At 71.7% G+C, this 224,265-nt stretch carries 200 protein-coding genes, 6 tRNA genes, 1 other RNA gene, 4 pseudogenes and 1 riboswitch (1 of these 212 only partly in view); of the genes and pseudogenes, 90 read left to right on the top strand and 121 right to left on the bottom strand.

The window, feature by feature from the left end; translation table 11 throughout:
* Window positions 1-705, bottom strand: the 5' portion of a protein-coding gene (gene iolC, locus ACZ7HT_RS14315; RefSeq protein ID WP_471164857.1) for a 5-dehydro-2-deoxygluconokinase. The gene continues 243 nt to the left of window position 1, outside the view; only the first 705 of its 948 coding nucleotides appear in the window; it begins with the start codon at window positions 703-705; the stop codon falls past the left edge of the window.
* Window positions 706-875: 170 nt separating this feature from the next.
* Here iolC and ACZ7HT_RS14310 point away from each other — a divergent pair, with 170 nt between their 5' ends.
* Both ACZ7HT_RS14310 and ACZ7HT_RS14305 read left to right on the top strand, forming a co-directional pair.
* On the top strand, window positions 876-1,796 hold the full coding sequence (locus tag ACZ7HT_RS14310) for a sugar phosphate isomerase/epimerase family protein (protein WP_471164573.1): 921 nt from the start codon (window positions 876-878) through the stop codon (window positions 1,794-1,796).
* A gap of 286 nt (window positions 1,797-2,082) precedes the next feature.
* Window positions 2,083-2,280, top strand: coding sequence for a helix-turn-helix transcriptional regulator (locus ACZ7HT_RS14305; RefSeq protein WP_471164570.1), 198 nt, complete (start codon window positions 2,083-2,085; stop codon window positions 2,278-2,280).
* A gap of 50 nt (window positions 2,281-2,330) precedes the next feature.
* Here ACZ7HT_RS14305 and ACZ7HT_RS14300 read toward each other — a convergent pair whose 3' ends face one another.
* From ACZ7HT_RS14300 to ACZ7HT_RS14285, 4 genes are all read right to left on the bottom strand, one after another.
* Window positions 2,331-3,629: a tachylectin-related carbohydrate-binding protein gene (locus tag ACZ7HT_RS14300; protein ID WP_471164567.1), complete on the bottom strand. Its 1,299-nt coding sequence runs from the start codon at window positions 3,627-3,629 to the stop codon at window positions 2,331-2,333.
* 32 nt (window positions 3,630-3,661) lie between these two features.
* On the bottom strand, window positions 3,662-4,960 hold the full coding sequence (locus tag ACZ7HT_RS14295; RefSeq protein WP_471164563.1) for a PLL family lectin: 1,299 nt from the start codon (window positions 4,958-4,960) through the stop codon (window positions 3,662-3,664).
* Between the two features lie 64 nt (window positions 4,961-5,024).
* Complete coding sequence (locus ACZ7HT_RS14290; protein ID WP_471164560.1) at window positions 5,025-6,329, bottom strand: hypothetical protein; 1,305 nt, start codon at window positions 6,327-6,329, stop codon at window positions 5,025-5,027.
* 31 nt (window positions 6,330-6,360) lie between these two features.
* Complete coding sequence (locus ACZ7HT_RS14285) at window positions 6,361-8,607, bottom strand: MMPL family transporter (protein ID WP_471164557.1); 2,247 nt, start codon at window positions 8,605-8,607, stop codon at window positions 6,361-6,363.
* A 164-nt stretch (window positions 8,608-8,771) separates the two neighbouring features.
* On the opposite strand from ACZ7HT_RS14285, the gene ACZ7HT_RS14280 reads away from it, so the two are divergent.
* Window positions 8,772-9,530, top strand: a complete 759-nt coding sequence (locus tag ACZ7HT_RS14280) for a TetR/AcrR family transcriptional regulator (RefSeq protein WP_471164555.1) — start codon at window positions 8,772-8,774, stop codon at window positions 9,528-9,530.
* Here ACZ7HT_RS14280 and ACZ7HT_RS14275 read toward each other — a convergent pair.
* Window positions 9,508-10,743 carry a cation:proton antiporter gene (locus ACZ7HT_RS14275; protein WP_471164552.1) on the bottom strand — a complete coding sequence of 412 codons (1,236 nt, stop codon included), beginning with the start codon at window positions 10,741-10,743 and terminating at the stop codon, window positions 9,508-9,510. The two genes, ACZ7HT_RS14280 and ACZ7HT_RS14275, sit on opposite strands and share 23 nt — an antisense overlap.
* Before the next feature lie 125 nt (window positions 10,744-10,868).
* On the opposite strand from ACZ7HT_RS14275, the gene ACZ7HT_RS14270 reads away from it, so the two are divergent.
* A complete protein-coding gene (locus tag ACZ7HT_RS14270; protein ID WP_184929827.1) occupies window positions 10,869-11,093 on the top strand; it encodes a heavy-metal-associated domain-containing protein in 225 nt (74 codons plus the stop codon).
* Between the two features lie 70 nt (window positions 11,094-11,163).
* Window positions 11,164-13,368: a heavy metal translocating P-type ATPase gene (locus tag ACZ7HT_RS14265; protein ID WP_471164546.1), complete on the top strand. Its 2,205-nt coding sequence runs from the start codon at window positions 11,164-11,166 to the stop codon at window positions 13,366-13,368.
* A 356-nt stretch (window positions 13,369-13,724) separates the two neighbouring features.
* On the opposite strand, the gene ACZ7HT_RS14260 is transcribed toward ACZ7HT_RS14265, so the two are convergent.
* Both ACZ7HT_RS14260 and recD2 read right to left on the bottom strand, forming a co-directional pair.
* Window positions 13,725-15,014, bottom strand: a complete 1,290-nt coding sequence (locus tag ACZ7HT_RS14260) for a citrate synthase (RefSeq protein ID WP_471164543.1) — start codon at window positions 15,012-15,014, stop codon at window positions 13,725-13,727.
* A gap of 179 nt (window positions 15,015-15,193) precedes the next feature.
* Window positions 15,194-17,425 carry an SF1B family DNA helicase RecD2 gene (recD2, locus tag ACZ7HT_RS14255; RefSeq protein WP_471164541.1) on the bottom strand — a complete coding sequence of 744 codons (2,232 nt, stop codon included), beginning with the start codon at window positions 17,423-17,425 and terminating at the stop codon, window positions 15,194-15,196.
* A 131-nt stretch (window positions 17,426-17,556) separates the two neighbouring features.
* Between recD2 and ACZ7HT_RS14250 the strand changes: the two genes are divergently transcribed.
* Window positions 17,557-17,793, top strand: a complete 237-nt coding sequence (locus ACZ7HT_RS14250) for a type II toxin-antitoxin system VapB family antitoxin (protein ID WP_362104460.1) — start codon at window positions 17,557-17,559, stop codon at window positions 17,791-17,793.
* A complete protein-coding gene (locus ACZ7HT_RS14245) occupies window positions 17,790-18,206 on the top strand; it encodes a PIN domain-containing protein (protein ID WP_471164538.1) in 417 nt (138 codons plus the stop codon). Before ACZ7HT_RS14250 ends, ACZ7HT_RS14245 begins: the two co-directional genes overlap by 4 nt.
* 22 nt (window positions 18,207-18,228) lie before the next feature.
* Here the strand turns inward: ACZ7HT_RS14245 and ACZ7HT_RS14240 are convergent, their stop codons facing one another.
* From ACZ7HT_RS14240 to ACZ7HT_RS14230, 3 genes are read right to left on the bottom strand one after another with little or no spacing between them, the layout of a single operon-like run.
* The gene (locus tag ACZ7HT_RS14240) at window positions 18,229-19,002 is read right to left on the bottom strand and encodes a sugar phosphate isomerase/epimerase family protein (RefSeq protein ID WP_471164854.1); all 774 of its coding nucleotides are present in this window, start codon (window positions 19,000-19,002) and stop codon (window positions 18,229-18,231) included.
* Window positions 19,003-19,028: 26 nt separating this feature from the next.
* Window positions 19,029-20,183, bottom strand: a complete 1,155-nt coding sequence (locus tag ACZ7HT_RS14235) for a dihydrodipicolinate synthase family protein (protein ID WP_471164535.1) — start codon at window positions 20,181-20,183, stop codon at window positions 19,029-19,031.
* Entirely contained in the window at window positions 20,180-21,331 is a 1,152-nt protein-coding gene (locus tag ACZ7HT_RS14230) for a Gfo/Idh/MocA family protein (RefSeq protein ID WP_471164533.1), read from the bottom strand. Before ACZ7HT_RS14230 ends, ACZ7HT_RS14235 begins: the two co-directional genes overlap by 4 nt.
* 142 nt (window positions 21,332-21,473) lie before the next feature.
* Between ACZ7HT_RS14230 and ACZ7HT_RS14225 the strand changes: the two genes are divergently transcribed.
* Window positions 21,474-22,520, top strand: coding sequence for a LacI family DNA-binding transcriptional regulator (locus tag ACZ7HT_RS14225; RefSeq protein WP_471164529.1), 1,047 nt, complete (start codon window positions 21,474-21,476; stop codon window positions 22,518-22,520).
* Window positions 22,521-22,561: 41 nt separating this feature from the next.
* Window positions 22,562-23,128, top strand: coding sequence for a Uma2 family endonuclease (locus tag ACZ7HT_RS14220; protein ID WP_471164526.1), 567 nt, complete (start codon window positions 22,562-22,564; stop codon window positions 23,126-23,128).
* 115 nt (window positions 23,129-23,243) lie between these two features.
* Here ACZ7HT_RS14220 and ACZ7HT_RS14215 read toward each other — a convergent pair whose 3' ends face one another.
* A complete protein-coding gene (locus tag ACZ7HT_RS14215; RefSeq protein WP_471164523.1) occupies window positions 23,244-24,296 on the bottom strand; it encodes an EamA family transporter in 1,053 nt (350 codons plus the stop codon).
* Window positions 24,297-24,397: 101 nt separating this feature from the next.
* On the opposite strand from ACZ7HT_RS14215, the gene ACZ7HT_RS14210 reads away from it, so the two are divergent.
* Window positions 24,398-25,309 (top strand): LysR family transcriptional regulator, encoded by a 912-nt coding sequence (locus ACZ7HT_RS14210; protein WP_471164521.1) that lies wholly within the window; start codon window positions 24,398-24,400, stop codon window positions 25,307-25,309.
* A gap of 109 nt (window positions 25,310-25,418) precedes the next feature.
* Entirely contained in the window at window positions 25,419-27,236 is a 1,818-nt protein-coding gene (locus ACZ7HT_RS14205) for a glycoside hydrolase family 3 protein (RefSeq protein WP_471164516.1), read from the top strand.
* 70 nt (window positions 27,237-27,306) lie between these two features.
* Here ACZ7HT_RS14205 and ACZ7HT_RS14200 read toward each other — a convergent pair whose 3' ends face one another.
* The 4 genes from ACZ7HT_RS14200 to ACZ7HT_RS14185 form a co-directional block, all read right to left on the bottom strand.
* Window positions 27,307-28,749 (bottom strand): aminopeptidase, encoded by a 1,443-nt coding sequence (locus ACZ7HT_RS14200; RefSeq protein ID WP_471164514.1) that lies wholly within the window; start codon window positions 28,747-28,749, stop codon window positions 27,307-27,309.
* A 98-nt stretch (window positions 28,750-28,847) separates the two neighbouring features.
* Window positions 28,848-29,252 carry a hypothetical protein gene (locus ACZ7HT_RS14195; protein ID WP_471164511.1) on the bottom strand — a complete coding sequence of 135 codons (405 nt, stop codon included), beginning with the start codon at window positions 29,250-29,252 and terminating at the stop codon, window positions 28,848-28,850.
* A gap of 78 nt (window positions 29,253-29,330) precedes the next feature.
* The gene (locus tag ACZ7HT_RS14190) at window positions 29,331-29,696 is read right to left on the bottom strand and encodes a hypothetical protein (RefSeq protein ID WP_471164508.1); all 366 of its coding nucleotides are present in this window, start codon (window positions 29,694-29,696) and stop codon (window positions 29,331-29,333) included.
* An 84-nt stretch (window positions 29,697-29,780) separates the two neighbouring features.
* A complete protein-coding gene (locus ACZ7HT_RS14185; protein ID WP_471164505.1) occupies window positions 29,781-33,497 on the bottom strand; it encodes an ABC transporter ATP-binding protein in 3,717 nt (1,238 codons plus the stop codon).
* Between the two features lie 149 nt (window positions 33,498-33,646).
* On the opposite strand from ACZ7HT_RS14185, the gene ACZ7HT_RS14180 reads away from it, so the two are divergent.
* Complete coding sequence (locus tag ACZ7HT_RS14180) at window positions 33,647-34,018, top strand: hypothetical protein (protein WP_471164502.1); 372 nt, start codon at window positions 33,647-33,649, stop codon at window positions 34,016-34,018.
* A 52-nt stretch (window positions 34,019-34,070) separates the two neighbouring features.
* Here ACZ7HT_RS14180 and ACZ7HT_RS14175 read toward each other — a convergent pair whose 3' ends face one another.
* The 3 genes from ACZ7HT_RS14175 to ACZ7HT_RS14165 form a co-directional block, all read right to left on the bottom strand.
* Complete coding sequence (locus ACZ7HT_RS14175; protein WP_471164500.1) at window positions 34,071-35,753, bottom strand: thiamine pyrophosphate-binding protein; 1,683 nt, start codon at window positions 35,751-35,753, stop codon at window positions 34,071-34,073.
* A 120-nt stretch (window positions 35,754-35,873) separates the two neighbouring features.
* Window positions 35,874-36,857 carry an agmatinase gene (gene speB / locus ACZ7HT_RS14170; RefSeq protein ID WP_471164498.1) on the bottom strand — a complete coding sequence of 328 codons (984 nt, stop codon included), beginning with the start codon at window positions 36,855-36,857 and terminating at the stop codon, window positions 35,874-35,876.
* 73 nt (window positions 36,858-36,930) lie between these two features.
* Window positions 36,931-38,403: a sodium:solute symporter family protein gene (locus tag ACZ7HT_RS14165; protein ID WP_471164493.1), complete on the bottom strand. Its 1,473-nt coding sequence runs from the start codon at window positions 38,401-38,403 to the stop codon at window positions 36,931-36,933.
* A 160-nt stretch (window positions 38,404-38,563) separates the two neighbouring features.
* Here ACZ7HT_RS14165 and ACZ7HT_RS14160 point away from each other — a divergent pair, with 160 nt between their 5' ends.
* From ACZ7HT_RS14160 to ACZ7HT_RS14140, 5 genes are all read left to right on the top strand, one after another.
* Entirely contained in the window at window positions 38,564-40,003 is a 1,440-nt protein-coding gene (locus tag ACZ7HT_RS14160; RefSeq protein ID WP_471164490.1) for a PucR family transcriptional regulator ligand-binding domain-containing protein, read from the top strand.
* Window positions 40,004-40,124: 121 nt separating this feature from the next.
* Window positions 40,125-40,772, top strand: coding sequence for a hypothetical protein (locus ACZ7HT_RS14155; RefSeq protein ID WP_471164488.1), 648 nt, complete (start codon window positions 40,125-40,127; stop codon window positions 40,770-40,772).
* 71 nt (window positions 40,773-40,843) lie between these two features.
* Window positions 40,844-42,001, top strand: a complete 1,158-nt coding sequence (locus ACZ7HT_RS14150; RefSeq protein ID WP_471164486.1) for an acyl-CoA dehydrogenase family protein — start codon at window positions 40,844-40,846, stop codon at window positions 41,999-42,001.
* Window positions 42,002-42,874 carry an acyl-CoA thioesterase gene (locus ACZ7HT_RS14145; RefSeq protein ID WP_471164484.1) on the top strand — a complete coding sequence of 291 codons (873 nt, stop codon included), beginning with the start codon at window positions 42,002-42,004 and terminating at the stop codon, window positions 42,872-42,874.
* A 19-nt stretch (window positions 42,875-42,893) separates the two neighbouring features.
* On the top strand, window positions 42,894-43,844 hold the full coding sequence (locus tag ACZ7HT_RS14140) for a cation diffusion facilitator family transporter (RefSeq protein WP_471164481.1): 951 nt from the start codon (window positions 42,894-42,896) through the stop codon (window positions 43,842-43,844).
* 1 nt (window position 43,845) lies between these two features.
* On the opposite strand, the gene ACZ7HT_RS14135 is transcribed toward ACZ7HT_RS14140, so the two are convergent.
* The gene (locus ACZ7HT_RS14135) at window positions 43,846-44,622 is read right to left on the bottom strand and encodes a phosphatase (protein WP_471164478.1); all 777 of its coding nucleotides are present in this window, start codon (window positions 44,620-44,622) and stop codon (window positions 43,846-43,848) included.
* A gap of 88 nt (window positions 44,623-44,710) precedes the next feature.
* On the bottom strand, window positions 44,711-45,298 hold the full coding sequence (locus ACZ7HT_RS14130) for an SACE_7040 family transcriptional regulator (protein WP_471164476.1): 588 nt from the start codon (window positions 45,296-45,298) through the stop codon (window positions 44,711-44,713).
* 87 nt (window positions 45,299-45,385) lie between these two features.
* On the opposite strand from ACZ7HT_RS14130, the gene ACZ7HT_RS14125 reads away from it, so the two are divergent.
* From ACZ7HT_RS14125 to ACZ7HT_RS14085, 9 genes are all read left to right on the top strand, one after another.
* On the top strand, window positions 45,386-46,993 hold the full coding sequence (locus ACZ7HT_RS14125; RefSeq protein WP_471164473.1) for a carboxyl transferase domain-containing protein: 1,608 nt from the start codon (window positions 45,386-45,388) through the stop codon (window positions 46,991-46,993).
* A gap of 23 nt (window positions 46,994-47,016) precedes the next feature.
* Window positions 47,017-49,119 (top strand): acetyl/propionyl/methylcrotonyl-CoA carboxylase subunit alpha, encoded by a 2,103-nt coding sequence (locus ACZ7HT_RS14120; protein WP_471164471.1) that lies wholly within the window; start codon window positions 47,017-47,019, stop codon window positions 49,117-49,119.
* Window positions 49,116-50,051 (top strand): hydroxymethylglutaryl-CoA lyase, encoded by a 936-nt coding sequence (locus ACZ7HT_RS14115; RefSeq protein ID WP_471164468.1) that lies wholly within the window; start codon window positions 49,116-49,118, stop codon window positions 50,049-50,051. The genes ACZ7HT_RS14120 and ACZ7HT_RS14115 overlap by 4 nt, the downstream gene beginning before the upstream one ends.
* 8 nt (window positions 50,052-50,059) lie before the next feature.
* Window positions 50,060-51,220: an acyl-CoA dehydrogenase family protein gene (locus tag ACZ7HT_RS14110; protein WP_471164465.1), complete on the top strand. Its 1,161-nt coding sequence runs from the start codon at window positions 50,060-50,062 to the stop codon at window positions 51,218-51,220.
* Between the two features lie 475 nt (window positions 51,221-51,695).
* Window positions 51,696-52,580 (top strand): siderophore-interacting protein, encoded by an 885-nt coding sequence (locus ACZ7HT_RS14105; RefSeq protein WP_471164463.1) that lies wholly within the window; start codon window positions 51,696-51,698, stop codon window positions 52,578-52,580.
* Window positions 52,581-52,704: 124 nt separating this feature from the next.
* A complete protein-coding gene (locus ACZ7HT_RS14100) occupies window positions 52,705-54,150 on the top strand; it encodes a pyridoxal phosphate-dependent decarboxylase family protein (RefSeq protein ID WP_471164462.1) in 1,446 nt (481 codons plus the stop codon).
* Window positions 54,131-55,402: a lysine N(6)-hydroxylase/L-ornithine N(5)-oxygenase family protein gene (locus ACZ7HT_RS14095; protein ID WP_471164459.1), complete on the top strand. Its 1,272-nt coding sequence runs from the start codon at window positions 54,131-54,133 to the stop codon at window positions 55,400-55,402. Before ACZ7HT_RS14100 ends, ACZ7HT_RS14095 begins: the two co-directional genes overlap by 20 nt.
* Window positions 55,399-55,929 carry a GNAT family N-acetyltransferase gene (locus ACZ7HT_RS14090; RefSeq protein ID WP_471164456.1) on the top strand — a complete coding sequence of 177 codons (531 nt, stop codon included), beginning with the start codon at window positions 55,399-55,401 and terminating at the stop codon, window positions 55,927-55,929. Before ACZ7HT_RS14095 ends, ACZ7HT_RS14090 begins: the two co-directional genes overlap by 4 nt.
* Complete coding sequence (locus ACZ7HT_RS14085; protein ID WP_471164453.1) at window positions 55,926-57,716, top strand: IucA/IucC family protein; 1,791 nt, start codon at window positions 55,926-55,928, stop codon at window positions 57,714-57,716. The genes ACZ7HT_RS14090 and ACZ7HT_RS14085 overlap by 4 nt, the downstream gene beginning before the upstream one ends.
* Before the next feature lie 63 nt (window positions 57,717-57,779).
* On the opposite strand, the gene ACZ7HT_RS14080 is transcribed toward ACZ7HT_RS14085, so the two are convergent.
* Window positions 57,780-58,091, bottom strand: coding sequence for an antibiotic biosynthesis monooxygenase (locus ACZ7HT_RS14080; protein WP_471164451.1), 312 nt, complete (start codon window positions 58,089-58,091; stop codon window positions 57,780-57,782).
* Between the two features lie 390 nt (window positions 58,092-58,481).
* On the opposite strand from ACZ7HT_RS14080, the pseudogene ACZ7HT_RS14075 reads away from it, so the two are divergent.
* Both ACZ7HT_RS14075 and ACZ7HT_RS14070 read left to right on the top strand, forming a co-directional pair.
* A pseudogene (locus ACZ7HT_RS14075) lies at window positions 58,482-59,149 on the top strand (DUF4097 family beta strand repeat-containing protein).
* Between the two features lie 30 nt (window positions 59,150-59,179).
* Window positions 59,180-60,262, top strand: coding sequence for a serine hydrolase domain-containing protein (locus ACZ7HT_RS14070; RefSeq protein WP_471164447.1), 1,083 nt, complete (start codon window positions 59,180-59,182; stop codon window positions 60,260-60,262).
* Between the two features lie 18 nt (window positions 60,263-60,280).
* Here the strand turns inward: ACZ7HT_RS14070 and ACZ7HT_RS14065 are convergent, their stop codons facing one another.
* Window positions 60,281-61,921, bottom strand: a complete 1,641-nt coding sequence (locus tag ACZ7HT_RS14065; RefSeq protein ID WP_471164445.1) for a beta-N-acetylhexosaminidase — start codon at window positions 61,919-61,921, stop codon at window positions 60,281-60,283.
* Window positions 61,922-62,127: 206 nt separating this feature from the next.
* On the opposite strand from ACZ7HT_RS14065, the gene ACZ7HT_RS14060 reads away from it, so the two are divergent.
* Window positions 62,128-62,403 (top strand): hypothetical protein, encoded by a 276-nt coding sequence (locus ACZ7HT_RS14060; protein WP_030210307.1) that lies wholly within the window; start codon window positions 62,128-62,130, stop codon window positions 62,401-62,403.
* A 37-nt stretch (window positions 62,404-62,440) separates the two neighbouring features.
* The gene (gene glmS / locus ACZ7HT_RS14055; RefSeq protein ID WP_471164439.1) at window positions 62,441-64,258 is read left to right on the top strand and encodes a glutamine--fructose-6-phosphate transaminase (isomerizing); all 1,818 of its coding nucleotides are present in this window, start codon (window positions 62,441-62,443) and stop codon (window positions 64,256-64,258) included.
* 174 nt (window positions 64,259-64,432) lie between these two features.
* On the opposite strand, the gene ACZ7HT_RS14050 is transcribed toward glmS, so the two are convergent.
* Together ACZ7HT_RS14050 and ACZ7HT_RS14045 are read right to left on the bottom strand one after the other, a co-directional pair.
* Window positions 64,433-64,993: a GPR1/FUN34/YaaH family transporter gene (locus ACZ7HT_RS14050; protein ID WP_471164436.1), complete on the bottom strand. Its 561-nt coding sequence runs from the start codon at window positions 64,991-64,993 to the stop codon at window positions 64,433-64,435.
* A gap of 208 nt (window positions 64,994-65,201) precedes the next feature.
* Window positions 65,202-65,723, bottom strand: coding sequence for a universal stress protein (locus ACZ7HT_RS14045; RefSeq protein WP_015033782.1), 522 nt, complete (start codon window positions 65,721-65,723; stop codon window positions 65,202-65,204).
* 391 nt (window positions 65,724-66,114) lie between these two features.
* On the opposite strand from ACZ7HT_RS14045, the gene ACZ7HT_RS14040 reads away from it, so the two are divergent.
* The 4 genes from ACZ7HT_RS14040 to ACZ7HT_RS14025 all read left to right on the top strand — a co-directional run bounded on the left by ACZ7HT_RS14040 (window position 66,115) and on the right by ACZ7HT_RS14025 (window position 69,115).
* A complete protein-coding gene (locus ACZ7HT_RS14040; protein ID WP_471164433.1) occupies window positions 66,115-66,519 on the top strand; it encodes a hypothetical protein in 405 nt (134 codons plus the stop codon).
* 421 nt (window positions 66,520-66,940) lie between these two features.
* Window positions 66,941-68,101, top strand: coding sequence for a helix-turn-helix domain-containing protein (locus ACZ7HT_RS14035; RefSeq protein ID WP_471164429.1), 1,161 nt, complete (start codon window positions 66,941-66,943; stop codon window positions 68,099-68,101).
* Between the two features lie 211 nt (window positions 68,102-68,312).
* Window positions 68,313-68,915, top strand: coding sequence for an oligoribonuclease (gene orn / locus ACZ7HT_RS14030; protein WP_471164424.1), 603 nt, complete (start codon window positions 68,313-68,315; stop codon window positions 68,913-68,915).
* A gap of 127 nt (window positions 68,916-69,042) precedes the next feature.
* Window positions 69,043-69,115: transfer RNA gene (locus ACZ7HT_RS14025), tRNA-His, on the top strand.
* Window positions 69,116-69,258: 143 nt separating this feature from the next.
* On the opposite strand, the gene ACZ7HT_RS14020 is transcribed toward ACZ7HT_RS14025, so the two are convergent.
* From ACZ7HT_RS14020 to ACZ7HT_RS14010, 3 genes are all read right to left on the bottom strand, one after another.
* Window positions 69,259-70,761: a glycoside hydrolase family 18 protein gene (locus ACZ7HT_RS14020; protein ID WP_471164419.1), complete on the bottom strand. Its 1,503-nt coding sequence runs from the start codon at window positions 70,759-70,761 to the stop codon at window positions 69,259-69,261.
* Between the two features lie 279 nt (window positions 70,762-71,040).
* Window positions 71,041-72,414: a HAMP domain-containing sensor histidine kinase gene (locus ACZ7HT_RS14015; protein WP_471164416.1), complete on the bottom strand. Its 1,374-nt coding sequence runs from the start codon at window positions 72,412-72,414 to the stop codon at window positions 71,041-71,043.
* A complete protein-coding gene (locus ACZ7HT_RS14010; protein WP_471164413.1) occupies window positions 72,411-73,124 on the bottom strand; it encodes a response regulator transcription factor in 714 nt (237 codons plus the stop codon). Before ACZ7HT_RS14010 ends, ACZ7HT_RS14015 begins: the two co-directional genes overlap by 4 nt.
* 87 nt (window positions 73,125-73,211) lie before the next feature.
* Here ACZ7HT_RS14010 and ACZ7HT_RS14005 point away from each other — a divergent pair, with 87 nt between their 5' ends.
* Complete coding sequence (locus ACZ7HT_RS14005) at window positions 73,212-73,778, top strand: hypothetical protein (protein ID WP_471164411.1); 567 nt, start codon at window positions 73,212-73,214, stop codon at window positions 73,776-73,778.
* Between the two features lie 6 nt (window positions 73,779-73,784).
* On the opposite strand, the gene ACZ7HT_RS14000 is transcribed toward ACZ7HT_RS14005, so the two are convergent.
* Both ACZ7HT_RS14000 and ACZ7HT_RS13995 read right to left on the bottom strand, forming a co-directional pair.
* Window positions 73,785-74,651 carry a spermidine synthase gene (locus ACZ7HT_RS14000; RefSeq protein ID WP_471164409.1) on the bottom strand — a complete coding sequence of 289 codons (867 nt, stop codon included), beginning with the start codon at window positions 74,649-74,651 and terminating at the stop codon, window positions 73,785-73,787.
* Between the two features lie 33 nt (window positions 74,652-74,684).
* Window positions 74,685-75,182, bottom strand: coding sequence for a hypothetical protein (locus ACZ7HT_RS13995; RefSeq protein WP_471164408.1), 498 nt, complete (start codon window positions 75,180-75,182; stop codon window positions 74,685-74,687).
* Window positions 75,183-75,469: 287 nt separating this feature from the next.
* Here ACZ7HT_RS13995 and ACZ7HT_RS13990 point away from each other — a divergent pair, with 287 nt between their 5' ends.
* Window positions 75,470-76,759, top strand: coding sequence for a tetratricopeptide repeat protein (locus ACZ7HT_RS13990; protein WP_471164407.1), 1,290 nt, complete (start codon window positions 75,470-75,472; stop codon window positions 76,757-76,759).
* A 16-nt stretch (window positions 76,760-76,775) separates the two neighbouring features.
* On the opposite strand, the gene ACZ7HT_RS13985 is transcribed toward ACZ7HT_RS13990, so the two are convergent.
* Window positions 76,776-77,372, bottom strand: a complete 597-nt coding sequence (locus tag ACZ7HT_RS13985; RefSeq protein WP_471164404.1) for a histidine phosphatase family protein — start codon at window positions 77,370-77,372, stop codon at window positions 76,776-76,778.
* Window positions 77,373-77,522: 150 nt separating this feature from the next.
* Between ACZ7HT_RS13985 and ACZ7HT_RS13980 the strand changes: the two genes are divergently transcribed.
* From ACZ7HT_RS13980 to ACZ7HT_RS13965, 4 genes are read left to right on the top strand one after another with little or no spacing between them, the layout of a single operon-like run.
* Window positions 77,523-78,362: a phosphatase PAP2 family protein gene (locus ACZ7HT_RS13980; protein WP_471164402.1), complete on the top strand. Its 840-nt coding sequence runs from the start codon at window positions 77,523-77,525 to the stop codon at window positions 78,360-78,362.
* The gene (locus tag ACZ7HT_RS13975) at window positions 78,295-79,419 is read left to right on the top strand and encodes a hypothetical protein (protein WP_471164399.1); all 1,125 of its coding nucleotides are present in this window, start codon (window positions 78,295-78,297) and stop codon (window positions 79,417-79,419) included. The genes ACZ7HT_RS13980 and ACZ7HT_RS13975 overlap by 68 nt, the downstream gene beginning before the upstream one ends.
* Window positions 79,410-80,999, top strand: a complete 1,590-nt coding sequence (locus ACZ7HT_RS13970; RefSeq protein ID WP_471164396.1) for a hypothetical protein — start codon at window positions 79,410-79,412, stop codon at window positions 80,997-80,999. The genes ACZ7HT_RS13975 and ACZ7HT_RS13970 overlap by 10 nt, the downstream gene beginning before the upstream one ends.
* Before the next feature lie 34 nt (window positions 81,000-81,033).
* On the top strand, window positions 81,034-82,365 hold the full coding sequence (locus tag ACZ7HT_RS13965; RefSeq protein WP_471164393.1) for an AAA domain-containing protein: 1,332 nt from the start codon (window positions 81,034-81,036) through the stop codon (window positions 82,363-82,365).
* Here the strand turns inward: ACZ7HT_RS13965 and ACZ7HT_RS13960 are convergent.
* The gene (locus ACZ7HT_RS13960; RefSeq protein WP_471164391.1) at window positions 82,349-82,948 is read right to left on the bottom strand and encodes a peroxiredoxin-like family protein; all 600 of its coding nucleotides are present in this window, start codon (window positions 82,946-82,948) and stop codon (window positions 82,349-82,351) included. The two genes, ACZ7HT_RS13965 and ACZ7HT_RS13960, sit on opposite strands and share 17 nt — an antisense overlap.
* A gap of 160 nt (window positions 82,949-83,108) precedes the next feature.
* On the opposite strand from ACZ7HT_RS13960, the gene ACZ7HT_RS13955 reads away from it, so the two are divergent.
* From ACZ7HT_RS13955 to ACZ7HT_RS13940, 4 genes are all read left to right on the top strand, one after another.
* Window positions 83,109-83,726, top strand: a complete 618-nt coding sequence (locus tag ACZ7HT_RS13955; RefSeq protein WP_471164387.1) for a TetR/AcrR family transcriptional regulator — start codon at window positions 83,109-83,111, stop codon at window positions 83,724-83,726.
* Between the two features lie 98 nt (window positions 83,727-83,824).
* Window positions 83,825-84,181, top strand: coding sequence for a hypothetical protein (locus tag ACZ7HT_RS13950; RefSeq protein ID WP_471164384.1), 357 nt, complete (start codon window positions 83,825-83,827; stop codon window positions 84,179-84,181).
* A gap of 399 nt (window positions 84,182-84,580) precedes the next feature.
* Window positions 84,581-85,210, top strand: a complete 630-nt coding sequence (locus ACZ7HT_RS13945) for a hypothetical protein (protein ID WP_471164381.1) — start codon at window positions 84,581-84,583, stop codon at window positions 85,208-85,210.
* Window positions 85,201-85,274 (top strand) — tRNA-Lys (locus ACZ7HT_RS13940). Before ACZ7HT_RS13945 ends, ACZ7HT_RS13940 begins: the two co-directional genes overlap by 10 nt.
* A 60-nt stretch (window positions 85,275-85,334) precedes the next feature.
* On the opposite strand, the gene ACZ7HT_RS13935 is transcribed toward ACZ7HT_RS13940, so the two are convergent.
* On the bottom strand, window positions 85,335-86,615 hold the full coding sequence (locus ACZ7HT_RS13935; RefSeq protein WP_471164377.1) for a M6 family metalloprotease domain-containing protein: 1,281 nt from the start codon (window positions 86,613-86,615) through the stop codon (window positions 85,335-85,337).
* 322 nt (window positions 86,616-86,937) lie between these two features.
* Here ACZ7HT_RS13935 and ACZ7HT_RS13930 point away from each other — a divergent pair, with 322 nt between their 5' ends.
* Window positions 86,938-88,830, top strand: coding sequence for a putative bifunctional diguanylate cyclase/phosphodiesterase (locus tag ACZ7HT_RS13930; RefSeq protein ID WP_471164374.1), 1,893 nt, complete (start codon window positions 86,938-86,940; stop codon window positions 88,828-88,830).
* Between the two features lie 78 nt (window positions 88,831-88,908).
* On the opposite strand, the gene ACZ7HT_RS13925 is transcribed toward ACZ7HT_RS13930, so the two are convergent.
* Both ACZ7HT_RS13925 and ACZ7HT_RS13920 read right to left on the bottom strand, forming a co-directional pair.
* On the bottom strand, window positions 88,909-90,624 hold the full coding sequence (locus tag ACZ7HT_RS13925) for a glycosyl hydrolase family 18 protein (protein ID WP_471164369.1): 1,716 nt from the start codon (window positions 90,622-90,624) through the stop codon (window positions 88,909-88,911).
* A gap of 246 nt (window positions 90,625-90,870) precedes the next feature.
* Window positions 90,871-91,935, bottom strand: a complete 1,065-nt coding sequence (locus ACZ7HT_RS13920) for an LLM class flavin-dependent oxidoreductase (RefSeq protein ID WP_471164367.1) — start codon at window positions 91,933-91,935, stop codon at window positions 90,871-90,873.
* Between the two features lie 304 nt (window positions 91,936-92,239).
* Here ACZ7HT_RS13920 and ACZ7HT_RS13915 point away from each other — a divergent pair, with 304 nt between their 5' ends.
* Both ACZ7HT_RS13915 and ACZ7HT_RS13910 read left to right on the top strand, forming a co-directional pair.
* Window positions 92,240-92,998: an IclR family transcriptional regulator gene (locus ACZ7HT_RS13915; protein ID WP_017237127.1), complete on the top strand. Its 759-nt coding sequence runs from the start codon at window positions 92,240-92,242 to the stop codon at window positions 92,996-92,998.
* A gap of 85 nt (window positions 92,999-93,083) precedes the next feature.
* Window positions 93,084-93,157, top strand: a tRNA-Lys gene (locus ACZ7HT_RS13910).
* Window positions 93,158-93,250: 93 nt separating this feature from the next.
* Here the strand turns inward: ACZ7HT_RS13910 and ACZ7HT_RS13905 are convergent.
* The 3 genes from ACZ7HT_RS13905 to ACZ7HT_RS13895 form a co-directional block, all read right to left on the bottom strand.
* Window positions 93,251-93,904: a response regulator gene (locus ACZ7HT_RS13905; RefSeq protein ID WP_471164365.1), complete on the bottom strand. Its 654-nt coding sequence runs from the start codon at window positions 93,902-93,904 to the stop codon at window positions 93,251-93,253.
* On the bottom strand, window positions 93,844-95,142 hold the full coding sequence (locus tag ACZ7HT_RS13900; RefSeq protein ID WP_471164362.1) for a sensor histidine kinase: 1,299 nt from the start codon (window positions 95,140-95,142) through the stop codon (window positions 93,844-93,846). The genes ACZ7HT_RS13905 and ACZ7HT_RS13900 overlap by 61 nt, the downstream gene beginning before the upstream one ends.
* Window positions 95,143-95,247: 105 nt before the next feature.
* Entirely contained in the window at window positions 95,248-95,682 is a 435-nt protein-coding gene (locus ACZ7HT_RS13895) for an SsgA family sporulation/cell division regulator (RefSeq protein WP_471164360.1), read from the bottom strand.
* A gap of 275 nt (window positions 95,683-95,957) precedes the next feature.
* Between ACZ7HT_RS13895 and ACZ7HT_RS13890 the strand changes: the two genes are divergently transcribed.
* Complete coding sequence (locus tag ACZ7HT_RS13890; protein ID WP_471164357.1) at window positions 95,958-97,214, top strand: PucR family transcriptional regulator; 1,257 nt, start codon at window positions 95,958-95,960, stop codon at window positions 97,212-97,214.
* 3 nt (window positions 97,215-97,217) lie between these two features.
* On the opposite strand, the gene ACZ7HT_RS13885 is transcribed toward ACZ7HT_RS13890, so the two are convergent.
* From ACZ7HT_RS13885 to ACZ7HT_RS13870, 4 genes are all read right to left on the bottom strand, one after another.
* Window positions 97,218-98,885, bottom strand: coding sequence for an AMP-binding protein (locus tag ACZ7HT_RS13885; RefSeq protein ID WP_471164354.1), 1,668 nt, complete (start codon window positions 98,883-98,885; stop codon window positions 97,218-97,220).
* A 39-nt stretch (window positions 98,886-98,924) separates the two neighbouring features.
* Entirely contained in the window at window positions 98,925-99,518 is a 594-nt protein-coding gene (locus ACZ7HT_RS13880; protein WP_471164351.1) for a lytic polysaccharide monooxygenase auxiliary activity family 9 protein, read from the bottom strand.
* Window positions 99,519-99,646: 128 nt separating this feature from the next.
* Window positions 99,647-101,530: an SPFH domain-containing protein gene (locus ACZ7HT_RS13875; RefSeq protein WP_471164348.1), complete on the bottom strand. Its 1,884-nt coding sequence runs from the start codon at window positions 101,528-101,530 to the stop codon at window positions 99,647-99,649.
* Between the two features lie 427 nt (window positions 101,531-101,957).
* Window positions 101,958-103,367 (bottom strand): peptidoglycan-binding protein, encoded by a 1,410-nt coding sequence (locus ACZ7HT_RS13870; RefSeq protein ID WP_471164346.1) that lies wholly within the window; start codon window positions 103,365-103,367, stop codon window positions 101,958-101,960.
* A 184-nt stretch (window positions 103,368-103,551) separates the two neighbouring features.
* Between ACZ7HT_RS13870 and ACZ7HT_RS13865 the strand changes: the two genes are divergently transcribed.
* A tRNA-Lys gene (locus ACZ7HT_RS13865) sits at window positions 103,552-103,625 on the top strand.
* Between the two features lie 99 nt (window positions 103,626-103,724).
* On the opposite strand, the gene ACZ7HT_RS13860 is transcribed toward ACZ7HT_RS13865, so the two are convergent.
* Window positions 103,725-104,399: a class F sortase gene (locus ACZ7HT_RS13860; protein WP_471164343.1), complete on the bottom strand. Its 675-nt coding sequence runs from the start codon at window positions 104,397-104,399 to the stop codon at window positions 103,725-103,727.
* Window positions 104,396-104,992 carry a hypothetical protein gene (locus tag ACZ7HT_RS13855; protein ID WP_471164341.1) on the bottom strand — a complete coding sequence of 199 codons (597 nt, stop codon included), beginning with the start codon at window positions 104,990-104,992 and terminating at the stop codon, window positions 104,396-104,398. The genes ACZ7HT_RS13860 and ACZ7HT_RS13855 overlap by 4 nt, the downstream gene beginning before the upstream one ends.
* 194 nt (window positions 104,993-105,186) lie before the next feature.
* Between ACZ7HT_RS13855 and ACZ7HT_RS13850 the strand changes: the two genes are divergently transcribed.
* A complete protein-coding gene (locus ACZ7HT_RS13850) occupies window positions 105,187-106,749 on the top strand; it encodes a recombinase family protein (protein ID WP_471164339.1) in 1,563 nt (520 codons plus the stop codon).
* A gap of 43 nt (window positions 106,750-106,792) precedes the next feature.
* Window positions 106,793-107,572 (top strand): HAD-IIA family hydrolase, encoded by a 780-nt coding sequence (locus tag ACZ7HT_RS13845; RefSeq protein WP_471164337.1) that lies wholly within the window; start codon window positions 106,793-106,795, stop codon window positions 107,570-107,572.
* A gap of 300 nt (window positions 107,573-107,872) precedes the next feature.
* Here ACZ7HT_RS13845 and ACZ7HT_RS13840 read toward each other — a convergent pair whose 3' ends face one another.
* From ACZ7HT_RS13840 to ACZ7HT_RS13795, 10 genes are all read right to left on the bottom strand, one after another.
* The gene (locus ACZ7HT_RS13840; RefSeq protein ID WP_471164335.1) at window positions 107,873-108,685 is read right to left on the bottom strand and encodes a hypothetical protein; all 813 of its coding nucleotides are present in this window, start codon (window positions 108,683-108,685) and stop codon (window positions 107,873-107,875) included.
* A gap of 82 nt (window positions 108,686-108,767) precedes the next feature.
* Window positions 108,768-109,826 carry a 2-aminoethylphosphonate ABC transporter substrate-binding protein gene (locus ACZ7HT_RS13835; protein ID WP_471164333.1) on the bottom strand — a complete coding sequence of 353 codons (1,059 nt, stop codon included), beginning with the start codon at window positions 109,824-109,826 and terminating at the stop codon, window positions 108,768-108,770.
* 23 nt (window positions 109,827-109,849) lie between these two features.
* On the bottom strand, window positions 109,850-110,647 hold the full coding sequence (locus tag ACZ7HT_RS13830; RefSeq protein ID WP_471164331.1) for an ABC transporter permease: 798 nt from the start codon (window positions 110,645-110,647) through the stop codon (window positions 109,850-109,852).
* Window positions 110,634-111,434: a 2-aminoethylphosphonate ABC transporter permease subunit gene (locus ACZ7HT_RS13825; RefSeq protein ID WP_471164329.1), complete on the bottom strand. Its 801-nt coding sequence runs from the start codon at window positions 111,432-111,434 to the stop codon at window positions 110,634-110,636. Before ACZ7HT_RS13825 ends, ACZ7HT_RS13830 begins: the two co-directional genes overlap by 14 nt.
* A gap of 90 nt (window positions 111,435-111,524) precedes the next feature.
* Window positions 111,525-112,577 (bottom strand): ABC transporter ATP-binding protein, encoded by a 1,053-nt coding sequence (locus tag ACZ7HT_RS13820; RefSeq protein WP_471164326.1) that lies wholly within the window; start codon window positions 112,575-112,577, stop codon window positions 111,525-111,527.
* Window positions 112,574-113,260 carry a phosphonatase-like hydrolase gene (locus ACZ7HT_RS13815; RefSeq protein WP_471164324.1) on the bottom strand — a complete coding sequence of 229 codons (687 nt, stop codon included), beginning with the start codon at window positions 113,258-113,260 and terminating at the stop codon, window positions 112,574-112,576. Before ACZ7HT_RS13815 ends, ACZ7HT_RS13820 begins: the two co-directional genes overlap by 4 nt.
* The gene (locus ACZ7HT_RS13810; RefSeq protein WP_471164321.1) at window positions 113,257-114,378 is read right to left on the bottom strand and encodes a TIGR03364 family FAD-dependent oxidoreductase; all 1,122 of its coding nucleotides are present in this window, start codon (window positions 114,376-114,378) and stop codon (window positions 113,257-113,259) included. Before ACZ7HT_RS13810 ends, ACZ7HT_RS13815 begins: the two co-directional genes overlap by 4 nt.
* A 145-nt stretch (window positions 114,379-114,523) precedes the next feature.
* Window positions 114,524-115,282: a GntR family transcriptional regulator gene (locus ACZ7HT_RS13805; RefSeq protein WP_471164319.1), complete on the bottom strand. Its 759-nt coding sequence runs from the start codon at window positions 115,280-115,282 to the stop codon at window positions 114,524-114,526.
* Between the two features lie 130 nt (window positions 115,283-115,412).
* Entirely contained in the window at window positions 115,413-116,300 is an 888-nt protein-coding gene (locus tag ACZ7HT_RS13800; RefSeq protein WP_471164316.1) for a hypothetical protein, read from the bottom strand.
* A 165-nt stretch (window positions 116,301-116,465) separates the two neighbouring features.
* A complete protein-coding gene (locus ACZ7HT_RS13795) occupies window positions 116,466-117,527 on the bottom strand; it encodes an ROK family transcriptional regulator (protein WP_471164312.1) in 1,062 nt (353 codons plus the stop codon).
* A gap of 56 nt (window positions 117,528-117,583) precedes the next feature.
* Here ACZ7HT_RS13795 and ACZ7HT_RS13790 point away from each other — a divergent pair, with 56 nt between their 5' ends.
* Window positions 117,584-118,738, top strand: a complete 1,155-nt coding sequence (locus ACZ7HT_RS13790) for a Gfo/Idh/MocA family oxidoreductase (RefSeq protein WP_471164309.1) — start codon at window positions 117,584-117,586, stop codon at window positions 118,736-118,738.
* An 18-nt stretch (window positions 118,739-118,756) separates the two neighbouring features.
* Here the strand turns inward: ACZ7HT_RS13790 and ACZ7HT_RS13785 are convergent, their stop codons facing one another.
* The 5 genes from ACZ7HT_RS13785 to ACZ7HT_RS13765 all read right to left on the bottom strand — a co-directional run bounded on the left by ACZ7HT_RS13785 (window position 118,757) and on the right by ACZ7HT_RS13765 (window position 123,237).
* On the bottom strand, window positions 118,757-120,343 hold the full coding sequence (locus ACZ7HT_RS13785; RefSeq protein ID WP_471164306.1) for a choice-of-anchor A family protein: 1,587 nt from the start codon (window positions 120,341-120,343) through the stop codon (window positions 118,757-118,759).
* Between the two features lie 106 nt (window positions 120,344-120,449).
* Window positions 120,450-121,307: a fumarylacetoacetate hydrolase family protein gene (locus ACZ7HT_RS13780; protein ID WP_471164304.1), complete on the bottom strand. Its 858-nt coding sequence runs from the start codon at window positions 121,305-121,307 to the stop codon at window positions 120,450-120,452.
* Window positions 121,308-121,444: 137 nt separating this feature from the next.
* A complete protein-coding gene (locus tag ACZ7HT_RS13775) occupies window positions 121,445-122,203 on the bottom strand; it encodes a YidC/Oxa1 family membrane protein insertase (protein WP_471164301.1) in 759 nt (252 codons plus the stop codon).
* Between the two features lie 60 nt (window positions 122,204-122,263).
* Window positions 122,264-122,560, bottom strand: coding sequence for a DUF6412 domain-containing protein (locus ACZ7HT_RS13770; protein WP_471164297.1), 297 nt, complete (start codon window positions 122,558-122,560; stop codon window positions 122,264-122,266).
* A gap of 146 nt (window positions 122,561-122,706) precedes the next feature.
* The gene (locus ACZ7HT_RS13765; protein WP_471164294.1) at window positions 122,707-123,237 is read right to left on the bottom strand and encodes a winged helix-turn-helix transcriptional regulator; all 531 of its coding nucleotides are present in this window, start codon (window positions 123,235-123,237) and stop codon (window positions 122,707-122,709) included.
* Window positions 123,238-123,329: 92 nt separating this feature from the next.
* Here ACZ7HT_RS13765 and ACZ7HT_RS13760 point away from each other — a divergent pair, with 92 nt between their 5' ends.
* Window positions 123,330-124,727, top strand: a complete 1,398-nt coding sequence (locus tag ACZ7HT_RS13760) for an MFS transporter (RefSeq protein WP_471164292.1) — start codon at window positions 123,330-123,332, stop codon at window positions 124,725-124,727.
* On the opposite strand, the gene ACZ7HT_RS13755 is transcribed toward ACZ7HT_RS13760, so the two are convergent.
* The gene (locus tag ACZ7HT_RS13755) at window positions 124,663-125,472 is read right to left on the bottom strand and encodes a class E sortase (RefSeq protein WP_471164288.1); all 810 of its coding nucleotides are present in this window, start codon (window positions 125,470-125,472) and stop codon (window positions 124,663-124,665) included. The two genes, ACZ7HT_RS13760 and ACZ7HT_RS13755, sit on opposite strands and share 65 nt — an antisense overlap.
* An 87-nt stretch (window positions 125,473-125,559) precedes the next feature.
* On the opposite strand from ACZ7HT_RS13755, the gene ACZ7HT_RS13750 reads away from it, so the two are divergent.
* From ACZ7HT_RS13750 to ACZ7HT_RS13715, 8 genes are all read left to right on the top strand, one after another.
* The gene (locus ACZ7HT_RS13750; RefSeq protein WP_471164285.1) at window positions 125,560-126,570 is read left to right on the top strand and encodes a hypothetical protein; all 1,011 of its coding nucleotides are present in this window, start codon (window positions 125,560-125,562) and stop codon (window positions 126,568-126,570) included.
* Between the two features lie 71 nt (window positions 126,571-126,641).
* Entirely contained in the window at window positions 126,642-127,124 is a 483-nt protein-coding gene (locus tag ACZ7HT_RS13745; RefSeq protein ID WP_471164282.1) for a very short patch repair endonuclease, read from the top strand.
* A 218-nt stretch (window positions 127,125-127,342) separates the two neighbouring features.
* Window positions 127,343-129,889 (top strand): Z1 domain-containing protein, encoded by a 2,547-nt coding sequence (locus ACZ7HT_RS13740; protein WP_471164279.1) that lies wholly within the window; start codon window positions 127,343-127,345, stop codon window positions 129,887-129,889.
* Window positions 129,886-130,911 carry a PD-(D/E)XK motif protein gene (locus ACZ7HT_RS13735; RefSeq protein WP_471164277.1) on the top strand — a complete coding sequence of 342 codons (1,026 nt, stop codon included), beginning with the start codon at window positions 129,886-129,888 and terminating at the stop codon, window positions 130,909-130,911. Before ACZ7HT_RS13740 ends, ACZ7HT_RS13735 begins: the two co-directional genes overlap by 4 nt.
* Window positions 130,908-132,890, top strand: a complete 1,983-nt coding sequence (locus ACZ7HT_RS13730; protein WP_471164274.1) for a hypothetical protein — start codon at window positions 130,908-130,910, stop codon at window positions 132,888-132,890. Before ACZ7HT_RS13735 ends, ACZ7HT_RS13730 begins: the two co-directional genes overlap by 4 nt.
* Window positions 132,887-133,783: a hypothetical protein gene (locus ACZ7HT_RS13725; protein ID WP_471164271.1), complete on the top strand. Its 897-nt coding sequence runs from the start codon at window positions 132,887-132,889 to the stop codon at window positions 133,781-133,783. Before ACZ7HT_RS13730 ends, ACZ7HT_RS13725 begins: the two co-directional genes overlap by 4 nt.
* The gene (locus ACZ7HT_RS13720; protein ID WP_471164268.1) at window positions 133,783-135,504 is read left to right on the top strand and encodes a DUF6339 family protein; all 1,722 of its coding nucleotides are present in this window, start codon (window positions 133,783-133,785) and stop codon (window positions 135,502-135,504) included. The genes ACZ7HT_RS13725 and ACZ7HT_RS13720 overlap by 1 nt, the downstream gene beginning before the upstream one ends.
* Window positions 135,505-135,513: 9 nt before the next feature.
* A complete protein-coding gene (locus ACZ7HT_RS13715; protein WP_471164266.1) occupies window positions 135,514-136,866 on the top strand; it encodes a DNA cytosine methyltransferase in 1,353 nt (450 codons plus the stop codon).
* Window positions 136,867-136,946: 80 nt separating this feature from the next.
* Here the strand turns inward: ACZ7HT_RS13715 and ACZ7HT_RS13710 are convergent, their stop codons facing one another.
* A complete protein-coding gene (locus tag ACZ7HT_RS13710) occupies window positions 136,947-137,219 on the bottom strand; it encodes a hypothetical protein (protein ID WP_471164263.1) in 273 nt (90 codons plus the stop codon).
* A gap of 1,177 nt (window positions 137,220-138,396) precedes the next feature.
* Entirely contained in the window at window positions 138,397-139,197 is an 801-nt protein-coding gene (locus tag ACZ7HT_RS13705; RefSeq protein ID WP_471164261.1) for an alpha/beta fold hydrolase, read from the bottom strand.
* 152 nt (window positions 139,198-139,349) lie between these two features.
* On the opposite strand from ACZ7HT_RS13705, the gene ACZ7HT_RS13700 reads away from it, so the two are divergent.
* Window positions 139,350-140,213: a hypothetical protein gene (locus tag ACZ7HT_RS13700; RefSeq protein ID WP_471164258.1), complete on the top strand. Its 864-nt coding sequence runs from the start codon at window positions 139,350-139,352 to the stop codon at window positions 140,211-140,213.
* Between the two features lie 50 nt (window positions 140,214-140,263).
* Window positions 140,264-140,566: a hypothetical protein gene (locus ACZ7HT_RS13695; RefSeq protein ID WP_471164256.1), complete on the top strand. Its 303-nt coding sequence runs from the start codon at window positions 140,264-140,266 to the stop codon at window positions 140,564-140,566.
* Between the two features lie 67 nt (window positions 140,567-140,633).
* Here ACZ7HT_RS13695 and ACZ7HT_RS13690 read toward each other — a convergent pair.
* From ACZ7HT_RS13690 to ACZ7HT_RS13675, 4 genes and pseudogenes are all read right to left on the bottom strand, one after another.
* Window positions 140,634-141,902: pseudogene (locus ACZ7HT_RS13690) on the bottom strand (DUF445 domain-containing protein); the annotation flags it as partial.
* Window positions 141,903-141,914: 12 nt separating this feature from the next.
* Window positions 141,915-142,895: an ABC transporter ATP-binding protein gene (locus ACZ7HT_RS13685; protein ID WP_471164252.1), complete on the bottom strand. Its 981-nt coding sequence runs from the start codon at window positions 142,893-142,895 to the stop codon at window positions 141,915-141,917.
* A 6-nt stretch (window positions 142,896-142,901) separates the two neighbouring features.
* On the bottom strand, window positions 142,902-143,741 hold the full coding sequence (locus ACZ7HT_RS13680) for an ABC transporter permease (RefSeq protein WP_471164249.1): 840 nt from the start codon (window positions 143,739-143,741) through the stop codon (window positions 142,902-142,904).
* A 7-nt stretch (window positions 143,742-143,748) separates the two neighbouring features.
* Window positions 143,749-144,549 (bottom strand): ABC transporter permease, encoded by an 801-nt coding sequence (locus ACZ7HT_RS13675; RefSeq protein WP_471164851.1) that lies wholly within the window; start codon window positions 144,547-144,549, stop codon window positions 143,749-143,751.
* A gap of 147 nt (window positions 144,550-144,696) precedes the next feature.
* On the opposite strand from ACZ7HT_RS13675, the gene ACZ7HT_RS13670 reads away from it, so the two are divergent.
* Complete coding sequence (locus tag ACZ7HT_RS13670) at window positions 144,697-146,853, top strand: transglycosylase domain-containing protein (RefSeq protein ID WP_471164246.1); 2,157 nt, start codon at window positions 144,697-144,699, stop codon at window positions 146,851-146,853.
* On the opposite strand, the gene ACZ7HT_RS13665 is transcribed toward ACZ7HT_RS13670, so the two are convergent.
* The 3 genes from ACZ7HT_RS13665 to ACZ7HT_RS13655 form a co-directional block, all read right to left on the bottom strand.
* A complete protein-coding gene (locus ACZ7HT_RS13665; RefSeq protein ID WP_471164244.1) occupies window positions 146,847-147,167 on the bottom strand; it encodes a DMT family transporter in 321 nt (106 codons plus the stop codon). The genes ACZ7HT_RS13670 and ACZ7HT_RS13665 overlap by 7 nt on opposite strands.
* Window positions 147,168-147,199: 32 nt before the next feature.
* Window positions 147,200-147,294, bottom strand: a riboswitch (guanidine-III (ykkC-III) riboswitch).
* Between the two features lie 55 nt (window positions 147,295-147,349).
* Window positions 147,350-147,688: a GroES family chaperonin gene (locus ACZ7HT_RS13660; RefSeq protein WP_471164241.1), complete on the bottom strand. Its 339-nt coding sequence runs from the start codon at window positions 147,686-147,688 to the stop codon at window positions 147,350-147,352.
* A 46-nt stretch (window positions 147,689-147,734) separates the two neighbouring features.
* A complete protein-coding gene (locus ACZ7HT_RS13655; protein ID WP_471164239.1) occupies window positions 147,735-148,055 on the bottom strand; it encodes a DUF3618 domain-containing protein in 321 nt (106 codons plus the stop codon).
* Between the two features lie 135 nt (window positions 148,056-148,190).
* On the opposite strand from ACZ7HT_RS13655, the gene bcp reads away from it, so the two are divergent.
* A complete protein-coding gene (gene bcp, locus ACZ7HT_RS13650) occupies window positions 148,191-148,658 on the top strand; it encodes a thioredoxin-dependent thiol peroxidase (protein WP_471164237.1) in 468 nt (155 codons plus the stop codon).
* A 71-nt stretch (window positions 148,659-148,729) separates the two neighbouring features.
* Here the strand turns inward: bcp and ACZ7HT_RS13645 are convergent, their stop codons facing one another.
* Window positions 148,730-149,431 carry an NUDIX domain-containing protein gene (locus ACZ7HT_RS13645; RefSeq protein WP_471164234.1) on the bottom strand — a complete coding sequence of 234 codons (702 nt, stop codon included), beginning with the start codon at window positions 149,429-149,431 and terminating at the stop codon, window positions 148,730-148,732.
* A 111-nt stretch (window positions 149,432-149,542) separates the two neighbouring features.
* Here ACZ7HT_RS13645 and ACZ7HT_RS13640 point away from each other — a divergent pair, with 111 nt between their 5' ends.
* The 4 genes from ACZ7HT_RS13640 (at window position 149,543) to ACZ7HT_RS13625 (ending at window position 151,533) form a co-directional block, all read left to right on the top strand.
* Complete coding sequence (locus ACZ7HT_RS13640; RefSeq protein WP_471164232.1) at window positions 149,543-150,301, top strand: DeoR/GlpR family DNA-binding transcription regulator; 759 nt, start codon at window positions 149,543-149,545, stop codon at window positions 150,299-150,301.
* 173 nt (window positions 150,302-150,474) lie between these two features.
* Entirely contained in the window at window positions 150,475-151,134 is a 660-nt protein-coding gene (locus ACZ7HT_RS13635) for a hypothetical protein (protein ID WP_471164229.1), read from the top strand.
* A gap of 12 nt (window positions 151,135-151,146) precedes the next feature.
* Window positions 151,147-151,401 (top strand): HNH endonuclease signature motif containing protein, encoded by a 255-nt coding sequence (locus ACZ7HT_RS13630; RefSeq protein WP_471164226.1) that lies wholly within the window; start codon window positions 151,147-151,149, stop codon window positions 151,399-151,401.
* Between the two features lie 49 nt (window positions 151,402-151,450).
* A tRNA-Leu gene (locus ACZ7HT_RS13625) sits at window positions 151,451-151,533 on the top strand.
* 57 nt (window positions 151,534-151,590) lie between these two features.
* On the opposite strand, the gene rdgB is transcribed toward ACZ7HT_RS13625, so the two are convergent.
* The 4 genes from rdgB to ACZ7HT_RS13605 all read right to left on the bottom strand — a co-directional run bounded on the left by rdgB (window position 151,591) and on the right by ACZ7HT_RS13605 (window position 153,810).
* Window positions 151,591-152,199 carry an RdgB/HAM1 family non-canonical purine NTP pyrophosphatase gene (gene rdgB / locus ACZ7HT_RS13620; protein ID WP_471164223.1) on the bottom strand — a complete coding sequence of 203 codons (609 nt, stop codon included), beginning with the start codon at window positions 152,197-152,199 and terminating at the stop codon, window positions 151,591-151,593.
* An 8-nt stretch (window positions 152,200-152,207) separates the two neighbouring features.
* A complete protein-coding gene (locus ACZ7HT_RS13615; RefSeq protein WP_471164220.1) occupies window positions 152,208-152,594 on the bottom strand; it encodes a hypothetical protein in 387 nt (128 codons plus the stop codon).
* A gap of 92 nt (window positions 152,595-152,686) precedes the next feature.
* The gene (gene rph, locus ACZ7HT_RS13610) at window positions 152,687-153,418 is read right to left on the bottom strand and encodes a ribonuclease PH (RefSeq protein WP_471164216.1); all 732 of its coding nucleotides are present in this window, start codon (window positions 153,416-153,418) and stop codon (window positions 152,687-152,689) included.
* A 119-nt stretch (window positions 153,419-153,537) separates the two neighbouring features.
* Window positions 153,538-153,810: a PTS sugar transporter subunit IIB gene (locus ACZ7HT_RS13605; RefSeq protein WP_376480285.1), complete on the bottom strand. Its 273-nt coding sequence runs from the start codon at window positions 153,808-153,810 to the stop codon at window positions 153,538-153,540.
* 196 nt (window positions 153,811-154,006) lie between these two features.
* Between ACZ7HT_RS13605 and ACZ7HT_RS13600 the strand changes: the two genes are divergently transcribed.
* Together ACZ7HT_RS13600 and ACZ7HT_RS13595 are read left to right on the top strand one after the other, a co-directional pair.
* A complete protein-coding gene (locus tag ACZ7HT_RS13600) occupies window positions 154,007-155,338 on the top strand; it encodes a PTS transporter subunit EIIC (RefSeq protein WP_471164213.1) in 1,332 nt (443 codons plus the stop codon).
* A gap of 322 nt (window positions 155,339-155,660) precedes the next feature.
* Entirely contained in the window at window positions 155,661-156,926 is a 1,266-nt protein-coding gene (locus tag ACZ7HT_RS13595; protein ID WP_471164211.1) for a PTS transporter subunit EIIC, read from the top strand.
* An 89-nt stretch (window positions 156,927-157,015) separates the two neighbouring features.
* On the opposite strand, the gene ACZ7HT_RS13590 is transcribed toward ACZ7HT_RS13595, so the two are convergent.
* On the bottom strand, window positions 157,016-157,771 hold the full coding sequence (locus ACZ7HT_RS13590) for an MBL fold metallo-hydrolase (protein WP_471164208.1): 756 nt from the start codon (window positions 157,769-157,771) through the stop codon (window positions 157,016-157,018).
* A 202-nt stretch (window positions 157,772-157,973) separates the two neighbouring features.
* On the opposite strand from ACZ7HT_RS13590, the gene ACZ7HT_RS13585 reads away from it, so the two are divergent.
* Window positions 157,974-158,438, top strand: coding sequence for a type II toxin-antitoxin system PemK/MazF family toxin (locus ACZ7HT_RS13585; protein WP_471164205.1), 465 nt, complete (start codon window positions 157,974-157,976; stop codon window positions 158,436-158,438).
* A gap of 152 nt (window positions 158,439-158,590) precedes the next feature.
* Here ACZ7HT_RS13585 and ACZ7HT_RS13580 read toward each other — a convergent pair whose 3' ends face one another.
* From ACZ7HT_RS13580 to clpS, 7 genes are all read right to left on the bottom strand, one after another.
* A complete protein-coding gene (locus ACZ7HT_RS13580; RefSeq protein WP_471164202.1) occupies window positions 158,591-159,541 on the bottom strand; it encodes a PLP-dependent cysteine synthase family protein in 951 nt (316 codons plus the stop codon).
* Between the two features lie 5 nt (window positions 159,542-159,546).
* Entirely contained in the window at window positions 159,547-159,825 is a 279-nt protein-coding gene (locus ACZ7HT_RS13575; RefSeq protein WP_471164200.1) for a MoaD/ThiS family protein, read from the bottom strand.
* Between the two features lie 91 nt (window positions 159,826-159,916).
* Entirely contained in the window at window positions 159,917-160,033 is a 117-nt protein-coding gene (locus ACZ7HT_RS13570; protein WP_471164197.1) for a putative leader peptide, read from the bottom strand.
* A 133-nt stretch (window positions 160,034-160,166) separates the two neighbouring features.
* A complete protein-coding gene (locus ACZ7HT_RS13565) occupies window positions 160,167-160,592 on the bottom strand; it encodes a M67 family metallopeptidase (protein WP_471164194.1) in 426 nt (141 codons plus the stop codon).
* 76 nt (window positions 160,593-160,668) lie between these two features.
* Window positions 160,669-162,105 (bottom strand): amino acid permease, encoded by a 1,437-nt coding sequence (locus ACZ7HT_RS13560; protein WP_471164192.1) that lies wholly within the window; start codon window positions 162,103-162,105, stop codon window positions 160,669-160,671.
* A gap of 321 nt (window positions 162,106-162,426) precedes the next feature.
* On the bottom strand, window positions 162,427-163,011 hold the full coding sequence (locus ACZ7HT_RS13555; protein ID WP_471164188.1) for a DUF2017 domain-containing protein: 585 nt from the start codon (window positions 163,009-163,011) through the stop codon (window positions 162,427-162,429).
* Entirely contained in the window at window positions 163,011-163,316 is a 306-nt protein-coding gene (clpS, locus tag ACZ7HT_RS13550) for an ATP-dependent Clp protease adapter ClpS (protein ID WP_041129438.1), read from the bottom strand. Before clpS ends, ACZ7HT_RS13555 begins: the two co-directional genes overlap by 1 nt.
* A 125-nt stretch (window positions 163,317-163,441) precedes the next feature.
* On the opposite strand from clpS, the gene ACZ7HT_RS13545 reads away from it, so the two are divergent.
* Window positions 163,442-164,770: a nicotinate phosphoribosyltransferase gene (locus ACZ7HT_RS13545; RefSeq protein WP_471164184.1), complete on the top strand. Its 1,329-nt coding sequence runs from the start codon at window positions 163,442-163,444 to the stop codon at window positions 164,768-164,770.
* Between the two features lie 87 nt (window positions 164,771-164,857).
* Window positions 164,858-165,457 (top strand): isochorismatase family protein, encoded by a 600-nt coding sequence (locus ACZ7HT_RS13540; RefSeq protein ID WP_471164181.1) that lies wholly within the window; start codon window positions 164,858-164,860, stop codon window positions 165,455-165,457.
* Between the two features lie 29 nt (window positions 165,458-165,486).
* On the opposite strand, the gene ACZ7HT_RS13535 is transcribed toward ACZ7HT_RS13540, so the two are convergent.
* Window positions 165,487-165,798: a hypothetical protein gene (locus tag ACZ7HT_RS13535; RefSeq protein WP_392153572.1), complete on the bottom strand. Its 312-nt coding sequence runs from the start codon at window positions 165,796-165,798 to the stop codon at window positions 165,487-165,489.
* 123 nt (window positions 165,799-165,921) lie between these two features.
* On the bottom strand, window positions 165,922-168,330 hold the full coding sequence (locus ACZ7HT_RS13530; RefSeq protein ID WP_471164178.1) for an immune inhibitor A domain-containing protein: 2,409 nt from the start codon (window positions 168,328-168,330) through the stop codon (window positions 165,922-165,924).
* 327 nt (window positions 168,331-168,657) lie between these two features.
* Between ACZ7HT_RS13530 and ACZ7HT_RS13525 the strand changes: the two genes are divergently transcribed.
* On the top strand, window positions 168,658-168,915 hold the full coding sequence (locus ACZ7HT_RS13525) for a hypothetical protein (protein WP_471164175.1): 258 nt from the start codon (window positions 168,658-168,660) through the stop codon (window positions 168,913-168,915).
* Between the two features lie 25 nt (window positions 168,916-168,940).
* On the opposite strand, the gene ACZ7HT_RS13520 is transcribed toward ACZ7HT_RS13525, so the two are convergent.
* Together ACZ7HT_RS13520 and ACZ7HT_RS13515 are read right to left on the bottom strand one after the other, a co-directional pair.
* Window positions 168,941-169,729, bottom strand: a complete 789-nt coding sequence (locus ACZ7HT_RS13520) for an RDD family protein (RefSeq protein ID WP_471164172.1) — start codon at window positions 169,727-169,729, stop codon at window positions 168,941-168,943.
* A gap of 65 nt (window positions 169,730-169,794) precedes the next feature.
* Entirely contained in the window at window positions 169,795-171,291 is a 1,497-nt protein-coding gene (locus ACZ7HT_RS13515; protein ID WP_471164169.1) for an RDD family protein, read from the bottom strand.
* Window positions 171,292-171,602: 311 nt separating this feature from the next.
* On the opposite strand from ACZ7HT_RS13515, the gene ACZ7HT_RS13510 reads away from it, so the two are divergent.
* On the top strand, window positions 171,603-172,094 hold the full coding sequence (locus ACZ7HT_RS13510; RefSeq protein ID WP_471164167.1) for an SsgA family sporulation/cell division regulator: 492 nt from the start codon (window positions 171,603-171,605) through the stop codon (window positions 172,092-172,094).
* Between the two features lie 11 nt (window positions 172,095-172,105).
* On the opposite strand, the gene ACZ7HT_RS13505 is transcribed toward ACZ7HT_RS13510, so the two are convergent.
* Window positions 172,106-173,488, bottom strand: coding sequence for an FAD-binding oxidoreductase (locus ACZ7HT_RS13505; RefSeq protein ID WP_471164165.1), 1,383 nt, complete (start codon window positions 173,486-173,488; stop codon window positions 172,106-172,108).
* Window positions 173,489-173,586: 98 nt separating this feature from the next.
* Here ACZ7HT_RS13505 and ACZ7HT_RS13500 point away from each other — a divergent pair, with 98 nt between their 5' ends.
* Complete coding sequence (locus ACZ7HT_RS13500; protein WP_471164162.1) at window positions 173,587-174,975, top strand: tetratricopeptide repeat protein; 1,389 nt, start codon at window positions 173,587-173,589, stop codon at window positions 174,973-174,975.
* Window positions 174,976-175,060: 85 nt separating this feature from the next.
* Here ACZ7HT_RS13500 and hppD read toward each other — a convergent pair whose 3' ends face one another.
* Window positions 175,061-176,206 (bottom strand): 4-hydroxyphenylpyruvate dioxygenase, encoded by a 1,146-nt coding sequence (gene hppD, locus ACZ7HT_RS13495; protein WP_471164159.1) that lies wholly within the window; start codon window positions 176,204-176,206, stop codon window positions 175,061-175,063.
* Between the two features lie 121 nt (window positions 176,207-176,327).
* Here hppD and ACZ7HT_RS13490 point away from each other — a divergent pair, with 121 nt between their 5' ends.
* The 4 genes from ACZ7HT_RS13490 to ACZ7HT_RS13475 all read left to right on the top strand — a co-directional run bounded on the left by ACZ7HT_RS13490 (window position 176,328) and on the right by ACZ7HT_RS13475 (window position 179,101).
* Window positions 176,328-176,807 carry an Lrp/AsnC family transcriptional regulator gene (locus ACZ7HT_RS13490; RefSeq protein WP_116160754.1) on the top strand — a complete coding sequence of 160 codons (480 nt, stop codon included), beginning with the start codon at window positions 176,328-176,330 and terminating at the stop codon, window positions 176,805-176,807.
* A 92-nt stretch (window positions 176,808-176,899) separates the two neighbouring features.
* Window positions 176,900-177,547, top strand: a complete 648-nt coding sequence (locus ACZ7HT_RS13485) for an ArsR/SmtB family transcription factor (protein ID WP_471164156.1) — start codon at window positions 176,900-176,902, stop codon at window positions 177,545-177,547.
* A 19-nt stretch (window positions 177,548-177,566) separates the two neighbouring features.
* The gene (locus ACZ7HT_RS13480) at window positions 177,567-177,749 is read left to right on the top strand and encodes a hypothetical protein (protein ID WP_471164154.1); all 183 of its coding nucleotides are present in this window, start codon (window positions 177,567-177,569) and stop codon (window positions 177,747-177,749) included.
* On the top strand, window positions 177,746-179,101 hold the full coding sequence (locus ACZ7HT_RS13475; protein ID WP_471164152.1) for an MFS transporter: 1,356 nt from the start codon (window positions 177,746-177,748) through the stop codon (window positions 179,099-179,101). Before ACZ7HT_RS13480 ends, ACZ7HT_RS13475 begins: the two co-directional genes overlap by 4 nt.
* On the opposite strand, the gene ACZ7HT_RS13470 is transcribed toward ACZ7HT_RS13475, so the two are convergent.
* The 6 genes from ACZ7HT_RS13470 to ACZ7HT_RS13445 form a co-directional block, all read right to left on the bottom strand.
* Window positions 179,034-179,828, bottom strand: coding sequence for a S16 family serine protease (locus tag ACZ7HT_RS13470; protein ID WP_471164149.1), 795 nt, complete (start codon window positions 179,826-179,828; stop codon window positions 179,034-179,036). The two genes, ACZ7HT_RS13475 and ACZ7HT_RS13470, sit on opposite strands and share 68 nt — an antisense overlap.
* A gap of 396 nt (window positions 179,829-180,224) precedes the next feature.
* Entirely contained in the window at window positions 180,225-180,866 is a 642-nt protein-coding gene (locus ACZ7HT_RS13465) for an IclR family transcriptional regulator (RefSeq protein ID WP_116160749.1), read from the bottom strand.
* Between the two features lie 461 nt (window positions 180,867-181,327).
* Window positions 181,328-183,124, bottom strand: coding sequence for a DEAD/DEAH box helicase (locus ACZ7HT_RS13460; protein WP_471164847.1), 1,797 nt, complete (start codon window positions 183,122-183,124; stop codon window positions 181,328-181,330).
* 320 nt (window positions 183,125-183,444) lie between these two features.
* Window positions 183,445-183,816 (bottom strand): type II toxin-antitoxin system death-on-curing family toxin, encoded by a 372-nt coding sequence (locus ACZ7HT_RS13455; protein ID WP_471164146.1) that lies wholly within the window; start codon window positions 183,814-183,816, stop codon window positions 183,445-183,447.
* Entirely contained in the window at window positions 183,813-184,010 is a 198-nt protein-coding gene (locus tag ACZ7HT_RS13450) for an Arc family DNA-binding protein (protein ID WP_471164144.1), read from the bottom strand. Before ACZ7HT_RS13450 ends, ACZ7HT_RS13455 begins: the two co-directional genes overlap by 4 nt.
* A gap of 32 nt (window positions 184,011-184,042) precedes the next feature.
* A complete protein-coding gene (locus ACZ7HT_RS13445; RefSeq protein ID WP_471164142.1) occupies window positions 184,043-185,530 on the bottom strand; it encodes an MFS transporter in 1,488 nt (495 codons plus the stop codon).
* 179 nt (window positions 185,531-185,709) lie between these two features.
* Here ACZ7HT_RS13445 and ACZ7HT_RS13440 point away from each other — a divergent pair.
* The 5 genes and pseudogenes from ACZ7HT_RS13440 (at window position 185,710) to ACZ7HT_RS13420 (ending at window position 188,959) form a co-directional block, all read left to right on the top strand.
* Window positions 185,710-185,784 (top strand) — tRNA-Cys (locus tag ACZ7HT_RS13440).
* Between the two features lie 67 nt (window positions 185,785-185,851).
* Window positions 185,852-186,238 carry a hypothetical protein gene (locus tag ACZ7HT_RS13435; protein ID WP_471164139.1) on the top strand — a complete coding sequence of 129 codons (387 nt, stop codon included), beginning with the start codon at window positions 185,852-185,854 and terminating at the stop codon, window positions 186,236-186,238.
* A 174-nt stretch (window positions 186,239-186,412) separates the two neighbouring features.
* Window positions 186,413-186,960, top strand: a pseudogene (locus ACZ7HT_RS13430) (protein kinase family protein); the annotation flags it as partial.
* Window positions 186,956-188,788 carry a protein kinase domain-containing protein gene (locus ACZ7HT_RS13425; RefSeq protein ID WP_471164844.1) on the top strand — a complete coding sequence of 611 codons (1,833 nt, stop codon included), beginning with the start codon at window positions 186,956-186,958 and terminating at the stop codon, window positions 188,786-188,788. The pseudogene ACZ7HT_RS13430 and the gene ACZ7HT_RS13425, both read left to right, overlap by 5 nt.
* Before the next feature lie 24 nt (window positions 188,789-188,812).
* Window positions 188,813-188,959, top strand: a complete 147-nt coding sequence (locus ACZ7HT_RS13420) for a hypothetical protein (protein ID WP_471164137.1) — start codon at window positions 188,813-188,815, stop codon at window positions 188,957-188,959.
* A 17-nt stretch (window positions 188,960-188,976) separates the two neighbouring features.
* On the opposite strand, the gene ACZ7HT_RS13415 is transcribed toward ACZ7HT_RS13420, so the two are convergent.
* The 13 genes from ACZ7HT_RS13415 to ACZ7HT_RS13355 all read right to left on the bottom strand — a co-directional run bounded on the left by ACZ7HT_RS13415 (window position 188,977) and on the right by ACZ7HT_RS13355 (window position 204,236).
* Window positions 188,977-189,630: a hypothetical protein gene (locus ACZ7HT_RS13415; RefSeq protein ID WP_471164134.1), complete on the bottom strand. Its 654-nt coding sequence runs from the start codon at window positions 189,628-189,630 to the stop codon at window positions 188,977-188,979.
* A 12-nt stretch (window positions 189,631-189,642) separates the two neighbouring features.
* The gene (locus ACZ7HT_RS13410; protein WP_471164131.1) at window positions 189,643-190,305 is read right to left on the bottom strand and encodes a hypothetical protein; all 663 of its coding nucleotides are present in this window, start codon (window positions 190,303-190,305) and stop codon (window positions 189,643-189,645) included.
* A 5-nt stretch (window positions 190,306-190,310) separates the two neighbouring features.
* Window positions 190,311-192,629 (bottom strand): hypothetical protein, encoded by a 2,319-nt coding sequence (locus ACZ7HT_RS13405; protein ID WP_471164129.1) that lies wholly within the window; start codon window positions 192,627-192,629, stop codon window positions 190,311-190,313.
* A gap of 57 nt (window positions 192,630-192,686) precedes the next feature.
* The gene (locus tag ACZ7HT_RS13400) at window positions 192,687-193,097 is read right to left on the bottom strand and encodes a hypothetical protein (RefSeq protein ID WP_471164127.1); all 411 of its coding nucleotides are present in this window, start codon (window positions 193,095-193,097) and stop codon (window positions 192,687-192,689) included.
* Window positions 193,098-193,146: 49 nt separating this feature from the next.
* A complete protein-coding gene (gene mycP / locus ACZ7HT_RS13395; RefSeq protein ID WP_471164842.1) occupies window positions 193,147-194,328 on the bottom strand; it encodes a type VII secretion-associated serine protease mycosin in 1,182 nt (393 codons plus the stop codon).
* A 77-nt stretch (window positions 194,329-194,405) separates the two neighbouring features.
* Complete coding sequence (locus tag ACZ7HT_RS13390; RefSeq protein WP_471164124.1) at window positions 194,406-195,911, bottom strand: hypothetical protein; 1,506 nt, start codon at window positions 195,909-195,911, stop codon at window positions 194,406-194,408.
* 40 nt (window positions 195,912-195,951) lie between these two features.
* Complete coding sequence (locus ACZ7HT_RS13385) at window positions 195,952-196,437, bottom strand: hypothetical protein (RefSeq protein ID WP_471164121.1); 486 nt, start codon at window positions 196,435-196,437, stop codon at window positions 195,952-195,954.
* A 120-nt stretch (window positions 196,438-196,557) separates the two neighbouring features.
* Window positions 196,558-198,861 (bottom strand): xanthine dehydrogenase family protein molybdopterin-binding subunit, encoded by a 2,304-nt coding sequence (locus tag ACZ7HT_RS13380; protein WP_471164119.1) that lies wholly within the window; start codon window positions 198,859-198,861, stop codon window positions 196,558-196,560.
* Window positions 198,858-200,360: a (2Fe-2S)-binding protein gene (locus tag ACZ7HT_RS13375; protein ID WP_471164116.1), complete on the bottom strand. Its 1,503-nt coding sequence runs from the start codon at window positions 200,358-200,360 to the stop codon at window positions 198,858-198,860. The genes ACZ7HT_RS13380 and ACZ7HT_RS13375 overlap by 4 nt, the downstream gene beginning before the upstream one ends.
* Window positions 200,357-201,244: an FAD binding domain-containing protein gene (locus tag ACZ7HT_RS13370; protein ID WP_471164114.1), complete on the bottom strand. Its 888-nt coding sequence runs from the start codon at window positions 201,242-201,244 to the stop codon at window positions 200,357-200,359. Before ACZ7HT_RS13370 ends, ACZ7HT_RS13375 begins: the two co-directional genes overlap by 4 nt.
* Window positions 201,245-201,491: 247 nt before the next feature.
* A complete protein-coding gene (locus tag ACZ7HT_RS13365) occupies window positions 201,492-203,186 on the bottom strand; it encodes a beta-N-acetylhexosaminidase (protein WP_471164112.1) in 1,695 nt (564 codons plus the stop codon).
* A 171-nt stretch (window positions 203,187-203,357) separates the two neighbouring features.
* Complete coding sequence (locus ACZ7HT_RS13360; RefSeq protein WP_015033918.1) at window positions 203,358-203,645, bottom strand: DUF3039 domain-containing protein; 288 nt, start codon at window positions 203,643-203,645, stop codon at window positions 203,358-203,360.
* A gap of 30 nt (window positions 203,646-203,675) precedes the next feature.
* Window positions 203,676-204,236, bottom strand: coding sequence for a YqgE/AlgH family protein (locus ACZ7HT_RS13355; RefSeq protein WP_376584623.1), 561 nt, complete (start codon window positions 204,234-204,236; stop codon window positions 203,676-203,678).
* 279 nt (window positions 204,237-204,515) lie between these two features.
* Here ACZ7HT_RS13355 and murA point away from each other — a divergent pair, with 279 nt between their 5' ends.
* Window positions 204,516-205,856: a UDP-N-acetylglucosamine 1-carboxyvinyltransferase gene (gene murA, locus ACZ7HT_RS13350; protein WP_471164109.1), complete on the top strand. Its 1,341-nt coding sequence runs from the start codon at window positions 204,516-204,518 to the stop codon at window positions 205,854-205,856.
* 139 nt (window positions 205,857-205,995) lie between these two features.
* Here murA and ACZ7HT_RS13345 read toward each other — a convergent pair whose 3' ends face one another.
* The 6 genes from ACZ7HT_RS13345 to ACZ7HT_RS13320 form a co-directional block, all read right to left on the bottom strand.
* Entirely contained in the window at window positions 205,996-206,277 is a 282-nt protein-coding gene (locus ACZ7HT_RS13345) for an HU family DNA-binding protein (protein ID WP_015033921.1), read from the bottom strand.
* A 359-nt stretch (window positions 206,278-206,636) separates the two neighbouring features.
* Complete coding sequence (locus ACZ7HT_RS13340; RefSeq protein ID WP_471164107.1) at window positions 206,637-208,067, bottom strand: NAD-dependent malic enzyme; 1,431 nt, start codon at window positions 208,065-208,067, stop codon at window positions 206,637-206,639.
* Between the two features lie 390 nt (window positions 208,068-208,457).
* Window positions 208,458-210,737 (bottom strand): HelD family protein, encoded by a 2,280-nt coding sequence (locus ACZ7HT_RS13335; RefSeq protein WP_471164104.1) that lies wholly within the window; start codon window positions 210,735-210,737, stop codon window positions 208,458-208,460.
* Between the two features lie 88 nt (window positions 210,738-210,825).
* Window positions 210,826-211,962, bottom strand: a complete 1,137-nt coding sequence (locus ACZ7HT_RS13330) for a uroporphyrinogen-III synthase (protein ID WP_471164102.1) — start codon at window positions 211,960-211,962, stop codon at window positions 210,826-210,828.
* 84 nt (window positions 211,963-212,046) lie between these two features.
* A complete protein-coding gene (locus ACZ7HT_RS13325; protein WP_471164099.1) occupies window positions 212,047-213,402 on the bottom strand; it encodes a nitrate/nitrite transporter in 1,356 nt (451 codons plus the stop codon).
* 160 nt (window positions 213,403-213,562) lie between these two features.
* Window positions 213,563-214,528 carry a LysR family transcriptional regulator gene (locus tag ACZ7HT_RS13320; protein WP_471164096.1) on the bottom strand — a complete coding sequence of 322 codons (966 nt, stop codon included), beginning with the start codon at window positions 214,526-214,528 and terminating at the stop codon, window positions 213,563-213,565.
* Between the two features lie 83 nt (window positions 214,529-214,611).
* Between ACZ7HT_RS13320 and ACZ7HT_RS13315 the strand changes: the two genes are divergently transcribed.
* Window positions 214,612-215,916, top strand: coding sequence for an MFS transporter (locus ACZ7HT_RS13315; RefSeq protein ID WP_471164094.1), 1,305 nt, complete (start codon window positions 214,612-214,614; stop codon window positions 215,914-215,916).
* Here ACZ7HT_RS13315 and ACZ7HT_RS13310 read toward each other — a convergent pair.
* The 7 genes and pseudogenes from ACZ7HT_RS13310 to ftsE form a co-directional block, all read right to left on the bottom strand.
* Window positions 215,913-216,995, bottom strand: a complete 1,083-nt coding sequence (locus tag ACZ7HT_RS13310) for a glycoside hydrolase family 18 protein (RefSeq protein ID WP_471164091.1) — start codon at window positions 216,993-216,995, stop codon at window positions 215,913-215,915. The two genes, ACZ7HT_RS13315 and ACZ7HT_RS13310, sit on opposite strands and share 4 nt — an antisense overlap.
* Before the next feature lie 131 nt (window positions 216,996-217,126).
* Window positions 217,127-218,304 (bottom strand): annotated as a pseudogene (locus tag ACZ7HT_RS13305) (RNA-guided endonuclease InsQ/TnpB family protein).
* 96 nt (window positions 218,305-218,400) lie between these two features.
* Window positions 218,401-218,794, bottom strand: a transfer-messenger RNA (tmRNA) gene (gene ssrA / locus ACZ7HT_RS13300).
* Between the two features lie 103 nt (window positions 218,795-218,897).
* Window positions 218,898-219,437 carry an SsrA-binding protein SmpB gene (smpB, locus tag ACZ7HT_RS13295; protein WP_471164088.1) on the bottom strand — a complete coding sequence of 180 codons (540 nt, stop codon included), beginning with the start codon at window positions 219,435-219,437 and terminating at the stop codon, window positions 218,898-218,900.
* A gap of 18 nt (window positions 219,438-219,455) precedes the next feature.
* Window positions 219,456-220,631, bottom strand: coding sequence for a S41 family peptidase (locus ACZ7HT_RS13290; protein ID WP_471164086.1), 1,176 nt, complete (start codon window positions 220,629-220,631; stop codon window positions 219,456-219,458).
* Window positions 220,632-220,709: 78 nt separating this feature from the next.
* Window positions 220,710-221,627 (bottom strand): permease-like cell division protein FtsX, encoded by a 918-nt coding sequence (gene ftsX / locus ACZ7HT_RS13285; protein ID WP_471164083.1) that lies wholly within the window; start codon window positions 221,625-221,627, stop codon window positions 220,710-220,712.
* Window positions 221,628-221,648: 21 nt separating this feature from the next.
* A complete protein-coding gene (gene ftsE, locus ACZ7HT_RS13280; RefSeq protein ID WP_030692056.1) occupies window positions 221,649-222,338 on the bottom strand; it encodes a cell division ATP-binding protein FtsE in 690 nt (229 codons plus the stop codon).
* A 235-nt stretch (window positions 222,339-222,573) separates the two neighbouring features.
* On the opposite strand from ftsE, the gene ACZ7HT_RS13275 reads away from it, so the two are divergent.
* Window positions 222,574-222,756 (top strand): hypothetical protein, encoded by a 183-nt coding sequence (locus ACZ7HT_RS13275; protein ID WP_471164081.1) that lies wholly within the window; start codon window positions 222,574-222,576, stop codon window positions 222,754-222,756.
* Between the two features lie 88 nt (window positions 222,757-222,844).
* On the opposite strand, the gene ACZ7HT_RS13270 is transcribed toward ACZ7HT_RS13275, so the two are convergent.
* A complete protein-coding gene (locus tag ACZ7HT_RS13270; protein ID WP_116160716.1) occupies window positions 222,845-223,042 on the bottom strand; it encodes an LPXTG cell wall anchor domain-containing protein in 198 nt (65 codons plus the stop codon).
* 31 nt (window positions 223,043-223,073) lie between these two features.
* Between ACZ7HT_RS13270 and ACZ7HT_RS13265 the strand changes: the two genes are divergently transcribed.
* Window positions 223,074-224,027 carry a hypothetical protein gene (locus ACZ7HT_RS13265; protein WP_471164078.1) on the top strand — a complete coding sequence of 318 codons (954 nt, stop codon included), beginning with the start codon at window positions 223,074-223,076 and terminating at the stop codon, window positions 224,025-224,027.
* The last annotated feature ends 238 nt before the right edge of the window (window positions 224,028-224,265 follow it).

Genomic DNA, 224,265 nt, shown 5'->3' with positions numbered 1-224,265 from the left:
GCTGCCGTCGGCGGCGAGCGCGAGGACGCCCGCGGGGCCCTGTTTGACGACGGCGAGGCGGACCGCGCCGGTGGCGAGGAGCGCGCGGGCGGCGGCCTCCGGCTCCCGCTCCCCCGTGGCGACCTCGCACTCGTCGAGGTTGCCGACGGCGACGGTCGCGTGCCGCAGGGCCTCGCGGTAGTACGGGCGGGCCGCCGGGGGATCCGCCCAGAACATCGGCCGCCAGTCCAGGTCGAGGACCGTCGTCTCCCGGCCGGACCTGGCCCGCAGCGCCTCCAGGGTCGCGGAGCGGCTGGGGTCGGCGCACAGGCCGGTGCCGGTCGCCCAGAAGACCCGGGCGGCGCGGATCGCGTCGAGGTCGAGCGCGTGCGGCCGGATCTCCAGGTCGGGGGCCTGCGGGCGGCGGTAGAAGTACAGCGGGAAGTCGTCGGGCGGGAAGAGCGCGCAGAAGGTGACGGGCGTGGGGTACGCGTCGACCTCGGTCACCCAGCGGTCGTCCACGGCGAAGCCCTTGAGCTCGCGGCGCAGATAGGCCCCGAAGGGGTCGGCGCCGGTGCGGGAGACGAGCGCGACGCGGCGGCCGAGACGGGCGGCGGCGACGGCGACGTTGGCCGCGGAGCCGCCGAGGAACTTGCGGAAGGTGTCGACCCGGTCGAGCCCGACACCGGTCTGGAGCGGGTAGAGGTCCACGCCGAGGCGCCCCATGGTGATCAGGTCGTACGGCTCCGTCTCCACGCGCCACCTCTCGGTCGGACCGCCGTCGGCTCCGTCCTCAGGTCTAGTCGTCCGCCGGGAGGCGTGTCAACGACATGTCCGGACATTCGGACGACCCCACCGCTTGACGGTGCTCTCGGGCCGCGGCCAAGGTGGCAGGCATGACGAAGCCGTCGCCGCAGCCGTCGCCAGCGTCCCGGATCCGTATCGGATCGGCCCCCGACTCGTGGGGGGTGTGGTTCCCCGACGACCCCCGGCAGGTGCCGTGGCAGCGGTTCCTCGACGAGGTGTCCGGCGCCGGCTACACGTGGATCGAGCTGGGTCCGTACGGCTATCTGCCCACCGATCCGGCCGTCCTCATGGAGGAGACCGCGCGGCGCGGCCTGCGGGTCTCGGCGGGGACCGTCTTCACCGGCCTCCACCACGGCCCGGACGCCTGGGACCGGACCTGGGCGCACGTCGCCGAGAACGCCGCCCTCGCGCAGGCCATGGGTGCCGAGCACCTGGTGGTCATCCCGTCGTTCTGGCGGGACGACAGGACCGGCGAGGTCCTGGAGGAGCCCGTGCTCACGGCCGGGCAGTGGCGGGACCTGACGCGGCTGACGGAGCGTCTGGGGCGGGAGGTGCGCGAGCGGTACGGGCTGCGGATCGTGGTCCATCCGCACGCCGACACCCACATCGACGGCGAGGAGAGCGTGGCGCGCTTCCTCGACGCGACCGATCCGGACGCGGTCGCGCTCTGCCTGGACACCGGGCACTACGCGTACGCCGGCGGGGACAGCGTCAAGCTGATCGAGACGTACGGGGAGCGGATCGGCTACCTCCACCTCAAGCAGGTCGACCCGGAGGTGCTCGCCGGGGTGGTGGCCGAGGGGGTGCCGTTCGGTCCCGCGGTGGCGCGGGGCGTGATGTGCGAGCCGCCGGCCGGGGTGCCCGCGCTCGAACCGGTCCTCGCCGCCGCGTCGGCCCTGGACGTGGACCTGTTCGCGATCGTCGAGCAGGACATGTACCCCTGCGAGCCGGACGTGCCGTATCCGATCGCCCTGCGGACCCGGGGCTTCCTCCGCTCGTGCGGCGTGTGACGCGTCCCCTGGCGCAGGACGGGCGCGCGACCCGCGCATACCGCTCTGACCAGGTCTGACGCACGCGGACACACCGACAGGCGCGTGTTCCGCTTCCGTCACACGAGTCCCTCCGCCGTCACATATGTCTCCGTTACGCGGGCTTTGCGTCACAGGCGCTCGACAGCCGCTGCCCTCCGGTCGGGAGGGCCGTTGCACGGGGCAGAGGCTGATCAACCGCCCGCCGCGCAGCGCCCCCGAACGGCACCCCCGCCGCCGCTGCGCGGCGCGCAGGGAGGTACCGGGCATGACGGACAGAAGGCTCTGGTCGTACAAGGACATCGCCGCACACATCCGTGTGCAGCCGGACACGGTCCGCTCCTACCGGAAGCACGGGCTGCTCCCGGCTCCGGACCAGGTGGAGTCGGGCAAGCCCTACTGGTACGCGGACACGATCCACGCCTGGGTCGCCAGCCGCCCCGGCAACCGGGCACGCCGCGACTGATCCCGCTCGCCGCGAAGGCCCCCGCCCGCGGGCGGGGGCCTTCGCGCCGCTCAGGCGAGCAGGTCGTAGATGCCCCAGCCCCAGCCGCCGGGCCGGGGGTAGTACGGCTCGCTCTTTCCGTCGAACTTCACCACGCTGTAGACGACGAGCCTGCCGTCCCCGGCCCGGGCGGCGAGGGACGGTTCGTCGCCGTACGCGGAGGGTCCGATCCTGCCCGTCCCGGCGAGGGCGGTGTAGGCGTTCCAGCCTCCGCCGACGGCCCGGCGGGGCTCGAAGGGCACGGCCGGATCCCCGTCGTCGGCCTTCTCGTAGCGCCACTGCCGGCCGTCGGGCGTGTGGGCGATCAGGCCGTCCCCGAAGGCGACGATGCTCGTGTACGCGTTCCAGCCGCCGCCGACCCGCACCCGGCTCCCGAACGGATGCTCGGCCAGGGATGTTCCCGGGTAGCGCCAGAGGGCGCCGTCCCGGTCGCGGGCGTAGAGGTCGCCGCCGGGCAGTCCGGTGAGGCTGGTGTACGCGTTCCAGCCGCCGCCGACCCGCCGGCGCGGCTCGAAGGGCGCGCCCTCTCGCCGACGGCCCCGGTAGTACCAGAGGACGCCGTCCCGGTCGCGGGCCACGAGGTCGCCCGCGCCGGCGGCAGTCGTGCGGTCGAGCTTGGTGAGGGCGGTGTACACGTTCCAGCCACCGCCGACCCGCTTGCGCGGCTTGAGCGGGGCGTCGGGGTGCCCGGTGGCGTCGTACTGCCACAGGACGCCGCTCCGGTCGCGGGCGTGCAGCGAGGTCCTGAGGGAGGCTTCTAGGGTGCCCGGCACGAAGGAGAAGGTCAGGTCGCCGCGCGCGACGACGGCGCCGGTCGCGTCGCGCAGGTCGACGGCGGTCGAGATGTCGCCGAACCGGGCGAAGTCCGAGCCGACGTCCATGGTGATGTCGTACGTGACGGTAGAGGCGCCTGCGGGCACCCGGGCCGCCGGCAGGTCGAACAGGAGCCAGATGCCGTCGACCGTCTCCGGGTCGGGCGAGTCCCAGGCGCAGGGCGCGAAGGCCCCGCCGTCGACGGCGCAGGTCGAGGTGATCCGCGGTCCGGGCCGGTCGCCCGGTGTTCCGTCCTCGGCCAGGAAGCCGAGGCGCTCGCCCTGGATCGGCCCGGTGACTCCAGGCGGCAGGGTGACGGTGAGCCGGGTGGTGACGGGCCCCTCCTCACCGGCCGGCACGCGCAGCGCGCCGCCCTCCTGGGTGATCGTGCCGGGTTCGGGCGCGGCGGTGGCCGCGGCGGCCCCGCCGGTCAGGACGGAGGAGGCGAGGGCGAGGGCGAGGCCCGCCGTGACGAGGGCTCTGCGCAGCTGTCTCATGGCGTTTCCCCCAGGGGTCCGTGGCGCTTCGGTCAGAGGAGGGTGTCGTAGATGCCCCAGCCCCAGCCGGCCGCGATGCGGGTCGCGGTGGGCATGTTCGTGTAAGTGCCCTCGTACACCCAGAGCCTGCCGTCCCGGTCGCGGGCCAGGAGGTCCCGCTCGGTGTGGAAGCCCAGGTCGCCGGTGCCGACGAGGGCCGTGTAGGCGTTCCACCCGCCGCCGACCCGCCGCCGGGGCTCGAACGGGACGGCGGGGTCGGACGGGAACCTCGGCAGGTAGGCCCAGAGCACCCCGCCGGTGTCACGGGCCAGGACGGTCGTGCCGAGGGAGAGGTGGGAGGTGAGGGAGGTGTACGCGTTCCACCCGCCGCCGATCCGCACGCGCGGGGCGAAGGGGGCGGAGAGGGGGGCGTCGGCGTGGCGCGGGTAGTGCCAGAGGACGCCGTCCCGGTCGCGGGCGAGGAGTCCGGTGGAGGTGCCGGTGAGGGAGGTGTACGCGTTCCAGCCGCCGCCGATCCGCACGCGGGGCCGGAAGGGGGCGGAGAGGTCGCCGGAGGCCTGGTAGTACCAGAGGACGCCGTCCCGGTCGCGGGCCACGAGGTCGCCCCTGCCGTCGGCGGTCGCCGGGGCGAGCCGGGTGAGCGCGGTGTAGCCGCCCCAGCCGCCGCCGACCCGCTGTCGGGGCTTGAACGGCGCCGACGGCCTGCCGGTGCCCTCGTACTGCCAGAGCACTCCGTCGCGGTCGCGGGCGTGCAGGACCGTGCGGTACTCGGCCTCGGGGGTGCCGGGGACGAACGCGAACCCGGCCGCGCCGGTGGCGATCCGGCCGCCTGTCGCGCCGGTGACGTCGAAGGAGCCGTGGACGGTGTAGTCGTTCGCCGCGTACGAGCCGGCGTCGACGCGGACGGCGTAGGTGACGAAGGGCGCGCCCGCGGTCTCCGGCAGGCTGAGGCCCCCGCCCCCGGGCGGGCAGTCGACGAACGCGCCGCCGTTCACGGAGCAGGACCACTGCGTGTGGACCAGCTCGGAGGGGAGGTGCTCGTCCCAGCCGCCGGGCGGCCAGAAGAGGTCGGGAAACTCCAGCCGGGCCTTCACGGTGCCGGTGGTTCCGGCGGGCAGCGCGGCCTTGAAGTAGGTGGTGACGGGCCCTTCTTCGCCCGCGGGGACGGAGAGGGTGCCGCCCCGCTGGACGACGGACCCGGGGTTCTGCGCGGACGCGCCGGGTGCCGCGAGGGGCGCGGCGAGTGCCGTCGCCCCTCCGGCGGCCGGGGGGATCAGCGCGGCGAGCAGGGCGCTCGCCGCGACCAGAAACGTTCGGATGGTGTGTCTCATGGATCCCCCCGGGGTTCTCGTCAGATCATTCGGATCTGTCGGATCTCTCAGATCCTCGGAGCACTCAGAGGACGATGTTGTAGATGCCCCAGCCGTGCCCGACCTTGGTGCGGGTCCCCGGGACCCAGCCGAAGCCGGACGTCTTGCCCTGGTAGGCGTAGACGTCGCCGGTGGTGGTGCGGGCGAGCAGGTCGAGGTGGTTCCAGCGGCCGAGGTCCTCGGTGCCGGCGAGCGTGTTGTAGGCGTTCCAGCCGCCGCCGACCTTGACCCGCGCGTCGAACGGCTTGCTCAGCGACTGCCCGACGGACTTGCGGTTGTACTTCCACAGGACGCCGGCCGCGTCACGGGCGACCAGGCCGTCGGCGTAACCGCTGATCTGCGTGTAGGTGTTCCAGCCGCCGCCGATCCGCACGCGCGGCTGGAACTTGCCGTGGAAGTCGTAGCTGTAGTTCCACAGGACGCCGTCCTTGTCGCGGGCGACCAGGTTGTAGCCGTTGGTCGCAATGGCGGTGTAGACGTTCCAGCCGCCGCCGACGCGCACGCGGGCCTTGAACGGGGCGGCCGGGTTGCCGGAGCCCTGGTAGTACCAGAGGACGCCGTCCTTGTCGCGGGCGACGAGGTCGCCCCGCCCGTTCGCGGTGGTGCGACCGACGGGCACGATCGCGGTGTACGCGTTCCAGCCGCCGCCGACGCGCTTGCGCGCCGTCAGCCTGCCGTCGGCCGAGCCGGTCGACTCGTACCGCCACAGGACGCCGTCCTTGTCGCGGGCGTGGACGGCGCCGCGCAGGGCCGCCTCGGGGGTGCCGAGGACGGCCTCGATGCCGGCGGTGCCCTTCGAGACGACGTGCCCCTGGGCGTCCTTCAGGGTGACCGCCAGGTCGAGCGAGCCGAACCAGGCGTCGGAGGACGCCAGGTCGAACGTCACCGCGTAGTTCAGCGTGGTCTTCGCCTCGACGGCGGGGAGGTCGGCGGCGATCGGCGCGCCCGCGTCGTCACCGGTCACGTGCCACGTCAGGGCCGCCGGGGCGGACCCGTCCACCGACCAGGTCGTCATCTTCCCCATGCCGATCGCGAGCCGCTCCGACGTGACGCCGGCGCCCGGCCACTCGGAGACCGGCTTGGCGAACCCGATCGTCGCCGTCACCGGACCGGTCACCCCGGCCGGCAGGGTGGCGCGGATTCGGACCGTCCCCGGGCCCTCGTCGCCGGCCCACACCTTCGTCCGGCCCCCGTCCTGGACCACCGTGCCGGGTTCCACGGCGGCCTCCGCCCGGTTCACCGCCGGCGCGGCCGCGGCCGCCGCTCCCCCGAGCGCCACCGGTGCGATGCCGGCGACGAGGGCCGTCGCCAGAACCAGGCCTGCACGCATACGTGCCACGAACTCCCCCAAGAATCACATGTCATCGATGCGAGGAAGCGGCTTCCCGCCGCTCCTCGGACACCTCTATGACATGCGGAGTATCCGAAGGGTTGTACGTGTCCTTCTGATCGTTCTCGCTGATTCCGAAGCGGTCGTGGAAGCGGCGCAGCGGCCCCGGTGCCCACCAGGTGAGGCGGCCGGTCAGCTTCATGACGGAGGGGACGAGGAGGCTGCGGACGACCATCGCGTCCATGAGGACGGCGAGGGCGACGCCGAGGCCGAGCATCTTGGTGTTGGTGACGCGGGAGGTGCCGATGGCGACCATGACGACGGCGAGGATCACGGCGGCGGCGGTGATGAGGCCGCCGGTGTGGCGCAGTCCGAAGCGGACGGAGTGCTCGTGGTCGCCGGTGGCGTCGTACTCCTCCTTGATGCGGGAGAGCAGGAACACCCCGTAGTCCATGGACAGTCCGAAGGCCACGCAGAACATGAGGACGGGCAGGGTGGTCTCGATGTCGCCGGTGGAGGTGAAGCCGAGGAATCCGGAGAGGTGTCCGTCCTGGAAGACCCAGATGACGGCGCCGAACATCGCCGTGAGGCTGAGGGCGTTGAGGAGGACGGCCTGGACGGGGACGACGAGGCTGCCGGTGAGCAGGAAGACGAGGAGCAGGGTGACCAGGACGATGATCCCGGCGGCCCAGGGCAGCCGGTCGGCGATGGCGTGCTTGGAGTCGACGAGGACGGCGGCGGGTCCGGTGACGGAGGTCGCGAACGGCGCCTCGGCCGTGCGCAGTTCGCCGACGACCCGCTGGGCGTCGGCGCCGACGGTCTCGCCCTCGGGCACGACGGTGAAGTAGGCGGCGGTGCCGCCGGTGGTGACGGGCCCCTCGGCGCGGGCGACGCCGTCGAGGGCGGCGATCCGATCGCGGTAGCCGGCGTACTGCGCGGGGGTGGCGGCGCCCTCGGCGAGGACGGTGATGCCGCCGCCGGGGTTGCCGGGGAAGCCGTCCCGCAGCTGGTCCTGGACGATGCGGGAGGAGGCGGTGACGGGGAGCTGGCGGTCGTCGGCGGTTCCGAACTTCACGCCCAGGAACGGCAGTCCGAGGAGGACGAGCCCGGCGGTGGTGACGACGGCGAAGACGGGAGCCCTGCGCATCACGAGCCCGGCGGCCCGCCCCCAGCCCGCGCCCTCTTCGCGAGGCGCCTTGCCGCGCCGGAGGAGGCGCCGCAGGTCCAGGGCGTTGACCCGGTCGCCGAGCAGGACGAGGGCGGCCGGGAGCAGGGTGAGCGCGGCGGTGGCGGCGAGCAGGACGACGGCGATCCCGGCGTACGCGAAGGAGCGCAGGAAGTACTGCGGGAAGACCAGCATCGCGGCGAGCGAGACGGCGACGGTGAGTGCGGAGAAGAGCACGGTCCGGCCGGCGGTGCGCAGGGTGGTGCGGACGGCGGTGTACGTGTCGGCGCCGGCGGCGAGCTCCTCGCGGTAGCGGCGGACGACGAACAGGGCGTAGTCGATGGCGAGTCCGAGCCCGAGGGCGGTCGTCAGGTTCTGCGCGAAGACGGAGACGTCGGTGACCTCGGTGATGCCGCGCAGGACGGCGTTGGTGCCGAGGATGGCGACGATGCCGACGCCGAGCGGCAGGAGGGCGGCGACGGCGCTGCCGAAGACCATGACGAGCAGGACGAGGGTGACGGGCAGGGCGATGAGCTCGGCCCGCAGCAGGTCCTCCTGGATGACGGTCTGCATCTCGTGCCGGACGGCGAGTCCGCCGCCGAGGGAGACCTCGACGGGGCCGTGCGTGCCCCGGTACGTGGGGGCGATGCGGTCGAGGACGGCGGCGGCGTCCTTCTCGTCGCCGGGGATCCGGGCGGCGATCACGGCCTGGTGGCCGTCCTCGGAGCGGAGGGCGGGCGAGCCGGTGGACCAGTAGGAGCCGACGCCCTCGACGCCCGGTTCGGCGCCGAGCCGTTCGGCGAGCTTGCGCGCCTCGGCGGCGACGGCGGGGCTGTCGACGCCGGGGGTGCCCGCGTCCACGAGGAGGAGCACGTTCGGCTGGGAGCCCGGGAACTGCTTCTCCAGGGCCTTGGTGGCGTACGTGGACTCCGCGGCCGGGTCCTCCCAGCCGCCGCTGCCCATGCGGTCGGCGACGCCGCCGCCGGCGAGGACGGCGAGGGCGGTGAGCACGAGGGCCACCAGGAGGGTGAGGCGCGGGCGGGCGGTGACGAACCGCCTCCATCCCCCACCGCTCGTTCCCCCGCCAGGAGTCGTTTTCTTGACTTCGGACATGACGCGGTGTCCCCTTCACCGTGGCCCCCGCACGCGCTTCCCGGCAGGTCGCAGGGGCCGCCCATTGCCATAAACTGGCAAACACGAGTGATCGCTCGCGTTTCTCAAGAATGCGAGCGACCTCTCGTGTTTGTCAAACGTTCCGAGGAGGACCGGAGACCGCCATGTCCGGAGACGTGCCCGAAGAACCGAAGCCGCGCCGCCGCCAGGCCCGCGGCGAACGCCGCATCGCGCAGCTGCTCCAGGCCGCCGCGAGAGTCTTCTGCGCGTACGGGTACACGGCGACCAGCACCAACGCGATCGCCCGGGAGGCGAGCGTCTCGCCCGGCACGCTCTACCAGTACTTCCCGAACAAGGAGGCCATCGCCATAGAGCTCGGCGAGCGCCTCCTCCACGAGATGCGGGAGGCCCACGGCCAGGCGTTCACCCCGGAGAACCTCGCCCTGCCGCTGCCCGGGCTCCTCGACGTCGTCGTCGACCCGATGATCGCCTTCAACTGCGAGCACCCCGTCTTCCTCGCCCTGATGCACGGCTCCGAGGTGCCCGGCCGGATCGCCGAGGAGCACGACGCCCTCCACGCGAGCCTGCTCGCCTCGGTGCAGGAGGTGATCGGGCACTACGCCCCGGCCCTGTCCGCCGCCGAGCGCGCCCGTATCGCCGGCATGGTCTTCGCGATCTTCAAGGGCGGCCTCGGGCTCGTCCTCGCCGCGCCCGAGGGCCCCGAGCGGGACGCGACCATCGCCGAACTGAAGACCGTCCTCCTGCGCTACCTCTCCCCGCTGGTCGAGACCCCGGCCACGACGGCCCCGGCCACGGCGACCCCCGTCACGTCAGCCCCGGCCACCACGACCCCGGCCACGACACCCTCGACCGCGACGACTCCGGCCACCACCCCCCCGGTCACCACGACTCCGACCCGCTGACCGACTCGGCGGGCAGCCTCCCCTCCCCCGAGCCCGACCCCGACCCCGCCGTCCGCCCCCGCAGGCGCAGGGCGAGCAGCGGGAAGACGAGGACGGAGAGCATGCCGGCCCCGACGAGCGCCGCCGCCTCGCCGGCCGTCAGCTCCTTGTCGTCCACGCCGATGGTGGTGATGGCGACGACCAGCGGCAGCGCCGTGGAGCCGTACAGGACGAGGCCGCGCCGGTCCGTACGGCCGAGGTCGCGCGGGGCGAGGAACCAGATCGGCCCGCCGCGCACGACGAGGAAGAGCAGCAGGAAGACCGGCAGCAGGAGCAGGGTCCTGCCCCCGTCGAGGAGCGAGTCGAGGTCGAACTCGATCCCGGTGACGACGAAGAAGACGGGGACGAGGAAGCCGAAGCCGACGCCCTCGACCTTCTCCAGGATCTGCGGCCCGGAGTCGGGCGCGGCCCCGGTCAGCACGAGCCGGGTGATGAGTCCGGCGGCGAAGGCGCCGAGCAGCACGTCGAGCCCGAGCGCCGACGACGCCCCGAGCATCAGGGCGAGCAGCAGGAAGACGAAGCGGACCGCGAACTGGCCGCTGCTGTGCAGGGTCCTGGCGATGACCTTCGAGAACCACGGCGGGCGGGGCCGCAGCGCCCAGAACACTGCCCCGGCCGTGAGCGCGGCGAAGACGGCGAGGAGGGCGGTGGACTCGGCGGCGCCCCGGCCGCTGAGCAGCAGCGCCATCGCGATGATCGGGCCGAACTCGCCGACCGCGCCGAAGGCCATGACGACCGAGCCGAACCGCCCGTGGAGGTCACCGGCGTCCCGCAGCACGGGCAGGACGGTGCCGAGCGCGGTGCTGGTGAGGGCGACGCCGATGAAGACGCCCTTGGTGTAGCCGCCGCCGAGCAGGACGCCGGTGGCGAGTCCGAGGCCGAGGGCGATCACCCAGGCCCACACGGAGCGCCTGAGGGTGTCGCCGCGGACCTTGCCGAACTCGATCTCGTACCCGGCGAGGAAGATCAGCATGGTGAGGCCGAGCTGGGAGAGCCCGTCGATCAGCGCGTCGGGCCGGGCCCAGTCCAGGACGTCGGGGCCGATGAGGATGCCGAGCACGATCTCGAAGATGACGAGGGGCACGGGGAGCCGGCGTCCGACCCCGTAGGCGAGCAGCGGCGCCAGGACGGCGATCGCCATGATCAGGATGAGCGTGCTCCCCGAATGCGACATATCGGGTGTTTACCATGGGCTTCGCGCCGGCCACCGGATTCACTCCCGCCACCCCTGGATTTATACCCCCCAGGGGTATAGTCTCGTTATCGTAAGACCCCCGAACCACCCAGGAGGAGAGCGCCATGTCCGCGGAGACCACGACCGAACTGACCACCGTCTACCAGGTCAAGGGCATGACCTGCGGCCACTGCGAGGGCGCCGTCTCCAGCGAGATCTCCGAGATCCCCGGCGTCTCCTCCGTCACCGCCGTCGCCAAGACCGGCGAGGTCACCGTCGTCTCCGCCGCCGCGCTCGACCGCGAGGCCGTCGCCGCCGCCGTGGACGAGGCCGGCTACGAGCTGGTCTGACCCCTCGCAGCACCGACACCGCAGGGCCGTACCGTTACGGGTACGGCCCTGCTCCCCTTTGGAACCGCACATGCCAAGCACCACCGTCACCGAGCTCACGATCGGCGGGATGACCTGCGCCTCCTGCGCCGCCCGCGTCGAGAAGAAGCTCAACCGGATGGACGGCGTCACCGCCACCGTCAACTACGCCACGGAGAAGGCGCGCGTCGAGCACGCCCCGGACGTCGGCGTCGACGCGCTGATCGCCACCGTCGTGAAGACCGGCTACACCGCCGAGGAGCCCGCCCCGCAGGTCGAGGAGGTGGCAGAGCTCGAGGACCCCGAGCTCGCCTCCCTCCGGCAGCGGCTCACCGTCTCCGCCCTCCTCGCGACGCCCGTGATCCTGCTCGCCATGGTCCCCTCCCTCCAGTTCGACGACTGGCAGTGGCTCTCGCTCACCCTCGCCTCCCCCGTCGTCGTCTGGGGCGGCCTCCCCTTCCACCGGGCCGCCTGGACCAACCTCCGGCACGGCGCCGCCACCATGGACACCCTCGTCTCGGTCGGCACCCTCGCCGCCTACGGCTGGTCCCTCTGGGCCCTCTTCCTCGGCGACGCCGGCATGCCCGGCATGCGGCACGGCTTCGACCTCACCGCCGACCGCGCCCACGCCTCCTCCGCGATCTACCTGGAGGTCGCCGCCGGAGTCGTCACCTTCATCCTCCTCGGCCGCTACCTGGAGGCCCGCGCCAAGCGGAAGGCGGGCACCGCCCTGAGGGCCCTGATGGAACTGGGCGCCAAGGACGTGGCCGTACTGAGGGAGGGCAGGGAGGTACGCATCCCCGTCGGCGAGCTCCGTACCGGCGACCTCTTCGTCGTACGCCCCGGCGAGAAGATCGCCACCGACGGCACCGTCACCGAGGGCGCCTCCGCCGTCGACGCCTCCCTGCTCACCGGCGAGTCGCTCCCCCTGGACGTCACCCCCGGCTCCGCCGTCACCGGCGGCTGCGTCAACGTCTCGGGCCGGCTCGTCGTCGAGGCCACCCGGGTCGGCGCCGACACGCAACTCGCCCGGATCGCGCGGCTCGTCGAGGAGGCCCAGAGCGGCAAGGCCGCGGTGCAGCGGCTCGCCGACCGGATCTCCGCCGTGTTCGTCCCGGTCGTGATCCTCATCGCCCTCGCCACCCTCGTCACCTGGCTCCTCGTGACGAGCGACGTCACCGCGGCCTTCACCGCCGCCGTCGCCGTCCTGATCATCGCCTGCCCCTGCGCCCTCGGCCTCGCCACCCCGACCGCCCTCATGGTCGGCACCGGGCGCGGCGCCCAGCTCGGCATCCTCATCAAGGGCCCCGAGGTCCTGGAGTCCACCCGCCGCGTCGACACCGTCGTCCTCGACAAGACCGGGACGGTCACCACCGGCCGCATGCGGCTGACCGGCGTGCACGTGTACGGCGGGCGGTACGGCGCCGACTCCGCCGACGAGACCGAGCTGCTGCGGCTCGCGGGCGCCCTGGAGCACTCCTCCGAGCACCCGGTCGCCCGCGCGATCGCCGCCGGCGCCTCCGAGCGCTGCGGGGAGCTCCCCACCCCGAAGACCTTCGAGAACGTGCCGGGGCTCGGCGTGCGCGGCTCCGTCGACGGCCGGCTCGTCCTCGTCGGGCGCGCCGCCCTGCTCGAAGCCGAGGGCGTCGAGGCGCCCGCGGCGACGGAGCCGGGCGCCGTCCACGTCGCCTGGGACGGGGTCGCCCGCGGCACCCTGACCGTCGCCGACACCGTCAAGGACACCAGCGCCGAGGCGGTCGCCCGGCTGCGCGCCCTGGGGCTGCGGCCCGTCCTCCTCACCGGGGACCACCGGGCGGTCGCCGAGGCCGTGGCGGCCGAGGTGGGCATCGACGAGGTGATCGCGGAGGTGCTGCCCGAGGAGAAGGCCGAGGTGGTCCGGCGGCTGCGGTCGGAGGGCCGTACGGTCGCGATGGTCGGCGACGGGGTGAACGACGCCGCCGCGCTCGCGACGGCCGACCTCGGGCTCGCGATGGGGACGGGCACCGACGCGGCCATCGAGGCGAGCGACCTGACGCTGGTCCGGGGCGACCTGCGGGTCGCGGCGGACGCCATCCGGCTGGCCCGGCGGACCCTGGCGACGATCCGGGGGAACCTCGGCTGGGCCTTCGGCTACAACCTCGCCGCGCTGCCCCTCGCGGCGGCCGGACTCCTCAACCCGATGATCGCGGGCCTGGCCATGGCCTTTTCGTCCGTCTTCGTCGTATCCAACAGCCTTCGTCTGCGGCGCTTCACGTGAATTCACCCACGTGTGACGCACAGGACCTTCACAAAGAGATCTAGATCACAGATATTGGGGGGTAACCATCTGGGCTGTTCGCGAGTCTAAGTGGGCGATGCCGAAGAACGTCTTGGGGGACGTTCATGGGATGTCTTGGGGGACGTCCCAGGCAAGCGCGGCCGGGGCACGTGCACCGGGGAGCTTTGAGCGGCCCTCCCGTACGTACCCCGGCAGACCGCGCGTAAGACGCCCGGCCCGGATCCCGTGGGGGGAATCCGCACCGGGACATGGAAAGCGCCCCGCTCGCCGACCCGTGGGGGGATCGGTGGCGGGGCGCTTTTCGCGCCTCTTCGTCAGGGCGCCTGAGCCAAGGGTCAGCGGGCCTCGACCGGGACGAAGTCGCGGAGGACCTCACCCGTGTAGATCTGGCGCGGGCGGCCGATGCGGGAACCCGGCTCCTTGATCATCTCGTGCCACTGGGCGATCCAGCCCGGGAGGCGGCCGAGGGCGAAGAGGACCGTGAACATCTCGGTCGGGAAGCCCATGGCCCGGTAGATCAGGCCCGTGTAGAAGTCCACGTTCGGGTAGAGGTTGCGCGAGACGAAGTACTCGTCGGAGAGCGCGTGCTCCTCCAGCTTGAGCGCGATGTCGAGCAGCTCGTCGGACTTGCCGAGGGCCGAGAGGACATCGTGCGCCGCCGCCTTGATGATCTTGGCGCGCGGGTCGAAGGACTTGTACACCCGGTGGCCGAAGCCCATCAGGCGGACGCCGTCCTCCTTGTTCTTCACCTTGCGGATGAAGGAGTCGACATCGCCGCCGTTGGCCTTGATGCCTTCCAGCATCTCCAGGACCGACTGGTTGGCGCCACCGTGCAGGGGGCCCCACAGGGCCGAGATGCCGGCGGAGATCGAGGCGAACATGTTCGCCTGCGAGGAGCCGACCAGACGCACGGTGGAGGTCGAGCAGTTCTGCTCGTGGTCCGCGTGCAGGATCAGCAGCTTGTCGAGCGCGGAGACGACGACCGGGTCGAGGTCGTACTCCTGCGCGGGGACCGAGAAGGTCATGCGCAGGAAGTTCTCGACGTAGCCGAGGTCGTTACGCGGGTAGACGAACGGGTGACCGATCGACTTCTTGTACGCGTACGCCGCGATCGTCGGAAGCTTGGCGAGCAGGCGGATCGTGGAGAGGTGACGCTGCTGCTCGTCGAAGGGGTTGTGGCTGTCCTGGTAGAAGGTGGACAGCGCGGAGACCACCGAGGACAGCATCGCCATCGGGTGGGCGTCCCGCGGGAAGCCGCGGAAGAAGTTCTTGACGTCCTCGTGGACCAGGGTGTGCTGCGTGATCTCGTTCTTGAAGACCGACAGCTCGTCGACCTTCGGCAGCTCACCGTTGATCAGCAGGTACGCCACCTCAAGGAAGGTGGAGCGCTCGGCCAGCTGCTCGATGGGGTAGCCGCGGTACCGCAGAATGCCCTGCTCACCGTCGAGGTAGGTGATGGCGGATTTATAGGCGGCGGTGTTGCCGTATCCGCTGTCAAGGGTGACCAGACCGGTCTGGGCTCGGAGTTTGCCGATGTCGAAGCCCTTGTCGCCGACGGTGCTCTCGACCACCGGGTAGGTGTATTCACCGTCCGCGTACCGCAGTACTACAGAGTTGTCGCTCACGTCATCCCTCACCGACGTAGTGCCTCTTCTTCGAGGTGCCCTGACTGTCTCTACCATCCCCCATTTGGCTCAGGAGAGTGCACTCGGGGTCGCTCATTGGGCCATTCGGCGGCACTCAGTGCCGCCAACCTTCATATCCTGCCCCCTTCGCCCCGGTTCCGGTAGTCCTCCGTGATCTTTCACACGAGGGCGTCCCCTGTGAGCCGATGGGCGAGTGCGGTAAAGCGCCTGCCCGCCGAGACCGTACGGACCGCCTGGGCGATCGCCCGGCGGGAGCCGACCAGGACGACCAGCTTCCGGGCCCGGGTCACGGCCGTGTAGAGCAGGTTCCGCTGGAGCATCATCCAGGCGCTCATGGTGACCGGAATCACCACCGCCGGATACTCGCTGCCCTGCGAGCGGTGGATGGTGACCGCGTACGCATGGGCGAGTTCGTCCAGCTCGTCGAAGTCGTACGGCACCTCCTCGTCCTCATCGGTCCGCACGGTCAGCCGCTGCTCGACGGTGTCCAGTGCCGTGACGACGCCGACCGTACCGTTGAAGACCCCGTTGGCCCCCTTCTCATAGTTGTTCCGAATCTGGGTCACCTTGTCACCGACACGGAAGACCCGCCCGCCGAACCGCTTCTCCGGCAGGTCCGGCCGGGCCGGGGTGATGGCCTGCTGGAGCAGGCCGTTCAGCGAGCCGGCGCCCGCCGGGCCCCGGTGCATCGGGGCGAGCACCTGGACGTCCCGGCGCGGGTCCAGGCCGAACTTGGCCGGAACCCTCCGGGCCGCGACGTCGACGGCGACCCGGGCGGCGTCCTCGGTCTCCTCCTCGACGAAGAGGAAGAAGTCCGGCAGCCCCTGGGTGACGGGCGGGGTGCCGGCGTTGATCCGGTGCGCGTTCATCACCACCCCGGACTCCTTGGCCTGCCGGAAGATCCGGGTGAGCCGCACGGACGGTACGGGGCTGCCGGGCGCGAGCAGATCGCCGAGGACCTCACCCGCCCCGACCGACGGCAGCTGGTCGACATCCCCCACGAGCAGCAGATGCGCACCCGGCGCCACGGCCTTGACCAGCTTGTTGGCAAGGAGCAGATCGAGCATCGAGGCCTCGTCGACGACGATCAGGTCCGCGTCGAGGGGCCGGTCCCGGTCGTACGCGGCGTCCCCGCCCGGCTTCAGCTCAAGCAGCCGGTGCACGGTGGACGCCTCGGCACCGGTCAGCTCGGCGAGCCGCTTGGCGGCGCGCCCGGTGGGCGCGGCGAGCACCACCTTGGCCTTCTTCGCCCGAGCCAGCTCGACGATCGACCGAACGGTGAACGACTTCCCACAACCGGGCCCGCCGGTCAGGACCGCGACCTTACGGGTGAGAGCGAGCCGCACGGCCTCCTCCTGCTCGGGCGCGAGCGACGCCCCCGTCCGGTCGGCGAGCCAGGCGAGCGCCTTGTCCCAGGCCACCTCCCGGAAGCCCGGCATCCGGTCGTCCTCGGCCCGCAGCAGCCGCCGGAGCTGCCCGGCGAGGGACAACTCGGCGCGATGGAAGGGAATCAGGTAGACAGCGGTGACGGGCACCCCCTCGGGCCCCGGCACGGTCTCCCGTACGACCCCCTCGGGATCGAGAGCAAGCTCACCGAGACACTCGATGACGAGCCCGGTATCGACCTGCAGCAGCTTCACGGCATCCGAGATGAGCCGCTCCTCGGGCAGGAAGCAGTGCCCCTGGTCACTGGACTGCGACAAGGCGTACTGCAGACCGGCCTTCACCCGATCGGGGCTGTCGTGCGGGATGCCGACGGCCTGGGCGATCTTGTCGGCGGTGAGGAACCCGATGCCCCACACGTCAGCGGCAAGCCGATAAGGCTGGTTCTTCACAACGGAGATGGAAGCGTCCCCGTACTTCTTGTAGATCCGCACGGCGATGGAGGTGGACACCCCGACCCCCTGGAGGAAGACCATCACCTCCTTGATCGCCTTCTGCTCCTCCCAGGCGGCGGTGATGTTCTTCGTCCGCTTGGGCCCGAGCCCCGGGACCTCGATCAGCCGGCCGGGCTCCTCCTCGAGGATGTCGAGGGTGTCGAGCCCGAAGTGCGTCGTGATCCGGTCGGCGAAGACGGGCCCGATGCCCTTGACGAGCCCGGACCCGAGATAGCGCCGGATGCCCTGGATGGTGGCGGGCAGCACGGTCGTGTAGTTGTCGACGGTGAACTGCTTCCCGTACTGCGGATGCGACCCCCACCGCCCCTCCATCCGCAGCGACTCCCCCGGCTGAGCCCCGAGCAACGCCCCGACGACGGTGAGCAGCTCCCCACCCCCACGCCCGGTGTCGACCCGCGCGACGGTGTACCCGCTCTCCTCGTTGGCGTACGTGATCCTCTCAAGCACCCCCTCGACGACGGCGGGGCGGTGCGGCTGACCCTCGTTGGACATGCCTCGACCGTAGCGAAGGGCACCGACAGTGCGGGCGGGCCTGTGGCAACTCCCGTGCTGGGGTGCCACTCCTGAGCTACGATGTGGGAAGCGTGGGCCTTCGTCCCACATAACACGCATGGAGGCTGATCATGAGTGTGACCAACGTGGACGTGGACGACGACGTGCTCGCCGAGGCCGCGAAACTGCTCGGTACGACCACGAAGAAGGACACGATCAACACAGCGCTGGAAGAGGTCATAAAGCGTCACCGCCGCCGGGCGGCCTTCCAGCGTCTCGCGGAGCGCGGAGCGCGAGGGGAACTGGAGCCCCTTCGCCGGGCCTGGGAAGCCCGTAAGGCCGCCCAGCACGGCGGAGATGCCGGGTGATCACGTACCTCATCGACACCAGCGCATACATCCACCTCAGCACTGATCCCCTGGCGCAACGCCGCTGGGACGCCGAGATCGATACGGGTGCCGTCGGCATGTGCGAGGCCACCAGGGCGGAGGTTCTTTTCATGGCCACCGGCCCGGATGACCGCGAGGAGACCGACGAGGAACTCACCGCCCTGTTCGCGCCGGTACGCGTGCCCAAGGACGCGTGGCGATGGGTCGAGACCGCCCAGTACAAGCTGACCCAGAAGGGCCAACACCGCGCGGCGGGCGTCGTCGACCTCCTTCTCTGCGCCACGGCGGTCCACCACGGGCTGACCATCCTGCACAGGGACCACGACTTCGCCACGGTCGCCCGCGTCCTCAAAGAGGTCGAACAGCAGGACGTGCGGAACCTGGGCGGGTGAACACTCCCCCGTCCAGGGCTCGTCAGACCTCCAGGAACGCCTCCAGCGTCTCCTCCAGGACCTCCGCGCCGTCCCTCGACCACAGGTCGTCGTTGAAGAGTTCCACCTCGATCGGGCCCGTGTAGCCGGCCTGCTCCAGCAGGGTGGTCCAGGACGCGAAGTCGATCGCTCCCGTGCCCAGTTGGCCGCGGCCGTTGAGGACGCCGGCCGGGAGGGGGGTCGTCCAGTCGGCGAGCTGGAAGGAGTGGATGCGGCCCGCCGCGCCCGCGCGGGCCACCGCCGCCGGGGCGCGGTCGTCCCACCAGAGGTGGTACGTGTCGACGGTGACGCCGACCTGGGAGGCGGGGAAGCGCTCCGCGATCTCCAGGGCCTGGTCGAGGGTCGAGACCGCGCACCGGTCGGAGGCGTACATCGGGTGCAGGGGCTCGATCGCGAGGCGGACTCCGCGTTCGCCCGCGTAGGGGGCGAGGGTGCCGATCGCCTCGGTGATGCGGGCGCGGGCGGACAGCAGGTCCGGGCAGGACGGAGTGAGGCCGCCCGAGACCAGGACCAGCGTGTCCGTGCCGAGCGTCACCGCCTCGTCGATCGCCGCCCGGTTGTCCGCCTCCCAGCCGTCGCCGGTGAAGAAGCCGCCCCGGCAGAGGGTGGTGACGGTCAGGCCCGCGTCCCGCACCAGGGCGGCCGCCGCCTCGACCCCGTACTCCTGAACCGGTTCGCGCCACAGGCCCACGCCCGGGACGGCGAGCCGTACGCACTCCCGCACGAGGTCGGGGAGGGCCAGCTGCTTCACCGTCATCTGGTTGAGGGAGAAGCGGTCGAGGTTCACTGGGCGACTCCGTACACCGTGAGGAGCGAGCGCATCCGGGACTCCGCGCGGGCCGGGTCCGGGAACAGGCCCAGGCCGTCGGCACGTTCGTACGCGCGGGCGAGGTGCGGGAGCGAGCGGGCGGACTGCAGGCCTCCGACCATCGTGAAGTGGTCCTGGTGGCCGGCCAGCCACGCGAGGAACACCACGCCCGTCTTGTAGAAGCGGGTGGGGGGCGCGAAGAGGTGGCGGGAGAGGTCGACCGTCGGGTCGAGCGTCTTGCGGAAGGCCGCCACGTCCCCCGTGTCCAGGAGCCGCACCGCCTCCGCCGCCAGTGGGGCCAGCGGGTCGAAGATGCCGAGCAGGGCGTGGCTGAAGCCCTGTTCGTCGCCCGCGATCAGCTCCGGGTAGTGGAAGTCGTCGCCCGTGTAGCAGCGGACGCCCTCCGGGAGGCGGCGGCGCAGGCCGATCTCGCGCCCGGCGTCGAGGAGGGAGACCTTGATGCCGTCGACCTTGTCGGGGTGGGCCGCGATCACGTCGAGGAAGGTCTCGGTGGCCGTGTCCAGGTCGGGCGAGCCCCAGTAGCCCTCAAGGGCCGGGTCGAACATCGGGCCCAGCCAGTGCAGGATCACCGGCTCGCTCGCCTGCCGGAGCAGGTGGCCGTAGAGGTCGAGGTAGTCCTCGGGGCCGGTCGCCGCGGCGGCGAGGGCGCGGGAGGCCATGAGGATGGCCTGCGCGCCCGACTCCTCGACGACCGCGAGCTGTTCCTCGTACGCCGCGCGGATCTCGGGGAGGGTGGCCGGGCCCGTCAGCTGGTCCGTGCCCACGCCGCAGGCGATGCGGCCGCCGACGCCACGGGCCTCCGCCGCGGAGCGGCGGATCAGCTCCGCCGCGCCCGCCCAGTCGAGGCCCATCCCGCGCTGGGCGGTGTCCATGGCCTCGGCGACCCCGAGGCCGTGGGACCAGAGGTGGCGGCGGAAGGCGAGGGTGGCGTCCCAGTCGACGGCGGCCGGGGAGTCGGGGGTCGTGTCGGCGTACGGGTCGGCGACGACGTGCGCGGCGGCGAAGACCGTACGGGAGGTCAGGGAGCCGGTCGCGGTGAGCGCGAGGGGTTCGGTGCGGGGGGTGTACGCGCGCGTGCCGCCGCCCGGGACGGGGAGGTGAAGCGTCACAGGGTCACCTCAGGGACGTCCAGGCGGCGGCCCTCGGCGGCGGACTTCAGGCCCAGTTCGGCGAGCTGGACGCCGCGGGCGCCGGCGAGGAGGTCCCAGTGGTACGGCTCGTCGAGGACGACGTGCCGGAGGAACAGCTCCCACTGGGCCTTGAAGCCGTTGTCGAACTCGGCGTTGTCGGGGACCTCCTGCCACTGCTCGCGGAAGGCCTCGGTGGCGGGGATGTCCGGGTTCCACACCGGCTTCGGGGTCGCCGAGCGGTGCTGGACGCGGCAGTTGCGGAGTCCGGCGACGGCGGAGCCCTCCGTGCCGTCGACCTGGAACTCGACGAGCTCGTCGCGGTGCACGCGGACCGTCCAGGAGGAGTTGATCTGGGCGATGGCGCCGCCCTCCAGCTGGAAGATGCCGTACGCCGCGTCGTCGGCGGTGGCCTCGTACGGCTTGCCCTGCTCGTCCCAGCGGCGCGGGACGTGGGTGGCGACCGCGGCGGTGACGGAGGTGACCCGGCCGAAGAGCTCGTGGAGCACGTACTCCCAGTGCGGGAACATGTCGACGACGATGCCGCCGCCGTCCTCCGCGCGGTAGTTCCAGCTGGGGCGCTGGGCGTCCTGCCAGTCGCCCTCGAAGACCCAGTAGCCGAACTCGCCGCGCACGGACAGGATCTCGCCGAAGAAGCCGCCGTCGATGAGACGCTTGAGCTTGAGCAGGCCGGGGAGGAAGAGCTTGTCCTGGACGACGCCGTGCTTCACTCCCTTCTCGGTGGCCAGGCGGGCGAGTTCGAGGGCGCCGGCCAGGTCCCCGGCGGTGGGCTTCTCGGTGTAGACGTGCTTGTCGGCGGCGATGGCCCTGGTGAGGGCGTCGACGCGGGCGGAGGTGACCTGGGCGTCGAAGTAGATGTCGATGCTGTCGTCGGCGAGGACGGCGTCGAGGTCGGTGGACCACTCGGTGAGGCCGTGGCGCTCGGCGAGGGCGCGGAGGGCGGGCTCGCGGCGGCCGACGAGGACGGGCTCGGGCCAGAGGGTCTCGCCGTTGCCGAGGTCGAGGCCGCCCTGTTCGCGCAGGGCGAGGATCGAGCGGACGAGGTGCTGGCGGTGGCCCATGCGCCCGGTGACGCCGTTCATGGCGATGCGGACTGTCCTGCGTGTCACGAAGGTTCCTCTCCCCGGTGCTCGGCGCCCCCTGGAAAGAAAGCGCTTTCTATCGGGGAGGACGCTAGCCTGCCGACATCGCCGCCGACAAGGGCCCTGGAGGTACGCAGGCGATGACCGTCACCCTGGAGGTACGCACGCGATGACCGTCACCCTGGCGGACGTGGCCGCCCGCGCACGGGTCTCCCCCGCCACCGTCTCCCGCGTCCTGAACGGCAACTACCCGGTCGCCGCGTCGACCCGGGAGCGGGTGCTGCGCGCCGTCGACGAGCTGGACTACGTCCTCAACGGCCCCGCGAGCGCCCTCGCCGCCGCCACCTCCGACCTGGTCGGCGTCCTCGTCCACGACATCGCCGACCCGTTCTTCGGGATCATGGCGAGCGCGGCGCAGAGCGCGATCGGGGAGAGCGCCACGGGGCGCGGCGGCGGCGAGAAGCTCGCCGTCGTCTGCAACACCGGCGGCTCCCCCGAGCGCGAGCTGACCTACCTCACCCTGCTCCAGCGGCAGCGGGCCGCGGCCGTGATCCTCATGGGCGGCGCCCTGGAGGACCCGGAGCACCTCGCGGCGACGGCGGCCAAACTCACCAAGCTGTCCGAGGCCGGGACCCGGGTCGTGCTGTGCGGGCGCCCGCCGGTGCCGGGCGACGCGAGCGCGGCGGCCCTCGTCTTCGACAACCGGACCGGCGGGCGGCAGCTCACCGAACACCTCCTCGGCCTCGGCCACCGGCGGATCGGCTACGTGGCGGGCCCGGCCGACCGCACCACCACCCGGCACCGCCTGGAGGGCCACCGGGAGGCCCTCTCCGCGGCCGGGGTCGCCGAGGGCCCGACGGTCCACGGGCCGTACGACCGGGCCTCCGGACACGAGGCGACGGCCGAGCTCCTCGCCCGCGACCCGCACCTCACCGCGGTCGTCGCGGCCAACGACACGGTGGCCCTGGGCGTCTGCGCGGCCCTGCGGGAACGCGGCCTCTCCGTCCCCGGCGACGTCTCGGTCGCGGGCTTCGACGACCTCCCCTTCTCGGCGGACGCGGTCCCGTCCCTCACGACGGTCCGCCTCCCCCTCCACGAGGCGGGGGTACGGGCGGGCCGCCTGGCGATGTCTGCGACGGAGCCACCGGCGGACGGCGTGGAGACGGTGCCGGGGGAGCTGGTGGTACGGGGGTCGACGGGGGCGCCGCGGGGGTAGCTGCCCGCTATCGTAGGAAGTGACGGCATACGGAGGCCCGCATGACGACGATAGAGATGGACGTCCGCAGCGCCTGGGACGCGCTAGGGGACGCCAATCTGCCTGGCGGCTATCGCGTGGAGATCACGGACGGGAAGATCATCATGACGCCGCAGGGCGAGAGCCAGTCCGACGTCCTCGTGGAGTGCGTGCCCCCGATCAAGAAGCAGCTCGCCGGTCACGGCAAGCTGCTCATGGACGTCATGATCGATTTCCCCTCCAGCTTGTACGGATACGCTCCCGATCTGGCCATCATCGCCCCCGGCTCCGAACGCAACGGCCGCGGACGATTCCAGTGGCACCACCTGGAAGCGGTCATCGAGGTCATCTCGAAGAGCACGCGCGACAACGACTTCACGAAGAAGTTCCGGATGTACGCCGAGTGCGCGATCCCGCTCTACGTGATCATCGATCCCTCGGACCACACGTGCACCGTCCACAGCAGCCCCACCCGCACGGGCACCTACGCGGAGCAGGAGACGATCCCCTTCGGCGAGGACCTCGTGCTGCCCCTCGAAGGGCGCGAGATCGTCGTGAAGACCGACGGTTTCCCGCGCGCGGAGAGCTGATCCCCCTTTCAAGGGCTGCGTCCGCAGGGCGACGGGCACGCGGGGATTCGGAGCGCTGCCGGGCGGCGCGGCTCGGCCTCTCGGTGGAGGGCCTGCTCGGGGACGTCAGCGAGCGCTACGAGCCGGCCGAGGCCTTCGCGTTCGCGTCGGTCTGAGCGCCGGCCTGAACGTCGGTCTGAGCGCTGACCTCCCCGGAAGGCGCCGGCGCCCTCGTCCCCGGCGTCTCGACCGCCCGCCGCCGGAAGGACGTCAGCGCCACGCCCCCGACGAGCAGCGCGGCCGCGCACCAGCGGAGGGGGCTCACGCCCTCGTCCAGGAACAGCGCCGCCGAGGACATGCCGAAGACGGGGACGAGGAGGGAGAAGGGGGCGACGGAGGAGGCGGGGTGGCGGCGGAGGAGCCAGCCCCAGGCGCCGAAGCCGAAGACCGTGGTGATCCAGGCGACGTAGACGATGACGCCGACGCCCGTCCAGTCGAGCCCGCGCAGGGCCGCGAGGTCACGTTCGGGGCCCTCCAGGAGGAGGGAGAGGGCGAGGAGTGGCAGGACCGGCACGGTGCTGACCCAGACCATGAAGTTGAGCGCGTCGGGCGGGGCGGCCTTGCGGGTCAGGACGTTGGAGACGCCCCAGCAGGCCGCCGCGGCGATCACCAGGGCGAAGCCCGCGAGCGGGCCCGAGCCGCCCTCGTCGACGGCGGCGACGCCGATCCCGGCGAGGGCGACGGCCATCCCGGCGAGCTTGACGCGCCCGGGGCGTTCGCCGAGGGCGGCGAAGGCGAAGAGGGCGGTGAAGACGGCCTGGACCTGCAGGACGAGGGAGGAGAGTCCGGCGGGGGCGCCGAGGTCCATGCCGGTGAAGAGCAGTCCGAACTTGGCCACGCCGAGCACGAGCCCGACGCCCACGATCCTTCCCCAAGCTCTCCACTCCGTTCGAGCAGGGGAGACCCCATCCCGGTCAACCTTCGGGCGCCCGACGAAGAACACCGCCGGCAGGGCGGCGACGAGGAAGCGGAGGGCGGAGAAGAGCAACGGCGGGAAGTGGTCGAGGCCGATCTCGATGACGACGAAGTTGACCCCCCAGACGGCGGCGACCAGGGCGGCGAGGGCGATGTGGGCGGGGGCGAGCCGGTCCGGGCCGGGACCGGCCGGGGCAGTGGGTGCGGGGCGCATGCCGTCGAGCATGGCCGCCCGAACCATGTAGCACCAGCACGGATTCCTACATGGTTGGATGAAGCATCCCTACATCCACGCCCGCTACCGAGGAGCCGCTCGTGCTGGATCTCGGCCGTCTTCGCGCCCTGCACGCCGTCGCCGTCCACGGCAGTGTCGGTGCCGCCGCCACCGCCCTCGGCTACACCCCGTCCGCGGTCTCGCAGCAGATCGCGAAGCTGGAGCGGGAGACCCGTACGACCCTGGTCGAACGCAGCGGGCGCGGCATCCGGCTCACCGACGACGCCCACCAACTCGCCACCACCGCCCGCCAGTTGCTGGCGCTCGTCGAGGAGGCCGAGGTACGGCTCGAAGAGCGGCGCGGCCGGCCCGCCGGGCGGCTCGCGATCGGCTGCTTCGCGAGCGCGGCGCGCGGGCTGATGCCACGGGCGCTCGCCGAGCTCGCCCGGCTCCATCCCGAGCTCGACGCCCGGCTCTCGGAGGTGGACCCGCACCTCTCGGTCGACCTGGTGGCGCGGGGCGTGATCGACCTGGCGGTGGCGCACGACTGGGACATCGCGCCGCTGCCGACGCCGCCGGGGGTCGAGCAGGTGGTCATCGGCGACGACCGGTGCGACATCCTCGTCCACCGGGACCATCCGCTGGCGGCGCGGGATGCGGTGCGGCGGGAGGAGCTGGCGGCGGAGCGGTGGATCTCCCAGCCGCCGGGGACGGTCTGCCACGACTGGCTCATGCGGACGCTGCGGGCGACGGGGTACGAGCCGCTGATCGTCCATCAGGCGGAGGAGAACCACACGCAGGTGGCCCTGGTGGCGGCCGGTCTCGGCATCGCCCTGGTCCCGCGCCTGGGGCGCGGGGCGCTGCCGCCCGAGGTGGTGCCGGTGCGGCTCGATCCGGTGCCGACGCGCCGGCTGCACGCCATGTGGCGGACGGGTGCGGCGCGGCGCCCGGCGATCCGGGAGACGGTCCGTACGCTCCAGGAGCTCTGGCCCTCGATCGCCTCAGCCGACTGAGGCCGTGCGCGGACGATTCCTGCGCGGATCCTTGACCTGGCAGTTACTTTCGGGCTATCCGTGACACCTTGGAAGTTTCCTTCACCACGCACGGCCGGAAGGAGCATCAGTGCACCACCGCGCCCCCGCCCCCTCCCGACGCACCCTCCTCACGGTGACCGCCGCAGCCGCCGCGGCGGCCGTCACCGGCGCCCTCGCCCCCGCGGCCCAGGCCGCATCCGACGACCTCGCGCTCCAGCGGATCATCGACCGGATGTCGCTGGAGGAGAAGGTCGGCCAGCTGTTCGTCATGCGGGTCCACGGCCACTCCGCCACCGCCCCCGACCAGGCCGACATCGACGCCAACCTCGCGGAGATCGGCGTCCGCACCGCCGCCGAGCTGGTCGAGCGCTACCACGTGGGCGGGGTCATCTACTTCACCTGGGCCCACAACACCCGCGACCCACAGCAGATCGCCGACCTCTCCAACGGCATCCAGCAGGCCGCGCTCGCCCAGCCCACCCCGGTCCCGGTGCTCATCTCCACCGACCAGGAGCACGGCATCGTCTGCCGGGTCGGCAAGCCCGCGACCCTGCTGCCCGGGGCGATGGCCCTCGGCGCCGGCGGTTCGCACGCGGACGCCCGTAAGGCCGCGCAGATCGCGGGCGAGGAGCTCGCCGCCGTCGGCATCCGGCAGAACTACGCCCCCGTCGCCGACGTGAACGTCAACCCGGCCAACCCCGTCATCGGCGTCCGCTCGTTCGGCTCCGACCCGCAGGCCGTCGCCGGACTCGTCGCCGCGCAGGTGAAGGGCTACCAGCGGGCCGGGGTCGCCGCCACCTCCAAGCACTTCCCGGGCCACGGCGACACCGCCGTCGACAGCCACTTCGGACTGCCGACCATCACCCACACCCGGGAGCAGTGGGCGGAGCTCGACGCGCCGCCGTTCCGGGCGGCGATCGACGCCGGCATCGACTCGATCATGACCGCGCACATCGTGGTCCCCGCGCTCGACCCGAGCGAGGACCCGGCGACGCTCTCCCGGCCCATCCTCACCGGCATCCTGCGCGAACAGCTCGGCTACGACGGCGTGGTGGTCACCGACTCGCTCGGCATGGAGGGCGTACGCACCAAGTACGGCGACGAACGCGTCCCCGTCCTCGCCCTGAAGGCCGGGGTCGACCAGCTCCTCAACCCGCCGAAGCTCGACGTCGCCTGGAACGCGGTCCTGGCGGCGGTCAGGGCGGGCGAGCTGACGGAGGCCCGGCTCGACGAATCGATCCTGCGGATCCTGCGGCTCAAGGCGAAGCTCGGCCTCTTCCGGCAGGCGTACGCGACCCGGGCGGGCGTCGAGCGGGTCGTCGGCTCCGAGGAGCACCTCGCCCATGCCGACCGGATCGCCGAGGCGACGACGACACTGCTCCTCAACGAGGACGGCTTCCTGCCGCTGAGCGCCACCTCGCACCGCTCGGTCCTCGTCGTCGGCGCCGACCCGGCGTCCCCGTCCGGTACGACGGGCCCGCCGACGACGACGCTCGCGAACGCCCTGACGGAGCTGGGCTTCAGCGCGACGGCGCTCTCGACCGGGATCACGCCGACGGCCGCGAAGATCGAGGAGGCGGTTTCGGCGGCGGCCGGCAAGGACGTGGTGCTCGTCGGCACGTACAACGTCTCCGCGACCGGTCCGCAGCGGACGCTCGTCGCGCGGCTCGTCGCGACGGGGGTGCCGGTGGTGACGGTCGCGATCCGGAACCCGTACGACGTGGCGCGGCTCGCCGGCCACCGGGCTTCTCTCGCGACCTACTCCTGGACGGACGTCGAACTCCGCGCGGCGGTCCGCGTCCTGGCGGGCCGGGCGGCGGCACGGGGCCGCCTCCCGGTCCCGATCCCCGACGCGGACGACCCTACGAAGGTCCTGCATCCGGTGGGGTACGGCTTGTCGTACTGACGGGGGCGCGTGGGCGGCGCCGTCCCGCATGGGCCCACGCCCTTGCGGGGCGGCACCGCCCGCAGCAGCGCTACGGGCGCAGGCCGTGTTCCCGGGTCGCGTCCTCGTCGACCGCCGCGTCCAGCCGCGCGTCGAAGCGCGCGAGGGGCTGCGCCGTCGGTGCCTGCACGCCCGCCCACGCCAGGATCCGCGCCGTCGCGTTGTCGCGCTCCGACGGGACCAGGCCCGCGACGTTCGCGCCGTGGTTCATTCCCGGCGCCACGTAGACGTAGGAGTCGCGCGCGCCCTTGTCGACGTGGAACTTCTCCGAGCCCCACGGGTCGTTGCCGCCGTAGACGAAGAGCATGTGGTGCGCGTTCTTGCGGACCCAGTCGTCGACGTCCCGCATGACCCACGGCTTGAACTTCATGGGGATGGAGCTCGGCACGAAGCTGCGGGACGGCTGGTAGCCGTAGCGGGTCACGCCGTTCAGGTGCGGCTGCTTGATGACGGGCGAGCCGAGCTCGGTCGCCGCCTGGTAGTAGTACGGCGTGTAGTACTCCAGCCCCTGGTCGGTGTAGGCGGACCAGCCGGAGTACGCGTCGATCGTGTCGTACACGGCGTCGTCGCTCGCGGTCGCCGCGTCCGGGATCTGGTCGCAGACGTCCTGGCCGTAGTACTGCCAGAAGCCCCACACGAAGTCGAGGACGACGGCCTCGTACGCCTTGTCGAGCGAGCCGAGCGTGTTGAAGGTGGCGCCCTCGGACTCGGCCCAGGCCTTGTACTTCTTCTCCAGCGGCTCGCGCCGGACGAGGGCCTCGCGCTGGAGGTTGTTCAGGCGGTCGCGGCAGTCCTTCGTGCCGACGGTCTCGAAGAACCGGTCGTAGGCCGAGTCCTCCTTGTCGACCACGTCGTTCGGGGCCACGTACGCGACGACGCCGTCCATGTCGCGCGGGTAGAAGCGCTCGTAGTACGTGGCGGTCATGCCGCCCTTGGAGGCTCCGGTGGCCAGCCACTTCTGGCCGTAGATCGACTTCAGCGCCGTGTAGATGCGGTGCTGGTCGCTGGCCGCCTGCCAGATGTCCAGCTTCGACCAGTCGGCCGGCGCCGGGCGGGACGGCGTGAAGAAGCGGTACTCCATGGAGACCTGGTTGCCGTCGACGATCCGCGTCGGCTCGGTCCGGCTCGGCGTGGTGGAGAGGCCGTAGCCGCTGGTGCGGAAGACGGTGGGGCGGCTCGTGTCCTTGTGGAGGATCGAGATCCGCTGCTGGAACGTGCCCGCCCAGGGGCGCTTGTGGTCGATCGGCTGCTCGTAGTTGAGGACGAAGTAGCGGTAGCCCGCGTACGGCTTCTCCTCGATCAGGCTCATCCCGGGGATCGCCAGGATGCGGTCCTTGATGTCGGTGCTCGTGCTCGGCGAGTCGACGACGGTCGTGCTGCCGGTCTCCGGGTCCGCGGCGGTAGCCACACCGGTCGACCCGACGGTGCCTATGAGCACCGAAAGCGACAGCGCCCATCTCAGCGACTTGCGCATTCACCCTCCCCTTGGTTCACAACGGTGTCGCGAACCTAGCGGGGCAACGTGCGGACCGCCAGACCCAGTTGATCCTTACTCTTGGACTTTCCTGTACATCAGCACAGGATCCAGCCCGTCGCCGTCCCCCGGCCCGCCACCGAACCGGTCGCCCGGACGCAGCGGTTGAGCGCGTAGACGGTCAGGGGACCGGCCTGCCGGTCGAACCGGCCGGCCCGGACGACGGGGCGGGCGCCGCGCGGCTGGAGCGTGACGGACATCGGGCGGCGGGGTCCCGGCCGTTTGGCGACGGTGACGGCGCAGACGTACTGCCGGGTCCGGTAGAGGCGCAGCTCGCCGGTGGAGAAGGCGATGGTCCGGGTGGGGCGGCCCTGGCAGACGGAGGCGGCGTCGGCGGTCGCGCCCCCCGACCCGGGCCCGGGGAGGAGGAGCAGCGCGAGGGCGGCCAGGAGCGGGACGAGCATGCGGGCGAGGATCCGGGGCGTGCCGGTGTCCGTGGTCATGCGTTCCCCTCCCGGGCGAGTCGTCGTACGGCCGTACGACGCACGAGGCCTGGGAATGGTTGCCTCCGGGTGTACGCGTCAGCCGAAGACCGTCATGACGAGCACCAGGAACACGCACTCCGCGCCGAGCTGGGTCCAGACCGCGGCCCGGCGGACGGTGGCGCGGTCCGCGGCCTGGGCGATCACGAAGGCCACGCCCGCGAGGACCAGGCTCACGACGTACGGATAGCCCGGGGTGGAGCCGCAGCCCTCCCCGTACCCGACGCAGCGGGCCGCGTTCTCCGCGGCGAGGGCGACGATGCCGGCGAGCACGGCCGCCGGGATGAAGAGCCCGGCCCCGATCAGGGACCACTTCCGCAGGCGCCGGGCTTCCACGTCGGACGCGGAGGGAACGGCGGGCGAGGCGGTGGCGCCGGGGCGGGGGTCGTGGCTCATGTCGCTCATGTCACCGATTCAAGCCCACGGGACGGCGACGGGGGATCCGCCGGCGTACTCACCCGGCGGACCCCCCGTACTCAGGAACGGTTCTCAGACCCGCTCCGGCTCCGCCTCCCCGATGAAGGTGTTCCACAGCGTCGCGTACCGGCCGCCCAGGGCGAGGAGTTCGTCGTGGGTGCCGTCCTCCGCGACCCGGCCGTGGTCCATGACGACCACGCGGTCGGCGCGGGCGGCCGTCGTCAGGCGGTGGGCGACGACCAGGGTGGTGCGGCGGCCCGCGAGCCGGTCGGTGGCCTGGTTGACCTGGGCCTCGGTCGCCAGGTCCAGGGCCGCCGTGGCCTCGTCCAGGAGCAGGATGTCCGGGTCGACGAGCTCTGCGCGGGCCAGGGCGATCAGCTGGCGCTGCCCGGCGGAGAGGTTCCGGCCGCGCTCGGCGACCTCGTGGAGGTAGCCGCCGTCGAGCGTGGCGATCATGTCGTGGGCGCCGACCGCTCGGGCCGCCGCCTCGACCTCGGCGTCGGTCGCCGCGGGGCGGCCGTACGCGATGGCGTCGCGGATCGTCCCGGCGAAGAGGTACGCCTCCTGGGGGACGACGCCGAGCCGGTGGCGGTACGCCGTGATGTCGAGGTCCCGCAGGTCGGTGCCGTCGGCGGTGACCCGGCCGCCGGTCGGGTCGTAGAACCGGGCGACCAGCTTGACCAGCGTGGACTTCCCGGCGCCGGTCTCGCCGACGAAGGCGACGGTCTGCCCGGCGGGGATGCGGAGGTCGATCCCGGACAGGGCTTCTTCCTCGTCCCCGTACGCGAAGGAGACGTCCTCGAAGGCGATCTCGCCGCGCAGGGACAGCACGTCGAGGGGCGCGTCGGCGGCGGCCGTCGACGTCGGCTCCTGGAGGAGCTCCTGCATCCGCTTCAGCGAGACGGCGGCCTGCTGGTAGCCGTCGAAGACCTGCGAGAGCTGCTGGACGGGGGCGAAGAAGAGGTCGATGTAGAGGAGGTAGGCGACGAGGCCGCCGGTCGTGAGGGTGCCGGCCTCGATGCGGTTGGCGCCGACGATCAGGACGGCGGCGGCCGCGGCCGAGGACAGCAGCGTCACGAACGGGAAGTAGACCGAGATCAGCCACTGGCCCCGGACGCGCGCCTGGCGGTACGCGTCGCTGCGCTCCGCGAACCGGGCCGCGCCCGAGCGCTCGCGGCGGAAGGCCTGCACGATCCGCAGGCCCGAGACGGACTCCTGGAGGTCGGCGTTGACGACGCTGATCCGCTCGCGCGCCAGCTCGTACGCCTTCACGCTGGAGCGGCGGAAGTAGTACGTGGCGATGGCGAGGACCGGCAGGGTCGCGAAGACCACCAGGGCGAGCTGGAGGTCGAGCACGAGCAGCGCGACCATGATCCCGAAGAAGGTCACGACGGAGACGAAGGCGGTGACCAGGCCCGTCTGGAGGAACGTCGACAGGGCGTCCACGTCCGTGGTCATCCGGGTCATGATCCGGCCGGTCAGCTCGCGCTCGTAGTAGTCGAGGCCGAGCCGCTGGAGCTGGGCGAAGATCTTCAGGCGCAGCGCGTACAGGACCCGCTCGCCGGTGCGGCCGGTCATCCGGGTCTCGGCGGTCTGCGCGACCCACTGGACGAGGACGGTGACCAGGGCCAGCGCGGAGGCCGCCCAGACGGCGCCGATCGCGAGCCGGTTCACGCCCTCGTCGATGCCGTGCCGGATCAGGACCGGGAGCAGCAGGCCCGCGCCCGCGTCGAGGGCGACCAGGCCGAGGCTGATGAGCAGCGGGACGCCGAAGCCGCGCAGGAGACGGCGCAGCCCGTACGTGTCCTCGGGCGACACGGCCCGGGCCTCGTCGATGTCCGGGGTGTCGGTGGCCGGCGGCAGGGCGTCGACGGCGGCGAGCAGCTCGGGGGTGGCGCCGGGGGCGGGGGCCTCGCGGCCGGTGGTCTCGTCCCGTACCCACAGGGTCGGGGTGATGCCCCGCTCGGCGTCGAACTCGGCGTCGAGCTCGGCCCGCAGCGTGCGGTCCTCGGGGAGCTCGTCCGGCGGCGTGAGGTGGCCGGGCGAGACGGCGCCGAGCTCGTCGGGGTCGGTGAGGAGGCGGCGGAAGAGCGGGGAGCGCTGCTCAAGCTCGGCGTGGGTGCCGATGTCGGCGAGGCGGCCCTCGTCGAGGACGGCGATGCGGTCGGCGAGGCCGAGGGTGGAGCGGCGGTGGGCGATGAGCAGGGTCGTACGGCCGGCCATGACCGACTTCAGGGCTTCGTGGATCTCGTGCTCGACCTTGGCGTCGACGGCGGAGGTGGCGTCGTCGAGGAGGAGGAGCCGGGGGTCGGTGAGGATCGCGCGGGCGAGCGCGACGCGCTGGCGCTGGCCGCCGGAGAGGGTGAGGCCGTGCTCGCCGACCTTGGTGTCGTACCCGTTCGGGAGCTCGGCGATGAAACGGTCCGCCTGGGCGGCGCGGGCGGCGGTCTCGATCTGCTCGCGGGTGGCGTCGGGGACGCCGTACGCGATGTTCGCGGCGACCGTGTCGGAGAAGAGGAAGGAGTCCTCGGGGACGAGGCCGACGGCGGCGCGCAGCGAGTCGAGGGTGAGCTCGCGGACGTCGTGGCCGCCGACGAGGACGGCGCCGTGGGTGACGTCGTAGAAGCGGGGCAGGAGGAGGGAGACGGTCGACTTGCCGGAGCCGGAGGCGCCGACGACGGCGACGGTCTCGCCGGGCCGGATCTCCAGGGAGAACCCTTCGAGGACCGGGCGCCCGTCCTCGTACGCGAAGCTCACGTCGTCGAACTCGACGGTCGCGGGCGCGTCGGCCGGCAGGTTCTTCGTCCCGTCCTTGATGGTCGGCTCGGTGTCGATGAGGTCGTAGACCCGCTCGACTCCGGCGCGGGCCTGCTGGCCGACGGTGAGGACCATGGCGAGCATCCGGACCGGGCCGACGAGGGAGGCCAGGTACGAGGAGAAGGCGACGAAGGTGCCGAGGGTGATCTGGTGCCGGTAGGCGAGCCAGCCGCCGAGCGCGAGGACGGCGACCTGGCCGAGGGCGGGGACGGCCTGGAGGGCGGGGGTGTACCTGGAATTGAGCCGGATCGTCCGCAGGCGGCCCGCGAACAGCTTCCGCCCGGCTTCCCGGATCTTGCCGGTCTCCTGGTCCTCCTGGCCGAAGCCCTTCACGACCCGGACGCCGGTCACGGCCCCGTCGACGACACCGGCGACGACGGCGGCCTGCTGCTGCGCGTGCCAGGTGGCGGGGTGGAGGCGGGTACGGCTGCGCTTGGCGATCCACCAGAGGGCGGGGGCGACGGCGAGGGCGACGAGGGTGAGCGGGATCGACAGGTAGGCCATGACGGCCAGCGATATGAGGAACAGCAGGACGTTCCCGATGGTCATCGGGAGCATGAAGAGAAGGCCCTGGATGAGCTGGAGGTCGCTGGTGGCCCGCCCGACGACCTGCCCGGTGGACAGCTCGTCCTGCCGCCGCCCGTCGAGCCGGGTGACGGTCTCGTACATGTCGGTCCGCAGGTCGTGCTGGACGTCGAGGGCGAGCTTGCCGCCGTAGTAGCGGCGGATGTAGGTGAGGCCGTAGACGAGGACGGCGGCGCCGAGGAGCAGCCCCGTCCAGACGCCGAGGCTGCGGGTCTTCGCACCGATGACGTCGTCGATGATCACCTTGGTGACGAGCGGCACGAGAGCGAGGACGGCCATGCCGGCGAGGGACGACCCCAGCGCGAGCAGCGTGTTCGCCTTGTACCGCCAGGCGTACCCGGCCAGCCTGCGCGCCCAGCCCTGTTGTTTGTCCCCGACCGCCGCCACGAGGGCCTCCCATCCGTCCTGCTCTACCGGAAGGCCCAACACGGCCGACGTGCGATTTCATCCCGCCGCAACAAATACCGCCGGGGCGGGTAGGGAGTCCCTGGGCCGCCGGACGGGCGGTGTCGTGGCCGGAGGGGAAGGGGAGGTCCGTGGGCAAGGTCGAGGACGGGAGGCCGTACCAGTGGGGGCGGCTGTACGCGGCGCTGCGGGCGGTGCGGGGGTTCGCGTCGGCCGGGCGGGTGGTCCCGGTGACGGACCGGGAGCTGAAGGACACGGTGAGCAGACCGCGGTCGGTCTTCGAGGGTTTCCTGCGGACCGCGGGCCAGGACGTCTTCGCCGCCCGGCAGCGGGGCGGGGCCGTCGCCGAGGCGGCGGCGGCGGCCTTCGCGGACGTGGCGAGGCTGATACCCCCGCGGCGCATGGACGGCGACCAGATCACCCCGCAGGCGGAGCACTTCCGCCAGGGGTACGAGGCCCAGCTCGCCGAGTACCGGAAGGCCTGGGCGGGGCTCGTCGACTGAATGCGCGGCCCCCGCCCGGCCCCCCACGGGCCGGGCGGGTGACCGGCGTCCGTCACAGGTGCGTCGGTTCGAACATCCTCAGGAGGGCCGGGAGCACCACCACCGACGGGCCCGGGGTGGCCAGGGCCTTCGCCAGGTCCGTCGTCAGCGTCTCCGGGGTCGTCAGGGTGGCCGGGACGCCGAAGGACTCGGCCAGGGCGACGAAGTCCGGGCGGGTGAGCTCGGTGGCCGTGGCCTCGCCGAACGCGCCCGTCATGTACTCCCGCAGGATCCCGTACCCGCCGTCGTCGACGATCAGCCACGTCACGTCGAGGCCGTACTGCTTCGCCGTCGCCAGCTCCGCGATCGAGTACATCGCGCCGCCGTCGCCGGACACCGCGAGGACCGGCTGCGACGGGTCGGCGGCGGCCGCGCCGAGCGCGGCCGGGAAGCCGTAACCCAGGCCGCCCGCGCCCTGCGCCGAGTGCATCGTGTTGGGGTACCGCGCGTCGAAGGCCGACCACGCCCAGTACGCCAGGATCGTCATGTCCCAGAAGCTCGGCGCCCGGGACGGGAGGGCTTCGCGGACCGACGCCACGATCCGCTGCTCCAGGTCCAGGCCCTGGGCGGCGATCCGGTCCCGGACCTTGCCCAGGACGGCCGCGACCCGCTCGGGCGCCGCCGGGTCCCGCCGCTCCCCGGCCGTCTCCAGGAGCGCCTGGAGCGCGAGGCGGGCGTCCGCGTGGATGCCGAGCGCCGGGTGGTTGGACTCCAGCTTCCCCGCGTCGGCCTCGATCTGGATCACCCGGCCGCGCGGGGCGAAGGTGTGGTAGTTCGAGGACAGCTCGCCGAGCCCCGAGCCCACGACGAGCAGGACGTCGGCGTCCTCCAGGAAGTCCGTGGTGTGCCGGTCCTCCAGCCACGACTGGAGCGACAGCGGGTGCTCCCAGGGGAAGGCGCCCTTGCCGCCGAAGGTGGTGACGACGGGGATGTCGAGCTGCTCCGCGAGCGCGAGGAGCTTGCCGGAGGCGTCGGAGCGGACGACCCCGCCGCCCGCGATGATCGCGGGCCGCTCGGCGTTCGCCAGGAGGTGCGCGGCGACGGCCGTCAGCTCGGGGCGCGGGACCACCTCCTCGGGCGTGGCGTCCATGGCGGTGACGACGGGCAGGGTCGTCTCGGCGAGGAGCACGTCCTGCGGGATCTCCACCCAGACCGGCCCGTGCGGGGCGGTGAGCGCCGACTCCCAGGCCTCCGCGATCGCGGAGGGGATCTGGGACTGCGTACGGACCGTGTGGACGGACTTCACGACGTCCCGGAACGAGGCCTGCTGGTCGCGGAGCTCGTGGAGGTAGCCGTGGCGGCCGCCGCCGAGCCCGGCGACCGGGATCTGGCTGCCGATGGCGAGGACCGGGGCGGAGGCGGCGGCCGCCTCCTGGAGCGCGGCGAGCGACATGAGCGCGCCGGGGCCGGTGGAGAGGAGGAGGGGGGCCGCCTCGCCGGTGATCCGGCCGTACGCGTCGGCGGCGAAGCCCGCGTTGTTCTCGACGCGGAGGCCGACGTAGCGGAGGTCGGAGCGGCGCAGGGCGTCGAACATGCCGAGGGCGTGCTGGCCGGGGAGGCCGAAGACGGTGGTGGCGCCGAGGCCGGTGAGGGTCTCGACGACGAGGTCGCCGCCGTTGCGCCCCGGGGGCGGGTTGAGGGCCGCATCCGTCTGGGCCTCGGTGGGCCGGAGCACGAGGTCGTGGTCGTGGGTCATGGGGTCCCTTGGCTTGTGGGTCTGGTCGTGGGCAGGCGTTCCGCAGGGCGGAACGGGTGGGCACGACCCGACCACCGGGCCGCACCCCACCACGTACCTCAGCCCGCTACGGCCCCGAGGTTACTTCGCGCCTCCGGCGCGCTCCGCCGCGATCTGGCGCGACATGATCGTCGTCAGTTCGTACGCCGTGTGCGACGCGGCGACCGCGGTGATCTCGGCGTGGTCGTACGCCGGGGCGACCTCGACGACGTCGGCGGAGACCAGGTTGCAGGAGGAGAGGCCGCGGAGGATCTCCAGGAGCTCGCGGGAGGTCATGCCGCCGGCCTCGGGGGTGCCGGTGCCGGGGGCGTGGGCCGGGTCGAGGCAGTCGATGTCGATGGAGATGTACAGCGGGCGGTCGCCGATGCGCTGGCGCAGCTGGTCGGCGATCTCGTCGGCGCCGCGGCGGTAGACGTCGGCGGAGGTGACGATGCCGAAGCCGAGCTTCTCGTCGTCGGTGAGGTCCTGCTTGCCGTAGAGCGGGCCGCGGGTGCCGACGTGGGAGAGGGCGGAGGTGTCGAGGATGCCTTCCTCGACGGCGCGGCGGAACGGGGTGCCGTGGGTGTACTCGGCGCCGAAGTAGGTGTCCCAGGTGTCGAGGTGCGCGTCGAAGTGGAGCAGGGCGACGGGGCCGTGCTTCTTGGCGACGGAGCGCAGCAGCGGCAGGGCGATGGTGTGGTCGCCGCCGAGGGTCATCATGCGGGCGCCGGTGCCGAGGAGGTCGTCGGCGGCGGCCTCGATGGTCTCGACGGCCTCGTTGATGTTGAACGGGTTGGCGGCGATGTCACCGGCGTCCGCGACCTGGGCGAGGGCGAACGGGGAGGCGTCCTGCGCGGGGTTGTACGGGCGGAGCAGGCGGGAGGCCTCGCGGATGGCGTTGCCGCCGAAGCGGGCGCCGGGGCGGTAGGAGACGCCGGTGTCGAAGGGGACGCCGACCACGGCGACGTCGGCGGTGCCGACCTCGTCGAGGCGCGGCAGGCGGGCGAACGTCGCGGGACCGGCGTACCGCGGGATGCGGGACGAGTCGATCGGGCCGCGGAAGGCGTTCTGGTCGCTGCTGCTCATGGTCGGGGTCCTCCTGGGGTGCTTCTCGGTGGGCCGGGCGTCGGGTCGCGACGCCCGGGGCGTGGGGCCGCCGTCAGGCGGTGGCGGGTGCCCGGTCCGGGGACTCGGGCTCGGTCGGGGTCTCCTGGCCGGCCAGCCGGGCGCGCCAGTGCGCGAGCACGGCGGCGTCCGTCGGGCGGGTCGCCAGGGAAACGATCACATAGGCCGCGAGCGAGGCCAACAAACCATAGTAAACAGGCTCATTTGCCAAGATTCCGTAAGTCCACATCAGGCCAATGACGGCCAGGCCTCCGACGGTGACCGCGGCGAGGGCGCCCTGGACGGTGCCGCGGCGCCAGAGCAGGCCGCCGAGGATCGGCACGAGGAGCCCGCCGACCAGCAGGTTGTAGGCGACGGTGAGGGCCTGGACGACGTCGTTGAGGGCGATGGCGATGAGGATGACGGCGACGCCCATGATCAGGATGAAGAATCGGTTGCCCTTCACCTCGTCGTGGTCGTCCTCGTGCTTCGTGGCGACGGCGCCGCGCAGGCGTGACCAGATGTCGTTGTTGGCGACGGTGGCGCAGGCGATGAGCGCGCCGGAGGAGGTGGACATCACGGCGGCGAGCGCGGCGGCCAGGACGAGGCCCCGGACGCCCATCGGCAGCTCGTCCTTGACGATGGTGGCGAAGGCGTCGTCGGCGGTGGGCAGCTTCGGGTAGAGCACCTTCGCCGCCGTGCCGATGACGGCTCCGGCGAGCGCGTACGCGAGGCAGTAGGTGCCGGCGACGGTGCCGCCCCAGCGGGCGACCTTGTCGTTGCGGGCGGTGAAGACCCGCTGCCAGATGTCCTGGCCGATGAGCATGCCGAAGGTGTAGATCAGCACGTACGTGAAGATCGTCTCGCCGCCGATGCCGAGGGGCGCGAAGTACGAGGTGGGCAGCGCCTCCCGCATCCCCTCGAAGCCGCCGGCCTTGACGACGGCGATAGGCAGCAGCAGGAGCAGCACGCCGATGGTCTTCACCACGAACTGCACCATGTCGGTGATGGTGATGGACCACATGCCGCCGAGGGTCGAGTAGGCGACGACGATGGTGCCGCCGAGGACGATCGCGAGGGTCCGGGGCAGGTCGAAGAGGACGTCGAAGATCGTGGCGTACGCGATGGTCGAGGTGACCGCGAGCATCAGGGTGTACGCCCACATCACGACGCCGGAGATGACGCCGGCCTTGCCGCCGTAGCGCAGGTCGAGCATCTCGGAGACGGTGTAGACCTTCAGGCGCGCGATGCGCGCGGAGAAGAAGACGGAGAGGGCCAGCAGGCCGAGGCCGATGGCGAAGACCATCCAGGCGCCGGAGAGACCGTACTTGTAGCCGAGGCCGACGCCGCCGATGGTGGAGGCGCCGCCGAGGACGATGGCGGCCATCGTCCCGGAGTACATCCAGGGCCCGAGGCGGCGGCCGGCCACCAGGAACTCGCTCTTGGACTTGGCGCGGCGCATGCCCCACCAGCCCATCGCGAGCATGCCGGCCAAGTACAGGACGATCACTGTGTAGTCGACGGCCATGGGGGCTCCTTCTCACCTCGGTGGCGTGTCGTGCGGGGGAGTTGCCCAGGTGCTGATCGCGGGGACATCCGCCCGTACCCGCGGCCCTGGGATGGGAACGACAGTAGGTGGCCGGAAAGGGACGTTGAAGTGTACGTTTCCTCCACTGTCCGGGCGGGGGATGTACGAAGGGTCCATGCCGATGACCGCTCCGGAGCCCGGCTCCACTCCCCCGGCGCCGCCGGTGCCGCTCGCCGCGCTGCTCGCCCGCCCCGACCTGGGCCTGCGGCTGCTCGCCGGGTCCGAGGACGTCCCGCTGCACTGGGTGCACACCTCGGAGATGGCCGACCCCTATCCGTATCTGCTCGGCGGCGAGCTGCTCATGACGGCGGGCGTCCAGCTCACCGATCCGGCGCACTACGTCGACCGGGTCGTGGAGGCGGGGGCGGCGGCGCTCGCCTTCGGGGTGACGCCGGTCTACGACACGGTCCCCGCCGAACTCGTCGAGGCCTGCGAGCGGCACGGCCTGCCGCTCGTGGAGGTCCCGCCCCGGACCCCGTTCACGGCGGTGGCGCGGGCGCTGTGGCGGCTCATGGCGGAGGCCCGGCTGCACGAGCTGCGCCGGGTGACGGAGGCCCAGCAGTCCCTGGCGGCGGCCGCGGCCCGGCCGGCCCCGGTCCCGGCGGTCCTCGGCGCGCTCGCCTCGCGGCTGGGCGGCCGGGCGGTGCTGTTCGGCGCGGACGGCACGGAGTCGGCGGCGGCCGGCCGGGAGGTCCCGGCGGAGGCGGCCCGGGCGCTGCGGGACCTGGCGAAGGTTCCCCTGAGGGGCCCGGCGTCCGCGAGCGGGGAGAGCGGCGGGCTGCGGCTCGCGGCGTACGCGCTGGGCGGCGGGGACGGGCTGACCCTGGGGGTGGCGACGGAGCGGCGCGGCCCGGGCGACCACACGATCGCGGGCGTGGCGGTGGTCCTGCTCTCGCTGCTGACGGCCCCGCACCGGGGCGCGGACGTGACGGTACGGGACGGGGCCCTGGTCCGGCTGCTGCTCGGCGCGCCCCCGGCGGAGGTCGCGGGCACCCTCGGACCGGGCCCCTGGACGGTGGTCCACGCGCGCGGCGGCGACGGCACCCCGTTCGCGGCGGCGAGCCTGGCGGCGGCGCTGGGGACGCCGCTGGTGGACGCGACGGAGGGAACCGTACGGCTCCTCCTCCCCGCCCCCGCCCCCGTCACCGCGCAGGAGGACTGGACGCTCGGTGCGAGCGCCCCGGTGGCGGCCGCGGAGCTCGCGGCCGGGGACGCGCAGGCGGCGCGGGCGCTGCGCAGGGCGGAGGCCTCCCGGGCGACCCTGGTGCGGCACCGGGCCAGCGGCTTCGCCGCGCTCGTGGACCGCGACGAGGCCGCCGCGTACGCCCGGGGGCTGCTGGCCCCGCTCAGCGAGCCGCTCGCCGAGACGCTCCGGGTCTGGCTCTCGCTGCACGGCAGCTGGGACCGGACGGCGGTGGCCCTGGAGATCCACCGGAACACGGTCCGGCAGCGGATCACCCGCTGCACGGCCCTGCTCGACCGGGACCTGGACGATCCGGACGTCCGGATGGAGCTGTGGTTCGCGCTGCGGGCCCAGTGACCGGGGCGGTCCTCCGTCGAAAGAGCTTGTTCACCGCCGTCTTCGCCGTGGTGCGGAACGCGGCCGGGTCGCCCCCGCGACGCCGCGGTCCCGTCGGAAGGCCTGGTTCGTCGTCGGCGCCGTGGTCGGGCTCGGCGCGCTCGTGCTCGGGACCGTCCTGCTGCCCGACGGGCACGGCCGGGAGCCGCAGGCCCGCGCGACGCCGCAGGCGGAGACGGCGCCCCCGTCCACGGCACCGAGCGCCCCGGCCCTCGGTGCCGTGGACGGCGGGCAGACGCTGGTACGGCTCACGGTGCAGGGGAAGGGAACCTCCGCCGTCGTCCTCCACGGGCTGCACGTGCGCGTGGCGGGGCGCGCGGGGCCGCTGCCCTGGGCGGCGTACCGCATGACCGAGGGGTGCGGCGGGGCCGTCACCCCCCGGATGTTCACGGTGGACCTCGACGCGCCGCGTCCCCTCGCGCGGCCGGTCGACGGGTACGACGCCTCGGGCGAGGAGGGGCGGGCCATCAAGGCCGTCGCGTTCCCCTACGCGGTCACCGCGGCCGAGCCCGAGGTGCTGCTGGTGTCCGCCCGCGCGGTCGGCTGCGACTGCCGCTGGTACCTGGAGCCGGAGTGGAGCGCGCAGGGCCGGAGCGGTGTGGTGAGGATCGCGGACCGGGGCGGGAAGGCCTTCCGTACGAGCGGGCAGGCGAAGGGGCGCCCGGTCCACGCCCATGACCCGTCGAAGGGGCTCTGGATCACAGGCGCGGAGTCTGGACAGGGCGGGTGACCGCTGGGTAACTTCGAACAGAACACCCTGAGCAAGCGCTTAGACAACCGGCAGCGACAAGGAGGCGGCTCGTGCGCCGTACCGTATTCAACGAGGACCACGAGGCGTTCCGGGAGACCATCCGCGCCTTCATCGAGGCCGAGGTCGTCCCCGTCTACGACGAGTGGTTCGCCGCGGGCCAGGCGCCGCGCGAGTTCTACGACAAGCTCGGCGAGCTCGGCATCTTCGGCATCAACGTCCCCGAGGAGTTCGGCGGCGCGGGCCTGGACACCCACAAGTTCGAGGCCGTCCTGTACGAGGAGACCTCGCGCGCGGGCGTCCAGTTCGGCGGCTCCGGCGTCCACGTGCTGCTCGCCCTGCCGTACATCAAGATGCTCGCCACCGACGAGCAGAAGAAGCGCTTCCTGCCGAAGTTCGTCACCGGCGAGGAGATGTGGGCGCTCGCCATGACCGAGCCGGGCACCGGCTCCGACGTCGCGGGCATGAAGACCACCGCCAAGCTCTCCGAGGACGGCACCCACTACGTCCTCAACGGCTCCAAGACCTTCATCACCGGTGGCGTCCACGCCGACCGCGTGATCGTCTGCGCCCGCACCTCCGCCCCGTCGGCCGAGGACCGCCGCTTCGGCATCTCCCTCTTCGCCGTCGACACCAAGTCCGAGGGCTACTCCATCGGCCGCAAGCTGGACAAGCTCGGCCTGCGCACCTCCGACACCGCCGAGCTCGCCTTCGTCGACGTCAAGGTCCCGGTCGAGGACCTGATGGGCGAGGAGGGCAAGGGCTTCTCCTACCTCGGCCACAACCTGGCCTCCGAGCGCTGGGGCATCGCCTTCGGCGCCTACGCCCAGGCCAAGGCCGCCGTCCGCTTCGCCCAGCAGTACGTCACGGACCGCACGGTCTTCGGCAAGCCGGTCGCCTCCTTCCAGAACACCAAGTTCGAGCTGGCCGCCTGCCAGGCCGAGGTCGACGCCGCCGAGGCCGTCGCCGACCGCGCCCTGGAGGCCCTGGACGCGGGCGAGCTGACCCCGGCCGAGGCCGCCTCCGCCAAGCTCTTCTGCACCGAGGTCGCGCACCGCGTCATCGACCGCTGCCTCCAGCTGCACGGCGGCTACGGCTACATGAACGAGTACCCGATCGCCCGCCTGTACGCCGACAACCGCGTCAACCGCATCTACGGCGGCACCAGCGAGATCATGAAGTCGATCATCGCCAAGTCGATGGGCCTGTAAGTGCCCGAGGCACACACCGCACTGGATGACCTGCTCGATCTGCTCGACCTGGAGCAGATCGAGCGGGACATCTTCCGTGGCGAGTCCCGGTCCGCGCTCGTCCCCCGCGTCTTCGGCGGCCAGGTGGCCGCCCAGGCGCTGGTGGCGGCGGGCCGGACCGTCCCCGAAGACCGGCTCGCGCACTCGCTCCACGCGTACTTCCTGCGCCCCGGCGACGCGGGCGCGCCGATCGTCTACACCGTCGACCGCATCCGCGACGGCCGCTCCTTCACCACCCGCCGGGTCGTGGCCGTCCAGCACGGGCAGCCGATCTTCCACCTCTCCGCGTCCTTCCAGACGTACGAGGAGGGGCTCGACCACCAGGTGGAGATGCCGCCCGCCCCGGACCCGGAGTCGCTGGAGACGCCGGCCGAGATGCTGCCGCGCCACCTCCCCCGCGAGGTCGCGGACCGGCTGATCGAGGCACGCGCGGCGGTCGACCTCCGTTACGCGGAGACGCCCCCGTGGGGCTCGGTCGGGGAGCCGCGCGAACCGCGCTCCCAGGTGTGGTTCCGTACCAACGGAAAACTGGCCGACGACCCGCTGTTGCACGTCGTCCTGGCCACGTACGTCTCCGACATGACGCTGCTCGACTCGGTGCTCCTCGCCCACGGGCGCGGCGGCTGGGCCGTCGGCGATGTCGTGGGGGCCTCCCTCGACCACGCCATGTGGTTCCACCGGCCCTTCCGGGCCGACGAATGGCTCCTGTACGACCAGGAGTCGCCGACCGCGTCCGGCGGGCGCGGCCTCGGCCAGGCCAGGATCTACACGCAGGACGGGCGCCTGGCGATCTCCGTCATCCAGGAGGGTGTCGTTCGCGTCCCGCGCCGATGACCGGACATACCGTCCGGGCATGGCGGAGCAGGGAGAGAGCACCTTCACGGTGATCGTGGCGGCGGCGGCGAACCTCGGGATCGCCGTCGCCAAGGCCGTCGCGGGCATCGTCAGCGGCTCCAGTGCCATGCTCTCGGAGGCCGCCCACTCGGTCGCCGACACCGTCACCGAGGCGATGCTGCTCACCGCCCTCAAGCGGAGCGGGAAGCCGGCCGACGAGGACCATCCCGTCGGATACGCGGGCGAGCGCTACGTCTGGGCGATGCTGGCGGCGGTCGCCACCTTCGTGGGCGGCGCGGTCTTCTCGGTCTACGACGGCATCCACACCCTCACCCACGGCGAGGAACTCGGCGACCCGACGGTCTCGTACGTCGTCCTCGCCGTCGCCTTCGTCCTGGAGGGCTTCTCGCTCCGCACCGGCGTCAAGCAGGTCAGGGCCGAGGCGGAACGGAGGAAGACCCCCTTCGCGCGCTATCTGCGGCTGACCGCCGACACCACCGTCAAGGCGGTGGTCATGGAGGACGCGGCGGCCCTCGTCGGCCTCCTCCTCGCGGCGGGCGGCCTCCTGGGCGGCCAGCTCACCGGGTCCGGCGTCTGGGACGGCGTCGCGTCGATCCTCATCGGCGTCCTGCTCGTGTACGTGGCCTGGGTCCTCGGCCGCTCCAACGCCGAGCTCCTCATCGGCCGCCCGGTGCCGCGGGCGATGCGCTCCGAGATCCGCGAGGAACTCCTCTCCGTCCCCCACGTCATCGACGTCCTCGACCTGATCACCCTGATCCAGGGCCCCGGCGAGGTCCTGGTCGCGGCGAAGATCGACTTCCGGGACGTGGCGTCGGCGGAGCAGGTGGAGTGGGCGTGCGAGGACGCGGAGTCCCAGCTCCGCGAGCGCTTCCCGTCGATCCGGCGGGTGTACCTGGACCCGACGCCGGGCGTGGCACAGCGCCGGGCCCGGCCGCCGGAGCCGTCCTGAGTCAGGCGGCCAGCCCCGCCGCGTTCAGCGTGTAGGCCGTCAGCGGCTCGTAGAAGCGCGGGTCGAGGACGTGGTCGTCCAGGGGGATCGTGACCTGCATCGTGCCCTCGGCCTCGCCGATGAAGAGCGCGGGATCGTTGCAGTCGGCGTAGCCGACGGAGTCGATGCCCCGCTGGCCGGCGCGGCCCGCCCAGCCGTGGTCCGCGATCACCAGGTCCGGGCGCCCGTCCTCGCCGAGCGCGTCGAGGATCGCGTTCATCGGCTCCGGGGAGTGCGTGTGCCACAGGCTCGCGCCGCGCTCGAAGACGGCGACGTCGGCGAACTGCACGACGTACCCCTCGTCGGCGACGAGCCCGCCGGGGATCCGTACGATGTCGCAGCCCTGGGCGCGCAGCGCGGCGGCGACCCGGCTGTGGACGTCGATGAGCGAGCCGGGGTGCCCGGTCGCGAAGAGGACCCGCTCGCGCCCCGCGGCGGCCTTGCGGAGGCGGGCGGCCATCCGGTCGAGGCCGTCGACGGTGAGCTCGGGGTCGATGGTGTCCTGGCCGGCCCGGTGGGCGGGGTCGTCGACGACGCCGCACCGCTCGGCCATGACGGCGAGCACGTCCTGCTCGTCGGTCCAGCGGTCGCCGAGTTCGAGGCCGAGCCAGTAGTGCCGGTCGCCGTTGGCGAGCTTGCGGTAGTGGGAGAGGTTGTTGTCGCGCGGGGTGGCGACGTCTCCCGCGATCCGGGTGCGGACGAGGTGCTCGACGAGGGCGGGGCGGCTGAGTATCGGCATGGGGATCATTCTGTCCGAGCCGCGGAGGCGGAGGACAATCATTCCGAGCTCTGGACCGGACGGGCGGCGGATCGGGGTCGGACAGGCCCTACGCGCCCAGCGCGCCGAACGCGCCGTGCGCGAGCCGCCGCAGCAGGTCCTCCATCGGCCCGCGGCCGAGCGCCGCGAGGTGCGGGGTGGAGTTCAGGAGGCCGAAGACGGCGTGGACGGCCGTGCGGGACTCCGACTCCCCCGCGTCGGGGTACAGCTCGCGGACGACGGCGACCCACAGTTCGACGTACTGCCGCTGGAGCTGCCGGACCCGCTTGCGGTCCTCGTGCTTGAGCCGGTCGAGCTCGCGGTCGTGGAGGGTGATCAGCGGCCGGTCGTCGAGGGCGAAGTCGATGTGCCCGTCGATGAGGGAGCCGAGCAGGGCGCGCGCGTCCCCGTCGGACTCCTCGGCCCGCAGCCGTCCCCCGTCGAGCAGCCGCTCGCTGATGCCGACGAGCAGCTCGGCGAGCATCGCGTCCTTCCCGGGGAAGTGGCGGTAGAGCCCGGGACCGCTGATGCCGACGGCGGCTCCTATCTCGTCCACGCCGACGCCGTGGAAGCCGCGCTCGGCGAAGAGGCGGGCGGCTTCCTTGAGGATCTGCTCGCGTCGGGTGGGCGCGTCGATCCGCGTCGGGCTCGTGGTCATGCAATCGATTCTAGACAACCCGGTTAGCGGTCGTTAACCTTGGCGTCATACGTTAACGCTCATTAACCGGACAAGGGAGATCGGTCGATGCAGCAGGCACCTGTGCTGTCGAGTGCGGCGGATCCCGCCTCGCCGGCCTGGCAGGCCAACGAGGCGGCCCATCACGAGCTGGCCGCGGCCCTGCGCGCCAAGCTCGCGGCCACAGCCCTGGGCGGCGGTGAGAAGTCCAGGGCCCGGCACACCGCGCGCGGCAAGCTGCTGCCCCGGGACCGGGTGGACACACTGCTCGACCCGGGCTCGCCGTTCCTGGAGCTGGCCCCGCTGGCGGCCAACGGCATGTACGGCGACCAGGCCCCCGCGGCCGGCGTCATCGCGGGCATCGGCCGGGTCTCCGGCCGCGAGTGCGTGATCGTCGCGAACGACGCGACCGTCAAGGGCGGCACGTACTACCCGATGACCGTGAAGAAGCACCTGCGCGCCCAGGAGGTGGCACTGGAGAATCGTCTCCCCTGCCTCTACCTGGTCGACTCGGGCGGCGCCTTCCTGCCCATGCAGGACGAGGTCTTCCCCGACCGGGAGCACTTCGGCCGGATCTTCTACAACCAGGCCCGCATGTCCGGCGCCGGCATCCCGCAGATCGCGGCCGTCATGGGCTCGTGCACGGCCGGCGGCGCGTACGTCCCGGCGATGAGCGACGAGGCCGTGATCGTACGGAACCAGGGCACGATCTTCCTGGGCGGTCCGCCGCTCGTGAAGGCCGCGACCGGCGAGGTCGTCACGGCCGAGGAGCTCGGCGGCGGCGAGGTCCACTCCCGGATCTCCGGCGTCACCGACCACCTCGCCGAGGACGACGCGCACGCGCTGCGCATCGTCCGGAACATCGTCGCCACGCTCCCCGAGCGCGGCCCGCTGCCCTGGAAGGTCGAGCCGGCCGAGGAGCCGAAGGTCGACCCGTACGGTCTGTACGGCGCGGTGCCGGTGGACTCCCGCACCCCGTACGACGTGCGCGAGGTGATCGCCCGGGTCGTGGACGGCTCCCGCTTCCAGGAGTTCAAGTCCGAGTACGGGCAGACGCTGGTCACCGGCTTCGCGCGGATCCACGGCCACCCGGTCGGCATCGTCGCCAACAACGGCATCCTGTTCGCCGAGTCCGCCCAGAAGGGCGCGCACTTCATCGAGCTGTGCGACCAGCGCGGGATCCCGCTCGTCTTCCTGCAGAACATCACCGGCTTCATGGTCGGCAAGGCGTACGAGCACGGCGGCATCGCCAAGCACGGCGCCAAGATGGTGACGGCCGTGGCCACCACCCGGGTGCCGAAGCTGACGGTCGTCGTCGGCGGTTCGTACGGCGCGGGCAACTACTCGATGTGCGGCCGGGCGTACTCCCCCCGTTTCCTGTGGATGTGGCCCAACGCCAAGATCTCGGTCATGGGCGGCGAGCAGGCCGCGTCCGTCCTCGCCACCGTCAAGCGCGACCAGCTCGGCGACGGGTGGAGCGCCGAGGAGGAAGAGGCCTTCAAGGCCCCGATCCGCGAGCAGTACGAGACGCAGGGCAGCGCCTACTACGCGAGTGCCCGGCTGTGGGACGACGGGGTCATCGACCCGATGGAGACCCGGCAGGTCCTCGGCCTCGCCCTGACCGCCTGTGCCAACGCGCCCCTGGGTGACCCCCAGTTCGGCGTCTTCCGGATGTGAGGGGCCCCCAGGAGATGCAGAGCATGTTCGACACCGTCCTCGTGGCCAACCGGGGCGAGATCGCCGTCCGCGTCATCCGCACCCTGCGGGAGATGGGCGTGCGCTCGGTGGCCGTCTACAGCGACGCGGACGCCGACGCCCGGCACGTACGGGAGGCGGACACGGCGGTACGGATCGGTCCGCCGCCGGCCGCCGAGTCGTACCTGTCCGTCCCGGCGCTGCTCGACGCGGCCCGCCGCACCGGCGCCCAGGCCGTCCACCCCGGGTACGGCTTCCTCGCCGAGAACGCGGGCTTCGCGCGTGCGTGCGCCGAGGCGGGGCTCGTCTTCATCGGGCCCTCCGCCGAGGCGATCGCCCTCATGGGCGACAAGATCCGGGCGAAGGAGACCGTGCAGGCGGCCGGCGTCCCGGTCGTGCCCGGCGCGGCCGACCCGGAGATCGCCGCCGCGGCCCGCGAACTGGGCGCGCCCGTCCTGCTGAAGCCCAGCGCGGGCGGCGGCGGCAAGGGCATGCGCCTCGTGCGGGACCTGGCGGTCCTCGACGAGGAGATCGCGGCGGCCCGCCGGGAGGCGCGGGCGTCCTTCGGCGACGACACGCTGCTCGTGGAGCGGTGGATCGACCGGCCCCGGCACATCGAGATCCAGGTCCTGGCCGACGCCCACGGGAACGTGGTGCACCTCGGCGAGCGCGAGTGCTCGCTCCAGCGGCGCCACCAGAAGATCATCGAGGAGGCGCCGAGCGTCCTCCTCGACGAGGCGACCCGTGCGGCGATGGGCGCGGCGGCCGTGGAGGCCGCGCGGTCCTGCGGCTATGTCGGCGCGGGAACGGTCGAGTTCATCGTCCCGGGCGCCGACCCGTCCGCGTACTACTTCATGGAGATGAACACCCGTCTCCAGGTCGAGCACCCGGTCACGGAGCTCATCACGGGCCTGGACCTGGTGGAGTGGCAGCTGCGGGTCGCGGCGGGCGAGGCGCTGGCGTTCGCGCAGGACGACATCCGCCTGGACGGCTGGGCGATCGAGGCCCGCATCTGCGCGGAGGACCCCGCGCGGGGCTTCCTGCCCTCGGGCGGGACGGTCCTCGCCCTGAACGAGCCGCAGGGCAACGGCGTCCGCACGGACTCGGGCCTCTCGGAGGGCACGGAGGTCTCGTCCCTCTACGACCCGATGCTGTCGAAGGTCATCGTCCACGCGGCCGACCGCCCGACGGCCCTGCGCAAGCTGCGCGCGGCCCTCGCCGACCTGGTCACCCTGGGCATCCCGACGAACGCGGGCTTCCTGCGGCGCCTGCTCGCCCACCCGGACGTGGTGTCGGGGGCCATGGACACGGGGTTGGTGGAGCGGGACGCGGAGTCGTTGGTCGACGGGTCGGTGCCGGCGGAGGTGTACGTGGCGGCTGCGTTGCTGCGTCAATTCCCCCACCCCGCCCCTTCCCGAAACTCTGCCGAGGGCTGGGTGGACCCCTTCGGGGTCGTCAACGGCTGGCGCCTGGGCGGCACCGCGGCCTGGACGACCCGCCACTTCCGCGTAGCGGGCCACGAACCGATCACCACCCGCGTCCGCGGCACGGCCGCGGACGCGGAGCTCCTGCTCGGCGACATGCCGGGCGAAGCCCTGGCGTCCGCGCCCGGCGAGCCCGCGGCGGAGCCGCTGATCGGCGCCGCGCTCCTCACGCGCCCGGGCGCCGAGGCCGTCGCTCCCCCAGCCCCCGGCAGGGTTTCGGGAAGGGGCGGGGTGGGGGAGATCGTCCTCGACCTCGACGGCGTCACCCACCGCTTCACCCTCGCCACCTCCCCGGAGGGGATCTGGCTGGGCCGCGACGGTGACTCCTGGCACGTCATGGATCACGACCCCGTGGAGGCCGCGCTGAGCGGTGCCCGGCACGGCGGGGCCGACACGCTCGCCGCGCCCATGCCCGGGACCGTCACCGTCGTGAAGGTGGCCGTCGGGGACGAGGTGGAGGCCGGGCAGAGCCTGCTGGTGGTCGAGGCGATGAAGATGGAGCACGTCATCTCCGCCCCGCACGCCGGCACCGTCACCGAGCTGGACGTCACGCCCGGCACCACCGTCGCCATGGACCAGATCCTGGCCGTGGTCACGCCCCGCGAGGAGGAGGAAGCGGCATGAGCAGCGCACTGCCGATGACCGTCCGCGACCCGGCCCTGCCCGCTCGCGTGCGGATCCACGAGGTCGGGGCCCGGGACGGGCTGCAGAACGAGAAGACGGCCGTCCCGACCGACGTGAAGGCCGAGTTCGTGCGGCGGCTCGCCGCCGCCGGTCTGACGACCATCGAGGCGACGAGCTTCGTGCACCCGAAGTGGGTGCCGCAGCTCGCCGACGCGGAGGAGCTGTTCCCGCGGGTGCGGGACCTCCCCGTCCGGCTCCCGGTGCTCGTGCCGAACGAGCGCGGGCTCGACCGGGCCCTCGCGCTCGGCGCCCGCGAGGTCGCCGTGTTCGCCTCGGCGACCGAGTCCTTCGCGAAGGCCAACCTGAACCGGACCGTCGACGAGGCGCTCGCGATGTTCGAGCCGACCGTCACCCGGGCCATAGAGGCCGGGTTGAAGGTCCGCGGCTATCTGTCGATGTGCTTCGGCGACCCCTGGGAGGGCGCCGTCCCCGTCGAGCAGGTCGTCCGGGTCACCAAGGCCCTCGCCGACATGGGCTGCGATGAGCTGAGCCTCGGGGACACGATCGGCGTCGCGACCCCCGGGCACGTCCAGGCCCTGCTCACCGGCCTGAACGAGGCCGGGGTCCCCACCTCCCGTATCGCCGTGCACTTCCACGACACGTACGGGCAGGCCCTGTCCAACACCCTGGCCGCCCTGCGCCACGGGGTGACCACCGTCGACGCCTCCGCGGGCGGCCTCGGCGGCTGCCCGTACGCGAAGAGCGCGACCGGCAATCTCGCCACCGAGGACCTCGTGTGGATGCTCGACGGCCTCGGCATCGAGACCGGGGTCGATCTGGCCGCCCTCACCGCCACGAGCGTGTGGATGGCCGAACAGCTGGGCCGCCCCAGCCCCTCCCGTACCGTCCGCGCCCTCTCCCACAAGGAGTGACGAAAGACATGTCCCTCGACCACCGGCTCACCGAAGAGCACGAGGAACTCCGCCGTACCGTCGAGGAGTTCGCCCACGACGTCGTGGCGCCGAAGATCGGCGACTACTACGAGCGGCACGAGTTCCCGTACGAGATCGTCCGCGAGATGGGCCGCATGGGCCTGTTCGGGCTGCCGTTCCCCGAGGAGTACGGCGGCATGGGCGGCGACTACCTGGCCCTCGGGATCGCCCTGGAGGAGCTGGCCCGCGTCGACTCCTCCGTGGCCATCACCCTGGAGGCCGGCGTCTCGCTCGGCGCCATGCCGGTCTACCGCTTCGGTACGGAGGAGCAGAAGCGCGCGTGGCTGCCGAAGCTGTGCGCCGGCGAGATGCTCGGCGCGTTCGGCCTGACCGAGCCGGGGGCGGGCAGTGACGCGGGCGGCACCCGCACCACCGCGGTCCGCGACGGCGACCACTGGGTCATCAACGGCTCGAAGTGCTTCATCACCAACTCCGGTACGGACATCACGGGTCTGGTGACGGTCACGGCGGTCACCGGCCGCAAGGCCGACGGCCGTCCGCTGATCTCCTCGATCATCGTCCCGTCCGGCACCCCGGGCTTCACGGTCGCCGCCCCGTACTCGAAGGTCGGCTGGAACGCCTCGGACACCCGTGAGCTCTCCTTCGACGACGTCCGCGTCCCGGTGGAGAACCTGCTCGGCGAGGAGGGCCGGGGGTACGCGCAGTTCCTGCGGATCCTGGACGAGGGCCGGGTCGCGATCGCCGCGCTCGCGACGGGCCTCGCGCAGGGCTGTGTGGACGAGTCGGTGAAGTACGCGAAGGAACGTCACGCCTTCGGCTCGCCGATCAGCACCTACCAGGCCGTCCAGTTCAAGATCGCCGACATGGAGATGAAGGCGCACATGGCCCGGATCGGCTGGCGGGACGCGGCCTCGCGGCTCGTGCTCGGCGAGTCGTTCAAGAAGGAGGCGGCGATCGCGAAGCTGTACTCCTCCACGGTGGCCGTGGACAACGCCCGCGAGGCGACCCAGATCCACGGCGGCTACGGCTTCATGAACGAGTACCCGGTGGCCCGCATGTGGCGCGACTCGAAGATCCTGGAGATCGGCGAGGGCACCAGCGAGGTCCAGCGGATGCTGATCGCCCGCGAGCTGGGCCTCCCGGCCTGACGCAGGACATGAGGAAGGGGGGGGGGGGGGGGGGGGGGGGGGGCCGCCCCCCCCCCCCCCCCCCCCCCCCCCTCCCCCACCCCCCCCCCCCCCCCCCCCCCCCCCCCCCCCCCCCCCCCCCCCCCAACCCCCCCCCCCCCCCCCCCCCCCCCCCCCCCCCCCCCCCCCCTTCCTCATGCCGTACCACTGGCCGGTCACAGCCACTCCCGCGCCCCGGCCCGGCGTGGCGTTCCCCTCCCGGATCCGGGCCGCGAGGTCCGCGAGCCGCGGGTCGAGCGGGCCGACGGCGAGGGGATGCCCTGCTGGACGCAGTGGTTGCGGGCCTGGATGGTGACCCGGGCGAAGATCTGGCCCCAGCCGGTGAGGCGTCACGCCGTCGTCATCACGAGGAGCCCCCACCTCTCCCGAACCCCCGCCGCACCTGGCCGGATGATCCACTAGTGATCAATATGAGGTTAGGCTAACCTTCCTTTCTATGACTCAAGCCGAGACCGCCCCCTTCCAGTTCTTCTCCCTCCGGGTCGACCGGACGAGGCGCCTCGGCCCGTCCCTGGTCCGGATCACCTTCACCGGCGACGACTTGAAGGGCTTCGCCGCCGGGGGCCGCGACCAGTCGCTCTCCCTCTTCCTGCCGCACCCCGGCCAGGAGGCGCCCGTCCTGCCGCCGCTCGACAACCCCGACATGTACGCGATCCTGGGCGCCTGGCGCGCGATGCCCGACGACGAGCGGGCCGTGATGCGCTCGTACACCGTCCGCGAGCAGCGCACCGAGCCCGCGAACGAGGTCGACATCGACTTCGCCCTCCACGCTGAGACATCAGCCGCCGGCGCGGCGGGCGTCGGCCCCGCCTGCCAGTGGGCCGGCCGCGCCGAACCCGGCGACCGGGTCGTCGTCCTGGGCCCGGCGGTCGCCGCCAACACGGGCGTCCGTTTCCAGCTGCCCGAGGACGCCGACTCCGTACTGATCTGGGCCGACGAGACCGCCCTGCCCGCCGCCTCCGCGATCCTGGAGTGGCTGCCCGCCGAGACCCGCACCCGGGTCTTCCTCGAAGTGCCGTACTCCGGCGACCGGACGGAGCTCGCGACCGAGGCGGACGCCACGGTCACCTGGCTCGTACGGGAGGAGGGGGCGCCGTCCGGCGTCGAGGCCGTCGCGGGCGCCGAACTGCCCGGCGAGAACCCGTACGTGTGGATCGCGGGCGAGTCGGGCTCGGTGAAGGCGCTGCGCCGCCACCTCGTACGGGAGCGGGGACTCGACCGCCGCCGGGTCACGTTCGTCGGCTACTGGCGCAAGGGGCTGTCCGAGGACGCGCTGCGCGAGGTGCCGGAGGACACGGAGGAGACGGAAGCGGCCGCCTGAGGTTTTCGGCCATTCGCCGACCGCCCCTCGACTCCTCGGAGCCGGGGGGCTTTTCCGTGGTCTAAATTAGGTTAGGCTAACCTTACTTAAGCCGATCGAGTCCGCTCCCCGAAAGGGCCCCCACATGCGTTCCCATCTGCTCAACGACACGACGGCGGAGAGCTACCGGCGCTCCGTCACCGAAGGAGTGGAGCGGGTGGCGAGGAAACTCGCCACGACGCGGGGCCCGTTCACCGGTGTCACGCCCGCCGAGCTGGCCCCCGTCGTCGACGCCGTCGACCTCGACCGGCCGCTCGGCGACCCCTCCGCCGCCCTCGACGAGCTGGAGAGCGTCTACCTCCGCGACGCCGTCTACTTCCACCACCCGCGCTACCTCGGGCACCTCAACTGCCCCGTGGTCATCCCCGCCGTCCTCGGCGAGGCCGTCCTCTCGGCCGTCAACTCCTCGCTCGACACCTGGGACCAGAGCGCCGGCGGCACCCTCATCGAGCGGAAACTGATCGACTGGACCACCGGCCGGATCGGCCTCGGCCCGCTCGCCGACGGCGTCTTCACCAGCGGCGGCACGCAGTCCAACCTCCAGGCGCTGCTCCTCGCACGCGAGGAGGCCGGCACCCCCGACCTGACGAAGCTGCGGATCTTCTCCTCCGAGTGCAGCCACTTCAGCGTCCAGAAGTCGGCCCGGCTGCTCGGCCTCGGCCGCGACGCCGTCGTCTCCGTCCCGGTCGACCGGAACAAGCGGATGCAGTCCGTCGTCCTCGCCGCCGAACTGGAGACCTGCCGCGCCGAGGGCCTGATCCCGATGGCGATCGTCGCCACCGCCGGCACCACCGACTTCGGCTCCATCGACCCGCTGCCCGAGATCGCCGCCCTGGCCGCCGAGTACGGCGCCTGGATGCACGTCGACGCCGCCTACGGCTGCGGACTGCTCGCCTCCCCGACCCGCCGCCACCTCCTGGACGGCATCGAGCGGGCCGATTCGGTCACCGTCGACTACCACAAGTCCTTCTTCCAGCCCGTGAGTTCCTCCGCCGTCCTGGTCCGCGACGGCGCCACCCTGCGCCACGCGACGTACCACGCCGACTACCTCAACCCGCGCAGGACCCTCGCCGAGCAGATCCCCAACCAGGTCGACAAATCCCTCCAGACCACCCGCCGCTTCGACGCGCTCAAGCTGTGGATGACCCTGCGCGTGATGGGCGCCGACGGCGTCGGAGAGCTCTTCGACGAGGTCTGCGCGCTGGCGCGGGAGGGCTTCGAGCTGCTCGCCGCCGACCCGCGCTACGACGTCGTGGTCGAGCCGCGGCTCTCCACCCTGGTCTACCGCTACATCCCGGAGGCCGTCACCTCCCCCGCCGAGATCGACCGGGCCAACCTGCACGCCCGCAAGGCGCTCTTCGCCTCCGGCGAGGCCGTCGTCGCCGGCACTAAGGTCGACGGCCGCCAGTACCTCAAGTTCACCCTGCTCAACCCCGAGACGACGCCGGCCGACATCGCCGCAGTCCTCGACCTCATCGCCGGCCACGCCGAGCAGTACCTGGGAGAGACCCTTGTCCACGCAGCCTCTTGACTTCATCGGCATCGGACTCGGTCCGTTCAACCTCGGACTCGCCTGCCTGACCGAGCCGATCGCCGAGCTGAACGGCGTCTTCCTGGAGTCGAAGCCGGACTTCGAGTGGCACTCGGGGATGTTCCTCGAAGGCGCCCACCTCCAGACCCCGTTCATGTCGGACCTGGTCACCCTCGCGGACCCGACCTCGCCGTACTCCTTCCTCAACTACCTGAAGGAGAAGGGCCGGCTGTACTCGTTCTACATCCGCGAGAACTTCTACCCACTGCGGACCGAGTACAACGACTACTGCCGCTGGGCGGCCGCGAAACTGACGTCGATCCGCTTCTCGACGACGGTCGCCTCGGTCGCGTACGACGAGGCGGACGAGCTGTACGTGGTGACCACGACCTCCGGAGAAACGTTCCGTTCACAGCGGATCGTCCTCGGCACCGGCACCCCGCCGCACATCCCGGAGACCTGCGAGGGCCTCGGCGGCGACCTCCTCCACAACTCGCGCTACCTCCCCCACAAGGAGGAGCTCCAGAAGAAGAAGTCGATCACCCTGGTCGGCAGCGGCCAGAGCGCCGCCGAGATCTACTACGACCTCCTGAGCGAGATCGACGTCCACGGCTACCGCCTGAACTGGGTGACCCGCTCCCCCCGCTTCTTCCCCCTCGAATACACCAAGCTCACCCTGGAGATGACCTCCCCGGAGTACGTGGACTACTTCCACGCACTGCCCGAGCGGACCCGCTACCGCCTGGAGACGGAACAGAAGGGCCTCTTCAAGGGCATCGACGGCGAGCTCATCGACGCGATCTTCGACCTGCTCTACCAGAAGAACCTCGACGGCCCGGTCCCCACGCGCCTCCTCACCAACGCGTCGCTGAACTCGGCCGCGTACGACTCCGCTACGGGCACGTACACGCTCGGCTTCCGCCAGGAGGAGCAGGAGAAGGACTTCACGGTCGAGACCGAGGGCCTGATCCTCGCGACCGGCTACAAGTACACCGTCCCCGCCTTCCTGAAGCCGGTCGAGGACCGCCTCCGCTTCGACGGCCGGGGCCGCTTCGACGTGGCCCGCAACTACGCGATCGACACCACGGGCCGCGGGATCTTCCTCCAGAACGCCGGCGTGCACACGCACTCGATCACCTCGCCGGACCTGGGCATGGGCCCGTACCGCAACGCGTACATCATCGGGGAGATGCTGGGTTCGGAGTACTACCCGGTAGAGAAGACCATCGCGTTCCAGGAGTTCGCCGTATGAGCATCCAGATCCGCCCGCTCGACCCCCTCGCGGACGCCGAGCTGATCCACCCCTGGGTCACCCACCCCAAGGCCGCCTTCTGGATGATGCAGGACGCGAAGCTCCAGGACGTCGAGCGCGAGTACATGGCGATCGCCGCGCACCCGCACCACGACGCCTTCATCGGCCTCGTCGACGGCGAGCCGGCCTTCCTGATGGAGCGGTACGACCCCGCGCAGGTGGAGCTGGTCGGGCTGTACGAGCCGCGGCCCGGCGACGTGGGCATGCACTTCCTGGTCGCGCCGACCGACACCCCGGTGCACGGCTTCACGCGTACGGTCATCACGGCCGTGTTGGCGGAACTGTTCGCCGATCCGGCGACCGCCCGCGTGGTCGTCGAACCGGACGTCCGCAACACGGCGGTGCACGCGCTCAACGAGGCCGTCGGCTTCGTCCCCGAGCGGGAGATCCAGAAGCCCGAGAAGAAGGCCCTGCTGAGCTTCTGCACCCGCGCCCAGTTCGAGACCGCCGTGGGAGCGTCCATATGAACCTCCGGAGCCAGGAAGAGAACCCCGTCGCACACCTCACCCCCGAGCGCTGGGCCGCCGCCAACCGGGCCCTGATCCGCAAGGGCCTCGCCGAGTTCGCCCACGAGCGGCTGCTCAACCCCAAGGAGCTGGGCGAGAGCCGCTACCAGGTCCTCAGCGACGACGGCACCACCGAGTACCGCTTCACCGCCGACCGCTTCGCGCTCGACCACTGGCAGGTCTACCCGGACTCGATCAGCCGCCACCGCGGCGACGAGCAACTCCCCCTGGACGCCTTGCAGTTCATCATCGAGCTGCGCTCCTCCCTCGGCCTGAGCGACGAGATCCTCCCGGTCTACCTGGAGGAGATCTCCTCCACCCTGGCCGGTACGGCCTACAAGGCGACCAAGCCGCCCGTGACCTCCGCCGAGCTGGCCCGCGCCGGCTTCCAGGCGATCGAGACCGGGATGACCGAGGGCCACCCCTGCTTCGTCGCCAACAACGGACGCCTCGGCTTCGGCGTCGACGAGTACCGGGCGTACGCGCCGGAGGCGGCGAGCGGGATCCACCTGATATGGCTCGCGGCCCACCGCGACCGCACCACGTTCACGGCCGGGGCGGACCTCGCGTACGAGACGTTCATCCGCGCGGAACTGGGCGGGGCGACGGTGGACGCCTTCGCGGCGACCCTCGCCGCCCGGGGACTGGACCTGTCGGACTACCTCCTCATCCCGGCCCACCCCTGGCAGTGGTGGAACAAGCTGTCCGTCACCTTCGCCGCCGAGGTGGCGCAGGAGCGCCTGGTGTACCTGGGCGCGGGCGACGACACGTACCTGGCGCAGCAGTCGATCCGTACCTTCTTCAACACGACGGATCCGGCCAAGCACTACGTGAAGACGGCCCTGTCCGTCCTCAACATGGGCTTCATGCGGGGTCTTTCGGCGGCGTACATGGAGGCCACGCCGGCGATCAACGACTGGCTGGCGCAGCTGATCGACTCCGACGAGGTCTTCGGGGCGGCCCGCTTCTCGATCATCCGCGAGCGGGCGGCGATCGGCTACCGGCACCTGGAGTACGAGGCCGCGACGGACCGCTACTCGCCGTACCGGAAGATGCTGGCGGCCCTGTGGCGCGAGTCCCCGGTGCCGCGTCTGGCGGAGGGCGAGCGCCTGGCGACGATGGCGTCCCTGCTGCACCTGGACCACACGGGCGCGTCGTTCGCGGGCGCGCTGATCAAGGAGTCGGGCGAGGAGCCGGCGGCGTGGCTGCGCCGGTACCTGGACGCGTACCTCCTCCCGGTCCTGCACAGCTTCTACGCGTACGACCTGGTGTACATGCCGCACGGCGAGAACGTGATCCTCGTCCTCGACGAGCGGGGCACGGTGGACCGGGCGATCTTCAAGGACATCGCGGAGGAGATCTGCGTGATGGACCCGACGGCGGTGCTTCCGCCGGCGGTGGAACGCATCCGCGCGGAGGTCCCGGAGGACATGAAGGTCCTCTCGGTCTTCACGGACGTCTTCGACTGCTTCCTCCGCTTCCTGGGCGCGACGCTGGCGGCGGAGGGCGTGGTGCCCGAGGACGACTTCTGGCGCACGGTCGCGGAGTGCGTGAAGGGCTACCAGGCGTCCCGTCCGGAACTGTCGGACAAGTTCGCCCGGTACGACCTGTTCGCGGAGACCTTCGCCCTCTCGGCCCTCAACCGCCTCCAGCTCCGCAACAACGAGCAGATGGTGGACCTGGCGGACCCGTCGGCGGCGCTCCAGCTGGTGGGCGACCTGGTGAACCCGATCGCACGGTTCGCCTGATCCCGAAGACGTGCGAGCCCCGGCGGAGTACGGTCCTCCGCCGGGGCTCGCATCTGTCCGTTCTCAGCCCGGCGGGGCCGGCGCGACCCGGCGGGCCCTGACGTCGAACACCGCAAGGGCGGGGTCGGCGCCGACCTCGCGGAAGAGCCGGGGTGCCGCCGGGCCGCCGGGGGCCGCGCGCACGGCGTCCAGGGACGCGCGGTCCCGCCACAGCGTCTGGATGCGCCAGTGTCCGTCCTGCCCGCTCAGCAGCTCGGTCCGCACCAGCCCGTCCGGCAGCGGCCGGGCCACGAGCTCGCGGTAGGCCGCCACGAACTCGGCTTCACGCTCGGGGGCGACGACGGCGCTGACCTCGCTCATCACCTGTCCGGTCATCGCCCTCATCTCCTTCTCCTCCACGCTACGCGCCGGGCCCCTGAGCCGCCTGCGCGCCGACCCGGTGACGAGGGGGTTGTGGTGACGCTGGGCAGGGGGGTCCGGGCGTACCTCGCTCACCCGGGCGAGACCTCGCCGCTGCCCGCGACCGGGGTTCTCCCGGAAGTCGTCCTTCACCGCGCGGCCCCTGAGGGCCCGACGTAGCGTTCACGCTCAACCCAGTGCAACGATCGGGGCGACTCTCGTTGCATTGCGTTCAGATCCGTTGCAACGATTATCGCGATCTGACCTGCATGGATGCCGATTTGGCGCGACGAGTTCGTTGCCAGATATGAGAACGCAACGTAGCGTTTCCCCTATCAGAAACGAGACGCGCTCAAGGAGAGCATCATGCAGAAGTTCGCCACCACCGCCCCCATCACCGCCTCCCTCGACATCCCCGCCGGCCGCGTGCAGGTCATCGCCGCCGACCGCGCCGACGCCACCGTCGAAGTCCGGCCCGCGGACGCCGCGAAGAGCCGGGACGTGAAGGCGGCCGAGCGGATCACGGTCGACTTCCGCGACGGCGTCCTGCGGATCGCCACCCCCACCGCGAAGAACCGGATCCTCGGGAACTCCGGCGCCGTCGAGGTGACCGTGCAGCTGCCCGCCGGCTCGCGGGTCGAGGCGCAGGCCGCTCTGGCCGACTTCCGGGGCGTCGGGCGCCTGGGCGACGTCACGCTCGACGCCGCGCAGGGCACGGTCAAGCTCGACGAGACCGCCGCCGCCCGCCTCACCGTCCAGGCCGGTGACATCACGGTCGGCCGCCTGGGCGGCCCCGCCGAGATCAGCACCAAGAAGGGCGACCTCCGTGTCGCCGAGGCCGTGACCGGCACCGTCACCCTCACCACCCAGGCCGGCGACATCACCGTCGGTGCCGCCCAGGCGTCTCCGCCGCCCTCGACGCCGGCACCGCCCTCGGCCGGATCCACAACTCCCTCAGGAACACCGGGGGCGCCGCCGCCCTGAACATCCGTGCCACCACCTCCCTCGGCGACATCACCGCCCGCAGCCTCTGACCACGCCACGCCACGAGAGAAGGAATGACCATGAGCCGGCGGCCCGAACTGCAGAAGGCCATCCAGGAGTTCGTCGACGCCGGTTTCGCCGGGGTGCAGATGCGCGTGACCGACGAGAAGGGCGCGTGGGCGGGCAGCGCCGGCGTGGCCGAGCTCGGCGCGGACGCCGCGCCGCCGACGGACGGGCGGTTCTGGATCGGCAGCTCCACCAAGACCTTCACCGCCGCCCTGGTGCTGCACCTGGTGGCCGAGGGTGCGATCGAGCTCGCCGATCACGTGGCCGATCGCCTGCCCCTGTTCGGGCTCGACGAGCGGATCACCGTGCGGATGCTGCTCCAGCACACCAGCGGGCTGTACAACTACACCGGCGAACTCGACCCCGACGGGTCGTTCGTGCCGGGGATCGATGCGACGGGCAAGGCGTGGGCGGAGAACCGGTTCCGCGGGTACACGCCGGAGGAGCTCGTGCGGTTCGCGCTCGACAAGCCGGCGCGGTTCGAGCCGGGGACGGACCAGAGCTACTCCAACACCAACTACACGCTGGCCGCGCTCCTGGTCGAGGCGGTCACCGGCCGCTCGTACGCCGAGGAGATGGAGCGGCGGGTCCTCGGACCGCTCGGGCTGGGGGACACCCTGGTGCCGGGCTCCCGGACGGAGCTGCCCGAGCCGTACGCCCACGGGTACTACCGCTACCAGGACGCCGACGAGTGGAAGGTCGTCGACGTCAGCCGGCAGAACCTCTCGCTGCTGCTCGGCGCCGGTGACATGATCTCGACCACCCGGGACCTGCAGACGTTCTTCTCGGCGCTCCTCGGCGGTCGCCTCCTGCCGGGCCCTCTGCTGGCCGAGATGCTCACGCCGCACGGGATGCTCGGCTACGGCCTGGGGGTGTTCGTGCAGGACCTGGGCCCGGGCGGCGGAACGATCGTCCATCACCACGGCGGCGCCCCGGGCGGCTACGGCGCGCTGATGATGGGCACGCCCGACGGCGGCATCACGCTGACCGCCGGGCTGACCACCGGAGACTCCGCGACCGACCCGACGCTGGAGTTCCCGAAGGCGCTGGCCGCGCTCATCGGGAACGTGTTCGACGGCGGGCCGGCCGCGGGCTGACCCGCCGTGCGCGGGAGGCTACTCCGCCGGCCAGGGCACCTGCGGTGAGCGGTGGTAGGTGATGCCGAGGGCGTCCAGGCGGGGGGCCTGTTCGGCGAGGCGGACCTTGTAGGTGTCCCAGTCGTGGCTCGCCGCCGGGGACCAGCCGAGTTCGGCGATGCCGGGGAGGCGGGGGAAGGCCATGACGTCGAGGTCGCCGGTCGAGGCGAGGGTCTCGGTCCAGAGCGGGGCCTCGACGCCGCGGACGGCGGTCTCCGGGGCGCCGGGGAGGTAGGTGGCCGGGTTCCAGTCGTACGAGCGCTTGACCTCCACGTAGCCCGCCCAGGCCAGGCCGAGCGGGGTCTCCTTCGTGTACTTCATGTCGAGGTACGTGCGGTCGGCGGGCGAGAGGATCAGGCCGGTGCCGTTGCGGGCGGCCGCCGCGACGCGTTCCTTCTCCTCCGCCGGTGTGCGGTCGAGGCCCCAGTACTGGACGAGGGCGCCCTTCGCGGGGTTCGCGCCGGTCAGCTGGTGCCAGCCGACGACGGTCTTGCCGTACTTCGCGACGATCGGCTGCACCTTGTCCATGAAGGCCACGTAGTCGGCGTGGCTCGTGGAGTGGGCCTCGTCGCCGCCGATGTGGAGGTAGCGGCCCGGGGTGAGCGCGGCGATCTCGCGGATCACGTCGTCCACGAAGTCGTACGTGACGGGCTTGGGCACGCACAGGGAGCTGAAGCCGACCTTGGTGCCGGTGTAGAGGGGCGGGGCGACGCCGTCGCAGGTCAGGTCGGCGTAGGAGGCCAGGGCCGCGTTGGTGTGGCCCGGCATGTCGATCTCGGGGACGACCTCCTGGTAGCGGGAGGCGGCGTACTCGACGATCTCCCGGTACTGGGCCTTGGTGTAGAAGCCGCCGGGGCCGCCGCCGACCTCGGTGGAGCCGCCGTGGGTGGTGAGCCGGGGCCAGGTGTCGACGGCGATGCGCCAGCCCTGGTCGTCGGAGAGGTGGAGGTGGAGGGTGTTGACCTTGTAGAGGGCGAGCTGGTCGATGTACCGCTTCACCTCGTCGACGGTGAAGAAGTGGCGGGCGACGTCGAGCATGGCGCCCCGGTAGGCGTAGCGCGGGGTGTCGGTGACGGTGCCGCCGGCGACCTTCCAGGGGCCCGGCTGGACGCTCTTGCGCTCGACGGCGGAGGGGAGCTGCTGGCGGAGGGTCTGGACGCCGCGGAAGAGGCCGGCGGGTTCGCGGGCGGTGAGGGTGAGGCCGTCGGGGGCGGAGACGAGTCGGTAGCCCTCGTCGCCGAGCTCGTCCGCCTCCGGGTCGAGGCGGAGCCGGATGCCGTGGCCGGCGGCGCGGTCGTCGACGACGGGCAGCGGGAAGCCGGTGGCGGGGCGGAGGAGGCCGGCGAGGTAGCGGCCGAGGTCCCGGGACTCGCGGGAGGTCTCGTCGATGCCGATGCGGGTGCCGGGGGTGAGGGTGTAGGGCTCGCCCCCGGGGGCGACGGAGGCGGGTACGGGCACGATGCGGCCGAGCGGGCGGACCTCGGGTTCGGCGGCGGCCCTGCCGGGCGCTTTGCCGTCGGTTCCGGAGGCGTCGGCGGCGGCCTCTCCGCAGCCGACTCCGGCGGTGGCGAACAGGAGCAGGGATCCGATCAGGCGCGGAATCGTTCGACGCTGGCTCACAGGCTGGCTCCCCTTCAGGTGATCGATTCGGGTGATCGACACGTCCTTCGTTCTGTATATCCCCTCGGTCGCCATGCGTACCGCTCCCCTCACCCGGGGTCAAGGTCTGGACCAACGAGCCGGATGAGCGAGCGGATCATGGTGCGCTTGCCCGAAATCGGGCAGGATTCTTGCGGAGGACGGGGGTGACCCCTCAGTATTCACGGGTGCTCGAACGCCGCCCGTCGCACGACGACCTCATCGACCACCTGGTCCGCAGCACCGCGCTCCAGCGCGGTGAGGCCGCCCGGGTGGTGCTCGACGTGCTGGCGTACTTCGACGAGACGACCGAGGAGTTCGTCCGCCGCCGCCACCGCGAGCTGCAGTCCGGCGGCGCGGTGAACGCCGAGATCTTCGAACGGATCGCGGCGGAGCTGCCGCACCGGGCGGTGGCGCCACCGGAGCTCTCGCTCCGGCAGCTGCGCCGCATCGTCTACGGCTGAGCAGCACCTGTCACTTACCTGGAGGGGTTTCACCTTTATGTGCGGAATTGTCGGTTACATCGGTAAGCGCGACGTCGCCCCGCTGCTCCTTGAGGGCCTGGCCCGCCTGGAGTACCGCGGCTACGACTCGGCCGGCATGGTCGTCACCAGCCCGAAGGCCACCGGCCTGAAGATGGTGAAGGCCAAGGGCCGCGTCCGCGACCTGGAGGCCAAGGTCCCCAAGCGCTTCACCGGCACGACCGGCATCGCCCACACCCGCTGGGCCACCCACGGCGCGCCGAGCGACATCAACTCGCACCCGCACCTGGACCCCGAGAACAAGGTCGCGGTCGTCCACAACGGCATCGTCGACAACGCCCAGGAGCTCCGCGCCAAGCTGGAGGCCGACGGCGTCGTCTTCGCCTCCGAGACGGACACCGAGGTCATCACCCACCTCATCGCGCGCTCCGAGGCCGAGACCCTCGAGGAGAAGGTCCGCGACGCGCTCAAGGTCATCGAGGGCACCTACGGCATCGCCGTGATGCACGCCGACTTCAACGACCGCATCGTGGTGGCCCGCAACGGCTCCCCGGTCATCCTCGGCATCGGCGAGAAGGAGATGCTCGTCGCCTCCGACGTCGCCGCCCTGATCGCCCACACCCGCCAGGTCGTCACCCTCGACGACGGCGAGATGGCCACCCTCAAGGCCGACGACTTCCGCACCTACACCACCTCGGGCGCCTCCACCACGGCCACCCCCGAGACGGTCGAGTGGGAGGCCGCCTCCTACGACATGGGCGGCCACGACACGTTCATGCACAAGGAGATCTCCGAGCAGCCCGACGCGGTCGACCGCGTGCTGCGCGGCCGCATCGACGACCGCTTCTCCACCGTGCACCTGGGCGGCCTGAACCTGGACCCGCGCGAGGCCCGCACCATCCGCCGCATCAAGATCCTCGGCTGCGGCACCTCGTACCACGCCGGCCTCATCGGCGCCGGGCTCATCGAGTCCATGGCCCGCATCCCCGCCGACGCCGAGCCGGCCTCCGAGTTCCGCTACCGCAACCCGGTCGTGGACCCCGACACCCTCTACATCGCCGTCTCCCAGTCCGGTGAGACCTACGACGTGCTCGCCGCCGTCCAGGAGCTCAAGCGGAAGGGCGCCCGCGTCCTCGGCGTCGTCAACGTCGTCGGCTCCGCCATCGCCCGCGAGGCCGACGGCGGCGTGTACGTCCACGCCGGCCCCGAGGTCTGCGTCGTCTCCACCAAGTGCTTCACCAACACGGTCACCGCCTTCGCGCTGCTCGCCCTGCACCTGGGCCGCATCCGCGACCTGTCCGTCACCGACGGCAAGCGGATCATCGAGGGCCTGCGCAAGCTGCCCTCGCAGATCGAGGAGATCCTCAAGACCGAGGACCAGATCAAGGAGATCGCCGAGCAGTACGCGGGCGCCCAGTCGATGATGTTCATCGGCCGTGTGCGCGGCTACCCGGTCGCCCTGGAGGCCTCCCTCAAGCTGAAGGAGATCTCCTACATCCACGCCGAGGCGTACCCGGCCTCCGAGCTGAAGCACGGCCCGCTCGCCCTCATCGAGCCGGCCCTGCCGACCGTCGCGATCGTCCCCGACGACGACCTCCTTGAGAAGAACCGTGCCGCGCTTGAGGAGATCAAGGCCCGCAGCGGCCGCATCCTCGCCGTCGCGCACCAGCCGCAGGCGAAGGCCGACCACACCATCGTCGTCCCGAAGAACGAGGACGAGCTGGACCCGATCCTCATGGGCATCCCGCTCCAGCTCCTCGCCTACCACACGGCGCTCGCCATGGGCCGTGACATCGACAAGCCGCGCAACCTGGCGAAGTCCGTCACCGTCGAGTAGGCGTCACCCCCCATCGTCGCGGCCGAGGCGCGGCGCCGGGCCTGTCCCCCGGACGCCGCGCCCCTCCGGGCCTGTCCCCCGGAGCCTCGGCCGGACACCACAGCGGTCCCCGTGCACACACCTCCCGTGCACGGGGACCGCTGTCCTTGCGGTGGTACGCGCGGTGGCTCCCGCTCAGCTCGCGGCCGCGGCGCCCGACGCGCGGCGCAGAGCCGTCGGCCAGCCGGCGACCGCGGCCGTGGCGCCGTACCAGGCGACCAGACCCGCGACGGCGGCGACCCAGCCGCCCGCCTTGCCGAGCCCGGCGTTGTCGGCGAGGGCGCCGATGCCGAGCAGCAGCAGCGCGACGAACAGCAGCCCGTACACGCCCTGTCCGAAGAGTCCGCTGCCCGAGGCCGCCATGGTCAGCGTGAGCGCGAGGAGCGCCCACAGGAGCAGGAAGAGGCCCATGGCGTCGGCCGAGGCGTGCCCGCCGGCTCCGCTGCCCCAGGTGAACCAGAAGGCACCGAGCGCCGCGTACGCCGTGCCTTCGCCCTTGTCGCCCGCGCGCAGCGCGAGCAGTCCGACGAGGAAGAGCGTCACGCCGCCGACCCAGGTGGCGAGACCCGCGGCATCCGCTGCCGCGACGTTGTCGATGACACCGGTTCCGCCCAGGCCGAAGGCCAGCAGGGTCAGTCCGAGTGCCAGGTGGCCGAGCGTGGAGGTGGTGTTTCCCGCGGCGACTTCGTTGTTCACGGCGGGCTCCCTTCAGGTGTGCAGTTGTCCTGCGTGAGCTGCTGTGTTCCGGTGACCCTTATGTACCCTTCACAAGCGCACAATTCACCTGGGGAAGGCCGAATTTATGGCCGGATAACGGCAGTTGAGGATGTGACCTGATGGGCCGTACGGGACGGGACGGGCCTACGGGTGCGTGACGGGACGCAAAGAGCGGTCCGTGGGCGCGTTACGGGATGACGATGACCGGCCGCTGGGCGCGGCGCGCGAGGCGGCCGGCGACCGAGCCGAAGATCCGGCCGACGATCCCGTGCGTGGAGCCCACCACGATCGCGTCGGCCGAGTACTCCCGGCCGACCTCCTCCAGCTCGTGGCAGATGTCCCCGCCGCGCTCGACCAGGATCCACGGCACCTCGGAGAGGTGCTCGGCGCAGGCCAGCTCCAGGCCGAGAACCTCGGTGCGGTGGTCCGGCACGTCGACGAAGACCGGCGGCTCGCAGCCGGCCCACACCGTGGTGGGCAGCCGGTTGGCCACATGCACGATGATCAGGCCCGATCCGGAGCGGCGGGCCATGCCGATGGCGTACGCGAGGGCGCGCTCACTGGACGTGGAACCGTCGAAGCCGACGACGACCCCGTGCCGGAAGGCCGGGTCGCAGGCGTGACGTGGCTGTTCTACCGCGAGGGGGTCGACCGTGGAATCGGCGACGCGCTTGCGGTCCGCGGGTTCGGGGAATTCGTGACCGGCCATCGGTGTCTCGGCGAAGAAGGTCCTCGTGGGAAGGGACGGGGAAAAGGGGCGACGAACGACGGGTGACGGCGGAGCTGTGTCCGGGAATCATCTTCCCAAGCCCATACCCCCAAGGGTACGGCGACACTCCTCTCCTGCCCAGAGCCCGCCGCGCCACACCTGGCGTGCCCGCCGCTCGCGCGCGGCGTTCCAGGGAGCATGCCCGAGGGGTTCGGGATCTGGCAATGCCGGATGTGCCCTACAGGCGACCGTACGGGGGCCAAACGGACGTCGCCGAGAGTGACCGGAACGTTCCGCTCCTCGTTGCCACAGGTCCAGCCCCACGCCGCCGCGAACCACCGCCGCCCCGACGCCACCGCACCCCCGTCCCACCGTCGCAGGGAGACCGCCCGTGCCCGCACCATCGACCGCCACCGGCCAGACCTCCGCCGTCCCCTCCCCCTCCCCCGGGCCCGGCGCGCCCCGCGGCCGCCGCCGGGCACCCGGCCCGCACCCGGCCGCGGATCCGGGGACGGAACCGCGGAGGGAGACGAGGCCGGAGACGAGGACGGAGACGGTGGTGGACCTCTCCACGGGTACGGGCGGCGGGGCGGAGCAGACCGGGGTCGTCGTCCGCTGGGCGGTCTTCTGCTGCGCGCTGGTCCCCGTGGTGCTCGTCCTCTACGGCACCTCGCTCGGCGGGGCCGCCGGGACCGCGCTCGGCCTGGTCGCGGTCACGGCGGCCTGCCGGCTGCTGCTGCGCCGCTCGGAGCGCGGACTGCGGACCGAGCCGGTCCGCCCGAGGCGCCGGAACTAGCCTCCGAAGGGCCCGGAGCCGGCCCCGCCCCCCTTCGAGTTGACAGGTTCGTACACCCGACCCCATACGTTTTCAGCCAACTTCCAGCCATCGGCGAGTCCTTGGCGAAACGGTTGACCAACCCCGGTACCGGAGGCCCCGGAAGCCTTGTCCCGGGGGCTCACACCCCCCGCGTACGGGGACGTTCGCGGTACCGCCCGGCCCCCGTGCGGCCGTCAGAGGCGCAACGCTGCGATCGATCGCTTCACGCCAAGTTGCCTTGTCGACAATCCACCGGATGGAGAACTTGTCACGCCGGCGCCACGGGACACAGTAGATTCGATCATGGGTACCGAAGACTGGGGTCTCGTGCAAAACCGAGGGGAAACGTGCAGGAGCGACACGACCAGGGAGACGCGAACACCGAGGGGGGCTTAGCGTCATGAGCCAGGACTCCACCGCACCGGAGGTCGCACGGAAACTGTCCGGGCGCCGACGTCGCGAAGTCGTCGCGGTGCTGCTGTTCAGCGGCGGCCCCATCTTCGAGAGCTCCATTCCGCTCTCCGTGTTCGGCATCGACCGGCAGGACGCCGGAGTGCCCCGATACCGGCTGCTCGTCTGCGCCGGCGAGGAGGGCCCGCTGCGGACCACGGGCGGGCTCGAACTCACCGCGCCGTACGGCCTGGAGGCGATCAGCCGCGCCGGCACCGTCGTGGTGCCCGCGTGGCGGTCGATCACCTCGCCGCCGCCGCCGGAGGCGCTCGAAGCGCTGCGCCGCGCACACGAGGAGGGGGCCAGGATCGTCGGGCTGTGCACCGGGGCGTTCGTCCTGGCCGCCGCCGGACTCCTCGACGGCCGCCCGGCGACCACGCACTGGATGTACGCGCCGACGCTCGCCAAGCGCTACCCGTCGGTCCACGTGGACCCGCGGGAGCTCTTCGTCGACGACGGGGACGTGCTGACCTCCGCCGGCACCGCGGCCGGAATCGATCTGTGTCTGCACATCGTGCGGACCGACCACGGCACCGAGGCCGCGGGCGCCCTTGCGCGCCGGCTGGTCGTCCCGCCGCGGCGCAGCGGCGGTCAGGAGCGCTACCTCGACAGGTCTTTACCTGAGGAGATCGGCGCCGACCCGCTGGCCGAGGTCGTCGCCTGGGCGCTGGAGCACCTCCACGAGCAGTTCGACGTGGAGACGCTCGCCGCCCGCGCGTACATGTCACGGCGGACCTTCGACCGCCGGTTCCGCTCGCTGACCGGTTCGGCCCCGCTCCAGTGGCTGATCACCCAGCGGGTACTGCAGGCGCAGCGGCTCCTGGAGACCTCCGACTACTCGGTCGACGAGGTCGCGGGCCGGTGCGGCTTCCGCTCCCCGGTGGCGCTGCGCGGCCACTTCCGGCGCCAGCTCGGCTCCTCGCCGGCCGCCTACCGGGCGGCGTACCGCGCCCGGCGGCCGCAGGGCGAGGCCGGTACGGCGGTCCTCGAACCGGCGGTGCCGGCCCAGGGCCCGGCGGGGCTCCGCAGGCCGCTGGATCCGGGCAAGCCGCAGTCGGACGTGTACGCCTCCGGCCGCCCGGCCCTGCCGGGGCAGCGCAGCGCGCCGTAACGAGACCGCGGCCGCCACAAGCGGTGCGACGCAGGACCGACGGGCCCCCGGGGACACCTCCCCGGGGGCCCGTCGGCCTGCCGGGGGACGGGTCCGAGGGCCCGCGGGGCCGGTCCCGTCGGCGGGAAGGGCCCCCGGGGCCCGCCTTTCGGACCGTGCCAGACCCCGCGAGCCCGGCCTGATCGGAATGGCAGGCCCTAAGGTAGGACGCATGAACGATCGCATGGTGTGGATCGACTGCGAGATGACCGGGCTCTCGCTGACGGACGACGCACTCATCGAGGTGGCCGCGCTGGTCACCGACTCGGAACTGAACGTGCTCGGCGAAGGTGTGGACATCGTGATCCGCCCGCCGGACGCGGCCCTGGAGACCATGCCGGCCATCGTGCGCGAGATGCACACGAAGTCCGGGCTCCTCGACGCGCTCGCCGAGGGCACCACCCTCGCCGACGCGGAGGCCCAGGTCCTCGCGTACATCCGCGAGCACATCAAGGAGCCGGGCAAGGCGCCGCTGTGCGGGAACTCGGTCTCCACGGACCGCGGCTTCCTCGCGCGCGACATGCCCGCCCTGGAGAGCCACCTCCACTACCGGATCGTCGATGTCTCCTCGGTCAAGGAGCTGGCCCGCCGCTGGTACCCGAGGGCGTACTTCAACAGTCCGGAGAAGAACGGCAACCACCGGGCGCTCGCCGACATCCGCGAGTCGATCGCCGAGCTGCGCTACTACCGCGAGGCGATCTTCGTCCCGCAGCCCGGCCCCGACTCCGACACCGCGAAGAAGATCGCGGCGCGTCACGTCGTACCCGCGGAATGACCCCCCGCTCGCGCCCCCGGAAGCCTCCGGAAGCCCCCGTGGAAAACGGTGGCGCGAGCACCCTCCGGAACCCTGTAGACTTCTTCTCGGCCGGTCGGGGAAACCTTCGGGAAAACCGCCGGTCATGGTGGGTATAGCTCAGCTGGTAGAGCACCTGGTTGTGGTCCAGGATGTCGCGGGTTCGAGTCCCGTTACTCACCCTGACGGCTCAGGCCCCGGTTCGAAAGAACCGGGGCCTGAGCCTTTTGCGTTCGCCGACCCGCTGGACAGGGGTGCGCGCCCCGGCCGGAGGTGGGGTGGTGCCGGCCAGGGCGCGCGGTGTGGGGGGACTCGGGGGGTCCGCTTACCTGTAGGTCCCGAAGGCCTTCGTGAAGGCCAGCGGCTGCTGGAGGATCGAGGAGCACGTCGGGTCGGCGTAGCTCACGGCGCCGGACGCGCACTGCTTGTCGCGTGCGGAGGACCACATGGAGAGCCGGCCGAGGCCCCTGGACTTCGCGAAGTCGACGAGCTGGGTGGCGTCCTCGACCTTGAAGACCTCGCTGGCGACGTCGTTCACGCCGATCATGGGGGTCACGGCGACGGCCTTCCAGGCGGCCGCGTCGGAGAGGCCGAGGACGCCCTTGATCTGGGCCTGGGTCGCGGTCGCGGCCTGGACGGCGTACGTGCCCATGTCGGCGCTGTACGCCGGCCCGTAGTCCATCGCCATGATGTTGACGGCGTCGACGCGGACCCCGTTCCGCTTGGCGTCGGCGAGCAGGTCCACGCCCGGCTGGGTGAGGCCCTCGGGCATCACCGGCAGGGTGAAGGAGACGTCCAGGCCCGGGTGGGCCTTCTGGAGCTGGGCGATCGCCTGCGAGCGGCGGGTGTTGGCGGCGGTGTCCGGCAGGGCCGCGCCCTCGATGTCGAAGTCGACCTTGGTGAGCTTGTACTGGTCGACGACCTTGCCGTACGCCGTGGCGAGCGCCGAGGCGGTCGAGCAGTTCAGGGCCAGCTCGTGGCCGGCGGCGCCGCCGAAGGAGACGCGGACGTCACCGCCCTTGGCGCGCAGGGCGCCGATCTGGGCCGCGACCTTGTCGCTCGCGAGGTCGGTGACGCCGCCCCACAGCGGGGTGCAGGAGCCGCCGGAGGTGATGAAGGCGAGGTTGAACTCCTTCACGCCGGTGGCGTCGGCGGTCGTGAGCAGGTCGTACGCGGGGTAGAGCGAGGTGTCGACGTACGGGGCGAACCGGGCGCCCGCGGCCGGGGCCCCGGTGGCGGTCGCCGTCGGGGTGGGCGCGGGGGTGGTCGGCTTCGGGCTCGTGGTGGCCGTGGCGGTCGGCGTGGGCTTCGCCGTCGCGGTGGCCGTCGGCTTCGGGGAGGCCGTCGCGGTGGGCTGCTCGGTGGGGCGGCCGCTCGGCGTGGGGGTGGCGCCCCCGGCGGAGCAGACGGCCTTGTTGATGAGGCAGTTGGCGGGGTCGCCGACCTGGCCCGCGGCGGAGGTGACGAAGCCGACGGTGACGGACTGGCCGGGCGCCAGCTGCCTGTTCCAGCTCGCGGGCTTCACGGTGACGTGGCTGCCGGAGACGGTGTGCTCACCGTTCCAGAGGGAGCCGATGGTGGTGCCGGCCGGGAGGTCGAACTCCAGGGTCCAGTCGGACTGGGTCGCGGTCGTCTCGTTGGTGACGACGTACTGGCCGGTGTAGCCGCCGGTCCAGGAGCTCGTCCTGGTGTAGGCGGCGCCGACGGCGGCGGCCTGGGCGGTGCCGGTGAGCGCGAAGGCCGCGCCGCCGACGACGGCCGCCGCGACGATCGCCCCGACGACCTTGGTCCGGGTGCTCGTCCTGCGCCGGTGCGAACTGGTGCCCATGGCGTGCCTGCCTCTGTGTGCCGGGGGTGGGGTGGGGTGCGGCAGCACGCTAGCGACGTGGAAACGGACAAACAGCCCCAGTCGGACCGGGGTTGGGATTCTTAGGCTCCGCTTAAGGGAGGCATCGGAACCAGGAAAGGTTGGGCGTGCACCCGGCGCGTACGGACCCGGTGTGTACGGACCCGACGCGTACAGCCCGGCGCGCACGGACCCGGTGCGTAAGACCCCGACGCGCACGGACCCGACGCGCACGGACCCGGCGCGCACAGCCCCGGTGCGTCACGCCTTGCGGCGGCGGCCGCGACGACCGCCGGCCCCGCCCGTACCGGCTCCGCGGCCGTCGAGGCTGATCCAGATCCGTACCTCCGTACCGCCGAGGACCGAGCGGCCGACGCGGACGTCGCCGCCCGTCGACTCGGCCATGCGGCGCACGATGTCGAGGCCGAGGCCGGTGGAGCCGTCGCGTCCGCTGCCCGCGCCCCGCGCGAGCGCGGCGGCGGGGTCGGCGATGCCGGGGCCCGCGTCGGAGACGAGGACGATGACGGCGTCGTCGCCGTTGTGGACGTCGATGGAGAAGGCGGTGGCCTCGGGGGTGTGGCGGAAGACGTTGCCGAGGAGGGCGTCGAGGGCGGCGACGAGTTCGGGGCGGGCGACGGGGATGCGGACCGGGCGCTCGACGCCCGCGACCCGCACCCGGCGGCCCTCGTCCTCGGCGAGCGCCGACCAGAACTCCATCCGCTCCCGGACCACTTCGGCCGCGTCGCAGCCGGCGCCGGGTCCGGTCGCCTGGGTCTGCGGCTTCGCCTCCCGCGCCGTGCGGATGATGATGTCGACCTCGCGCTCCAGCTGTTCGACGGCCGAACGGGTCTGCTCGGCGGCGGGCGAGGAGCCGAGCGAGGCCGCGTTGAGCCGGAGCACGGTGAGCGGGGTGCGGAGCCGGTGGGAGAGGTCGGCGGCCAGCTCGCGCTCGTTGGCGAGGAGCTGGACGACCTGGTCGGCCATCGAGTTGAAGGCGACGGCGGCCGACTTGAGTTCGGGCGGCCCCTCCTCGGGGACGCGCGCGCCGAGCCTGCCCTCGCCGAGGTCGTGGGCGGCGCCCGCGAGCCGCTGCGCGGGCCGGACCATGCGGATGCCGAGGCGGTCGGCGACGGCGACGGAACCGACGATCAGGGCGAGGCCGACCCCGGCGAGGACGAGCCAGGCGGTCGCGACGCCGTTGCTGACCTCGCCCTCGGGGACGAAGAGTTCGACGACGGCGACCTTGCCGCTGCCGAGCGCGGTGGGCTGGAGCAGCGCGAAGCCGCCGGGGACCTCGGCGATGGAGGCGCGGCCGAGGCTGCGGGTGGTGGCGAGCTCCTGGGGGTCGGCGCGGCGGGTGCCGATCTCCAGGGCGGTGCCGCCGGGTTCGGCGGCGGGCACGTGGATCGCGAGGCGTCCCGCGGCCCCGTCCTCGGTGGTGGCGACGGCCTTGTCGAGTTCCCTGCGGTCGGTGGTGATCGCGAGGACGGGGGCGAGTCCCGCGGCCCGCCGTTCGGCGTTGGAGAAGGCCCGGTCGCGGGCCATCTCCTTGACGACGAGCCCGAGGGGGACGGCGAAGGCGATGACGACCATGGCGGTGACGGCGAGCGACACCTTGACGAGCGCCCATCTCACGGCCGCGGCCCCGGTTCCTGCTCGCGGGGCGGCTCCAGCTTCACGCCCACCCCGCGCAGGGTGTGCAGATAGCGGGGCCGGGCGGCCGTCTCGCCCAGCTTCCGTCGCAGCCATGACAGATGTACGTCGATGGTCTGGTCGTCCCCGTACGACTGCTGCCACACCTCGGCGAGCAGCTCCTTGCGCGGGACGACGACGCCGGGCCGCCCGGCGAGGAAGGCGAGCAGGTCGAACTCGCGCCGGGTCAGGTCCAACGGCGCCCCGTCGAGCTCCGCCTGACGGCGCAGCGGGTCGACGGTGAGCCCGCCGACCCGCAGGGCCCTGGACGGCGGCCGCTCGCCGCCGGCGGGCCGGGAGCGGCGCAGGACGGCGGCCATCCTGGCCGTGAGGTGGTCGACGGAGAAGGGCTTCACGAGGTAGTCGTCGGCCCCGGCGTGGAGGAGCCGTACGATCTCGGCCTCGTCGTCCCGGGCGGTCGCGATGATCACGGGGACGTCGGTGATCCCGCGCAGCATCTTGAGCGCCTCGGACCCGTCGAGATCGGGCAGACCGAGGTCCAGGATCACGACGTCGAAGCGGAAATGGGCGACCTCGCGCAACGCCTCCAGAGCCGTGCCGACACTCCGTACGGTGTGGGAGGCCTCGGTCAGCTGCCGGATGAGGGCGGAGCGCACGAACTGGTCGTCCTCGACCACGAGCACACTTGCCATGGGCCGCACCGTACGCCATTCGGGTGAGGCCGCGAGCAGTGTCCACCCTCCGGTACGGACCTGGCCCCGGTGGTGCACTATGTCCCGGTGCGAAGAGGACTCGTTCACGCCCTGGCCTGGTCGCTCGCCACCGGCGCGGCGGTCACCCTGTCCTGGTGGGGAGTGCACACGGTGCTGTCCGGCACGGTGTACGACCCGCCGCTCGCCCTGCCCCTCCCGGCCGGCCCCGCCATCGGGACGGCCGTCTCCGGAGGCGACCCGCAGACCTCCGCCACCCGGCCGCCCGAGAGCACCGGGCCCGCCGCGCCCGCCACCCCGAAGTCCACGCCGGGCGAGGCCCGTACGGCCCCGGCCACGCCCTCCGCGACCGCCGCGGCTCCCGCGAGGCCGAGGACCCCGGCACCGGCCACCACCGCGCCCCCGGACTCGAACGTGAAGACCACCTCCGTGGACGGCGGCCGGGTCACCTTCGACCTCGGCGAGACCTCGGCCGAACTCGTCTCGGCGACGCCCGCGGCCGGCTGGCAGATGCAGGTGTGGAAGCAGCCGACCTGGATCCGGGTCACCTTCACCAGGGACGGCCGCGAACTGTCGGTCTTCTGCGTCTGGCACGACGCCGCGCCCCACGTGGAGATCGACGACCGGCAGACCTGAGGCCGGTCAGCGGAAGACGGACGCCGGCGGTACGGGGGACGGCTTGGCGCTCGCGTCGGTGACCGGCACCGCTCCCCCGGCGAAGTCGGCGAGGGCCCGGCCGTGCTCCACGCGCCCCGGATGGGGGTCGGTGGCGACCCGGCGGGTCAGCTCGGCGACCGGCAGGGCGCGGTCCGAGGCGAGCAGCACCGCGTTCCCGAAGCGGCGGCCGCGCAGGACCGTCGGGTCGGCGGTGAGGGCCAGTTCGGGGAAGACGGCGGCGGCGGTGGCGATCTGGCCGCGCAGATGGGTCAGCGGCGGGCCGTCGGCGAGGTTCGCCGCGTAGAAGCCGTCGGGCCGCAGCACCCGTCGTACCTCGGTGAGGAACTCGGTGCTGGTCAGGTGGGCCGGGGTGCGGGCCCCGCTGAACACGTCGGCGATGACGAGGTCGGCCCAGCCGTCCTGGACCTTGGCGAGCCCGGCGCGGGCGTCGGTGGAGCGGACCCGGATCCGGGCCCCGGCGTCGAGGGGCAGTTCCCGGCGGACGAGCTGGACGAGCCGCCCGTCGAGCTCCACGATCTGCTGCGTGGAGCGGGGCCGGGTCGCGGCGACGTACCGGGCGAGGGTGAAGGCGCCGCCGCCGAGGTGGACGACCTGGAGCGGCCGGTTCGGCGGGGCGGCGAGGTCGGCGATGTGGCCGAGGCGCCGCTGGTACTCGAAGGTGAGGGCGGCCGGGTCGTCGAGGTCGACGTGCGACTGCGGGGCGCCGTCGATGAGCAGCGTCCAGCCGCGCGGGCGTTCCCGGTCGGGTATGAGTTCGGCGAGCCCGCCGTCGACGGTCTCGACGACGGGGGCGGCGGCGGCCGCCCGGTCACGCTGTCTGTTCCTGGCCACGGGCCCATTATCCGGGCAAGCCGGGACAGGAGCTCAGTGGCAGCCGTCCGCCGCCTCGATGAGGCGGGCCGCCTCGCCGAGCGCCTCGCGCAGGACGGCGGGGTCGGTGACGGGGTCGGTGTCGCCCGGGGGCAGCAGCCAGCCGGCCGGGCGGGGCGCGTCGCCCGCCGGTTCGGGGAGCTCCGGCAGCTCGGGGAGGCGCAGGCCGCGCCCCGAGGTCCGCGTACAGGCGCTGCCCGGCATGTCCCAGGCGGCGGCGGTGCCGGGCGGCACCAGGAAGCCGAGGGTGTCGCAGGTGCCGTCGTGGACGACGGGGCCGACGGCGGGGGCGGCGGCGCGGCGCAGGATGTCCACGGCCTCGAGGCCCTGACGGGCCGGGACGGTCACCAGGTCCCAGGGCCCGGCGGCGTCCGGGACGGGCGCCAGGTGCGCGGCCTCGGGAGCGGGCAGGTGCCGCGGGGTCTCGGGGGCGGGTGCGTATCGCGCGGTGTCAGGGGCGGGTACGAGCCGCGTGGTCTCAGGGGCGGTCATGGGCCGCGTGGCCTCAGAAGCAGGTGCGTGCCGCGTGGCCGACTGCGAACCGATCTCCGACATGGGGACCCCTCCTCGCTCCAGAGGAGACACGTTCCGTCTCTCCCTTACGGTTCAACGCCCGTGCGCGTCAACGGCTACGGCGGGATGCCGCCGCAAAGGATGGCAGTTCATGGCAGATCGCAGGCGAGATATCCGATTTGTAGCCAAACTCAGCGTACGCATCCGGTCACAGCAGGTACGTTCTTGCCGCCGGACACCCGGCAGCACCAGGAGAGGGCTCGGCCATGGCGATGTCACGGGCAGTTCCCAATCTCGCCTTCCGCCGGCTCCGCGGACAGCACTCCCCGGCGGAGTTCGCCGGGGCGGTCCGCCGGGCGGCGCGGGAGATCGGTGAACAGGTCGCGTGCGACGCCCGCTACATCGGGCGCGTGGAGGCGGGCGAGATCCGCTGCCCCAACTACGCGTACGAGCGGGTCTTCCTGCACATGTTCCCCGGTCTGAGCCTCTCCGACCTGGGGTTCTCCGCGCGGGAGACGGTGCGCGGCCGGCGGCAGGCCGTCCCGGCCGGGGCAGCGCCTCCCGCCGCCATCACCACCCGGAACGATGAGGAGAGCGACGTGCTGCGTCGCGCATTCATGACGAGCGGCTCCGCCACCCTGGCCGCCGCCTCGCTGGGACTGGGCGGCCCCGCCGTCGCGATCCCCTCCCCCCGCGGCAGCCACCGGATCGGCGAGGCCGAGGTGCGGGCCGTCGAGGACGCCGTGCGCCGGATCCGGCTGCTCGACGACCGGCACGGCGCCGACGGGTTGTACAAGGTGGCCGCCCAGCCGCTCCGTACCGCGTACGCGCTCCTCGACACCGGCACGATGAGCCGCCGCTCGACCGAGGACCGGCTGCACGCCGGGGCGGGCGAGCTCTCCCTGTCCGTCGGCTGGCTGGCCCACGACTCGGGCCGGCACGAGGACGCGCGCTCGCACTACGCGGAGGCACTGGCCACCGCGCGCGTGGCGGGGAACGCGGCCCTGGAGGCGCACGCCTTCTGCAACACCTCGTTCCTGGCCCGGGACACCGGCCGCTTCCGCGAGGCGGTGCGGGCGGCGCAGGCGGGCCTGCGGGCCGCGCAGCCGCTGGACTCGGCCCGGCTCCTCTCGCTGCTCTCGCTGCGGGAGGCGGGCGCGTGGGCGGGGCTCGCCGACCGCTCCGCCTGCGAGCAGGCCCTCGGCCGCGCGCACGCCATGTTCGACCGGGGCCCGTCCGAGGGCGACCCCGAGTGGATGTCGTTCTTCGGCGAGCCGGAGCGGGAGGCCCTGGAGGCCGGCTGCTGGTCGGCGCTCGGCGACTGGGGCCGGGCGGCGCGCCACGCGCACCGGGCGGTGGTCCTGCAGAACCCGCACTTCGCCCGGAACCTCGCGCTCTACCGGGCCCACCTCGCCAAGGACCTGGCGCACGCGGGCCGCGCGGACGAGGCGGCGGCGGCGGCGAGGCGCGTCGCGGACTCGCTCGACGGCATCGCCTCGGCCCGCATCCGGGGCCTGCTCGCGGAGACCGGCCAGGTCCTGGCCGGCACGTACTGAGACCTCGCGGGCGGGCCTACTGCTCCAGGTGCCCCGTGTCGTTCCAGCGCTCCAGGGCCGGGGCGCCGTACGCCCAGCCGAGGACCGACAGGCTCGTCGGGTCGAGGCGGACGCGGGAGGCGAAGGAGACGTCCTCACCGAGCCAGCGGGCGGCGATCGAGCGCAGGATGTGGCCGTGGGCGAAGACCAGGACGTCGCGGTCGGCGGAACGGGCCCACTCCACGATCCCGTCGGCGCGGTCCGACAGCTGCGCGAGCGTCTCGCCCTCGGGGACGCCGTCGCGCCAGATGAACCAGCCCGGCTGGATCTTCTGGATCTCGGGCGGGGTGAGCCCCTCGTACGCCCCGTAGTCCCACTCCATCAGCGCGTCCCACGGCTCGGCCCTGTCGCCGAAGCCGGCGAGCTCGCAGGTCTCGCGCGCCCGGACGAGGGGGCTGGTGCGCACCTCGACGCCGGGCAGCCCCTGCCAGGGGCCCCGGTGCAGCCGCTCGCCGAGCAGCTTCGCGCCGCGCCGTCCCTCGTCGAGCAGGGGTATGTCGGTCCTGCCGGTGTGCCGGCCGAGGAGTGACCACTCGGTCTGGCCGTGCCGGGCGAGCAGGATGCGCGGTGCCATGGGAAGGACGCTCCAGGGTTTCACGGTGCGGACGTGCCTCTCCCATCATCGCCGATGGTCTCCGGCGTGAATTCGGGGTGGCCTCCGGGCAACCCGGAGGGGCCGTCCGGCGTCACCTCCCCCGGGGATCACGGACGGGGGGACTCATTCATGCGCAGGCCACGCTGGTGGGCGGAGCTGTCCCTGATCGCCGTCGTGTACGCGGCCTACTCGTGCGGGCGGCTCCTGGTGAAGGGCGACGAGGCCTCGGCCGTGGCGCACGGGCTGGCGATCCTGCGGTTCGAGGAGGGCCTCGGGATCGACGCCGAGCACGCCCTGAACCGGCTGTTCACGGACGTCGCCGCGCTCGGGGTGCCCGCGGACTTCGCGTACGCCTCGCTGCACTACCTCGTGACCCCGATGGTCCTGATCTGGCTGTTCCGCCGCCGCCCCGCGCACTACCGGGCCGCCCGGACCTGGCTGATGGTCTCCACCCTGCTCGGTCTCGTCGGCTTCACCCTCCTGCCGACCTGCCCGCCCCGGCTGCTCGACGCGGCCCACGGCTTCACGGACACGATGGCGCACTTCAGCGCGTACGGCTGGTGGGGCGGCGAGGCCAGCGCGCCGCGCGGGCTCGGCGGTCTGACGAACCAGTACGCGGCGATGCCCAGCCTGCACGTCGGCTGGGCGCTGTGGTGCGGGGTGATGCTGTGGCGGTACGGGCGGACGCCGCTGACGAAGGCCCTCGGGCTGACGTATCCGCTGGTCACCGCCCTTGTGGTGATGGGCACCGCGAACCACTACCTGCTTGACGCGGTCGCCGGGGCCGCCGTGATGGGCGCCGGTCTGCTGCTGACCCCGCACGTGCTGCGGCTCGCCGACCGGATCCGCGGAAGGGCGGAAGCACCCCCGGTTGTCAGTGGCGGATGCGAGACTTCCACGGGTGAGCGCATCCCCGGACAGCGGTCTGTCCGCACCACCGCAGACGACTCCAAGGCGCCTGCTCGCTGAGCTGCGCGGACCGGCCGTGGCGCCCCGTCCGCTGGACGCCCGTGCCCTCGCGGCGCTCGCGGCCAATCCGGGCTGCAAGCGGCGGGCCATCCTCGACGGTGCCGGGGTCGACAAGTCGGCCCTCGCCGCGAAGCTCGGCTCGCCGGCGCCGTTCGGCCAGTCGCAGTTCGCGATAGTCCGGGGCAACTCCTTCGAGGCGAAGGTCAAGGCGGACGGCGGCCGTGAGCTGCTGCGCCTGATCGGTGTCGGGGAGCCGGGCGAGGTGTCCGTACCGGATCTCGCGGCGGCCGGGCCCGAGGGCCGCGTGGCGCGCACGGCGCTCGCGCTGCGGGAGGCGACCGAGGCGGGAGCGTGGGCGCTGCTCGACCATCCGCTGCTCGCCCTGGAGGTCGCCGGGTCCCCCGTCTACCTGGAGCCGGACGCGGTGGTCGTGCACCCCGACGGCGGGTGGACGGTCGTGGAGATCAAGTCGTTCCCGATGATCGACGGCTCGGCCGACGCGGCGAAGGTGGGCGCCGCCGCCCGCCAGGCCGCCGTGTACGTGCTGGCCCTGGAGCGGGTCGCGGCCCGTACGGAGGGCGCGCGGGTCGCGCAGTCGGTGCTCCTGGTCTGCCCGAAGGACTTCTCGAACGTGCCGGCGGCCTCGGTGGTCGACGTGCGCAAGCAGCGGTCGGTGACCCGGCGGCAGCTGGCCCGGCTGACCCGGATCGACGAGATCGCGCGGGCCCTGCCGGAGGGCGTCAGCTTCGACGTGGTGGAGCGGACGGCGGAGGAGCTGACGGCGGCCGTGGAGTGCGTGCCCCACCAGTACGCGCCCGAGTGCCTGGCCGCCTGCGAGCTGGCCTTCCACTGCCGGTCGCGCGCCCGGGAGGCGGGCGCGGTGGAGACCCTGGGCCGTTCGGTACGGGGTGAGCTGGGCGGCCTGACGACGGTCGGCGCGGTCCTGGCGGCGGCGCGGGGTGAGGAGGGCGACCCGGAGGACCCGGCGGTGGCGGCGCTCAGGAGGGCGCGGGCCCTGCGCGAGGAGGCCCTGGCGGGGGTGGCGGCATGTCGCTGATCTCCACCCTTGCCCGGATGGAGGCCGTCGAGTCGGGCCGGGCACAGCCGCTCGCGACCGTCCGGCACCGGCGCCTGTCCGCGCGGCCGCTGGTCCTCGTGCCCCTGACGACGGCCGGTGAGGCGGGCGCGCCGCTGGGCGCGCTCGTCGGCACCGACGCCGAGGAGCCGAGGCTGCTTGTGGTGCCGCAGCCCCGGGACCGTGACCTGCGGTTCGCGTTCCTCGCCGACCTGGCCGAGGAGATCCTGCCGTACGTCGACGCGTACACGGACGTCGTCGAGGCGGCCGAGAGGAGCGAGGTCGACCCCGAGACCGGCAAGAAGGTGAAGGTCGAGGTCGAGCTGTGCGCCGACGCGCCGCAGCTGATCGTGCCGAGCCGGGCGGGCATCGAGTACGTACGGCTGCTCGGGCGGTCCACGCGGTTCCGGCGGACGGCCGAGCAGGACCCGGAGACGCCGTTCCCCGCGCCGCCGCGCGTGCCGCTGCTCGGGCGCTGGCTGACGCACTTCGGCGAGCGGGCCCGGGTGCCGGGCTCCTCGCTGCTCCTCGCGGCGACGGACCTCCTCAACCGGCACTGGGCGACCGGGCAGTCGTCCCTGGAGGACCAGCACCTGGGGGCGCTGCTCGCCTGGATCGACCCGTCCGACGGGGAGCCGGGCGCGGAGGGTGCGCTCCGTGCCGAGCTGGGCCGGGACGCCCGGGGCCGGCTGCTCTGCCCACCGGCCGGTCCGGCCACGGACCCGGCCTTCGACAACAAGCTCCTCGCGCCCGCGATCGAGCGGTACGACCGGGCCCGGCAGGCGCTCGGCGCGGCCGAGGACGGCGAGGCGGCCGACAGGGGCCTCGGCGAACTGCACGCGGCCGAGCGGGAGCTGCGCCGCCTGATCGTCTCGCAGCTGAAGCCGACGTGGGACGCGGTCTGGCGGGCGATCGGCCTTCTCCAGGAGCTGCCGGAGGGCGCCAGGGTCGAGGACCGCTGGACCCGCGACCGCTGGTCCTTCACGGCCCACCGGGACCGGGTCGCGGCCGGCGAGCCGCCGCAGCCGCGCCGGGACGACGCCGTCACGGCCGCCCAGAAGCTCGCCGCCCGCGAGCAGGCGCAGGGCCAGCTGGAGGCACAGGAGGCCCTCGACGACCCGCTGGTCCTGGCGGGGCGGCGGCTCGCGGGCGAGGCGTTCACGGCGGAGGTGGTCGAGGTGACGATGGCGTACACGGAGTCGAAGCGGCCCGCGCCCCGCCCGCTCGTCACGGTCCGCACGGACGACCGGCCGCACCTGGGCGAGAAGGTGAAGGTGTACCGCTCGCTCGAAGGCAAGCCGCAGTCGGCGGAGTTCGTCCGGTACGAGGAGGACGGCTCGCTGCTCCTCCGGATCCTGGACCGGATGGGACGGTCCAAGGAGCCGGCGGAGGGCTCGGTGCCGGAGAAGGGCGAGCGGATCGCCTGGACGCTGTTCGAGCACGACCAGCGGGTGGGCCCGAAGCTGCCGGACCCGGAGGAGACCCCGTGGACGCACGGCGGCCCGCCGCGGACGGACGCGGTGGAACTGCCGGACGCGGTGACGCCCGAGGACGTGCTGTGACCCTGTTCGACTTCGTGACCCCTGAGGACGTCCTGTGACCGTGTTCGACCCGTCGGCGGAAGCCACCCGGGCGACCTCCGGCATCCTGGCGGACACCCTGCACGGCACCGCGCGCGGCGTCGTCGTGAACTCCCCGCCGGGCGCGGGCAAGTCGACGCTCGTGGTGCGGGCCGCGCTCGAACTGGCCGACGCCGGGCGGCCCCTGATGGTGATCGCCCAGACGAACGCGCAGGTGGACGACCTGGTGCTGCGGCTCGCCGAGAAGGAGCCCGACCTGGAGGTCGGCCGGCTGCACTCCAGCGACTCCGACCCGTACGACAAGGCGCTCGACGACCTGGCCCAGGTACGGAAGTCGGCGAAGGCGGGCGAGCTGGCCGGGCTGCCGGTCGTGCTGTCCACGGCCGCCAAGTGGGGGCATGTGAAGAACGTCGAGCCGTGGGCGCACGCGATCGTCGACGAGGCGTACCAGATGCGCTCGGACGCGCTGCTCGCGGTGGCGGGCCTCTTCGAGCGGGCGCTGTTCGTGGGCGACCCGGGGCAGCTGGACCCGTTCTCGGTGGTGGGCGCGGAGCAGTGGGCGGGCCTGTCGTACGACCCGTCGGCATCGGCCGTCTCCACTCTCCTGGCCCACAACCCGGAGCTGCCGCAACACCGCCTCCCGGTGTCCTGGCGGCTGCCCGCCTCGGCCGCTCCCCTGGTGTCGGACGCCTTCTACCCGTACACGCCGTTCCGCAGCGGTACGGGCCACGGCGACCGGAAGCTGTCCTTCGGCGCGGCCTCGGACGGCTCGGCCCCGGACCGGGTCCTCGACGAGGCGGCGGAGTCCGGCTGGGGCCTCCTGGAGCTCCCGGCCCGGCACACCCCGCGCACCGATCCCGAGGCGGTCGGCGCGATCGCCGTGGTGGTGCGCCGGCTCCTGGACCGGCGCGGCTCGGCGGTCTCGGAGCGCTCGGAGACCCCGGTCCCGCTCACCCCGGACCGGATCGCCGTCGGCACCGCGCACCGCGACCAGGCGGCGGCGGTCCGGGCGGCACTGGCGGACCTGGGGGTGGCGGGCGTGACGGTGGACACCGCGAACCGGCTCCAGGGCCGCGAGTACGACGTGACGGTCGTCCTCCACCCGCTCTCGGGCCGCCCGGACGCGACGGCCTTCCACCTGGAGACGGGCCGCCTGTGCGTCCTGGCCTCCCGGCACCGCCACGCCTGCATCGTGGTGTGCCGCGCGGGCGTGGCGGAACTCCTCGACGAACACCCGTCGACGGATCCGGTGCAACTGGGCGTCGCGGTCTCGTTCCCGGACGGCTGGGAGGCGAACCACGCGGTCCTCTCCCACCTGGAGGAACACCGGGTCAGCTGGACGCCCTGAGCGCGGCCGCGTGGGTGAGGAGTTCGTCCACGGACCACTGGTCGTAGGCGTGCTCGCCGTACTTCACGGCGGCGATGCGGCCGTCCGGGGTGATCAGGAAGTCGGCGGGGAGGCCGAGCCGGCCGGCGGGCTGGGAGGCGGCCGGGGGCCGTTCGCGGCCGCGGAGGAGCCGCCACGTGCTGCGGAGCACGGCCCGGGCGATCGCCGGCCAGGCGCGCGGGTCGAGCAGGGCCCGGCGGTGGCACTCCACGCCGAACTCCGCGTACAGCAGCCGGTCGGGGTCGGCGACCACGGGGAACGGCAGGTGTTCCACGTGTGCGCGGAGTTCCTCGGCCGGCGAGTGGAAGAGCACGACCTCCCTGATCCCGGCCCGTTCGATCTCCTCGTGCCGCAGGACCACCGACCGCAGGTGCAGGTTGCAGACCGGGCAGCCGGCGAAGCGCCGGAACTGGACGTGGGTGGGGCGCTCGGGGTCCGGGAGGGCGAGCGGAGGCCCGAGGACCGGGGCGAGCGTCCGGGCGGGGACGGCCCGGCCGGGCCGCAGCCGGCCGTGCGTGCGGGGCGGGGTCGGGGCTGAGCGCATGGGACACCTTCCTCGGAGAGGCGCGTGGGCGTACGCCGCACACCTGGGCGTAGGCGTACTCCGCACACCTGGGCTCGTAGGCGTACTCCGCACACCTGGGCTCGTAGGCGTACGCCGTACTCCTAACAGCGTAGGCGTAGGGCGTACGCTGTCAACCGCCATGCCACGCCCCCGCTCCCTCTCCCCGGACCGGCTGTCCGCCGCCGCCCTCGCCGTCATCGACCGCGACGGCCTCGCCGCCCTCTCCATGCGCACGGTCGCCAAGGAGCTCGGCATGAGTCCCATGGGGCTCTACCGGTACGTGGCCGACCGCGACGAGCTGGAAGGACTCGTGGTCGAGCGGATCCTGGCCGCCGTCGACACCACGCCCCCCGCCCCCGGGGCCCCCTGGCGCGACCGTGTCGAGCTGATGGTGGGGCGGCTGCGCGACGCCGTCGTCCGGCATCCGGCGGCCATCCCGCTGACCGTCACCCACCGGCACCGGGCCTCCGGCGGCCTGCGCTGGTCGGAGACCGTGCTCGGGATCCTCACGGAGGCGGGGATCGACGGCGGGAACCGGGTCGTCGCCCTGCGCTCGCTCCACGGGTACGTGACCGGCGCCATCCAGCTCGAACACCTCGGGCCGCTCGCCGGCCGGGGCACGGACGTCATCGCCTCGCTGCCCGCCGACCTCTTCCCCCGGCTCGCCGAGACCGCGCGCGACGCCCGCGCGATCGGACCGGACGAGGAGTTCTTCGGCGGCCTCCGCCTGCTCCTGCGCGGCCTCGGCACGCCCTAGGGGGCGCGCGAGGTGGGGGTTCGCGCTCTTGCGGGGCGCGGGACAATGGAAGACGGCCCGGGATTCCGGGCCGTGCCTGTGCGAGGAGGAGAAGAACGATGGCGGAACCCGCGGAGCGGAGCACACAGCGGCGGCTTCGGCCGGCACCGCTGATCTTCGAGCCTGCCGAGGCGACCGCCGATCCGGAGCACTTCTTCGACCTGGAGTCGATAGAGGACCCCCGCGAGCTGCTGTCCCGGGCGACGGAGCTGACGCTCGCGTTCCGGGCGGCGACGGACCGGGCGACCGAGTTCCAGGCGATCGCGGCCGCGCAGCTCGCGGATCCGCGCCGGTTCGACCGGCTGACGGCGGCGGACGTCGCCGAGCGGGCCCAGTGGACCGAGGACTACGCCCGGAAGATGATCGAGTTCGGCGAGGGCCTGATCCGGACGAACGGGCAGCCGACGGAGGACTGAGCCGGGGCGCGCGTCGACCCGGTGCGGGGGCGCGCGTCGGCCAGGCGCGGGGGCGCGCGTCGACCCGAGGCAGGGGTGCGCGCGCCGATCCGGCGCTGGGGTACGCGTCGGCCCGGGGCAGGGGGGCGCGTCGATCCGGCGCTGGGGCGCGCGTCGGCCCGGTGCTGGGGCGCGCGTCGGCCCGGGCGCCGGAGGCGCGCGTCGGCCCGGGCGCCGGAGGCGCGCGTCGGCCCGGGCGCCGGAGGCGCGCCCGCGCCCGCGTGGCTCGGAGCCGTACGTCTGACCGAAAACCACCCCTGGCATATGCCGAGGGGGCACGATACTCCTCGCCCACCCCTCCTGTCCGGGATTCCGGGAACCCTCGGCAATCGCGGGATCACGCCCGGTAGACCTGGATCCATGACGACCTGGCTGCGCGAAGAGACCCCGCACGACATCTTCCGGTTCCTCCGGGAGGGCGATGAGGGGCGGCACCAGACGGCCCGCGTGACCGCCGACGGGGCCGCCTGGCTCGCCTCGGCCGCCGGGGGCCGCGACGGCGCCGCGCTGACCCGCTGGGAGTCCCGGCCGGCGTCCCCGGCGGCGCTGCCCTGCGGGACGGTCTTCGACGTCGTCAACGTGGACCCGGTCTTCGGGCGCCGGATGCTGGACCGGCTGTGGGAGGAGGGCCCGGGCTCGGGGCCCGTCGCGATGCACCGGGGCCGGATGATGCTGTTCGCCGCGCCCGGGACGGCCCAGCGACTGCCGGCGCTGCTCGACTGGGAGGAATGGGGGGAGGCGGTCCCCCGGCTGCTCTGCCACGGGGTAGGGGACGCCGTGACCGCGCCCGCGCTCGTGCCGTCCGACGCCGCCGGGCCCCGCTGGCTGGTGGCGCCCGACTCCCGGCACCCGTGGCTACCCGGCCCCGAGGTCCTGCTCTGGGCCTGCGTGCGGGCCGCCCGGGCGGCCTCCGCCGCCGACGTGCGGGTATCGATTTTTCCTCCCGCCGATCCGGATGCTAATGTCTACGACGTCAGCAGGCGCCGCTAGCTCAGTTGGTTAGAGCAGCTGACTCTTAATCAGCGGGTCCGGGGTTCGAGTCCCTGGCGGCGCACCGACAGAAGAAGCCCCTCGCGGAAGCGGGGGGCTTCTTCGTGTTCCCGGGTGTTCCCGGTCAGGCGCCCCGGGGAGGCGTGATCTTCACCGTCCAGACGCCCGCCTCGGTGCGGTCCGTCACCTCGATCCGCACCCCGCTCCCGGGCACGGTCAGCGTCTCGCCCTCCTCCAGGGGGGCGTCCGCGAGCGGCGGGTAGACGGAGCGCTCCACGCACGCCTGGGTGTCCGGGTGCGCGTCCACGACCTCGACCGGGCCCTCGCCGGAGGCCGCGTCGTTGCGGACCCGGTAGACGAGCACGCCCTCGGCGCAGGTGTCGGCGTCGTTCCCGGCGCTGCTCCGGGCCTCGATCGCCAGGACGCTGTCGGGGCCGGTGCGGACGACGGCGAGCCGGGTACCGAGGGTGCCGCCCGCCGTGGGCGGGGCGTCGGTCGGCTCCAGGCTGACCAGGCGGGATCCGGTGCCCTGGACGCAGGTGACCTGGGCGCGGGAGAGCCAGCCGAGCTTCCACTTGTGCCAGCCGAAGAGGTCCGGGGAAAGCCCGAACTGGCTGCCCATGACGTCCCAGTCCCCCACATGGGTGTCCCAGTCGCCCTTGCCGTCGACGGGCCGGTGGTAGAGGTCGGGCAGGTCGAAGACGTGGCCGGTCTCGTGGGCCAGGACGTTGCGGTCGGGCGGGTGCCGCTCGAAGACCGTGACGACGCGCTTGATCTCGGTGCCGTCGGCCTCCAGCGGGCGGTCCAGGTTGACGACCTTGGTCGCGTCGGAGTCCACGCCGGGTGCGTCCGGGTCGGCGACCAGGTAGACGATGTCGTACCGGGAGAAGTCGACGTCCTTGTCGGCGGCCGCGATCGCGTCGCGGAGGTACGTGGCCCGCTTCCCGGCGTCCCAGTCCCGCCGTATGTCGTACGCCTCCGACGCGTGCGGCATCGGGGTCCAGGCCTTCTGGGGGTGCGGGCGGAGGCGGAAGCGACCGTAGGAGGCGCGGTCGAAGAACTCGCTGGTGGCGGGGAAGTGGTCGGCGGCGAGTTCGGCCGGTTCGGTGAGCGGTGCGGAGTCCGGGAAGGACAGGAAGATCATGACCGCGTCGAGGTTCTGGTTCGGCCGCGTATAGGCGCCGTTCCAGGTGTCGAGGCCGAGCGAGTGGTGGGCGGCGGTACGGGGCAGGGCGCAGGGACTCGCCGAGGACGCGCCGACGGCGGGGCCCGCGACGAGCCCGGTGGCGGCCAGGGCGGCGAGCGAGGTGAAGGCCGCCGCGCCGGCACGCAGCCGCGGGCGTTCCACTCCCCCGGGTGGCTGCTGAGCCCTCACGTGGACCTCCGGATCGGGAATGCGGGACACCCCACCCACCTTGTGATGGTTTGCGGCGTTTCGCATGTTTCCGCTGCCCCGGTCGGGTGAGGGCGCGCCACGGGGTCGACGCGACACGAGCGCGCTTCAGCTCACGGAAAGTCACATTCGGTCATGGCCTCAACGACCCGTGTCAGACCCGCGCAGAAACGATCGGGCGGGGGCATCCGGTGGACGGCCTCACAGCGCCCGGGCCCCCTCGGGGACCCCTCGGAGCTGGAACGCTCCCCCGGCTGGCTCTATGATCGGCTCACTCTTCCTTGGCCGACCATCCCGACCACATGTGACCGGCCCGACTGCACGGGAGCGAGCGGTGAACGGAACCCCCGAAGGACCGGTGCACCCAGAGCCGGCGGAGACACACGCGGCCGAGCCCGCACTCACGGAGCGTCACCTCGCGCGACGCGCGGCCGAACTCCGCGACTGCCGTGCCGCCTTCCGGGTCGCCCAGCTCGCGATGGCCGTCGTCGACGAGGACGGCGTCGTCGTCGTCGCGAACGACTCCTTCGGCACCCTCCTCGGCACCGATCCCGCCGCGCTCGAGGAGCAGGCCGCGGCCGACCTCGTCGACCTCGCCTCCGACGCCCGCACCTGGCACGCGTACCGCGAGGTGCTCGGCGGCGGCCGCTCCCGCTTCCGCTGCACCCGGCGCCTCAAGCACGCCGACGGGCGCTCGCTGTGGGCCGAGGTCACCGTCGCCCCCGTGCCCGACAGCCGGCGCGTCCTGCTGTCGATCGCGGACATCAGCGACCGGCGCGAGCTGCACGCGCGGCTGCGCCACCTCAAGATGCACGACCCGGTGACGCGGCTGCCCAACCGGGCGCTGTTCTTCGAGCGCCTCTCGGCGGCCCTGGAGGCCGCGGCGCAGGACGCCGCCGCGCAGGACGCCGACTCCGACGCGACCCAGCCACCGGGATCGCACCAGTCGTACGAGTCATACGAGTCGTACGACTATGGCAGAACAGGGCGGATCGGTCTCTGCTACCTGGACCTCGACGGCTTCAAGGCGGTCAACGACACCCTCGGCCACCGGGTCGGCGACCGGCTCCTGGCCGCCGTCGCCACCCGGCTGACCCAGTGCGCGGACAGCGACGGCTACACCCGCAACGGCGGCCACCTCGTGGCCCGGCTCGGCGGCGACGAGTTCGCGATCCTGGTCGAGGACTCCACCGGCACCGAACAACTGGCGGACCTGGCGCGCTCGGTGCTCGACGCCCTCCAGCTCCCCTTCGACCTGGGCGGCCAGCGGCTCTCGGTCTCCGCCTCGATCGGCGTGGTCGAGCGCGTCGGGCACGGGACGACGGCGACCGCGCTGATGCAGGCCGCCGACACCACGCTGTACTGGGCGAAGGCGGACGGCAAGGGCCGCTGGACGCTCTTCGACCCCGAGCGCAACGCCCACCGGATGACCCGGCAGTCCCTCTCCTCCACCCTGCGGCCGGCCGTGGAGCGCGGGGAGTTCGCCCTGGAGTACCAGCCGCTCGTGGACCTGGCCGACGGGGCGGTGCGCGGGGTGGAGGCGCTGGTGCGCTGGAACCACCCGCAGTTCGGCTCGCTCGCGCCGAATCGGTTCATCGGCATCGCCGAGGAGGACGGCTCCATCGTGGAGCTGGGCCGGTGGGTCCTCAACACCGCGTGCCGGCAGGCCCGCCAGTGGCAGAAGGACCATCCGCGCGAGCGCCCGATCTTCGTCAGCGTCAACGTGGCGGTCCGTCAGGTCTGGGACTCCGACCTGGTCGCCGACGTCGCCGGCATCCTCGCCGAGACCGGTCTCGCGCCGCACCTGCTCCAGCTGGAGCTGACCGAGTCCGCGGTGATGGGCTCCAACGGCCGGCCCCTCCAGGCGCTCCAGGCGCTGAGCGACATGGGGGTGCGGATCGCGATCGACGACTTCGGCACCGGCTACTCGAACCTCGCCTATCTGAGCCGGCTGCCGGTCTCCGTGCTCAAACTGGACGGCTCGTTCGTGCGCGGCTTCCAGGACGAGGAGCACGCCAACCCGGCGGACGAGCTGATCGTCGAGGCGCTCGTGCACCTCGCGCACCGGCTCGGCCTGACGGTGACCGCCGAGTGCGTCGAGACGGCCGGGCAGGCCAGCCGGCTGCGGCGGATCGGCTGCGACACCGGGCAGGGCTGGCTGTACTCGCGGGCGGTGGCCCCGGACCGCATCGCGGAACTGATCGGCACGGAACCGCTGCCGGTATAGCGGCGGAGACATGGAACTGCCCCCGGCCGGAGGGACATTCCGGGCGGGGGCAGTGGTCATACGGGTGTCAGCGGAGGGTCAGCAGGCGCCGAGGTCCTGCCAGACACCCCACTCGCCGGTGCTGCCGGGCGTCTCGTTCTGCGTCCACCACTTGGCCTTCCAGTTGTGGCCGCCGTAGGAGACGGTCTGGCCGCCGGTGTAGACCTGGCCGGCCACGTACGCCGGGGCGGTGCAGCCGGTGGGCGGCGGCGTCGGAGGCGTGGTGGGCGGGGTGGTCGGCGGGGTCGTGGGCGGGGTGGTGGGAGGCGTCGTCGGCGGGGTCGTGGGCGGGGTGGTCGGGGTCGTCGGGGACGAGCCGACCGCCGTCACGATGTCCTTGAAGAGCGTGGCGTTGGCGTCGAGGCCGAGGAGCGAGTACATCATCGCGCCGGCGAGACCGCGCTGGTGGGCGTAGTCGGCACGGGCCTGGATGGTGCGCTTGTCCAGACCGGTGAAGAACTCGCCGTCCTTGTAGAAGTACGCGGACTTGGCCTGGTCGTCCCAGAAGGTGGTGGCCGCGTTGTCGACGATGCCGCCGAGCTCCTTGTAGTACGCGATGCCGGCCGCCTGGCTCAGCGGACGGGCGCCGGAGCCGCCGGTCGCCGTCTGCGCGAGGCCGTTGGTGGTCCCGGCGGGGACGCCCTTCCAGCCGCGGTAGTAGAACTCGTAGCCGAGGGTCAGCTTGTTCGCCGGGAAGCCGCCGGTGATGCCGTAGGCGGGCTTGCCGTCGATCCAGGAGTCGATCGCGTTGTCGATCGAGTACTTCTCGGTGCCCGGCTTGATGACGTCGGTCGGGTCGTTCGTGCCGGAGTACAGCGGGGACTGGTGGTACGTCGGCCCGTCGCCGTCCCAGGCGCCGTGCATGTCGTACGTCATGATGTTCGCGTAGTCGAGGTACGCGCCGATCTTGTCCGTCTCGATGTTCTTGATCTTGTCCTGGCCGGCCGGGAGCGCGGCGGTCAGGAGGTACTTCTTGCCGCCGTGGGCCGCGCCGTACTCGTCGAGCTGCTTGCGGAACTCGGCGAGGAGGAGCGTGAAGTTCTGCTTGTCCTCGGGGGCGTAGTGGTTGCCGAGGTGGCCGTCGGCCGAGCCGGGGTACTCCCAGTCGATGTCGATGCCGTCGAAGATGCCGGCGGCGGAGCCGGCGCCGCCGAAGCCGCCCTCGACGGGCAGGTCGCCCTGGATGTACTGCTTGATGCAGGAGGCGACGAGCTTCTTGCGGCTCGCGTCGGTCTTGGCCGCGTCCGAGAAGTACTTGGAGTAGGTCCAGCCACCGATCGAGATGTTGATCTTCAGCTGGGGGTGCTTCGCCTTCAGCTCCTTGAACTGGTTGAAGACGCCCACGATCGGCTGGTCCCACTTGTCGGCGACCCCGTCGACGCTGTCCGCCGCGGAGAAGGACTTCTGGTAGTCGGCGTACGAGTCGCCGGCGCCGTCACCCGCGCTGGGGTTGGCGTCGTCGCCCGCGGCCTTGTTCGCCTCGAAACAGGTGAGGTCGGTGGGGTGGATGTTGCCGAACGAGTAGTTGATGACGTCCAGGTCGGCCGCGATCCCCCGCTCGTCGAGCTGCTTCGGGTAGAAGGCGTTCCCGTAGACGCTCCACTGGTCGTAGTACGCGATTTTCACGCCGCCCGTGGAGGCGGTGGTGCCGGTCTCGGCGGCCTGGGCGGAGCCGAGTCCGGCCGTGGCGGCGAGGGCGCCGGCGGCGAGGGCCGAGCTGAGGAGCGCGGCGATCAAGGGCTTACGGGGGTGCACGTGCTGCCTCCGAGTGGGGGTGGCGGTACGGAAGTTGGAGCAGTGATATCCGCCGCGTGAACAGCGCGTCAATGGTCTGGTCCAGATTGAGGACTAGACCAATTTGATGAAGAAAGCCCTTGTCAGAGCCGTGAAGCACAAAAGAGAACCGCCCGCCACCATCGGTGACGAGCGGTTTAAGGTTCACTTAGGGGAGGGCGGTGGTTCGTTCCGGAGTGAACCAACCGGCTCGGAAAATCGAGGGCTTCACGCCTCCGGCAGCCCGTACGCGTCCGCGATCAGCTCGTAGCTCCGCACCCGCTCCGCGCCGCCGTGCCCGTTGGCCGTGATCATCAGCTCGTCCGCGCCCGTCCGCTTCCGCAGGCCGTCCAGGCCGTCGCGCACCTCGTCCGGCGTGCCGTACACGACGTTCGCGAGCCAGCCGTCCACGAACTCCCGCTCGGCCGGGCTGAATCCGTACGCCTCCGCCTCCTCCGGCGTCGGCACCAGACCCGGCCGGCCGGTGCGCAGCCGCAGCATCGCGAGCGCACCGGCGAGGACCTGGCGGCGGGCCTCGGCCGCCTCCTCGGCGGCGAACGCCGAGACGCCGATCATCGCGTACGGCGCGTCGAGGACCTCCGAGGGCCGGAAGGAGTCCCGGTAGAGGTCGAGCGCCGGGATCGTGTTCCGGGCCGAGAAGTGGTGGGCGAAGGCGAACGGCAGCCCGAGCAGCCCCGCGAGGCGGGCGCTGAAGCCGGAGGAGCCGAGCAGCCAGACCGGCGGCCGCCCCTTCGGGCCCTGCACCGGCCCGGGCACGGCGTGGATCCGGGCGTACGGGTGCCCGTCCGGGAAGTCGTCGTCCAGGAACCGGGTCAGCTCGGCCAGCTGCTCGGGGAAGTCGTCGGCGCCCTCGTTCAGCGTGTCGCTGCGGCGCAGGGCGGCGGCCGTGGCGCCGTCGGTGCCGGGCGCGCGGCCCAGGCCGAGGTCGATCCGGCCCGGGGCGAGGGCCTCCAGGGTGCCGAACTGCTCGGCGACGACGAGCGGGGCGTGGTTCGGGAGCATGACGCCGCCGGAGCCGAGCCGGATGCGGTGCGTATGGGCGGCGAGGTGGGCCAGGATCACGGCCGGGGAGGAGGAGGCGACCCCGGGCATGGAGTGGTGCTCGGCCACCCAGTGGCGGTGGAAGCCGCGCCGCTCGGCGAGCCGGCTGAGCTCGACGCTGGTGGCGAGCGCCTGGGTCGCGGTCCGCCCGCTGCCGACCGTCACCAGGTCCAGTACGGACAGCGGTACGGGCGCGGTTCCCCGCGCCTCTCCTCGAATAGCGTCGGACACCGTCGGGACCCTCCTCGGCACACGTGCAGATACGTCAGAGCGACAACAGGAGGGTGTCTCCGCTTATTCCGGCGGAAAATTTTCGCCCTCCGCCGGTGGCCGGGGAACGACGTCGGCGCGGGCGCGCACGGCGCTGACCTGAGCCTCTGCGCACCACTCATGACGTGGGCATATGCCAGGGTGGCGCGTCGCAGCCCAGGGGCCCGATGCCGCGCATCATTCTCGCCAACAGCCGCCCCGTAAACGGTGCTTGGCGGTTATCGTGGTACGAAAGCTTGCGGTCACAACCTGGTAGGGGGAAACCGTGGCGCTGAAGCCCGAGCCCACTGCGCCGTTCCACTCGGTGCAATACGCCCTGCGCGTCCTCGAGACGGTCTCGCGGCACGGTGGCGGAGTGACAGACGTCCAGATCGCGCGCGAGACCGGCCTGCCCGTCGCCCACCTGTCCTCGCTCCTCCTCATGCTCCGCCGTGAGGGGTACGTCGAGCAGGTCGCCGACGGCGCGTACGTGATCGGGGACTCCCTCGTCCTCCTCGGCTCCGGCCTGACCCGCCGCGAAGCCCTGGAGGCCAAGCTCCAGGAGACCCTGACCGAGCTTCGCGACTCCGTCGGTGCCGCGGTCTACATCAGCCGGTACATCGACGGTGAGGTGAAGATCACCCAGTTCGCCGACGGTCCTCGCACGCCCAAGGTCAACGAGTGGGTGGACTTCCGCTCGGCGGCGCACGCCAGCGCGGTCGGCAAGTGCCTGCTCACGCAGCTCGACCAGAACGGCCGCCGGGACCACCTGTCCCGGCACAAGATCGCCCGGCTGACCTCCCGGACGATCACCAGTGAGCGGATCCTGTTCTCGAAGCTGGACAGCCAGCCGGCGACCGTCCCCGTGCTCGACCTCCAGGAGTACGCGGTGGGCACGGTCTGCGCGGCCGTCCCGCTGACGGCGGGCTCTGCCGTGGGCTGCCTGGCACTGTCCCTGCCGATCGAGCACGCCCACCGGCTGCGCGCGGCGGCCGACACGCTGAACCGGCGGGCGGCTCCGGTGGTGCTGTCGCTGGCGATCTGAGGCGCGGGAAGGCGCACGGACGGGGGTCCCGGCGGGGTGGTCACGAGCACCCCTCGGGACCAGGTAGTATTTTCTCTGTCAGCAGGCGCCGCTAGCTCAGTTGGTTAGAGCAGCTGACTCTTAATCAGCGGGTCCGGGGTTCGAGTCCCTGGCGGCGCACAGACAGGGAAGGCCCCCTCACTTCGGTGAGGGGGCCTTCTTGCATGCCCGGAGGTACGTCAGGCCTTGAGGTACGTCAGGCCTTGAGGTACGTCAGGCCCGGAGGTACGTGAGGACGGCGAGGACCCGGCGGTGGGTGTCCTCGGCCGGCGGCAGGTCCAGCTTCGCCAGGATGTTGCCGATGTGCTTGCCGACGGCGGCCTCGGTCACGACCAGACGGCGGGCGATCGCCCCGTTGGAACGGCCCTCCGCGACGAGCCCCAGCACCTCGCGCTCGCGCGGGGTCAGCGCCTCCAGGGGGTCCCGGTGCCGGCGAAGGAGCTGCCGCACGACCTCCGGGTCGACGACCGTGCCGCCGTCCGCGACCCGGGCCAGGGCGTCCGCGAACTCCTCCACCTGCCCGACCCGGTCCTTCAGGAGGTAGCCGACACCGGTGCCGTCGCCCGCGTCGAGGAGGTCGGCGGCGTAGCTGCGCTGCACGTACTGGCTGAGGACGAGGACCGGCAGGGCGGGCCGCTCGGCGCGCAGCGCGACCGCCGCGCGCAGGCCCTCGTCCTGGAAGCCGGGCGGCATCCGGACGTCGGTCACGACGACGTCGGGCTCGTGGGCGGCGACCGCCTCGCGCAGCGCGTCGGCGTCGCCGACGGCGGCGACGACCTCGTGGCCGAAGCGGGCCAGGAGCCCGATCAGTCCCTCGCGGAGGAGGACGCCGTCCTCGGCGAGGACGACGCGGAGAGAGCGCTGCACGGGATCTCCACTCGGAGGAGGGTCGGCCCGCCCGGCGGGCTGGTGATCGTCAGTGTGCCATCGAGGACGGCGATCCGGTCGGCGAGTCCGGTGAGCCCGGAGCCCCGGGCCGGGTCGGCGCCGCCGTGCCCGTCGTCCTCGACGTCGAGCCGCAGGGCGCCGCCGGTGTGCCGGGCGGTGATCCGGGCCCGGCGGGCGCCGCTGTGCTTGCCGATGTTGGCGAGGGCCTCGCAGCCGGCGAAGTACCCGGCGCTCTCGACGCTCACCGGCAGCCGGGGCAGCGCGTCGGCGTCGGTGTCGACGGGGACGGCGGAGCGGTCGGCGGCGTCGGCGAGCGCCGGGCCGAGCCCGTAGTCGGCGAGGACCTGGGGGTGGATGCCGTGGATCAGCTCGCGCAGCTCGGTCAGGACCTGCCCGGCCTCCGTGTGGGCCTTGGCCAGCTGCTCGGCGAGCGGCCCGCCGGGCGGGGCGTCGAGGCGGGCCAGGCCCAGGGTCATGGTGAGGGCGACCAGGCGCTGCTGGGCCCCGTCGTGGAGGTCGCGCTCGATCCGGCGCCGCTCGGCCTCGAAGGCGTCGACGAGCCGGGCGCGGGAGGCGATGACCTCGCCGATCGCGCCCGGCCGCTCGGTCTCGCGCGGGGTGAGCAGGGCGCGGGCGAGGGCGGCGCGGGCTCCGGCGACGGCGGCGAGGGGATAGGCGAGGGCCACGAGGAGGACCGCGCCGATGAGGGCGGCGCCGAAGGCCTCGGGGTAGGAGGTGACCAGGTACGCCTTGACGACCTTGGCCTCGTGGCCGTCCACGGCCAGCTGGAGGGGGGCGGAGAGGAGGGCTGCGGGCAGGCCGATGCCGACGGCGAGGGCGAGGAGGTCGAGGGGCCACAGGACGGTGGCGAGCAGCAGGGCGTACGCGAGCTCCCGCCAGGTGGCCTGCTCTCCGGTTCGGGTCCGGAGCCAGGCGGCCAGGCCGGGCGCGGTGGGCACGCGGTGCGGGTCGGGCGCGGGGTCGAGGTCGACGAGCCGGAGCCGCAGGCGCTCGACCCGGCCGAGGACGAGCCCGGAGAGGAGGAGTAGGGGCAGCCCGACGAGGACCAGCGAGAACAGCCCGAGCACCACGAGCACGGCGCAGGCGAGGGCCCCGAAGACGGCCCCGCCGGCCAGGTGACCGGCGGACCGCCAGGGCCAGGAACTGCGCGGATACCGGGACCGGACGAGCGCCTGCCAGGGGGTACGGGGTTCCATGCCGCCCCACGGTAGGGCGGGTGCGCGGGCGGGACCATGGCCCTGGAGGGCGTACGGAGGGTGGGGCGGGCCCTACCTGTCCCGGGGTCGGCCTCTCCCGGGGTGTCAGGGGCAGGGGTCCGGGCCGAGGAGGGCGTCCAGGAGGCGGGCCATGCCGGTGTCGTCGGTCTCGGTGCCGGGCGGGACCACGTCGAGGGTGTGGCCGACGAAGACGGAGACCTCGGCGGCCCGGGAGCGCAGGAAGGCGTCGCCGTCGGGTGACCGCAGCAGGATGTTCAGCTCGCTCCCGGCGCCGGACTCCGTCGGCCACACCCGGACGTCTCCTTCGCCGACCGGCCGGAAGAGCCCTTCGAGGAGGAGCTCGCGGGCGAAGGTCCACACGACCGGGGCGACCGGGGCCGCCGCGTCGGCGTGGAACACGATCCGTACGGCGAAGGGGTCCGCCGCCCGGTACGTCAGGCGGGTCGGGACCGGGACGCTGTGCCCGGGTGCCAGCAGCAGGTCCATCACGAGGTCGCGTTCCAGCACGGTGCCGTCCATGACGTGATCACTCCTTCGACTCTCAGCGGTGCCCGGAGAACGAGCCCGGCGGGGTACGGCAACCGCCCCGGCGCGGATGCTGTCGCCGTGGACAGCGGGGGCCCTCCACTTTTGTCGCCCGGGACAACGGGACCGGCGTCAACACTCCCGACTCCCCCCACTCAACGAACGCGCGTACGACAAGCGCCGTATTCGGCCACGGCACCGTCACCGGGGCCGCCACCGGCCGCCCGTCGGGCCCCCGGGCCGCGCCCCGGCCCGCCTACGGTGACGGCATGGGGGCACTGCTCAGCGAAGAATCCACCGGTACGAGCGAAGGACCGGCCGCCGCATCGGCCGACGCGGCGGGACGACTGGCCACGGCTCTCCTCGGCCGGCTGCCGCAGCTCGCCGAGGCGACGACCCGCCGGATCCGCGAGGAGCTGTCGGTCTACCAGGCCGCGGGGCCCACGACGCGCGACGAGCTGTACGCGACGGTGCGCGACAACATCGAGTTCACCCTGCGCCGGCTCGCCCGCGAGGAGGACGTCCCGCTGGACGCGCCCCGCCGCACCGGGCGGCTGCGCGCCGAGCAGGGAGTGCCGCTGTCCGCGGTCCAGTCCGCCTTCCGGATCGGGTACCAGAACTTCTGGGGAGCCATGGTCGCCGAGGCCGGCCGCACCGGGATCGTGACCGACGCCGAGCTGGTGGCGATGGCCGGTGACGTCTGGCGGTTCAACGACGAGTCGGTGACGGCGGTCGTCAACGCGTACAACGAGCGCGCCGCCGCCCTGACGGTCCAGCGGGACCGGCAGCGCTCGGCCCTCGTCGACTGCGTGCTCCGCGGCGGGATGGGCAACCCCGGTTCCGTCCTGGAGGCCGCGGACCTGCTGACCCTCCCGTACGACGGGACCTTCGCGGTCGTCGTCGCCCAGGTGCCCGGACTCGCCCGGCAGGCGCTGCCGGACATCGAACCGGCGCTGCGCGACCAGGACATGGGGTCGGCGTGGCGGCTCACCCCCGACGCCCAGATCGGGATCGTGTCGATGCGCGGCGACGACGAGGCGATGGGCCGGCTCGTCGAGACGCTGCGGCTGCTGACCGTGCACCGGGCCGGGGTCAGTCCCCGCTACACGCGCCTCGACCAGACACCGCAGGCGCTCCACCTCGCGCAGGTCGCCCTCGCCGGGGCGGCGCCGCAGGACGAGACGGTCTCGCTGTTCGACGACGCCCCGCTGCCGATGCTGGTGGTGAGCTCGCCGTCCACGGCGTCCCGGATCGGGCACCAGGTCCTCGGGGAGCTGATGGACCTGCCCGAGGCGCAGCGCGATCAGCTGCTGCACACGATGTCCACGTACTTCCGGGTGGACGGTTCGGCGGAGAAGGCGGCGAAGCTGCTGTTCTGCCACGCGAACACCGTGCGGTACCGGCTGCGGCGCATCGAGCAGCTCTCCGGGCGGTCCTTCGAGCGGCGCCTCGACTCCGCCGAGCTGTACATCGCGCTCCAGGCCCTGCTGCGCCTGCCCGAGGTGGTCCGCGACCCGCTGGAGTAGCTGCTATCCGTACGCCTCGGGGCGGCCGTGCCGGGTGTAGTGGGCACGGAGGGTGTCGAACGCGGCCCCGGTCAGGGGCTCGTAGGGGGCGTCCGGGGCGGGGCGCCACCAGACGGGATCCGGGCCGTGGAACGAGGCCCGGCGCAGGGCGACCCGGTGGATCTTGTTGGTGGCGGTCAGCGGGAGTCCGGGCAGGACGCGGACGAAGCGCGGGGGCATCTTGGTGCCCAGGTCCGGCTGGGCGGCGAGGAAGTCGGCGAAGGCGGACGGATCGAAGGCGGCCCCCTCGCGCAGGGCCAGGGCCGCCATGACCTGGTCGCCCGCCACCGGGTCGGGTATCGCGTACACGGCGACCCCGGCGGCCCGGTCCCAGCGGGCCAGGATGTGTTCGATCATCGCGGCCGCGAGGTTCTCGCTGTCGACCCGCAGCCGGTCGTCCGTACGGCCCGCGAAGTAGAGGTAGCCGTCCGGGTCCCGGTAGAAGAGGTCACCCGTCCAGTACCAGCCGCCGCGCAGCCGGGCCGCCTCCGCCTCCGGGTTGCGCCAGTACCCCTCGAAGGGCGAGCGGCCCCGATTGACGAGCTCGCCGACGGCCTCGGAGGCGTTGAGGAGCCGACCGGTGGGCGAGAAGCGGGCCGGGGCGCATTCCACGCCTGTGTCGGTGTCGATCACCGCCAGGTCGTCGCCCGGTGCCGCCCGGCCGATCGCGCCCGGCGGCGTGTCAGGGGTCCGCTGGATCGCCGCGCCGCCCTCGGAGGAGCCGTACCCCTCCACGAGCGGGACCCCGAAGCGCTCCCGGAAGCGGGCCGCGTCCACCGCCCCCGCCTCCGTGCCGAAGCCGAGCCGCAGCGGGTGCGCGCGGTCGTCGGGTCCCGGTGGGGTGGCGAGGAGGTACTGCACGGCCCGGCCCACGTAGGTGAAGTACGTGGCGCCGAAGCGGCGTACGTCGGGGAGGAAGCGGGAGGCCGAGAAGCGGGCCCGCAGCGCCACTCCGGCCCCGGCGGCGAGGGCGGGCGCCCAGTCGGCGATCACGGCGTTGCCGTGGAACATCGGCATGCAGATGTAGTGGACGTCGTCCCGGCCGACGCCGAAGTGCGAGACGAGCGAGGCGCCGGCGGCCGCGAGCCGCCCCTGGCTGCAGAGGGCGGCCTTCGGCGCGCCCGTCGAACCGGAGGTGAAGGAGAGCAGGAAGCGGCTGTCGGGGCGTACGGGACCGAGGACGGCGTCTCCGGGGCGGGCGCCGTCGTAGGGCGCGAGGAACTCCCGGTAGGCCTCGGTGTCGGTCACCAGGATCCGTACGCCCGGCAGCGCGAGGCCGTCGAGGAGCGGCAGGTGGGCGCGCTGGGTGACGAGGACCCGGCAGGCGGTGTGCCGGACGTCCCGGGCGAGTTCGGGGCCGCGCCGGGTGGGGTTGATCCCGGCGACGGCGGCCCCCGCGAGGGCCGCCGCGCCGAGCCAGAGCGGGTACTCCGGCGTGTTGTCGAGCAGGATGCCGAGGTGTGGCTCACCCCCCGGCACGGGTGGCATCAGGTCCACGAGCAGGGCGGCCCGCGCGGCGGCGCCGGCGGCGACCTGGTGGTGGGTGAGGGTGTGGTGCTCGTCCCTCAGGCCGGTCCGGTGGTCGCCCCATTGGCGCCGTACGAGCTCCGCGACGGTGTCCGCGCTCCTCATGGGCCGGACTGTAACTGACGCCCAATCAGAACTGAACGGTCAGAACGAGACGTCCGAGCAGGCGTAGAAGGCGTTCGCGGTGTCCGCGATCGTCCACACCGCCAGGATCAGGTGCCGCCCCGTCTTGCCCGCCGGGATCGTCCCGGAGTGCGTGAGCGTCGACGGCGGCTGCTGGTTGTTGTAGGGGATGGTCAGGAACGGCTGGGGGTCGAGGTCGGCCCGGGTCAGGGCCTTGGTCCCGGTCCAGCCGTTCTTGGTGATGTAGTAGCGGAAGTCCGTGGTGGCGTGGCGGGCGGTGAACTGCCACCGGAAGCCGTAGCTCTGCCCGGCCGTGAGCTTCGTCGTGGGCCAGGCGCCGCCGCGGGGATCGTCGAGCTGCGAGAAGCGGGAGTTCCCGCCGGCGCAGATCCTCCCGTCCGCGGGGCCCGCGGCCGGGAAGCCCTTGAGCCCCTCGACCGACTGCGGCTCCCACTGGATGTCGCCGCAGTTGGTCACGGTGCGGTTGGCGCAGAGCTTCTGACGGCTGATCGGCGCGTCGGTGTAACCGTGGCTGCCGGCGCTGCCGGTGGCGAGGACGGTGGCGCCGGCGATGCCGAGCGCCACCACCGCCGCCCCGAGTGCCTTGTTGCGCATGCTGTCGCTCCTGGAGAACGTGGGGAGTTCTGTGGGGCCGTGCGCGCGCGTACGGGTGTTGCCTGGGGACTGCTTTTGGTCTGGACCAAGTATCAAGGTAGGGACGGAAGGTGACGCTGTCCATCCCCTCAGGCACCCTCGACCGGCCCCGTCCTGCCCGTGTAGAACGCCACCGTCAGATCCTTGACCAGCGCCTTGCGCTCGTAGTCGTCCAGCTCCACGAGACCACGACTGGTCAGCCGGTGGACCACGTCGTCGACCGCGTCCACCACCGAGGTCAGGACGCTGTCCCGGTGCTTCGCGTCGATCGCGGCGATCCGTCGCCGCTGCATCGCCGCGGCGACCTCCGGGGCGTACTCGATACGGGTCGGCTGCGCCGAGAACACGTCCACGCCGACCGGTGCGCACTCGGCCGACAGCATCCGCGTCAGGGCCTCGCCGACCGCCTCCGCGTCCCGCAGCGTCGGGGCGTCCTCGTGGAACGCGTCCGCCGGAAGCTGCGAGAGGACCCGGGCCATCGCCGCCTCCACCTGCTCCCGCAGGTAGTCCTCGTGCCCGTCGACCCCGAGCGCCGCCCGGACCGTGTCCCGCACCCGCCACACCACCAGCACGGTCACGTCGAGCGCGGTGCCCTTCGCGTCCACCGCCGACAGCGGCTCACTGCGCCAGTGCCGCAGCCGGACGTCCACCCGGCGGCGGAGCAGCAGCGGGCTCACCCACAGCAGGCCCGTACGGCGGACCGTGCCGCGGTAGTCGCCGAACAGGCTCAGCACCCAGGCGTACCCGACCCGGCCGCGGCCGAGACCACCCAGCGCGAACAGCGCGGCCACGACACCCAGCGCGAGCAGGGCCCACTGCCCGAGATCGATGCCGTTGTACGGGCGCGCCGGCAGCCGCAGCATCCGCGCCGCCTCGGCGGGCACCGCGCCCGTCCACCACACGACCCCCGCGCACCAGGCGATCGCCAGCGCCCCGGCGACCACCCCGACCCACCCGGGCAGCACGGGCCCGGGCCGCTCGACGAGCGCGGGGTCGGCGGTGGGGGCGGGGCGGGACTTGGACTTGCCCTGCGGCTGGGGCCTGTTGCCGGGCCGGGCCTTGGCCGGAGCCGCGGGAAGGGGTTTGGACCGCTTCACGGACGGCGACTCGGGGCCCGGCTTGGCCGGAGCGGCCTGGACCTTCGACGGAGCCGGGATGGCGGGCCTGCGACGCGCCCCCGGAGGGGTCGGCGCGGCCATGGCGATCGTGTCGGGCCCCTCGTCGTCGCCCACCGGGACGACCGCCTCCGGCTCGTCCCGGAAGAGCAGGTGCACCGGGATGGAGCCGGTGGTCTCGGTCCCGATCACGTTCTTCCGCCGCGCGACCCGCACGACGGCGGCGACGGGCATCGCGAGCGCACCGACCCGCGCGCCGGTGATCCGCGCGAAGTCGAGCGCGCCGGGGGCCTCCGGCCGGACGGGTGCCGGGTCCTCCGCCGACGCACCGGAAACGGCACCGCCCGGGCGGCGGTCGTCCCCATCGGAGACCGCCCCGTCCGGAACGGCGACCCCGGCGTCGAGGGCGTGCGCGACCGAAGGACCATGCCCTGCCGGGGCGACAGCCCCGTCGCCGGGACCGGGCCCCGTCCGGACGACAGGCCCCGCACCGGGAGCGGTCCCGGCCGGCGCGGCAGACTCCACGCCGGGGACGACCCCCGCCCGGGCGACAGGCCCCGCACCGGCGGCGGACCCCATCGAGGGGGCACGTCCGGCCGGGGCGGCCGACCCGGCCGACGGGCCGGGCGTGGCCCGGGTCGGGTCCGTGCCGGGGCCGGTCCCGCCCTCGCCGGGGGCGGGCCCGGTCGAAGGTGCCGCCTTCGGGGCGGCCGCAGGGTCCTTCGGCGCACCCGCCTCAGAGCCCGTGGGCGGCACCGGCTCCGTACGGGGCACGGGCGCGGCCCCCGCCGGAGCCACCGGCTCCGTACCCGACACGGGCGCGGCCCCCGCCGGAGCCACCGGCTCCGTACCGGACACAGGCGCGGACCCTACCGAGGCCACCGGCCCCGCACCCGACACAGACACGGAACCTGCCGGAGCCACCGGCCCCGCACCGGACCCCGACCCGGCCCCGGACCCGGCCCCGGACCCGGCCCCCGCCGCACCCGCACCCGACCCCGCACCAGGCGTCGGCGTCGGCTCGGGCTCCGGGTCCGGCGTCGGCGCCGTCGTCACCGGTGGGATCGGTTCCGTCAGGGACGCCGTCGTCACCGGCGGGATCGGCCCCGTCAGGGGCGCCGGCTCTCGGGTCGGTCCCGGCGCGCGGTCCGGTGGTGTCGTGCGCGGGAGCGAGCCGTCCGTCAGGCGTCTCGCCGTGCGGGCCGCGTCACGTGAGGCCGCCGCGCCGGAGTCCGCGGGGTTCGGGGTCGATGCCGTCATTCGGGTCCACCTCATGCTCTCGGGGTCATCGGAACAAACGCCGCCAGGTCTCCGGGCCCGGGTAGCCGTCGGCCGCTGCGCCGCGCCAGCCCTGTGCCCGCTGGAACGCCTCGACGTTGCGGCGGTCCGCCTCCGTCCAGCGCGGACCGGGTCCCGACAGGTAGTGCTTGCCGAAGCCCCGCTTCACCAGTTGTTTGCCCAGCTTCTCCACATATGCGCTGGATTGGCCCGGACGGAAGTAGCCACGCCCGGGAAACCCCGTCGCATTCGCGCTCGGAGCGCCCGAACCACTCGAACCGCCGATGTCCTTGCCGCCGCCGGTCACGAGGAGCCGCCACGTCTGCGGCCCGGGCAGCCCGTCCGCCTCCGCGCCCTTCCAGCCCTGCGCGAGCTGGAACGCCTGGGTCGCCCGCCGGTCCGCCTCGCCCCACCGGGGGCCGGGGCCCTGGCTGTAGTACTTCTTGCCGCCGCGCGCGACGAGGAGCTGCCCGAGCTGCGTGACGTAGGAATTGTTCGCGCCCGGGCCGAACATCCCCGTACCCGGGAACGGCGTCGCCTCCGTCGGCTCCGCCCCGCTGCCCGTGCCGCCGCTCACCACGCCCTTGTAGCGGTAGGCCACGTACCGGTCGGAGTTCTCCCAGTACGCCATGGGCGTCGCCTGCTTCCGCGTGCGCGGCTTCGTCTGCTCGTAGGCGATGTACGAGGTGTGGGTGTAGTCGGTCCAGCCGCCGAAGATCGTGACGTGCGAGCCGCGGGTCGGGTTGGCCGGGTTGTGGAAGAGCAGGATGTCGCCGGGCTGGAGCTCGGTGCGGTCGATCCGTACGGCGAAGCGGTCGAGGCTGCCGGTCCACTCGTTGCTGCGCAGGTTCCAGGCCATGGAGATGTAGCCGGAGCAGTCCTGGCGGTAACCGTCGGACCAGTACTTCTCCATGGAGTACGGGACCTGGGCCGACACCCACGTCTTGGCCCGGTTGATGATCTCCGCGCGGGTCGTCTGCCGCAGTGTCTCCGTGGAGATCTGACTGGTCGTCGGGATGGCGTCGGGGGCCGGGTCCGGGCCGGGCCCCGGCGCACCGTGCAGCGGCCCGCGTCCGCCCTGCGGGGTCTCCGGACCCGGCCAGGGGGTGTCGGCGGAGGCCGCGGAGCCGGCCGCGTCGGCGGACCGGCTCGTCGTCTGCTCCTGGAGCACCGCCGGGTCCGCCTCCGTCGCGCCGCCCGGCGGGGCGGTGAGGGCCGTCGCCACTCCGGCGCCGCCCCCGCCCAGAACCACGCCCGCCGCCGTCACCAGGACCAGCGCGCGGCGGGCGCCGTGGGCCGCCGGGTGGCCGCCCGCCCGGACGGGCAGGCCCAGGGCGAGGTCGCGCCGCTGCCGGGCGCAGCCCGGGCAGCCGCAGTCGGCCGCGGGTTCGAACTCCTCGAAAACCGGCACGCTCATGCGATTCCCCTCCACACTCGTCAAGATCTTTTTGACCCTTGTTTCGGGCGTCAGTGTCTCAACTGTCTGGACAAATCGCATTTTGACGGATCGAAGGCCTGATACGACCATCCGACAGGCCGGTGGCGACCGGTATTGGTCAGGAGCACCCCGGGGAGTCGGGTAGAGTTCTCTTTGTCAGCAGGCGCCGCTAGCTCAGTTGGTTAGAGCAGCTGACTCTTAATCAGCGGGTCCGGGGTTCGAGTCCCTGGCGGCGCACGCAGAGCCAAGACCCCCTCACCGATGGTGAGGGGGTCTTGGTCTTTCCCTGGAGGATCCGGCCCAACTACCGTGCGTCGCAGGGCGGTTACCGACGCGCTACCGCCCGGCCGTCCCCGTCAGGTACGCCGACACCACCACGTTCGCCGTGTACGCCCCGGCCGCCCGGTCGAACGTGCCGCCGCAGGTGATCAGGCGCAGCTCGGCGCGGTGGGGGTCGCGGGCGCCGTAGACCTTGGCCGCGTCGAAGCCCTCGCGCGGGAAGACCTGGACGTCGTCGACGGTGAATTCGGCGACCGATCCGTCCGTCCGGGTGACGCGGACCTTCGCGCCGGGGCGGGCCGCGCTCAGGCCGTAGAAGACGGCCGGGCGGGTCTCGGTGTCGACGTGGCCGACGAGGAGGGCGGCGCCGACCGAGCCCGGCCGGGTGCCGGAGCCGTACCAGCCGACCGTGTGGGGCATCTCGAAGGGCGGCGGATCGATGGCGCCCGTGTCGTCCAGGCCGCGTGCCGCGACGGGCGCACTGATGCCCAGGGAGGGGATGTCGACCCGCCGGGGTTCGAGGGGCGGGAGGGGGGCGCGGGCCGGGGGCAGCGCGACGCCGAGGGGGCGGCCGACCGCGGCGATGTCGCCGGTGGTCGGCGCGGAGCTGCCGCCGGACCCTTCGGTGGCCTCGCGCCCCCAGAGCCAGAGCCCGGACAGCAGGACCGCCCAGGCCACGCCGGTGACGAGTCGCCCGGAGCCCGCCGGGCGGGTGCCGGGCGGCACGGTCACTCGGCGTCGCCGCCGGTACCGGCGCGGCGGCGGGAGCTGCGGAAGGCGACCGCGACGGCGGCGATCGCGGCCATGCCGAGGCCGAGCAGGGTGTACGGGGTGCCGAGGCCGCTCTCGGAGGTCGTCTGGGCGACGCCGGGGGCCGCGGGCGCGGCGAAGGCGGCGGCGCCTCCCCCGCCGGCCCGGACGGGGGCGACCGGGGTCGCGTGGTGCGTCGGCCGGTGGGTGGGCTCCTGCCGGTGCCGGACCTGGACGGTGCCGGCGTCGCGGTGGTCGTGCCCGTCACAGGTCACGCTCACCTTGTACGTACCGTCCTTGAGGCCGGACCTGATCGTCGTGTCGCCGAACAGCGGGTTGCCCCCGCCGTCCCGGCCGGTGAGCTCCGCGTCGGCGACGAACGCCGGGGACTTGGCGGCGCCGGTCGTGCCCTTGCAGCCCTGGACCCGCACGTCGACGTCGGCGCCGGGCGAGGCGGTGGACGGGGTGACGGTGGCCTTCACCCCGTCGTGGGCGTACGCGCCGCCGGCCGCGGGTGCCAGGACCAGCACCAGGGCCGCCCCTGCGGCACGGAGAGCAATGGGAGCTGAACGCATCGTGACCTCCTGATACTGGCAGGGTCACCCGGATCGGCGCTTCTCGCATCCGCAGGGGGTCGGCCACTGGTGCCGTAGTTGATCAGTAAACCGTCTCGATCGAGTGAACCAGTACGTCCGCACACTCCCCGCACGCACAAAACACATACGGTCGACCCACCTCGAAAGAAGCAGACTGGCAGGTGGGGGCACACATGCTCAAGGTCGGTGGGTACATCCGGATCTCGGACATCGGGCAGATGGGCGACGGACGCGACGGCCTCGTCCGCCAGCGTGAGGACGTATACGACCTCGCCAAGCTCAAGGGCTACGAGGTGCACCGCTTCTACGAGGACAACGACACCTCGGCCTACAAGCGGCGTGTCAAGCGCAAGGACTTCGAGGAGATGGTCCTCGACCTCGGGAAAGGCGTGATCAATGGCATCCTCGCCTGCAATATCGATCGCGTCGCCCGACAGCCGCGGGACCTCGAGCGTCTCATCGACATCTACGAGCAGACCCACCATCCTCTGGTCTTCGCCACCACGGCGGGCGACTACGACCTGACCACCGTGGATGGCCGCTTCCAGGCCCGCATCTACGTGACGATCGCGAACAAGTTCTCGGCGGACGCGGCACATCGCGTCGCCCGGCAGAAGCTGGCCGAAGCCACCGCTGGGAGGCCGCACAAGGGTCAACGCGCCTTCGGGTGGAAGGACGCGGTACACGTCGACGAGCGGGAGGCGGAACTCCTCCGAAAGGCAGGAGCGGACGTACTCAAGGGCGCGACGCTTGCCACCATCCACAGGGACTGGGCGGCATCGGGCGTGCGCAGTCCTCAGACTCCAGAGGGAAAGACCATCGGTTACACCAGTGTCCGGTACGTACTGAGGAACCCCCGTCTGTGCGGATACCGTGCTTACATCCCGCAGCAGGTCCGCGATCGATCCGGCCGAGTGGACCCTGCCGAGTATCTTGTCGAGCGCACGGACGGCACTCCAGTCGTCGGCCAATGGGAGGCGATCTTCACGCCCGACGAGTGGAACGAGCTGGTCGACGCACTGGACTCCCGTAGGAACGGAGGACGAGGCCGCAAGAAGGGGAGCACGGTCACCAAGCGGCTCCTCACCGGCATCGCACGTTGCGCGAAGTGCGGAAGCGGCCTGTCCTCCGGCGTGTACCAGCGGGGCACCACCAGCTACGAGAGGCACGGGTATTACTACTACTGCCGTGTTGCCGATGGAGGGTGCGGCAAGCTGTCCCGAAGCGGTCCCCCGATTGAGGAACACGTCGAGAAGATTCTTCTCGACAACCTCAACAAGCAGGCACGCGATACGCAGTCGGCCGGAGAAGAAGACCTTCAGGCGGCGCAAGCGAAGGCGACGCTGAATCAGATCGAGGCCGACAAGGCCGAGGCCCGTCAGCTCCGAGCCGACGACCTGCTGTCGCTGTCAGAGTTCGCCCGTGAGATCCGTCGCCTTGAGGAGAAGGAGAGGGAGGCCAGGGAGAAGGCGTCCAGGCTGACTCTCCCCCCTGGCCGTGCGGGCTCCGCCGCCGCCCGCATCGTCCGCGAGTGGGAGAGCTACACGGTGGACATGAAGCGGCAGGAGATCCAGCGGAGCATCGAGTCCGTCGTGATCAGCGGCGCAGGCAAGGGCGGTGCGCAGCGAGGCATGTTCCGCCCCGAACTCGTCGAGATCGTCTGGAGGCACATGCCATCGGGGGTCCCGCATCCCGGGGGGCGAGACGTGCCGGACCCGATGGCGCCAGATGCATAGCATGGTCGTCTCAGGAGTCCGCGTACGGCAGGAGCCCTCCACCATGACAGAACGCAAGCCCATCGAATCATGGCTCACCGACATGGACGGGGTGCTCATGCACGAGGGTGTGCCAGTACCCGGAGCCGATGCATTCATCAAGAAGCTGCGCGCGTCGGGCAAGCCCTTCCTGGTCCTCACGAACAACTCGATCTACACGGCACGCGATCTTCACGCCCGACTGAACCGGATCGGGCTCGACGTGCCCGTCGAGAACATCTGGACATCGGCGCTCGCCACGGCCAGCTTCCTCGAGAGCCAGCACCCTGGTGGTACGGCCTACGTCATCGGCGAGGCCGGCCTGACGACCGCGCTGCACGATGCGGGTTATGTCATGACCGACCTTGAACCCGATTTCGTGATCTTGGGTGAAACGCGAACCTACTCGTTCGAGGCGCTGACGAAGGCGATCCGGCTGATCGAGAGCGGCGCCCGATTCATCTGCACCAACCCGGACAACACCGGCCCGTCGCCCCAGGGCCCTCTTCCTGCCACCGGCTCTGTCGCCGCCCTGATCACGAAGGCGACGGGTAAGGAGCCGTACTTCGTGGGTAAGCCGAACCCGCTGATGATGCGCACGGGCCTGAACGTCATCGGGGCGCACTCCGAGAGCTCCGCCATGATCGGAGACCGTATGGACACGGACATCCTTGCAGGCCTGGAGGCCGGTATGCAGACCTTCCTCGTGCTCACGGGGCTGACCGCAGCGGGGGACATCGAGCGTTTCCCGTACCGGCCGACCAAGGTCGTGGACTCGATCGCGGACATCGTCGACCTGGTCTGAGGAAGACGTCGGGCTTGGTCAGGGGGGCGCCGCGACAGCGCCGTGGCGACGCCCCCAGCGTCATCAGGATGTGCTGATCTCGACCCCGTCGATCGTCCAGTACCGGTTGTCGGCGCAGGGCGGGACGGCGACGCTGAACTCATGACCTCTGGTTGCCGTCCGCCGAGCGCAGGGCGACCGCACGCGCCCTCAGGAACGCCCACCGAGGTACCAGACTGTCGTACACCCATCCTTCGGTGGACGCATGTCTGCCCATGGCCCTGAAATGGGCGGCGGCCTCGGGGCGACGCCCCAGAAGGCTCAGGTAGAGGGCGAGCAGTGCGTGATCCTCGACAATGCGCGGTGTTGCTGCCGCTCCGCCTCGCTCCAACGTTCCCGGACTCGGGCCAGATCCGTTCCGAAGCGCCCTGATCCCGTCCCCTCATTGCCCTTCGCCAGACGCATCTCCAGTTGGGCGACCATCGGCAGCACCACGAGTGGGTGACCCGCCGGAGCCTGCTCGGCCGCGTTCCGGGCGAAGCGGAACATCTCCTTGTGGGAGCCGCTCCACTTGGCGCACAGGTACTGCAGAGCATGGCGGTGCCCTGTCCGGTGCAGGGGATCGCGAGCGGTCAACGACTCCCATCGGGCATCGAATTCTCTTCGCGGCAGCGACAGCCCGCGCGCTATCTGCACGGCGGTCGCCAGCGGCGTGGGGTCGAGCGGTGCCCGCTCACTCGCCTGCGCGGCGAGGTCGTCCGCGTGGGCCAAGGCGCCGAAGAAAGTCGGCCAGGCGTCCTTGGGGACGTACTTCGCCCTCCTCCCACCCCGGGCGGTCCACCCGCGTATGATTTCCGCGCGCGAGAGAACGGTCAGTGGATCGCCGCTCTCCCGGTCCGCTTCGACCCACTCCCGCAGAACCGGGTTTCCCGCCGCGCGAAGGGACAGGTACTGCACCCGGTGGTCCTTCAGCGCCCAGTCGCTGCCGCTCGCCAGCAGAAGATCGCGGGCCGGACCCCAGTCGCCGTGCTCGACCAGCCTGTTCACGGCAGCACGAAGCTCCTGGTCGCCATAGGCCTGGTCGAAGGAGACCGCAGGGAGAAAGCCCAGCGAGAGGCGGTTCAGCGTCGTCACATGGGCGAGAATATCGCCCGGATGTTCGAGAGGCTCCGGCGCACGCCCTCCACACCGGAGCCTTGGACCAGACCCGTTACCTTCAGCTTCCGGTCGCGGACTTCCACGCGTCGACGTACGCCGTCAGGTTCTTGTCGATGTCCGCCCAGTCCGGCTCGAAGACCTCGACGCCCTCCATCAGCTTGGCCAGTTCGATGGCGTTGGCGTCGGTGGTCTTGACGTCCTTGCGGGCCGGGAAGCCGCCGCCGACGGCGCTGACCTCGCGCTGGGCGCCTTCGCTGAGCATGAAGTCGAGGAGCTTCTTGCCGTTCTCGGTGTGCGGGGCCTTGTTCACCAGGCCGGCCGCGTACGGCAGGGCGAAGGTGGTGGGCCTGCCGCCGTCCTTCGCGGGGAACCAGATGCCGAGGTTCGGCATGGACTTGGCCTGGGCGAAGTTCATCTGGACGTCGCCGTTGGCGACGAGGAGTTCGCCCTTGTCGACCTTGGGGGCGAGCTTGGAGGTGGAGGAGGACGGGCCGACGTTGTTGGCCTGGAGCTTCTTCAGGTACTCCATCGCCGGCTCCTTGCCGCCGAAGTCGTGCATCGCCTTGATGAGGACGGCGGTGCCGTCGCCCGCGACGCCGGGGGTGGAGTACTGCAGCTTGTCCTTGTACTTCGCGTCGAGCAGCTCCTCCCAGGTCTTCGGGGCGGCGGGGAGCTCCTTCTTGTCGTGGACGAAGCCGAAGTAGTTGTTGACGACGGACGTCCAGCTGCCGTCGCCGGACTTGTCGGCGCCGTCGACCTGGTCGGCGCCCTTCGGCTCGTACGACTGGAGCAGGCCCTTCGAACCGGCCTGCTGGATGAAGGGCGGCAGGGTGACGAGGACGTCGGCCTGGGTGTTGCTCTTCTCGCGGAGGGCGCGCTGCACCATCTCGCCGGAGCCGCCCTCGACGTACTTGACCTTGATGCCGGTCTGCTTCTCGAAGTCGGCGAAGACCTTGTCGTACCAGCCGTCGCCCGCCTCGCCCTTGAGGCCGTCGGCGCTGTAGACGGTCACGACCTTCTCGTCGGCGGCGTCGGAGGAGCCTCCGCAGGCGGTGAGGGTGGCGGCGAGGACGAGGGCGCCGGTGACGGCGGCGACCGGCTTGGCGTACGTACGCATGACGTTGTTCTCTCCTGAGGTGACTAGCGGTAGGACGCTCTGGTACGGATACGGGAGACGGCGAGCAGGGCGAGGAGCGTCGCGGCCATGAGGAGCACGGCGAGCGCCGAGCCGGTGAACAGGGAGCCGCGGTCCGTGGCGGTGAAGATGAGCACCGGCAGCGGCATCCAGTCCGGCGGGTAGAGCATCATCGTGGCGCTGAGCTCGCCCATGGACAGGGCGAAGCAGAGCCCGGCCGCCGCGGTCAGCGACGGCAGCAGGAGCGGCAGCTTCACCCGGAGCAGTACGTACGAGGGGCGGGCGCCGAGACTGGCCGCCGCCTGCTCGTACATCGGGTCCAGGCGCCGCAGCGCGGCCGAGACCGACTGGTGGGCGAAGGCCGTGACGAGGACGGTGTGCGCGAGGATCACGATCCAGCGGGTGCCGTTGAGGAGCATCGGCGGCTGCGAGAAGGCGACCAGGACGGCGAGGCCGACGACCACGGACGGCACGGCGACCGGCAGCACGAACAGGGCGTCGAGGACCCTCTTGCCCTTCCTGCCGAGCGCGGCGGCGGCGAGCGCGGCCCAGGTGCCGACGGTCAGCGCGACCACGCTCGCGGTGACGGCCGTGACCAGGCTGGTGGTGAGCGCCTGGAGGGGCTCCCCGCGCACGGCCGCCGTGTAGTGGACGGTGGTGGGTCCGGAGGGGAAGGCGCCGGACCAGTGCGTGGAGAACGAGGCGGCGAGGATGACGAGGAGGGGCAGGGCGAAGAGCGGGACGAAGAGGACCGCGAACAGCGCCCAGGCCGTCCACCTTCCCGTACGGCTATGCACCAGCACGGCGGCTCACCCCCCGGTAGAGGACGTACAGGCCGACCGAGAGGGCGACGTTGACGACGGCGACGACGCAGGCGGCGGCGTAGTCGGATTCGAGGATCGCCTTGCTGTAGACGAGCATCGGGAGGGTCGTGACGCCCTTGGCGCCGGTGAAGAGGACGATCCCGAACTCGTTGAGGCACATGACGAGGACGAGGCTGCCGCCGGCGGCGAGCGCGGGCAGCGCCTCGGGCAGGATCACCTGCCGGACGATCCGCAGCGGCCGGGCGCCCAGCGAGGACGCCACCTCCAGCTGCGCGGTCTCCAGCTGCGAGAACGCGGCCAGGAGCGGGCGCATCACGAACGGCGTGAAGTACGTGATCTCGGCGAGGAGGACGCCCCACGGGGTGGTGAGGAACCGGAACGGCCCGGCCGGGTCGCCGGTGACGTCCGTCCAGATCCCGTTGGCCATGCCGACCGTGCCGTACAGGAACAGCAGGGCGAGCGTGATCAGGAAGGACGGGAAGGAGAGGAAGACGTCGATGAACTTCGACACCGCCTTCCCGCCGGGGAAGGGCACGAACGCGATCACCAGCGCGAGGACGAAGCCGAGGACGAGACACCCGACGGTGGCGGCGACGGCCAGCCACACGGTGGTGACGAGCGCCTCCCGGAAGGAAGCGGACGCGAACACCTGGGCGTACGCACCGGGGGCGAACGACTCCTGGACGACGAGGGCGAGGGGGTAGAGGAAGACGACCGCGAGAACGGCGACGGGGGGAAGGGCCCATATCCAGCCGGTTGTGGGCATGCGTTCCGCCGGGCGTGGGGGTCCCTCCCGGACGGAGTCTGGGGGAGGGTGGGCACAACCCCCGGTGCGGGCCGCCGTTCGATGAGGCCCTCAGCCATCGCTGACCCCCGCGGCCAGCAGCACGGCGTCCTCCCGCGCGAAGTGCACCGTCACCCCGGCCCCCAGCGGAGGCGTCTCCCGCAGCTCCCGTACGTCCGCCTTGACGCGATGCCCGCCGACTTCCACGTACAGCCGGTGCGTGGAGCCGCGCCACTGGACCTCGGTGATGCGGCCGCTCAGGGCGTTCGGCCCGGGACCGAGGCCGACGAGGTGCGGCCGCACGCAGAGGGTGGCGGTGGAGCCGGGCGCGGCCTCGGAGGCGGGGACGTCGAGGGCGACGCCCTCGAAGGAGACCCCGCCCGCCCCCACCGTCACCGGCAGCAGGTTCGCGTTGCCGACGAACGACGCCGTGAACTCCGTGCGGGGCCGCCGGTACAGCTCCTGCGGGGTTCCGCAGTCCTGGAGCCGGGCCTTGTCCATGACGGCGATCCGGTCGGCGAGGGTCAGCGCCTCGACCTGGTCGTGGGTGACGTACAGGATCGACACGTCGGGGAGTTCGCGGTGGAGCCGGGCCAGTTCGGCGAGCATCCCGGAGCGCAGCTGGGCGTCGAGCGCGGAGAGCGGCTCGTCGAGGAGGAGGACGTTCGGGCGGATGGCGAGGGCGCGGGCGATGGCGACGCGCTGCTGCTGGCCGCCGGAGAGCTCCCGGGGGTAGCGCTGGGCGTAGGCCGCCATGCCGGTCATCTCCAGGGCTTCGGCGACCCGCCCGGGGATCTCGCCCTTCGGCACCTTCTGCGCCTTCAGGCCGAAGGCCACGTTGGCGTCCACCCTCAGGTGGGGGAAGAGCGCGTACTGCTGGACGACCATGCCGATGCCCCGCTTGTACGGCGGGAGCGCGGTGACGTCGCGGTCGCCGATGAGCACCCGTCCGGAGGCCGGCCGGACGAATCCGGCGACGGCCCGCAGGGCGGTCGTCTTGCCGGAGCCGGAGGGGCCGAGGAGGGCCATGACCTCGCCGGGCTCGACGGTCAGGTCGAGGTGGTCGAGGACGGTGTTGCTGCCGTACGTGACGGTGACGGCGTCGAAGCGGATGCCACTGGTCATGCCTCGAACGCCTTGATCAGGGAGGGGAGTTCCGCGACGGAGGCGAGGACGTGCGTGGCGCCGTGCTCCTTGAGGGCGGGCTCGTCGTGCGCGCCGGTCAGGACGCCCGCGACGATCCCGGCACCGGAGCGGACGCCGCTGAGCATGTCGTACGAGGTGTCGCCGGCGACCACCGTCTGGCGGACGTCGTCCACCACGCCGGTGCGGAGGAAGGCGGCGAGGACCATGTCCGGGTAGGGGCGGCCGCGGCCGCCGGCGTCCGCCGGGCAGAGGGTCAGCTCGACGAGGTCCCGCCAGCCGAGGGCGTCGAGGATGGCGTCCTGCGTGACGCGGGCGAAGCCGGTGGTGAGGACGACCGTCCGGCCCTGCTCCTTCAGCTGCGCGATGGCCTCGGCGGCGCCGGGGACCGGGGCGATCAGGCCGCCGGCGACCAGCTCTCCGTACGCCGCCTCGAAGGCGAGGTTGGCCTGCTGTGCACGGGGCTCGTCGCCGCCGAAGAGGTGGCGGAAGACGGAGATCTTGGACTCGCCCATGGTGGCGCGGACGTAGTCGATCATCGTGGCGGGGTCTTCGCCGAGGCGTTCGGCGGCGGCCGTGAAGGCCTGCTCGACGAGGCCGCCGTCGGCGACGGTGGTGCCGGCCATGTCGAGGACGACGAGGTTCTGCTTGTTCACGGTCTTCACCAGCCCAGTTCGTTCGCGGTCGTCTCGGCGATGGCGGGCGAGCAGGTCATGCCGCGGCCGCCGGGTCCCGTCACCAGCCACACGCCGTCGCGGACCCGCTGGCGGTGCACGACCCGGCTGGTGTCGACGCACTGCGCGTACACCCCGGCCCAGCGGCGCCGGATCTTCGGCAGCGGGCGGCCGAGGAAGGACTCGACGACGCGGGTGAGGTGCTCGTAGGGGTCTTCGAGGGTGTCGAAGGCGAAGGGGTGCTCGTACTCGTGGGTGTCGCCGATGGTCAGTCCGCCGTCGAGGCGCTGCACCATGAGCAGCTGCATCCTGTGGGCGGCGGCGGTCGGGTCCTGCGCCTGGCCCTCGTTGAGGGCGTCGAGGGCGGGGGACGCGTACGCCGGGTAGTAGCGGAAGGAGTCCGCGTCGGCGACGGAGGTGGTGAGCGGCTCGCCGAGGGGTGCGGTCTGCATCATCTGGAGCCGGACGCGGCGGACCGGTATCTCGCCGGCGACCTCGCGGACGAGGCCGGAGAGCCAGGCGCCGGTGCACAGGACGACGGCGTCGCCGGTGTGGGTCTCGCCCCGGTCGTCGCGGACGGCGTTCTCGCCGACGACGTCCCGGACTTCGCGGTTCGGGAGGAACGTGTAGCGGCCGGTGGCGAGGAGGGCCTCGCGGAGGGCGAGCTGGGCGAGGCGCGGCTCGACGGCCGCGTCCCGCTCGCAGGAGAGCGCCGCCTCGAACGCGCCGCGCAGGGCCGGGTTGACCGCGCGCGCCTCTGCGGCCGTGAGCAGCTTGTAGCCGCGGGCGGCGGCGTCGGGGCGGGCCACGGCGGCCTCGGCGACGGCGAGTTCGAGCTCGTTCCGTACGGGGGTGAGCGAGCCGATGGCCCGGAAGCCCAGGCCCGGGACGCGGGCGCCGATGCCCTCCCAGAGGTCGCGGGCGCGGAGGGCCGTGTCGAGCTCCTCCCCGCCGGCCCGTCCGCTCACCCAGATCTGGCCGAAGTTGCGGAGGGAAGCCCCGCGCGCCTCGGCCTCGCGCTCGATGTGTACGACCTCGTGGCCGCGTTCCACTGCGTGCCAGGCGTGCATGGTTCCCACCACGCCGGCTCCTACGACGATCACCTTCATGACGTCGACGGTCGCGGGGACGGGTGGACCGGACGGATCCGGTGGGCGACGGGACGGTGAACGGACCGACAAGCTTGGACCAGACCCGTTATCGTTCCGTTATCCATGAAGAGTGAGTCCCGGTGTCGGTTCGTGTCCGTTCGTGTCAGTTCTGCTGCCCCAGATGGGTGGTGAAGCTGAACCGGTCCCCCCGGTAGAGCGTCCGCACCCGCTCCAGGGGCCGCCCCGCGGTGTCCCGGGAGACGCGGTGGATCAGCAGCATCGGCAGCGCCGGCGGCGTGCCGATGAGCAGGGCCTCGCGCGGGGTCGCGAGGACGGTCTCGATGCGCTCGTCGGCGTCGCCGAAGGAGATGCCGAGCTTGTCGTGGAGATAGGCGTAGAAGGAGGAGTCCGGGTCGAACTCGGTGTCCAGGCGCGGGGCGCGGGCCTCGGAGACGTACGTGCTCTCCAGGCCGACCCGCTCGTCGTCGGCGAGCAGCACCCGCTCCATGTGCCAGACGGGCTCGCCGCGTTCGGCGCCGACCTCGGGGGCGAGCGCCTCCGGGCAGGGGAAGCGGTCCAGCGAGATCAGGCTGCGGCCGGGACGGCGGCCCTGGCGGCGCACGCCCTCCGTGTAGCTGGCGAGCGAGAGGGGCTGCTCCAGCTTGGGTCCCGCGACGACCGTGCCCCGGCCCTGGCGACGCAGCCGCCCCTCCAGGAGGAGTTCGCGCAGCGCCTGCCGGACGGTCTCGCGGGACACCTCGTACCGGACGGCGAGATCGCGCTCGGTCGGCAGCAGCCCGCCCTCCCCCAGCTCGTCGACCATCAGGGCGATCTTCGCCTTGACGGCGTAGTACTTGGGGACGCGGCCGTGCTCGGGGATGCCGGAGCGGACGGGGGCGCCGGGGCTGGTCTGGTAGTTCATCAGGGGATGGTCGCAGACCGGGATGAACGGGAAGGTGTACGGAGCATGACTCGGGGGTTCCGGGGGTTCCGGGGCCCAGGACGGTCAGCGGTGCCGGGGTACGAGTACGGCCGCGGGTGGGGGCGGCGGCTCAGCGGCGCCGGGGGCGGCGGGCGGCCCAGACGAGCGCCGCGCCGAGCAAGAGCAGTCCTGCGGCGACCGGGGCGAGGGCCCGCGCGCGGGCCTCGGACTCCCCTCCGGTGCTGGCCAGTTCACGCGCCTCTTCGGCGTCCTCGACGTCCTCGGTGTCTCCGGCGGCGTCCGGGCCGACGGCGGTCGGCGCGGCGGGGGCCGGCGGGCGGGCCTCCTTGCCGGGCGACGCGGACGGGTCGGGCGCGCGGGGTGCGTCAGGTGCGGTGGGGGTGCCGGGCGCGGCGGGGCCCACGGTCAGGAGGTAGTCGCCGGACTCGCCGACCCAGTCGCCGTCCTCGCCCCGGCGCTGGACGACCGCCGCGTTGACGACGACCTCGTCGGGCGCCGTCTCCGGATCGAACGTCAGGCGTACGGGGACGGTGAGGGTCCGGCCCGCCGGCACCGAGAAGCCACCGAAGCCGCCGGAGCCGTCCGGGCCGGTGAACACGCCCACGTTCTCGGCGTCCTCGGTCGGCTCGAAGGACACCGGATGCCAGCGCGCCGACCCGACGTCGTAGAACTCGAACCGGATCTGCTCCGGGCGCAGGGCCCGGTCGCGGTCGGTGAGGACGAGCACCGGATGGACGCCCGAGCACGGGGCGTCGGTGGTGTTGGTGAGGTCGAGCTTCAGCTCCTGGAAGGGGCCGCCCGCAGGAAAGCCGACCGGTCCGCCGTGGATCCGGGTGTCCAGCGGGAAGCCGCCGCCGTCGGGGGTGCCGCAGACGGGGGCGGGCGGGTCGGGGGCGGGGGCGGCGGGGGCCGGGGCGGCGATCACGAGGGGGGCCGCAGCGGCGGCGGCCACGGTCACGGCGCGGACGGCGTGCAGACGCAGGGGGGCGGGGGCCATGGGCGTGCCTTCACTGGTCGCGGGCATGGGGACGGCGGCGACGCTGCCACGCGGGAGGAGGCGGGCGGGGCAGCGACACCGGGGGCGCCCCCGGCGGGCCCACGACATCAACCCGATCGGCGTACTTTCCGATGGTCGGGTTGTCCTTTATTTCCCGAACATCGGCTATTCTCCGAACACTGGCGCGAGGGTCAGCCACGCCGCGCCCTCCGCGACGGCGTCCCGCCCGGTCGCGAGGCCCACCGGGGACGTCAGACCGAGGCCGGTCAGCACCTCCCGTACCCCCTCCGCGAACACCTCCGGCGCGGCGAGCACCACCCGGCCGCCCAGGAGGACCTGGTCGATGTCGAGGAGCCGTACGAGGTTGGCCGCGCCCGCGCCCAGGATCCGCGCGGCCTCGGCGAGTTCGCCGCGCGCGACGGCCGCCAGGCACAGGACCTCCAGACAGCCGCGCCCGCCGCAGCCGCACGGCGGCCCGTCGAGCTGGACGGTCTGGTGGCCGAGCTCGCCCGCCCCGGTCCTGTCCCCGCGCAGCGGCGCGCCGCCGAGGACGAGTCCGGCGCCGAGACCCGTACCGAGGTGGACGTAGGCGAAGGAGCCGGGGGCGGCGGGGCGCAGGGCGAGGCCGAGGGCGGCGGCGTTGGTGTCCTTGTCGAGGACGACGGGCAGCCCGAGGCGCGCCGCCAGCTCGTCCCGTACGGGATGGCCGTCCCACGCGGGGAAGCCCGTCACCCGGCCGGGCACCCCGGCGCGGTGGTCCAGGGGGCCGGGCATGGCGAGGCCGACGCCGAGGACGGATCCGGGCGGGTCGGCGAGCAGCGCCCGTACCTCCTCCGTCACCGCGTCCAGGACCGGTCCCGCCCCGGCGCCCAGGTCCACGGGGCGGCGGCGCAGGGCCACGACCGTGCCCGCGAGGTCGGTGAGGAGGGCGGTCAGTTCGTCGCGGTCGAGGTGGACGCCGACGGCGTACGCGGCGGAGGGCACCAGGCGCAGGACCGTGCGGGGCTTGCCGCCGGTCGAGGCGCGGTGGCCGGCCTCCGTGGCGAGGCCCTCGGCCCGGAGCCGCGCGGTGATCTTGCTGACGGCCTGCGGGGTGAGCCCGGTCCGCTCGGCCAGCTCCAGGCGGCTGATCCCGGTCTCCCCCGCCGTGCGCAGCAGGTCGAGCACGAGCGCGGCGTTGTGGCTGCGCAGTGCGGGCACGTTCACTCCCACGGCTTCCTTCTTCACTCCCCCATTGTGGCTGTCGCTTGCACTTTGGCAACAGCGTTGCTTAAGTGGACGGCATGACTGGCACTGACTCCGGCTCCGGCACTGGCACTGGCACTGGCACGACGGGCATCGGCGCGCACACGGGAGGCGCCGCCCCCCGCACCCCGCTCCGCGTCGGACTCGTCGGCTACGGCCTCGCGGGCTCCGTCTTCCACGCCCCGCTGGTCGCCGCCGCCGAGGACCTCGTCCTCGCCGCCGTCACCACCGGCAACCCCGAGCGGGCCGCCGGGGCCCGTGCCGCCCACCCCGGCGTCCGGGTCGTCGCCCGCCCCGAGGAGCTGTGGGAGCAGGGTGCCGACGACCTCGACCTGATCGTCGTCGCCTCCCCCAACAAGACCCACGTCGCCGTCGCCACCGCCGCCCTGGAGGCCGGCCTGCCGGTCGTCGTCGACAAGCCGCTCGCCGCGACGGCCGCCGAGGCCCGTGCGCTCGCCGCCCTCGCCGAGGAGCGCGGCCTGCTGCTCTCGGTCTTCCAGAACCGCCGCTGGGACGCCGACTTCCTCACCCTCCGCCGGCTCCTCGACGAGGACGCGCTGGGCGAGGTCCAGCGCTTCGAGTCCCGCTTCGAGCGGTGGCGCCCGGCGTTGAAGGGCGGGTGGCGGGAGTCCGGCGCGCCCGAGGAGATCGGCGGTCTCCTTTACGACCTGGGCAGCCACGTCGTCGACCAGGCCCTCGTGCTCTTCGGCCCGGTCGTCTCGGTGTACGCCGAGTCGGACGTGCGCCGGCCGGGGGCCGAGGCCGACGACGACACGTTCCTCGCACTCACCCACGCGAACGGCGTCCGCTCCCACCTGTACGTGAGCGCCACCACCGCCCAGCTCGGCCCCCGCTTCCGGGTGCTCGGGCAGCGCGCGGGCTTCGTGAAGTACGGACTCGACCCCCAGGAGGCGGCCCTCCGCGAGGGACTGCGACCGGAGCCCGGCACCGTCTGGGGCGCCGAGCCGGAGGAGCTGTGGGGCCGGCTCGGCGCCGGGGAGTCGCCGCTGACCGGCGGCGGCACGCCCGTGGAGACGCTGCCGGGCGACTACCCGGCGTACTACGCGGCCGTCGCCGCCGCCGTGCGCGGCACCGGAGAGAACCCGGTCACCGCGCACGAGGCGGCCGCCGCCCTCGACGTCCTGGAGGCGGCGCGACGCTCGGCCCGCGAGGGCATCCTGGTGAAGCTGTGACCGACGCGGGGCGACTGCTCAGCTCGTACGCCTCCGCCGGCGGCTGACGAACACCAGGGCGCCGCCGCCGAGGGCGAGTCCGACCGCCGTGGCACCCATGACGATCTTCCCGGTACCGGCGCCGGTGTCGGGCAGCTCACCGTTGGGCCCGTGGTTGGCGCCGGAGTCGCCGTAACCACCGGAGTCACCGCCACCGTCGGCCGATCCGCCACTGGTCCACCCACCACCGTCCGACCCACCGGTCGACCAGCCACCGGTGGTGTGATCGGAGTGCGTGGGGGTCGGGGTGGGGTAGGTCGGGGTGGGGGTGGGCTCGGTCGGTGTCGGGGTCGGCTCCGTGGGAGTCGGGGTCGGCTCGGTCGGAGTCGGCGTGGGCTCCGTCGGAGTGGGAGTCGGATCCGTCGGCGTAGGAGTCGGATCCGTCGGCGTAGGCGTAGGTTCCGTCGGCGTAGGAGTCGGATCCGTCGGCGTAGGCGTAGGTTCCGTCGGCGTAGGAGTCGGATCCGTCGGCGTAGGCGTCGGCTCCGTCGGCGTAGGCGTCACCTCCGTACACGACGGCAGGTCACCGTTGAACGGATAGGCGTGGATCTCCTGGCCGCCGCCCCCGTTGGCCTCCGAGGAATGCGTCAGGTTGCCCGTGGTGAAGAAGCGGCCGTTCATGCCGGGCATCGTCACCGTCGTCGTACTGTCCTGGTTGCCGATGAGCACGCTGCCCGCGAACTGGGCCCCGCCCTCGAACTTGACCGTCGTGGCGTCGGGGAAGTTCCACAGGACCCGCTCGCGCAGGCCGTCCGGCAGCTGGTTGATGTACGAGTCGACGGTGCGGTCGGTGCCGAGGACGTTGACGAGGACCGTCGCGGAGGCCGGGATGCCCTCGAAGCGGATGCCCTGCTGGCCGCCGCTCGCCGACTCCAGGTCGAAGTCGACGTTGAAGACCTGGAGCGCCGAGGTGCCGTCACCCAGGAAGAGGGTCTCGTAGTTGTTGTTGGTGGCGGTGCCGGTGGGGGTGCGGGAGGCTCCGCGCACGTACGCGTAGCACTGGCTGGCGTCGGTGAGCTGGTCCCGGAGCGGCCGGTAGGGGTGGGCGGCCGTGGCCTGGTGGACCGGGGCCGGGCTGACCGTGCCGGAGACGGTGGTCCCGTACTTCACGAGGCCGTGGACCGTGCCCTCCTCGGCGAGCAGGCGCTGCTGGTCGGCGACCTTGATGCTCTTGCCGACGGTGAGGAAGTCGGTGCCGTCCTCGGGCGGGACGCGCGAGCCGACGCCGGCGACGCCGACGTTGTAGACGGCGGAGACGCCCGCTTTCTTGTTCTGGTCGAAGGAGCCGAGGACGACGACCTTGCCCTCGGCCTCGGCCGCGGCCTCGCGGACGAGGAAGTCGCCGCCGACGAAGACGTTGATGTTGTTGTCGCGGTAGACGACGGGGCCGCTGCCGTTGTCGTCGGGGTACTTCGCGGGGCAGTTGCCCGGCTTGCAGGGGCCGAGGCCGCCGGGCAGCGGGTCGGCGTGGCCGGTGACGGCGAGCGCGCCGACGAGGGCGGTGGCCCCGACGGTGGACGCGGCGATGAGGGCGAGACGGCGCCGGTCGCGCCGACGCTCGTGCACATTTCGATCCATATCGGAAAATATGCAAAACAGGCGCGAAAACGACGACGCTCCACGCGGAACGCCGCCGCTTTCACACCCGTACGGTCACGCGAAGGCCGTGACGTCAGGCGCCCTTGAGCTCCTGCCGCTGCCGGCCGAGGCCCTCGACCTCCAGCTCGACGACGTCACCGGGACGCAGGTACGGCTTGGGCTCGGGCTGGCCCATGGCGACGCCGGCGGGCGTGCCGGTGTTGATGACGTCGCCCGGGTACAGGGTCATGAACCGGCTGACGTACCGGACGACCTCCGCGACCGGGAAGATCTGGTCCGAGGTGTGGCCGTCCTGCTTGAGCTCGCCGTTGACCCACAGTTTCAGGGCGAGGTCCTGCGGGTCCGGGACCTCGTCGGCGGTGACGAGCCAGGGGCCGAGCGGGTTGAAGGTCTCGCAGTTCTTGCCCTTGTCCCAGGTGCCGCCGCGCTCGATCTGGAACTCGCGCTCGGAGACGTCGTGCGCGACCGCGTATCCGGCGACGTGGGCGAGGGCCTCCTCGTCGGTCTCCAGGTAGCGGGCGGTGCGGCCGATGACGATCGCGAGCTCGACCTCCCAGTCGGTCTTCACCGAGCCGCGCGGTACGAGCACGGTGTCGTCGGGGCCGACGACGGTGTCGGCGGCTTTGAGGAAGACGACGGGCTCGGCGGGGGTGGCCTGGCCGGTCTCGGCGGCGTGGCCGTGGTAGTTCAGCCCGATGCACACGACCTTGCCGATGCGGCCCACCGGCGGGCCGACGCGCAGCCCGGTCGCGTCGAGCACGGGCAGCACGCCGGCGGCCGCGGCGCCCCGGACGCGGTCGAGGGCGGAGGCGTCGGCGAGCAGACTGCCGTCGATGTCGTCGACGAGGGCGGACAGATCGCGGAGGGTTCCGTCCTGGTCGAGCAGGGCGGGACGCTCGGCTCCCGGCGGGCCGACACGCAGCAGCTTCATGGTCTTCTCCTTGTGGTCGAGGTGGGCCCGGACGGGCCCTGAGGGTGCCCCGGCCGATGGAGTGCGGCCATCGGAGGATTGGTCGATCCTCCGAGAGAACGGGTCAGTCTGCAAGACCCCGTTCACACACTGGACCCTTACGCGGGAGTAACCAGGGCGGCCTGCGGCATGTCCCGGTAGAGGAAGGCCCGCTCGACGGCCGTCCACGCGGTGCTCGTGACGATGTAGAGCGCGGCGGCGAGCGGCACGACCGCGACGGAGATCAGGGTCGCGAAGGAGAGCAGCGGCAGGTAGCGGGCCATGCCCGCGGCCACCGCGGCGCCCGGCTGGCCGGGCTCGACGGCCGGGGCGAGGCCCTGCTGCCGCTTGGCGCGGAGGTAGTTGTACGTGGCGACGGCGGCGACGATCGCGAAGAGGGCGAGGTAGACGAGGCCGGCCGGACCGAAGACGCCGCCGTCGGCGAGGGCGTCGGCGTAGTGGTCGCCGAGCGGGGCGGCGAAGAGGCTGTGCCCGGCCATCCGCCCGCTGGAGAACAGGTGGAACATCAGGAAGAACGCGGGCGCCTGAAGCAGGCTCGGCAGGCAGCCGGCGAGCGGCGACACCTTCTCCTCGGCATGCAGCTCCATGATCGCCTTCTGCATCCGCTCGGGATTCTTGGCGTGCTTCTTCCTCAGCTCGGCGAGCTGCGGGGCGAGCCGGGTGCGGGCCTTCTGGCCGCGGGCGGCGGCGCGGGAGAGCGGGTGGATCGCGGCCCGTACGAGCAGGGTGAAGAGGACGATCGCGGCGGCGGTGGCGGTGGTGGCGAAGAGCGGCTGGAGCAGGTCGGCGAGCCGCTCGACCAGGGAAGCGAAGACGTTCAAGGGAGCCCTCCGTGGGGTCTCGTCGTGCCGGGGCATGGAAATTCGGCATGACGGATCCGCGAAGGTGCTTACTGCTGCACGTGCTGTACGAGCTCTCTACGCGGCCGTCGGGAGGGGACGGCCGGGAGCGCGGGGTCTGCGACGGCCTGCGGCGTCGGGGTCGCGCTGGGGCAGGAAGGCGGTGCGCCGCTCGCGGTCGCGTATGGCGGTGCGGACGGCGTGGGGCGGCACGGCAGGAGCCGTACGGGCGCCGAAGAGGGCGAGGACGAGGCCGGCCGCGGCGAGGGCGAAGGCGGCGGAGAGTCCACCGCCGTCGGAGAGGAGCAGGTCGACGAGGGCGAGCAGGAAGAACAGCGGCGCGACGACGCGCAGCACCAGATCCCTGGCGGACATCCCGACACCACCTCCTCTCGACCGGCCGACCGTCTCAGTTGAGGGTCTCAGACGTTCTCAGACCTTCTCAGATGTTCTCAGGAGGAAGACGCACGGGGACAGCGTGAAGTTCCCCACCCCGCTCACGAATGCGCTCACGGACTCGCTCACGCATTCACGGGCTCCAGGGGGACGAGGAGGCGGCGGGGCCGGAGGAGGGCGCGACTGACGGGATCGGCGGGATCCGGATCGACCCCGGCGCCGGGCCGCATCTCGATGTCGGCGGGGGCCACGGGAATCCCGCAGGCCGGGCACTCGCCGTACGGCCCGAGCTCCGTGCCGCAGTCGACGTGGTGGAAGTGCCGCACGGGCACGGCGCCGGGCAGCTCCTCGCGCCCCCACCGCCCCAGCGAGCGCAGGACGGGCCAGAGGGCGAGGCCGCGCTCGGTGAGCACGTACTCGTCGCGCGGGGGCGACTCCTGGTAGCGCCGCCGGTCGAGGACGCCGGCGTCGACGAGGGCCTGGAGGCGGGCGGCGAGGACGGCGCGGGGGATGCCGAGGTGGACGAGGAAGTCGTTGTAGCGCCGGACGCCGTAGAAGACGTCGCGGACGACGAGCAGGGTCCAGCGTTCGCCGACGACCTCCAGGGCGCGGGCGATGGAGCACTGCTGCTGGGAGTAGTCCTTGCCGAGAGCCATGGCACCCATCGTACCCACCACAGGTTCGGTCAACGAACCTAGCTGCTACGGTTAGGTTCATTCACCGAACCTGACAGGTGGAGGACCCCGCCATGCCCCCGCCGGCCACCACGACCCACACCACGCCGGGCACCCGCACGCACCGCCCCCGGGCGACCCTCGCCGTCACGGCGGCCGCCACCGCGGTCGCGCTGATGAACTACACGGCCCCGATGCTGACCCTCCCCGACATGGCCGCCGCCTTCGGAACCCCGGCCTCGGCGCAGGCCTGGCTGCTGAACGGCACCCCGCTCGGCCTGGCCGTCCTCCTCCTGGTGACCGGCAGCCTCGCGGACGCCCACGGAAGGCGCCGGATCTTTCTCCTGGGCACCCTCGCCCTGGGCCTCACCACTGCGCTCGGCGCCTTCGCAGGCTCCACGCTCACCTTCACCCTGACCCGCATCGCGCAGGGCGCGGCGAGCGCGGCCGTCCTGGCGGGCAGCCTGGGCCTCCTCGCCCACGCGTACCCGGCGGGCCGGGACCGGATCAGGGCCACCGGGATCTGGGGCGCGTCCGTCAGCGCGGGCATCGCACTGGGCCCCCTCCTCGCGGGCGCGCTGAGCCTGGTCGACTGGCGGTTGGCGTACGAGACGCTGGGCGCGGCGGCGCTGGTGATCGCGGCGACGGGGACGAGGACGCTGGCGAAGGACGAGCCGCCGACGAGAAAGGAACGCCCCGACATCGCGGGAGCGCTCACGCTCGCCCTGACCCTGGCGGCACTGCTCACCGCACTCACCCTCGGCCGGGACGGCTGGCTGCGACCCTCCGTGGGACTCCTGCTCCTGACCTCCGCCGCCCTGACGGCCGTGTTCGTGACGATCGAGCGCCGGAGCCGTACGCCCATGGTCGACCTGGCGCTGCTGCGAAGGCCGGCGTTCCTGGCGTCGACGCTGGGGGCGCTGTTCACGGGCCTGGCGGTGATCGGCCTGTTCAGCGTGGTGCCGGCGCTGCTCCAGAGCGGGGCAGGAATGTCACCGCTGACGGCGGCGGGGTTCTTCCTCCTCTGGTCGGGCACGGCCTTCGCAGCAGCGCTGCAGGCCCGCCGACTGGCAGGCCGGTTGTCCGCGCCGTATCAACTGGCCGTGGGCTTCACCCTCTCCGCAGCGGGGATCCTCGCCCTCCTGGGCGGCCTGGAAGGCCCGTGGCAGCGCCTCCTCCCCGGCCTCCTGGTGGCAGGCGCGGGCAGCGGTCTCCTGAACGCGGCGCTGCCGCGCCTCGCGGTCGACTCGGTACCGCCGGAGCAGGCTGCGATGGGTTCGGGCGCCAACAACACCGCCCGCTACATCGGCTCCTCGGCCGGGGTGGCCCTGACCCTGGCCCTGGTGAAGACGGGCCCGGACACGGCATTCCTGGTAGCGGCGGGGCTGGCGCTGACAGGCGGGGCACTCACGCTCGCACTGGGCCGGTCGACACCAGCTTCGCCCAGACGACGAGGCGATAGGCGCTACTGAACTCGGGGGTGCAGGTAGTGAGCGTGAGATAGGCGCCGGGGCCCTGATACCCATACGAAGGCTTGACGATCGACCGAGGAACGCCCCGAATGACCCCCACGTCCCGGGGAGAAGTCGCCGGCAACACAAGATCGACGCGATAGACGAAGGTACGCACCCGCGTGCGCACGAAAATCTGATCACCAGCCTCAAGCCGGTTGATGTACCGAAACGGCTCACCGTGCGTATTCCGATGCCCGGCGAGAGCGAAGTTCCCCACCGCGCCGGCCCCGCCGGTACCGGGGTAGTGCCCGACGTACCCCTTGTCGAGCACGGCCCGCTTGGAGACGCCTTCGGCGACGGGAACGGTGATCCCGAGCCGGGGAATACGGAGGACGGCGAAGGCGGAGGAGGGGGAGGGGACGGCCGACGGGGTCGGGCGCGAAGGAACACGGGACGGCCCAAGGGCCTGACGCCCAGCCTCGGGAGCACCCCCGGCTTCCGCCCCCGGCTCCACCCCGGGCGCATCGGGCGCATCGGGCGCATCGAGTGCATCCGGGAGATCGGAGGGAGAAACATCCCACTCCCTCTCCAGAACGCGCACCTGGTCGAGGGCCTCGGCGCGGGCCTCCCGATTGGTCCACCAGAGTTGATGGACGACGAGAAGCAGCAGGAGAACCCCGCAGGTGACGAAGGTTTCGGCGCCCAGCCACAGCGCGCGGAGGCCCGTACCGGATCGTCCTCGTCTCTGGACGACGACCGGCACCCGCTCCCGCACCCTGGCCCGCACGCGGGGCACGATAAGCGCTGAGGCGCCAACTCTCCAGGCCCGTACAGCAGTACGGTGAAGGGCATGCGCCCTGACACGCCTGCAGCCCACACGACCGAAGCCGAGCGTCTGCTGCGCACGGCAGCGCAGTACCCGGGAGACCGGGAGCCCCTCCACCTCCAGGCCGCGGCCCACCGGGAACTGGCGGGAGACCGCCCGGGCGCGACGGCCCTGTACGACGAGCTGCTCGCCGGGGAGCCGGCGAACCCGCACCTGATCAGGGCGCTGAAAGCGGCGAACCTGTGGGAGTACGGGCACGAGGCGGAGGCCCGGGCGATCATCGACGGCATCAGGCGGGCAAGGCCGTCGGACGCGACGGCCTGGGAGATCACGGCGGAGACGCTGGAGGCACACGACGAACTGCAAGAAGCAGAGTCGACCCTCACCGAAGCAACAACCCTCCTGGCCACGTCCACTTCGGAGGACCTCCCCCACCCCACCCGCTCCCTGATCACCACGCGCCACCGCATCCGCCGCATGCTGGCACTGGACCACGACACCTGGGACGACCGGGCGGACCACCTGCACTCGGGCGCGGTGGGCCTTGACGAACTGCACGACCCGAAGCGCCTGTGGTCGCTGGGCTCCTCGGACCCGGCGGAGCTCCAGGCGGAGATCACCCGCCTCCGCTCGGAACTGGGCACGTACCGCACGGCCCTCTCCCGCCCGTTCCCGGTCGCGGTCCTGCACTGGCCGGAACCGGAACTGGACGAGCTCCTGGCGTCCTACCCGGAACTGGAGGCGGAGTACCCCACGTACCGAGCCCACCTGACGGACATCGAGGCGTCCCTCCGAGAACTGTCGGCGGCCGGCACCCCGAACCTGGGCATCGTCCGAGCCACAGTCCCCTCCTACGAAGCCTTCGCCGCCTCAGAATCCACCTCCCCCGCAAACGCGGACCTCCTCCCCCAGTACGCCACGACCCTGGCAGCCCGGGGCCGCGCTACGGCTTGGCCGCCGGCGCGCTCGGCGGGGTGCTGGTGCGGGTCGGGCCGGATCTACGGGGAGTGCCACGGAGGCGAAGCCCAGGAGTAGATCCGGGGCGGCGGCCCTGCCGGGGACTGGATCCGAGACACCGCGATATCGTGCGGCGGGCATACTCGACCATGAGGGATCAGATGACCGGCGACTCCGTACCCGAGCTCCCCGAAGGCTCATGGGCTTCGAGCCCGGGGACTCGCCGGAGCATGCAGTCGAACAAGGGGCGCGACACCAAGCCGGAGCTGGCTCTGCGGAGCGCAGCCCACGCCCTCGGCCTCCGATACCACGTCTCCGAGCGACCGATTCCGGCCATCAGGCGCACCGCCGACCTTGTGTTCAGTCGGGCACGTATCGCGGTATTCATGGACGGCTGCTTCTGGCACGCGTGCCCTGAACACTTCACCGTCTCCCGGACCAATCCGGAGTACTGGGCGGAGAAGGCCGAGAAGAACCGGGCGCGTGATCGACAGACAGACGGGCTTCTCCAGGAAGCGGGCTGGGTCGTTCTCAGAGTGTGGGAGCACGAGGACCCTCGTCAGGCGGCAGCCCGCCTGAGGAAGCTCTACGATCGCCGTATCGCCGATCAACGTGACAGAGAAGCGCGCTGAACGTCAGCCCACCCATCGCATTTCAGCCACAAATCGATCGCTTCCGTACCAGTTGTGAGATCGATGCCCTTTTTCATGTGCCGGGGCACCCAATAATGTGTGACCTTGAACGAAGGTGACGTGCCGGCACGCTGCTCAGCAGATGCCCCCCATGACGTCGGAGCGCCCCTGGGTTCAATCGACCTCAAGCGCACGAGACAGGGGAGCGGTCACCGCCCATGACCGAGGCATTCGACGGCATGTACGACACGTTCAAGGCTCTCCTGGACTCGTTCCCCCCATCGGAAGCGGTCAAGCGGCTGGAGCAGCTCGGCATCAGCTCGGACATCATCCAGCAGATCCGTGAGCGTCACGAGCAGCAGACGATTCGCATCAAGGAGCTCGAGGAGCCTCACGCGGTCATCCTCGACAACCGCGACACCTGGTACACCGGACCGCACGCCAAGGACAAGTGCTGGCCGGCGATCGTCGACATCCTTCGCAAGGACGGATGGCCTGAGGACCCTGCCATCAAGTCCTTGGACGACTCTTCGACCCGCATCGTCTCCTTGCTGAACCACCCCAAGGAGAAGTCCTTCTCGACACGCGGGCTCGTCGTCGGATACGTACAGTCGGGCAAGACGACCAACTTCACCTCCGTCATCGCCAAAGCGGCCGACCGCGGCTACAAACTCTTCATCGTTCTTGCCGGCGTCCACAACGGGCTGCGACGGCAGACCCAGGCACGCCTCGTGCAGCAGCTCGTCGAGCCGAACCCCGCGATGTGGTCGCAGCTGACGGGTCTCGACCGGGACTTCACTCCCGGGGAGAACCCCGCCTCCTACTTCGGTAAGAGCAACGGGACGCGCGTGCTGTGCGTGGTCAAGAAGAACGCCGCGGTGCTGCGCAAACTCTTCCGATGGCTTGAAAAGGCGTCCGACTACCTGAAGGACTGCCCGACGCTGATCATCGACGACGAGGCCGACCAGGCCACGGTGGCCACCAAGTCGATCAATCCGCTGATCCTCAGCATCATGAGCACCCTCCCGAGGTGCGCCTACGTCGGATACACCGCCTCCCCGTTCGCGAACCTGCTGATCGATCCGGGTGCGGAAGATCTCTATCCCAAGGACTTCGTGGTCAACCTGCCGAAACCTCAGGGGCACTTCGGCACCGAGGTCCTCTTCGGCCGCTACGCCCTCGACGGCGAGGACCCCGAGCAGGTCGACGACGGCCACGACATGATCCGGTCCGTGCCCACGGACGACGTGCCCTGCGTGCGCCCCACGACGAAGGCGGACGTCGAGGGCTTCGAACCGGTCATCACCGACACCCTGCGGACTGCGATCGAGTACTTCTGGCTCGCCACTGCCGCACGGCGCGTCCGCGGCTCGGGAAGCCAGCACAACACGATGCTGATCCACACCAGCGTCAACACCACTGTGCACGACAGCTTCCGCAGGCCGCTCGAGCACCTGCGTGATCAGACCGCGGTATCGCTGTCGGACGACGCCTTGCTGCTCCGGTTGTGTGACCTGTGGGATCGGGAGACCGCTCAAGTCCCCGCCGAGGAATTCGGCGAGACCAAGGTTCCGTTCGAGGCGCTGCTGCCTGAACTGCCCGAGGTACTGAAGAGTTGCCGCATCATCATGGACAACTCGAACAGCGAGGACCGCCTGGACTACGAGAACGGCCCGGTCACGGCGATCGCGGTCGGCGGCAACACCCTGTCACGAGGTCTGACCCTCGAGGGCCTGTCGGTCAGCTACTTCGTTCGGGCCGTCTCGGCGTACGACACTCTGCTTCAGATGGGCCGGTGGTTCGGCTTCCGGAACGGTTACGCCGATCTCCCCCGGATCTGGATGACGGACGAGCTGGCCGAGTGGTTCCGGCACCTCGCGACCGTCGAGACCGAGATGCGCCGCGACGTCGACATCTACATGACCGAGGACGAGACTCCGCTCACCTTCGCGGTACGTCTGCGGACGCACCCCGCGCTCCGTGTGACGGCGGCGGCCAAGATGCGTGACGCCGTGACGGCGGCGTCCTCCTATGGCGGCAAGCGTGTCCAGACCCACTACTTCCACACCGACGGGGAATGGCTGCGCGGAAACATCGACGCCGCCCGTGATCTGGTGGGCGCATCGGTCGCGAACGCCGTCACGGCCGAGAAGAGGCCCGCGGAAGGCCGGTTCGTGTATCGCGGTGTCCCCTACGACCTGGTCCTTGACTTCCTGTCCTCCTACCGATTCCACGAGCACTCCCCGGAGAACGATGCCGACCTCCTGACGGGCTACATCCGGAAGCGGGTAGCGGCTGGATCGCTTCGCCGGTGGAACGTCGCCATCGTCGGCAACCCTCGCGGCGAGGACTTCGAATTCGCTCCTGGTGTCTCCGTCGGACGCAACGTGCGCGCGCGGCTTTCCGTGTCGAATCCGACCCCGGGTCTCGCCGACATCAAGACACTGATGAGCCGTCGAGACGCTGCGGTGGACCTCGACGGGGACGTCTCGAGTCTCAAGGAGGAGGCCATCATGGAACGGCGCCGTTTCGAGCTCCCCGACACCGGCCTGCTGGTCCTGTACCCGATCGACAAGCTCTCGACGCCGAGCCCCTCGAAGTTGAGGCGTGAGGCGTTGAACGCCGAAGAACACGTCGTCGGCGTTGGCCTGGTCTTCCCGGCTCCCCTGCACGACAGCACCGTCGAGAAGTACATCTCGGCCGATCTGTCGAAGATCCGCCTCGAGGACGAGGACTACAGCATCCTCGACAGCGACGACGCATGAGCGAGGAGATACTGCGGAGTCTCGTCGAGGAACGCTGGACTGCACTCGAAGCCGAACGGACCACGGGTGAGCGACGCCTCCGCGTCTCTCACCTCCCGATCGTCGTCGAGCACGACAATCCGCTGGCGGTGGCCGTGGACCACGACGGACACCGCCACGTCCTCGTACCGATACCGGCACATCGCCGAGTACGGCCCGGCCTGGACGGGCCCGTTCTTCAGCTGCGCAAGCGTCCGTTGGAGGATGCCGACACCTACCAGACATACGCGGACCTCGCATGCCTGCGAAGCGATCTCAACGATCTCTTCACCGACCTGTGTGTCGACGTGTTGGGGACGGCCGAGGGACATCCCGAGAATCCACTCAAGGCCCTCCACCACGTCCTCGACCGCTGGAAGGAACTCTTCCGCACTCAGGGCAGCCCTCTGACCGGCGAGCAGCTCGCCGGCCTCTTCGGCGAGCTCACCGTTCTCTGCCGCCTGTTGGGGACGGACCCGAGTGCGCATCGCCTGTGGCTTGGACCCGAGGGGCACCGGCACGACTTCTCATCCGGATCCACGGCCATCGAGGTGAAAGCCGGCACCGCCTCCGGCCGAAGGCCTCGCATCCACGGACTCGATCAGCTCGATCGGCCGAACGACGGATCCCTCGCGCTCGTGTGGTTCCGTCTGCAGCCCACACCCGGTGGCTCTCTCGGCACATCCGTCGTCGAGCTCGTCGATCGGGCCCGCAGGCTCTGTGACGACGAGGGATCCCTCCTCGAAATGCTCGCGACCGCCGGATATCGCTCCGCGGACGCCGACCGCTACCGCGGCGCGCGGTTCCTCATCGAAGAGGAGAGGTGGTACGACGTGGGTCCCACGTTTCCCGGCCTCACGACCAGGGGTCTCATCGAGGCGGGGCTCTCGGTGTCCGTCCAGAACGTCGAGTACACGATCGATCTCTCCGGCGACCTCCCCGTTCCACTGACGGACGACGAGGTGTCACGAGTGATCGACGACATCGTCCAGGAGTCGCTGTGATCGAGCCCCGCTGGTTCTCCCAGCCATATCCGCCGGAAGGGGCGAGCGCCGCAGAAGGCATCCGCAATCAACTCGGTCGCCCCGAGCTCGACCTGCTCACCATCCTCGTGCGTGAGTCGGCTCAGAACAGTTGGGACGCCCGCTCCGTCACCTCTACGGAACCTGTCGACTACCGCATCGACGTGTCCACCGTCGGCCCGGCCCACATCGGTACGTGGCGTGAGCTTCTCCTCTCCGGCGCACCGGCGAACGCAGACGAATTCCCGCTGCGCGACACACTCAGGCACGGCCCGGTCCGGCTTCTGTCCGTGTCAGATCGTGGGACCCGCGGGCTGGGCGGCCCGACCCGCGCCAACGACGCCGTGGGGAGTGATCGCGACTTCGTCTCCTTCATCCGCAATATCGGGGAGCCCCGCGACACGGCGCTGGGCGGCGGAACCTACGGCTTCGGTAAGGGCATCTTCTATCTGCTGTCCAAGCCGGGGACGATTCTCGTCCACTCACGATGCCGCACTCCGCAGGGCGAGCTTGAGACACGGCTCATCGGGTGCACCCTCTGGAAGAGCCACGTGGCCGTCCAGAACGGATCGAACCGTCGTTTCACAGGGCGACACTGGTGGGGCGACGCCTCCGGCGAAGTGATCGAGCCCCTGATGGGGACACATGCGGACACGGTGGCGCGTCGCCTCGGGCTGAGAGCATTCTCCGCCGGTGAGACCGGCACGACCGTCGTGGTCATCGACCCGAGCCTGGACGAGCTGGAGCCCTCCGAGGCCGCGGACTATCTGGCCGGCACGATCGCCTGGCATCTCTGGCCGAAGATGATCTCCGCCGAGGGCGTCAACCCCGCCATGCGGTTCTCGGTCACCTGCGACGGAGTCGATCACCCGGTCCCGGATCCGCGGGAGACCGCGCCCCTCGACATGTTCGTCTCCGCCTACGAGGCGATGAACGGACCGGACGGACGCAACCTGCAGTGCCTCAAACCCAAGCGCCATCTCGGTCGCTTCGGAGTGGTGAAGCGTATTCGACCGCCGCTTGAGCCGAGCCGTGCGGGACGCATGCTGAACATCGAGAGTCTCGTTCATCACGTCTGTCTGATGCGGCCGGCCGAACTGGTCGTCACCTACCGAGCAGGCCAGAAGCCTCCGAGCGAGAACATCGCATACGCCGGGGTATTCCGGGCCGACGAGTCCATGGACGAGGTGTACGCCAAGGCCGAGCCTCCCACTCACGACGCCTGGAATCCGCAGTCGCTGGAGCGCCCGGAGAGCACGTTCGTCCACACGACGTTCCGCCGCATCGAGGAGGCGCTCGAGCAACTGCTCTCTCTCGGCGGGGTCGCCCGCTCCGGTGCGCGCAGTGTGGCACTCGGAGCGGCAAGCACACTGTTCTCGGGACTGGTCGGCGGATCCTGGGGCATCGGCGGCGCGACCGCCTACGCCAAGCCGGGAAGCACGGCCACACGCGTCGGAGCGCAGGAAGCCGCGAGCAGGGGACGGAATGCGGTCTCGCCCAGCGGCGACTCCCGCGGCGCCGCATCAGGGCGTGGTGCGGAGACCGCTCGCGAGACCTGGGACGGGGGCGGAGAAGGTACCGCCTTCACCGACACGACGGAGACGGGCGTCCCCGGACGCCGCCGCCGGCCGAGAGTCCAGTACGTCGGCGATCCCTACTACGACGATCGCGGCGACCTGACGCTGCTCGTACAGGAGTTCCGCCTACCTGTACCCATGGCGCAGCGGGTCCATGTCGATCTGGCTGTGGCGCTGCCCGGAGTAGGGGGCCGCGAGACGGATCCGCCGATCGGGGCGCAGATGCCGACGCTCGTCGGCTGGGAGGACGATGACGGGCGCCTGCACACATCTGAGACCTGTGTGATCGACGGCGGTGAATCCGTCTGGCGGGCCCTCGTGCAACCCGCGCCGGACACGATGACCGAGATCGGCATCAGAGTGGAGGCGGTGAGCACACCGTGAGTCTGCGCGTTCTTCCGTACCGCACCCCGTCCGAAGACGTCGTCGCTGCCGAACCGTGGCACCTCGTCGTCGAAGACGGAGAGATGCCCCTGCCCGAGGCGCTACCGCATTGGGATTACCGCATGGACCTGGCTCTCCGGAGAACCGTGCGCATCGATCTCGATCGCGTTCGTACTGAATGCGGCCTTCCTGAGGAAGCCGCCCTGATGCTGGCCACGGTGTGGACGGCCAGCGGCTCGAACCTGAGTGGTCCGGGGCACCGGGTGCGACTCACCGAGCGCGGCGTCTGCGCTGTCGATCTCGATGTGCGATTGCCTGGAGCAGATCTCGGCGGGCTCCTCATCCTCGACACGGCTTTGCTTCTTGCCGAAGGTCGGAGCGACGGCCGTCCGTCATCCCCGCGTCGCGCCGGCTCCGTCCTGTGGAGCGAACGGGAATCGGTCCGCCTTCAGGGCGATGCGCCGCAGTTCCCCATGGCTGTGATCGACTTCGCCAATACCTCCTTCCCGGACGGTGCAGCCTGGCATCTGCAGATCAGCGGTGGCCTGGAGAACGCGACGATGGGTTCCCTCCTGCTCCTGGTCAACGAACGGAACAAGGTCACCACCGCGGCCTTCGAGCACGCCCACAAGCCCCGCCCTGTCGACCAGGTCGTCCTCTCTGCGGTCTACGCGGATGCCGCTCGCGTCATGATCGAATACGCCCTGTCCCATGAGGACTTCTCAGAGGAGTCCGACTACGCCGAGGACTCCCTCGGCGCCACCCTCCTGAGTCTGTTCGACCAACTCTTTCCAGGTCAGTCCATCACCGACGTCCGGCTGCGCCGTCTGCAGTCACCGGCGATCTTCGCCTCGGACCTTCAGGCCGCCGTCAAGATCTTCGAGGTGTCGTGATGAGCCTTCTCTATCCGCGTCTGCTGCCGCAGCAGGCCAGACAGCTCTACGAGGAGTACCGGGATCTCTCGATCCCCGACCTCGCCGAGCGAGTGTCCTACGCGCATCCGTCGGCGGTCTATGTCGCCACTGGCGGCGATCGAGTCTCGGCAGAGCAGCTCAAAGAGCTCCGCCGGACCGTCGTCGAGCTCGCCGAACGCTCCGGCTTCCCCCACTCGTCCGACCGAGCTCGCAACACCGAGTTCGATCTCGCGCTGGCCGCGCTCCTGCATGCAGAAATGGGCATGGTCCCCGCGGAGGCCGCCTCCCGAGACGTGTGGGCCTTCCTCGCGATCGCTGTACTCCCTGATGTCGCGTACTGGCGTTATCCGCACCCTCCGCGAGACCGCGTTCTCGGTACGGATCTCACACGGCACGTGTTCGGCCGACTCTGGTGGCGTGGGCAACTGGTGCGCTCGAGTGACACAGAGAATCCCTACGGGGCTCTCAAGATCCTCGGCGAGGCCGCCTTCGATCAGATCTATGCACGCCGTGCCGCTCTGGGCGGAAGTCCCCATATGGTGCGTGCCATTCTCCGTGTCTGGAACGACCTGAATCTGCAGGGGCTGAACGAGCGCGAGACGTTCCGCGATTTCCTCAAGCGTCTGCTTCGACTTGCGCCTTTCGTGCTCTTCGATGGAATCGAGGACGATGCCCTGGACGATGAGCTTCGTGCCGTAGCGCAGGAGTCCATAGACGCTCAACGTCCTGCCTCCGTTCCCGCGAGGACGGCCCGGTTCAAATCGCTCGAGATCTGCGCCGGAGCAGGGGCCCAGGCACTCGGGCTTGAGCAGGCGGGCTTCGATCCGTTGCTCCTCATCGACAGCAAGGCCGATGCGTGCTTCACCATCGATCTCAACCGTCCCGGCTGGGACGTCGTCTGCATGGATGTCGTGGAGTTCCGTGCCCGTATGCGTCCGGACGTCGTCGGTGTCGATCTCTTGAGCGGTGGACTGCCTCGTGTGAAGTCGTCGGCCACAGTAGGACGCGCTGAAGACACGGAGGAGCGGCGGGTCCTTCGAGCTGCGGTCGAGCTGGCGTGCTCGATCAAGCCGAAGGCCGTACTCCTGGAGAACGTGCCCGATCTGGTGGAGAGCCCCGCCTTTGCGGCGGACCGCGCCTGGATCGAGGAGGAGCTGATAGGCGCGGGCTATCGTTCGAGCTGGCGAGTACTCAACGCCTCGGACTTCGGCGTCCCACAGAACCGGAGCAGCGGCTTCCTGATCGCGCTGCGAGACCCATACTTCTCGCGTTTCCAGTGGCCGAAGGTCCACGACACGGTACCGCCGACGGTCGGTGACGCGCTCGGGCCCTCGATGGCCTCACGCGGCTGGCCCGGTGCAGAACAGTGGATCAAGAACGCCGACCGGATCGCGCCGGCCCTGGTCGGAGGGTCCGACCGCCGAGGCGGTGCCGACCTCGGTCCCACCGGCAGCAAGAAGGCCTGGGCCACCTTGGGAGTGAACGGAAACAGCCTCGGCGACGAACCGCCCGGCCTCGACTTCCCTGCGGATGATCATCCCAAGCTGACCGTCGAGCAGACCGCGATGATTCAGGCGTTTCCCACAGACTGGAGCTTCGCGGGGGGCAAGACGTCCAGGTACCGTCAGATCGGTCACGCCATGCCACCTCCTCTGGCGACGGCGGTCGGACTTGCCATCGCCGCGGCTCTGCGAAGCTAAGATCGCACCATGCGCGCGCCCCGTCCCATCACCCCCGAGCCCATCACCGTCCTGGATCTCTTCGCCGGTTGCGGCGGCTTCACCCAGGGGTTTCACGAGTTCAGGCCGGACGGGACGGTCGACAGCGGGCCCGTATTCCACAGCATCGCGGCGGTCGAGCACAACAAGGCGGCGGCAGCGACATACGCGATGAACTTCGGAAGCGGTCGACCCGACAAGAGCCTCCCTGAGGCTCGGGTCTACTTCGGCGACATCGAGGAGTGGAAGCCGACGAAGGAGACCCTTCACGCGGACGTCATCGTCGGAGGGCCCCCGTGCCAGGGGTTCTCCGCGTTGAACCGCCAGAAGAAGGGGAGTGAGCGCAACCGCCTCTGGGAGGAGTACGTCCGCATCGTCGCGGAGGTCCGCCCGAAGCTCTTCGTGATCGAGAACGTCGACCGCTTCCTCAAGTCGGACGAATTCCAGAATCTTCTGAAGGAAGTAGAGCCCGGAGGGTTGCTGGCCGACTATCGACTGGTCGCCCCTCCCGGGCACCAGCCGTCCGACACCGAAGAGGAGAGGATCCGGCGCTATCTCCTCAACTCTGCGAACTACGGGGCCGTTCAGGCACGTCGTCGCGCGATCGTCATCGGCGTGCGCCGTGATATCGAGGACAGCCGCGCTATGACCTATCCCTCCCAGACGCATTTCCGCGCCCCCAAGAAGTCGGCTAAGACGCCTGCTCAGCCGCTCGACGGAGTCGACGGAGGCATCCAGTCCTGGGAGGCCGTTGACAGCGTATTCAAGGAATCAGCGGAGATCCCTCTCAAGGGAACGGAACTTCCTGACACCAAGGACCACATCACCGAAGTGGACGCGGTGGTCCCAGGAGCCTTCGACACCGAAGACCTTCACATTCGTCGCAATCCCGAGATCCTTTCGCTCGCGCGCTACGGTAAAATTCCACCCGGCGGGAACCGAAAGGACCTGCGCGGCTGGTGGTTCACCGTCGACGAATCCGGAAGTATCAAGTACTTCACGGAGCCGAACCCTCCGGGGGTGAAGACCCTCGTACGCCCCCTTTCCACGGAGAGCTGGGACAATCACAACACCGGCACCGGCGACGTCATGGGGCGCCTCCGCTTCGGAGAGCCGTCCGTCACGATCAGAACCGAGTTCTTCAAGCCCGAGAAGGGCCGATACCTGCACCCAGAATTGAACCGGCCCATCACTCATTACGAAGCTGCCCGCATTCAGGGCTTTCCTGCCACATTCCGATGGTGCGGCTCCAAGACGGAGATCGCCATGCAGATCGGAAACGCAGTACCGATTCCCCTCGGCAGAGCGATAGCGTCCGCCATCTACGCCTTCCTGCGCGGCTGACACCTGGCCGACATCGGCCGAGGAGTGTGTCCCGGAGGTTCTGGATCGGTAGGGACGGGACGGCCTCAAGGAGTGACTCTTCAAGCTGCGCCGGAGATCTTCGCCGCCGTGGGCCGAGTTTGGGCGGTTCTGCCAAATCCGCCGAGGTAGGGATGGGTGCCGATGAGGTAGTCGCCGACCTGCTGGCGCATGCCGGCAGGGATGTAGTACCGGTCGAGGTCGGCTGGCTGGCTGGCTGGCTGGACGAAGCGGACGCCGTCGGCCTCGTCGTCAACTGTGGACTCGCCGCCGACGGGGCGGCGGATGTAGGCGTTCTCGCACTGTCGGCGGACCTCGCCGTCGGTGTACGCCACGATGTGGTTCGGGTTGATACAGACGCAGAGGAAGCCCGTGATCTCGGCGACGATCCCCGTCTCCTCCAGCCGGAATTGCGTGGGTCGCGCACGAGGAGATCCCGCAGTACGTGCCGTACGGCTCTTCGCGCCCCTACGGGATTACCGCAACCTCCACATGACTCGGCGAGCCGCGGGGCAGCGGCACCCAGCGCAGGTCGCCCGCCGTGCGGGTGGCGCGGGTGGGGCTCGTCGAGGTGGGCCTGCTTCGTGGGCTTCTGGTGGGACCGCCCTCTTTCCGAGAGTCGCTCCTTCCGGCGGCGCGTCAAGGGCAAGTCGGCTTCGCCGATGGCCTTCGGCCACCCTTGACCCGCCACCTCCAGGAGCGAAAGACCTCTCGGAGGGCGGTCCGGGGGTGGGGGTCCACGCCGCCAGTCCGGGGGTGCTTCCCGCCGTAGGCGGGGAGCACCCCTGTGGGTGGGGGCGAGGCCGGGCATCGGCGGGCCGGGTGTCGGCTGCGCGGCTGGGTGGGTGGGGGCTTGGTTCGTAACGGGGGTGGGTGGGGCCGGTTCCGTCGGCTCGGGGTGCGCTGTCGTTGAATTGGGGCGGCCCGGCAGGGCTTAGCGGCTGTCCGTGGTCCGTTGGTGGGGCTTCATGCCCCGCTGGTCATTGCCGGTGGGTGGTGGGGTGCGAATAACTGCGCGCTACTCCCGGTAACAGCCCCCAACCAGGGCCCCAAAAGGGGCACATCGCCCATCCACTTCGAGTTACTGCGGGAAACCACCACTCACACAGCGACCAGCGGGGCATGAAGCCCAGTCATCCGACGACCGACACCCGCTAAGCCCTGCCGGGCTGCCCCATTCAACGGCCGCGCGCCCGACGAGACGGATCCGGCCCCACCCACCCCCGCTACGAACCCAGCCCCCACCCACCCTGGCGCGCGGCCGACTCCCGCCCAACCGATGCCCGGCCCCGCCGCCCACCAGGCACCTGCCACCCGCCTACGGCGGGAAGCGGCCCCCGGACTGGACGCGTGGCCCCGCCCCCGGCCGCCCTCCGAGTGTGGAAAGGCGGGCTCCGGTGCCGGGTCAAGGGTGGGCGGAGCCCATCGGCGAAGCCGACGCGACGAAGGAGCGCCCTTGACGCGGTGGTGGAGGCCGCCACACTCGGAAAGAGGGCGGCCGCACCCGCGCCCTCATGGGCGGCTCGCCGGGAGTGAGCCTAGGAACCTGCTGACGGCTGTCGCGAAATCCGCTGGGGCCGTCTCGTGGACCGTGTGTCCGGTGGGGAGTTCGATCAGGCAGGTATGGGGGCGCCTTGCCGCCATGGCCTTTGCGTGTTCGGCGCTGAGTACCGAGCTGCGGCTGCCTCGGATGAGCAAGGTCGGGCAGTCGCTCGCCAGCCAGTCGTTCCAGTGGTTCCCATTGAGGTGCCGTTGTGAGGCGTTCATGTCCTTCGGGTCGAAGGACATCCCCCATCCGTCGGGGTATTCACGGACCGCATGCACGACGTGGCCCGCCGACGGGCCCAGTTCTTTTAGGAGTTCGGCCCGGGTCGGTGTTCGGTGCGGCCAGGACTCGGTGAAGGACAGGTCTCCGTCGATCTCCGCTCCGATGTCCTCGACTATCAACGCGTCCACAAGCTCCGGTACCCGTGCCGCGAGTTGGTAGGCGTTGACCCCTCCCAGCGAGTGGCCGAGTACGACTGTCGAGTCGATCCCCAGATGTTCCAGTACGGCCGCCGCGTCCTCGATGTAGCCGGCGCGGGAGTAGTCGGGTGCGACGTCGGAGTGGCCGTGTCCGCGTTGGTCCAGGGCGATGACCCGCCAGCGGTTGCCCAGTTCCCCCGCCAGGCGCGTGAAGGTTCGCCCTTCTGCGAAGTGCCCGTGCAGAGTCAGCAGCGGGCGACCTGGGCCGCCGAAATCCAGGTACGACAAGCGACGCCCAGCCACTGTCAGGGCCGCGCGCTTCGGTTCCGGCGGGATCGTCGACCTCATGATCGTCAGTATGCGTCACCCACATGGGCGATCTTCACTCACCGTGTCCATGCGGGCGCGTTCGGTGCGTTACGGTCGCGCAAAACGGCCCCCGCCGATGGTTCGCACCCATCGGCGAGGGCCTGAACCACTCGTGGAAGGCTTGTTCCACCGTGATCTACCGGCACTTTAACGCGCCCTCGCGCGGCTTCACCCAGTTCTCGCACGACATCATTCGGCATCCCCGGCTCAGCTCCGACGCCGTTCGGCTTCTGACCTGGCAACTCTCCCTCCCCCAGGGCGCCCGCGAGTCGCTCTCCCGTACCGCCGAACGTGCCCGGATCGGGGCATGCGCCTTCACCCGCGCCAAGCGGCAGCTCAAGGAGGAAGGCTTCGTGCACGAGCGGCGCGTCCAGGTCGGTGGAGGGCGGTGGGTCACCCAACAGCTTGGGTCCGGTTCGCCGTTGACTCCCGAGCAGGCCGCCAAGCTTCTCTCGCGAGAGCCCGTCGCTTCCCTGCAGGTCGCACCGACTCCTCAGGAACCGGCCGCCGGTGCCCCGGTGACCCCGCCCACCGACCGTCATCCAGACAAAGACCCTGGGGAAGACATCTCCAACCTTCCCCCCGAGGTCCAGGCCGAGGACTCCCCTCGGCTCGAAGACGCCCGCGCCCTCATCGCCGCCCTTCCCGTCCTCTCCCCCGCCCTCCGCCACATCCCACCCGGCATGCGCGACGAGCTCGCCCGCCTCGCCGCCCGCTGGCTCGACGCCGGCCACACCTCCACCGACGTCCACGAACACATCCAGCGCTGCCTCCCGACCGGCGGGACACCCGTACACCGGCCCGGTGGGCTGGTGCGGTACCTGCTGCGTGACGTACCCGCCCGGGAACTGCCCCCGCCCGCACCCGCCAACCCGCTTTCGTCTCGGCTCCAAGGCGCTCGGGAGTGCGCCGGTGACCACACCCAGCCCATGCTCTTCCGGCCCCTCGGCGACGAGACGCACTGCCCCCAGTGCGCCCTGAGGGTCCTCACATGACTCCCGTACGCTCGAAGGCGTTCCGTCCACCCGATCAGAAAGGTCCCACCATGCCCCGCATCCCCTCCCCCGCCATAGCCGCCGCCGGGCTCGTCGGTGGGTACGCCGTTGCCCGGTGGACCAAGAAGCGGCCCCTGGGTGGGGTCGTGCTTGCTGCCGCCGGTGGTGTGGCCGCGCGGGAGTGGCAGCAGGTGGGTGGGGTGAAGGCTTCCGTGGGGCTGACCTCCGCGTATGTCGCCGCGTTCGCCGGGTCCCACCCGCTCGCCAAGAAGATCGGGGCCTGGCCCGCCGTGTTCTCCGTCGCCGGGGCGATGGCTGCCGCCTCCTGGGCCGTGACGCATGGGAAGGCCTGACCTCCCGGGCCGTCGCCCGAGCCAAGGCCTGACCCTGCCCCCCCCTGACCCCGCCCCAAAGGGACCTTCAGCCCCCCACCGCCCTGCTCACCACATAGATCAGCAGGCCCGCCAGCGCGCCCACCACCGTGCCGTTGATGCGGATGAACTGGAGGTCGCGGCCGATGTTGGCCTCGATCTTGCGGGAGGTCTGGGTGGCGTCCCAGCCGGCGACCGTGTCCGTGATCAGGGACGTGATCTCGTGGCGGTACGTCGTCACGACGTACGCCGCCGCGTCTTCCGCCCAGCCCTCCACCTTCGCCTGCAGGCGCGCGTCCGTCGCCAGGCGGGTGCCCAGGGAGATCAGGGAGGCGCGGGCGCGGAGGCGGAGCTGGCTGCGGTCGTCCTCGGCCGCCGCGATGATCAGGGACCGGACCGAGGACCAGGCCGAGGCGATGATGTCCTGGACCTCCGGGCGGGCCAGGAGGTCCGATTTCAGGCGTTCCACGCGGGCGCGGGTGTCCGTGTCCGCCTGGAGGTCCGCCGCGAAGTCGCCGAGGAAGCGGTCGATCGCGCCGCGCGCCGGGTGGCCCGGCATGTCCCGCATCTCCGTCACGAAGCGGAGGAGTTCCTTGTAGACGCGCTCGCCGATCCGGCGGTCGACGAAGCGCGGCGTCCAGCCCGGCGCTCCGCCCTGTACCGCGTCCATCACCGAGTCCCCGTGCGTGACCAGCCAGTCGTGCGCCCGGGTGCAGATCAGGTCGACCGCCCTGCGGTGCGCTCCGTCCGCGACGATCTTCTCCAGGGTCTTGCCCAGGCCAGGGGCGATCTCCGCTGATTCGGCGCGGCGCGTGATCGCTTCCCCCACCACCGCCTGCACGTCCGCGTCCCTCAGGACGGTGAGGGCGCCTCTCAGGGCCGTCGACAGTTCTGCCGTCACCCGGTCCGCGTGTGCCGGGTCCGCCAGCCACGTCCCCAGGCGGCGTCCGATCCCGAAGGCCTTCAGCCGGCCTCGTACGACGTCGGCCGAGAGGAAGTTCTCGCCCACGAACGTGCCCAGGGACGCTCCCAGCTGGTCCTTCTTCGTCGGGATGATCGCCGTGTGCGGGATCGGCAGGCCCAGCGGGCGCCGGAACAGCGCCGTCACCGCGAACCAGTCCGCCAGTGCGCCGACCATGCCCGCCTCCGCCGCCGCCGCGACATAGCCCGCCCAGGCCCCCCAGCCCGCGTTCCGCGCCCAGGTCGCCAGGCCGTAGATCACGGCCACGACGAGCAGCAGGGACGTGGCCAGCGTCTTCATGCGCCGGACGCCTCTGCTCTTCTCCTCGTCCGCAGCCGTGTACGAGAAACTCACCATCGACTCGACCTCCTACCTCAGGGACTCCCGGCGGTCCTCCCGAGTTCCCCCGTACATCTTCGCGATCACCGCCTCGATGTCCGGCTCCCGCACCGAGAGGTCCAGGAGGGGATGTCTCGACGCCACCGCCGCCACCAGCGGGGCCGCCGATGCCGTCGCCGGGAACGCGAGCCACTGACGCGGGCCCTGCGACCGTACGAAACGGGCGCCCGGCACGTCCGTGATCGGGGGCAGTTCCCGCTCCAGGTCCACCACCAGGAGCCGTTCGCTCTCGCCCACCGCGTGCAGGCCGGCCAGCTCGCCGTCGTACATCAGGCGTCCGTGGTCGATCACCATCACCCGTGAGCAGAGCTGCTCGATGTCCGTGAGGTCGTGGGTGGTCAGCAACACCGTCGTGCCCCGGGTGGCGTTCAGGTCTTTCAGGAACTCCCGCACCCTCGCCTTCGACACCACGTCCAGGCCGATCGTCGGCTCGTCCAGGTACAGCACCTCCGGATCGTGCAGCAGCGCCGCCGCGATGTCGCCGCGCATCCGCTGGCCGAGGGAGAGCTGCCGTACCGGCACGTCGAGCAGGTCGCCCAGGTCGAGGAGGTCCACGCAGCGGGCGAGGTTCTCCTCGTAGCGGGCATCGGGGATCCGGTACATGCGGTGCGTCAGCCGGTACGAGTCCCTCAGCGGGAGGTCCCACCAGAGCGAGGTGCGCTGGCCGAAGACCACCCCCATCCGCTGCGCCAGGCGCGTGCGCTCGCGCGCCGGGTCGATGCCCGCGACCCGCAGCCGGCCGCCGCTGGGGGTGAGGATGCCCGTGAGCATCTTGATCGTGGTCGACTTCCCCGCGCCGTTCGGGCCGATGTAGCCGACCATCTCCCCGCGCTCGACCGCGAAGGAGATGCCGTCCACTGCCCTGACCTCCCGCTTCTCGCGGCGTAGCAGGCCTGTTCTGCGGTGGACCGTGAAGGTCTTCTCGATCGCGTCCAGTTCGATGAAGGGCATACGGCCTCAGCTTCCCGTCGATCGGTACGAGCGGATCCCCGCGCGCCACGCAAGGCCCGCCACCCCGCAGCAGACCGCCGCCACCAGCGGCGACACGAACGCCGCCCACTCCGGCACCCCCGCCGGCATCGGCCTCCCCAGGACGTACAGCGCGGGCAGCCAGCTCACGAACGCCAGCGGTACGACGTACACGACACCCCGCACCAGCTCCTGCGCGAAGATCGTCGGCGGGAACTGGAGGAGGTTGTTCCCGCCGTACGTGAAGGAGTTCGTGACCTCCGCCGCGTCCTGGATCCAGAACAGCGTCGACGCGCCGAGCACCATCACCGCGCCGAAGATCACCGCCCCGCACACCACCGTCACCGGCAGCAGCACCACTTTCAGCGGCGTCCACTCCACGTCGACGAGGAACAGACTCCACACCAGGACCGTCAGGCCCTGCGCGACCCTGCCGAACCGCCGCAGCGCGAACCTGTCCGCCGCGACCTGCGCGAGCAGCGGCGCCGGGCGCATCAGGAACGTGTCGAGCGTGCCGTCCCTGACCCGCTTCCCCATCCGCTGGAGCGAGCCCATCGTCAGGTCGGCGAGCCCGAAGGACGTGCCGGCCGTCCCGTAGAGGAGGGCGACCTCCGCGAACGAGAAGCCGCCCAGACCTCGCACCTGACCGAACATCAGGAGGATGACGACGAAGTCGAGGAAGGTCACGCAGAAGTTGGTGACGAGGGTCAGGGCGAAGGAGGAGCGGTACGCCATCGTGGAGCGGATCCACATGCCCGCGACCATCCTGTACGTGCGCCAGGAGGCCCTTATCCCCGTCTCCCCGTACGTGCGTGCGGAGTCCGTCATGAAGGGACTACCCACCCTGCACCACCACCTTCCGCGTCGCCGCCCCCTGCGCCACCCTCCCCGCCCCCAGCAGCACCAGCGCCCAGCAGCCCTGGAAGGCGTACGCCCCCGCCAGTTCCCAGCCCTCGTACCTCCCCAGGTACACATCGGCCGGCACCTGGAGCAGCGACGCCCACGGCAGCAGCCGGGCGAGCTCGCCGAGCGTGCCCGGGAAGACGTTCAGCGGGAGCAGCATCCCCGAGAAGAACAGGCCTGCCAGCCAGGCCACCTGCACCACTCCCTGGCCGTCGAGCAGCCAGAACGCGCTCATCGCCACCAGGTACCAGAGCGCGAAGGCGACCACCGAGCCCAGCGCCACCGCGAGCAGGAACGCGAGCCAGCCGCCCGGCCCCGACGGCAGCGTGAAGTGGAAGACGAGCGCGCCGACGGCCATCGGGGCGACCCCGCGGCCGAGGAGCTGGTAGGCGGTGCGGCCGGCGTTGGCCGAGAACCACCAGGCCTGGAGGTCGGCGGGGCGGTAGAGGTCGACGGCGATGTCGCCGGTCCTGATCCGCTCGATCAGCTCGTCCTCGAAGCCTCCGCCCATGAGTCCGCAGACGGTGATGAGTGCCTGGCCGATCCACACGTAGGCGAGGGCGTCGTCCATGGAGTAGCCGCCGAGGCTGGGCCGTTCGTGCCAGAGGGCGATGTAGGTGGAGGAGAGGACGAGGCCGAAGACGGTGTTGGTGAAGACGCCCGCGGCCGTGGCCACGCGGTACGCGGCGAAGCGCCGGAATCCGCCCGCGGCCACCGTCGCGTACAGCCGCAGCATGCCTGTCCCTTCCGAGCGGTGAAACGGCGAAGCGCACGACCCTAGTGGCCCGCCCGGCGCGCCGCGAGCGGTTTTCGCGCCACCTTCGGGTCGCTTGAGGGAGTTCCGGGGAGTTCCACAGCATTCCGTGCAGTATGTGGTGCTATGTCCCCTTCCTCCGGTATGAGTGATACCAGTTCCTCCGGTATGAGCGATACCAGCGATACCAGCGACGACGATCCCCATCCGAACGGCTGGGAACCCCGGGACCCCACCCTCCCCGCCCCGGCGAAGCGCCGTCGCCGCCCCCGCCGCGTCCTGCGGACCCTCCTCGGGCCCCTCCTGTTCGGCGCGCTCCTGCTCGCCGGCGCCTTCGCCGCCGGCTACCTCCTCGTCGAGATCCCGCCCGCCAACGCCGCCGCCGTCGCCCAGTCCAACGTCTACCTCTACCGGGACGGCACCCCCCTCGCCCGCGACGGCGAGGTCAACCGCGAGAGCGTCCGCCTCGACCAGGTCCCCCTCCCCGTCCGGCGGGCCGTCCTCGCCGCAGAAGAGCGCGACTTCCAGACCTCGCGCGCCGTCGACCCCAAGGCCATGGTCCGCGCCGCCTGGAACACCGTCACCGGCAAGGGCCGCCAGTCCGGTTCCACCATCACCCAGCAGTACGTCAAGAACTACTACCTGGGCCAGGAGCAGACCCTCAGCCGCAAGGCCAAGGAGTTCTTCATCGCGCTCAAGCTCGGCCGCGAGAAGAGCAAGGAGGAGATCCTCCAGGGCTATCTGAACACCAGTTACTTCGGCCGGAACGCGTACGGCATCCAGGCCGCCGCCCGCGCCTACTACGGCAAGGACGTCGAGCGGCTCGACACCGCCGAAGGCGCGTACCTCGCCTCCCTCCTCAAGGCCCCCAGCGCCTACGACGTCACCACCCACCCCGAGAACCGGGCCAAGGCCCTCGCCCGCTGGCACTACGTCCTCGACGGCATGGTCGGCGAGGGCTGGCTCAGCCCCGCCGCCCGCGCCGCCGCCCGCTTCCCCGCCCCCCAGACCGCCCGCGCCGCGACCGCCCTCTCCGGCCAGCGCGGCTACCTCGTGCAGGCCGTCGAGGAGTACCTCACCGACCACGGGATCGTCGACGAGAAGACCCTCGCCGGCGGCGGCTTCCGCATCACCACCACCCTGGAGCCCGCCAAGCAGGAGGCCCTCGTCGACGCCGTCGAGGACCGGGTCGTCTCCCGCCTCGACCCGGCGAGCGCCCCCGCCGACCGGTACGTACGGGTCGGGGCCGCGGCCGTCGACCCGGCGACCGGCAAGGTCCTCGCCATGTACGGCGGCGTCGACTACACCCAGCAGTACGTCAACAACGCCACCCGCCGCGACTACCAGGTCGGCTCCACCTTCAAGCCCTTCGTCTTCACGGCCGCCGTGCAGAACGGCGCCCAGACCCAGCAGGGCCAGCCCATCACCCCGTACACCCTCTACGACGGCACCAACCGGCGCCCGGTCGAAGGGTGGAACGGCAGCCCGTACGACCCCGCCAACGAGGACGACGCGAGCTACGGCGACATCGCCGTCGGCGCCGCCACCGACCTGTCGGTGAACACCGTCTACGCCCAGATGGCGGTCGACGTCGGTCCCACGCAGGTACGGCACACCGCGATCGCCCTCGGCCTGCCCGGCTCCACCCCCGACCTCACCGCCTCCCCCTCCATCGCCCTCGGCCCCGCCACCGCCAGCGTCCTCGACATGGCCTCCGCGTACGCGACGCTCGCCGCGCACGGCCGGAACGGCACGTACCGCCTCGTCGAGGACATCAGCCGCGACGGCCGGCGGCTCGACCTGCCCGCCGTCCCCCGCCGGCAGGCGGTCAGCCGCGAGGCCGCCGACACGACCACATCGGTCCTGCGGAGCGTCGTCGAGACGGGCACGGGCACGGCCGCGCAGGCCGCGGGCCGCCCGGCCGCCGGCAAGACGGGCACGGCGGAGGACGACAAGGCCGCCTGGTTCGCCGGCTACACCCCGGAACTCGCCACGGTCGTCGCGCTCATGGGCCAGGACCCCGAGTCCGGCTCGCAGGAATCCCTGTACGGCGCCCTGGGCCGGCCGCGCATGGACGGCGGCGGGGCGCCCGCCGAGATCTGGGGCCGGTTCACCCGCGAGGCCCTGGACGGGACACCGGCCCGGGACTTCGAACTCCGGCTGATGCCGGGGGCGGAGCCGCCCGCCCCTTCCACGACGGACGGGGCGGAGGGCTGGTACGAGACGGGCGAGGCGGGACCGGGAGCGGCGCACCGCGGCCCCTCACACACTCCGCGTCAGTGACCGCTGGTCGCCTTGAGTCCCACCACGGCGACGAGCAGCAGACCGACGAAGAAGATACGGGCGGCGGTCGCCGGCTCACCGAGCACCACCATGCCGAGCACCGCCGCACCGGCCGCGCCGATGCCGACCCACACGCCGTACGCCGTACCGATCGGCAGCGTCTTGGCCGCCTGCGACAGCAGCATCATGGAGGCGACGATCCCGGCGCCGGTGAGGACGCTGGGCCAGAGCCGGGTGAAGCCGTCGGTGTACTTCATGCCGATGGACCAGCCGACTTCGAGCAGACCGGCGACGACGAGCAGAACCCAGGCCATGACGAGACACCTCCGCGAGACGGATCAACAGGGGTGCGTCGTCTTGTCGTGAACCCGGTAGGGATGAACCCAGTCGGGTGAACCCGGTACGGCGCGTCTCGTCGGGGTGGTTCCAGGCTAGCAAAGAACAGGCAAAGGCCCCGGTGACTCCGGTCACCAGGGCCTTCTCGTGCTTACAGGGCTTACAGGTACAGGCCGGTCGAGTCCGTCGTCCCCATGAACCGGTCCGCGGCCACCGCGTGCAGATCGCGCTCCCGCATCAGGATGTACGCGACACCCCGGACCTCGACCTCGGCGCGGTCCTCGGGGTCGTACAGCACCCGGTCGCCGATCTCGACGGTACGGACGTTCTGACCGACCGCGACCACCTCGGCCCAGGCCAGACGCTTGCCGACGGCGGCCGTCGCCGGGATCAGGATGCCCCCGCCGGAACGCCGCTCACCCTCCGGGGAGTCGGTGCGGACCAGGACCCGGTCGTGGAGCATCCGGATGGGCAGCTTGTCGTGCGTGTTCTCGCTCACCCTGTGAACCTACCTGCCCGGGCGTGTCGCCCGTCGCCAGGTCGCGTCACGCCTTGTGCCTGCGGGACGACGAGACGATCAGGCCGACCACGGCGAGGGCCACGACGGCCGCCGGGACCACCCGCTCCAGGCGCGGCGCGCCGTCCTCGTGGGTGAAGCGCGCCTTCACGTCGGAAACGACCCGGTTGACGGCGACGAAGGCACGTCCGGCCGTCTGGTCGACGGACGCCGCGACCTTCGCCTTGGCGTCCCCGATGATCGTCTTCGGGTGCATCCGAATGCCGATCTCGTCGAGAGTGACGGCGAGCTGCTCGCGCCGGCGGACGATGTCCGCCTCGATCTGCGCAGGGGTCCTGGCCTCCGACACCGCGCTGCCTCCGTAGTCGTAATCGGTCGTTGACGCTCAGTCTGTCAGCTCCGCCGCGATCGGGTCGCCCCAGACCCCCATTAGCGCCCATTAGGCTCTGGAATGCGTACGCGAACATTCCGAGGAGAGCCAGCCATGAGCGAGCGACTGCAGCCCGGCGACACCGCCCCCGCCTTCACCCTTCCCGACGCGGACGGCAACGAGGTCTCCCTCGCGGACCACAAGGGCCGCAAGGTCATCGTCTACTTCTACCCGGCGGCGCTCACCCCGGGCTGCACCAAGCAGGCGTGCGACTTCACCGACAACCTCGACGTCCTGGCCGCCGCCGGCTACGACGTCATCGGCGTCTCGCCCGACAAGCCGGAGAAGCTCGCGAAGTTCCGCGAGAAGGAGAACCTGAAGGTCACGCTGGTCGGCGACCCGTCGAAGGAGACCCTGGCGGCGTACGGCGCCTTCGGCGAGAAGAAGCTGTACGGCAAGGTGGTGACGGGCGTGATCCGCTCCACGGTCGTGGTCGACGAGGACGGCAAGGTCGAGCACGCCTTCTACAACGTCAAGGCCACGGGCCACGTCGCCAAGATCATGAGGGACCTGTCCGTCTGAGCCCCTCCGCCCTCCCTCCCGAAGGCCCGCCCCGAGAGGGGTGGGCCTTCGGCGTCCATACCGGAGAGGGGTCAGCGGGGCGCGGGGGCGAAGGGCCCGTCCAGGGCCGCCCACTGCAGGAGCAGGACGGTCTTGCCGTCGACGATCCGACCGTCCCGGGTCATGGCGAGGGCCTCGGCGAAGGGCAGTTCGAGGACCTCGATGTCCTCGCCGTCCTCCTCCAGACCGCCGCCGGGCCCGGTCCGGTCGGCCGGGGTATAGGGAGCGGCGAAGAAGTGCAGGCGCTCGGTGACGGAGCCGGGACTCATGTACGCGTCGAGGACGTGAGTGAGCGGGCCGAGGGTGACACCGAGCTCCTCGGCGCTCTCGCGGCGGACGGCGGCCGGCGGATCGTCCGCGTCGAGCAGCCCGGCGGCCGCTTCGACGAGCATGCCGTCGGGATGGTCGTTGACGTACGCCGGGTAGCGGAACTGCCGGGTGAGCAGGACGCGGCCGCGCTCGGCGTCGTACGGCAGGACGACCGCGCCGTCGCCCCGGTCGTACGTCTCGCGCTGCAGGGTGACCAGCCGCCCGTCGCGGCGACGGTAGTCGAGGGTGGTGCGGCGCAGGACGTGCCAGCCCTGGGAGGTGAGCTCGACGTCACGGACGACGACATCGGGATTGCGGCCGAGGCCGCGCCCGGCCCGGTCGAGGCCGGTGCGCCCGCGGCGGTCGGGGACGTCGAGGCCGGGCCGGTCGGGCTGGTCGCGGGGGTCGGCGGGGAGGGAGGTCATGCGGCCTCCCTCGGGGCACGGGGCGGGATCTGGGCGACGTCGTCGTGCTTGTCGTCGGTCATGGCGCGCTACGATACATGCAGAAACGTGCAAGAACAGGAGAGAGTACGGATGCTGGCTGCCGAACGGCGGGACCACCTGCTGGACCTGCTCGCCCGCGAGGGCAAGATCGTCGCCAAGGACGTCGCCGCGGCGTTGGGGATCTCCGAGGACAGCGTGCGGCGCGACCTGCGCGATCTCGCGGCCGAGGGACTGTGCCAGAGGGTCTACGGCGGAGCGCTGCCCGTGTCGCCGGCCGTGGTCGACTACCGGGCCCGGCAGACCGTGGCCCCGGACGGCAAACGGAAGGTCGCCGCGGTGGCCGCCGGGCTCGTACGACCCGGCGGCGCCGTGATCCTCGACGGCGGCACCACCGCGCTGGCCGTCGCGCGGGCACTCCCCCAGGACCTGGACTGCACGGTGATCACGCACAGCCCGACGATCGCGGCGGCCCTGCTCGACCACCCTCGGGCGGAGGTCTTCCTACTGGGCGGGCGCATCTTCAAGCACTCGGCGGTCGCGTGCGGCGCGGCGGCGGTCGAGGCCGCGCAGAACGTCTCCGCCGACCTGTGCCTGCTCGGCGTCACGGGGGTGCATCCCGAGGCGGGACTGACGACCGGCGACGCGGAGGAGGCGGCGATGAAGCGCACCCTGGCGGGACGGGCCGCGGACACGTACGTCCTCGCCTCCTCGGAGAAGATCGGCACGGCGTCACGCTTCCGGGTCCTGCCCTGGGAGGAGATCACGGGCCTGATCACGGACGCCGCCCCGGACGACCCGGTCCTCGACCAGCTCACGACACAGGGCATCGAAATCCTGACGGCCGACTGACGAGCCCGCCCCGACACGATATTCGTACGCGATATGACGTGACCGTCCGATATTCGGGTCGTTAGTCCGTACGAGATCCGTACTGGGGAGGGGACGACTCGATGGGGACGAGCGCGTATACGAGGGAGCGGCTCAGCGCCGCCGTGGCGGAGTCGAAGGGGTGGGCGGACCTCATGCGCCGCCTCGGAGTCGGCGAGAGCGGCGGACGGCGCCGGACGCTGCAGGCGAAGGTCGCCGAGTACGACATCGACACCAGCCATTTCAAGCAGCGCAGCCCTTGGCGCAAGTACACGGACAGCGTCATCGCCGACGCGGTCGCCTCCTCGACAACGCTGCGTGAAGTCGTACAGAAGCTCGGCGTGCCACCGGCCACAGGAACGCTCTCGCACATCCGGCGGCGAATCGCGGCGGCCGGAATCGACGTGAGCCACTTCCCCGGACTGAACCGCTCGATCACCGACCTCCCGTTCACCACAGGCGAGCTCCGGGCGGCCGCAGCATCCACGCACAGCGTCAGAGAGACGGCCCGGCTTCTGGGCGTGGCTGATGACAGCCGGTCCCGCGCCACACTGAGGCACATGCTCGACGTGCGCGGGATCGACATCGCTCACTTCACCCACAGGCGCGCCACAGTGCCGGAGGATCGCCTACTGGCAGCAGTGACCGCTGCGGCCAGCTTCGCCGATGTGATACGCACGCTCAGCCTCCCCGTGAGCGACCAGAATCATCGCCGGGTGCGCCGACGGGTGGCCGAACTGGGCCTGGACACGTCGCACTTCAAACGCCGCACATGGGGCACCGTGCGAGTCGTGGCACCGAAAGCCATCGCGTGACGATCCTTCCGGGTGCGCCCGGAAGGATCGTCACGCGAGAACCGCGACCGGCTCCAACGTGCCCTCGCCGAGGTGGGCGTCCCGTATCGCTGCGTCGAGTGCGGGAACGAGGGCGCGTGGCGGGGCCGAACCATCACCCTGCAGATCGACCACATCAACGGGAACTGGCTCGACAACCGTCGCGAGAACCTTCGCTACCTGTGCCCCAACTGCCACTCGATGACCGACACATGGTGCCGAGGAGGGAACCGCCGCCAGTCGGTCTAGACACCCCTGCCCCAAGCCGCCGCCCGCCCGCTACCATGACAGGCGTCCAGCGGCCTTGGCGGAACGGCAGACGCCTCGCGTTTAGGGCGCGATGGGAGCAATCCCGTGAGGGTTCGAATCCCTCAGGCCGCACGAACCATCGATTCGAAGGCCTCACTCAAACTCGGGTGAGGCCTTCGCTGCGCCTGCTCAGCCCAGCAGTTCCCGCACCACGGGCACCAGGGCCCTGAACGCCTTGCCTCGGTGGCTGATCGCGTTCTTCTCGGCCGGGGTCAGCTGCGCGCAGGTGACGTCGTACCCCTTCGGCTGGAGGATCGGGTCGTAGCCGAAGCCGTTCGTGCCGACCGGGGCGTGGCGCAGTACACCCTCCATGCGGCCTTCGACCACTCGTTCCGTGCCGTCCGGGAGCGCCAGGGCCGCCGCGCAGGCGAAGTGGGCTCCTCGGTGGGCGTCGTCGATGTCCGAGAGCTGGGCCAGCAGGAGGTTCAGGTTCGCGCGGTCGTCGCCGTGGGCGCCTGCCCAGCGGGCCGAGAAGATGCCGGGGGCGCCGTTCAGGACGTCGACGCAGAGGCCCGAGTCGTCGGCCACGGCCGGGAGGCCGGTGGCCCGGGCCAGGGCGTGGGCCTTCAGGAGGGCGTTCTCGGCGAAGGTGACGCCTGTTTCCTTGACGTCGGGGATCTCCGGGTACGCGTCCGCGCCTACGAGTTCGAGGTCGAGGCCCGCGTCGGCGAGGATCGCGTGGAGTTCGGTGATCTTGCCCGCGTTGCGGGTGGCGAGGATCAGGCGCTGTCGGGTCATGCCCACGATTATCCCGGCGTGCAGACCTTGGCCACCTCGCCCGCCGCGTCCGTGATCGGCGTGATGTCCGGGGTCGTGTCGCCGTTCTTGACCGCCGTACGGACGGAGTCCACGCCCTTCGTCAGGTCGTCGACCGCCTTGGACAGGTCGGCGTTGTCCGTCGTGTCCTTGATGTTGCCCAGTTCCGTGGAGATCGAGTTCAGGGACTCCTCGATCTGCGTCACGTCGTTCGACGCGTTGGAGACCGCCTGCTGGAGGTTCTGGACGGACGTGGCTATCGCGTCAGCCGTGTTGACGCAGTCCATCGCCGTGTCGAGCGCTCCGCAGCCGCTCAGGACGGTGGTCAGCGCGGCGGCCGTGGCCGTGGCGAGTGCGAGACGGTGCTTCGGCTTCAAGGCGAGTCCTCCCCCAGATATACATACAGACGTGCGGACGGGCGGGCGCCCGATCGTATCCGGGTGCCCGCCCGTCAGGACGCAGTGCGGTGTCAGAGGGTTCCTTCGAGGGCCTTGCGCTGGATCTCGGCCAGTTCGGCGCAGCCGCCGGACGCGAGGTCGAGGAGGGCGTTGAGCTCCTTGCGGTCGAAGGGCTCGGCCTCGGCGGTGCCCTGGACCTCGACGAAGCGGCCGTCGCCAGTGCAGACGACGTTCATGTCGGTGTCGGCGCGGACGTCCTCCTCGTAGCAGAGGTCGAGGAGGGGGACGCCGTCGACGATGCCGACGGAGACGGCGGAGACCGTGCCGGTGAGGGGCTTGCGGCCGGCCTTCACCAGCTTCTTGTTCTGCGCCCAGGTGATGGCGTCGGCCAGGGCCACGTAGGCGCCGGTGATCGCCGCCGTACGGGTGCCGCCGTCGGCCTGGAGGACGTCGCAGTCGAGGACGATCGTGTTCTCGCCGAGCGCCTTGTAGTCGATGACGGCGCGCAGGGAGCGGCCGATGAGGCGGGAGATCTCGTGGGTGCGGCCGCCGATCTTGCCGCGGACGGATTCGCGGTCGCCGCGGGTGTTGGTGGCGCGGGGGAGCATGGAGTACTCACCGGTCACCCAGCCTTCGCCGCTGCCCTTGCGCCAGCGCGGGACGCCTTCGGTGACGGAGGCGGTGCAGAAGACCTTGGTGTCGCCGAAGGAGATGAGGACGGAGCCCTCGGCGTGCTTGCTCCAGGCCCGTTCGATGGTGACGGGGCGGAGCTGTTCGGGGGTACGGCCGTCGATGCGAGACATGGGACGAGCCTATCGGGATGTGCCGGACATGACGGAGGGCCCGTTCCCCCGACGAGCCGGACATGACGGAGGGCCCGTTCCCCTGCCGGAACGGGCCCTCGTCGATGTGAGTCAGTGGCTCACATCAGGTCTTCGATCTCCGCGGCGATCGGGTCGGCGTCGGTGCCGATGACGACCTGGATGGCGGTGCCCATCTTCACGACGCCGTGGGCGCCGGCGGCCTTCAGGGCGGCCTCGTCGACGAGCGCGGCGTCGACGACCTCGGTGCGCAGGCGGGTGATGCAGCCTTCGACCTCTTCGATGTTGTCGATGCCGCCGAGCCCGGCGATGATCTTCTCAGCCTTGGTGGCCATGTGTTTCTCCCTGTCCGTTCCGTTCGCGCGAACGCGAATCTCGGCGCACCTGCGGTCCGCTTTGTCACGGTAACCCACGGTTGGCCCAACTTCGCGAGCGAGTGCCGCCGTTCTGCCGAATGATGACGATCACCGGCGGCCTGTCCTCAGCGGGCTCCCGGAGCCTACCGCAACTGGTCTACACCAGTCTGCAACGAGATGCGGGCCCGGCTTGTTCCGGGCAGGGAGGACGCCGATGAGTACCGACAGCCCCGCCGCGACGCCGAAACCCGAACCGGAACCGGCACCCAAGCCGAAGAAGGCCGTGTCCTGGGGCGGGCTCTTCCAGGGCCTCCAGAAGATGGGCCGCAGCCTCCAGCTCCCCATCGCCGTCCTCCCGGCGGCCGGCATCATCAACCGTCTTGGGCAGCCGGACGTGTTCGGCGCCGAAGGTCTCGGCTGGGACAACGTCGCGAAGGTGATGGCGGGCGCCGGCGGCGCGCTGCTCGACGGCAGTCTCGGTCTGCCGCTGCTGTTCTGCATCGGTGTCGCGATCGGCATGGCGAAGAAGGCGGACGGCTCGACCGCGCTCGCCGCGGTGGTCGGCTTCCTCGTCTACTACAACGTGCTGCGCCAGTTCCCGAAGGACTGCCCGAAGGGCACGGTGGACGTGGCCGGCGGCTGCCTCTCGCCCGAGCAGGTCTTCACCGGGTACACGTACCAGAACCCCGGCGTCTTCGGCGGCATCGTGATGGGCCTGATGGCGGCCTGGTTCTGGCAGCGCTACCACCGGACGAAGCTGGTCGACTGGCTCGGCTTCTTCAACGGGCGCCGGCTCGTGCCGATCATCATGACGTTCGTGGCGATCGCGTTCGCCGCGATCTGCCTGTGGGTCTGGCCGCCGATCGGCGACGGCCTGGAGAACTTCAGCGACTGGCTGGTCGGGCTCGGCGCCTGGGGTTCGGGCATCTTCGGCCTCGCGAACCGCGCGCTGCTCGTCATCGGCCTGCACCAGTTCCTGAACGTGCCCATCTGGTTCCAGTTCGGCACGTACACCAAGCCGGACGGCACGGTGGTGCACGGCGACATCCCCATGTTCCTCGCGGGCGACCCGAACGCCGGTCAGTTCCTGACGGGCTTCTTCCCGATCATGATGTTCGCCCTGCCCGCCGCGGCGCTCGCGATCGCCCACACCGCCAAGCCGAACCGCCGCAAGGCGGTCAGCGGCATGATGCTCTCGGTCGCGCTGACCTCGTTCGTCACGGGCATCACCGAGCCGATCGAGTACTCGTTCCTCTTCATCGCGCCGGTGCTGTTCGTGATCCACGCCGTCCTTACCGGTGTCTCGATGGCGCTGACCTGGGCGCTCGGCGTGAAGGACGGTTTCAGCTTCTCGGCCGGCCTGATCGACTACGTGATCAACTGGAACCTCGCGACGAAGCCGTGGCTGATCATCCCGATCGGGCTCGGGTTCGCGGTCGTGTACTACGTGATCTTCCGGTTCGCGATCACCAAGTTCAACCTCCAGACGCCCGGCCGCGAGCCGGACGAGATCGAGGAGGAGATCGAGCGGGAGAACGTCAAGTAGCCCGCGGTCAGTACGTCAGGTAGCCCCTCGATCACCTTGCGTTCACCTCGCGATCCCTGACCGTTTTCGGGGCTTTCGGCCCCCGCGTAAGGCCCATGGAAGGCCCCCGGACCTGACCGTCCGGGGGCCTTTTGTCGTGCATTTCAGGCTATGGCTGAGCACACAAAATTCGCAGGTTCCTTATCTAAGTCTCACGTGCTACAACTGGTCTACACCACTCATTGGTGTAGACCACGCGGTCCAGACCACCGCGTTCCACGAGACGCCGCCGTCACCCCCTTTTCCCAGCTCTGGCGGCGCCTTGCCTTACTGGAGGAAGTTGATGAGTACGGCCACCGCCCAGGCCGCCGCTCCCGCGAAGAAGCGCGGATCCGGCCTGTTCCAGGGTCTGCAGAAGGTCGGTCGCAGCCTGCAGCTGCCGATCGCCGTTCTGCCGGCCGCGGGTATCTTGCTCCGTCTCGGCCAGGCCGACGTCTTCGGCAAGGACGGACTCGGTTGGGACAAGGTCGCCTCCGTGTTCGCCACGGCCGGCGGCGCGGTCTTCGACAACCTGCCCCTGCTCTTCTGCATCGGCGTCGCCATCGGCTTCGCCAAGAAGGCGGACGGCTCCACCGCCCTGGCCGCGCTCGTCGGCTTCCTGGTCTACAGCAACGTGCTGAAGGCCTTCCCGATCACCGAGGCCGTCGTCAACACGACCGCCAACAAGGGTGTCGACGTCGCCGCGACGTACAACAACCCGGGTGTCCTCGGCGGCATCCTGATGGGTCTGCTCTCGGCCGTCCTGTGGCAGCGGTTCCACCGCACCAAGCTCGTCGACTGGCTCGGCTTCTTCAACGGCCGCCGTCTCGTCCCGATCATCATGGCCTTCGTCGGCACCGCCGTCGGCGTCGTCTTCGGCCTGGTCTGGGAGCCGATCGGTGAGGGCATCTCCAGCTTCGGCGAGTGGATGACCGGCCTCGGCGCCGGTGGCGCCGGCCTCTTCGGCCTCATCAACCGCGCGCTGATCCCCGTCGGCATGCACCAGTTCGTGAACACCGTCTCCTGGTTCCAGATCGGTGACTTCACCAACGCCGCCGGCGAGGTCGTCCACGGTGACCTCAACCGCTTCTTCGCCGGTGACCCGAGCGCCGGAATCTTCATGTCGGGCTTCTTCCCGATCATGATGTTCGGCCTCCCGGCCGCCGCGATCGCCATCGCCCACGCCGCCCGCCCCGAGCGCCGCAAGGCCGTCATGGGCATGATGATCTCCCTCGCGCTGACCTCCTTCGTCACCGGTATCACCGAGCCGATCGAGTTCACGTTCATGTTCATCGCGCCGGTCCTGTACGCGATCCACGCGGTCCTGACCGCCGTCTCCATGGCCGTCACCTGGGCCTTCGGCGTCCACGCGGGCTTCACCTTCTCCGCCGGCGGCATCGACTACCTGCTCAACTGGAACCTCGCGACCAAGCCGTGGATGATCATCCCGATCGGCCTCGTCTTCGCGGCGATCTACTACGTGGTCTTCCGCTTCGCGATCACCAAGTTCAACCTCCCCACCCCGGGCCGCGAGTCCGACGAGGAGCTCGAGGACCTCACCAAGGCGTGAGCCTCGCCCGTACGCAGGAAGGGCCCCGGAACCGTACGTCGGTTCCGGGGCCCTTCCCGTATGCGCGGAAGCCCGTATGCGCGGCAGCCTCAGATCTCGTAGACCGCGCCCGGCCTCGCCAGCTCCGACGGGCCCTCGTAGATCTCGCGCGCGTCCCGCAGGTTCCGCTCGGCGTCCGTCCACGGCGGGATGTGGGTCAGCACCAGGCGTCCCACCCCCGCGCGGGCCGCGTGCGCGCCGGCCTCCCGGCCGTTGAGGTGGAGGTCCGGGACGTCCTCCTTGCCGTGCGTGAAGGAGGCCTCGCAGAGGAAGAGGTCGGCGCCGTCGGCGAGGTCGTGCAGCGCGTCGCAGACACCGGTGTCCCCGGAGTACGTGAGCACACGGCCGCCGTGCTCGACCCGGATGCCGTACGCCTCGACCGGGTGGCACACCTTCTCCGTACGGATCGAGAAGGGGCCGATCTCGAAGGTGCCGCCCGACTTCAGCGTGTGGAAGTCGAAGACCTCGCTCATCGAGGTGTCCGAGGGCGTGTCGGCGTACGCCGTCGTCAGCCGCTGCTCGGCGCCCTCCGGCGCGTACACCGGGATCGCGTCGCAGCGTCCGCCCTCGTGCCGGTAGTACCGGGCGACGAAGTACCCGCACATGTCGATGCAGTGGTCCGCGTGCAGGTGGCTGAGGAAGATCGCGTCGAGGTCGTACAGACCGATGTGGCGCTGCAGCTCGCCCAGGGCGCCGTTGCCCATGTCGAGGAGCAGCCGGAAGCCGTCGGCCTCGACGAGGTAGCTCGAACAGGCCGAATCCGCGGACGGGAACGACCCGGAGCAGCCGACGACGGTGAGCTTCATGGAGCGAGGACCTCCGTGGACGGGTGCGGAAAGCGCGCTGAGGGAGGGGAGGCTGTGCGGTCAGTCGAGCGTAAGGCGCACCCGGGCCCGACGCTCCTTCGTGGTGCCCCGTTGTGGGCGAACTCACGGGCTCTGTCACCGGTTCGGATGGATGGCGGGGCGCGGCGGCGGGGTGGGGCGCGCGCCGGTACCTTCTTGAGGTATGGACACGTCGTGGTGGCCCGCGCTGGTCGCGGTCGTGGTGATCGCGCTGGTGGTGGCGCTCGCCGATAGGTGGAGGCGGTCGTCGTCACGCCGTCCGAAGGGGAGGACCCGGCCGCCGGGCCGTCCCGCGCCGCGGGGGCGGGTGCCGGAGCGGCTTCCGCGGGCCGGGGAGATCTGGTGGGCGGACGTGCCGTACGAGGACGGGCCGGGGTCGAAGGACCGGCCGTGTCTGGTTCTCGCGGTACGGGGGGACAGTGCGCTCGTCGCCAAGATCACCAGCAAGTACCACGACGAGCGGCCGGGGGTGATCGCGCTGCCGCCGGGGTCCGTGGGGGACGCGCAGGGGCGGCCGAGCTTCCTGGAGACGGATGAGCTGCGGGACGTGCCCGTGTGGGAGTTCCGGCGGAGGGTGGGGACGGCGGACCCGGTCGTGTGGGACCAGGTCCGCCATCTCGCGCGCTAGCCGTGTCTTCAGGTGCGGGTTCAGGCTCGGGAGCCTAGGCGCGGCTGAGCGCGCCGTCCCGTGTGCCCACCCTCCCCCAAGCTCTCGGCTTCGCTCGAGCAGGGGGGGACCCCCATCGCCCTGCGGGACGATTGCCCACAGCGGGGCGGGCCCTACGCCCAGAGCTGGCCCTGGACCGCCTCGATTGCTTCCTCTGTGGTCTTGGCCGTGTAGAGGCCCGTCGAGAGGTACTTCCAGCCGCCGTCGGCGACGACGAAGGCGATGTCGGCGGATTCGCCGGCCTTGAGGGCCTTGTTGCCGACGCCGATGGCCGCGTGCAGGGCGGCGCCGGTGGAGACGCCCGCGAAGATGCCCTCCTGCTGGAGGAGTTCGCGGGTGCGGGTGACCGCGTCGGCGGAGCCGACGGAGAAGCGGGTGGTGAGGACGGAGGCGTCGTACAGCTCGGGTACGAAGCCCTCGTCGAGGTTGCGCAGGCCGTAGACGAGGTCGTCGTAGCGCGGTTCGGCGGCGACGATCTTGACGTCGGGCTTGTGCTCGCGGAGGTAGCGGCCGACGCCCATCAGGGTGCCGGTGGTGCCGAGGCCCGCCACGAAGTGCGTGATGGAGGGGAGGTCGGCGAGGATCTCGGGGCCGGTGGTGGCGTAGTGGGCGCCGGCGTTGTCCGGGTTGCCGTACTGGTAGAGCATCACCCAGGACGGGTTCTCGGCGGCGAGCTCCTTGGCGACGCGTACGGCCGTGTTGGAGCCGCCCGCGGCCGGGGAGGAGATGATCTCGGCGCCCCACATGGCGAGCAGCTGGCGGCGCTCCTCGCTGGTGTTCTCCGGCATGACGCAGACGATGCTGTAGCCCTTGAGCTTTGCGGCCATGGCGAGGGAGATGCCGGTGTTGCCGCTGGTCGGCTCCAGGATGGTGCAGCCGGGGGTGAGGCGGCCGTCCTTCTCCGCCTGCTCGATCATGTGGAGCGCGGGGCGGTCCTTGACCGAGCCGGTGGGGTTGCGGTCCTCCAGCTTCGCCCAGATGCGGACGTCGTCCGAGGGCGAGAGCCGGGGGAGGCGGACCAGCGGCGTGTTGCCGACGGCGGCCAGCGAGGAGTCGTAACGCATGTGGATCAGACCATGCCGCCGGCGACGGCCGGCAGGATCGTGACGTTGTCGCCGTCGGTGAGCTTGGTGTCGATGCCGTCGAGGAAGCGGACGTCCTCGTCGTTCAGGTAGACGTTGACGAAGCGGCGGAGCTTGCCGCCGTCGACGATGCGGGCCTCGATCCCGTTGTGGCGGGTCTCCAGGTCGGCGAAGAGCTCGGCGAGGGTCGCGCCGCTGCCCTCGACGGCCTTCTCGCCGTCGGTGTAGGTGCGGAGGATGGTCGGGATGCGGACCTCGATGGCCATGGCGTGGGCTCCTGTCGGAAGTGGCGTGATGGGCGCGCTTCTGTGGCCCCGCGCGGAGGGGGTCGTACGGTGAGGGCGCTCGGCCGGTCGCTCAGCGCGCAGCGCGTGCGGTACAGATCGCGCTGGTCAGGCGGCACAGGTCGACGTGCAGGCGTGCCACGAGCAGGGTGGTGCTCGGAGTCTCTTCGCTCACGTCGTGGGAAACCATGGGCTCATCGTATCGATTCCCGGTCCGGGTTTCGGAATGTGATCTCACATGGTGGATGGTTTCCGACCGGTTGATGGACGGCGCGGGCGGAGTGACATCCTCCGCCCGCCTCGCGTGCCGATGCGGGGCCGTTCTACTCGTACGCCTCGACGATCTTGACCTCCTCCTCCGTCACGACGCCCTCGACGATCGTGTAGGAGCGGAACTGGAAGGGGCCGGCGTCGTCGGTGTCGGCGGTGGAGACGAGGACGTAGTGGGCCTGGGGCTCGTTCGCGTACGAGATGTCCGTGCGGGACGGGTAGGCCTCGGTCGCGGTGTGCGAGTGGTAGACGACGACGGGCTCCTCGTCCCGGTCGTCCATGTCGCGGTAGAGCTTGAACAGGTCCGCGGAGTCGAACTCGTAGAAGGTGGGCGAGCGGGCGGCGTTGAGCATCGGGATGAACCGCTCGGGGCGTCCGCTGCCGACCGGACCCGCGACCACGCCGCAGGCCTCGTCGGGGTGGTCCGCGCGGGAGTGCGCCACGATCTGGTCGTACAGGGCACGGGTGATGGTCAGCATGCCGACAGGATAAGCAGACGGGCCGTTCCGTACCGATAAGTGGTACGGAACGGCCCGGATGCTGAGACTTCCCAGGTCAGGAGCGCTTGGCGAAGGCCGCGCCCTCGGGGTTGCGGGCCTTGAGGACCAGGTAGGAGACGGCGAGGACCAGGCCCCAGACGGGCGCGCCGTACAGCGCGACCCGGTTGTCCTTGTCCATGCCCATGGTCACGATCACCATGCCGATGAAGGCGAGCGAGAAGACGCTGAACCAGATGCCGCCGGGCGCCTTGAAGGGGGACTGGGGCAGCTCGCCGCGGTCGGCCTTGCGGCGGTAGCGGATCTGGCAGATCAGGATGACGATCCAGGCCCACATGCCGGAGATGGTGGCGAAGGAGACGACGTAGTTGAACGCCTCGCCGGGCCACTGGTAGTTGATCCAGACGCCGACCATCATGAGGGCGGCGGAGACCGTGGTGCCGACCAGCGGGGTGCCGGACTTCGTCAGCTTGGTGAAGACCTTCGGACCCTGGCCGTTGAGCGCGAGGTCGCGCAGCATGCGGCCGGTGGAGTACATGCCCGAGTTGCAGGAGGACAGGGCGGCCGTCAGGACGACGAAGTTGACGACGGCGGCGCCGATGCCGAGGCCCATCTTCTGGAAGGCGGCGACGAACGGGGAGACGCCCGGCTGGAACTCGGTCCACGGGACGACCGACAGGATCATGATCAGCGCGCCGACGTAGAAGACGGCGATGCGCCACGGCACGGTGTTGATGGCCTTCGGGAGGACCGTCTTCGGGTCTTTCGACTCGCCCGCCGTCACACCGACCAGCTCGACCGCGAGGAACGCGAACATGACCATCTGGAGGGTCATCAGGGTCGAGAAGATGCCGTCCTTGCCGGCGAAGAAGCCGCCGAGGTCCCACAGGTGGGTGACGGAGGCGGTGGCTCCGGCGTCGGAGAAGCCGAGGGTGAGGATGCCGGCGCAGATCAGGATCATGCCGACGATCGCGGTGACCTTGACCATGGAGAACCAGAACTCCAGCTCACCGAAGAGCTTCACGGAGATCAGGTTGGCGGCGTAGAGGATCACGGTGAAGACGAGGGCGGACAGCCACTGCGGGATGTCCCACCAGTACGTCATGTAGGTCGCCGCGGCGGTGACCTCGGTGATGCCGGTGACGACCCAGAAGAGCCAGTACGTCCAGCCGGTCGCGAAGCCCGCGAACGGGCCCATGAACTCGCGGGCGTACTCCGAGAAGGAGCCCGACACCGGGCGGTACATGAGGAGCTCGCCGAGCGCCCGCATGATGAAGAAGATGACGAGGCCGGCGATCGCGTACGCGAGGATCAGGCTCGGTCCCGCGATGGAGATGCCCTTGCCCGCGCCGAGGAAGAGCCCGGTGCCGATGGCGCCGCCGATCGCGATCATCTGGATCTGGCGGGCGCCGAGTGCCCGGTGGTAACCCTCGCCCGAGGCGGAGTCCTCGGCCTCATTGCCGTCGTGCTGCTGGTCGACCTGCAGTGAGGTCATGGTGGTGCGCCTTTCTCCATGCCGATCCGCGCGACTGCGAGTGCGTCTGCTGCGGATCAGTTCCTGATCCCCCCGGATATGGATGGAGTGCTACCGGCGGTCAGCCGGCCCAAGCGCCCTCGGGAACAGGGGTGGCGTTGCCCGAGTGGTCGTGAAGATTTATCACGGCGTAGGGGGTGATCGACGGAGTTGCGTGTGGCGCACACCACAAATAAATAGGGACAAAGGGTGTGCAAGATGGCCAGACGGACGCTCTCATAACGCATTCGTTATGCGGATTTGAGCGTCCGCTGAGCGAACAGGGCGTGAACGGCCGACCGCTCAGGGCATCAGGGTCGCGACGAGGGACTCCTGGAGCGCCCCCAGCCAGAGGTACGCCATCACCATCGGCTTGCGCGGGTCGGAGTCCGGCAGCCGGTACAGCTCCTCGCTCTGCTCGTCCTCCGTGACCTCCAGACGGGTCCCGATGGTCAGCCGGAGGTCGTTGAGCGCGCCGAGCCAGGCCCGGGACTCGTCCTGGGTGAGCTTGAGGACCGCGCCGCCCTCCCCCGCCGCCTCGGCGGAGAGGGAGTCGAGGGCGCGCACGACCGCGAGGGCGTCCTGGCGCTTGCGGGTCCGCAGGTCGTTCTCCGTGTAGCGGCGGAAGTCGGAGGCGGCCGCCCGCAGCTCCTCGCTGTCGTCCCCGTACGCGTCGGGGAAGAGGCGCCGGAGGGCGGGGTCGGACGGCGGCTCGCTCGGGCCCTCCGCGAAGAGCGCGGCCAGCGGGTCCGCGTCGGCGGCGGGCTCGTCGCCGGGGCCGATCAGTTCCATGAGCTGGACGGCGAGGGAGCGGAGGATGGAGATCTCGACGTCGTCGAGCGCGACGGCCGCGCCGCCGCCGGGGAGCGCCTCGAAGTGCCCGGCCATCAGAAGCGGTCCTGGGAGAGGGTCGCCCACAGGCCGTAGCCGTGCATCGCCTGCACGTCCCGTTCCATCTCCTCGCGGGTGCCGCTGGAGACCACCGCGCGGCCCTTGTTGTGCACGTCGAGCATCAGCTTGTGCGCCTTGTCCTTGGAGTATCCGAAGTACGACTGGAAGACGTACTCGACATAGCTCATCAGGTTGACCGGATCGTTGTGCACGAGGGTCACCCAGGGCACGTCGGGTTCGACGACCGCGGAGACCTCCTCGGCCGATTCCGTACGTTCGATCTCAATAGGCGCGACGCTCACTCACCCCATGTTGTCACCCCTGGGGGCCGGTCGCGCAAACGGGGCACACCACACGCACCCCCTGATGCACCCCCTTCGGCCGCACTATTCGTCACTCTGACGATTTCTGCGCTAGCATCGCTGACATGAACGCTGCGGACCTTGGGCTGCCGGTGGACGTGCCGTCGACCGCGCTCTTCACCGATCAGTACGAGCTGACCATGCTCCAGGCGGCCCTGCGGGCCGGCACCGCCGACCGGCGCTCCGTCTTCGAGGTCTTCACCCGGCGGCTGCCCGAGGGGCGGCGCTACGGCGTCCTCTCGGGCGTCGGCCGGGTCCTCGACGCCGTCGAGAACTTCCGGTTCGACCCCGCCGTCCTGGGCTTCCTGCGCGAGCACGGCATCGTCGACGAGCCGACCCTGGAGTGGCTGGCCCGCTACCGCTTCTCGGGCGACATCTGGGGCTACCCCGAGGGCGAGGTGTACTTCCCCGGCTCCCCCGTGCTGCGCGTCGAGGGCTCCTTCGCGGAGTGCGTGCTCCTGGAGACCGTGATCCTCTCGATCCTCAACCACGACTCGGCCATCGCGGCCGCCGCCTCCCGCATGTCGGTCGCGGCCGGCGAGCGGCGGCTGATCGAGATGGGCGCCCGGCGCACCCACGAGCTGGCGGCCGTCGCCGCCTCGCGCGCCGCGTACGTCGGCGGCTTCCAGGCCACCTCGGACCTCGCCGCCGGCTTCCGCTACGGCATCCCGACCGTCGGCACCTCCGCCCACGCCTTCACCCTGCTCCACGACAGCGAGCGGGACGCCTTCCGGGCCCAGGTGGAGACCCTGGGGCGCGGCACGACCCTGCTCGTCGACACGTACGACGTGACCGAGGCCGTCCGTACGGCCGTCGAGGTCGCCGGGCCCGAGCTCGGGGCCGTACGGATCGACTCCGGCGACCTGCTGCTGGTCGCGCACCGGGTGCGGGCGCAGCTCGACGAGCTGGGCGCCCGGGACACCAAGATCGTGGTCACCTCGGACCTCGACGAGTACGCCATCGCCTCGCTCGCGGCGGCCCCCGTCGACGCGTACGGGGTGGGCACGCAGCTCGTCACGGGCAGCGGTCACCCGACCTGCTCCATGGTCTACAAGCTGGTCGCCCGGGCCGCCTCGGCCGACCCGAAGGCGCCCCTGGTGCCGGTGGCGAAGAAGTCGCTGGGCGGCAAGGCCTCGGTCGGCGGACGCAAGTGGGCGGCACGCCGGCCCGACGCGGCCGGGGTCGCCGAGGCGGAGGTCGTGGGCACCGGACCGGTCCCGCCGGAGCTCGCCGACCACCAGCTGCTCGTCGAGCTGGTCAAGGGCGGCGACGTGGTGGCCAGGGAGCCCCTGGAGGCCGCCAGGACCCGGCACATCGCGGCCCGTGCGGGGCTGCCGATGTCGGCGATGCAGCTGTCGCGGGGCGAGCCGGTCCTGCCCACCGAGTACGCGTAGCACTCCCCGGGGACGCCCCCTCCCGATGGGAGGGGGAAGTCTCTAGGCTCGAACCCGCCCCTCCCCGACGCGCTAAGGACACCCGCCATGCACCGCGCATTGATCGTTGTGGACGTTCAGAACGACTTCTGCGAGGGCGGCAGCCTCGCGGTGGCCGGCGGCGCGGACGTCGCCGCCGCGATCACCGACCTGGTGGGCCAGACGGCGGGCACCTCCTACCGGCACGTCGTCGCCACCCGTGACCACCACGTCGACCCGGGCGCGCACTTCGCCCCGGCCGGCGAGGAGCCGGACTACGTGTCCTCCTGGCCGGTGCACTGCGTGGCCGGCACGGAGGGCGTCGGCTTCCACCCGAACTTCGCGCCCGCCGTCGCCAGCGGGGCGATCGACGCCGTCTTCGACAAGGGCGCGTACTCCGCGGCGTACAGCGGCTTCGAGGGGCGCGACGAGAACGGCCGGACGCTCGCGGAGTGGCTGCGCGAGCGGGACGTCACCGAGGTCGACGTGGTCGGCATCGCCACCGACCACTGTGTCCGGGCCACCGCCCTGGACTCGGCGCGGGAGGGCTTCCGGACCCATGTCCTGCTCGACCTGACGGCCGGCGTGGCCCGGGCGACGACGGAGCGGGCCCTGGAGGAGCTCCGGGCGGCGGGCGTGGAGCTGCGGGGCATGCCGGTGGTGGCGTAGAGCCGCGGGATCGGGCTCGGGACGGCTGTCTACGCGGCCGGTTCCTTCGGGAGGGACCGTACGGGGTGCCAGAGCTCCTGGGCGGCGCCGGGGGTGGATCTCCACAGCAGGCCGTCCGGGTGGTGCAGGACGGCGGTTATCTCGTCCGGGGTGGGCGGCTCGGAGTTGCCGCGGAGGTAGACCGCCCGCAGCCCCAGGTTCCGCAGCCGGGTCAGGGCGCGGGCGCGGTTGGCCGCGTGGACCAGGAAGCGGACGGTGGCGCCGTCGCGGGCCGGGCTGGGCAGCCCTATGGCGACGACCACACTGCCTCCCGGCAGCTTGCAGAACCCTCCGTTGGGCATGCGGAACCACTCCCCCGTGGATCGGATGTCAATAAGAACTGCGGTCAGACGCACCTAAACACGATCGGCCGCCGCCCGCTAGAGGGCGACGGCCGATCATGCTGTGACCTGCTGTTTTACGAACTACTTGGTCGAGGGACCGACCTGAACCGTGACCGTCTGGCCGTCCTTCGGCTCCTTGACGACCTGGATCTTGGTGTTGGTGTCAGTTACCTGGACACCCGCACGCGGGTTCTCGGCGAACCAGTAGACGCCCTTGCGGTCGTCGAAGGTCGGGTTGCCGGCCTGGGACGGGACCCAGGTGGCGACGCCCTTGTTGTGCAGCTGGAAGCCGTCGGTGCGCGCGATCGTGAACGGCGAGTCGTACGACTGGACGCGGGCACGCATCAGCTCACCGTTGGACCACTTCAGCGGGCTCGGGTGCGAGTCGATCGGGAGGATCAGACCGGCGCCCGGGTGCTGGGAGGTGTTGTTGTCCTTCTGGGACAGGTCCCACTTCCAGATCAGCAGACCGTTCTGGTACGGGTAGTGCTCGACCCAGCTCGCCTGGTCACCCGTGAAACCGAAGTTGTACGGGCCGGTCTTGATGGTCGTGTCGTACGAGGTGTACTGGCGGTTCTCCGCGAGGTAGTACTGCTCGTACTCCTTCGTGAAGCCCTTGCCGACCCGCGAGAAGCCCTTGGCGACCCAGCCGTTGTCGCCGTTCTCGGCGCCGTCGGCGAAGACGGAGGCACCGTCGGCGGTCACGTCGATGGCGTCGGCGGTGAAGCCCTTGCCGCCCGCGCCGCCGTCCGTCTGGTAGCGGAAGCGGAGGTCGACCTTCTTGCCCGCGTAGGCGCCCAGGTCGTAGACGAGCTTCTTGTGCGTGTCCGAGGCACCGGTCAGGCCGGGGGCGCCGGAGGCGTCCTTCGGGATGGCCACGCCGTCGGCGGTGCCCTCCAGGGCCTTCCAGCTGGCGCCGCCGTCGGTCGACACCTCGGCGTAGAGGTAGTCGTACTCCGCCTCGATGTCGTACCAGCCCTGGAGCTCCAGGGAGGCGGACGTCTTGCCCGTGAGGTCGACGGAGCGGGTCAGGGTGTTCTTGAGGTCGTCACCCATGTTGCTCCACCACTGCGTCGCACCCTCGGCGGGCGCGACGATGTCGGTGGTGACCTGCTTCTTCGGCAGCTCGACGAGGAGCGCCTGCGGGTTCTTGGTGTTGTACTCCGAGACGCCCAGCTTGTGGGTGGTCTTGGTGCCACGCTGCCAGTCGTTGACCTTGGCGTAGTTCAGCCAGCCGAGCTGGAGCTTGTCCCAGGAGGACATGTCGCCGGGCAGGTCGCCGATGGAGTCCTTGCCCTGGCCGAGCCACGAGCCGGACGACATGAGGTCCCAGAACCCGGTCGAGTTCTCGCCGCCGGCGGTGTCGTAGTTGTCCGGCAGACCGAGGTCGTGGCCGTACTCGTGCGCGAAGACGCCGAGGCCGCCGTTCTCCGGCTGCATCGTGTAGTCGCCGACCCAGATGCCGGTGTCGCCGATCGGGGTGCCGCCGGCCTTGTTGTTCTCCGGGCCGGTCTTGCCCGCGTTGGTGCCGTAGGCGTACCAGCGGTGGGCCCACAGGGCGTTCTTGCCCTCGACGCCGCCACCGGCCGACTCGTCCTCGCCCGCGTGGACGATCTGGAAGTGGTCGATGTAGCCGTCGGGCTCGTTGAAGTTGCCGTCGCCGTCGAAGTCGTAACGGTCCCACTGGTCGTACGAGGCCAGCTGGGCCTTGATCTGGGCGTCGGTCTGGCCCTTGGCCTTCTGGTCGGCGACCCAGGCGGTGACGCCGTCGCGGACGGTGTCCCAGACGTTGGCGCAGTTGGTCTGGCCGCAGTAGTTCGAGCCGTAACGGGCCTCGTTGTACGGGACCTTGACCCAGTCCGAGACCGCACCGTCGACCGAGTAACGACCGGACGAGGTCCGCTCGTAGTAGGTCTTCATGGAGTGCTTCGGGCTGCCGTCGGCGTTCTTCCCGGTACCGAAGTACAGGTCCTGGAAGTGCTTCTGGTTGTAATCCGCCTGCCAGGCCGTGGAGTTGTCGTGCGCACGGTCGGGCTGGGCTATGGAGTTGTGCAGCGGGCCGGGCGTGCCGCCGTACTTCGGCTTGAGCTCCGGCGTGTCGTCGTCCTTGCGGTCGACCAGGGTGGTGTTGTCCACCTGGTCGCCGAACTCGACGAGGATCGTGAAGATCTTGTCGGTCTTCTCGCGGCCCATCTCGACGTACTTCTTGGCGCCGAGCTTGACGACCTGCGAGCCGCCCCGGTTCTCGACCTTGGCGTCGCCGTTCAGGACCGCTTCGAGAGCAGCCTTGCGCTGCTGCTCCTGCTGGTCGCTGTACGGACCCTCGAGGTCGTGGTCGACCGTCGTCTTGTCGACGGTCTGGATGCCGGCCGGCGTCACGTTGCCGTGGTTGTCGGCCCAGGCGGTGGTGAAGGTCGAGGCGGTGGCGGCGGTAGCCGCGAGCGCCACGACGACTGCGGACGCTCTGATCGCCCGTCGTCTGTTGGTCACTTGATGTTGTCCTCCCCGGCGCCCGCGCTCTCGGACCGAAGGTGGGGTGTCCGTCCGGCGGGGTCGCGCGTCACAAGTGACGACATTCGACCGGAGTGAGGCAAGAAAAGACAGATCTTGACTTGCACGGGTCAAGTGCACTATGCAGGACGGGATTTCCGATTATCGAACACTTAGTGGGCGCGCCGTGAACGAGAATTGGCGGTTTCGTGCCCCTGTGCGCCCCCCGTGCACCGGCGGCGTGGATTAGGTCACGCTTACCTGTCACAGCACCCGGGCATCCACCGTCGTAGAGTCGAACCGAAGCTTCGAGGGGCGGTACCCGTCATGCAGCGTCCGAACGCCGCACAGCTCACCTACGGTTCGGCCACCGTCGTCCTCACGACCGTCGCCCTGCTGCTGCTCTCCGGGACGGAGACGACCCTGGGCATCGCGGTGATCTGCGCCGCCGGCCTGCTGCTCGGCGCCCTCGTGGCGGTGACGATGCCGGGACGCGAGCGGCCCGTCAATACCCCGGTGAACGACGAGATCCGGGTGCCGGCCCAGCGCGTGGGCGCGGGGGCCGATACCCGGATCGGTTCGTGACGGTTCGTGGGGGTTCGTCCCTGGCTCAGTGGGGGACGGTGACGACCACCGTCTTCGCCGCCTTGTCGTGCAGACCCTGCTTGTACGGCTTGTCGAGCACGATCAGGATGAGGATCAGCAGCGGCCACAGACAGGCGCAGCAGATCAGCGCGGGCAGCCAGAGCACGACGGCGCGCAGCAGCGACTGGCTCATCGGGGGCGTCGATCCGTCGTTGAGCATCGCGACCCGCAGCTTCATCAGCCGCTTGCCGATCGTCCGGCCGTCCTTGGCCGTCAGCACGGTGTCGTAGGTGACGTACGCGACGATCGTGATGAGCTGGAAGACGAGCTGGCTGCCGCCGTTGAGGCTGTTGACCGTGTTGTCGAAGCCGTCGCCGTTCTTCGTCGCCCGCTGGTAGATGTCGAAGGGGATGCCGATGATCGCGAGCGGCACCGCGACGATCACCCAGTCGATGAGCCGGGCGAGCACGCGCCGACCGGTCTCCGCGAGCGGCGGCATCCCGGAGAGCGGATCGGCCCCGCCGTAACCACCGCCGTAAGGACTGTCGTACGGGGGCGGGGGCGGGGGCATGTTGTCGTACGGGGAGCCGCCGCCGCCGTACGGGGAGTCGTACGGGCTTCCGGGCGGGGGGCCGCCCGGCGGGGGGCCTCCGGGCGGGGGCGGGGGCCCGCCCGGAGGTGGCCCGCCTCCCGGCGGCGGCCCTTCTCCCGGGGGTGGCTCCGGCGGCGGGCCTCCCGGCGGCGGCTCCGGGGGCCTCTTGCTGAACGGGTCGTCCTCGGGCGGCTGGCCTGGCGGCGGCTGGTCGGTGCTCATGGGGGCAGTGCATCCCGGGGGCGACGGCCCCGCAAAAGATCGCAGCCCGTTCGGGGGACCTCCGGTCAGCGCGCCACGAAGGTGCGGGCCGCCTTGTCGTGCCAGCACTGCCGCCAGGGGCGGTCGAACAGGCACCACAGGACGTTGACGACACCGATGGCCAGGAGCCCCAGGACGCTGTAGACGAGCCAGCGGCGCAGCGCCTTCCCGAACGTCGGCGGCTCGTGCGCCTCGATGTCCCGCACCTCGATCCCGCACAGCTTCTTGCCCAGGGTGCGGCCCCACTTGGCGGTGGGCAGCGCCTCGTACAGGACGCCGATGACGAACAGCGAGGCCAGCACGATGCCGAACTGGACGGCGGTCGTCGAGTCGAGCAGCCAGACCTGGACGGTGGTGCCGGACTGCCTGGCCGCCTCGATCTTGCCCTCGATGTGGTCGATCGCCGCGGTCACGAAGGGCACGGAGGCCGCGCCGACCAGCGCGCCCAGGACGACGCTGTCGATCAGCCGGGCGACCAGGCGCCGGCCGAGCCCGGCGGGGCGGGCGGCGGCCTGCGCGCGGGCCGCCGCCTGGAACACGTCCTCGACGGGCGGCTTCCAGGGGACGACGGGCTGCTGCTGCTCCTGGGGCTGGGGCTGCTGCGCCCAGGAGGGGGTGGAGACGGGCGCGGGTGCCGGGGCCGCTGCGGCGGGGGCAGGGGCGGGGGCGGGGGCGGGGGTCGGTTGGGGCTGCGCCTGCACGTGCGGCAGGGGCTGGGGCTGCGGGGCCGGGGCGGGCGTCGGGATCGGGGTGACCGGCATGCCGCCGAGGCGGGCCGCTCCCCCGGTCGCCCGGGGGTCCGCGACGGGCGAAGGGGCGGCGGACCGCTCCTGCTCCGGCTCGCTCCCGCCCGCGACCGGCCACTCCGCCGGGGTGCGCGGGTCGGGCGTCCGGGGCGTGCCCCAGGAGACCTTCTGGTCGAGGTCGCCGCCGAATCCGGTCTGCCGGGAGGAGTCCGCCTGCCAGGCCGAGGCGGGCTCCGGCGCGAGCGGCTCCTCGTCGAGGAAGACGGGCCCGGTCTCCTCCACCGTGGGTACGGGGACGGGGACGGGGGCGGGCGTCGGTGCGGGGGCCTGCGCCTGGGCGGGCACGTGCGGGGGTGCCTGCACCTGCGCCTGCGCCACGGCGGGCGCGGAGGCCGGGGTGGGCGCCGCAGCCTGAGCGGGCCCGGCGGCCTGAACGGGCGCCGCCGACTGCACGGGCGGGGAAGCCTGCACGGGCGCGGAGGCCTGCACGGGCGCCGCCGACTGCACCGGCGCCGAGGCCTGCGCGGGCGGGGGCGTCGCCGGTGTCGGGGCCGGTGTCACGGCGGGGGCCGGGGCCGGGCCGGCGGACAGGATCGGGCCGGCCGGGATCGCCGCGGCGGGCGGCTGGGACGGAACCGCGCCGTCCGCGGGCGCGGGCCGGCTCGTGCCGGGCACCCACGCGCCCCCGTTCCAGTACCGGATGTATCCGGGAATGGACGGGTCCGGGTAGTACCCCGCCTGCGGTACCTCGCCGCCGCCTCCAGGAGGAGTAGCCACTGCCCCGACTCCGTTCAGTCACAACGCCTTTGATCCGCACGGCCGCGCGCCGGGCGTGCCGCACCCAAGGAGGACAGTAACGAAGAACGTCCCCGAGGGAACAAAGAGCCCGCGAGAAAGCCCGCCTTCGGGGGGACGCGCACCGGAACCGATCACTCCCTGTGATGTTCGGGCCGTTGCATCCTGCCCGGCGGACCCCCCGGAAAAACTTCCCGAAAAAAACTTCCCGAAGTCGCGTAATGAACCGCGGTCACCCCGCTCTCTCCAGGTGAAGGCCCACCCGGGGCCCGCACGCGAGAAGGAGCACGGCCATGCAGAACACCGACAACACCACCGTCGAGCGCGAGCTGGAGCTGAAGCTGGTGCTCTCCCCCGAGCGCTCCGTCCCCGTCCCCGCCCGGCTCGCCTACCGCACCGACGACCCGTACGCCGTCCACATCACCTTCCACATCGGCACGGACCACCCGGTCAACTGGACCTTCGCGCGCGAACTGCTCGTCGAGGGCGTCTTCCGGGCCTGCGGCCACGGGGACGTCCGCATCTGGCCCACGAAGGTCGACGGCCGCAGCGTCATCCTGATGGCGCTTTCCTCCCCCGACGGCGACGCCCTGCTCGAAGCCCCGTCCGCGCAGGTGTCCGCCTGGCTGGAGCGGACCCTGCGCGCGGTGCCGCCGGGCACCGAGTCCGAGCGGCTCGGCATCGACGACGGGCTGGCGGAGATCCTGGCGACCACCGTGGTCGGCGACGACCTGTGGCTGCGCGACCCGTGGCCGTCGGACGAGTCCCAGGACGGCGAGCTGTGAACCCGGCTCGCTCAGAACAGCTTTCCGGGGTTGAGCAGCCCCAGCGGGTCGAAGGTGGCCTTGATCCCGCGCTGGAGTTCGAGGCCGACCGGGCCCAGCTCCCGTGCCAGCCACTCCTTCTTGAGGACGCCCACGCCGTGCTCGCCGGTGATCGTGCCGCCGAGGGCGAGCCCGAGCGCCATGATCTCGTCGAAGGACTCCCGGGCACGCCGCGACTCGTCCTCGTCGGTGTGGTCGAAGCAGACGACGGGATGGGTGTTGCCGTCGCCCGCGTGCGCGCAGACGCCGATGGTCAGGCGGTACTTCTCGCCGATCTCGGCCGTGCCGTCGAGCATCTCGGCGAGCCGCGTCCGCGGCACGCACACGTCGTCGATCATCGTCGCGGACTTGATCGTCTCCAGGGCGGTGAGGGAGAGCCGGCGTGCCTGGAGGAGGAGTTCGGACTCGGCGGCGTCCGCGGCCGGGACGACCTCGGTGGCGCCCGCCGCCGCGCACAGCTCCCCGACGGCGGCCAGGTCGGCGGCCGGGTCCGGGGTGTCGAAGGCGCACAGGAGGAGGGCCTCGGTGCTGTCCGGCAGACCCATGCGCGCCAGCTTGTTGACGGCCTGGACGGTGGTGCGGTCCATGAGTTCGAGCAGCGACGGGGTGTGGCCGCGCTCCATGATCGCGCAGACGGCCTCGCAGGCGGCGGCCGCGGAGGGGAACTCGGCGGCGAGCGCGAGCTGCGCGGGCGGCTGCGGCCTCAGCGCGAGCACGGCCCCGACGACGATGCCGAGGCTGCCCTCGGAGCCGACGAAGAGCCGGGTCAGGTCGTACCCGGCGACGCCCTTGGCGGTGCGCCGGCCGGTGCGCAGGAGCCGCCCGTCCGCGAGGACGACGTCGAGGCCGAGCACATACTCGGCGGTCACCCCGTACTTGACGCAGCACAGGCCGCCGGAGGCGGTGCCGATGTTCCCGCCGATGGTGCAGGTCTCCCAGCTGGAGGGGTCCGGCGGGTAGTACAGACCGTGTTCGGCGACGGCACGGGACAGCACGGCGTTGACGACGCCCGGTTCGACGACGGCGATCCGGTCGACCGGGTTGATCTCCAGGATGCGGTCCATCGTGACGAGGGAGAGCACGATGCAGCCGTCGGAGGCGTTCGCGCCGCCTGACAGGCCCGTGCGGGCGCCCTGCGGGACGACGGGGACACGGAGTTCGGTCGCGGTGCGCATGACGTGCCGGACCTGTTCGACCGTACGAGGGTGCACGACGGCAGCGGGGGCGCCGGCCGCGCAGAAACTCGCCATGTCGCGCGCGTAGGAGGCGGTGACGTCCGGGTCGGTGAGGACCGCGTCGGCGGGAAGTCCGGCGCGCAGCCGCGCCGTGAGGTCGTCCTGCTGAAGATCGTCCATGCGTCCAGCGTGGCACCCGCCGCCATCGGTGTGAACCCGCCGGAGCGGGCGCTTCGCACGCTCTTCGTACGGGCGGACGCGGGCGCACAGTGAGCGCCATGAAGACCGAGAACGTGTCGAGGACGGTCCTGGCGGCCGGGGTGGGCGCGGTGCTCGCGGCGACGGCGCTGCTGTACGTCCCGGAGTTCTCCGGGCAGGGCCCGCCGCCCCCGCCCGGACCGGCGGAGCGGGCGGTGATCGCGGCCCACGCGGGCGCGCAGGCCGCGCTGCCGGACCTGGCCGCGCTGATCGCCGACCGGGAGACGTGGCTGCGGGCCCACCCGGAGGACGAGGCGTCCTGGGCGGAGCTGGGCGCGGCGTACACGGAGCGGGGCAGCCGGCGCGGAGACGTACGGGACTATCCGCGGGCCGAGCGGGCGCTGCGCCGCTCGCTCGCCGAACGGCCCGCCGCGCGCGGCAATCCGGAGGCGCAGCTGGGCCTCGGGGCGCTCGCGGGGGCGCGGGGCGACTGGCGGACGGCGAAGGAGTGGGGGGAGCGGGTGCGGAAGGCCGACCCGCGCCACTGGCCGGTGTATCCGGTCCTCATCGACGCGTACAACGGGCTCGGGGAGTACCCGGCGGCCCAGAAGGCCATGGAGAGCCTGGAAGGGCTCCACGCGGGCGCGATGGTGCGGGGCAGGGCCGCGGAGACGTTCCGTGACCGGGGCTGGCGCGAGGACGCCGACGCGGCGGCCTTCGACGCGGCGGCGCTCGCGGAGACGGACACGGAGAAGGCGGCGGCGCTCGCGCGGCTCGGGGACCTGGCGTGGGAGCGGGGCGAACCGGCTGAGGCGCTCGGGCGGTACGGGGCGGCGCTGCGGCTCGTACCGGACCACGGGCCCTCGCTCGCCGGCCGGGCGCGGTCGCTCGCGGGCCTCGGTCGCACGGAGGAGGCGGTGCGCGGCTGGGGGGCGGCCCTGGCACGGCTGCCGCTGCCGGAGTACCTCCTGGAGGCGGGCGAGCTGTACGAGTCGCTGGGGCGCGACGGGGAGGCTCGGGCGCTGTACGAGCGGCTGCGTGCAGGCACGTGGAGCGGCGCGGAGGTGCCCCTTGCGCTCCTCGACGCGGACCACGGCGATCCGGCGGCGGCGGCCGTACGCATGCGGGCGGAGTGGGCGCGCGGCCACCGCTCGGTGCGGGCCGCGGACGCGCTGGGATGGGCGCTGCACCGCTCCGGCGCGTCGAGGGAGGCGCTGGGGTACGCGCGACGGGCCACGGAGGAGGGGGTGCGGAGTGCGCTCTTCACGTACCACCGGGGGGAGATCGAACGGGCCCTTGAGCAGCCGGCCCCGGCGCGCCGTCACCTGGCGGAGGCGCTGCGTCTGAACCCGGGGTTCTCGCCGCTGCACGCGCGGCGGGCGGAGGCCGCCCTGACGTCACTGGGCGACCTCCCGGACGAACTCCCGGCGGAGCTGCGCGGGAAGCCGGCGCGACCACGGCGCACCTGAACGCATGCCCGGCCCACCCCCCGTATGGGCCGGGCATGCGTGAGGGGCCCCGGGGCCGGGCCCCGGGACCCCTCACGAGCGGTGGCTACAGGTTGCCGCGCTTCTCCTGCTCGCGCTCGATCGCCTCGAACAGCGCCTTGAAGTTGCCCTTGCCGAAGCCCATCGACCCGTGCCGCTCGATCATCTCGAAGAAGACGGTCGGGCGGTCCTGGACCGGCTTGGTGAAGATCTGCAGCAGGTAGCCGTCCTCGTCGCGGTCGACGAGGATCTTCAGCTCGCGCAGGGTCTCGACGGGGACGCGCGTCTCGCCCGCCCACTCGCCGAGCGTGTCGTAGTACGAGTCGGGGGTGTCGAGGAACTGGACACCGGCGGCCCGCATCGCGCGCACGGAGGCGACGATGTCGTTCGTGGCGAGGGCGATGTGCTGCACGCCGGCGCCGCGGTAGAACTCCAGGTACTCGTCGATCTGCGACTTCTTCTTCGCGATCGCCGGCTCGTTGATCGGGAACTTCACCTTGAGGGTGCCGTCCGCGACGACCTTCGACATGAGCGCCGAGTACTCGGTCGCGATGTCGTCGCCCACGAACTCCTTCATGTTCGTGAAGCCCATGACCTTGTTGTAGAAGCCGACCCAGTCGTTCATCTTGCCGAGCTCGACGTTGCCGACGCAGTGGTCGATGGCCTGGAAGGTGCGCTTGGCCGGGGGCTCGACGATCGGGTTGGCGGAGACGAAGCCCGGCAGGTAGGGGCCGTCGTAGCCGGAGCGCTCGACGAGGGTGTGGCGGGTCTTGCCGTACGTGGCGATGGCGGCGAGGACGACGGTGCCGTTCTCGTCCTTCAGCTCGTAGGGCTCGGTGATGCCGGTGGCGCCGTGCTCGACGGCGTAGGCGTACGCGGCGCGGGCGTCCGGCACCTCGATCGCCAGGTCGACGACGCCGTCGCCGTGCTCGGCGACGTGCTCGGCGAGGAAGCGGCCCCAGTCGGTCGTGGCCTTGATGACGGAGGTGAACACGAAACGGGCGGAGCCGTTGGTGAGGACGTAACTGGCGGTCTCGCGGCTGCCGTTCTCCGGTCCGGAGTAGGCGACCAGCTTCATGCCGAAGGCCGTGGAGTAGTAGTGCGCGGCCTGCTTGGCGTTGCCGACGGCGAAGACGACCGCGTCCATTCCCTTGACCGGGAAGGGATCGGCCTCACGCGCGGTGGAAGGGGTGTGATCGATGGTCTCAGTCATGGCAGCAATGTCCCGCCGTTCGGCAAGGTGCGCAAGAGTTTGATTTTTCGCTGGTCAATCTGCACAGCGATCGGTCAGCATGGCCGTGCGACTTGTACATCCTGACCATGGGGAGACCACTGTGGCGATCGATCATTTGGACGGCCGGCTGATCGCGCTCCTCGCGCGCGAGCCGCGCATCGGCGTCCTGGAGGCCTCACGGCGTCTGGGGGTGGCGCGCGGGACGGTGCAGGCGCGGCTCGACCGGCTCCAGGCGAGCGGGGTGATCAGGGGGTTCGGGCCGCAGGTGGACCCGGCGGCGCTGGGCTATCCGGTGACGGCCTTCGCGACCCTGGAGATCAAGCAGGGCCAGGGCGCGGACGTGCGGGGCCATCTGGCGACGGTGCCGGAGGTCCTGGAGCTGCACACGACGACGGGCCACGGCGACATGCTCTGCCGGCTCGTCGCCCGCTCGAACGCGGACCTCCAGCGGGTGATCGACAAGGTGGTGGCCTTCGAGGGGATCGTGCGGGCGTCGACGGCGATCGTGATGGAGAACCCGGTGCCGCTGCGGATCATCCCGCTGGTGGAGCAGGCGGCGGCGGGTGAGCCGACGGCGTAGGGCCGGCACGGTCCCGACGAGTCCGACGAGTTGCAAAGAAGTCTCTGCAAAAAACCCTTGCAGAGACTTCTTTGCAACTCTACGGTGAAGCCATGCCCGAAAAGCAGCCCGCCCCGCAGCCGGACACGCGGCCCGAGACTCAGTCCGGCTCGGAGCCCGGCTCGCAGTCCGCCGAGTCCCTGAGCCGCTCGCTCGACCCCCGCTCCCTGCGCGCCCTCGCCCACCCCCTGCGCATCCAGCTGCTGCGCGCCCTGCGCCGGTACGGGCCCGCCACCGCCTCCCAGCTGGCCGAACGGCTCGGCGAGTCCAGCGGGGCCACCAGCTACCACCTGCGCCAGCTCGCCGCCCACGAGTTCATCGTGGACGACCCGACGCGCGGCAAGGGCCGGGAGCGGTGGTGGAAGGCGGTCCACCGGGGGACGCGCTTCGACGAGACGCTCCACCGGAACCCCGACCCCGAGGTCCAGGGCGCCCTCGACGTGATCATGCACGAGATCGCGACCATCCACACCCAGGAGCTGTCGACCTGGGTCGCCACCCGCCACACCTGGGACGACGCCTGGGCCGGCGCCTCGGACTTCAGCGACTTCCGGCTGAACCTCCCGCCGGAGCGGCTGCGCGAGCTCAACGAGAAGATCCACGCCCTGATCGACGAGTACAGCGAGACCTCCGACCCCGACGCGCCGGGCGCCGAGCGCGTACGGATGCACCTCCACGCGTTCCCGCAGCACGACAACTGACGGAAGGAACCACAGAGCCATGCACGCCGACATCCACCTCCAGCTGCACCACCAGAACGCCGCCGAACTCCACCGCGCCGCCCAGAAGCGGGCCCGCGCCGTGGCCTCCCCGCCCCTCCGCGTCCAGCTCGGCTGGAGGCTCGTCGAGCTGGGCCTGCGCCTGGCCACGCCCGCGCGGCAGCCGATCGCCCTCGCCGCATGACCGCGCCGGGGGGACACGCAGCGGGTACGACGCACCGCGACCGCACACCACTGGCCACCGTCCTGGCCGCCAACGCCATCTCCATCAGCGGCAATTCACTCACCCTCATCGCCGTCCCGTGGTTCGCCCTGGAGACCACGGGCAGCCCCGGAAAGGCCGGGTTCGTCGCCTTCTGCGCCGCGCTCCCCGTCCTCCTCTCGGCCCTCGTCGGCGGCCCCGTCATCGACCGGATCGGCCGCCGCCGGGTCTCCATCGCCTCCGACCTGGTCTGCGCCCTCGCGCTCACCGCCATCCCGCTGCTCAACCACGCCGGCGCGCTCCGGTTCTGGATGCTGTGCGCGCTGATGGCCGTCACCGGCCTCTTCCACGCCCCCGGCGAGACCGCCCGCAACGTCCTCACGCCCGACCTGGCCGAGCGGGCCGGCACCCCGCTCTCCCGCGCCACCAGCTTCTACGACGCCGTCTCGCGCGGCGCCCGGATGACCGGCGCCGCGCTCGCCGGCCTGCTCGTGGCCCTCCTCGGCGCCGACTCCGTCCTGTACATCGACGCGGCGACCTTCGGCGTCTCCGCGCTCCTCGTCGTCCTGGGCCTGCGCGGCATCCCGTCCGCCGAACCGGCGCGCGGAGCACCGCCGTTGTCCCTGGCCGTGTACCGGGCGGACCTGCGCGAGGGCTACGCGTTCATGCTCCACACCAAGCTGCTCCTCGGCGTCAACATCATGGTCATGGTCACCAACGGCCTGGCGCAGAGCTGGAGTTCGGTCCTGCTGCCGGTGCACGCCCGGGAGGAGCTCGGCGGTTCGGCGGCGCTCGGTCTGCTCGTCGCCGTCTTCGGCGGCTCCGCCCTCACCGGCGCCCTGCTGTACGCGGCGGTCGGCCACCGCTTCCCCCGCCGTCCGGTCCTCGCGGTCGGCTTCCTCCTCTGCGGCAGCCCCGTGTTCGTGACGGCGGCCCTCACCGACACCCTCACGCCCCTGCTCGTGGCGATGGCGCTCGGCGGCCTCGGAGCCGGCGTGCTCAACCCGATCCTCGGCGCGGTCTTCTACGAGATCGTCCCCGAGGGGCTGCGCAGCCGGGTCGGCAGCGCCAGCACGGCCAGCGTGCTGCTCACGACCCCGCTCGGCGGACTGGCCGCGGGCTTCCTGGTGGAGCGGATGGGCATCACCGCCACGCTGCTCGGCCTCGCCGGGGTCTACTTCCTGGCGACGCTCTGCCCGCTGGTCTTCCCGGCCTGGCGCGCGATGGACGCGCCCCGTCCGCATCCCTCCTCCGGCAAGGCCGGGATCAGCAGGACGGAACCTTCGACTCCTGCCCCTGCTGAAGGGCCCGCAGGGACGCCACCGCGTCGCTGAGCGCGGTCACGGGCACGAGCCGGAGGCCCTTCGGCTGCTCGGCCAGGGCGTCCGAGCACTCCTTCTTCGGTACGAGGAAGACGGTGGCCCCGTCCCGGGCGGCGGCCTGCGTCTTCAGGGACACCCCGCCGACCGCGCCGACCGTCCCGTCCGGGTCGATCGTGCCCGTACCGGCGACGGTCCGGCCGCCGGTGAGGTCACCGCCGTGCCCGTCGCCGTCGAGCTTGTCGACGATGCCGAGGGAGAACAGCAGCCCGGCGCTGGGCCCGCCGATGTCGGCGAGGTGGAGGGTCACCTTCACCTTCTCCGGGTCCTCCTTCAGGTACCCGAGCGCGGCGAGGGCGGCCGCGTCCTGCGACTCCTTCATCTGACCGAGGTTGTGCTTCTCGATCTCGGCGTCGGACTTCCCCGCGGGGTAGACGGAGTCGTGCGGCAGGACGGCCCGGTCGGTACGGAACCAGGCGTCGGTCACGTCCCCGAGGTCCACGTCCTCGGACGGCCCGGTCGCGAGGATCGTCGTCATCCGCAGCTGGCCCTCGGTCGGCCGGACGGGGGCGCCGGTGATCGTGATGATCTCCCGCCCCTGGTCCTTGCCGAGCACATCGGCGGTCGTACCGGGCTGCGCGATCGCGAACGGCAGCGGCGCGAGCCCGACGACGGCGAAGAGCGCGGCGACGGGGAGGGCGCAGAGCGCGAGGGCGCGGGAACGCGAAAGACTGGAGAACACGCCCCCAGGCTACTGGGACGCCCCACGTAACACCGACCTACCGGCCCGGACCGCCGCCGGGCGGGGCGGTGCCCCGATCCGCGCGGGCCCGCCCCTGCGTGGGCGGTGCCCCCGCCGACCCGCCGTGTGGGCAATCGTCCCGCAGGGCGATGGGGGTCCCCCCTGCTCGAGCGAAGCCGAGAGCTTGGGGGAGGGTGGGCACACGGGACGGCGCCCTTTAGCGCGCCTCCGCGTTCCGCACCATGTCCGCACCGCCAGTGCCGTGCGGACATGGTGCGGGTCAGGGCGCGGAAGCCTCTGGCGCCGGCAGGGCGCGGCTCCGTTGTGCCCACCCGTTCCGCCCTGCCGAACGATTGCCCACAACGGGGGTCCGGGAGGGGATCGTTGCCGCGCGCTCTAGCGCAGCGCGTCGGCGACCTCCCGCGCCGCGTCCACCACCCGCGGCCCCACCCGCTCCGGTACCGCGTCCGCGAGCATGACGACGCCGACGCTGCCCTCGACGCCCGTGACGCCCACCAGCGGCGCCGCGGCACCGCTCGCGCCGGCCTCCAGTTCGCCGTGGGTGAGGGTGTAGCCGGGCTCGGTCAGTCCGCCCTGGCGGGCGGCGAGGATCGCGCGGCCCGCGGCGCCCCGGTCGAGCGGGTGCCGGAAGCCGGCCCGGTAGGCGACGTGGTAGTCGGTCCAGGTCGGTTCGACGACGGCGACGGCGAGCGCCTCCGCACCGTCGACGAGGGTCAGGTGGGCGGTCGCCCCGATGTCCTCGGCGAGCGAGCGCAGCGCGGGCAGCGCGGCCTCCCGCACCAGGGGGTGGACCTGGCGCCCGAGCCGCAGCACGCCGAGGCCGACGCGGGCGCGTCCGCCGAGGTCGCGGCGGACGAGGGCGTGCTGCTCGAGCGTGGCGAGGAGCCGGTAGACCACGGTCCGGTTGACGCCGAGTCGGTTGGACAACTCGGTGACCGTCAGGCCGTGGTCGGTGTCGGCGAGCAGTTTGAGGACTCTGAGTCCCCGGTCGAGCGTCTGGGAGGTCTCCGCGGTCACGACGCCCTCTCCTTCAGGGTGAGTGGCGGCGGGCTCTCACGGAGTTGCGGCGCCGGTCCCGCGGCGACGCACGTCAGAGGCCGCCGGCAGGAAGGGGTACACCGGCTGCGCTCCGCGGCGGCGCTGCCACGGGGCGATTGCTTGTGGCCGGGACAGTAGCGGCGCGCTCCGCTCAGCGGAAGACCTCGTCCAGAATCCGGGCGCCGGCGACCGGAACAGGACGGTTCGGGACCTTCGTCGGTCGGACGAGGGACTTTGGCTGACAAGATCGGCTATGTCGTGCCCGTACCGTGGAGGCGTCTGGAGGCGCCCGGAGGCCGACCGTGGGGGCCGGCCTCCGGGCCCGCTCCCCCTTGGGGGGCCGGCCTCCGGGCCCGCTCCCGTGGTGCCCACGGGACGCGACGAGGCCCGTACGCACACCGGCGTACGGGCCTCGTTCGTGCTTCAAGGGCGTCACGGGCTCAGCGCATCCGCGTGGCCCACTCCTGCACCTTCTTGATCCGCTCGCGGATCTGTCCGGCGGTCGCCTCCGCGCTCGGCGGCCCGCCGCAGACCCGGCGCAGCTCGGTGTGGATCACGCCGTGCGGCTTGCCGCTCTGGTGGACGTACGCGCCGACCATCGTGTTGAGCTGTTTCCGCAGCTCAAGGAGCTCCTTGTGGGAAACGACAGGGCGTCGTTCCGCCGGAAGCTCCAGCAGGTCCGCCTCGGTGTCCGGCCTCTTGCGGCTGTGCGCGATCTGCCGGGCCTGCCGCTTCTGCAGGAGCAGCTGCACCTGATCCGGTTCGAGCAGCCCCGGAATCCCGAGGTAGTCCTGCTCCTCCTCGCTGCCGGGGTGGGCCTGCATGCCGAACTCGGCGCTGTTGTACAGCACGCGGTCGAAGACGGCGTCGGACTCCAGCGCCTCGAAGGGCAGCATGTCCTGCTCGCCGGTGTCCTCGTCCTGCTGGCGTTCGGCCTCGGCCATCTCCTTCTCGGACTCGGCGTACGGGTCCTCGTCCTCGCCGGCCTTCTTCGGCTTGTCGAGGACGTGGTCGCGCTCGACCTCCATCTCGTTGGCGAAACCGAGGAGGCTGGGGATCGTCGGAAGGAACACGGACGCGGTCTCGCCGCGCCTGCGGGATCGCACGAAGCGGCCGACGGCCTGGGCGAAGAAGAGCGGGGTCGAGATGGTGGTGGCGTAGACGCCGACGGCGAGCCGCGGCACGTCGACGCCCTCGGACACCATGCGGACGGCGACCATCCAGCGGTCGGTGTTCTCGCTGAACTCGTCGATGCGGTTCGAGGCGCCGGTGTCGTCGGAGAGGACGACGGTGGCCTTGGTGCCGGTGATCTCGCGGATCAGCTTGGCGTACGAGCGGGCCGAGTCCTGGTCGGAGGCGATGACGAGGCCGCCGGCGTCCGGGATGGACTTGCGGACCTCGGTGAGCCGGCGGTCGGCGGCGCGCAGCACGTTCGGCATCCACTCGCCCTTGGCGTCGAGCGCGGTGCGCCAGGCCTGCGAGATCGCGTCCTTGGTCATCGGCTCGCCGAGGCGGGCGGCGATCTCGTCGCCGGCCTTGGTGCGCCAGCGCATGTTGCCGCTGTAGGAGAGGAAGATGACCGGCCGGACGACGCCGTCGCCGAGGGCGTTGCCGTAGCCGTAGGTGTAGTCGGCCGACGACCGGCGGATGCCGTCGTTGCCCTCCTCGTACGTGACGAAGGGGATCGGGTTCGTGTCGGACCGGAAGGGGGTGCCGGTGAGCGCGAGGCGCCGCGTGGCGGGCTCGAAGGCCTCCAGGCAGGCCTCGCCCCAGGACTTGGAGTCTCCGGCGTGGTGGATCTCGTCGAGGATGACGAGGGTCTTGCGCTGTTCGGAACGGTTGCGGTGGAGCATGGGCCGCACGCCGACGCCGGCGTACGTGATCGCGACCCCGTCGTACTCCTTGCTCAGCGGCCCGGCGCTGTAGTCGGGGTCCAGCTTGATCCCTATCCGCGCCGCGGCGGCCGCCCACTGCTTCTTGAGGTGCTCGGTGGGTGCGACGACGGTGACCTGCTGCACGACGTGGTGGTGCAGCAGCCACGAGGCGAGGGTCAGCGCGAAGGTGGTCTTGCCGGCGCCGGGCGTGGCGACCGCGAGGAAGTCACGGGGCTGCTCCTGGATGTACTTCTCCATCGCGCCCTGCTGCCAGGCACGCAGCTTGCCGGCGGTACCCCACGGGGCCCGTCCGGGGAAGGCGGGAGAAAGGTGATGGGAGGAGGTGGCGGTAGTAGTCACGATCTCCGGGTTCGACGCTCGTCACGGAATGACAGTCCAGATATGACAACCGGGCCACCTTACCGGCGGCCCGGGAGGAACCACGCATGAAACGGTCGACCGCAAGCCCCTGACCTCGCGAGGTGCGGCGAGTGTCACAGTCACGGCCGAGCGACTGAGCGGCCGAGCAGCTCAGCACCTCGGCGACTCGGCGGCTCGGCGACTCGGCGGCTCGGCGACTCGGCGGCTCGGCGACTCGGCGACTCAGCACCTCGGCGACTCAGCAGCTCAGCGGCTCAGCGGCTCGGCGACTCGGCGACTCGGCGGCTCAGCGGCTCGGCGGCTCAGCGCGCGAACCTCGGCAGCTGTGCGGCGATCTTGGGGACGTCGAGGGCGCCCTGGCAGACGTCCAGGACGAACGACTCCGCTTCGTCGACGTCGAAGCCGGAGTCGAGCGGGTGTCCGTTCAGGTGGAGGAAGACCCACGTCGCGTACCAGGCGATCCGCTTGTTCCCGTCCACGAGCCCGTGGTTGCGGGCCAGCGACTCCATGAGCGCGGCGGCCTTCTGCCAGATGTCGGGGTAGGCGTCCTGCCCGAACACACTGGACTGCGGGCGTGCGAGGGCGGAGTCGAGCAGGCCGTAGTCGCGCACCTCGTCCGCCCCGAGCCGCTCGGCGAGGTTCAGCAGCTCGGGGAGGGTGAGGTAGTACGTCACGCAAGCCTCCGGTTCAGCTCCTCGCTGACCTTCAGCACGTGCTCGGCCGCCTCGTCGAAGAGGCGGGAGTGTTCGTCGATGGCCCGCATCACGGCGTCGTGCGCGAAGGACTGCATGCTGCGTCCCTCCGCCTCGGCGCGCTCACGCAGTGCCTTCAGCTCTTCGTCGGTGAACCTGACATTGAGACCAGCCATAGGGCGATGGTACCGCGCGGTACCACGCGGTGTCAGGGGCCTTTCGGGGCCACGGCCCGCTCCGGCGCGGCATGCAGGCGCGTAGCGACCCACACCCCCACCGCCGCCACCGCGGCCACCGGCAGGAAGACGGCCGCGAAGGCGGCCGGGTGGGAGCCGGTGGACGCGCCGGCGTCCATCGCGTGGCCGACCGCGCCGCCGCCGAGCGCCGCGAAGGCCGCGCCGCCGGCCGCGAGGAGCAGGACGTTGGAGAGGCCGTCGGAGATCTGGAGCGCGGCCGAGTTGGCGCCGACCTCCTCGGGGGCGGAGAGCTTCATGAGGATCACGCTGGTCGAGGAGATCACCACGCCCATGCCGAAGCAGCCGAAGGCCCACACCACCGCGACCGTCCACGCCGGCACGGACGCGATGAGCACGCTGGGCGCGCCGGCGATGGCGAGGGCGATGAGGGCCATGCTGAGGACGACGAGCCGCTCGCGGTACGGCTCCGTCCACGGCCGGGACTGGATCCAGGAGCCGACCGCCCAGGTGAGGCCGCCGAGGGCGAGGGAGAAGCCGGCGAGGGTGGGGCTGAGGCCGCGCTCGGAGACCAGCATCAGGGGGATGAAGGACTCGGCGGCGATGAAGGTCCCGGCGGCGATGCCGCGGAGCAGGATGACGGCGGGCAGGCCGCGGGCGGCCCGCCAGGTGCCGCGCGGCAGCAGTCCGCGGACGGCGGGCACGAGCAGCGCGAGGCCGGCCGCGGCGGGCAGGAGGGCGAGGGGACGGAGTTCCTGGCCCGCGTACTGGAGGAGGGCCGCGCCCGACGAGATGCCGAGGGCCAGCACGATCCGGCGCCGGTCCCAGGGCGCGAGGGGCGCCTGGGGGTCGGCGGGGCCGGAGGCGGTGCGGCGTATCGCGGGGAGGGCGAGGGCCAGCGGGAAGACGACGAGGACGGGGATGCCGACGAAGACCCAGCGCCAGCCGAGGTGCTCGGTGATCGTTCCGGAGGCGAGGGGTCCGACGACGGACGGCACGACCCAGCTGGCGGCGAAGGCGGCCATGATCGCGGGCCTGAGGTGTTCGGCGTAGGCCCGGCCGACGACGACGTACAGGGCGACGATGACGAGGCCGCCGCCGAGGCCCTGCACGGCGCGGCCGAGGATGAACATCCACATGGCGCCGGCGGTCCCGGAGAGGAGGAGCCCGGCGGCGAAGGCGCTGATGCCGGCGGTGAGGGGCGCGAGGGGGCCGCTGCGGTCGGACCACTGGCCGGCCAGGACCATGCCGAAGAGGCTGGTGGTGAAGTACGCGGAGAAGGCGAAGGCGTAGAGCGCGATGCCGTGCAGCTCACGGGCGGCGACGGGCATGGCGGTGCCGACGGCGGTCGCCTCGAAGGCGATGAGGAGGACGACGGAGACCATGCCGATGCTGAGCGCCCGGTGATCCGGGTCGAGGACGGACCCCTTGGCGACGCCGGGTACGGCAGGGGGTCCGGGGGTGGGGGCGACGTCGGCGTCGCGGGGTTCGAGGGCGCTCATTCCCCCAGCGTAAGAGGTGAAAGCGGATATGGCCCCTGTCAGGAGTCCCGGTCCGCCTCGACCCTTGGACGTACGACCACGAACGCGATGTTGCGGCGGTGTGGCAGTCGTATGGCACGACGCCCGGAACCCTTGAGCCCCTCCCGGCCCCCGCCTACGGTCGTACTCGTGCACAACACGACCGTGTGCCCGAGTGGTTGAGGGGCTCGCCTGCAAAGCGAGTTACGTGGGTTCGAATCCCGCCACGGTCTCCAAGCGATCTCCCCGACGGGAGCTCACGGGAGCTTCACAGCACACCGCGCGGTGTGCTGTGATCCGCCCATGGACGATCAAGGCAGACGCAGAGTGGGCATCCTCATCGGCGTGGGCCTCGCCTGCGGCCTCCTGCCCGGGATCACCCTGGCCGGCACGGAGACCCTGGACAAGTTCCTCGCCGTCCTGATGGCGGTCATCGTCATGACGATCACCAACCAGCTGATCTTCGTCGGCCCGTCGGGCCGCGTCCCCCTCCTCGCCCTCTCGGTCTTCGGCCTCGCCGGCTACGTCCAGGACGCCCTGGTCTGGTGGCTGCTGTCCTGGCTGGGCCCGAAGATCGGCAACATGCACATCGAGGGCCTCGGAACGATCCTCCTCGCGGCCCTGATCACCCGCACGACGGTCCTGCTCCTGTCCCAGCTGACCTCGACCACCGAAACGGCCGAGGACTGACGGACGGGTCTACCGCTCCCCGCGCCACTTCAAGGTCCTGGTCGAGCCTCATGCTCACACCGGCCGTCGCGAACCAGCGGACCGTTGTCCGCGCCACGGACCTCCCCTCCCCCCTCGATAGGCTCGTCCCGCCCCCGTCGTCACGGGGCGCCGGAACGACGGGGGGACGTACACGTGGAGCAGCGCACGCGGGAGGGATCCGCGCGTCGGATCGGGCCGTACCGGCTGATCACCCGTCTCGACCCGCCCCACCCGGCCGTCCCCTGCCGCAGGTTCATCGCCCGGACGGGCGACGGGGAGCGCACGGTCCTCCTGAGCGCCCCGCTGCCCGGCGCGGACCCGAGCCGTTTCGCCACGGAGGCCGAGGCGGGCCGCCGCCTCATCGGCCCCTGGTTCGCCCCGGTCACAGACCTGCCTCCGCCGGGCGAGAACCCCTGGTACGCGACCCCCTACCTCCCCCTGCTCCCCTCCCCGTCGTCCTCGCCGTCCACGGCGGGCCGCTGCCCGAGGCGACCGTACGGGCCGTCGGCGCCGCCCTCGCCGAGGCGCTGGCCGCCGCGCACGCGCAGGGCCTCACACACGCCGGGGTGTCCCCCGCCGCGGTCCTGCTGTCCGCCGACGGCCCCCGCCTGACCTGCTTCGGCGCGGTACGGGCCGCAGGGGCCGACGGCGAACCCCGCACCGGCCTGCCGGGCCTCGACCCGGGCGCGCTCGCGCCTGAGTAGCCGTCCGGGGGCCGCCCGCGCCCGCCGCCGTCAAGGTCCTGCGTCCCGAACTCGCCCACGACCAGCTCCTCGCGCAGCGGTTCGTCCGCGAGGCGGACATGGCGCGGGCCGTCACCGGCAAGGGCGTGGGCGGGTCCTCGCCGCGCAGACGGAGGGCGGACGGCCGTGGATCGCGGCCGAGTTCCTCGCCGGCCCGACGCTCGGCGAGGCCGTCCGGGCGTACGACCCGATGGACGTGCCGACGGTCCGTGCCCTCGCCGCCCGGCTCGCGCGCACCCTGCACGACATCCACGCGGCGGGTCTGGTCCACCGCGACCTCAAGCCCGCGAACATCGTGCTCACCTCGGCCGGTCCGCGGATCATCGACTTCGGCATCGCCCGCCCCGAGCACGGCCTGACCCTGACGACCACGGGCCAGATCCCGGTCACCCCCGGTTACGGGGCGCCGGAGCAGGTCCTCGGGCAGCGGGTCGGACCGGCGTCGGACGTCTTCTCGCTGGGCGCGGTCCTCGCGTACGCGGCGAGCGGACGGCGCGCTTTCGACGGCGCGCACGTGGCGGCGGTCCAGTACGAGGTCGTGCACGGGGCGCCGGACCTGAGCCTGGTGCCGCCGGAGCTCCAGGAGCTGATCCGCCCGTGCCTGGCGAAGGACCCGGCGTTCCGCCCGACTCCCCCGCAGGTCGCGGAGGCCTCCACCCCGCCGAAGGGCTCCGACCGCGCGTGGCGCAAGGGCCCGCTCGCCGAGGCCATCAAGCGGCGCGAGACGGCCACGAAGCGCCTGGCGGCACCCGAGGACACCGCCGTACCCTCCGCAGCGCCGTCCCGGCGCCGCTTCCTCACCGGCGCCGCCGCGGGCGTGGCCGTCCTGGGCGCGGGCGGCGGGGCGGGCGCCTGGTGGCTGAACCGCGGCGAGCCGAAGTCACCGACGGCCGACGTGCCACCCGCCGTGGCAACGCCTGAGGCCGCGTTCGTCTCGGCCATCGACGTGCCGCCGGGCAAAGGCCCGAAGGCCCTGTGGGGGCCGCTCGACGTGGTGGCGGACGAGGGCGAACTTCCCTTGCCCGTACGGGATGTGGTGATCGTGCAAGCGAAGACGGGCGGTCTGCTCGCCCTGTCCGTCACGAACGGCAAGGAGCGGTGGCGGGCCAGGGGCATCGACGCGGACGCCGGTTTCGCCTCCGTCGCCGACCGGCTCGTCGTCGGTGTCGACAAGAACGGCGTCCTGAACGCCTTCGTCGCCTCCACCGGCGCCCCCGTCTGGCAGACGCAGTCCGACGTCGACGACATCCTCGCCGCGGACGACACGCACGTGTACCTGGTGACGAGGGACAACGAACTGCGTGCCGTCGATGCCTGGACCCTGGCCACGACGTGGGCGCGCCCGATGACGTCCCCGCGCTCCCAGAACGGCCCCGCGAAGGCGGCCGTGGGCAGGAAACGGCTGGTGATCCACGGCAGGGACGGCCACTGCGCCGCCCTGTACACGGAGACGGGCGAGACCGACTGGGAGTTCAAGGGCCAGGGCCCCGACGGCCAGGCCCCGGCACTCGGCGACAACAACGCCGCGTACTTCGGCGGCCGCAAGCTGACGGCCCGCCGCCTCGACCGCGGCGACTTCCTGTGGGAGGAGGACGCCCACAGGACGGGCGACTGGGGCACACCCGCCGCCAACGGCGACCTCGTCTTCGCGATCAACAGCTACCACGCCTACCGGTACACCACCATGCGTGAGGTCCGCTTCCCCGTCTCAGACTGGTACGAGGTCTTGGACGGCGTGGGCCCCGGGACCGTCAACCCGCCGGCTGTGGAGGGTGCGACCGTCTGACTCCATTCCCCGGACAACAGCTACGTGCAGGTCGTCCACAAGGCCACCCGTGATCACCTCTTCTTCATCAAGGTGAAGCGCCAGGGCACCTACCAGCCGGCAAGCGCCGGCAACCGCGTCTTCATCGCCCGGGGCGGCCGGATCGGGGCGATGCCGGTGTTCGGGGTGTAGGCCGCCTCAGGGCCGCCTCAGGGCCGTGCCTTCGCCGGTACGCCCGTCACCAGCCCCGTGCCCGCACACCCCAGCTCGGCGGCGACATGCCGGGCCGCCGCGTTGGCGAGGGTGATCTGCTCGTCCCTGATGCCCGGGTGCTCGGCCTCGTTCTCATCCGCGCGCTCCAGCTCGGCGTCGAGGACGATCGCGTGGGCCGGTGCCGGCATCCGGCAGGTGAAGTAGAGCGCGGCGTAGAGGTCGGACGAGGTCGCGAGGCGACCCGTGGAGTAGGCCGTCACGAGGTCCTTCGAGGCGTCGCTCCCGGGAACGGCGAGGGCCTCCCGGAGGGTGATGCTCAGGACGTTCTTCCCGTCCCCGGCCGTCTCCAGGGTGCAGAACGGGATGCCCACCTTGCGCTTCTTGCTGCTCTGCGGCGTCCGCGCGGCCTTCCGCAGCTCGCTGACGACCCTGTCCGGCTCGGACCGGTCGCCCGTCAGCCGGACGCCCTTGCCCGCGATGGCCTCCAGAGCCGAGACCACACCAGGCTCCTCGGCGAATCCGCCGCAGACCTCCGATGCCGACTGTCCCTTGGCGGCGGTGTCGTCGTCGGTTCCCTTGGTACAACCGGTCGCCGCCAGCGCGAGGGCGGCGACCGGAATCACGATCCTGCGGAGTGGGGTGGTACGCATGGAACGACTCTCTCAGGAGGCCGCCGCAGCGCGCGCAGGCACCCCGGTCGCCAGCCCGTCCTCCCCCTGGCAGCTCAGCTTCGCCGAGACCTGACGGGCTGCCGCGTTGGCGAGGGTGATCAGGCGGGTGCGTTGCGCCAGATCCGTGTCCGGGACGCCCGCCGGGCCCCAGATGGTCGTCTCGACGGCGATCTCGTGGGCGGGCGCCTTGAGGCGGCAGGAGAAGTAGACATAGCCCAGGCCGGAGGAGGTGAAGGCCGCAAGGCCTGAGGTGTACGAGGTCACTTCCTTGGCGAGCTTCGGGCCCGGTCCGTACGGCCCCTTCCCCGCCGCGTTCACCTCGATCTTGAGGTTCCTCGACACCTCCTCGGCGGACTGGAGTCCGCAGTACGTCACCGGCTGCGGCCGGTACGAGTCGGCCCACGGCGCGGCGGCGTCCTCACGCACCCTCTCGACCGCCTTCTCCGGCCTCGACAGGTTGTCCTCGAATCGGTCGCCGCCCAGGACAGCCTTCAGCGCCGCCGAGACCGGCGCGTCCTTGGCGAACCCCCCGCACGCCTCCGCCGCCGTAAGACCCTCCGTTTCCGCCGTGGTTTCCCCGCCACCGCCCGAGCAGCCCACCAGGAGCGCGGCGACGGCCATGGCCGTACCGATTCGTGCCAGTGCAGAGCGCATGGGCGTCACTTCTTCTCGTACGGGTCAGGGAGGTTGTCGCCCCGGGCGTGCTGGCGCGAGTCGAGGGTGTATTTGACCAGCTCCTCCCTGAGGTAGCGACGCTCGTCAGTAGTCCAGGCTGGGTCCGTCGCGTAGGCGATACCCGGCCGGAGTGAGTTCTGCCTGCCCTTGTCCAACGCCTCGGCTTTCAAGTCGTCCGACTTCTGCTTGAGCAGCTCGTCCTTCTCGTACTTCTCCGCCATGTCATCGGCTTCCATACCGATGAAGGTCGTCACAGCGCCGCCGACCGTCTCGGCGGCCAGCGGCACGAGTACGCCGGCAGCACCGCCGGTCAGGGCGACGACACCGCCCGCCGCGGCCGCTCCGACCCCGAACTTGACCCATTCGGTCGTCTTGCCGACGGCCTTCTTGTGCTCGTCTGAGTCCTTCGTATAGTCCTGGTCGATCTGCGCCATACGGGAATCGTCCATGATTCCCTGCGCCTCCGACCCGATCCGCAGAGTCGTCCGCGCCTCGGTCAGGTCCCTTTCGTCGAAATCGGTGCCCGGCTTCGGTCCTACCTGGTCGAGAACGCTCGTCGTGTACAGCGACTCGGCTGCGGAGAGTGTCGAGTGACCGGTCTCGCTCTGCGACACGACGCCCATGAAATTGATGGCGTCGCCACGGTTCCAGAGCAGTCCGGTATCGAACTCCTCGCCGAAGCGGGACTTACCCTTGGCGTCGTTGGAGCCGAAGGGGGAATTCTCCACTTCCTCCATCGTCGTGTCGTTGTCCGCCTCCAACGAGCGGTTCAGCTCGTCGATGTACGCGGCACCCATCTTGCCGAGGCTGTCGTCGATGCCCGGCTGCTCGTGCATGTACTTGGGGTCGCTGCCGTACCGCTCGACTACCTTCTGCATGACCTCCGCGTTGTCCTTGGTCCGTACGTCCTTGAGGCCCTCGGTCTCGGCGTCGTACGGGTGGCCGGTGGTCGCGGACTCCAGGGCGTGGCCGAGCGCGTTGTAGCCGGGCTCCTTCGACAAGTCGCCCTTGTCATTGACCTCGTCGGGCCACGCGCGGTCCTTGGTGAAGTAGTCGAACGGGTCGAGCTTCTTGTCGTCCTTGATGTTCTCGGGCGTGAGATCGATGTCGCCGTTGAAGAAGTCCGTGGATGCCTTCGGGTTGTGTCCGAGGCCTTCCATGAATCCGACCATGGGGTCGTTGCCCAGGTCGCCGCCCATCCAGTTCAGGTGGCTCGGCATGCCGTTCATCTGGCGCCAGGCCCGGTCAGGGGTCAGCGCGCCGTCGTGGGTCATCTTCCGCTCGGTGACGACGAGCCCGTTGCCGTAGTCCTTGAGGAACTTGTCGTCGTAGTCGCCGACCCGCATCAGGTTGCTCATGACCTGGAAGCCGTACGGACTGGTGCCGCGCGTGTGGATCGGCTCGCTGCCGGCCTTGATGACGTCTGCCTTCCACTGCTCCATCTCGGGGCTCGTGGAATGGGTCGCGGTGGCGAGCGTCATACTCCAGTTCGTCTGGAGTTCCTTCAGCTTGTCGCGGTGGTCGACGCCGAGGCGGGAGCCGTCGCTCGGGTCGCCCATGTCGGCCCAGTACTCCATGCTGCCCTTCGGCCCGACCTCCAGGGCGAACCTCTCGGCGAAGTACGGGTCCTTCTGGTTGGCCTTGAAGAGGGCGTTGAGCCTGTCGATCTCCTCGGGGGTGGCGTCGTCACCCTTCTTGTACAGGTCGTAGGCGGCGTGCGCGTCCTCGGCGTCCTGCGCCTTCGAGGCGGCCTTGAGGGAGTCGTAGTTCGTGCCGGAGAAGTTCATCTTGTCGCTGCCGACGAGTCCGCGCAGGGCGCGGGAGGCGACGTCGTCGGCGTTGTTCGCCCGGTCGATCGCGGCCTTGATCGCCGCGTTCATCGCCTCGAAGTCGGCCGGCTGGGGCTTGGGGCCGTCGTCATCCTTGGACCGGCTGTCAGGCCGGATGAGATGGCTGACGACGCCTTCCTGGTCGATGCGCATGCCCTTGCCCGGGGCCTCCGCCACGAGCTTCTCCAGCTCGGCCTTGGCGGCCTGGAACTCGCTCTCCGCGTCCCGCAGGATGTTGCGGATGCTGCTCGCCTCGGTGAGGGCGTCGCCGAACTCCTTGGCGGTCTTCCGGACGAACTGCTGCGTCACGCCGGCGTTCTCGCCCTTCCAGTCGGCCTTGTCGGCCTTGCCCTGCAGGCCGGTCTCCGCCTTCTCCTTGCTCTTCTCCAGCTTGGACACCGTCTCCGACCAGACCGTGACGGCCTCGTTGAGGCCGCTGAGATGGACGTGGAGGACCTGGTCGAACTTCAGCATCTGGATCGATTCCCTCGTAAGCCGTGCGCGATCGTCGTGGCCGTCACCGGCTCCGGCTTATGTGAAGTGCTTGCCGATCTCGGACATGGAGAAGTTCGTGACGAGAACTTCTTCGTGGTCGGTGTGGCTGATGACCGTGTCCTCGAGGTGGTTGTGGATGTGCGCGCAGGCGCTGAGGAGCGCCTCGGCCTGGTCGCGCCAGGTGCCCCACATCGTCCACATCGCGGCACCGGTCAGGAACCCGTCGCCGTTGAGGCTCTTGGCCGCGGTGTCGGTCTGGGCGCCCGCGTGGAAGGCGTCCCGCTCGAACCAGTGGAAGAGCTCCTGGGCCTCGTTGCCGATGGCCTTGAGGTCGGCGGACGTCACCTTGTAGTCGCTGGGACCGCCGCCGGGGTCCATGGGCACGCTGTTGAGCCTCATCGCCGCGCTTTCGCTGCGGACTCGGCTCCACTCGTCGTCGAACGACATCTACTTCCCCATGAGTGAGTTACGGACGGCCGTCGGCGGGGGGCGGGACTCAGCCTCGCCGCGAACGGAGTACGGGTACGGCGATCGCGGCACCGAGCAGCACGGCGGCACCGATCCCGAGGCCGATCCAGAGGCCGGTGTTGCCGCCGTCGTCGGTGGCTGCGGCCTGGGGGGCCGGGGCGGGAGCGACTGACGAGTTGGTGGGAGCCGGGGTGACCGCCGCCGAGGCGGACGGCGCCGCCGTCGTGGTCTCGGCGAGGTCGTCGATCGGCCGGACGTCGGCAGGGCCGGGGTCACCGGGCGTCTTCAGCGTACGGAGGGGGCGAAGGGCGCCGAAGCCGACATGGTTGCTGCGCTTCTCGCCCCCGCTGGGCCCGGCGACGGTGTTGAGCATGACCTTCAGGACCTGGTTGTTGGTCCAGTCGGGGTGCTTCGACCAGAGCAGCGCGGCAGAGGCGGAGGCGAGGGCGGTGGCGTCACTGGTACCGGTGGACTTGCAGAGGCCGGTGCCTCCGCTGCAGGCGTGCACGATGTCCACGCCTGGGGCGACAACGTCCACCTGGGGGCCGTATTGGGACATAGGGATGCGCTTCCCCTTGTCGTCGGAGGCGCCGACACCGACCACGCCGGGGGTCGCTCCCGGGTATTCGACCAGATTGACCTTGTTGCCGCTGTTCCCGACGGCGGCGAAGACGAGAGAACCCTTGCCCAGCGCGTACTTCACCGCGTCGGTGAGTGCCTGAGAACCCGTGCTGATGCCAAGGGAGATGTTGATGACCCGGGCGCCTGAATCGGCCGCGTACCTGATCGCCTGAGGGACGACGCGATGGAACTGCCCTTCACTCTCGGTCAGGTTGTCGTCGTCGTCATCACGGATGCCGGGAACACGCACCGGCAAGATCTTGGCGCCCGGCGCCAGACCGAAGGCCCCGTTCCCGCCATCCCTCGCCCCCGTACCGGCAATGATGGCGGCAATCCCCGTCCCGTGGCCGTCGTAGTCGGTGAACTGGTCGCCCGACTCCACCCCCCGCCCGAAGTCCTTGCCCTGGAGCACCTGGCCGCGGAGGTCCGGGATGCTCTTGTCCACACCGGAGTCGATCACCGCTACGGTGACGCCCTTCCCTGTGCTGAGCTGCCAGATCTTCTCGGCACCGAAAGCGTCCAGATGCCACTGCTTGGCCCGGGCGCTCTCCGCGTGGGCGGGGACGGATGCGATGCCCACCAGCAGCATCCCCAAGGCGGCCGAGGCGGTGACTCGGGCACGGCTCCGACGAATACTGCTGGTACGCATCTGCTTCCTCGCGCTGATCAGTCGATGACGGGCGGCGCCACGCGGCGGCCCTGCTGCCAGGTCTCCTCGTCCTCGACGAGGTAGTCGGGACGCTCTCCGTTCTGCTCCTCGGGCTCCTCGCCGGCCCGCGTGGAACCTCCGCGCACGAGGCCGGAGCCGCCGGGCGTGAAGGGCTTCCCGCCACCGGCGGCGCTCGTGCGCTGCGCCCTGCCGCCGACGACTCCGCCGGTCTCTCCGGCGAGGCGGCGGCCGCCGCTGATGCCGTTCTGGCCGGCCGCTCCGCCCATGGGGCCGCCCATGCCGTGGGCGCCGCCCATGCCCCGGCCCGTGCCCGTCCGGTTCTGTCCGGCGGGCTCGTTGCCGATGACGGTGCTGCGCGGGATGCCGGTCTGCGGGCGGCCCGTGGTGCTGGGAACCTGACGGCCGCCGCTGATGCCCTCGCGGGGCATGCCGGGCGTGGTGGTGCGGAGGCCGCCGGTCAGCGGACCGCGGGGGGCGCCCGTGCGGCCGGTGAGGGGCGAGGTGGGGCCGAAGGGGCCCGGACCGCCCTTGACGGTCAGCGGAGGTACGCCGGTGGTCACGAACGGGGGCGTGCCGCCGTCCGGCTTGGTGATCGGCGGCGGACCGCCCGGGGTCTGCGTCGTCGGAACGGTCGGGGTGTGGGGCAGGGTGTCGGTGCTGTCGATGCCCAGGTCCACGGGCGCGTCGGGTCGGACCTCGGGGCGGGTGACATGTGTCGGCCCGGTCGTGTCCTGGGTCGGCAGGACGACGTTCGTGTCGGACGTGGTCCGCGTCGTGTCCTGATACGACGGCGTCCGCTGCGTCGTCGTACCCGAGTCCGTACCCGTGGAGCGGCTGTCGCTCTGAGGGGAGGAACCGATGTACTCGGTGCTGCCTCGGCCGTCCCGACTCTGCGGTACGAACGCCCCCGGCGGCGGCGGAAACGTCGGCGCCTGCTGGTTCGACATCTGCTGGCTGTTCCACGAGTACGTGGACGAGAGCCGCTCCATCTCGGCCGCGGCCGCCAGCCTGTTCGTCTCCTGCTGGCCCTCGATGGCCGCGAGATCGTCGCTCGCCTTCTTCGCCTCGCGGGCCACGGTCTGCGCGTCCGGGTCGTTGTGGTACTTGATCGCGGCTTCCAGGTTCGCCTTGGCGCTCGCGTACGAGGTGTACCTGGGGATGGCACTGGCGGCAGCGCCGATGGCCTCGGCGTTGCCGTCCATCCAGTACGCACCGTTGTCGCTGTACGTGCCGAGATCCGAGGTCGACTTGGCCACCGAGAGGGCCCACTCGGAGAACGCCTTCTCCGCCTCGCCCTCCCATTCCATGTCCTTCATGCGCGTGACGAGTCGATCGGCCATCTCCGTCAGCTTCTGGCCGGTCGAGCGCAGCACGTCTGCCGCGTCGCCGACGTAGAACGTACTGGCCTCGTCGAGCCACGCCAGCATCGTCTGGTGATCCATGGCGCGGAAATTGGTCCCGCTGTACCCGCCGCCGCCGTCGCCGCCGTCTGCCGGAATCATCCTTCGCCTCTTCCCCGTGTCCCCGATGTGTCGTCCGCGCCTACTGGTAGGCGCCGCCGCCCGAGGTGCCCTCGCTGCCGTTGTCCGCCGGCTTGCCCTGGGTGGTCCCCTGCTGCTGCGCCTGCGCCTTGTCGTGCGCGTCCTTCGTGCGTTCGTAGATTCCGCGCATCTTCAGCTTGATGTCCTCGTCCATCGCCTCGATGCCGTCGTGGGAGGCGACGACCGCGATGCCGAGCCCCTCCAGGCAGTCCCTGAGGAGCTTGGACAGGTCCACCAGGCTCTGGCGCACCTTGGAGTACCCGGCGTAGGCGCCCTGCGCCTCGGCCCAAGCGGCGCCGCCACCACCGAACTTGCTCCGGTCGATCACCGACACCGTGCTGTTCGGGCCGGCCGTCAGCTTCATCGTCGCGTCGAGCTCGTCGATGAGCTTGTCGATTCCCTTCTTGAACTCAGCCATGGAGTCCGCGCTGTACTTGACGGCCTGCGTCCGCATCCCGGACGTCATGCCCTCCATCTCAGCTCGCATGCCCGCGTTCCTCCCCCGTGAACGACCATGCCGTGCACGGCACAAGTCAAGAAGTCCACTGTAGTCAGGAACGACGACAGTCCGCACCTTCCGGTTGCACAAGCAACCGACATCACATGGTTACGAATTGGGCACGGCCACCGCTGCCTGGGGGCGGATCGGGAGGCGGTTGACCGGGCGGCCCGTTGCCGCGCGTACCGCTGAGGCCACTGCGGCGGGTGCGGTGACGACGGGGATCGCGCTCGCCGCCTTGGCGCCGAAGGGGGCCACCACATCGCGTTCCTCGACGAGTTTCACGATGCGAATGTCCGGGGCATCCAGGGATGTCGGGAGTGCGTAGCCCGTGAAGTCGGGGTGGCGGACCAGACCGCGGGCCGTGCGGAGGTTCTCCGTGAGGGCCGCGCCGACGCCCTGGGTGACGCCGGCCTCGATGCGGGCGGCCAGCTGCGCGGGGTTGAGGATGCGGCCGACGTCCTGGGCGACGGCCATCTCCACCACGCGTACCGCGCCGAGTTCGATGTCCACGTCCACGACCGCGCGGATCGCGCAGAACGCCAGGCCTACGAAGGCGTCGCCCTGGCCGGACTCGTCGAGGGGCTCCGTGGGGTGCGGGCGGCACTGGGCGGTGGCCCAGAGTTCCTTGCCGTCCATCGCCTCCGTGACCGTCGTCGACAGGACCCCGTCGTACGAGGTGATCTTGCCGTCGGTGATCTGGAGCAGCTCGGTCGACATGCCGAACTTGTGGGCCAGCGGCTGGAGTAGCTGCGTGCGGACCATCTTCGCCGCGCGTTCCACCGCTCCGCCGGAGACCCAGGTGTGGCGGCCGTGCGCCGCCGGGCCCGCCGGGGGCTGGTCCGTGTCGACCGGGGCCACGTGGACCTCGTCGATGCCCAGGGTCTCCTGGACGATCTGGCGGGCGAGGGTCGAGAAGCCGGAACCCGTGTCCACCGCCGAGCAGATGACCGTCGCCACCCCGTCCATGACCCGGACGGTCGCCGTCGAGACCTCGTCCGTGCCCTCCGCGCCCAGCATGTGCACCATGCCGAGCGCGTACCCCACGCCCCGCCGCACCGCGCCGGGTTCGCCCGCGCCCTCCGGGCCGCCGGGCAGCAGCCAGTCACCTTCCGGGGTGTCCTTGGGGAGCGCGGGGAGCGGGAAGTCCCGGACGGCCGCCAGGAGTTCCGCCACCGGGGCCGGGCACGTCACCGTCTGGCCCGTCGGCAGGATGTCGCCCGTCGCCATGACGTTCCGCATGCGCAGCTCCGCCGGGTCCACGCCCAGCTTCGCCGCCAGCTTGTCCATCTGCGCCTCGTACGCCGCGCACACCTGCATCGCGCCCTCGCCCCGCACATGGCCGGACGGGGGGTTGTTCGTACGGACCGCCCAGCCCTCCACGAAGGCGTGCGGGACCACGTACGGGCCGCAGGCGAAGGCGACCGCCGCGGCCAGGGATTCGGACGAGGAGTCGGCGTACGCGCCCGCGTCGAGGAGGATCTGCGCCTCCACCTTCACCAGCCGGCCCTCCGCGTCCGCGTGGTGGCGGTAGCGCAGCAGGGTCGGGTGGCGGTGGGCGTGGCCGAGGAAGGACTCCTCGCGCGTGGCCGTCAGCTTGACCGGGCAGCCGGTACGGAGGGCGAGCAGGCCCAGCGGGATCTGGAAGCCCGGGTCCTCGCGGTCGCCGGTGGCGCCGGGGACTCCCGTGACGACCAGCTTGACCTGCTCCGGCGGCAGCCCGAAGCAGGCGGCGGCCAGGTCGCGGTCGGTGTGCGGGTCGGTGGAGGCCGTGTAGAGCTCGACGCCTCCGTCGGGGCGCGGGACGGCGAGACCCGCCTCGGCGCCGATCGGCGCCGGGTCCTGACGGCCGATCCGGTACAGGCCCTCGACGACGACCTCGCCCGTCACCTCCGGGTCCCCGAAGCTGAGCGGGATGTGCCGGATCAGGTTTCCGTCGGGGTGCAGCGCCTCGGCCTCGAAGGCCTTCTCCGGGTCCGTCACCGGGTCGAGCAGCTCGTACTCGACCGCGATCGCCGCCGCCGCCAGGCGCGCCGTGTCCGGGTGGTCGGCTGCGACGGCCGCGAGGGCCTCGCCGTGGTGCCGGACCAGGTCGGAGGCGAAGACGGGCCGGTCGGCGACCCTGCGGCCGTACGTCGCCGCACCCGGCACGTCGGCGGCCGTCACCACGGCCCGTACGCCCGGCATCGCGGTCGCCGCCGTGGTGTCGATCGACACGATCCGGGCGTGCGGGTGCGGCGAGCGCAGGATCGCGGCCCAGAGCAGCCCCTCGGCCCACAGGTCGGAGGCGTACGGGAAGGTGCCCTCGGCCTTCGCCCGCGCATCGGTCTGCGGCAGCGAGGCGCCGATTCCGCGCGCGGCCCCCTCCTGGTCGGGGGTGTCCAGAGCCGCGGTGGTCGCCTCGCTGCTCACGCCATGCCTCCGTCGTGCGGGTGGGGAATCTGGTGCGGGACACGGGCCTCGTCGGCCGCTTCGGGCGCGGTGGCCGTGGCGACGGCCTCGCGCTCGGCGACGACGTCCCGGACGGCTTCGAGGACACCGCGGTAGCCGGAGCAGCGGCAGAGGTTGCCGGCGAGGGCCTGGCGGGTCTCCAGGTCCGTGGGGGCGTGGTTGCCCTCCAGGAGGTCATGCACGGTCATGCACATGCCCGGGATGCAGAAGCCGCACTGGACGGTGCCGCACCTGGCCATCGCCCGCTGCACGTCCGAGGGTTCGCCGTCGACCGCGAGGCCCTCGACCGTCCGCACCTCGCTGCCGGCCGCGGTCGCCGCGGGCACCAGGCAGGAGGCCACGAGCCGGCCGTCGACCTGCACGTTGCACGCGCCGCACTCGCCCTGCGAGCAGCCGTCCTTGGCCCCGGCGAGGCCGAGGCGCTCGCGCAGCACGTAGAGCAGCGACTCGCCGATCCAGGAGCCGGTGACGGGCCGGTCGGTCCCGTTGACCCGCAGGGTGTACGAGGTGTGGGGGTGCTCGTCGCTGTCCGTGGACACGTCGAGGGCGACCGGCGGGAGGGGGGGCTCGGGGGTCGCGTGAGCCGCCGGGGCTGCCGGGGCCTCCTCGGGCAGAACGGGCTCCTGAGCCTGTTCCGGGACGAGCCCGGCCGCGGGTTCCGGAGTCTGTTCCGGGACGACCTCGGCCTCGGGCTCCGGCTCCGGCTCCGGCTCCGAGGCGACGGCGTCGACGACCTCTACGACGTCCGATGCGGCTTCCGATGCGGCTTCCGATACGGCCTCCGGCTCCTCCGCCGTCGGCTCCTCCGGGAGCGCCCAGGGCGCCGGCGCGCCGCCGGGCAGCGTCGCCGGGGCCTCGGCGTACGGGGCCTCCGTGTACGGGGCGGAAGCCACCGGGGCCTCGGCGTACGGAGCGGAGGCCGCCGGGGCCTCGGGCTCCGCGGGGATCTGCCACTGCCCCGTGGCCCCCGCCTCCGCGAAACGCCACTCCGCCGTCGCGTGCGGGTCCGGATCCGCGAGCTGGCCGTGCTCGGTCGCGTCGGTGTACTCGACGACCGCGTGCTCCACGTACGCCGGCGGCTGGAAGTGCTCCACCCCCTGGAACGAGGGGTCCTGGAACGAGGAGTCCTGGAACGAGGGGTCCTGGAACGACGGGTCCTGGAACGAGCCGTCCTGCTCGCCGTACGACGCGCCCTCGAAGTACGGCGTCTGCTGCGCCTCCGTCGGGACGTGCACCGACCAGGTGCCCGTCGCCCCCGGGTCCGGCGCCACGGGCGGGTTGAGCGGCTGGAGCGGGGTGATCATCGGCGGCACGTAGCCGTGGCCCGGTGCCTCCAGGGGGACGCCGTCCAGCATGAAGTCCGGCGGCAGCTGGACGAAGGCGGTCGCTTCGCCGTCGTACCCCTCGCTCTGCGGGATCGGCTCCCAGCCGCCCGTCTGACCCTTGTGCGCGTCGCTCATGCCAGTGCCCTCCCCAGCGCCCGTCGGGCGAGTGCGGCGACGGTGCGCCGCAGGTGCAGTACGGCCGGCGGCAACTGTTCGTCGCCCGGCGGGTCCGGGATGCAGGCGGCGGCGACGTACTCGCCGAACGCCGCGAGCGCCTCCGGGGCGAGCTCCCGGTCGTTGTCCCAGTCCACCAGCGAGGCGATCCAGCGCTCGGCCTCCAGGGGGCGCAGCGGCATGGGCGCGACGGCGCCGACGGCGCAGCGCACGCCGCGCCGGGCCGGGTCGAGGACGACGGCGACGGAGGCGGTGGCGCGGGCCGGGCCGGTGCGGCCGGTGGCCTTGAGGAAGACCTGGGGGGCGTGGAGCAGCGGGACGCGGACGAAGCCGACGAGCTCGCCGGGGGCGAGCAGGTCGCGGCCCGCGAGGAGGTGGGAGACGGGGATCTCGCGGCTGCCGAGCGGGCCGAGGACGACGAGGTCGGCCTCCAGGGCGGCGAGGACGGGCAGCGAGTCGCCGGTGGGGGCGGCGGTGACGACGTTGCCGCCGAGGGTGCCCGCGTTGCGGATCTGGGGCGGTCCGGCCGCGCGGGAGGCGGCGGCGAGGGCCGGGATGAGGGCGGCGAAGTCGGGGCGGCCCATCCGGGCGTGGGTGAGGCCCGCGCCGAGGAGGGCGTGGCCGTCCTGGTACTGCCAGCCGCGGATCTCGTTGATGCGGCTCAGGCCGACGAGTCCGGCGGGGCGCAGCTGGCCTTTGTTGACGGCTGCCATGAGGTCGGTGCCACCGGCCACGGGAACGGCGGCCGGCATGGCCGTGAGCGCCGCCACGGCCTCGTCGAGCGAGGAGGGCAGCGTCACGGACCGCGCCGCCCGTGAAGCCGTCTGTGGTGCGTGCGTGGTCAACCCGCTGCCCCTTCCCGGTGTCCCGGTGGTCCCCGACTGTGCCCGGCCGTCGCGCCTGCGAGCGGCGGTACGACGCGCCTGCGTGTGGGCGTACCGTACGTGCTCACAGGCCGGACGTGGCAACTCTGGCACATCTTCCGAGGAGTCAAGCGCGAGGGTCCGCGAAGGACTGTTCCGTCCGGGACGCCCGGGCTGTGGCGGTGAGTTCCGATTCGCCGCTCTTGGGTGACGGGGCGCTCCGGGCCTCTCACACGTTCGGGGGTGTGCCCTCCAGAGGCCGCCCGAGGACCCCTGGCCGCCGCTGCCAGGGGTGGGGTCCGGCGGGCGGGCGGTAGTCGACGCCGAGGGCGTCCAGGCGGCGGTAGTGGGTGCGCATGCGGCGCTCGAAGCCGGCGTGGTCGCGTGCGTCCGGCGCGGGCAGCGCGGACCAGGCGACCTCGGCGAAGGCGGCGAGGCGCGGGAAGACCTGGTAGTCGACGCGGGAGCGGTTCTCCATGACCTCGGTCCAGACGTTGGCCTGGGTTCCCAGGATGTGGGCGGCGGCCTCCGGCGCGAGGCCGGGCGGGACGGGCTCGAAGCGGTAGACGTCGGCGAGGGTGCGGACGTATCCGATGGGCACGGGCTCGTCGTCGCCCGGTGCCTGACGGTGGTCCAGGTACACGTGCTGTTCGGGGCACATGACGACGTCGTGGCCGGCCTCGGCGGCGGCGATCCCACCCGCGTATCCCCGCCAGGACGACACGGCCGCTCCCTCGGCGAGGCCGCCCTCCAGGATCTCGTCCCAGCCGATGAGGCGGCGGCCCCGGTCGGCGAGCCAGCGGTCGAAGTGGCGGATGAACCAGGACTGCAGTCCGTCCTCGTCGCCCACCCCCAGCTCCTGGATGCGGGCCTGGGCGGCCGGGGACGCCTTCCACTGGTCCTTGGGGCACTCGTCGCCGCCGATGTGGACGAACGGCGAGATCTCTGCCGGGAAGAGGTCGAGGACCTCTTCGAGGACGCCCTCGTAGAAGCGCAGGACGGCCTCGGTGGGGGCGAGGACGTGGGGGTTGACGCCCCAGGTGTCCCAGACGGTGAGGGCCGTGGTGTCGACGACGTCGGTGTTGCCGAGTTCGGGGTAGGCGGCGATGGCGGCCTGCGCGTGGCCGGGGAGGTCGATCTCGGGGACGACGGTGATGTGCCGCCCGGCGGCGTAGGCGACGATCTCGCGGATGTCGTCCTGGGTGTAGTAGCCGCCGTGCGGGGTCTCCGTCCAGAGCGGCGAGGCCCGGTGTCCCCGTTTGGTACGGGCCCGCCAGGCGCCGACCTCGGTGAGCCTGGGGTGCCGCTCGATCTCGATGCGCCAGCCCTGGTCGTCGGTGAGGTGGAGGTGGAGGACGTTGAGCTTGTGGGCGGCGAGCAGGTCGAGGTACCGCAGGACGTCGTCCTTGGGCAGGAAGTGCCGGGAGACGTCGAGAAGGAGGCCGCGCCAGCCGAAGCGGGGCCGGTCCTCGACGGTGACGTGCGGGAGCCGCCAGGCGCGGCCGGGCAGCGGTGCGCGGCGGTACGCGTCGGGGCCGAGGAGCTGACGGAGGGTCTGGGCGCCCCAGAACACTCCGGCGGGCCCGCCGCCCTCGATGACGACGGCCGTGTCACCGACCGTCAGCCGGTAGCCCTCCGGGCCGCGCTCCGCCGCCGCCTCCTCGCTGATCCGCAGGCGTACGGCGGGCGCACCCGAACCGTCGGCGGGTGACGGCTCGGCGTGCGACGGTCCGGCGAGCGGCAGTCCGGTGGCGGCTCCGATCGTGGTCCGCAGCCAGCGGGCGGTGGACTCGGTGCCGGGTCCGGCGTCGAGCGCGGTCCGCTCGTCGAGCGTGAGGTGCCCCGGGGTCCGGTGCTCGACCGAGAGCGGTGCGGGGATGAGATCCGGTTCCAAGGTCCCCCTCCAGATGGCGCGTTGCAGCATGCGCAATGTGCGTTTCGTACTGCACAACACCCGTGAGGTTAGGTGCGCCCCCGGCGGACCCACAAGAGGTCTCGACCCATCGGCCGCACGAGCCCCCGAGAACGCGGAACGGCCCCCGCCGCACGTACCGAAGTACGCACGACGGGGGCCGCCCCCGGCGTCAGGACCCGCTTACTTGTCCTTGCCGCCCTTGTCCTTGTCGCCACCGCCGGCGCCCATGGAGTCGTAGATCTCCTTGCACATCGGACAGACCGGGTACTTCTTGGGGTCGCGCCCCGGCACCCAGACCTTTCCGCACAGCGCCACGACGGGCGTGCCGTCGAGGGCGCTCGCCATGATCTTGTCCTTCTGGACGTAGTGGGCGTAGCGCTCGTGGTCGCCGTCACCGTGGGACACCTGCGGCGTCGGCTCGACGAGGGTTCCCGTACCTGCCCCGCGCTCGGGCTCGAGAGTGCTCATAACCGCCAAGGGTACTGAAAGCCCGGGGCGTCAGTTCAGGGACGGGTCGTCGGGGTACGTGGCGATCATCGCGAGTTCGCCGCGCTGCCGTCGCAGCACCTGCCGCCAGAGCGCCTCGGGGTGCGGCGAGGAGACGTCGCCGGGCTCCGACTCGACCACGTACCAGGCGCCATCGCCGAGCTCGGACTCCAGCTGCCCGGGGCCCCAGCCCGCGTACCCCGCGAAGATCCGCAGCGAGCCGAGGGCCGGTCCGAGCAGCTCGGGCGGGGCCTCCAGGTCGACCAGGCCGATCGCGCCGTACACCCGCCGCCAGCCGAGGGGGCCCTCGTCGCCGGGGATCACGGCGACGCCGAGGGCCGCGTCGAGGGAGACGGGGCCGCCCTGGAAGACGACGCCGGGCTCGCCGGCGAGGGCGGCCCAGGGGGCGAGGATGTCGCCGACGGTCACCGGTGTGGGCCGGTTGAGGACGACGCCGAGGGAGCCCTCGTCGTCGTGGTCGAGCAGCAGGACGACCGCGCGGTCGAAGTTCGGATCCGCCAGCGCGGGGGTGGCCACGAGCAGCCGTCCTGTGAGCGAGGACACCTCGGTCATGCGACACATGATCCCGCATCTTCGGCGTTCGCGGAGGGTTGTCGGACGCGAACGCGGGAAGGCGGAGCCCACCGCAGCTCAGGAGGGACGGGACGGCGGCGGCGGGTCGCCCCGCGCAGACAAGCGGACGGTGACGCTCCGCAAGATCACGGGAACAGAGGGTGTTGTGCCGAATTCATTACATCTGACAGGCCCCCTGAGGCACCAGAAGGGGGTCTCATGGACCCTTACCCTTTTCTCTGGCCACCCGTCGGACCCCACTTTCGGAACGCGAGATACATGACCGGCACAGACGATGTCCTGCTTGTCCACGGCGGAACCCCGCTCGAGGGCGAGATCCGCGTTCGCGGCGCGAAGAACCTCGTGCCCAAGGCGATGGTCGCCGCCCTGCTCGGCAGCGGTCCCAGCCGCCTGCGCAACGTTCCCGACATCCGTGACGTCCGCGTGGTCCGCGGGCTGCTCCAGCTGCACGGAGTGACGGTCCGCCCCGGCGAGGAGCCCGGCGAGCTCGTCCTCGACCCGACGCACGTCGAGTCCGCGAACGTGGCTGACATCGATGCCCACGCCGGCTCGTCGCGCATCCCGATCCTCTTCTGCGGCCCGCTGCTGCACCGCCTGGGCCACGCGTTCATCCCGGGCCTGGGCGGCTGCGACATCGGCGGCCGGCCCATCGACTTCCACTTCGACGTGCTGCGCCAGTTCGGCGCCACCATCGAGAAGCGGGAGGACGGGCAGTACCTGGAGGCCCCGCAGCGTCTTCGCGGTTGCAAGATCCGCCTCCCGTACCCCTCGGTCGGCTCGACCGAGCAGGTGCTGCTCACGGCGGTCCTCGCGGAGGGCGTCACCGAGCTGTCGAACGCGGCCGTGGAGCCCGAGATCGAGGACCTGATCTGCGTCCTGCAGAAGATGGGCGCGATCATCTCCATGGACACCGACCGGACCATCCGGATCACCGGTGTCGACCGCCTCAACGGCTACACCCACCGGGCGCTCCCGGACCGCCTGGAGGCGGCCTCCTGGGCGTCGGCGGCGCTGGCGACCGAGGGCGACATCTACGTGCGCGGCGCCCAGCAGCGCTCGATGATGACCTTCCTCAACACGTACCGGAAGGTCGGCGGCGCCTTCGAGATCGACGACGAGGGCATCCGCTTCTGGCACCCGGGCGGCTCGCTCAACGCGATCCACCTGGAGACGGACGTGCACCCCGGCTTCCAGACGGACTGGCAGCAGCCGCTGGTCGTGGCCCTGACGCAGGCCTCCGGCCTCTCCATCATCCACGAGACGGTGTACGAGTCCCGGCTCGGCTTCACGTCCGCGCTGAACCAGATGGGTGCGCACATCCAGCTGTACCGCGAGTGCCTCGGCGGCTCCGACTGCCGCTTCGGCCAGCGGAACTTCCTGCACTCCGCGGTCGTGTCGGGCCCGACGAAGCTCCAGGGCGCCGACCTGGTCATCCCCGACCTGCGCGGCGGCTTCTCGTACCTGATCGCGGCGCTCGCGGCCCAGGGCACGTCCCGGGTCCACGGCATCGACCTGATCAACCGCGGCTACGAGAACTTCATGGAGAAGCTCGTCGAGCTGGGCGCGAAGGTCGAGCTCCCCGGCAGCGCGCTGGTCTGACCGGGCGTCCGCGCGCGCCCGTGCGGCGCGCGGGGCTCCGTGAGGCGTCACCCCGGCCCGAAAGGGCCCGTACGGGCGCAAACGGAAGGGCGGCCACCCCCTGACAGGGTGGCCGCCCTTTCGTCGCCTCTAGGCAGCCTTACTTGCCCTTGGCGGCTTCCTTGAGCTTCGAGCCCGCGGAGACCTTCACGCTGTAGCCGGCCGGGATGTCGATCGGGTCGCCGGTCTGCGGGTTACGAGCGGTGCGAGCGGCACGGTGGGTGCGCTCGAAGGTCAGGAAGCCGGGGATGGTGACCTTCTCGTCGCCCTTGGCGACGACCTCACCGACGGTCTCGGCGAGAGCGGCCAGCACGGCGTCGGCGTCCTTGCGGGTCACCTCGGCGCGGTCGGCCAGAGCGGCCACCAGCTCACTGCGGTTCATGTTGTTACTCCCGTGTTCTTCTTGCCTGTGAGGCGTGCCACGCGGCGGAAGCCGCGTGATTGGGTACAGCGAAGCCGATGCTGCCAGGGCCCTCGGACAGTCCCCGGACCCGGGTCACATGACAGACCCTCGCGCCCAAACACGCATCCTGCCCCCACCAGCGGCGGGAACGCCAATCCGGCACCCCCTCGGGTCACACGAAAAGCGCCAGAGCCCCGTGGTGGTGACGTTCGGTCGACACCGCGGAGACAGCGCGGAGCCGAAAAGCCACCCTAAAGGCGGGTTTACGGCTCCGCGAATCGCGACGCGCCGTCAGCGCCGGGCGGCGAAGCCCCGCGGCGCCGGTGGGCGACGTACCGTCAGCGGCCGTTCGGCGCCGCGCCCGCGCCCGCGGCCTTCGCCGCGTTCCGGACGGCTCCGGCGACCGCGCCGGCGACCTTGTCGTTGAAGACCGACGGGATGATGTAGTTCGGGTTCAGCTCGTCCTCGGTGACCACGTCGGCCAGGGCGGAGGCCGCCGCGAGCATCATCTCGGTGTTGACCGTACGGGACTGGGCGTCGAGCAGACCGCGGAACACGCCCGGGAAGACCAGCACGTTGTTGATCTGGTTCGGGAAGTCCGAGCGGCCGGTGGCGACGACGGCGGCCGTCTGCCGGGCGGCGGCCGGGTCGACCTCCGGGTCGGGGTTCGCGAGCGCGAACACGATGGCCCCCTCGGCCATGGCGGCCACGTCGTCCGCGCCGAGCAGGTTCGGGGCCGAGACGCCGATGAACACGTCCGCGCCGACCACGGCCTGCCTGAGGGTGCCGGTCACGCCCTCGGGGTTGGTGTTGTCGGCGATCCAGCGCAGCGGGGTGCCGGGCGCGGCGTCCACGAGGTCCTCGCGGCCCGCGTGCACGACACCGTGGATGTCGGCGACGACCGCGTGCTTCACGCCCGCCGCGATCAGCAGCTTGAGGATGGCCGTACCGGCGGCGCCCGCACCGGACATGACGACCCGTACGTCGCCGATGCCCTTGCCGACCACGCGCAGCGCGTTGGTGAGGGCGGCGAGGACGACGATGGCGGTGCCGTGCTGGTCGTCGTGGAAGACGGGGATGTCGAGGGCCTCGCGCAGCCGGGCCTCGATCTCGAAGCAGCGGGGCGCGGAGATGTCCTCCAGGTTGATGCCCGCGAAGCCGGGGGCGATGGCCTTGACGATCGCGACGATCTCGTCGGTGTCCTGGGTGTCGAGGCAGATCGGCCAGGCGTCGATGTCGGCGAAGCGCTTGAACAGGGCCGCCTTGCCCTCCATGACCGGCATCGCGGCCATCGGGCCGATGTTGCCCAGGCCGAGGACGGCGGAGCCGTCGGTGACGACCGCGACGGTGTTGCGCTTGATGGTGAGGCGGCGGGCGTCCTCGGGGTTCTCGGCGATCGCCATGCACACGCGGGCGACGCCCGGGGTGTAGATCATCGAGAGGTCGTCACGGTTGCGGATGGGGTGCTTCGACGCCATCTCGATCTTGCCGCCGAGGTGCATGAGGAACGTACGGTCGGAGACCTTGCCGAGCACGACGCCCTCGATGGTGCGCAGCTGCTCGACGATCTCGTCGGCGTGCGCGGTCGACGTGGCCGCGATGGTGACGTCGATGCGGAGCTTCTCGTGGCCGGAGGCGGTCACGTCGAGGCCGGTGACGGATCCGCCATGGGACTCCACCGCCGTGGTGAGCTGGGAGACCGCGGTCCCGCTCGCGGGAACCTCCAGCCGGACCGTCATCGAGTACGAGACGCTGGGCGCCGTTGCCATGGCCGAGTTCCTCTGCTTTCCCTGAGCTTCGTTGCTACGCCGCCCCGGCTGGTTGCCTGGCGGCGCCCTCCGATGGTCGCACCTACCTGCCGGTAGCAGGTAATACGGTCATTTTGTTTTCGGAAAGTAGTTTCCACCATACGAGAAGTCACAGGGAAACAGAAGAGGCCCCCGTCACCCGGAGGTGACAGGGGCCTCGACTTCGTACGTACGTCTAAGTGGCACCGACCCGCCATGCTCGCCTCGCGGCAAGTGGTCCCTCTGAGGGACGAAGGTTGGGCCCGGGGGCTTGGATCGAGCCGGTGCCACGACAAGGCTAACAAACCACCCTGGTTGGTGATTCCAGCGCCACAGGTTGACCTGAAATCGACACCTCGCCCCGCGGCGGACTCAGTCCCGCAGCAGGTCCGGGACCCCGGCCTCGTCCGGCATGTCCCGGTCGCCCGAGAGCACCGTGAGGGCCTGCGTGGACCGGGTCAGGGCCACGTAGAGCACCCGCAGGCCGGCCGGGGACTCGTCCGCGATCTCCGCGGGCGAGACGACCACCGTCGCGTCGTACTCCAGTCCCTTCGCCTCCAGGGAGCCGAGCGCCACGACCCGGTCGCCGAGCCCGGCGAGCCAGCCGGCGGCCTCCGCGCGCCGGTTCATCGCGACGACGACACCGACCGTCCCGTCCACCTCCCCGAGCAGCCGCTCGGCCTCCAAACGTACGGTTTCGGCCAGATCGGCCTTCGTGGGGACCGTGACGAAGCGGGGCTCGACGCCCGTCGAGCGGACCGCGCGCGGGGACTCCTTGCCCGGCATGGCGAGCGCGAGGACCTTCGCGGCGAGCTCGGCGATCTCCGCCGGGTTCCGGTAGTTCACGGTGAGCTCGAAGCGGCGCCGCGGCCGGGTGCCGAGGGCCTCGTCGCGGGACGCCGCGGCCTCGTCCGGGTCCGACCAGGAGGACTGCGCCGGGTCGCCGACGACCGTCCAGGTGGCGTGCCGGCCGCGCCGCCCGACCATCCGCCACTGCATGGGCGTCAGGTCCTGGGCCTCGTCGACGATCACGTGCGCGTACTCGGTGCGCTCCGCCGCGAGCCGCTCGGCCCGCTCCCGCTGGGTCTCCTCGCGTACGGGCATCAGCTCCTCAAGCCCCGTGAGCTGGTCCAGCGGGTCGTACTCCCGCTTCTTGCGGGGCCGGGCCGGGGCGCCGAGCAGGGTGTTCAGCTCGTCCAGGAGGGCGACGTCGTGGACGGAGAGCTCCCGGCGGCGCAGCGAGCGCGCGAGTCGGCGCACCTCGCCGGGGTTGAGGATCCGGCGGGCCCAGCGGCCGAGCCGCCGCTCGTCGGCCATCGCGTCGAGGACCTGGCGGGGGCTGAGTTCCGGCCACCACGCGTCGAGGAACCCGAGGAAGGAGTCCTCGGTCGACACGTCCTCGTCGAAGGAGGAGCGCAGCTCGGCGGCGAGCTCGGGGTCGCTGTGCCGGCCGGCGGCGCCGGACTTCGCGTACAGCGCGTCGAGGAGGAGCCGACGGGCCCGCGGGCGCAGCAGGTTGACGGGGGCGGTGCCGCCGAGGACGTTGTGCCGGATGCGGCGCAGCTCGTCGGCTTCGAGTTCGAGGCGGCGCCCGAAGGCGACGACGCGCAGGAGCTGCGGGGCGTCCGGGCCGTCCAGGGCGCCGCGAGCGGCCTTCCGCAGCACGTGGAGCATGCGGGAGGAGCCCTTGACGCGGGCGACGGCGGGCTCGTCGTACGCGGTGGCTTCGGCCCCGTCGACCAGCGAACCGACCGCGCGGATGGCCACCTGCCCCTCCTCGCCGAGCGAAGGAAGCACGCCCTCGGTGTACGAGACGAGGAGCGGCGTCGGCGAGACGATGAGGATGCCGCCCGCGTACCGCCGCCGGTCCTGGTAGAGCAGGTAGGCGGCCCGGTGCAGGGCGACCGCCGTCTTTCCGGTGCCCGGCCCGCCCTCGACGTACGTCACGGAGGCGGCGGGGGCGCGGATGACGAGGTCCTGCTCGGCCTGGATGGAGGACACGATGTCCCGCATGGTGTGGCTGCGGGCCTGGCCGAGGGCGGCCATCAGGGCCCCGTCGCCGATCACCGGCAGCTCGCGCCCGTCCAGGGTGGCCCGCAGCTCGGGGCGCATGAGGTCGTCCTCGACACCGAGGACCTGGCGGCCCTTGGAGCGGATGACCCGGCGGCGCACGACACGGCCCGGGTCGACGGGGGTGGACCGGTAGAACGGCGCGGCGGCGGGCGCGCGCCAGTCGATGACGAGCGGCGCGTAGTCGGAGTCGAGGACGCCGATCCGCCCGATGTGGAGGGTCTCGCCGATCTCGGCGGTGTTGTCGGGCCGTACGGCGTCCTCGGCGGGCTCGACGGAGGTGTAGGCGCCGTCGGGGCCCTTCTTCCCGTCCTTGCCGTACAGCAGGTCGATCCGGCCGAAGAGGAAGTCCTCGAACTCGTTGTTGAGCCGGTTGAGGTGGATGCCGGCCCGGAAGACCTGGGCGTCGCGCTCGGCGAGGGCGCCGGGCGTGCCGACCTGTCCCCGCTGGGCGGCGTCGTTCATCAGGAACTCGGCCTCGTGGATCTTCTCCTCGAGGCGGCGGTAGACCTGATCCAGATGTTCCTGCTCGACACCGATCTCACGGTCTCCGACCGTGTCCACGGCTTCCTGCGCGGCCACCTAAGGCCCCCTTCTCACGTGCACTGGGCAGCCGTCGAGCGTACGCCACAGGGGGGCCTGATGTCAGGCGCGGGGCTCCTGCCGTGGGCTATCCGTCGTACTTCTCCTCCGCCGCCGGGTCCAGCGCCAGCCGGTAGCCGCGCTTCACCACCGTCTGGATCAGCTTCGGCGTGCCGAGGGCGGTGCGCAGACGGGCCATCGCCGTCTCCACGGCGTGTTCGTCGCGCCCCGCGCCCGGCAGCGCCCGCAGGAGGTCCGCGCGGGAGACGACCCAGCCGGGGCGGTGGGCGAGGAGGCCGAGGAGGGCCATGCCGGCGGGCGGCACGGGCCGGAGGCCGCCGTCGACGAGGACGGCGTGCCCGCGGACCTCGACGCGGTGCCCTGCGACCGGCAGGACCCGGGAGCGGGCGGGGAGCTCCTTGCAGAGGAGCTGGACGAGCGGTCCGAGCCGGAAGCGCTCCGGCTGGTACGTGTCGATGCCCTCGGCCTGGAGCGGCAGCGCCGTCACGGGCCCCACGCACACCGCGAGCACGTCGTGCCGGAGCGCGGCGAGGAGTTCCTCCCGTACCCCTCGCTGCCCGGCGCGGGAGAACAGCGAGGCGGCGGCCGGCGCGCTGGTGAAGGTGACCGCGTCGAGGCCGCGCGCGAGGGTCGCGTCGATGAGCCGGTCGAGCGGCCCGAGGTCCTCGGGCGGCATCCAGCGGTAGACGGGGACGCCGACGACCTCGGCGCCGCCCGCGGTGAGCGCCTCGACGAAGCCGGGCAGCGGCTCCCCGTGCAGCTGGAGCGCGATGCGCCGGCCGGTGACGCCCTCCGCGAGGAGCCGGTCGAGGACCTCGGCCATGGACTCGGAGGAGGGCGACCAGGACTCGGTGAGCCCGGCGGCCCGCACCGCCCCCTTCACCTTGGGCCCGCGGGCGAGGAGCTCGACGTCCCGCAGGACGGCGAGGAGCTCCTCCCCGCACCCCCAGCCCTCGGCGGCCTCGACCCAGCCCCGGAAGCCGATCGCCGTGGTGGCGACGACGACGTCCGGGGCGTGGCCGATGAGCTCCTTGGTGGCGGCGAGGAGTTCGGTGTCGTCGGCGAGGGGCACGATCCGCAGGGCCGGTCCGTGGACGACGGCCGCACCGCGCCGCCGCAGCAGCGCGATCAGCTCGTCGGCGCGCCGTGCCGCGGTGACGCCGATCGTGAAGCCGGCGAGGGGGCCGTGTTCTTGCTCGTCCATGGGGCCTGAGCCTGACGGGGGTGCGTGTCGGTCGGGGTTCGCCCGTATTTCCTCGTCGTTACGGTACGCGCCGGGCACCGGGGATCACACCCGCGCGTAGCCGGACCGGGCCTCGGGCTCCGTGACCGCCTCGGGGGTCGCGGGGACGGCGCCGGGTGCCCGAAGGTATACCGCCCAGGTGACGGCCATGCAGGCGGCGTAGAAGGCGAGGAAGGCGACGAAGGCGGCGGTGCCGGTGCCGGCGGTCTGGAAGGACTGGCGGAAGGCGAGGTTGATACCGAGGCCGCCGAGCGCGCCGACGGCGCCGATGAGGCCCATGGAGGCCCCGGAGAGCCGCCGCCCGTAGGCCTCGGCGGGCTCGCCCGCGAGGCCCTTGCGGTGCCCCTGGGCGAGGAAGATCGCCGGGATCATCTTGTACGTGGAGCCGTTGCCGAGGCCGCTGAGGACGAAGAGGCCGATGAAGCCGACGAGGAAGACGGCGAGGGACTCGACGACGGAGGCGTAGATGACGACGCCGGTCGCGGCGGCCATCGCGGCGAAGGTCCACAGGGTGATCCGGGCGCCGCCGTGCCGGTCGGCGAGGGAGCCGCCGACGGGCCGGATGAGCGAGCCGAGCAGCGGGCCGATGAAGGTGAGCGAGGCGGCCTGGAGCGGGGTGCGGCCGAACTGGGTCTGGAGGACGAGTCCGAAGGCGAAGCTGTAGCCGATGAAGGAGCCGAAGGTGCCGACGTACAGGAACGCCATGATCCAGGTGTGGCGGGCGGTCACGGCCTCCTTGACGGCTCCGGTGTCGTTCTTCACGGGGGCGAGGTTGTCCATGAAGAGCGCGGAGCAGACGGCGGCGGCGACGATCAGCGGCAGGTAGACGCCGAGCACGATCCTCGGGTGCATCGCCCCGGCGGTGCCGATGACGAGGAGGCCGACGAGCTGGACGACGGGGACGCCGATGTTGCCGCCGCCCGCGTTGAGGCCGAGCGCCCAGCCCTTCTTCCGCAGCGGGAAGAAGGCGTTGATGTTGGTCATCGAGGAGGCGAAGTTGCCGCCTCCGACGCCGGTGAGCGCCGCGACGAGGACGAAGGTGGAGAACGAGGTGCCGGGGTGCATCACCGCGAACGCGAGGCCGGTGGGCAGCAGGAGCAGCAGGGCGCTGAAGATCGTCCAGTTGCGGCCGCCGAAGCGGGCGACGGCGAAGGTGTACGGGATGCGGATCAGCGCGCCGACGAAGGTGGCGGTGCCGATGAGGAAGAACTTCCCGGCGGGGTCGACCCCGTACCGGGGGCCCATGAAGAGGACCATGACCGACCACAGGCTCCAGACGGAGAAGCCGATGTGCTCGGAGACGACGGAGAAGAGCAGGTTCCGGCGGGCGATCCGCTCCCCCGTCTCGCGCCAGAAGGTCTCGTCCTCCGGTTCCCAGCGTTCGATCCAGCGGCCACTCATCTCGCACCTCCACGGAGTCGGATCCCTGATGCGACCGACGCTAGGAAGGGCGCGTTTCAGGCCGGTGCCGTGAGGTGACGGTGACGGAACCTTGCTCTCACCCGGCGTGCGAACCCTCTGTGAGCGCCCCCGTGGTGAGCGCCCCCGCTCTACGTGGGCTCTACCCCGGCAGCCCCGGCTCCCCCTCCGGCAGCCAGGCGCCGGGCGGCCGGACGAGCCAGCCCTCGCGGGCGCCGAGCTCCGCGGCCGCCCGGCGCAGGGCGTCCAGGCCGGGGTGGCGGAGTCCCCTGCGCCAGACGAGGCTCACCGGCGAGAGGGGCACGGGGTCGACGAGCGGCCGGATGACGCGGTCCGGCATGGGCGGGAAGTCGACGACGGCGAGGATCGGGTTGCGGTGCTTGGCCATGAGCCGCCGGAACTCCTCGTGGCCGATCGCCAGCGGCGCGGGCGGGGCGATCCCGATGCCGCGCCCGGCGAAGAGCCGGGCGGCGAGGTCGGTCCACTCGGGGGTGCGGTCGTTCCCGGCCCCGGCGTAGATCCGCTCCCCGGCGAGCCGGGAGAGCGGGACCTCGGGCAGGCCGGCGAGCGGGTGGTCCTCGGGGAGCACCACGGCCATCGGCTCGTACCGCACGAACTGGGAGTCGAGCCGCGCCCTGAGCCGGGCGTCGAGTCCTCCGTACCGGCCGAAGGAGGTGTCGAGCCGGCCGGCGAGGATGGACTGGGCGGCGCCGGTGAGTCCGCTCTCGTAGCGGGCCATCAGCTCCTGCTCCGGGGCGAGTTCGCGGGCCCGGAGCAGGATGCGCTCCTGGACGAGGTCGGGGCTGTTGAGGTCGACGAGGAGCGGCCGGGGCGCACCGCGGAAGGCTTCGGTCAGCTCGTCGTGGGCGGCCAACACCCGGCGGGCGTACGGGAGGAGGCGCTCGCCGTCGGGGGTGAGGGCGACCTGCCGGGTGGTCCGCACGAACAGCTCGGTGCCCAACTCCCGCTCCAGGCGCCGGATGTCGCGGCTGAGGGCCTGCTGGGCGAGGTAGAGGCGGGCGGCGGCGCGGGTGAAGTGGAGCTCCTCGGCGACGGCGGTGAAGGCGCGCAGCAGACGGGGGTCGACGTCGTACGAGGAGGTGGCCATCGCCGCATCTAACAACACAGGCGCGTGAATGGCCACCGAGAAGGTGTTGGACCGGCAGGGCCATGCCGACAGACCCTTGATCCATGCCGCAACCGGACCTCACCCTCACCCCGGCGGGCCCGGCCCTCGCCCCCCGCTACCGCGAAACGCCCCGCGCCGAAACGCCCCGCTACCGCCACGCGTCCCACGACCGCGACACCCCCCGCGCGCTCTCCCGTAACCCCTACCTCCGCCTCTTCTCCCACCCCGGCACCCGCGCCTTCACCGCCGGGAACCTGATCGCCCGGATGCCCATGGGCATGTTCGGCGTCAGCGCCGTGATCATGATCGCGGCGGGGTACGGCTCCTACGCCCTGGCCGGCGCGGTCACCGCCACCGGCCTCGCCGTCGGCTCCGTCACCGGCCCGCTCATCGCCCGGCTCGTCGACCGGTACGGCCAGGCCAGGATCGCGGTCCCGGCCACCGCCTACGCGGTCCTGGGCCATCTGGTCCTGCTGCTCTGCGTCCATGAGAAGGCCCCCGCCTGGGCGCTCTTCCTCACCACCGCCGTCACCGCCACCAGCCCGAACACGGGCGGCATGTCCCGGGCCCGCTGGGCCCACCTCTTCCGCGACGACCCGGACGCGCTGCACACCGCCAACGCCTTCGAGCAGGCCGTCGACGAACTCTGCTACATGCTCGGCCCGGTGCTCGCCGCCGTCCTGTGCTCGGCGCTCTTCCCCGAGGCCGGCACGCTCACCGCGGCCGTCCTCTTCCTCTCCGGCGTCCTGATCTTCTCCGCCCAGCGCCCCACGGAGCCCCCGGTCGCGCCGCGCACGACGGCGGGCTCCCCGCTGCGGGCCCCGGGCATGGCGCCACTGCTCGCGGTCTTCCTCGCCACGGGCGCGGTCTTCGGCTCGATGGAGGTCGTGACCCTGGCGTACGTGGACGGGCCGGTCGCGGGACCGGTCCTCGCCCTCCAGGCCACCGGCTCCTGCGCGGCGGGCCTCCTCTACGGCCACGCCCGCCGCACCGCCCGCCTGCGCACCTGCCTCGCCGCCATGACCGTCCTGATGGCGATGCCGCTGCTCGGCGCCTCGACCGGCTCCCTGCTCGCCCTGGCCGCCGGGCTCCTCCTCGCGGGGATGGCGACGGCCCCGACGATGGTGACGGGCATGGGCCTGATCCAGCGCCTCGCCCCGGCGGCCCAGCTCAACGAGGGCATGGCGCTCGCCGTGACCGCGCTCCTGGCGGGCATCGCGACCGGCTCGGCCACCGGCGGCTGGGCCGCCGACCACGCGCCCTTCGCCGCCTTCGGCTTCCTGATCCCGGTGACGGCGGCGGCACTGGCCCTGACCCTGTGCACGGCGACCGGGGTGGGCCACCGTACACAGGCCCAGTCGTCCTAGCTCTGCCGCAGCGGCGCCATCGGAACGGACACCCCGTACGCGGTGGCACCGGCCCCGGCACCGCCCGCGCAACCGTTCGGCTCCTGCGTCCCGAGCCCGCGGGTGGACGGCTTCTCGGCGGCCCAGAACATGTAGCCGAGCAGTCCGGGGGTGGTCCCGGCCCCGTTCGGCGCCGCGTTCCGCACCCAGTCGCCGGTCGCCTTCTGCAGCGAGTTCGCGAAGTCGACGCACTCGGGCAGCGGACTGCGGCCGTACGCGAGGTAGAGCCCGGCGGTGAGCTTGGCGGGGGCGAGCGGGGCGACCGGCGGCGAGAACTGCGGCTTGCCGTCGAGGTGTTCCTGCCAGTTCGCGACGTGGGAGCTCGCCGAGGTAGGCCGGGCGGGCACCATGGCGTTGGCGTAGTCGAGCACGGGGCTGTCGGTGCGCAGCCAGTCGGCGGTGGCCTTGCGGTTGATGTCGATGAGCCAGCGGTCGCCGGCGGCGGTGTCGATGGTGAGCCGCGCGGCCGGGTCCGTGCCGCCGGCGTCGTACGGATGCACGGACCGGTAGGCGTCGATGAAGGCCTGGAGCCCGGTGAGGTTCGGGGCGGTGTTCTGCTCGTAGTCGATCTCGATGCCGACGCCGAGGTCGGCGGCGACGGCGGCGGCGTTCAGCCCCAGCCGGCCGGCGTCTTCGGCGAGGGCCGCGTCCCACGCGTCGGTGTACGTGATCCCGCCGAGGGAGAGCATGACGCGGATGCCGCGCGAGGTGAAGTACTGGACGATCTCGCGGCTCATGCCGACGGGGACGCCGTTCGCGGTGGCCGCGTCGGTGGTGCGGTGCAGCAGCTTGAGCGGGTCGACGAAGCTGAGGACGACCAGGTTGACCGAGGGGCGCCCGTCGCCGCGGTCGATCAGCCAGTGGTTCCTGGCATCGAACTCGGCGACGTCACGGACGGTGGACCAGGTGCAGTAGTCGTCCCCGCAGTGCCAGGCGCCGTAGACCTGCGGGGCCGCGGGCGCGGCGGCTCCGGCGGGCAGGGCGGCGGGGACGAGGAGGGCGAGCAGCATGAGCAGGACCGCGAGGGGTCTGTGACGCATACGTACCTCCGGGGGTGCCGTGGCGTGGGGGGCGGCGCCCGCAGAGTGCCAGGTCCAGACCAAGCCCGCAAGAGGTCGGCACATGGGATGAGTGGAGGTGACACCGCCCGAAGGCTTCCCGCGTTCGACGGCTAGGCCGCGACGCGGAGGGCCAGCCCGGCCCTGTGCAGGACGTTCAGTGCGCCCACACGGTCGGCGTTCTCCACCAGGCCGCACTTGACGCACTCGAACTTCGCTTGGGTGACGCGGTTCTCCCCGCTCACGTACCCGCATCCGCCGATCGCGGTCGGGCACGTGCGGGAGGTGTCGCGGGCGTTCACCGGGATCACGCAGCGGGCGGCACTTTCAGCCTTCTGCGCCAGGATCGCGAGGAACTACCCCCAACCCGCGTCGAGGATGCTTCGGTTGAGCCCGGCCTTCGCGGCGGCACCGTTCGGAAGGAAGCCGCCGGCGCGTCCGGGGTCGGGCTTGGGCGCCGGGGCTTTCGTCATCCCGGCCGTGTTCAGGATCTCGTGCCCGATCACGTCGTACTCCCGCACGAGCGTCAGAGCGGTCTTGTGGTGGTGATCCAGGCGCTGACGCCGGATCTTCGCATGCAGCCCGGCCACCTTTCGGGCTGCGGCCCGGTGCTTCTTCGTCCGGCGCCGCGTGCGCTCGGGGAAGGTGGAGAGGTGCCGCTGCGCGGCCGCCAGTTCGTCCGACAGCACGGCGCGGAACTCGGGGTTCGGCTCGTGCACCCCGCTGGAGTCGGTGAAGAAGTGCGTGGTGCCCATTTCGATGCCGACGATCAGCCCGGTGGCGGGCAGGGGCTCAGCAGGCACCTCGTCGCACGCCAGGACGACGTACCAGCGGCGGCCTTCCCGTTTCACGCTGATCGTCTTCACTCGGCCGCGCACAGGCCGGTGCTCGTGCACCCGGACATGCCCGACACCTTGCAGACGCACTCGGGTCCGCATGTCGGAGGGCGTGGAGTCCCAACGGCAGCCGTCCCCGTCCTTCGGGAACGTGACGGTGTCGAAGTGGCCCATGCCCTTGAACCGGGGATAACCGGGCGCCTTCCCAGCCTCCTGAGCGTCGCCTGCTGCGACGAGAACGACCAGCGGCCCTGAGACTCCGGGTCGAAGGCCCGGATCTCCTTGAGCTGCGCGGCCTGGTCGCCGTATTTGATGGCTTTCGACGCATGCCGGTAAGCGTGGCGGCGCTCCTGGAGTGCCCCGTTGTGGAGGGAACAGTGATCAGCGAGCATCTCGACGAGCGCCCGTTCCTGGCGGACCGTTGGGCGGAGGAGGAACTTGTACGCACGCTTGATGTCACCGTAAGTACGACAAACGGCGCCCTCCGTGTGGAAGGCGCCGTTTGTCGATGGGATGACCTTGCGGTCCCGCTCGTGCGAGCGGCATCGCAATGGTGGAGATGGCGGGAATCGAACCCGCGTCCAACGGTGCAGAATCAGGGCTTCTCCGTGTGCAGTCTGGTACGAGTTTCTCAGCCCTCCGGATCACCCAGACAAGTCCGGAACGGGCTCAGCCACTGTTTGATTTCCCTCCAACCCCCGTGACCGGGGCTAGAGGTTTAGATCCCTGAATGACGCCAGGATCCGGGTCGGGACCACCCCCGGGCTGACGCTCCTCACAGAGGCTTCTGTTCGTTACCTAAAATTAGGCAGCGAGGGCGAAGCGGGAGTTATCGCTCTTGGTGTTGGCGATTATTGGTTGCGACATATGGTTTACGAGATCATTGCCGCTTCCTCGACACGCTTCCCACTGCTTCGACATCCGCTGTCGAAACCGATCATCCCCATGTTGATTTTTCAAAAGGCGCACCCTCGGTGGGGTGCAGGTCCCATCGTACGTGACCGACGGGTCCGGTTGCCAGCGTATTAACGGCCGGCGGCGCGAGGCGCTACGCGCTCTGCGCCGCCCGCTGCTTCCGGCGCGCCGCCGCGACCGCACGGTTCGTCTCGCGCGTGTCCTGCTTCTCCCGCAGGGTCTGGCGCTTGTCGTACTCCTTCTTGCCCTTGGCCAGCGCGATCTCGCACTTCACCCGGCCGTTCAGGAAGTACAGGGCGAGGGGCACGATCGTGTGACCCGTCTCCTGCGACTTCGACTCCAGCTTGTCGATCTCGGCCCGGTGGAGCAGCAGCTTCCGCTTCCGCTTCGCGTGGTGGTTGGTCCAGCTGCCCTGCATGTACTCGGGCACATGGATGTTGTGCAGCCACGCCTCGTGGCCGTCGATCTGGACGAAGCCGTCGACCAGCGAGGCCCGGCCCATGCGCAGCGACTTCACCTCGGTGCCCATGAGCACCACACCGCACTCGTAGGTGTCGATGATGTGGTAGTCGTGCCGCGCCTTCTTGTTCTGCGCGATGAGCTTGCGCTCAGGCGCCTTGTCCGATGCCTTCTTCGCAGGCTTGCCCTGCACGTTCACGAGTCCCTTTGCCATAGTGCGGCCATTTTCGCACTACGAGCCCCCTCCGAGGCCACTCAATACCGTTCTCGCCCGCGCCTCGGCCCCGTCCTCCGCCGCCAGGTCCGGCGTGATGCCGCGGCCGTCGACGGCGTGCCCGGCGGGGGTGCGGTAGTGGCCGACGGTCAGCTCGGCGACGGAGCCGTCGGGCAGCTCGCTCGGCATCTGGACCGAGCCCTTGCCGAAGGTCCGCGAGCCGACCGTGACGGCCCGGCCGCGGTCCTGGAGCGCGCCGGTGAGCAGCTCGGCCGCGCTCATGGTGCCGCCGTCGATCAGTGCGACCAGAGGCCTTCCGGTATCGCCGCCGCCCTCCGCGTACACGGCCCGCTGCTCGCCCTCCACGTCGTACGTGGCGACGAGCCCGCCGTCGAGGAAGGCGGAGGCGGCGACGGCGGCCTCCGCGACCAGGCCGCCCGAGTTGCCCCGCAGGTCCAGGAGGACTCCGGCGCCGGCCGGGGCGGCCCGTACCGCGTCACGCACGCGCGTGCCGACGCCCTTGGTGAAGGCGGCGACCCGGATCAGTACGGCCCCGTCGTCGAGACGGCGGACGGTGACCGGGTCCGTCGCGAGCCGGGCCCTGCGCAGGGGCTGCGTCCAGACGGCCCGGCCGCGCTCGACGCCCAGGACGACGGCCGAGCCCGGAACGCCTTCACCGCGCAGCAGCGAGACCACCTCGGAGACGGAGAGCCCGTCGACCGGCCGCCCGTCCACGGAGACGAGCCGGTCGCCGACCCGCAGCCCGGCCTTGCCGGCGGGCCCGCCGGCCTGCACCCGCGTCACCCGCACCCCGCTCGCGCCGAGGCGCCCCGCGGACAGGCCGACCCCGGTGTACGCACCGCCGAGGGCCTGCTCGAACTCGGCGTACTCCTTCTTGTCGTACACCGCGCCCCACCGGTCGCCGCTGCGGCTGACGAACTCCTCGGCGGCCTTCTTCCCCGACTTCCCGTCGGCCATGGCCGCGGCGGCGGCCTGCGCGAGAGCGGCACTGTCGACGGTCGCCCCACCCGCAGCACGGGCCGACGCCTGCCGCCCCTCCCCCACGGGCTCCTGCCGGGGCAGCGACCCGGTGACGGCGGCGGCGGCGAGCACCCCGGTGAACACCAACGTCAGAACGGCCCCACGGACGACTCCGCGGGGCCGGATACAGAGATCGCCACCGCCGGCCGGCATGGCGCCCACTCTAGGACAAGACAATGGCGCCGCACGGGCTTTGCCCGTACGACGCCATCCGCTGTCAGAGGTGTCTTGTCACACCTTCAGGTACTTGCGCAGCGCGATGAAGGCGGCCACGGCCGGCATGAGGAGGCCGATGGCGATCACCAGGGGGAGCTTCGCGAGGACCGCGTCCCAGCCGATGAAGTTGACCAGCTGCATCTTGTCGGCGAGCGCGATGCCGTGGTCGATCAGGAAGTACCGGCCGACGAGCAGCAGCACACAGGCGACGCCGCCGCCGAGGAGACCGGCGAAGGCGGCCTCCATGATGAACGGCATCTGGATGTAGAAACTGGACGCGCCGACGAGCCGCATGATGCCCGTCTCGCGGCGCCGGCTGAAGGCCGAGACGCGGACCGTGTTGACGATCAGCATCAGCGCGATGATCAGCATCAGGCCCATGACGCCGAGCGCGGCGATGTTCATGCCGTTCATCAGGTCGAAGAGGTTCTGCAGGATGTTCCGCTGGTCCTGGACCGACTCGACACCGTCCCGGCCGGCGAAGGCCGTGGCGACGACCTTGTACTTCTCCGGGTCCTTCAGCTTGACCCGGAACGACTCCTGCATCTGGTCCGGCGTCACCACGGAGGCGATGGCGGTGTCGCCGTACTGCTCCTTGTAGTGCTTGAACGCCTCGTCGGCCGACTCGTGCAGGACGGACTCGACGATGTCCATCTTCTTCAGATCGGCCTCGATCTGCTGCTTCTGCTGGCCGGTGACGGCGCCCTTGGCGCACTTGGCCGCCGTGGCCGCGTCCGCCTTGTTGCAAAGGAAGATGGAGACGTTGACCTTGTCGTACCAGTAGTCCTTCATCGTGCTGACCTGCTCGCGCATGAGCAGGGCACCGCCGAAGAGGGCGAGGGACAGGGCGACGGAGACGATCACGGCGAAGGTCATCGTCAGGTTGCGGCGGAGACCGACGCCGATCTCCGAGAGCACGAACTGGGCGCGCATGGTGTTCTGGATCCCCCGCCGTCAGTGCTGGTAGCCGTAGACGCCGCGCGCCTGGTCACGGACGAGGCGGCCCTTTTCGAGCTCGATGACGCGCTTGCGCATCTGGTCGACGATGTTCTGGTCGTGGGTCGCCATGACGACGGTGGTCCCTGTCCTGTTGATCCGGTCGAGCAGCTTCATGATGCCGACGGAGGTCTGCGGGTCGAGGTTGCCGGTGGGCTCGTCGGCGATCAGCAGCATCGGCCGGTTGACGAAGGCCCGGGCGATGGCGACGCGCTGCTGCTCACCGCCGGAGAGCTCGCCCGGCATCCGGTCCTCCTTGCCGCCGAGTCCGACCAGGTCGAGCACCTGCGGCACGGCCTTGCGGATCTCTCCGCGCGGCTTGCCGATGACCTCCTGGGCGAAGGCCACGTTCTCGGCGACGGTCTTGTTCGGCAGCAGGCGGAAGTCCTGGAAGACCGTGCCCAGCTGGCGCCGCATCTGCGGCACCTTCCAGTTGGAGAGCCTGGCCAGGTCCTTGCCGAGGACGTGCACCTGGCCCTGGCTGGCACGCTCCTCACGCAGGAGCAGTCGCAGGAAAGTCGACTTTCCGGAGCCGGAGGAACCGACGAGGAAGACGAACTCCCCCTTCTCGATCTCCAGGGAGACGTCCCGGAGGGCGGGGCGACTCTGCTTCGGATAGGACTTGGAGACGTTGTCGAATCGGATCACGGATGCACCACGGTCGGCCGGGAGTAGGTGTGCGTGACCTTACGCGACCGGGCACGGCCCGCGCAGTCGCGGTCCTGGCTTGCGTGCTTTATCCTTTTCGCCCTTCGGGACGGAAGCCGGGCGAACCGGTGGGGCGCGCCGAAACGCCGCGGAGCTGGCACAGTGGTAGGGGGAACGTCCGGATCCCACCGGACGTTGTCCTGGTGTGTACCCCAGTGCGGGAGGAGGAGAGCGCATGACCTACGACCGACTGGTGTGCGCCAACTGCGCGGCCCCGGTCGCCGAGGGCCGCTGCCCCGTCTGCCGCGCGAACCGGGAGCGTCTGACCCCTCAGGGGCTGTCCCCCGCGATGCTGCTGGCGCTGGCGGTCGCGCTGCTCGCGGCGATCGCCCTGCTCGCCGCGATCCAGGCGGCCTGACGGAGGGCGCGAGCGGCGCCCACGAGCCGGAACCATGACGAAGGGCCGGGGAGCTGACTCCCCGGCCCTTCGTCCTGCGTCACGCGCCTCAGACGGCGGTGCGACCGCCGCCCACGAGACGCGGCAGCATACGGAAGCCGATGCCGCCGGCGATCATGGTCGCGGCGCCGATGATCAGGAACGAGGTCTCGGCCGCACCGGTCTCGGCGAGCTCCTCCTTCGCGTCACCCTGCTGCACCGGCTGCGAGCCGCCCTGGTTCGGGTCGGTGTTGTTCGGGGTGTCCACGCACTCGGCGCCGTCGAGGTCGACGGTGCAGGTGCCAGCGTCACCGGTGGAGCCGCTGGTGCCGTTCCCGGTGGTGCCGGTGGTCGACGTCGAGGAGGACGAGGACTGGTCGCCCGAGGTCGACGTGGACGACGAGGACGACTGGTCACCCGAGGTCGACGACGAGGACGACTGGTCGCCCGACGTCGAAGAGGACGAGGACTGGTCACCCGAGGTCGACGACGAGGACGACTGGTCACCCGACGTCGAAGAGGACGAGGACTGGTCACCCGACGTGGACGACGAGGACGACTGGTCACCCGAGGTCGACGACGAGGAGGACTGGTCACCCGACGTGGACGACGACTGGTCACCCGACGTCGAGGACGACTGGTCACCCGACGTCGAGGAGGACTGGTCGCCCGACGTGGACGACGACTGGTCACCCGACGTCGAGGACGACTGGTCACCCGAGGTCGACGTCGAGGACGACTGGTCGCCCGACGTCGAGGAGGACTGGTCACCCGACGTGGACGACGACTGGTCGCCCGAGGTCGAGGAGGACTGGTCACCCGAGGTCGACGTGGAAGGGCCGCCCGCGGCAGCCGCGCCGCCGGCGGTTCCGCCGCCGATCCCGCCGGTGACGTCCTCGTCCAGCTTCACCTGGATGCCGAGGCCCGCGTCCTGGGTCGACTCTGTTCCGAACCCGCCGACGGCCTGCGCGGCACCGGCCGCCGTCAGGGACGCACCGGCGATGATCACGGCACTGGCCGCGACCCGCACCAGGCGGACTCGCGTCTTGTTGGTCATCTGGCTGCTACCCCCAGTAGCTCATCTCGTCATGGGGCAGCGCTCGTGGCCTCGCGCGGCAAGGGCGGCGGAATCACTGGACCGGCCCCCGTTCACACGCGTCCCAGAAAAGCGCATGCCAGTACGCCACCCTTCCGAGTTTCCGATGAAGCGTCAAGGTCGTTGCGCGTGCGATGCCCGAAAGATCACCAGGTGACCGAGATGCGACGATGCAACTGTGACGTAAACCCGGAACTCCGGGCCCGGCAGCGGCAGTTCCCTTGTCGACAAAGCGCCCCGACGACCCCGCTTCCGCTTGCGTCAGCGAATCCACGGACGGCTACGGAACGGGACCGGGGGGGGGGGGGGGGGGGGGGGGGGGGGGGAGGGGGGGGGGGGGGGGGGGGGGGGTGTGTTCCTCCTTTTTCTTCTTGCGCCCCCCCCCCCCAACACCT

Source organism: Streptomyces sp. NPDC037410 (assembly GCF_055602235.1).
The sequence above is the reverse complement of the archived record's forward strand: the minus strand, read 5'-3'. Positions and strand labels throughout refer to the sequence as shown.

Coding starts and splice junctions, on each gene's coding strand:
- ACZ7HT_RS13505 (WP_471164165.1), bottom strand. CDS start 173,488: ATGGACGATCTTCAGCAGGACGACCTCACGGCGCGGCTGCGCGCCGGA.
- ACZ7HT_RS13810 (WP_471164321.1), bottom strand. CDS start 114,378: ATGAAGGTGATCGTCGTAGGAGCCGGCGTGGTGGGAACCATGCACGCC.
- ACZ7HT_RS13310 (WP_471164091.1), bottom strand. CDS start 216,995: ATGCGTCACAGACCCCTCGCGGTCCTGCTCATGCTGCTCGCCCTCCTC.
- ACZ7HT_RS13775 (WP_471164301.1), bottom strand. CDS start 122,203: ATGCCCCGGCACGACGAGACCCCACGGAGGGCTCCCTTGAACGTCTTC.
- ACZ7HT_RS13345 (WP_015033921.1), bottom strand. CDS start 206,277: ATGAACCGCAGTGAGCTGGTGGCCGCTCTGGCCGACCGCGCCGAGGTG.
- hppD (WP_471164159.1), bottom strand. CDS start 176,206: ATGACTGAGACCATCGATCACACCCCTTCCACCGCGCGTGAGGCCGAT.
- ACZ7HT_RS14010 (WP_471164413.1), bottom strand. CDS start 73,124: ATGGCAAGTGTGCTCGTGGTCGAGGACGACCAGTTCGTGCGCTCCGCC.
- ACZ7HT_RS13595 (WP_471164211.1), top strand. CDS start 155,661: ATGAGTACGGCCACCGCCCAGGCCGCCGCTCCCGCGAAGAAGCGCGGA.
- ACZ7HT_RS14080 (WP_471164451.1), bottom strand. CDS start 58,091: ATGACCGGACAGGTGATGAGCGAGGTCAGCGCCGTCGTCGCCCCCGAG.
- ACZ7HT_RS13575 (WP_471164200.1), bottom strand. CDS start 159,825: ATGGCCATCGAGGTCCGCATCCCGACCATCCTCCGCACCTACACCGAC.
- ACZ7HT_RS13740 (WP_471164279.1), top strand. CDS start 127,343: ATGACCGAGGCATTCGACGGCATGTACGACACGTTCAAGGCTCTCCTG.
- speB (WP_471164498.1), bottom strand. CDS start 36,857: ATGAGCAGCAGCGACCAGAACGCCTTCCGCGGCCCGATCGACTCGTCC.
- ACZ7HT_RS13360 (WP_015033918.1), bottom strand. CDS start 203,645: ATGAGCACTCTCGAGCCCGAGCGCGGGGCAGGTACGGGAACCCTCGTC.
- ACZ7HT_RS13585 (WP_471164205.1), top strand. CDS start 157,974: ATGGACACGTCGTGGTGGCCCGCGCTGGTCGCGGTCGTGGTGATCGCG.
- ACZ7HT_RS13375 (WP_471164116.1), bottom strand. CDS start 200,360: ATGAGCGACGCGCACAAGGGTCAGACGGGCGGCTGGGAGCCGATCCCG.
- ACZ7HT_RS14175 (WP_471164500.1), bottom strand. CDS start 35,753: ATGACCCACGACCACGACCTCGTGCTCCGGCCCACCGAGGCCCAGACG.
- ACZ7HT_RS13735 (WP_471164277.1), top strand. CDS start 129,886: ATGAGCGAGGAGATACTGCGGAGTCTCGTCGAGGAACGCTGGACTGCA.
- ACZ7HT_RS13790 (WP_471164309.1), top strand. CDS start 117,584: ATGACTGGCACTGACTCCGGCTCCGGCACTGGCACTGGCACTGGCACG.
- ACZ7HT_RS13450 (WP_471164144.1), bottom strand. CDS start 184,010: ATGGCTGGTCTCAATGTCAGGTTCACCGACGAAGAGCTGAAGGCACTG.
- ACZ7HT_RS14090 (WP_471164456.1), top strand. CDS start 55,399: ATGAGCATCCAGATCCGCCCGCTCGACCCCCTCGCGGACGCCGAGCTG.
- ACZ7HT_RS14020 (WP_471164419.1), bottom strand. CDS start 70,761: ATGGGCACCAGTTCGCACCGGCGCAGGACGAGCACCCGGACCAAGGTC.
- ACZ7HT_RS13825 (WP_471164329.1), bottom strand. CDS start 111,434: ATGCCCACAACCGGCTGGATATGGGCCCTTCCCCCCGTCGCCGTTCTC.
- ACZ7HT_RS13390 (WP_471164124.1), bottom strand. CDS start 195,911: ATGATTCCGGCAGACGGCGGCGACGGCGGCGGCGGGTACAGCGGGACC.
- ACZ7HT_RS14225 (WP_471164529.1), top strand. CDS start 21,474: ATGACCGTCACCCTGGCGGACGTGGCCGCCCGCGCACGGGTCTCCCCC.
- ACZ7HT_RS13980 (WP_471164402.1), top strand. CDS start 77,523: ATGCGCAGGCCACGCTGGTGGGCGGAGCTGTCCCTGATCGCCGTCGTG.
- ACZ7HT_RS13320 (WP_471164096.1), bottom strand. CDS start 214,528: ATGGCCACCTCCTCGTACGACGTCGACCCCCGTCTGCTGCGCGCCTTC.
- ACZ7HT_RS13565 (WP_471164194.1), bottom strand. CDS start 160,592: ATGCTGACCATCACCCGTGCCCTGTACGACCAGATCGTGGCGCACTCC.
- ACZ7HT_RS13670 (WP_471164246.1), top strand. CDS start 144,697: ATGTCCCCTTCCTCCGGTATGAGTGATACCAGTTCCTCCGGTATGAGC.
- ACZ7HT_RS13590 (WP_471164208.1), bottom strand. CDS start 157,771: ATGAAGCTCACCGTCGTCGGCTGCTCCGGGTCGTTCCCGTCCGCGGAT.
- ACZ7HT_RS13600 (WP_471164213.1), top strand. CDS start 154,007: ATGAGTACCGACAGCCCCGCCGCGACGCCGAAACCCGAACCGGAACCG.
- ACZ7HT_RS13900 (WP_471164362.1), bottom strand. CDS start 95,142: ATGGAACCCCGTACCCCCTGGCAGGCGCTCGTCCGGTCCCGGTATCCG.
- rph (WP_471164216.1), bottom strand. CDS start 153,418: ATGTCTCGCATCGACGGCCGTACCCCCGAACAGCTCCGCCCCGTCACC.
- ACZ7HT_RS14105 (WP_471164463.1), top strand. CDS start 51,696: ATGACTCAAGCCGAGACCGCCCCCTTCCAGTTCTTCTCCCTCCGGGTC.
- ACZ7HT_RS13275 (WP_471164081.1), top strand. CDS start 222,574: ATGACCTACGACCGACTGGTGTGCGCCAACTGCGCGGCCCCGGTCGCC.
- ACZ7HT_RS13855 (WP_471164341.1), bottom strand. CDS start 104,992: ATGCGTTCAGCTCCCATTGCTCTCCGTGCCGCAGGGGCGGCCCTGGTG.
- ACZ7HT_RS13410 (WP_471164131.1), bottom strand. CDS start 190,305: ATGCGCTCTGCACTGGCACGAATCGGTACGGCCATGGCCGTCGCCGCG.
- ACZ7HT_RS14215 (WP_471164523.1), bottom strand. CDS start 24,296: ATGCGCCCCGCACCCACTGCCCCGGCCGGTCCCGGCCCGGACCGGCTC.
- ACZ7HT_RS14310 (WP_471164573.1), top strand. CDS start 876: ATGACGAAGCCGTCGCCGCAGCCGTCGCCAGCGTCCCGGATCCGTATC.
- murA (WP_471164109.1), top strand. CDS start 204,516: ATGACCGGCACAGACGATGTCCTGCTTGTCCACGGCGGAACCCCGCTC.
- ACZ7HT_RS14240 (WP_471164854.1), bottom strand. CDS start 19,002: ATGACGGTGAAGCAGCTGGCCCTCCCCGACCTCGTGCGGGAGTGCGTA.
- ACZ7HT_RS13895 (WP_471164360.1), bottom strand. CDS start 95,682: ATGGACGGCACCGTGCTGGAACGCGACCTCGTGATGGACCTGCTGCTG.
- ACZ7HT_RS13960 (WP_471164391.1), bottom strand. CDS start 82,948: ATGCGCTCAGCCCCGACCCCGCCCCGCACGCACGGCCGGCTGCGGCCC.
- ACZ7HT_RS13750 (WP_471164285.1), top strand. CDS start 125,560: ATGCGCCCTGACACGCCTGCAGCCCACACGACCGAAGCCGAGCGTCTG.
- ACZ7HT_RS13945 (WP_471164381.1), top strand. CDS start 84,581: ATGACGACCTGGCTGCGCGAAGAGACCCCGCACGACATCTTCCGGTTC.
- ACZ7HT_RS13640 (WP_471164232.1), top strand. CDS start 149,543: ATGCTGGCTGCCGAACGGCGGGACCACCTGCTGGACCTGCTCGCCCGC.
- ACZ7HT_RS13500 (WP_471164162.1), top strand. CDS start 173,587: ATGAAGACCGAGAACGTGTCGAGGACGGTCCTGGCGGCCGGGGTGGGC.
- glmS (WP_471164439.1), top strand. CDS start 62,441: ATGTGCGGAATTGTCGGTTACATCGGTAAGCGCGACGTCGCCCCGCTG.
- ACZ7HT_RS13760 (WP_471164292.1), top strand. CDS start 123,330: ATGCCCCCGCCGGCCACCACGACCCACACCACGCCGGGCACCCGCACG.
- smpB (WP_471164088.1), bottom strand. CDS start 219,437: ATGGCAAAGGGACTCGTGAACGTGCAGGGCAAGCCTGCGAAGAAGGCA.
- ACZ7HT_RS13355 (WP_376584623.1), bottom strand. CDS start 204,236: ATGACCGAGGTGTCCTCGCTCACAGGACGGCTGCTCGTGGCCACCCCC.
- ACZ7HT_RS13850 (WP_471164339.1), top strand. CDS start 105,187: ATGCTCAAGGTCGGTGGGTACATCCGGATCTCGGACATCGGGCAGATG.
- ACZ7HT_RS13780 (WP_471164304.1), bottom strand. CDS start 121,307: ATGAAGCTGCTGCGTGTCGGCCCGCCGGGAGCCGAGCGTCCCGCCCTG.
- ACZ7HT_RS13695 (WP_471164256.1), top strand. CDS start 140,264: ATGCCCCGCATCCCCTCCCCCGCCATAGCCGCCGCCGGGCTCGTCGGT.
- ACZ7HT_RS13645 (WP_471164234.1), bottom strand. CDS start 149,431: ATGACCTCCCTCCCCGCCGACCCCCGCGACCAGCCCGACCGGCCCGGC.
- ACZ7HT_RS14220 (WP_471164526.1), top strand. CDS start 22,562: ATGACGACGATAGAGATGGACGTCCGCAGCGCCTGGGACGCGCTAGGG.
- ACZ7HT_RS14265 (WP_471164546.1), top strand. CDS start 11,164: ATGCCAAGCACCACCGTCACCGAGCTCACGATCGGCGGGATGACCTGC.
- ACZ7HT_RS13765 (WP_471164294.1), bottom strand. CDS start 123,237: ATGGCTCTCGGCAAGGACTACTCCCAGCAGCAGTGCTCCATCGCCCGC.
- ACZ7HT_RS13510 (WP_471164167.1), top strand. CDS start 171,603: ATGCAGAACACCGACAACACCACCGTCGAGCGCGAGCTGGAGCTGAAG.
- ACZ7HT_RS13805 (WP_471164319.1), bottom strand. CDS start 115,282: ATGAACTACCAGACCAGCCCCGGCGCCCCCGTCCGCTCCGGCATCCCC.
- orn (WP_471164424.1), top strand. CDS start 68,313: ATGAACGATCGCATGGTGTGGATCGACTGCGAGATGACCGGGCTCTCG.
- ACZ7HT_RS14190 (WP_471164508.1), bottom strand. CDS start 29,696: ATGAGCGACATGAGCCACGACCCCCGCCCCGGCGCCACCGCCTCGCCC.
- ACZ7HT_RS13560 (WP_471164192.1), bottom strand. CDS start 162,105: ATGACCTCACTGCAGGTCGACCAGCAGCACGACGGCAATGAGGCCGAG.
- ACZ7HT_RS13680 (WP_471164249.1), bottom strand. CDS start 143,741: ATGACGGACTCCGCACGCACGTACGGGGAGACGGGGATAAGGGCCTCC.
- ACZ7HT_RS13385 (WP_471164121.1), bottom strand. CDS start 196,437: ATGCGAGCTGAGATGGAGGGCATGACGTCCGGGATGCGGACGCAGGCC.
- ACZ7HT_RS14305 (WP_471164570.1), top strand. CDS start 2,083: ATGACGGACAGAAGGCTCTGGTCGTACAAGGACATCGCCGCACACATC.
- ACZ7HT_RS14250 (WP_362104460.1), top strand. CDS start 17,557: ATGAGTGTGACCAACGTGGACGTGGACGACGACGTGCTCGCCGAGGCC.
- ACZ7HT_RS13290 (WP_471164086.1), bottom strand. CDS start 220,631: ATGCCGGCCGGCGGTGGCGATCTCTGTATCCGGCCCCGCGGAGTCGTC.
- ACZ7HT_RS14300 (WP_471164567.1), bottom strand. CDS start 3,629: ATGAGACAGCTGCGCAGAGCCCTCGTCACGGCGGGCCTCGCCCTCGCC.
- mycP (WP_471164842.1), bottom strand. CDS start 194,328: ATGCTGCTGGTGGGCATCGCATCCGTCCCCGCCCACGCGGAGAGCGCC.
- ACZ7HT_RS14165 (WP_471164493.1), bottom strand. CDS start 38,403: ATGGCCGTCGACTACACAGTGATCGTCCTGTACTTGGCCGGCATGCTC.
- ACZ7HT_RS13835 (WP_471164333.1), bottom strand. CDS start 109,826: ATGCGTACGTACGCCAAGCCGGTCGCCGCCGTCACCGGCGCCCTCGTC.
- ACZ7HT_RS14285 (WP_471164557.1), bottom strand. CDS start 8,607: ATGTCCGAAGTCAAGAAAACGACTCCTGGCGGGGGAACGAGCGGTGGG.
- ACZ7HT_RS13580 (WP_471164202.1), bottom strand. CDS start 159,541: ATGCGTTACGACTCCTCGCTGGCCGCCGTCGGCAACACGCCGCTGGTC.
- ACZ7HT_RS13325 (WP_471164099.1), bottom strand. CDS start 213,402: ATGAGTGGCCGCTGGATCGAACGCTGGGAACCGGAGGACGAGACCTTC.
- ACZ7HT_RS13545 (WP_471164184.1), top strand. CDS start 163,442: ATGAACGCTGCGGACCTTGGGCTGCCGGTGGACGTGCCGTCGACCGCG.
- ACZ7HT_RS14290 (WP_471164560.1), bottom strand. CDS start 6,329: ATGCGTGCAGGCCTGGTTCTGGCGACGGCCCTCGTCGCCGGCATCGCA.
- ACZ7HT_RS13555 (WP_471164188.1), bottom strand. CDS start 163,011: ATGGCCGGGCACTTCGAGGCGCTCCCCGGCGGCGGCGCGGCCGTCGCG.
- ACZ7HT_RS13955 (WP_471164387.1), top strand. CDS start 83,109: ATGCCACGCCCCCGCTCCCTCTCCCCGGACCGGCTGTCCGCCGCCGCC.
- ACZ7HT_RS13880 (WP_471164351.1), bottom strand. CDS start 99,518: ATGCGCAACAAGGCACTCGGGGCGGCGGTGGTGGCGCTCGGCATCGCC.
- rdgB (WP_471164223.1), bottom strand. CDS start 152,199: ATGACCCGACAGCGCCTGATCCTCGCCACCCGCAACGCGGGCAAGATC.
- ACZ7HT_RS14120 (WP_471164471.1), top strand. CDS start 47,017: ATGTTCGACACCGTCCTCGTGGCCAACCGGGGCGAGATCGCCGTCCGC.
- ACZ7HT_RS13415 (WP_471164134.1), bottom strand. CDS start 189,630: ATGCGTACCACCCCACTCCGCAGGATCGTGATTCCGGTCGCCGCCCTC.
- ACZ7HT_RS14140 (WP_471164481.1), top strand. CDS start 42,894: ATGGCGGAGCAGGGAGAGAGCACCTTCACGGTGATCGTGGCGGCGGCG.
- ACZ7HT_RS14045 (WP_015033782.1), bottom strand. CDS start 65,723: ATGGCCGGTCACGAATTCCCCGAACCCGCGGACCGCAAGCGCGTCGCC.
- ACZ7HT_RS13770 (WP_471164297.1), bottom strand. CDS start 122,560: ATGTCCGCCAGGGATCTGGTGCTGCGCGTCGTCGCGCCGCTGTTCTTC.
- ACZ7HT_RS13435 (WP_471164139.1), top strand. CDS start 185,852: ATGGACGATCAAGGCAGACGCAGAGTGGGCATCCTCATCGGCGTGGGC.
- ACZ7HT_RS14100 (WP_471164462.1), top strand. CDS start 52,705: ATGCGTTCCCATCTGCTCAACGACACGACGGCGGAGAGCTACCGGCGC.
- bcp (WP_471164237.1), top strand. CDS start 148,191: ATGAGCGAGCGACTGCAGCCCGGCGACACCGCCCCCGCCTTCACCCTT.
- ACZ7HT_RS13365 (WP_471164112.1), bottom strand. CDS start 203,186: ATGCTGCAACGCGCCATCTGGAGGGGGACCTTGGAACCGGATCTCATC.
- ACZ7HT_RS13985 (WP_471164404.1), bottom strand. CDS start 77,372: ATGGCACCGCGCATCCTGCTCGCCCGGCACGGCCAGACCGAGTGGTCA.
- ACZ7HT_RS13405 (WP_471164129.1), bottom strand. CDS start 192,629: ATGCTGAAGTTCGACCAGGTCCTCCACGTCCATCTCAGCGGCCTCAAC.
- ACZ7HT_RS13635 (WP_471164229.1), top strand. CDS start 150,475: ATGCGCCGCCTCGGAGTCGGCGAGAGCGGCGGACGGCGCCGGACGCTG.
- ACZ7HT_RS13570 (WP_471164197.1), bottom strand. CDS start 160,033: ATGGTTTCCCACGACGTGAGCGAAGAGACTCCGAGCACCACCCTGCTC.
- ACZ7HT_RS13890 (WP_471164357.1), top strand. CDS start 95,958: ATGGGGGCACTGCTCAGCGAAGAATCCACCGGTACGAGCGAAGGACCG.
- ACZ7HT_RS13870 (WP_471164346.1), bottom strand. CDS start 103,367: ATGAGCGTGCCGGTTTTCGAGGAGTTCGAACCCGCGGCCGACTGCGGC.
- ACZ7HT_RS13685 (WP_471164252.1), bottom strand. CDS start 142,895: ATGCCCTTCATCGAACTGGACGCGATCGAGAAGACCTTCACGGTCCAC.
- ACZ7HT_RS14070 (WP_471164447.1), top strand. CDS start 59,180: ATGAGCCGGCGGCCCGAACTGCAGAAGGCCATCCAGGAGTTCGTCGAC.
- ACZ7HT_RS13665 (WP_471164244.1), bottom strand. CDS start 147,167: ATGGCCTGGGTTCTGCTCGTCGTCGCCGGTCTGCTCGAAGTCGGCTGG.
- ACZ7HT_RS13445 (WP_471164142.1), bottom strand. CDS start 185,530: ATGAGCGCCCTCGAACCCCGCGACGCCGACGTCGCCCCCACCCCCGGA.
- ACZ7HT_RS14110 (WP_471164465.1), top strand. CDS start 50,060: ATGTCCCTCGACCACCGGCTCACCGAAGAGCACGAGGAACTCCGCCGT.
- recD2 (WP_471164541.1), bottom strand. CDS start 17,425: ATGTCCAACGAGGGTCAGCCGCACCGCCCCGCCGTCGTCGAGGGGGTG.
- ACZ7HT_RS13330 (WP_471164102.1), bottom strand. CDS start 211,962: ATGGACGAGCAAGAACACGGCCCCCTCGCCGGCTTCACGATCGGCGTC.
- ACZ7HT_RS14125 (WP_471164473.1), top strand. CDS start 45,386: ATGCAGCAGGCACCTGTGCTGTCGAGTGCGGCGGATCCCGCCTCGCCG.
- ACZ7HT_RS14085 (WP_471164453.1), top strand. CDS start 55,926: ATGAACCTCCGGAGCCAGGAAGAGAACCCCGTCGCACACCTCACCCCC.
- ACZ7HT_RS13990 (WP_471164407.1), top strand. CDS start 75,470: ATGGCGATGTCACGGGCAGTTCCCAATCTCGCCTTCCGCCGGCTCCGC.
- ACZ7HT_RS14275 (WP_471164552.1), bottom strand. CDS start 10,743: ATGTCGCATTCGGGGAGCACGCTCATCCTGATCATGGCGATCGCCGTC.
- ACZ7HT_RS13535 (WP_392153572.1), bottom strand. CDS start 165,798: ATGCCCAACGGAGGGTTCTGCAAGCTGCCGGGAGGCAGTGTGGTCGTC.
- ACZ7HT_RS13520 (WP_471164172.1), bottom strand. CDS start 169,729: ATGAGCACCGACCAGCCGCCGCCAGGCCAGCCGCCCGAGGACGACCCG.
- ACZ7HT_RS13820 (WP_471164326.1), bottom strand. CDS start 112,577: ATGACCAGTGGCATCCGCTTCGACGCCGTCACCGTCACGTACGGCAGC.
- ACZ7HT_RS13540 (WP_471164181.1), top strand. CDS start 164,858: ATGCACCGCGCATTGATCGTTGTGGACGTTCAGAACGACTTCTGCGAG.
- ACZ7HT_RS13970 (WP_471164396.1), top strand. CDS start 79,410: ATGTCGCTGATCTCCACCCTTGCCCGGATGGAGGCCGTCGAGTCGGGC.
- ACZ7HT_RS13845 (WP_471164337.1), top strand. CDS start 106,793: ATGACAGAACGCAAGCCCATCGAATCATGGCTCACCGACATGGACGGG.
- ACZ7HT_RS13400 (WP_471164127.1), bottom strand. CDS start 193,097: ATGTCGTTCGACGACGAGTGGAGCCGAGTCCGCAGCGAAAGCGCGGCG.
- ACZ7HT_RS13475 (WP_471164152.1), top strand. CDS start 177,746: ATGACCGCGCCGGGGGGACACGCAGCGGGTACGACGCACCGCGACCGC.
- ACZ7HT_RS13995 (WP_471164408.1), bottom strand. CDS start 75,182: ATGACCGCCCCTGAGACCACGCGGCTCGTACCCGCCCCTGACACCGCG.
- ACZ7HT_RS14295 (WP_471164563.1), bottom strand. CDS start 4,960: ATGAGACACACCATCCGAACGTTTCTGGTCGCGGCGAGCGCCCTGCTC.
- ACZ7HT_RS13800 (WP_471164316.1), bottom strand. CDS start 116,300: ATGGCCCCCGCCCCCCTGCGTCTGCACGCCGTCCGCGCCGTGACCGTG.
- ACZ7HT_RS13705 (WP_471164261.1), bottom strand. CDS start 139,197: ATGAGGTCGACGATCCCGCCGGAACCGAAGCGCGCGGCCCTGACAGTG.
- ACZ7HT_RS13480 (WP_471164154.1), top strand. CDS start 177,567: ATGCACGCCGACATCCACCTCCAGCTGCACCACCAGAACGCCGCCGAA.
- ACZ7HT_RS14135 (WP_471164478.1), bottom strand. CDS start 44,622: ATGCCGATACTCAGCCGCCCCGCCCTCGTCGAGCACCTCGTCCGCACC.
- ACZ7HT_RS13485 (WP_471164156.1), top strand. CDS start 176,900: ATGCCCGAAAAGCAGCCCGCCCCGCAGCCGGACACGCGGCCCGAGACT.
- ACZ7HT_RS14035 (WP_471164429.1), top strand. CDS start 66,941: ATGAGCCAGGACTCCACCGCACCGGAGGTCGCACGGAAACTGTCCGGG.
- ACZ7HT_RS14200 (WP_471164514.1), bottom strand. CDS start 28,749: ATGCGCAAGTCGCTGAGATGGGCGCTGTCGCTTTCGGTGCTCATAGGC.
- ACZ7HT_RS13950 (WP_471164384.1), top strand. CDS start 83,825: ATGGCGGAACCCGCGGAGCGGAGCACACAGCGGCGGCTTCGGCCGGCA.
- ACZ7HT_RS13525 (WP_471164175.1), top strand. CDS start 168,658: ATGCAGCGTCCGAACGCCGCACAGCTCACCTACGGTTCGGCCACCGTC.
- ACZ7HT_RS14160 (WP_471164490.1), top strand. CDS start 38,564: ATGTACGAAGGGTCCATGCCGATGACCGCTCCGGAGCCCGGCTCCACT.
- ACZ7HT_RS13720 (WP_471164268.1), top strand. CDS start 133,783: ATGAGCCTTCTCTATCCGCGTCTGCTGCCGCAGCAGGCCAGACAGCTC.
- ACZ7HT_RS14115 (WP_471164468.1), top strand. CDS start 49,116: ATGAGCAGCGCACTGCCGATGACCGTCCGCGACCCGGCCCTGCCCGCT.
- ACZ7HT_RS13315 (WP_471164094.1), top strand. CDS start 214,612: ATGCCGCAACCGGACCTCACCCTCACCCCGGCGGGCCCGGCCCTCGCC.
- ACZ7HT_RS14280 (WP_471164555.1), top strand. CDS start 8,772: ATGTCCGGAGACGTGCCCGAAGAACCGAAGCCGCGCCGCCGCCAGGCC.
- ftsX (WP_471164083.1), bottom strand. CDS start 221,627: ATGCGCGCCCAGTTCGTGCTCTCGGAGATCGGCGTCGGTCTCCGCCGC.
- ACZ7HT_RS13745 (WP_471164282.1), top strand. CDS start 126,642: ATGAGGGATCAGATGACCGGCGACTCCGTACCCGAGCTCCCCGAAGGC.
- ACZ7HT_RS13885 (WP_471164354.1), bottom strand. CDS start 98,885: ATGAGGAGCGCGGACACCGTCGCGGAGCTCGTACGGCGCCAATGGGGC.
- ACZ7HT_RS13715 (WP_471164266.1), top strand. CDS start 135,514: ATGCGCGCGCCCCGTCCCATCACCCCCGAGCCCATCACCGTCCTGGAT.
- ACZ7HT_RS13340 (WP_471164107.1), bottom strand. CDS start 208,067: ATGGCAACGGCGCCCAGCGTCTCGTACTCGATGACGGTCCGGCTGGAG.
- ACZ7HT_RS14130 (WP_471164476.1), bottom strand. CDS start 45,298: ATGACCACGAGCCCGACGCGGATCGACGCGCCCACCCGACGCGAGCAG.
- ACZ7HT_RS14270 (WP_184929827.1), top strand. CDS start 10,869: ATGTCCGCGGAGACCACGACCGAACTGACCACCGTCTACCAGGTCAAG.
- ACZ7HT_RS14195 (WP_471164511.1), bottom strand. CDS start 29,252: ATGACCACGGACACCGGCACGCCCCGGATCCTCGCCCGCATGCTCGTC.